Source organism: Leifsonia sp. TF02-11 (assembly GCF_017565305.1).
Taxonomy (GTDB): Bacteria; Actinomycetota; Actinomycetes; order Actinomycetales; family Microbacteriaceae; genus Leifsonia.
This window is the reverse complement of the sequence record NZ_JAGEKP010000014.1, coordinates 1-197,147: the sequence shown is the minus strand read 5'-3', so window position 1 is coordinate 197,147 and position 197,147 is coordinate 1. Positions and strand designations below refer to the sequence as shown.

The window sequence follows — 197,147 nt, the reverse complement described above, 5'->3', positions numbered from 1 at the left end:
GCTGCTGCTGCTGCTGCTGCTGGGACATGCAACCATCGTACCCATCTATTGAGTTCTCTCATATCGATTGAATTTTCCCAATCGGTGTGGAATCGTGAGAGTCGTGACAGCAATACGCCTCGGATCCGGATACTGGAAGCTCTGGACCTCGTCCGCGCTCTCCAACCTCGCCGACGGTGTCATGAAGATCGCGCTTCCTCTGGTCGCCATCCGCTACACCGACTCCCCCGCCCTGATCGCCGGCCTCACCTTCGCGTTCACGCTCCCCTGGCTGGTGTTCGCGCTCCTCGCCGGAGCCCTCGCCGACCGCTTCGACCGCAGACGCCTGATGCTCGTCGCCAACGCGGCACGTGCCGCCTTCCTGGCCTGCCTCACTCTGGCAACGGTCGCGGGAGCAGGGTCGATCTGGCTCCTCTACGCCGCTGCCGTCTGCATCGGCGTCGCCGAAACCGTCTACGACACCTCGTCCCAGTCGATCCTTCCCCAGCTCGTCGGCAAAGACGCCCTGTCGCGCGCCAACGGCCGGCTCTACGCGGCCGAGCTCACCACCAACCAGTTCATCGGGCCGCCCCTGGGAGGCTTCCTCGTCGCCCTCGGCGTCGGCCTGGCGTTCGGCACGCCCGTGCTGCTCTGGGTCGCCGCCATCGGGATGCTGCTGCTCGTCCGCGGGCGGTTCACGACCGACCATCCGCGCACCACGACCATCCGCGCCGACATCGCAGAGGGCCTGCGGTACCTCGGCCGCAACACGCTCCTGCGCACGCTCGCCGTGATGGTCGGCGGCTTCAACTTCGCCTCCAGCGCCGTCTTCACCGTGTTCGTGCTCTTCGCGGTCGGCCCGTCGTCTGCGATGAAGCTCACCGACCCCGGGTACGGCCTCCTGCTCACGGCGTCCGCCCTCGGCAGCGTGCTCGGGACCTTCCTGGCCGAGCCGGCCGAACGCCTGCTCGGAAGGTCGAGAGCCCTGACGCTGACGATCCTCGGCTCCCTGCTCACCGTCGCCACGCCCGCGTTCACGACGAACCCGGTGATCATCGCCTCCGGTTTCTTCGTCGGAGGCGTCACCGTCTCGATCTGGAACGTGATCACCGTCTCCCTGCGGCAGCGGGTGACCCCGCAACGCCTGCTGGGCCGCCTGAACTCCGCCTACCGGCTGCTGGCATGGGGCACCATGCCGCTCGGGGCCGCAGCGGGAGGGCTCATCGCGCAGCTCTTCGGAATCCCCGCCGTGTTCCTGGCGATGGGGATCGTCGTCCTCGCGCTGGTGATCGGGATGTTCTGGGTCACCGACGCCCGCATGGAGGCCGCCGAGAAGGACGCGGAAGCAGCCGACGAGCAGGCCACGGCGGCCGCCACCGATCGGTGACGTGTACACCACTTTGCCAGCCTTCGTTCCCGAATCGCCCAGAGTAGGCGTTTAGCGTAGCTGTCCGACGGCATCGAACGCCGTCCGTGCCGCGCCGTGCGTCCACCCCCCCAACCCACGGACGCCACCCCCGAAAACCTGGTGCGGCACACCCGCGTCGAACGCTGCGCTCCGGACCACGGGTCCACGGGCGCTCCCGTGCGTCCCGCCGCGGTTCCAGCCCGCCCTTCGACCGCTCGCCCCCGCGACGAGCGGTTCCGCCGTGCGCGCAGCCGAATGGATCGCGTGCGGCCTGGCGGGGAAGCCCGACCCAGGAAATCATGCTCAGTACTCTTCGATCCACCCTGCGCTCCTCCAACCTCTCCCTCGGCCGCGTACTCACCGGTGCGGCGGCGATCATCATGTCAGCGAGCGTCGTCACACCGATGATCGCCCAGCAGCAGGAGAGCGAGCGCGCCACCCGGGCACTCTCCGAGTCCACCGGGATCCACCACGACCAGCTCGGCGTCTACGACAAGCTCTGGCGCGACCGCCTCGAGGGCGTCGCGCAGCAGAGCCTCGCCAATGCCGAGGCCACCGTTCAGGCCAATGCCTCGAAGGCCGACGCGTCCGCCGCCAAGACCGCGATCGCCGGCCTCGACGACTACAAGAAGCTCGACGACTCGAAGCTCCGCAAGACCATCGACACCACGGACGCCGCGACCGCCGCGCTCGCCGCGGCCGGCGCCGCCGCCGATCAGCGCGCCGCGGAAGCTGCGGCCGCCGCCGCCGCTGCCGCAGCCGCCGCCCAGGCCGCCGCCAACACTCCGGACGGCGCCAAGGCCACCGCCCGCAGCATCGCGGCGAGCACCTACGGGTGGGGCGACGACCAGTTCCAGTGCCTCGTCAGCCTGTGGAACAAGGAGTCCGGCTGGAACTACCAGGCCTCCAACGGCAGCAGCGGCGCCGCGGGCATCCCGCAGTCCCTCCCCGGCAGCAAGATGGCGGCCTTCGGCGCCGACTGGGCCACGAACGCGACCACTCAGATCAAGTGGGGCCTCGACTACATCAAGCGCGGCTACGGAACCCCGTGCGGCGCGTGGGGCCACTCCCAGTCCATGAACTGGTACTGACCCGCGCCGACTCCGCGACAGGAGGGACGGCGGCGGCGCCGGTAGACTCGCCCAGGTGAGCACCGGCCAGGCCCCCGTCCCTCCTTCGTCTCCCGACATCCGCGGAGCCCACCTCGTCGGGAGCGTCAACCTCCCCGACGCCGGGGCGGTCTTCCGCGCAGTGAGCGATCGCCTCGGCGACCGGCTGCGCCGGATCCCCGATGGCGAGGTCGGCGAACGCTTCTACTGGATCCAGTTCCAGACCGCGCGCTTCGACACCGTCGGCGGCCTGTCCCGCATCCCGGTCGAGCCGTACTACCTCCGCGGGATCTTCGACGCCCGGCCGTTCCGGCTCGACGACGGTGTCGACGCCGACGCCCTCGTCTTCCCCGATCTCGGCTACGCGGCGGCCGCTCTCGACTCCTACGCCGAGTTCAGCCGGCTGCGGGCGGCCGGAGTCATCGCCGCAGGCACGCGGTTCCAGGTCTCCCTGCCGACGCCGGCGGCAGTGATCGGAGCCTTCATCGTTCCGGAGGATCGCGCGGCGGTCGAGCCCGTCTATGAACGCGCTCTGTTCGCCGAGCTCACGCGCATCCTCGACGGCATCCCGCATACCGACCTGGCCGTCCAGTGGGACACCGCTGTCGAGTTCGCCCTGCTCGAAGGCCGCATCGAGCCGTGGTTCGCCGAAGCGGGCACCGGCCGGGTGCTCGACGGCGTCGTCGAGCGCGCCGTCCGCCAGGCGGCCGCCGTTCCCGACGACGTGGAGGTCGGGTACCACCTCTGCTACGGCGACGTCGAAGAACAGCATTTCGTGCAGCCGACGGATGCCGGACGACTCGCCGAGGTGATCGCCGGAGTCCTCGCGGCCACCCCACGGCAGATCACATTCCTCCACCTGCCGGTGCCGATCGAGCGCGACGACACCGCGTACTTCGCCCCGTTGGCCGCGCTGGAGCTGCCGCAGGAGACCGAACTGTACCTCGGCCTGCTGCACCACGAGGACGGCGTCGACGGCGCGCGCCGCCGTGCAGCGGCAGCCGCATCGGCGGTGCCGCGATTCGGCGTCGCGACGGAGTGCGGCTTCGGCCGCGGCCCGTCGGAGCGCACCATCGGCCTGCTGGAGTTGCACGCCGCCGTCGCCCAGGCCTGGTGACGGCGACTGTGCATCTCGACGCCCACGCCTTCGAGGAGCTCGTCACCGACGAGCTCGACCAGCTGCCCGACGAGATGGTCGACGGCCTCGACAACGTCGTCTTCGTCGTCGAAGACCGACCGGAGGACGGCTCGCTCGACCTCCTCGGCCTGTACGACGGCGTCGCCCTGACCGAACGCGGCGCTTACGGCTTCGGCGAGATGCCCGACCGCATCATCCTCTACCGGGAACCACTGCTCGCGATCTGCGAGAACGAGGACGAACTGCGCGACGAGATCCACGTCACGCTCGTCCACGAGCTCGCCCACTACTACGGCATCGACGACGATCGCCTGCACGAGCTCGGCTGGGCGTGAACCCGGCACCCCACCAGGCCTCTCGTCCCGGAAATGGGTGCGAGCGGACCGACTGAATCGGCCTCGCAACGTGCTAAGGGACGGGTGAAACCTTGGCGTCGCGCGCTCCCCGCGCCGACGAACATGCAAGCATTTCGCCTGGAAATCGCCGAGATTCAGCGATTTCGCACGGAGACGAGCCGACTTCCTGCTCGCGTCTCGTTGCTATAACCCTCTCATTGCTCGTCGACGTCGGCCGCTCGCGGTCGCCGCGCACCTGAGAGGTTTCCCGTGGCACTTTCCTCCACTGCACCGAAGCAGGCACGACGCTCGGCGGTTGCGTTCGGCACCGTGGTCGCGTTGGTCCTCACCACCCTGGCCCTGGTCTGGTCGAGCAGCTCACTGCCCGCCCGTGCCGCGGGAGCATTGCTCTGCAACTCGACCACGATCTACGGCGTGGTGCCCGACGATCCGACGGTGGTGAACACCGTCAGCAGCCTCATCAGCGTCGACGGCGCCTCCGTCGGCGGAGCGCAGCTCAACGCGGCTCTCATCTCGCGCAGTACGGTCGACGGCCAGTCCCAGAACGCGCTGGCGCTGAGGGCCGACGGCACCGCCGCCTACTCCACCGCCGATCGTGGCGCCACCGTCCGCCGCTACGACGCGATCAGCGGGACGTGGTCGTCCTTCCCCGGCCGCCCCCTGGTCGACCCGGGCGACTATGTGATCGCCGGCGGTATCGATCCCACCACCGGCATCTTCTACTTCGGCGACGTCGGAGGAACCCCGAGCAGCGCGGCCGTTGGCCAGTTGTTCGGTTTCGACACCAACACGAACACCATGATCAGCACGACGCCGCTTCTGACGTTTCCGATGATCACCGGCGAAAACAACGGCGACATCGCCTTCGATGGCGCGGGAAACCTGTACATCGTCACCTCGTCTGCGACCTCCGGCGACCTGCAGGCTGTCTCCGGCCCGCTCCCGCGTACGCTCGCCCAGGCCCGAGCCACCACGCCGACGGTACTGAGCTCCTTCACCGTGCCGCCGGCGGCCGGCGGTGCGTCCGTCAACGGGATCGCGTTCGACGCGAACGGCACCCTGTACCTCAGCTTGGCCGGCGCGGCGGGCGGTGTCTTCTCGATCGACCCGGGGACCGGCACACCGCAGTCATCGCTGACCCCGCTCCCCGCCGCTCTCGTCGGTCCGAGCGGCACCGGCTTCGTCGACCTAGCGAGCTGCGCCTTCCCGCCGAGTGTCAGCGTTCAGAAGAACGTGGTCTCCCGCCTGAACCCGACCGACCAGTTCACCCTCACGGCGACGGGTCCGACGATCGTCGTGCCGGCGACCGCGACGACCGTCGGCACGACGAACGGGCTCCAGACGACCGCGGGTGGCCAGACGCTCCAGGCGGGCCCCGGACTCGCGCGCTTCGGCGACACGTACACGGCGACCGAGACGGCGGCCGGGACGACCGACCTGTCACGGTACGTTTCGAGCTATCGATGCGTCGACGAGGCGAACCCGGCCAACCCGCAGTTCCCGATCACCGGCACGGGGACCAGTGTCTCGTTCACGCTCGCTCAGACCACCGGCGAGACGCCTGCGGTCGTCTGCACGTTCACTAACGCGCCGTCTGCACCCTCGCTCACGCTCACCAAAACGGCGAACCCCACCACGGTGACGTCGGCTGGCGACCCCGTGACGTACACCTTCCAGATCACGAACACCGGCAACACGACGCTGACCGGAATCGGCGTGAACGAGACCGCCTTCTCCGGCACGGGCACGCTGCCGACCCCCGCCTGCGACGCGACCACTCTGGCGCCCGCTGCGAGCACCCAGTGCACGACGACCTACTCCGTCACCGCCGCAGACTTCGTGGCCGGCACGATCACGAACACCGCTGTGGCCGAGGGACAGGACGCGGGCGTCGGAGACGTCACCAGCCCGCCTGCCTCCGCTGTGGTCACCGCAACTCCTCCCGCCCCCGCCCTGGCTTTGACGAAGACCGCCAACCCGACGTCCGTGAACGCCGCCGGCGACACCGTCACCTACACGTTCCACGTGACCAATACGGGTAACGTCGAGGTCACCAACCTCGCGATCAAGGAGGGCTCCTTCACCGGTACGGGCACGATCTCCGCGATCTCCTGCACGGCCACGACCCTCGCGCCCTCCGCCTCCACCGACTGCACCGCGACCTATCAGGCGACCCAGGCCGACGTCGACGCCGGAACGATCACCAACACCGCTACCGCCACCGGTGACGACCCGGCGGGCGACACCGTCACCAGCCCCGTCGCCGACGCCACCGTCACCGCCCCGAACAACTCAGCGCTCACACTGACCAAGACGGCCAACCCGACGACGGTCACCGCCGCCGGTCAGAGCGTCGTTTACACCTTCGAGGTGACCAACACGGGCAACACCACGCTCCGGTCGATCGCCATCACAGAAACCGCCTTCTCCGGCACCGGCACGCTCCCCCCGCCGACCTGCGCCGTCGTCACGCTCGTTCCCGGTGAGTCCACGCAGTGCACCACGACGTACGCGACCACGGCCGCGGACCTCGGCGCCTCCACGATCGACAACACGGCCGTGGCCACCGGACTGGATCCAGCGACCGGGACGGTCACAAGCCCCGACGCGACCGCCGTCGTCACCGTCGCCCCCGCCGTCGCGTCGCTGTCCCTGACCAAGACCGCGAACCCGACCACCGTGACTGCGGCCGGTGACACCGTCACGTACACCTTCCACGTCACCAACACTGGCAACGTCCCGATCGACCGCGTCGCGATCCGCGAGGGCGCGTTCTCCGGCACGGGCAGCCTCTCCCCGATCACCTGCACCGCTAGCACCCTCGCCCCGGCAGTCTCCGCTGACTGCACCGCGACCTATCAGGCGACCCAGGCCGACATCGACGCAGGACGCATCACCAACGACGCAACCGCTACCGGTGACGACCCGGCAGGCGACTCGGTCACCAGCCCCGTCGCCGACGCGACCGTCACCGCCGCACCCGCGCCCGCGCTCGCCCTGACCAAATCGGTCAGCCCCACCAGTGCCGCCACCGCCGGGCAGACCGTGACCTACTCCTTCCTGATCGAGAACACCGGCAACGTGACCATCACCAAACCGGCCGCTGCCGAAGTCACCTTCACCGGCACCGGAACGCCGCCTGTCATCGACTGCCCCACCGGCGTCAGCCTCGCGCCTGGCGACAGCACCATCTGCACCGCCCCGTACACCCTCACCCAGGCGGACGTCGACGCCGGACACGTCGACAACACGGCCGTCGCCACCGGCTCGGACACCGGCACCGGCACGGTCACCAGCAACGACTCCAGTGTCACCCTCCCTGTGCCGCCCGCTCCCGCGCTCACACTCGCCAAGTCCGCCGACCCCACGACGGTGAACGCGGCGGGCCAGAGCGTCGTCTACACCTTCCGGGTGACCAACTCCGGCAACACCACCATCACCGCCGTTGCGATCAGCGAGACGGCGTTCACCGGGACAGGCGCGGTGCCCACCCCGACCTGTGACGCGACGACGCTGGCGCCGGGCGAGAGCACCCGGTGCACGACCACCTACACCACGACGGCCGCCGACCTGGGCACGACCGCCATCCACAACACCGCGGTGGCCACTGGCGAGGATCCAGCGGCCGGAGCTGTGACGAGCCCCGAGTCGTCCGCGGTGGTGACCGTGATCACACCGGCACCGGCGTTGGAACTGACGAAGACCGCCGACCCGCAGACCGTGACCAGAGCCGGTGACAGCATCACCTACCGGTTCCGGGTCACCAACACCGGAAATGTCACCCTCACCGACGTGACGGTCGTCGAGAAGAGCTTCTCGGGAACGGGCGGCCCGCTGACCCTCTCGTGCCCCTCGGACACGACGCTCGACGCCGGCGACTCGCTCACGTGCACCGCGGACTACCGCACGACGGCCGCCGACATCGCCGCAGGCTCCATCACCAACACCGCTGACGCGACCGGGGTGGACCCGGCCGGCAGCACGGTGACATCGCAGGAGTCGCGGGCCGTCGTCCAGGTCACGACCGCCGACGCCCCGACACCGCCCGCGAACGGCGACGGGCTGGCCACGACCGGCTCTTCCCTCTCTGGCTGGCTCGCGCCGCTCGCCGGACTCCTCGCGCTCGCGGGAATCGGGCTGGCGGTCATCGCGACCCGAACCCGCAGCAAGAAGAACGCCCGCTGACCGACAGGGTGCGGCCTCCTGTTCCGGCGAGGCCGCGCCCCCACCGCCCGACGGCACGAATGAGGCAACCATGACAACTCATGCACCATCCCGACGCGGGGCCCTCCGCCCCGGCATTGTCCTCGCGGCAACCTCCGCGCTCCTGCTGTCGCTCGTCGCGACGGCGTTGCCGGCCGCGACTGCGCCTGCCCACGCGGCGGGAGCTTTAAACTGCAGCGGCACCGCGATCTACGGCGAGGTGCCGGGTGACTCGGCCGTTCCCAGCGCGTCCGACGTGCTCGCGATCGACGGCAACTCAGTGGGGGGCGCAGAGCTCGCTGCCACGTTGGAGAGCACCAGCGCGATCCTCGGCCTCAACCAGAACGCTCTCGGCATCACGGCGGACGGAACGGCGGCGTACAGCGCATCCGATCGCGGCGCGACCATCATGCGGTACGACGCTGTGAACGGAACCTGGTCGGGGTTCCCCGGCGAGACGAACGGATCCAACATCACCGCGGGTGCGGTCGATCCCGTCACCGGGATCTACTACTTCGGCGACGTCTCCACCTCCGGCGGAACGACCGGACACATCTGGGGCTTCGACACTCGGACGAACCAGCTCATCAGCAACGAACCGCTCGCCTCCTTCGGTGTTCCAGCGGGCCAGAACAACGGAGACCTCGCCTTCGACGGGTCAGGCAATCTGTATCTGGTCTCGTCGTCGGCCACCGACGCAACACTGGTGGTCATGCAGGCACCGCTCCCCCGGACCGCTGCAGAGGCGACGACCATCGTTCCGACCGAGCTCAGCACGTTCGCCGTGCCGGGTGGAGTCGCCGTCAACGGCATCGCCTTCGACGCGACCGGTACGCTCTATCTCAGTCAGGGAGGCACCAACGGACTCTTCGCGATCGACCCGGGGACAGGAACCCTGCGCGGCGCGCTGACTCCCCTGAACCCCGCTCAGGCGGGCCCCACCGGTCGAGGCCTCATCGACCTGGCGAGTTGCGCGTTCCCGCCCACGGTCAGCGTGCAGAAGAACGTCGTCTCCCGCGTCAACCCCACCGATCAGTTCACCCTGACCGCCACCGGCGCCACGATCAGCCTCCCCGCGACCGCGACGACGACAGGAACCGCCACCGGCCTGCAGACCACCGCCGGTGGCCAGGTGCTCCAGGCCGGGCCGGCGCTCGCGCGCGTCGACGATTCCTACACGGTCACCGAGACCGCGGCCGGTACGACCGACCTCTCCCGGTATCTGACGTCGTACCGCTGCATCGACAGCGCCAATCCGACGAATCCGGAGTTCCCGATCACCGGCGCTGGGACGACCGCCACCTTCACGCTCGAGCCGTTCTCGACGGGCGAGTCTCCCGCCGTCGTCTGCACCTTCACAAACGAAGCACGGGCGGCCTCGCTCGCCCTGACCAAGTCGGCGAGCCCGACGATGTTCTCGAACGCCGGCGACACCGTCGACTACACGTACACGGTCACGAACGACGGCAACACGCCCGTCTCTGCCATCGGCATCACGGAGACCGGCTTCACCGGAAGCGGCACGCCGCCCGCACCGACGTGCGCCACCACGTCGTTGGACCCGGGTGCCACCGCACAGTGCACAGCGAGCTACGTCGTCACCTCCGCCGACATCGCCGCGGGCTCGGTCTCGAACACGGCGGTGGCCACGGGTCAGGACGCCGTGACGGGCGCGGTCACCAGCCCGGACGCGACGGCGGTGGTCACGGTCGCACCCGCTCCCGCACTCACACTCACCAAGTCGGTCGACCGGGCCACCGCGACCGGCCCCGGACAGATCGTCACGTACTCCTACCGGATCGAGAACACCGGCAACGTCCCCGTCACGCGCGTCGCGGTGCAGGAGGGCACATTCTCCGGGAGCGGCCCCGCCCCCGTCGTCGACTGCCCGGCGGCCGCCGCCACGCTCGCTCCCGGAGCCAGCGTCACCTGCACGGCTCCGTACGAGCTGACCCAGGCCGACGCGGACGCCGGGCACGTCGACAACACGGCGACGGCGATCGGCCTCGACCCGGCCGGAGCGGACGTCACGTCGGCCGGCTCCACGGCGACCGTGACGATCCCGGCAGCGCCGGGCATCCGACTCGCCAAAACGGCGAACCCGTCCACGACCACCGCGTCCGGCCAGAGCATCGGCTACGCGTTCCGGGTGACGAACACAGGCAACGTGACCCTGACCGCTGTGGGCATCACAGAGCAGAGCTTCTCGGGCACGGGTGGTCCGCTGGCCGTCACCTGCCCCGCCCAGGACACCATCGCGGCCGGCGCGTCGCTCACGTGCACCGCGGACTATCGGGTGACCGATGCCGACGTCGCCTCCGGTCGCATCACCAACCGCGCCACAGCCGAGGCAACCGATCCGTCGGGAGCGACCCTCCGCTCGCAGGAGTCCGAAGCGGTCGTCGACGTGCGCCTGCCTGATCCGCCTGCGGCTGACCGCGGCAACGTCGCGCTCCCCGACACCGGGGGCTCCGTGACGACCTGGCTTGCGCCGCTCGCCGTGATCCTTGCGCTGGCCGGCACCGGCATCGCAATCATGACGACACGCCGCAACCGGACGCGGGAGCACTGACAGCGGCGGACGCCCGCCGTTCGGTGCCCCGGGGGAAATGACCGACCTCCGGGGCGCCGGGCCGGGCGACCGGGCGAGCAGCCTAGAGGGACTCCTCGTCCTTGTCGGCCTCGACCGGGTCGCTGTCGGGAGCATCGAAGTGGTACTGCACGTGGCGCTCACCGTTCAGGATGCGCTCCTGCCCCGCGACATACCAGAACACCGACTCGAGTCCTTCGACAGCGGCGACCGCACCGATGCGCTCATCCGCCACCCCGCCGACCAGGTACCGGCGCTCCGCGGTCCCGACCAGCGGGCCGTCGGCGTATTCGACGATGTACTCGGGATCCGGCTGCGGTGTCTCACTCATAGCACCACCGTAGTCCCGGACGCACGCCGCGGTGCAGATGCGATCGGCCAGTCGGTCACGTTCAGCACCAGGTCGGCGTTCGCCCGCGGGTTCTCGCGCGCGAGGTAGCGCTCGAACTCGGACTGCCACTGGTCCCAGTGCATCGCGAACGTCTCACCGTCGCGGTCGAGCGCCCGCTCCTTGCGGAGCCGGTCGTCGGCGTCGAGCCAGATCGCGAGCTGCGCCCAGCGCGTGTTCGCGCCGGTGAGCGTGCCGCAGCCCTCCACCAGGACGGGCGCGGTTCCCGTCAGCACATGCCACTCGGCGGGGCACGCCCGCGCCCAGTCCCAGCGCCGCCACCGGCCGGTCCCCGACGCCGCGAGCGGCTCGAGCAGCTCGGCGCCTAGCGCGGCGCTGGCGGCGTCGAGGCCGTCCCAGCCCGGATACAGGTCGTCCATCCGGACGGTCCGCACGGGCTCGACCTGCTGCGCGCCCGCGCCGGGCCAGCGCGATGCGAGCAGATCCGCGAGCGAGCTCTTTCCTGCACCGCTCGGGCCGTCGATCAACACGACGGGAGCGCCGCCGTTCGCGGATTCGACCGCGTCGGCGACCAGCGCGAGCAGTCTGTCCAGGTCGCGTGCGGCCTCAGGAGCCCAGGACATTCCAGCTCCCCACTGCGATCGCGACGGCCGCGGCCGTCCCGGCCACGGCCACGGCCACACCCAATGCCGCCCAGTCCCTGGCGCGGAACACCGATGGGCGCGCCCAGGTCCGCTCCGTCGCAGCGCCGAATCCGCGAGCCTCCATCGCCGTCGCCAGCTTCGATCCCCTCCGGATGGACAGCACGAACAGCGCGAACGACTGCCCGAGGAAACGGCGGACGGCGCCGGACTCCGCCACGCCGCGGGCGCGCCTGGCGAGCGACAGCGCACGCCAGTCGTCGATGAACAGACCGACGAGCCGGAGGCCCGCGAGCGCTCCGACCACGAAGCGGGCGGGCAGCTTGAGCAGCTGCGCCAGGCCGTCCGCCAGGTCGGTCGGGTCGATCGTGACGAAGAGCAGCACGGCGGGAAGTCCGATCGCGAGCACCCGCAGCAGCGTCGCCAGCGCCAGCTGCAGTGAGCCGTCACTGACCTCGATCGCCCACCAGTGCACGTAGACGATACCGCCGGTGCGGCCGTACAGCGCCGTGGTGATCGCGGCGAGTGGGGCGGCGATCAGGACGGGGGAGGTGCGAGCGAGCAGCACCAGAGCCGGGATGCCGGAGAAGCACAGCAGCACGAGCTCCAGGGCGAGCGCGACGCCGGCCGACACCGGATCGATCGAGACGAGCAGCACGGCGGTGACGATGAGGGCGGCGCCCAGCTTCGAGACCGGGTTGAGAGTGGCGAGCGGACCGCTGCGCACGGGCTCGGCGATGGTCATGCCGCGGCCTCCTGCTGTGCATCCACCCGATGCTCGCTCGCACCGACGGCTGACGCGAATTCCGCATCGTGGGTCGCGGCGATGATCGCGTGGCCGTCGGCGCGCAGTGCCGCGATCAGCTCGACGAGACCGCGCCAGGTGTTCGCGTCCTGCCCGAACGTCGGCTCGTCGAGGACGAGTACCCGCGGGCGGGTCGCCAGCGCGGTCCCGACGGACAGCCTGCGCTTCTGGCCGCCCGAGAGCGTGAACGGGTTGGCCTCCGCCAGAGCGGAGAGCCCCAGCGCCTCCAGCACTTCGGCCACCCGGCGATCGATCGCATCCGCCGGCAGGTGCAGTGCGCGCGGCCCAGCGGCGAGCTCGTCGCGCACCGTCGAGGCGAGGAACTGGTGCTCGGGATTCTGGAAGACGCTGCCGATCCGGGTCAACAGGTCCCGGGACCGCCAGGCGCCCGGATCGGCGCCCGCGCCGTCCGCCAGGCCGGCCGACGCGCCGAGCGTGCCGCCCAGCCGCGGCAGCAGACCCCCGAGCGTGAGCGCGAGCGTCGACTTGCCCACCCCGCTGCGCCCGGTCAGGGCCAGGGCGGAGCCTTCCGCGACGGCGAGGTCGGTGAGGAAGGGGAGGGCGTGCTCGAGCCGCGCGTCATCGGGACGCCGCCGATTCGTGCCGCGCGCGCGGCGACGACGACCGGAGAACAGCGGCGAACGGCCAACCGCCAGCTCGCGCGCCTCCAGCAGCGGAGCTCCGACCGCCACGGTCGGCGCCGCCGGGACGGTCTCGTCGGGCAGCCACACACCCGCCCTGCGCAGATCGCCCGCCCGGTCCGACAGCACGGCGTCCGGCGCCCCGTCGGCGAGTACGCCGCCCGCAGCGTCGACCACGACGACACGGTCGACCAGGTCGCGCCAGACCGGCACGCGGTGCTCGACGACGATCATCGTCGCGCCGGACGCGGCGAGGACCGCCGCGACAGCATCCCGCACCTCCCTGGCACCCTCCGGATCCAGGTTCGCCGTCGGCTCGTCCAGGAGCAGGAGCCCTGGTCGCATCGCCAACAGCCCGGCGAGGGCGAGCCGCTGCTTCTGGCCCCCCGACAGCTGCGCCGTCGAGCGGTCGAGCGGCAGATCGAGGCCGACGGCGTCAAGCGACCAGCGGACCCGCGCCCACAGCTCGTCCCTGGGCACGCCCAGGTTCTCGCACGCGAACGCGACGTCGTCGCCCACGCGCGCGAGGATCACCTGGGCATCGGGGTCCTGCAACAGCAGACCCGAGCGCCCTCTGGCCTCCGCCGGCGCCCGGCCGTCGAGGAGCAGAGACCCCTCGGTCTCGCCGTCGTCGTCACCGCCGAGCACTCCGGCGAGCCCGGCGAGCACCGTCGACTTGCCCGCGCCGGAAGCGCCGAGCAGGAGCACGCGCTCCCCCGGCTCCACCGACAGCGTCAGCCCGCGGACCGCCCAGGCAGCGCGCCCCGCATACCGCCAACCCCAGTCCTCGACCCGGACGGCGACCGGGGCGGGAGGGCGCGGAGATCGGGAGTCCGACATCAGGGACTGTCCCACTCCGGCGGCCTAGACCCGCCCTGTCGCCTCGCGGCCCGCCGCGAACCGACTGAGCGCGCCGGTGCGAGCGAGCGCCTTGACCAGCAGCCACGAACCCAGACCGGCGACGATGACGCCGGACACCATCGTCGTGATCGTGTAGACGATCGCGAACTCGGGCTTGGCGCCGGGATAGGAGTACAGCAGGTCGAGGATCGACTCCGCGAGCCCCGTCCCCGCGCCGGCGAGCAGCGCGGTGCCGAGGTTCCAGCGCGCGTAGAGGAACAGCGCGAAGACGATCTCGGCGCCGAGGCCCTGCACGACGCCGGACAGCAGGGTCGCGAAGCCCCACTGCGTCCCGATGAGCATCGAGACGACCGCGGCGACGACCTCCCCGTAGAGAGCGGCGCCCGGCTTGCGGACGATCAGGGCGGTGAGCACGCCCGCGAACAGCCACGGGCCGTTGAGGATGCCCTGGAACCCCGGGAGGACGGCGGTCACCGGCCCCGAGATCGGGTTGTAGGCCTGACCCCAGACCCAGAAGACGACGCCGGACGCGACGGCGACGACGCTGGCGACGACGATGTCGACGACACGCCAGCGGAGGACGCGCTTCGACGGCGCGGTGACGGACGAAATGGTTGCGTGCACTGATCGTGCCCCTTCTCTTGACGAAACGAGGGCACGGGATGTGAGATGCCTCCCTGCGCTGGCATGACCCAGATCAGGTTCGACGGTCGAAACTTGGAGAAGCTTCCTCTCAGCCCGGCTCACCGGACTCCCGTGTTCAGGAGCCAGTGTAGCCCCGAGCCGACAGGGACGGGCGCCCCACTCCCCGAAGCACTACCTCTTGAGCGCCTTGATGACGCGCGCCCAGGCGTGCCCGGCCACCCACACGAAGGGGATGGCGACCGCGAGCAGGGTGATGATGTTGGGGCGGAACCGCACGCCGGTCTCGTCGCTCACGTACGCGCCGAACGGGACGGCCGCGCCGCCGCCGCCCGCGCCCCCGGGCGCCGAGTCGTCGCCGGGCGCCGAGTCGTCGCCGGGACCTTCGCCCGCGCCGAATCCGAACTGCACGGCGGCGACAGGGACGATGGTCGTGCCGTCGACGACGATCGGCTCGCCGTAGACCGACTTGATTCCGGAGGTGCTCATGGTCTCCGCGAGCTTGAGCGAGATGTTCGTCATGGGATCACCGTACCCGCCGCCTCCCAGGCTGACCAGGGCGGTTCGCACCCCGCGTTCAGCGTTCACGGCGGGTTCTCACCGACGGCTTCGGAATAATCGGGCGAGTGCCCCGCTCCCGTCCCCGCCGCCGCCCCCGCGGGCTGCTGACGGGCCTGGTGGCACTCGCCGTCGGCGCCCTGCTGCTCTGGCACGGGCTGCTTCCGGACGTGGCCGGCGCCGCGTCCATGCTGGAGACCTTCCTGCCCTGGGCCGGCGTCGCCCTCATCGCACTGGGTGTCGCGGCGCTCGTGCGGTTCTCGCTCTTCGCCGGGCTGGCCGTCGCCGCGGCCATGGCGGTCTGGTGGGCGGCGTTCGGGGTCGCCCTGCTCCCGTCGATGAGTGCGGGATCCCCGCGCTTCACCGTGGTGAGCGAGAACGTCCAGGCGCAGAACGCCGAGGCGGCGGACATCGCGCGCTCGCTGGCGGCGCGGTCCCCCGACGTGGTCGCGCTCCAGGAGCTGGATGCGACCAATCTGCACGCGGTCGAGGGCGTGCTCGACGCACCGTATCCCCACCGCTATGTCGTCGGCACGGTCGGGCTCTGGAGCCGCTACCCGCTGACCGACGGCGCCAAACTCGATCTCGGGCTGGGCTGGAACCGCGCCATCAGCGTGGATGTGGACACTCCCGGAGCGTCGACCCGGATCTACGTCGTGCACCTCGCCTCGGTCCGGCCGCTGGAGTACACCGCGCGCGACCGCATGCTGGGCGAACTCACCCAGGCTGTCGCCGCCGACCATAGCGAGCGGCTGCTCGTCGTGGGCGACTTCAACACCGCGAGTACCGACCGTGCCATCGCGCCGCTCCAGAAGGAGCTGACGGAGGCCAGCAACAGCACGGTCGGCCTCGGCTTCACCTGGCCGGCGTCCTTCCCGGTCGCCCGGCTCGATCACGCGTTCGTTCGCGGGCTGACGACCGTCGGCAGCTCGGTGCTCGACGACAACGGATCCGACCACCGCGGAATCGAGATCGGGCTGCGCTGAGGAGGCGCAGCGGGAGGTTCAGTCGCTCAGCCAGCGCGGGTTGCGGCCGTCGCGCTCTGCCTCGTCGGCGTCCTGCGCGCGGCGGACGAGGGAGGCCGGGCCGATCGCGCCGCGGCCGAAACGCGCGCTGACGGCGTCGAGCGTGCGCTCGGCCTCCCGCCACTCCTCGTCCGGATCCCACAACGCTGTCGCGTCGCCACCTGCGTCGGCGAGCTGCTCCGCCCGCACGCCGATCAGGCGGATCGGCGTCGCACGCAGGTCGATGCCCACACTCTCGAAGACGTCCCACGCCTCCTCGAACAGCCGCCGGCCGACGTTCGTCGGTTCGGCAAGCGTGCGCGACCGCGAGATCGTCCGGAAGTCGGCGTACCGGATCTTGAGCGCGATGGTCCGACCGACCATCCCGTGCGTGCGCAGCCGCTCACCCACCCGGCCGGACAGCCGCAGCAGCTCGCGTCGGAGTGTGTCGGCGTCGTCCACGTCGACCGCGAAGGTGTTCTCGTGGCCGATGCTCTTCTCGCGCGACGCCGTGACGATCTGCCGCGGGTCGTGGCCGTGGGCCAGGTCGCGCAACCGGTGCGCCGTCGCGTCGCCGACGGCTCGCTGCAGAACGCCGAAGGGGGCGTCCGCGAGGTCGGCGACCGTCCGCATGCCCATGCGCTCCAGCGACGCCTGGGTGCTGGCGCCAACGCCCCAGAGCGCGCCCACCGGAAGCGGCCGCAGATAGGCGACGGTCTCGGCGGGCGGGATGACGAGCATCCCGTCCGGCTTGGCGTGGCCCGACGCCAGCTTGGCCATGAACTTGGTCCCTGCGACGCCCACCGAGCAGGTCAGCCCGGTCTCGTCGTGCACGCGCGACCTGATCAGCTCGGCGATCCGGCGCGGCGATCCGAGCAGGCGTCTGGCACCGGCGACGTCGAGGAACGCCTCGTCGATGCTGAGCGGCTCGACGAGCGGGGTGACCTCCTGGAAGATCTGCATCACCCTGGCCGAGTACTCTGTGTACTTCTCGTAGTGCGGAGGCAGGATGATCGCGGTCGGGCAGAGCCGCAGCGCCTGAGACACCGGCATAGCGCTGCGCACACCGAACCGTCGCGCTTCGTAGGTCGCGCTCGTGACCACGCCGCGGCCGCCGGCGTGCCCCACGATGGCGGGCTTGCCGCGGGCGTCCGGCCGGTCGAGCAACTCGACCGACGCGAAGAAGGCATCCATGTCGACATGGAGGATCGTGGCGTCGGAGTCGTCGACCGCGGCGGTCGTCACCCGCCGGTCGCTGCCGTCCGTCTTGCCCATCCAATGATTCTCCCACCGCGGGCCGACACTCCCCGCGGCGGTCGCCGTCGATCGGTCAGACGAGAGCCGCCACCAGGGGACGGAACCACGCGCGGAACGCCCGCGAGTCGTCGCGCAGCGACGTGCTGACCACGATCGTGTGCGGGCCGACGATCCAGGCGCCGGTCTCGGCCAGCGGGAGCACGTCGATGTCCAGCCGGAAGTAGCCGGCCTGACGGCGGAGGTCGTGCTCGCGTTCGTGGACGACGTCGACGATGTCCGCGGCGCGCCTGGCGTGCTGCTCCACGCTCACGCGGGCATACTCCGCGTGCCGCTCGCGAGCCCAGCGGGCGGCGGCCTCGTGGTGCGCGAGCACGAAGTCCTGCAGCTCCAGGGCGCGGTCGAGCGCGGCGAAATGCGGAGGCTGCAGCAGCGGGGTGAGCGGGCGATGCTCCCGGTCGGCGGCGGCGTCGAAGAGCGCGTCCCACTGCGCCGTCAGCGCACCCCGGAGCGCCGGCGCGGCCGCGTGCCCGCCGCCGACGCCGCCCTGCAGCACGGGGACGAGCGCCGGCGCCACCGCCGGCAGCGCGTGCGCGACGCCGGCACCCAGACCGGCGAGATCGCGGAGGGCGAGCGCGATCAGCAGGTCCCAGGGACAGTCCTCTGTGACCTGCCATCGAAGGGTGCCCTCGACGAACATGCCGTCATTGTAAGAGCCGGCGCTGACACGGAGAAGGGAGATTTCCGCCAGGGTCAGAGGCGGCGGTCGACCTCCGCGATCAGCCGCAGCACGGTCCGTTGGTTCCGCGCTGTCGCGACCTGTCCGACGCGGCGCCAGAAGGCCGGCGGAACGGTCGATTTCGAGACGCCCAGCGGACTCCACTGGTAGACCGCGTGCTCGCCGAGCCGCACTCGCTCCGGCTCCAGCTCATCGTCGGTCGGCGCGACGACGTCGGCGGGGAGGTCGTGATCGAGGAACGTCACCACGAGCCGCGAGTCGTCGTCGGAGACCCCGAGGAGCGGGTTCGCCGCCGCCAGTTCGCGGAAGCGCCGCTCCTCCAGGAGCACGACCCCGGCCTCAACGCCCGACGACTGTTTCAGGGCCGCCGTGACCGCCGCAGCGTCCTCCGCCGTCGGCGCCGCCTCCGACCGGAACACGACGTTGCCGCTCTGCAGAATCGTCACGACGTCGGCGAAACCCGCGGAGACGAACGCCGCCGCCAGGTCGGCCTTGGCAACGCGCGCGTTGCCCCCCACATTGATCCCGCGGATCAGGCCGACGCCGAGCATCGCTCACCCCTCCGCGACGGGGTCGGCGGCCACGAGGAGCGCAGACGGGATGACGGCCTTCTCATACGGCCCGCTCCCGTCGCGGCGGCTCTGCGGCTCGCTGAACGCGACCACCCACGTGGTGAAGCCGTCCGTGGGCAACGAAACCTCGCGCAGCCCGCGCTCGCCCGGCGCGATGATGACGCCGGTCGGTTCGTCGGGCCAGTCCGTGCCGACGGGCGGCTCGTGCTCGACGACGTAGACCTGCACGCCGACGCCGAGACCGGGGATGGCAGCACGCGGGTCGCGGGCGGGTCGGGGACGGTCACGCTTCCACATGGCTCAAGCATCCCATCACGATGGCGTCGACCCACTCGCCGTCCCAGAGCAGCGCGTCGCGCCTACGGCCCTCGACGACGAAGCCGGCCTTCTCGTAGGCGCGTTGCGCCCGCGGGTTGAACGCGTAGACCTCCAGCTCGACGCGGTGCAGCCCGAGCGTGTCGAACGCGTGGCCTAGCACCGCACGGGTCGCCTCGGTGCCGTAGCCGCTGCCGAACCAGCGCGGCGCGCCGAGCATGATCCGGAAACCGGCCGAGAGGTTGCCCGCGTCCACGTCGTTCAGCACGACCTCGCCGAGATGCGTTCCATCGTCGCTGCGCAGGATCGCCCAGTCGGCGCGGTCCTCACGGTCGCGGAGGCTCCCCAGCCACGCCGACACCTGCTCCCGGGTGAACGCCGCGTGTGTGCCGGTCAGGCGCAGCACCTCCGGCTCCTGCAGCGACGCCCAGGTGCCGTCGAGGTGCTCGGGACCCAGTGGAACGAGCGTCAGTCGCTCCGTGGTCAGGGTCGGGACGGGCTTCAGTGCGATGGCGATGGTGCGGGCCTCCCTCGTTCCGGATCGAGCAGGCGACGCAGCGTCGCGCGCTCGACGACGGTCCAGGCCGTCGAGGTCAGAATGTACACGGCCGCCGCGAGCGGGACGAAGGCGGCGAAGATCACGGTGACGTACGGGAGGAACGAGAGGGCTCGCAGTGCGCCGGTCGGGGCCGGGCTCCCCGCGGGCTGCGGGAGGGCGAGCACGCGGCGCGAGACGGTCGTCACCACTGCGATGAGCAGCAGTACCGCGGCATAGACCCAGAACCCGGGCCAGACGGAGGCGGACCCCGTGAGACCGACGAAGCTCGTGCCGAGCGGCGCGCCGAACACGTGCTCGCCGAGCAGCGCGTTGGCGTGACCGGCGATCGTGGCATGGGTGAAGATCGCGTAGACGAGGGAGATCACGGGAATCTGCGCCAGCAGCGGCAGCATCCCGGCGAAGGGCGAGGTGCGCTCCTCCCGGTAGAGCTCCATGGTCTTGCGCGCGAGCAACTCCCGATCCGACCCGTGCCGCCGCTGGAGGTCGGCGAGGGCGGGCGCGAGGCGCCGGCGGGTGTACTCGGCGCGCACCTGGCTGACGCCGACGGGGAGGAGAAGCGCTCGCACGAGCACCGTCAGGACGACGATGGCGACGAGGGCGGCCGCCGAGCCCGCCACGGGCTCGACGGCGGCGGAGAGTGCGGTGACGAAGCCGTAGGCGGCGTCAAGGACGGCCGCGATCGGCGGCCACGAGAAGAAGTCCATGGGTATTCCCTGCTGTCGGAACGGACGATGACGTCGTCTGGCCGCGCAGGAGCAGAACTGGCTCTGAGGCTGGACGCCTCGCTACGCGACCGGCAGGGGGATGCCCGGCGCTCGCGGGCGGGGACGCCCGTCGGCGTCCGGATCGGCCTGGCTCTCGAGAAGCCAGCCGGCGGTCGGCTGCAGCGGATTCGACCAGACGGCACGAACACGCAGGGAGGCCGCCAACGCCGCAACGGAGCGCACGGCGGCGGTCGCGACGACCGCGACCAGTCCGATCGCTCCGGCGAGACCGGCGAGGGCCACGAGGCCGGACGCACTCGAGGGCGCGAACGCCAGAAGGCGCGCGACGAGCTCGAGAAGGGCGGTCATGGTGATGACGCTAGCGCATCCCCTCGTCCAGCCCGAAGACGTTCGCCGTCAGCGGACCACCCGCAACAGGGGCAAGATGGAGTCATGTCTCGAGTCGCGATCATCGGAGCCCACGGAAAAGTCGCCCAGCAGCTCATGCGGGTGCTCTACGACAACGGGGACGACTTCGTCGGCGTCGTCCGCGCCGACGAGCACGCGGAAGACGTCTACCGTCTCGGCGGGGAGGGCGTCGTGCTCGACATCGAGCAGTCCGACACCGAGGCGATCGCGCAGGCGATCGCCGGCTGTGACGCGGTCGTGTTCACAGCGGGCGCCGGGGCGGGCTCCGGTGTCGAGCGCAAGCGGACCGTGGACTACGCCGGAGCCGTGAAGTCCGCGGAGGCCGCCGCGCGCGCCGGCATCCGCCGCTTCGTCCAGGTGAGCGCGTGGGGGGTCGACTCCCCCGTGCAGCCCGAAGCCGATCCACAGTGGCGTGCGTACGTGGAAGCGAAGCGCGACGCCGACGCCGACCTGCGGTCTTCCGGGCTGGACTGGACGATCCTGCGTCCGGGACGCCTCACGTTCGACGAGGGGACCGGCCGCATCCGGCTCGGAGAGAGCGTTCCGCGCGGCGACATCCCCCGCGAGGACGTGGCACGCCTCATCGTCGCCTGTCTGGCGGACCCGGCCACGATCGGCCGCACCTGGGAGGCCGTCGCCGGCGACACGCCCATCGACGAGGCCGTTCGCGCGCTGACGCAGGCCGGCTGACGGCCCGGCCCGTAGGATCTGACCCGTGAGCATCTACAGCGATCGCCCCTGGGTCGCCGGCTACGCGCCGGACGTGCCCGCCGACATCGACCTGCCGGAGGGATCGCTCGCGCATCTCATCGACGCCTCGGTCGCGACGTACGGCAAGCACGTCGCCCTCGAGTTCTTCGGCGCGACGACCACGTACGCGGAGCTCGGCGAACAGATCGCCCGTGCGGCAGAGGGCCTGCGCAAGCGCGGGGTGCGCAAGGGCGACCGCGTGGCGCTCGTCCTGCCGAACTGTCCGCAGCACGTCGTGGCCTTCTACGCGGCGCTGCGTCTCGGTGCGGTGATCGTGGAGCACAACCCGCTCTACACGGCCCGCGAGCTGCGGCACCAGTTCGAAGATCACGGCGCCACGGTCGCGATCGTGTGGGACAAGGTCGCCCGGACCGTGCAGGACCTGCCGGCCGACCTCGGCGTGACCACGATCATCTCGGTCGACATCACCCGCGGAATGCCCGCGAGCAAGCGGTTCGCGCTGCGCCTCCCTGTGCCCGCCGCTCGCAAAGCCCGCGAGCAGCTGACGGCCAAGGTCTCCGGCACCATCACCTGGGAGTCGCTGGTGGCGTCGCGACGGCTCAAGGCCTCCGTGCCGCGCCCGGAGCGTGACGACCTCGCGCTGATCCAGTACACGAGCGGGACCACCGGGCTGCCGAAGGGCGTCATGCTCTCCCACCTGAACCTCGCCGTCAACGCGGCGCAGGCCAGGGCCTGGGTGCCGACCATCGAACGCGGAACCTCGGTCGTGTACGCCGTCCTCCCGCTCTTCCACGCCTACGGCCTCACGCTCTGCCTGACCTTCGCGATGAGCATGGGTTCGCGGCTGGTCCTGTTCCCCAAGTTCGACCCGGACCTGGTGCTCGACGTCGTGAAGAAGCACCCGGCCACCTTCCTGCCGGCCGTGCCGCCCATCTACGAGCGGCTCGTGCAGGCCGCCGAGAAGCGCAGGGTCTCCCTGTCGGGCATCGACATCGCCATCTCGGGCGCCATGAGCCTGCCGCAGTCGATCGTCGACCTCTGGGAGTCGAAGACCGGCGGATATCTCGTCGAGGGCTACGGGCTCTCGGAGTGCTCTCCCGTCCTGATGGCGAATCCGGTGGGTGCGACGAGGAAGGCCGGCACCGTCGGCCTCCCGCTGCCGGGGACCGAGCTGCGCGTCGTCGACCCGGACGACCCGGACTCCGACCGTGCGTTCGGCGAGGAGGGCGAGCTGCTGGCCCGCGGCCCCCAAGTCTTCTCGGGCTACTGGCGCAAGACGGACGAGACCGCCAAGGTTATGACTGCGGACGGCTGGTTCCGCACCGGCGACATCGTCACGATGGACCCCGACGGCTTCGTGCGCATCGTCGACCGCATCAAAGAGCTGATCGTCACGGGAGGCTTCAACGTCTCGCCGACCGAAGTGGAGGACGCCCTGCGCGGCTTCGAGGGCATCGCCGACGTCGCCGTTGTCGGCCTCCCCCACCGGCGCGGCGGCGAGGACGTTGTGGCCGCCGTGGTCATGGAACCGGGGGCGTCGTTCGACGAGGAGGCCATCCGTGCCTACGGCCGCGACTGCCTGACCGCGTACAAGGTGCCCAAGCACGTCGTGCAGGTCGACGAGCTGCCGCGCAGCATCGTCGGCAAGGTCATCCGCCGCAAAGTGCGCGACCAGCTGTTGGCCGCGAATCAGGAGTAGGCCTAGCCGCCGCAGCCGGCGCCGCAGCTCGCCGGCCGGCTCAGCCGATCGGGAACACCAGCAGCGACCCGGTCGCCGTCGCGACGGTCTTCCCCGACCCGTCCGTGACGACCCCGTCGGCGAACGCGACGCGGTTGCCCGGCTTGGTCACCGTTGCACTGCAGGTCAGCGGACCGCTGCTCGCGAAGACCGGGCGCAGGTAGTTGACCTTGATCTCGATCGACGTGTATCCCTGCCCGGCCGCAAGCGTGGTCTGCACCGCGCAGCCGAGCGCCGAGTCGAGCAGTGTGCACACCAGCCCGCCGTGCACCGTGCCGATCGGGTTGTAGTGCGACTCGTCCGGCTCGCAGACGAACACCGCGCGGCCCGGCTCGGCCTCCGTCAGGGTCATCCCCATCAGGCTCGCGATCGGTGGCGGCGGCAGCTCGCCGGCGATCATCGTGTGCAGATAGTCCAGGCCGCTCATCGTCGGCATCACGGCGACGCCCGGCGCCGGGTCCTCCCAGTGGACGGTTCGGCTGCGTTCGCTCACTCGCTCCCCTTCCGCGGAAGGTCGGGATCGGCCGGCGGGAGGTCCGACGGCTCGTCGACGACCTCGAGCGTATCGGCATTGACCGGTGTCTGTCCTTCCGGGAGGTTCGAGAAGTCGGGCGCGATGACCGTGGCGGGGATGCGCGCCGCCGCCGTGCCGAACGGCAGTTCGTCGCCGACGGCCACGGGCTCCAGGATGATGTCGTCACTCTGCCGCGGCAGCGTCAGCCCCTTGAAGTAGTCGGGACGGATGAGCCGCCAGATGATCATCAGCACGACGCCGATGAGGATGCCGCCGATACCGACGACCGCCTCTGCCCCGATCCCGAAGATGGTGACGTTCTTGCCCGCGGAATCCGTGAGCCAGCTGGGCTGCGCGAAGTTGTACGTGCCGTAGATGAAAACGGCCAGCAGCATCAGACCGCCGAGCAACGGGAACAGCCCGCGCATGATGACGTGCCGGAAGCTCGTGAACAGCGTCCGACGGTAGTACCAGACGCACGCGAAGCCGGTGAGGCCGTAGTAGAACGCGATCATCAGGCCGATCGATCCGATCAGCGCGGTGAGCAGGGACACGCTGATCGAGGTGAAGGCGAGGTAGAAGAGCGCCGACACCAGGCCCATGCCGATCGTCGACCAGGTCGGCGTGAGGAACTTCGGGTGGATGCGCGCGAACTTCTCGGGGATCGCCTTGTACACCGCCATCGAGAGCGTCGTGCGCGCCGTCGGCAGGATGGTGGTCTGCGTCGAGGCCGACGCCGAGGTCAGGATCGAGAAGCCCAGCAGCGTCATCAGGATGGCCCCGACCGGCCCGCTCCCGAAGAGCGTCGGGCCGATGGCCGAGAAGACGTCTCCGGAGTTCGCCGGGTTCGCCAGCCCGATCCCCTTGGTCCCGACTCCGGCGAACGCCACGGCGGCGACCGTGACGAGCGCGTAGGTGGCCAGCAGGAGGAGCGTGCTGATCACCGCAGCGCGGCCCGGGGTCTTCTCGGGGTTCTTGGTCTCCTCGTTGACCGACACCGCGGTGTCCCAGCCCCAGTAGATGAAGATCGCGGTCAGCAGGGCAGGGGCGACCGTCTGGCCGAAGTCGAGGGTGAACGGGTTGAACCACGACCACTGCGGCATGAGCGAGTACGGCTCGGCGTGGCCGCTGTACACCTTCACGAGGGCGAACACGGCGAAGAAGATCAGGATGACGACCTCGAACCCGAGGAGCACGTACTGCAAGCGCGCGGACACCTCGATACCGCGGTAGCAGATCCACGTCATCAGTGCGATCCACACCAGACCCGCGATGGTGACCGCGTAGGGCACGTTCGCGAGCGCCGCCACCCCCGGCAACCCGAACCCGCCGACGAAGGTGAAGGTGTAACTGCCGGCGATCTGCGCGAGGTTCGACATCACGATGATGTCGGCGATGACGATGCCCCAGCCTCCCATCCAGCCGGTGATGGGTCCGAAGGCGCGGGCCGCCCAGGTGAAGGTCGTGCCGCAGTCCGGCTCCGCCTTGTTGAGCTCCTGGTAGGCGACGGCGATCAGATACATCGGGATGAACGCCAGCAGCACGATGCCCGGCGCCTTCACGCCCGCGGCGAGCGTCCCGCCGACGACGATGAAACCGAGGCTCGCGGCCAGGCTGTAGGCGGGCGCCGTCGAGGCCACTCCGACGACGACGCTCGACACCAGGCCGAGCGCTCCGCCCTTCAGGCCCTTGTTGCCCGCCTCGTCCGTGGCGGATGAGCTGGTGGATGTCATGGCAACCTCCGGTGACTCGGGTCCGCTCGCCGGTGAACGGGCCACCGGAGCACAGCGTAGCTCCGAGACGGCGATTCCGGACCGTCCCTAATCTGCGAGAGGACTCAGGACGTCGGACGACCCCGAGCCGTCGAGCCGCGCCAACCTGCGCCGGGCTGCCAGTTCCGCCTGCGTCTGCGGCCCGAGCAGGAGCTGCGCGCCGGAGAGGACGATGGCCGTCGCCCGGTGGACCGGCAGCCGGTCGACGGTCGGCAATCCGAGCATCACCCGGTGGCGCGGCTCGAGCGTCGACACCGCCGCGCGGAACAGGATCCGGTACGAGGGCCGCAACGTGCGCCGCAGGGGCGCGCGCCGGATGAACCGGACGATCTCCTCGACGTCCGGCCCTCCCCGCAACTCCCCCGCGTCCGTCACCGCGTCGATGCGCGCGCGCAGGTGGGCCGCGCTCCGCGGCGGGTCCTCGACGCCCATCAACTCGGCCGCCGTCGCCCATTCGGCCACGTACCCGTCGGCGCCGCCGGGAATCGGCGACCCCCAGCGCTCGTGGGCCGTGAGGAACGCGTCCGTGAACGCCAGGTGCACCCAGGCGGCGAGCTCGGGATCGTTCGCCGCGTACGGGCGCGTCACGCCGTGTCCGTCCACGTAGTTCCCGCTCACGCGTTCATGCAGCGACCTCACCAGGTCCGATCCGGCGATCGCCTGTGCCCGGCTCCCGAACGTGACGGTGTGGATCCACTGGATGGTGCCGGCCAGCCGGCCCAGCGGATCCTCCCGGTAGCGCGAATGCTCGCGCACGCCGGCCAGCGCTCCGGGATGCAGGGCCTGCAGGAGGAGGGCGCGCACGCCGGCGACGAGCGTCGGCATGCCGCCGTGCACGGTCCAGGCAGCGCCTCCGGCGGGAAAGAATCCCTGGTCGTCGCCGTCTTCGAGTCGCAGAATCCAGGCCGGGACCCGGTCGGAGCGCCCGGAGAGCGTCTCGATCAGATGCGACCGCATCGGCCCGAGGAGGCGGTCGACGGCCGCTCCGGTCATTCCGGAGGCCGAGTGCCCGACGGTGCGGCGAGTCCGAGGCCGTCGATCACGCGCGCCGACGGGAGGTCGCCGAGCAGCCGCCCCGGAAGCAGGATCTTCGATCGTCGGACGCCGGAACCGATGATCACGACGACCCCGTCGGCGACCACGCGGGAGTCGACGAGCAGCGGCCACTCCGCGGGGAGACCGAGCGGGGTGATGCCGCCGTACTCCATCCCGGTCAGCTCCACCGCACGGTCCATGGGCAGGAAGGAGGCCTTGCGGACGTCGAGCAGGCGCTTGACGGTGTTGTTCACATCCGCGCGCGTCGTCGCGAGCACGACGCACGCCGCGATCCGTTCGGCGCCCTCGCGCTTTCCGCCGACGACCACGCAGTTGGCCAGCGTGTCCGCCGCCAACCCGAACCGTTCCTGCGTCGCAGCGGTGTCGGAGACGTCCGGGTCGATCTCCACGATGCCGACCTCGTCCAGCCAGCCGAGCGCAGTCAGCGACGCGAACGTCGCCGGCGCGAGCAGGTCGGTGCGGGTGGAGGCCGGGGCCGTGGTCAGCCCGCCGAGAGTGAAGACGCCCATACGCCTACGCTAGCGCGCGTGTTCCCCCACTTCGAGCCGGGAGCCGCTTGTACATGATCGTGGTGCCGCCGAGCTCACCGGACGGTCTGATCGCATAGTCCGGGATGCCGCCGACGGTCTGCCAGCCCCAGCGCGTGTACAGCGACTCGGCCAGGCTGCCGGTCTCGGTGTCGAGGACGAGGAGGCTCAGGCCGCTCGCAGTGGCGAACTCCTCCAGCTCCGCCATCAGTGCGGGCGCGATACCACGGCCGCGGGCGTCCCGGTGCACCATCAGCTTGATCACCTCGGCGCGATGCGGGCCGTTGCGTTTGGCGGCGCGCACGAGCGTGATCGTCCCGAGGACGCGCTCGCCGTCGCGGGCGACCCAGGTCTCGGCGTCGGGGTCGTCGAACAGCGCCGACCACCAAGCCGTAGCCTCCTCCGCCGTCGGAGGCTCGACCCAGCCCACGCTCGCTCCCGAGGCGACCGTGTCGATCAGGACGGACACGAGCGCCGCCGCCGATGCGGCAGCGCTCGCGTCCGTGACCCGCTCGACCGTCACGGTCACTGGGAGGCGCGCTCCAGCACCAGCTCGCGCACGCGCGCGGCGTCGGCCTGGCCCTTCATGGCCTTCATCACCGCGCCGATCACGGCGCCGGCGGCCTGGACCTTGCCGTCGCGGATCTTCTCCAGCACGTCGGGCTGGGCGGCCAGCGCCTCGTCGATGGCCGCGATCAGGGCGCCGTCGTCGGAGACCACCGCGAGCCCGCGGGCGTCGACGACCTCCTGCGGGGCGCCTTCGCCGGCCACGACCCCTTCGAGCACCTGGCGGGCCAGGCGGTCGGTGAGGGTGCCGGCGTCGACCAGGGCGGCCAGCTCCGCGACGTGCTGCGGGCTCACCAGCGTGCCAACGGGGACGCCCTGGGCGTTCGCGAGGCGGGCGATCTCGCCGGTCCACCACTTGCGCGCGGCCGCCGGGGTCGCACCGGCGGCGATGGTCGCCTCCAGCTCGTCGAGCAGCTCGGCGTTGTCCACGTCCTGGAACTCGAGCGCGGTGAAGCCCCACTCGGCGGTGAGACGCTTGCGACGGGCGGCTGGCGCCTCAGGAAGCGTGCCGCGCAACTCCTCAACCCACTCGCGGCTCGGCGCGACAGGAACGAGGTCGGGCTCGGGGAAGTACCGGTAGTCGTCGGCGTCGGACTTCGGCCGGCCGGCGGAGGTCGTCCCTGTGTCCTCGTGCCAGTGCCGGGTCTCCTGCACGATCGTGCCGCCTGCCTCGAGGATCGCAGCCTGTCGCTGGATCTCGTAGCGCACGGCGCGCTCGATGGAACGCAGCGAGTTGACGTTCTTCGTCTCGGTGCGCGTGCCGAGCTCGGAGGAGCCGCGACGGCGGAGCGACACGTTCGCGTCGCAGCGCACGTTGCCCTCTTCCATTCGTGCGTTGGAGACGCCGAGCGCCTTGACCAGATCGCGGATGGCGCGCACGTACGTGCGGCCGACCTCCGGTGCATCGCCCTCGGCGCCCTCGATCATCTTGGTGACGATCTCGACGAGGGGCACGCCGCCGCGGTTGAAGTCGACGAGCGAGTAGTCGGCACCCTGGATACGTCCGGTCGCGCCACCGATGTGGGTGAGCTTGCCCGCGTCCTCCTCCATGTGCGCGCGCTCGATCTCGATGCGCAGCTCACGGCCGTTCTCCAGCTCGATGGTCACCGCGCCGTCGTGGGCGATCGGCTCGTCGTACTGGGACGTCTGGAAGTTCTTCGCCAGATCGGGGTAGAAGTAGTTCTTGCGCGCGAACCGGCTCGACTCGGCGATGTCGCAGCCGAGGGCCAGGCCGAGCCGGATGCTCGACTCGATCGCCTTCTCGTTGACCTGCGGCAGTCCGCCGGGCAGCCCGAGGCAGGTCGGGCACGTGTTCGTGTTGGCACCGGAGCCGAACTCGTTGGCGCAGCCGCAGAACATCTTGGTCGCGGTGTTCAGCTCGACGTGCACCTCGAACCCGAGCACGGGCTCGAACAGCTCGAGGGCTTTGTCGTAATCCATCAGCTGGGCCTTGGCCATCAGACCGCTCCCTCTTCGCTCGCGAACATCTCGGTGGCGCTCAGATCAGGCGCCTGACTGAGCAGCGGGCCGCCCCACTGCTGCTCCAACAGCCGCTCGAGCGCTGCGCCGATCGTGTACAGCCGCGCGTCGGCCCGCGCCGGCGCCATCAGCTGCATGCCGACGGGGAGGCCGTCCTCCGGGGCCAGGCCGATCGGCAGGCCCATGCCGGGAACGCCTGCGAGGTTCGCCGGGATCGTGGTGATGTCGTTGAGGTACATCGCCATCGGGTCCGCGAGCTTCTCACCGAACTTGAACGCGGTCGTGGGGGCACTCGGGCTGACCAGCACGTCCACCTTCTCGAAGGCGGCGGAGAAGTCGCGCTGGATGAGCGTGCGGACCTTCTGCGCCGAGCCGTAGTAGGCGTCGTAGTAGCCGGCGCTCAGTGCGTAGGTGCCGAGGATGATGCGGCGCTTGACCTCGGTGCCGAAGCCGGCGTCGCGGGTCGCGGCCATCACGCGCTCGACCGTGACGGGACCCTCCTCCGGATTCACCCGCAGGCCGAACCGCACCGAGTCGAAGCGTGCCAGGTTGCTGGAGGCCTCGGCCGGCAGGATCAGGTAGTAGGCCGCGACCGCGTACTCGAAGCTCGGCGCGTCGACCTCGACGATCTCGGCACCCGCGTCCTGCAGGAGCGCCAGCGCCTCGTCGAAGCGCTGCTTGACGCCGGCCTGGAAGCCGGCGCCGTTCAGCTCGCGCACCACGCCGACGCGGACGCCGCGCAGCGCGTCGTCGCGCAGTCCCGCGCGGGCGGCGTCGGCCATCGACGGCCACGTGTCCGTCAGCGACGTCGAGTCGAACGGGTCGTGGCCCGCGATCACGTCGTGGAGCAGGCCGGCATCGAGCACGGTGCGGGACACCGGCCCGACCTGGTCGAGCGAGCTCGCCAACGCGATCGCGCCGTAGCGGCTGACGCCGCCGTAGGTCGGCTTGACGCCGACGGAGCCTGTGACGGCGGCCGGCTGACGGATCGAGCCGCCCGTGTCGGAGCCGAGAGCGAACGGCGCCTCGAACGCGGACACCGCCGCGGCGCTACCGCCGCCGGAACCGCCGGGAATCCGCTCGAGGTCCCACGGGTTGCGGGTCGGCCCGTACGCCGAGTGCTCGGTGGAGGAGCCCATCGCGAACTCGTCCATGTTGGTCTTGCCGAGCGGCACGAGGTCGGCCTCGCGCAGCTTGCGCACCACCGTCGCGTCATACGGCGGGATCCAGCCCTCGAGGATGCGCGACCCCGAGGTCGACGGCATGTCGTGGGTGGCGAGCACGTCCTTGATGGCGACGGGGACGCCCGCGAGCGCGCCGAGCGGGTCGCCGGCCGCACGGCGGCCGTCGATCTCGGCGGCGGTGCGGATCGCGTTCTCGCCCGCGACGTGCAGGAACGCGTGCACGTCGGCGTCCACGGACTCGATGCGGTCGAGGTGGGCGCGCGTGGCCTCGACGGAGGAGACCTCGCCCACGGTCAGCAGGTCGGCGAGGGCCGAGGCGGAGAGCCTGGTCAGATCGGTCATGTCGGTCGCTCCTCGGCTCAGTCTTCGTCCAGGATGGTGGCGACCTTGAAGCGATCGCCCTCGCGCGCCGGAGCTCCGGAGAGCGCCTGCTCCACCGTCAGCGACGGCCGCACCTCGTCGGCGCGGAACACGTTGGTGAGCGGAAGCGGGTGGCTCGTGGCGGGAACGTCGGGACCGGCGACCTCCTGCACCTTCGCGACCGCCTCGACGATCTGGCCGAGCTCGCTGGTGAGGCTCTCGATCTCTTCCGGGCTGAGGTCGATCCTGGCGAGGTTCGCCAGGTGCGCGACCTGTTCTGCGCTGATTTCGGACATGCGTCTCCGTGCTGGTTTCTGGATGGACGAACCAATTCTATGGTGAGCGGGACGGACCGCCCCCGTCGGTCGACGGACCGCGCCGTTGCCGCCGATCAGCGCGAGGAGGCGGCCCGCGCCGACGAACCGCCGGCGAGGACGAGATCGCCCCGGTCGATGCCGATCAGCGCGAGGTTGCGGATGCACTCCGTGCCGGCGGTGAAGTACTCGTTGTGGCCGCTCGACCCGGCGAGAGTGCGGTGCGTGATCGGGTCCACCGCACCGCCGACGCCCATCGGCTTGGCGCCGTACGACGGCGAACCCGGGTCGCTGCCGAAGAACGCGCTGTTGACGATCGGGTCCATCGGCGCCTCCCCGACGAACACGTTGCCCTCGCGCACGCCGAGCTGCTTCACCGACTGGGCGTCCGATCCCGGCGACCCCATCAGGGCGAGCGCGTCGACTTTCACCGTTCCGCGCTCCAGGGCGAGCAGCGCGGCGGTCGACCCGTAGGAGTGCGCGAGGACGCTCAGGTACGGCGGGTTCGACGCGCGCAGCGACTGGATGCCGAGCAGCGTCCGCTCGAGGCTGTCGGCCCCTTGCCGAGCCAGGTCGAGGCCGCCGATGTTCGTCAGGACCGGGGTCTGGTAGCCGATCCAGGCGACGACGGCGACACGGGGTGTGTGCTTGGTCGTGCCGGCTCCCCCGAGGCGCCCGAGGAAGGCGGTCTGCTGGTCGTACAGGTCCTGTGCGACGGCGGACCAGGCCACGATCTGCTCACCGACGGCCATGTACATGCCCGGCACGAGGACGCTCACATAGCTGGCCGTGCTCAGATCGCCGATGACGATGGACGCCTTGGCCTCGTCCGACGCGTCGAGGGACACCAGGGTGCGGGCGACGCCGTCCTTCTTCGTGAGCGCCGCCTTCACGTTGCCGAGCGTGGTGAGCTGGCGCTTCAGGGCGACCCGCGCGGCCTTGCCCCGTTCGGTGCGCAGCGCCTTCTGGGCTGAGTTGATCGTGCGTTCCAGGTCGAGGCGGTTCGCTTTGCCCCGCACGTCGTAGGGCACGCCTTCCAGATTGCCGACCAGGTGCGGCACGATCGTGACGAGCTCCGCCTGCCGGGCGGGGTCGAGGAGCTTCCACAGCTGGTTGACGCTCGCCGCGGCGGGCGGGTCGACCAGCAACCGGTCGAGGTCCTTCGCGTGCGCGCTGAGGAACCCGGGGAGGGCGGCAGGGTCGACGGCCTGGATCGAGCTGAAGACGGCCGCGGCACTCCGGCTCGCGGCCGCGGCGCCGGCCGAGCCCGAGCTCGCCGGCGCGTCGCCGACCGACGCCGGATCGATCGCGGTCCGGCCGAGGGAGCCGGCGTCGATGGACGGCACCGCCGCGACGGGCGCGACCGCCGCGTGAGCGCTCTCCGCGGGCATGACGAAGGCCCCGGTCAGTCCTGTGACGACCGAGGTGACGATGGAAGCTGCTGCAAAGCCGACCAGCACTCCGTCCGGGTCCCTCCGAGAGCGAGCGAGCTAAGCCCTTGCGTGTGCACCGGGCGAGCGCACACCTCGACTCTACCGGCACCAACGCGGTGGACGGATGGTCGTTCTACCCCCGATTCAGGGGGATAACTTGTGGTCTGTCCACAAACTGACCGACTCTACTCCCCCAGCGCGTCAGGTCCCTTCTCGACGAGGATCGCGAACTGCGCAGCATCGATGACCCGGACCCCCAGCTCCTCGGCCTTCGCGAGCTTCGAACCCGCGCCGGGACCGGCTGCTACGAAGTCGGTCTTCTTTGACACGCTCGAGGCGGCCTTGCCGCCCGCGGCGATGATCGCCTCCTGCGCCCCCTCCCGGGTGAAGCCGTCGAGAGAGCCGGTCGCCACGATGGTGAGCCCGGAGAGGACCCCGCCGGCCTCGGCCTGGGCGCCGGGACCGGCGTGGCCGGGCGTCGCGAACTGCACGCCGTCAGCGGCCCAGCGCTCGACGATCTCGCGGTGCCAGTCGACCTCGAACCAGGCGAGCACGGCGTCCGCGATGATGCCGCCGACACCGTCGACCGCTGCGAGCTCCTCGCGGGTCGCGGAGCGGATCGCGTCGAGCGATCCGAAATGGTCGGCGAGAGCGCGCGCAGCGACCGGGCCGACGTGGCGGATGTTCAGCGCGACGAGGATGCGCCAGAGCGGCTTGGTCCGCGCCGCGGCGAGGTTCGCGATCAGGTCGAGGGCCGGCTTGGACGGCACGAAGTTCTCGTCACCGCCGAACTCGGCCGCTCCGGGGTCGAACGGACCGTCCTTCTTCTGGCGACGACGGCGGAACGGTGCGTCTACCTTCTCGGCGCCCGATTCCGTGAGTTTGGGCAGCCCGGTCTCGGAATCGCGGACGACCACCTCGATCGGGAAGAGGTCGCTCACGGTGAGGCCGAAGAGCCCGGCTTCCGTGGGCAGCGGAGCCCGCGACGGCACGCGCGGCTGCGTGAGGGCCGCTGCGGCGACCTCGCCGAGCGCTTCCACGTCGAGAGCGCCGCGCGAGCCGATGTGCTCGACGCGTCCGCGCACCTGCGCGGGGCAGAACTCCGCATTCGGGCAGCGGAGGTCGATGTCGCCCTCCTTGGCCGGTGCCAGTCGGGTGCCGCACTCCGGGCAGTTCTCGGGCATGTGCCACTCGATCTGTGTGCCGTCGCGCTCCTGCTCGAGCGCCCCCAGGATCTCCGGGATGACGTCGCCCGCCTTGCGGAGGACGACCCTGTCGCCGATCATCACTCCCTTCGCGCGGACGACCTGCTGGTTGTGCAGCGTGGCCTGGCGGACGGTCGAGCCGGCCACGGTGACCGGCTCCATCACGGCGAACGGAGTCGCCCGGCCGGTGCGGCCGACGCTGACGACGATGTCGAGCAGCGTCGTGTAGACCTCCTCCGGCGGGTACTTGTAGGCGATGGCCCAGCGCGGTGCCCGGCTCGTGGCGCCGAGCTCGTCGTGCAGGGCGAGCTCGTCCACCTTGACCACGATGCCGTCGATCTCGTGCTCGACGTCGTGCCGGTGTTCGCCGCGATCGGCGATGTATGCGGCGACCTCATCGACGGAGTCGAACACGCGGGAGTGCGGCGAGACGGGCAGTCCCCAGCTCGCGAGCAGGCCGTAGATCTCGGACTGCGCGGCGACCTCGGGATGCTGCCAGGCGCCGATGCCGTGCAGGTAGAGGGACAACCGGCCCAGGCGGTCCCGCATCAGCTCCAGCTCGACGGCGCTCTTCTTCTCGCGGCGCTGCCGCAGGCTGCCCGCGGCGGTGTTGCGCGCGTTCGCGAACTCGGGATAGCGGGTCTTGATCGCCTCGTCGGGCTTGCCCTTCGCCCGCTCCTGCTCGGCGAAGGCGGCCTGCAGGGCGTGCTGCCTTTCGTTGAGCGCTTCGAAGTCGGCCGTGCGGAGGAAGACCTCGCCCCGCACCTCGAAGAACGCGGGATACCCGGACCCGGTGAGTCGCCTCGGGATCGCCGGCACCCAGTCGACGTTCTCGGTGATGTCTTCGCCCACCCGGCCGTCGCCGCGCGTGGTCGCCGTCTCGAGCACGCCGTCGCGGTAGGCCAGGCTGATCGCGAGACCGTCGATCTTGAGCTCGCTGAGCCAGCGGACCGGCCTCCCGGCCGCCGACTGGGTCTTGGCCGCCCAGTCGCGGAATTCGTCGATCGAGAAGACGTTGTCGAGGCTCAGCATCCGCTCGGCGTGCTCGTGCTCCGGGAACCCGGCGGAGACGATGGCGGCGCCGACCTGCTGGGTCGGGCTGTCTTGTCCCGCGAGCTCCGGGAACACGCGCTCCAGGTCTTCCAGGCGGTGGAAGTCGGCGTCGTACTCGGCATCGGAGAGCGATGAGTCACCGTCGCCGTAGTAGGCCATGCGTGCGGTGTCGATGCGGTCGGCGAGACGCTGCGCCTCGACGCGCGCCGCCTCGAAGTCGAGGCCGTCGAATTCGATCGGTCGCTCGCCGGTCTCAGAGATGTCGCTCACACAGCAATTCTAGGGACGAGCTCCGACACCGGTGGAGGGCACGGTCGGCAACTCCGGAGGTCGGGGCGACACGCTGCTGCAGCGTCCGGAGTTCCGGAGATCCGGTCGCGATTCCGCCACATCTCCGGAGTAGCCGCCCGTCGCCGTGTCCCTACGGTGTCCGGAGTTCCGGAGATCCGGCCGCGATTCCGGCACATCTTCCGGAAGTACTGACACCCCAGTGGCGTGTCGCGCCGTGACTCCGGAGTTGTGGGCGCGCGCCGTCAGGCAGGGACGGCCGAGACCGTGCGGTCGATCGTGGTCTGGCCGAGCACGCGCGTGCCGACGTAGACGACGGCCGTCTGGCCGGGGGCGACGCCGTTCAGCGGCTCGTCCGGCCGTACCACCAGCTCGCCGTCGCGGACCTGGGCCACCGCCGGCACCGGGTCGGCGTGCGCGCGGATCTGCACCTCGCACGCGAAAGGCGTCTCGAGGTCGGCGGGCGGCAGGCCCGCCCAGGTGTAGCGCGACCCGGCGATCTCGGCGATGTCGAGCGCCTCCTTGGGGCCGACGACGACCGTGTTGTCCTTCGGCCGCACCTCGAGCACGAACCGCGGTCGGCCGTCTGGTGACGGGTAGCCGATGTTGAGCCCCTTGCGCTGCCCGACGGTGTACGCGTGCGCCCCCTCGTGCGAGCCGAGCCGGTTGCCCTCTCGGTCGAGGATGTCGCCCTGCGCCGCACCGACGTGCTCCGCGAGCCAGCCGCGCGTGTCGCCGTCGGGGATGAAGCAGATGTCGTGGGAGTCCGGCTTGTTGGCGACGCTCAGCCCGCGCGCCGCCGCCTCCGCCCGTACCTCCGCCTTGGAGGGCGTAGCACCGAGCGGGAACATCGCGTGCGCCAGCTGGTCGCTCGTCAGCACGCCCAGCACGTACGACTGGTCCTTCGCCCACGCGCTCGCGCGGTGCAGCTCACGGTTGCCGTCCGCATCGGTGAGGATGCTCGCATAGTGGCCGGTGCAGACCGCGTCGAAACCGAGGTCGAGAGCCTTCTCGAGAAGCGCGGCGAACTTGATGCGCTCATTGCAGCGCATGCACGGATTCGGCGTGCGTCCCGCGCTGTACTCGGCGATGAAGTCGTCGACCACGTCGAGCTTGAACCGCTCCGAGAAGTCCCACACGTAGTACGGGATGCCGATGATATTGGCCGCGCGCTGGGCATCCATCGAGTCCTCGATGGTGCAGCAGCCGCGGCTGCCCGTGCGCAGCGTGCCGGGCATCCGGCTGAGCGCCAGGTGCACCCCGACGACGTCGTGGCCGGCCTCGACGGCACGCGCCGCCGCCACGGCGGAATCGACGCCACCGCTCATCGCTGCCAGAACTCGCACCAGGAGAGTCTACGCCGGGGCTCCTGTACGGCCGCCGGGCGCCCGCTCTGCGAGACCGGCCCGCGACGCCTGCGCGTACGCGCCGGGCAGCGCCAGCAGCAGGGCGTCCACGTCGGCCTCGGTCGACGTGCGGCCGAGCGTGAACCGCAGCGCGCCCCGCGCCTCCTGCTCGCTGCGCCCCATCGCGATCAGGACGTGCGACGGCTCCGGGATGCCCGCCTGGCAGGCCGACCCTGTCGACACCGAGACCCCGGCCAGATCGAGCAGGAAGAGCAGCGAGTCGCCCTGGGCGCCGGGAAAGACGAAGTGCGCGTTGGAGACCACCCGCTCGCCGGTCGAGGGCTCCGGCCCGCTCAGCACCGCCTCGGGGACCGCCTCGCGCACCCCGCGGATCAGGCGGTCGCGCAAGGCCGAGAGCCTCTGCGCCTCGTCGACGCGCTCGGCCTCCGCGGCGAGCGCGGCGGCGGCGAAGGCGACGGCCGCCGCCACGTCCTGCGTCCCGCTGCGCACCTGGCGCTGCTGGCCGCCGCCGTGGATGAGCGGCACGACGGCGGAGGTCCTGGCCAGCACCAGGGCGCCGATCCCGACGGGCCCGCCGATCTTGTGCGCCGACACGCTGAGGGCGTCGACCCCGAAGCCTCGGAAGTCGATCGGGAGGTGCCCGTACGCGGCGACCGCGTCGACGTGGACCGGGACACCCGCCGCTGCGGCGAGCGCGGCGAGTGAGCCGACCGGCTGGATCGTGCCCACCTCGTTGTTGACCTGCAGGAACGTCAGCAGTGCGATGTCGTCGGGCGCCGCGAGGCCCGATCGGACCGCGTCCGCCTCGACGCGCCCCTCCGAGTCGAGCGGCAGCCAGTCAGCCGTCGCGCCCTCTGCGCGCTCGAGCCATTCCACCGCGTCGAGCGTGGCGTGGTGCTCCCCTCCCGGCACCAGGATGCGCGGATGGGCGCGCTCCGCGTTGCGCGCCCAGAACATCCCCTTCACCGCGAGGTTGATCGCCTCCGTGCCGCCGGAGGTGAAGACCACCTCGATCGGGTCGCAGCCCAGGGTGGAGGCCACCGCCTCACGCGCCTCTTCGAGCATCCGCCTGGCCTGCTGGCCTTGGCTGTGGATGCTCGACGGGTTGCCGACGAGCCCCAACGCATCGGTGAAGGCGGCGATCGCCTCGGGGCGTAGGGGCGTGGTGGCGGCGTGGTCGAGATAGACGGGCACCGGGGCCTCCTCAGGGTGCGGCACGGTGTGTCACTACTCTAGAACGCATGACTCCCGTCGATCCTCTGCGCAACCTGGGCGTCCGCATCGGTCCGCACGGCGGTGAGCTGCGCGTCTACTCCGAGCACGCCGACGCGATGGAGTTCTGCCTGTTCGATCCGAAGGACCCCGACTGGCGCACCAAGACCGTCGAGATGCACCGGGATGCGAACAACGTCTGGCTGGGCCGCTCGCGCAGCCTCCAGGTCGGCAGCCTGTACGCCATCCGCGCCTCCGGTCCGGCGTCTCCGCAGAACATGTTCAACCCGGAGACGCTGCTGCTGGACCCGTACGCGCGCGGTCTCACGCGGGTCGGACCGGAGGAGTGGCGCTCGACCGTGGTGTCGGACGGCTTCGACTGGGGCGACTCGCGCAAGCCGGGCACGCCGCTCGACCACACGGTGGTCTACGAAGCGCACGTGCGCGGCATCAGCCGCCAGAATCCGGAGGTGCCGGAGGAGCTTCGCGGCACCTACGCCGGCCTGGCGCACGAGTCCACCATCGGGTATCTCCAGCACCTCGGCATCACCGCCGTCGAGCTCCTGCCCGTGCACGCCTTCACCTCGGAGCAGCGGCTCATCCGCGAGGGTCTGACCAACTACTGGGGTTACAACACGTTGGGCTTCTTCAGCCCGCACGCACCCTACGCGACGCGGGAAGCGCAGGCCGAGGGTCCGGAGGGGGTGCTGCGCGAGTTCAAGGGGATGGTGAAGCTGCTCCACGAGGCCGGCATCGAGGTGATTCTGGATGTGGTCTACAACCACACCTCGGAAGAGGGCATCGGCGGGCCGCGCACCAGCTTCCGCGGCCTCGACAACGCCACCTACTACCGCCAGGACGCCGACGGCGTGTACATCGACGTCACCGGGGTCGGCAACACGGTCGACTTCGGCCACCCGGTTCCCCAGCGGTTGGTGCTGGATTCGCTGCGCTACTGGGCCGACGAAGTGCAGGTCGACGGCTTCCGTTTCGATCTCGCCGTGACGCTCGGCCGCGGGGAGGATCTCGCCTACCACCGCGACCATCCCCTGCTCACCGCCATGCTCGCCGACCCGGTGCTCTCCGGCGTCAAGCTCATCGCGGAGCCGTGGGACGTGGGGATGGGCGGCTGGCAGACCGGCAACTTCGCCGACGGCTGGTCGGAGTGGAACGACCGCTACCGCGACCGCGTGCGCAACTTCTGGCTGGCCGACATCGCCGACGCGCGCCGCAACGGCCAGGCGCCCATCGGCATCGGCGGGTTCGCCACTCGCCTCGCCGGGTCGTCGAACACGTTCTCCCCCGAGCGCGGCCCGTTGGCCTCCATCAACTTCGTCACGGCCCACGACGGCTTCACGATGGCCGACCTCACCGCGTACAACGTCAAGCACAATCTCGGCAACGGCGAGGACAACCGCGACGGCACCGACAACAATCGCTCGTTCAACCACGGCGTGGAGGGACCGACGCACGACGAGAGCGTCCTGCTCGACCGACACAAAGCCATGCGCAACCTGATGGGCACGCTGCTGCTGTCGGCCGGAGTGCCGATGATCACGGCCGGCGACGAGTACGGCCGCAGCCAGCGCGGCAACAACAACGCCTACTGCCAGGACAGCGAACTCACCTGGCTGTCGTGGCTGCGCACGCGCGAGCAGCGCGAGATGTTCGACACGACGCGCAGGCTCCTTCAGCTGCGCAGGGAGAACCCGGCACTGCGCCCGAGCCGGTTCGCGGTGCTCGGGCAGACGACGCCGAACGCCAGCCACATGGACTGGTACGACGCCACCGGCGCGCTCATGGACGACGAGGACTGGAACTCGCCGGAGAACCGCACCCTGCAGTACCTCGCGGCCTCCACCCCCGACAAGGAGGAGTTCAACCGGGTGCTGCTCATCGTGCACGGCGTGGAGGACGACGTGGAGGTGTCGCTCCCGGTGGCGCCCGGCGTCACGTCGTACCAGTTGCTGTGGGACAGCGCCACGGAGGTGCCGATCGCCGAAGACGGCATCGAGCTCGAGCCGGGAGCCATCCGCACGGTCGGCGGGACGTCCATGCAGCTCTACCGGGCCAACGGGCCGCGCGTGGAGGCGCCGGCGGGCACGACGGCAGAGGCCGCGTCCTGATGGCAAAACGTTCCGCTGGGGCGGGCACCCCTGCCTCGACCGCGCTCGCCGCCGCGGGCATCCCGTTCACCCTGCACCCCTACGAGCACGATCCGGCCGCTCCCTCGTACGGTCTGGAGGCGGCCGAGGCGCTCGGGGTCGATCCCGAGCGAGTCTTCAAGACCCTGTTGGCCGACACCGAGCTGGGCATCGTGGTCGGCGTGGTCCCGGTGACGGGGATGCTCGACCTGAAAGCGCTGGCCGCCGCGGTGGGCGCCAAGCGCGCGGGAATGGCCGACCCGGCCGTGGCCGAGCGGCGCACCGGCTATGTGGTGGGCGGCATCTCCCCCATCGGCCAGAAGACGCAGCACGTCACGGTCGTCGACGAGACCGCACAGCTCTTCGACACCGTCTTCGTCTCGGGAGGCCGGCGCGGGCTCGACGTGGAGCTGGCGCCCGCCGACCTGCTGGCGGCGACGGGCGGGATCTACGCGGCGATCGCCAAGGAGGGCGCCTGAGGCGCCGGGCATCTCGGCACCGGCCTCACCGCCGCGGCAACAGGCCGCCCAACGTCGCCGCCGTTCCGGCCACGAGCGAGACGAGAGCGTCCCGGTCCGCCAGCCGCGCGGCGGGCAATGCTAGGGCGAGGCCGCCGATCAGGTACGAATCGGCGTCGCGCACCGGCACCGCGAGGCAGCCGAAGCCGGGGGTGAGCTCGCCCTCCTGGGCCGCATAGCGAGTCGGCGACGGGATCGTCCGTGCGGCCTGCTCGGCCAGCAGAAGACGGCCGAGGGCGGACACGCTCAGGTCGCTGCCGATGCGCTTCGGGTCCGAGAGGGGGAAGTCCGGGTCGACATCGACCGGCACGACGCGGCCCTCGCGGTAGACGGCGAGATGGACGCCGCCGCGGATCTGGGCCCGCAGCTCGGCGACCGCCTGGTGTGCGTTGGCGGCAGCGTCCTGCGCCCGCGCCACGTCGGCGAGCTCTGCCACCTTGCGACCGAGCGCGAAACCGCGCAGGTCGGGCATGCGCACCAGGTATTCGTCCTGCACGAGCAGGTTGAGCAGTCGGTAGGCGGTGGCGCGCGGCAGACCGAGGCGGGCGGAGAGCTGCTGGGCGGTGATCCCCGGTCCGGAGCGCGCGACCTCCTCCAGCACCGCGAGTGCGCTGTGCACGGCCCCGGGCTGACGTCCGCTCAGCTCCGGCACAGCGCTCACGGCGACCCGCCGAGCACGTCCCCCGTCGTCGGCTCGTCGTAGAGCCCGATGCGGCCGAGCGCCTCCGGGCGCCTCCGCCGACAGAACACGTAAAACGCCCACGCGATCAGCGCCATCACGGCCAGCAGCACGACCGCGAGTGTCCGGGTGCCCGAGACTTCCAGCCAGAGGTCCAGACCCAGCGCCGCGACCAGCCCGAGTACGGCGATTGCCGCCGCGACGGCCGGCCACGCCGTCAGCTCCCCGATCCGCCGCAGGAAGAACGGCGTGGCGACGCACACCAGCGTGTACGCGGTCATGTAGCCGGCGGCGGCGCACACGACGATGACGCCCATCGCGTCCCAGGCGCTCATCCCCGCAGCGACCAGGGCTACCGGCACGGCGACCTCCACGGCGATGCCCACGGCGAGCGCGACGTGCGGAGTGCGGTGCCGGGGGTGCGTGCGGCCGAACGCGCGGGGCGCGATCCCCTCCCGCCCGAGCGAGAACACGACGCGGGCGAGAGCCGTCGTGGAGGCGAGGGCGCAGGCCAGGAACGAGCACGCCAGCGCCGCGTCGAGCAGCAGGCCGATCCACTCCACCCCGGCACGCGCCGCGAGGTCGTTGACGGGGTTCTCCGCGGCGGCGAGGTCGCCGCCGAACGTGTCGTAGCCGGCCAGCTGTGTGTAGGCCGACAGCACGTAGAGCACGCCGGCTGCGATGACGGTCCAGCGGATCGTGCGCGGGATGGTGGCGAACGGCCGCCGGGACTCCACGCCGAGGGTCGCAGCGCTCTCGAACCCGACGAAGGCGGTCACGGCGACGGTCGTACCCGCTGCGAGCTCCGGGAGGCCGATGTTCCCGGGCAGCGCGACGCTCCAGGACAGTGACCCGGGCACGCGCACGAGCAGCACGGCGATCAATACGAAGATCCCGACGATCGAGAGCAGTTCGATGACCAGTGTCACGCGGGTGGAGAGCCGGATGCCGCGCCAGAGGATCAGCAGGCAGACGGCGCCGAAGGCGACGAGCAGCGCCAGGACCAGCGGCCGCGACTCCGTGATTCCCGGCGCAGCGTGCGCGAGCAGGGTCAGGCCGTAGTGGGCGGCGCCGAGCAGGGCGAACATGGCGACGAAGCCGTAGCCGACCACCATCGCGGCACTCGTCGCGAACCCCGCCCGCACCCCCAGTCCGCGCGCCGCGAAGGTGTAGAGCGAGCCGGTCGCCGCCATGCGCCGCGTGAACTGGTTGACCGCCGACGCGACGAGCGTCATGAGCACCGCCGCGAGCAGGAACGCCGCGAGTGTCCCCGACCCGGCACGCGCGGCGACCAAGACGGGACAGGTGGCTGCCGCTGCGGACGGAGCGACAGCGCCGACGGACTGCGCGAGCACGTCGACGAACCCGAGGCTCCGCCGGTCGAGCCCGGCCATCGGCGACCGCGCGGGGAGGCCGTCGACCGGTTTCGGGTCGGCGATCGCTCGACTCAGGGCCGTCACGTAGGGCTGTGCTGTCACCGTATGCTCCTCGTCCGCGAGGCTACGTGCGCCACGTTGCGGCAGCGTTTCGCCGGCGTCACGGACGCGTGACCGCCGAATGCGACAGCACCGTCCCATTCCGGGCGCCGGGAGTCTTCACGCGCACGGAACGGTGGCGCAACACCGGGTGGTGAGACTGGCCGCACATCCCACTCGGCCCTTCCTGGAGGAACTCATGACGGCAGCACAGGAGCCCCACGCTCTGTTCGGCGATCCGGTCGCGATCCGCGGGCCCGGCGCGTCGCGCCAGCTCTCCGGCCGGCTCGGCGTCGGCTCGATCGTGTTCATGGTGGTCGCCGCCGCGGCCCCCCTCACCGTGATCGGCGGCGGCTTCCCCGTGGCGGTCCTGCTCGGAAACGGGGCGGGCGTCCCCAGCATGTTCGCGATCGGAGCGATCATCCTGCTGTTCTTCGCCGTCGGGCTCAGTGCGATGAGCCGGTTCATCCCGCGCCCCGGCGCGTTCTTCACCTACGTCGGCTACGGGATGGGACGCCCGCTCGGACTGGCCGCGGCGTACCTGGCGCTCCTCACCTACACGACCGTACAGGTGGCGGTGTACGGCTACCTCGGCGCGACACTCGAGTCGTCGGTGGTCGCGCTGCACGGCCCCGACCTGCCCTGGTACCTGTACTCGCTGGCGATGGTCGCCTTGGTGGGCATCCTCGGCTATCGGCACATCGAGCTGAGCTCGCGGGTGCTGGGTGTGCTGCTGGTCGCCGAAGTGGGCATCGTCGTGATCCTGAGCGTCGTCATCATCGCGACAGGCGGCGCCGACGGTCTCTCCGCGGTGCCGTTCCAGCCGAGCACGGTGCTGTCCGGCTCCCCCGGCATCGGCCTGATGTTCGCGCTCGCCGGTTTCATCGGGTTCGAGTCCACAGCGATCTTCCGCGACGAGGCGAAGGAGCCGGAGAAGACTATCCCGCGCGCCACCTACATCGCGGTGATCGCTATCGGCGTGTTCTACACGTTCGCCTCGTGGTCGCTGGTGATGGGCTGGGGGCCGACGCACATCGTCGACGTCGTGGCGAAGGACACCGGCGGGTTCATCGTGAACACGGCCGTGCACTACCTCGGGTCGGTCGGCGGCGTGGTCGTCAACGTGCTGCTGATCACCAGCCTGTTCGCCTGCGTGCTGTCCTTCCACAATGTGGTCACCCGCTACCAGCACTCGATGTCGAACGCGAGCGTGCTCCCCGCCCTCGTGGGCCGCGTGCACGGCAAGCATGCCTCGCCCTACGCCTCCTCCCTGGTGCAGACGGGCACGGCGGCCGTGCTGATCGCGGCGTTCGCGGTGTTCCGGCTCGATCCGGTGCTGCAGGTCTTCACCTGGTTCAGCGGTGTCGCGACACTCGCGATCGTCGTGCTGATGGCGCTGACCTGCCTGGCCGTGATCGTCTACTTCGCCCGGAAGAAGACCGGCGCAGGGCTCTGGCGCACCGCCGTCGCTCCTGTCATCGGGCTCATCGGCCTGGTGGGCGTCACGCTCATCATCGTCGACAACTTCCCCCTCCTCATCGGCGATGTGGATGCGCAGGGCACCCCGGTGCTCGGCCCGCTCTCCCTCGCGTTCTTCGCCGCCATGCTCGCCTTCCCGATCATCGGCGTCGTGCAGGCCCTCGTCCTGCGCCGCACCAAGCGCGCCGCCTACGAAAACATCATCGACACCATCAGCGCCTAGGAGACGTGAGAACCCATGACCACCGAACTGCCCCTGACCCTCCCCGGCGAGACGACCGCTCCTGGACCGCTCTCGAGCCTCACCGCCGCCGAGATCGCCTCGGCCTCGCGCATCCTCCGCGACGCGGGCGCCGTCACCGAGACCACCCGCTTCGTCTACGTCGGCCTCCTGGAGCCGGACAAGGCGGATGTGCTCGCCGCGCTCGCCGGCAGCGCTCCCGCACCCGAGCGGGAAGCGCGCGTGCTCCTGCTCGATGTCGCGTCCGGCGCGAGCGTCGACGCCGCCGTGTCGCTGACCCGCGGCGAGGTCATCGCCGTGGTCCCGATCGACGGATCACGCGGCCAGGTGCCGATCCTCGAGGAGGAGTTCGAGGCCATCGGCGCCGTGATGGCGGCGGACACCGGCTGGCTGAGCGCGCTCGCGAAGCGCGGGCTCACGAGCGAGCAGGTGGTGTACGCGCCGCTCTCGCCCGGCTCCTACGACATCCCGGGTGAGGAGGGCCGCCGCATCATCCGCGTCTTCGCGTTCCGGATGGATCACGCGGAGGACCACCCGTGGGCGCATCCTGTCGACGGGCTCTGCGCGTACGTCGATGTCATCGCCCGCGAGGTCACCCAGGTCGTGGACGCGGCCGAGCTCCCCGTCCCTGAGGAGCCCGGCAACTTCCACCTCGCCACGGAGCGCCCCGCTCCGCTCGACACCCTCAAGCCGATCTCGATCACCCAGCCGGAGGGACCGAGCTACCGGGTGGAGGGCGACGCCGTCACCTGGGCGAACTGGTCGTTCTCGCTCGGCTTCGACGCCAGGGAGGGGCTCATCCTGCGCAACCTCGCGTTCGCCGACCCCGATCAGGGCGGGACGGTGCGCCCGGTGATCTACCGCGCGTCCATCGCGGAGATGGTCGTGCCGTACGCCGACCCGTCGCCCACGCGCTACTGGCAGAACTACTTCGACACCGGCGAGTACCTGTTCGGCCGCTTCGCGAACTCGCTCACGCTGGGCTGCGACTGCCTCGGCGAGATCCGCTACTTCGACGCCGTGCTGTCCGACGAGTTCGGCCGCCCCAAAACGGTCGAGAACGCGATCTGCATGCACGAGGAGGACTACGGGACGCTCTGGAAGCACACCGACATGTTCACGTCCGCCAACGAAGTGCGTCGATCGCGTCGGCTGGTGATCTCGTTCTTCACCACCGTCGGCAACTACGATTACGGGTTCTACTGGTACCTCTACCTCGACGGCACCATCGAGTGCGAGGCCAAACTGACCGGCATCCTGTTCACCTCGGCCTATGTGGAGGGTTCGCCGACCGCCAGCGAAGTCGCCCCGGGCCTGGGCGCGCCGTACCACCAGCACCTGTTCTCGGCGCGGCTCGACATGATGGTGGACGGGCTCGCCAACGCGGTGGAGGAGGTGGACGCGGTCCGCCTCCCGGTCAGCGCGACGAACCCCTACGGAAACGCCTTCACCAAGCGCGTGACCCGCATCGCGAGCGAGGCGGACGGCGCACGGGACGCGGACGCCTCCGTCGGCCGCACCTGGCACATCGTGAACACTGAGAAGACGAACCGGCTCGGGCGTCCCACCGGCTACGTGCTGCACGCCGAGCAGAACCCCACCCTGATGGCCGACCCGTCGGCCACGGTCGCGGCGCGCGCCACGTTCACCACGAAGCAGCTGTGGGTGACGCAGTACGCCAGCGACGAGCGCTACCCCGCCGGCGAGTTCGTCAACCAGAACCCGGGAGGCGACGGGCTGCCCGCCTACATGGCCGCCGACCGTTCGCTCGACGGCGAGGACATCGTGCTCTGGCACACCTTCGGCCCGACGCACTTCCCGCGCGTCGAGGACTGGCCGGTGATGCCGGTGGACTACGCGAAGTTCACGCTGAAGCCGTACGGCTTCTTCGGCCGCAACCCCGCGCTCAACGTGCCGGCCGAAGCGCCGGCGCACTGTGCTCCCGGCCGGCACGGCGACGGCGACCACACGCACCACGACCACACCTACCACCACGGATGATCGAGGCCCTCCACCTCGGCAGCATGCTCCCGGCCGCGCTGGGAGCATGCTGCGTCGCCGGGGGCGCCGACCGCCGCTCCCCGCTGGCATGGCTGGGGATGCTGGCGATGCTCGGGGCGATGGCCGACACCATGCTGCTGCCGCACCCGATCGTGCCGGCCATCGTCTGGGCGGCGGCACTCGTCGCCCTCGGCATCGCGGCGGCCGTGCGCGCACGGCTTCCCCATGCGGGCTCCGATGGCGCAACCGCCGGCGCGCGAGCCCGTCCGGGGATGGACGCGCACCGCGCCCTGCAGTCGGTGCTCATGGCCGGGCTCGTGGCGATCACGGCGGGCCACCACGCCGGGCCGGCCCACTCTGCGGAGCACGCCGGCCACGCCATCCCGCTCACCGCACTCGTCGTTTCCGCCGCCCTGGTGTTCGCCACCGTCTCGGCGATCATCGCCGTCCGATCGCGCCGACCTGCGCTCGCCCGCGCCGAAGCCGGGCTGGGCGCCGCCTCCGTCGCACTGATGGCCCTCCCGCTCGCCTTCTGAGCGGGAGGGCCATCACATCACGCGGAGACGACCAGGCCGAGCTCGGCGGGCGACAGCAGGAGGTCGTTGACCGGAACGATGCGCACGGTGTATCCGAACGAGCCGGCCCAGGTGAGCGTCACGCCGCCCGCGAACTCGAGGGCGACCGACGGGTCGGCACCCGGGATCGCGTGTTCGAGCTCCAGGCGCTCGTAGTGCACGCCGGTGAGGTCCTCGCCGTCGTGGCTGCGGCCGTAGACGAGCTGAACCTCGACGTCCTCCGGACGGAGGCCGTTCAGGTGCACCAGTGCTCGCACGCGCAAGCGGTCACCGACCTGCGGCACTGCGTCGAGCCCGCCGGCGTCCACGTGGGCGACGTTCACGCCGGGCCACGCGGATCGCACGCGCTGCTTCCACGCCGCGAGGTCGCGCGCGGCGCGGTAGTCGTCGGCGCTCAGGCGCTTCTCGTTGGCCGCCGCCGGCATGTACAGCCGCTCCACGTACTCGCCGACCATGCGCTCCGCGCTCAGCGGCGCCGACAGGGTCGAGAGCGTGTGCCGGATCTGCGCGACCCAGGCATCGGGCACGCCGTCGCCGTCGCGGTCGTAGAAGCGCGGGGCGATCTGGTGCTCGATCAGGTCGTACATCGCTTCGGCCTCCAGGGCGTCGCGCTCTGCGCCGTCTCCCGCCGCGTCCGCAGACGGGATGGCCCACCCGTTCTCGCCGTCGTAGAACTCGTTCCACCAACCGTCGAGGATCGAGAGGTTCAGCCCGCCGTTCAGGGCGGCCTTCATGCCGGAGGTGCCGCAGGCCTCCAGCGGTCGCAGCGGGTTGTTCAGCCAGACGTCGGTCCCCGGATACAGCAACTGGGCCATCCCGATGTCGTAGTCCGGTAGGAACACCATGCGCTGGCGGATCTCCGGCTCGCTCGCGAACTGCACCAGCTTCTGGATGAGGCGCTTGCCCTCGTCGTCGGCCGGGTGCGACTTGCCCGCGATCACGAACTGCACGGGCCGCTCCGGGTGGAGGAGGATGTTCCGCAGCCGCTGCGGGTCGTGCAGCATCAGTGTGAGGCGTTTGTAAGTCGGCACGCGCCGGGCGAAGCCGATCGTCAGCACGTTCGGGTCGAGGAGGTCGCTCATCCAGACCGGCGCGATGCCGCCCGGGTTCTGCGCCTCCCACGCCGCGGCGAGCCGGCGGCGCGCGTCGCGCACGAGCTGCTCGCGCATCCGGGTGCGCACGCTCCACAGGTCCAGGTCGCTGACCGCGCCCGAGTTCGCCCAGTCGGCGTGCGTGGTGTCGTCCGTGCCGAGGCGCTCGACGGCCAGTGACCGCAGCATCGGGTCCGTCCAGGTCGGCGCGTGGACCCCGTTGGTGACCGAGTCGATCGGCACCTCCGGATTGTCGAACCCCGGGAACAGTCCCCCGAACATCTGCCGGCTGACCTCCCCGTGCAGTCGGGAAACGCCGTTCGCGTGCTGGCCCAGCCGCAAGCCCATGACCGCCATGTTGAACACCGCGTCGGAGCCGCCGGGATAGTCCTCCGCGCCGAGTGCGAGCACGTCGTCCACCTCGACGCCCGGCAGCAGGGTGGTGGAGAAGTACCGCTCCACCAGCGGCCGGTCGAACCGGTCGATGCCGGCCGGGACGGGCGTGTGAGTGGTGAACACGGTGCCGGCCCGGACCACCTGGAGGGCCTCGTCGAACGTGAGACCCTCTCCGATCAGGTCGGAGATCCGCTCCAGACCGAGGAAGCCGGCATGGCCCTCGTTGGTGTGGAAGACCTCGGCGGCCGGCGCACCGGTGAGCTCCGCCCAGGCCTTGACGGCGCGCACGCCGCCGATCCCGAGCAGCAGCTCCTGCAGCAGCCGGTGCTCACCGCCCCCGCCGTAGAGCCGGTCGGTGACCGAGCGCAGGCTCTCATCGTTCTCGGGGATGTCGGTGTCGAGCAGCAGGAGCCGCACGCGGCCGACGGCGGCCTGCCACACGCGCGCGTGCAGTTCGCCCGCCGGCAGGGCCAGCGTGATCTGCACGGGGGAACCGTCCGGGTCGCGCAGCACATTGAGCGGGAGTCCGTCCGGGTCGAGCACCGGGTAGCTCTCCAGCTGCCAGCCGTCGGGCGTGATGGCCTGCGAGAAGTAGCCCGAGCGGTAGAAGAGCCCGACGCCGACCAGAGGGACGCCCAGGTCGCTCGCGGCCTTCAGGTGGTCGCCCGCCAGGATGCCGAGTCCGCCGGAGTACTGCGGCAGGGTCGCCGCGATCCCGAACTCGGGCGAGAAGTAGGCGATGGAGGCCGGCGCCGAGTCGCCGAGCGACTGGTACCAGCGCGGGTCGTGGATGTAGGCGCGCAGCTCGTCCCTGACGTGGTTCGCCCAGTCCACGTAGCCGGGATCCGCCGCCAGCTCGGCGAGTCTCGCCGGCTCGACGGAGCCGAGCAAGGCGATCGGGTCGTGCCCGACCTCCTGCCACAGCTCCGGTGAGATGCGGGCGAACAGCTCCTTGGTCGGCTCGTGCCAGGACCAGCGGAGGTTGCCCGCGATCTCTTCGAGGGCCGAGAGGTTCTCGGGGAGGACGGCGCGGACGGTGAATCTACGGATGGCCTTCACTCGCACGAGCATAAAGGAGGCTTGTGACGGGAGTGTTAATGGGCTCATGACGCGTGAGTGAATGAGTGTACGGTCGGCATGTGGGAAAGAGCGCAGCGACCAAACCATCAGCCGCCGCAGCAGAGCCGGCGCAGGCGCCCGTGGAGACGGAGCCGGGCGGTGCGGCCGACACCGGCACGCCGGCCGTCGAGCCTGTCGACATCGACTACGAGCCCCTGCTTCCCCGTATCCCCATCCTCGATCTGTCTCCCCAGGTCGACGAAGGGCACTGGGCGGCCACGGCGTTCAGCGGGGAGGTCGTGCCCTTCGGCGCGACGGCCTTCCGCGAGGGCCACGACCGCATCGGGGTCGACCTGTTGCTGCTCGACCCGTCAGGTACCCAGACCGAGCACCACATGCACGCCGTCGCGCCGGGCACCGACCGCTGGGAGGTCGAGGTCCAGCTGGAGCAGGAGGGTCTCTGGCGTTACCGCGTCCAGGCCTACGCCGACGAGTACGCCACCTGGCGGCACAACGCGGAGGTCAAGGTCCCGGCGGGCGTCGACGTCGAGCTGATGCTGACGATCGGGCACGACCTGCTCGCGAGGGCGGCCGCCGACAAGCGTCGCTCCACGGCGGAGCGCCGCCACCTCTCCGAAGCCGCCCGGGTGGTGGCGGACGCGGAGCGCGGTGTCGACGAACGGTTCCAGGCGGCCGTGGACGACCGCATCAGGCGTATCCTCGCCGAGCGTCCGGTCGTCGCGCTGCCGTCGCTGTCCCCGACGCGGGCAGTGCTCGTGGAGCGCACACGCGCCGGTGTCGGCAGCTGGTACGAGTTCTTCCCGCGGTCGGAGGGCGCCAAGCGCCTGCCGGACGGCTCCTGGCAGTCCGGCACCTTCCGCACCGCGGCCAAGCGCCTGCCCGAAATCGCGGCGATGGGCTTCGACGTCGTGTACCTTCCGCCGATCCACCCGATCGGACGCACGTTTCGCAAGGGCCCGAACAACACACTGGACGCCGGGGAGAACGACCCGGGATCGCCGTGGGCGATCGGCGGCCCCGACGGCGGGCACGACGCCATCCACCCGGATCTCGGCACCGAGAAGGACTTCGCGTTCTTCATCGGCAAGGCCAAGCAGGCGGGGCTGGAGATCGCCCTCGATCTCGCCCTGCAGGCCTCCCCCGACCACCCCTGGGTCACACAGCACCCGGAGTGGTTCACCACCCTTCCCGACGGCACCATCGCCTACGCGGAGAATCCGCCGAAGAAGTACCAGGACATCTACCCGATCAACTTCGATAACGACTACGACGGGCTCCGCACCGAGGTCCTGCGGATCGTGCGGTACTGGATGTCCCTCGGCGTGCGGATCTTCCGCGTCGACAACCCGCACACCAAGCCGCTGCACTTCTGGGAGTGGCTGATCCACACCGTCAACGCCACCGATCCGGACGTAGTGTTCCTCGCCGAGGCGTTCACGCGGCCCGCCCTTCTGTACACGCTCGCAAAGGCCGGCTTCCAGCAGTCGTACACGTACTTCACCTGGCGCAACACAAAGGAGGAGCTCGCGGAGTTCCTCACCGGCCTGGCCCACGACACCGCGGACTTCCTGCGGCCCAACCTGTTCGTGAACACGCCGGACATCCTCACCGAGTACCTGCAGTTCGGCGGTCCTGCCGCGTTCAAGATCCGGGCGGCGATCGCCGCGACGGGGGCGCCGACCTGGGGGGTCTACTCCGGGTTCGAGCTGTACGAGAACGTCGCACGCCCCGGCGCAGAGGAGTACATCGACAACGAGAAGTACGAGTACCGCCCCCGCGACTACGCCCGCGCGGCCGCGGTGGGCCGCTCGCTCGCGCCCTACCTCACGATGCTCAACCGCGCCCGCAGCGAGCACCCTGCACTGCGGCAGCTGCGCAACCTGCACGTGCACGGGAGCGAGGACGATGCCGTGCTCGTGTACTCAAAGTACCTCGCGGGAGAGTTCACGCGCAGCGGCAAGCCCGATGCCGTGCTCGTCGTCGCCAACGTCGACCCGCACTCGGTGCGCGAGACGCTGGTGCACCTCGACGTCGCCGCCTTCGGCATCGCGCCGGGATCGCAGTTCGAGGTGCGCGACCTGGTGACCGGCCAGCGCTGGACCTGGGGAGCCGACAACTACGTGCGCCTCGACGCCTTCTCCGAGCCGGTTCACATCCTGACCGTCAAGCCGTTGGAGGCCGCCCGATGACCCCGATCCCCGAAGGCGCGGCCGCCGTCGACCTGCCGGCCATCGACGACCGAGTCCTGCACGCCGTCGCGACCGGCAGCTACCACGACCCGCACGCCGTGCTCGGGCAGCACCAGGTCGCCGCGCCCGGCGTCGAGGACCCGATCACGGTCATCCGTGCGCTCCGCCCGCTCGCCGAGGCGGTCTTCGCGATCCTCCCGACAGGTGCCCACATCGAGCTCGCGCACCTCGCGCACGGCATCTGGCAGGGCGTCGACATCGTCGGCCCCGGCGCGTACGAGCTCGAGGCGCGCTACTCCGGAGGGGCGACCTGGACGTCGGACGACCCCTACCGCTTCCTGCCGACCATCGGCGAGCTCGACCTCCACCTGATCCGCGAGGGCAGGCACGAACAGCTCTGGACGGCGCTTGGCGCGCACGTGCGCGATCTGGGCGGCGTCGTCGGCACCGCGTTCACCGTCTGGGCGCCGCATGCCCGCGCCGTGCGCGTCGTCGGCGACTTCAACGGCTGGGACGGCACCCTGCACGCGATGCGCAACATGGGGGTCTCCGGCGTCTGGGAGCTGTTCGTCCCGGGCCTGGGCGAGGGCGCCATCTACAAGTTCGACCTGCTCGGCGCGAACGGCGAGTGGGTGCGCAAGATCGATCCGATGGCCCAGGCGGCGGAGACTCCGCCCAACACCGCTTCCGTCGTCACCGTGAGCCGCCACGCGTGGCAGGACGGCGACTGGATGGACCGCCGAGCCACCACCGATCCGCACGCCGGGCCGATGAGCATCTACGAGCTCCACTTCGGCAGTTGGCGACCCGGCCTCGGCTATCGGGAGGCCGCCGACCAGCTCATCGACTACGTCGGTGCGCTCGGCTACACCCACGTGGAGTTCCTCCCGCTCGCCGAGCACCCGTTCGGCGGCTCCTGGGGCTACCAGGTCACCGGCTACTACGCGCCGACCAGCCGGTTCGGCTCCCCCGACGACCTCAAGTACCTGATCGACCGGCTGCACCAGGCCGGCATCGGCGTCATCCTCGACTGGGTTCCCGGCCACTTCCCGAAGGACGACTGGGCGCTCGCCCGGTTCGACGGTCAGGCACTGTACGAGCACCCCGATCCCCGCCGCGGCGAGCACAAGGACTGGGGAACCTACATCTTCGACTACGGCAACTCGCAGGTGCGCAACTTCCTCGTCGCCAACGCGCTGTTCTGGCTGGAGGAGTTCCACATCGACGGACTCCGGGTCGATGCCGTCGCCTCGATGCTCTACCTCGACTACTCCCGCAACGACGGCGAGTGGGAGCCCAACATCCACGGCGGCCGCGAGAACCTGGAGGCCATCGGCTTCCTGCAGGAGGTCACCGCGACCTCCTACAAGCGCAACCCCGGCACCGTCATGATCGCCGAGGAGTCGACCAGCTACGCCGGAGTCACCGCGCCGACCTCGTCCGGCGGCCTCGGCTTCGGGCTCAAGTGGAACATGGGCTGGATGCACGACGCGCTCCAGTACATCCACGAGGACCCGATGTGGCGCAGCTACCACCACAGCGAGATCACCTTCTCGTTCGTGTACGCGTGGAGCGAGAACTTCCTCCTGCCGATCAGTCACGACGAGGTCGTGCACGGCAAGGGCTCCCTCATCGGCAAGATGCCGGGAGATCACTGGCAGCAGCTGGCGAACGTGCGGGCGTTCCTGTCGTTCATGTGGGCGCACCCGGGCAAGCAGCTGCTCTTCATGGGGCAGGAGTTCGGGCAGTACTCCGAGTGGAGCGAGGAGCGCGGCCTCGACTGGTGGATGCTCGACCAGCCCAGCCATCGCGGGCTGTGGAACCTCGTCGCCCAGCTCAACGCCGTCTACCGGGACAACCCGCAGCTGTGGTCGCTCGACAACGACCCGGCCGGTTTCGAGTGGCTCGACGGCTCGGACGCCGCGGGCAACGTGCTGGCCTTTCTGCGCAAGGACCGCGATGGCTCGCCGATCGCAGTGCTGCTCAACTTCTCGGGCAACCCGCACGAGGGGTACCGCGTCGGGCTGCCGTTCGCCGGCGAGTGGGAAGAGCTGCTCAACACCGACGCGAGCGACTTCGGCGGGTCGGGCGTGGGCAACTTCGGCGGGGTGACGGCACACGACGAGCCGTGGATGGGCCGCCCGGCCTCCGCCGTTCTGACACTGCCCCCGCTGGGCGCGCTGTACCTGCGGCCGCGCCGCTGAGCGTTGGCAACCTCGGTCGCCGGCTCTGTCCTCGGTCGCCGGCTCCCTCGGCGCTGGGGTCGCAGCATCGCTTCGCGCTGCCCCAAGGTCCACCGCGCGGCGCTGGGGTCGCAGCATCGCTGCGCGTTGCCCCAAGCTCCACCGCGCGGCGCTGGGGTCGCGGCATCGCTTCGCGCTGCTCTAGGCTCCACCGCGGAGCCAGGCGTCGTAGCCCTGCCCCTCGATCGCGTGCTCCGGCGCGAGGTTGCGCCCGGAGCGCCACGCCGAGCCGAGCGGTCCGCCGAGCCGCACCGCGAGGATCGGGCGGCGCGTGCCGCTGGCGTGCTTCCACTGCCGGGCGAGCGAGCGTGCGGACTCGACGCGCGGGCCGCCCACCGTGCGGATCGCCTCCGGCTCCCCCGCTCCCTCGACCGCATCGACGAGAACGCGCGCCACGTCGGACACGGCGATGGGCTGGAACCGGGTCGCGGCCGGTGACGTCAGGATCCCGAACCGACGCCCGCGCTCGAAGATCGCGGTCACGAAGTCGTGGAACTGCGTCGCTCGCACGACCCTGGTCTCCAGCGGGGAGTCCAGATACGTGCGCTCCTGCACCAGCTTCGCCCGGTAGTACGGATATCGCGCGCCGTCGATGCCGGCGACGGAGAGGAGCACAGCCCGGCCGACGCCGAACCGTGCCGCCGTGTGCAACAGGTTGCGCGAGCCGTGCGCGAACACGTGCGACGCGCGCCGTCCGGACGCATTGCTCGCGTCCACCACCACGTCGACGCCGTCGACCGCCTCCTCGAGACCGTCGCCGGACACCAGGTCGACCGTCACGTAGTCGGCACCGACGACGTAGCTCTCCGCGTCGTCGTCCGGGATCCGCCTGGCTGCGACGATGACGCGATGGCCGCGCTCCACGGCCTCAGCTGCGACGGCGCGTCCGGCCAAGCCGGTACCGCCGACGACGAGCACACGGGACATGCGTGAGCCTTCCAGGCGAGGGGGGTATCAACCGCCCGCGAGTGCCTCGGCCCCTCCGATGTGCAGGAGGATCCGGGTCAGTAGAGCAGCGAGGCCAGCCTAGCCCTGGCCTTGCCCACCCGCGGGTCGTCCACACCGACGATCTCGAAATACTCCAGGATGCGCGCCCGCACCGCTTCCTTGCCCGCGGCGTCGAGGCTGGGGAACACCGTCAGCAGACGGTCGAACGCGTCATCGACGTGGCCGCCGGAGAGGTCGAGGTCGGCGACGGCGAGCTGAGCGTGGAGGTCGGCGGGATCGGCGGCGGCCGCCGACCGGATCTCGTCGAGGGTGCGGCCGGCGAGCCGGTCGAGCAGACTCACCTGGGCGAGACCCGCGATCGCCATCGTGTCGCGCGGGTCCTGCGCTATCGCTGTCTTGTAGGCGGCGATGGCCGCCGGGTAGTCACCGCGGTCGATCGCCTCGTAGGCCTCGGCGTGCAGCGGCGGCAGCGGTTCGGGCTCGGGCTCGGCGGCCTCGTCCTCGGGCGTCTCCCCTGCCGTCGCGTCGACCTTCGCCGTACCCGTGACGCCGTTCTGCGCGGCGAGCTCGAGCAGCTGCGCGACCACGTCCCTGACCTGGTCTTCGGGAATCGCCCCGGCGAAGAGCTGCACGGGTCGCCCTGCGACGATGCCGGCGACCGCGGGCACGGACTGGGCCTGGAACGCCTGCACGAGCTGCGGGTTCGCATCCACGTCGACCTGCACCAGCACGATCCGGCCGCTGAGGTCGGACGTGACCGTGTCGAGCACCGTCGCCAGTCGCCGGTCGGGGTCGGCCCAGGAGGCCGAGAGCGCGACGACGACGGGCACCCGCATCGACAGGTCGATGAAGTCGTTGAAGTTCGCGTCCGTGCCCTGGAAGAACAGGCTGGGGAGCTCGATCGCCTCGCCGGGCGCGGCCTCACTTGCGGCGCCGCCCGCGGAAGCCTGCGGCCGGTTCACCAGACCGCTCAGGTCCACAGCGCCGCGGAGGTTGGTCGGGGTGGGCGGGATCTGGCTCATGCGGTTCTCCTGAGGCTGACGGTTCGCGGACTGCGCGTCCGAACGAGTTAACAGGATACGGCGCTGCGGGCCACTGCGCTCCGCCTGCGGGCTACTGCACCTCGCGGGCGGACACCAGGCCCTGCGAGAAACCGAGCAGACGCACCTTCTCCGCCGAGCCGGCCGGAGGCACGTAGAACGCGAGCTGGTAGCCGTACACCGACTCGATCCCGGTGTTCGACTGGGCGACGCCGCTCAACGCGGCGGTGGTCGCGCCCGCGATCACCTGCGCGCCGGCCTCCTGGACCTTGTGCAGCTGCACCTCCTCCGGGTTCACCCAGACGATGGCCCCCGAGTCGTTCGTCGCCATCGAGATCACCGGTCCGGGGCCCTGCCTGCTCGTGAAGGTGAGCGACGACGTGTTGCCGAACTGCTGCGCGAGCCGGGCCTGCTCCTGCTGCTTCCATGACGCGCCCACCTGAGCCACGAGCTTGTCGTCGGTCAGGTCGAAGCTCGACAGCCATTTGCTCTTGTCGCCGTTGAGGAGGATGTCGCCGTAGGCGGCGGCGATCTCGCTCGGCTGCACCTTCAGCAGCTTGGAGTCCGGCGGCACCACCGCTGCGCCGATGCTGGCGGGCGCCAGGTTCGGGACCTTGACGTTCGGCTCGAGGGCGATGGCGTACTCCACCATGTAGTTGTCGCGCGGCGTCTGCTGCACGAGCGCGAGCGCGAGCGGGGCCTGCGCCTTGCCCGTCGCGTCGTTCGGCAGTTTGAGCACGGCTGTGACGGTGCGCGGCCAGCTGTCGGTCGCCTGAGGGAGGGACAGCTCCAGGGGGCCGGCCGGGATGGCGGGGAGCGCCGGCTCGTCGGCCTTCTTGGCCCGGATCGCATAGTTGGCCTCGCGCAGCTGCAGCGCGGGGCCGGTGAACCGGAGCTTCGCGAGCGCCGGGTCGTTCTTGGCGTCGGCGTTGGCGGCCGCCACCGAGATCCGCTTGACGATGCGCTCCAGTTGGGGAACAGTGACCGCGGGCGGCAGCTGGTTGTCGCCCTTCGGCACGCTCGTGCTCGTCGGCGTCGGCGTGCCGGTCGGGCCGTCGGCGAACGCGGCGCCGGCGCCCGCTCCGGTCAGTGCGAGCACGCCGGCGAGCAGCGCCGGCACCATCACGCGCGTGCGGCGGCTCGCGCGACGGCCGCGCGGCGTCGCCTCGATCGAGGCCGTCGGCTTGTACTTCGGAGCTTTGGGGAGCTTGGGCATCTTGGGTCCGCTCTTGCGCCGGGGTCCGCGGGACTTGCGGTGGGTGTAGAGACCCCACAGGTACAGCGCGATGCCGATGACCAGCAGCACGAGGCCGCCGATGATGAGCGGGAACGCCCACGGCGTGCTGGTGTCGACCGGCCAGGTCAGCAGGATCTTGTTGGGCGCCGGCTTCGTGCCGTCGCTCGCGATGATCACGCTCACGCCGCTCGGCACGTTCATCTTGGTGAGCTGGGCGTCCTGGCCGTCGTACTCCTCCAGCCAGAGATCCGAGCCGGCGGGGTCGGGACCGGGGGTGGCGGCCGCCGTCGATCCGGCGCCGGCCGTGGGAGCCGCAGTGGGCGTGTCCGTCGGGGCGGGCGTCGCGGTGGAGCCGGAGGCGGAGCCGTCGATGGAGCCGGAGTCTGTCGAGGCCTTGGGCGTGACCGTCTTCACCGTGAGGTCGCCGGAGCCGGCGCGATAGGAGACGGCGGCGTACTTCTGGTCGCCGAGCCACGACTTCACGTCGGAGGTGCGGCCGTAGGCGACCATCTGCGTCTTGCCGTCGGGCGCTCCCGCCACCGACAGCGTCTGCTGCCCGGGATGAGCGTTGAGCACCGCGCTGTCGATCACGATGTAGCGCGCGTCGCCGCCGACGGTCGCCGACACGGCGATCTGCGATGGGGGTGCGAAGATCGTGCGCTGGGCGATGCCGGCCACGATCATGACGGCAGCGACCACGAACGCGACGATGGCCAGTACGAAACGCAAACAGACTCCTCGTGTGCCGGAGGGGGGTGGGCACAGTCACACAACGATAGTGGAGCACCCTGAGAGGCATCTAACCGTTGTCTGCACGCTCACGCAGTCCCCCATGCGGGTACGCGCCTCGAAATGTAAGATCGATGCGGCGCGCGCGCGGCTCGCTCACCCGGAATCCCCTTCAGGAGTAACACAGTGGCCACCGATGAATCCAACTTCACGCAGGTCTTCCGCGGCTACGACAAGGACGAGGTGGACAAGGCCGTCCAGGAGCTCCGGCGCGAGCTGATCAAGTCCAACACCCAGTCCGCCGACCAGGCCAAGGAGCTCAAGCGGCTCCAGCTGCGGATCGACGAGCTCAACGCCGAGATCGAAGAGGTCGGCAGCCCCACCTACTCGGGCCTCGGCACGAAGCTCGAGAACACCCTCCGCGTCGCAGAGGAGCAGTCGACGCGACTGATCGCGCAGGCCGACATCGACGCCGAGAAGCTGCGCGCCGGCGTCACCGCCGAGGTCGAGAAGATCAAGAAGACGGCGGCGCTCCAGGCGGAGCGGGTGCTGGCCGACGCCCAGGCGCGCGCGACGACGGCGCTCGAGGACGCCCAGATCGAATCGGCGGAGCTGCTCGCACGCACCCGCGCCGACAAAGAGACCCTCCTCACCGACGCCATGCGCGAGGCCGCCGCCATCCGCGGGGCCGTCGCCACCGAGGCCGCCGAGCTGCGCGCCACCAGCAAGCGCGAGGCCGCAGCGGTCCGCGCAGAGGCCGACCGCGAGGCGGCGGAGCTCAAGGCCGTCGCCCTCCGCGAGGCCGAGGCCGCCCGTGCGGAGACCGCCGAGCTCGACCGCACCATCGCCGCCCGCCGCAGCGAGCTCGAGAACGCGCTCGCGGGCGACAGGGCCGCCTTCGAGCGCGAGTCGGCCCAGATCCGCCTGGAGCTCGACAAGAAGGTCGCAGAGACCGCTGACCGGCTCGCTGCGGAGGAGACCGCCGCGCGTGACGCTCTCGCGGCCGAGATCGCACAGGCCCGCGCAGAGCTCGCCGACGAGGTGGAGCGGCAGCGCGCCGCCCTTGCGGCCGAGGCCGCGCAGACGCGCGCCGACCTCCAGCACGAGGACGCCACGGCACGGCAGAAGCTGGCGGATGACGTCTCGCAGACCACCACCTCCCTCGCGGCAGAGGTCGAGCAGACCAAGAGTGCTCTGGCCGCGGAGGTCGAGCAGACCAAGGCGCGCCTGGCCGACGAGGTGACGACCACGAAGTCGGCACTGGCCGACGAGGTCGCCCGCACCACGAGCGAGCTCGCCGACGAAGTGACCCGCACCAAGTCCGCACTCCTCGACGAGGTCACGACCACCAGGGCGCAGCTGGAAGCCGACGTCACCGCCGCGCGCTCGCAGCTCGAGACCGACGTCACGACGACCCGCTCGGCGCTCGCCGACGAGGTGGAGCGCACCAGGAAGGAGCTCGCCGACGAGGTCCTCCAGACCCGCTCGACCCTCGAGCGCGAGACGACGGAGACCCGCGCCGCGCTGGAGGCCGACCGCATCTCGACCGCGGCGACCCTCGCCGCCGACCGCGACCGCACCGCCAACGAGATCGCGACCCAGGTCGAGAACACCCGCGCCCAGCTGGCCGCCGACCGGGAGCGCACGGCGGCGGAGCTCGCCGACACCGTCGAGCGCACCCGTTCCGATCTCGCGGCCGAGGTCGAGAGCACACAGGCCGCGCTCGCCGCCGACGTCAAGCGAACCCAGGCCTCGCTGGCGAAGGAGGTCGAGAAGACCCGCTCCGCGCTCGCGAAGGAGGTCGAGACCGCGAGGGCCGAGCTTGCGACCGAGGTCGCGACCACCCAGGCGGCACTCGCCGCCGAGGTGGAGACGACCCGTGCCGACCTGGCGACCGAGGTCGAGACGGCCCAGGCCGCCCTCGCCGACGAGGTCGCGACCACCCGCGCCGAGCTCGCCGCCGAGGTGGACGCGCAGCGCAAGGAGGTCGACACGGAGGCCAAGCGCATCCGGGCGGATCTCGCAGCGGAGGTCGGCGAGGCACGGACCGCACTCGCCGAGGAGCTCGCGACCGAGCGCAGCGCTCTCGCCGCCGAGGTCGCCACCACGCGCGCGAAGCTGGCCGCCGACGTCGACCAGACCGCCGTTCGCCTGGCGACCGAGAAGGAGCAGACCCTGTCCGCCCTCGAAACCGAGGTCGTCACCACCCGGACCGCGCTGGCCGCGGAGGTCGAGCAGACGAAGTCCGCACTGGCCGCGGAGGTCGAGCAGACCAAATCGGCCCTCGAGACCGAGGTCACCACCACCAAGTCCGCCCTCGCCGCCGAGGTCGAGCAGACCAAATCCGCCCTCGAGACCGAGGTCACCACCACCAAGTCCGCGCTCGCCGCCGAGGTCGAGCAGACCAAATCCGCCCTCGCCGCCGAGGCGGAGGAGACCCGGTCCCGTCTCGCCGACGACCGTGAGCAGACGCGCAGCACGCTCGCCGCCGAGACGAAGCGCATCACGGCAGAGCTCGCCGACCAGCGGGCGACCACCGAGCAGGAGCTGAGGAACGATCGCGAGCAGCAGCGCCTCGAACTCGAGCGCGAGGCCGAGCAGACCAGGGTGACCCTCGCAGAGGAGACCGAGCGCGCCAGGGTGGCTCTCGACGCCGAGACGGCGAAGGCCAGAGCCGAGATCGCCCGCGAATCGGCCGAGGCGCGCACGGCGCTGGATGCCGAGCTCGCCGAGCGCCAGGCCGCCTTCGACCAGGAGGACGCCACCGCGCGTGCAGCGCTCGACGCCGAGCTCACCGCTCTCCGCACGGCGACGGTGGCCGAGCTCGACAAGCGCACGCACGAGATCGAGCAGGCGAGGATCGACCTCGACGTCGAGCTCCGCGCCCGGCGGGACGAGGCGGAGAAGGAGTACCTCGCCCGCCACCAGGAAGCCGTCGCCCAGACCCAGAAGTACCTCGACGAGGCCAACGTACAGCTCGCCGACGCGGTCAAGCGCACCGCTCAGGCGCGTACCGAGGCCGAGACGTTCGACACAGAAGCGCGTCAGACCGTGAAGGCGGCACGCAAGGACGCCGAGAAAGCGGCCGCCGAGATCGTGCGCGACGCCCAGGAGCGTGCGGATGCACTCGTCGCAGAAGCGGAAGAGCGCACGCAACGCCTGATCGCCGACGCGGAGGAGCGCCTTTCCCAGATTAGGATTGAGCGCGAGGCCGTGGCCGGGTACTTCGAGAACCTGCGGGGTATGCTCCAGGCGGCAGACAAGGTGTCAGCCGACGACTGACCTCCGGCCGGCGGAGGCGACCGGCTGCGGAGGGGGACTCAGTGAAGATCCAGAACGCGTTTCGCGTGGGGCTGATCGGCACTCTCGGAGTGGGGCTCGGCTATCTCATCCTCACCTCGATCGTCAGCCTGGCCACGATCATCACCTACATCGGCGCCGCGCTATTCCTCGCGCTAGGCATCGAGCCGTCGATCGCGTTCCTCGAGCGGCGCAAGTTCCCGCGCTGGCTCGCGCTCGTCCTGACCCTAGTCGTCATCCTCGGCCTGTTCGTCGCGCTGATCTGGGCGATCGTCCCGGTCGCGGTCGGCCAGGCCAGTCAGCTCGTCCAGAACACCATCAACTGGGTGAACAATGGTGGGGCCGAGTCGTGGTTCCTCAGCCTCCAGCACCAGTTCCCGACGATCGTCAACCAGCAGAACATCAACGCCGTCACGGACTGGCTGCAGAAGAACCTCCCCGACATCACTTCCAAGGTGCTGCAGACGGGCATCGGGATCGTGCAGGGCGCCTTCGGCGTGATCATCGTGGTCATCCTGACGATCTACTTCACGGCCTCGCTGCCCAGCATCAAGCGGGCCGCCTACCAGCTCGTGCCGGCCTCCCGCCGCTCGCGGTTCGCCGACCTCGGCGACCAGATCACCGACTCCGTCGGCAAGTACGTGATGGGTCAGGTGTCGCTCGCTCTGGTCAACGGCGTCCTGAGCGCGATCTTCCTGACGATCATCGGCGCGAAGTTCCCGATCCTGCTCGCGTCGATCGCGTTCTTCTTCTCGCTGATCCCGCTCGTCGGCACGATCACCGGTTCGGTGATCATCGTCGCGGTCTGCTTCCTCTCCGGACCGCCGACCGCGATCGCCGCCGCCATCTATTACCTCGCCTACATGCAGGTGGAGGCATACGTCCTCAGCCCGCGCATCATGAACCGGGCGGTGTCCGTCCCGGGCGCCCTCGTCGTGGTGGCCGCCCTCGCGGGCGGAACCCTCCTGGGCATCCTCGGTGCCCTCGTCGCCATCCCGTTCGCGGCGGCGATCCTGCTCATCATCAAGCAGGTGGTCATCCCCCGCCAGAACGAGCTGTAGCGGACGGTCACCGGCCGAAGCCGCCGAGTTCGCCTGGAGTACCCGGCACCGCTCAGCGGCTCACGCGGGCGGCCACTGCGTCGGCAGCGGAAGCGCGGCCGGGTTCAGCCGTTCGACGATCTCGTCGAGGACTCGACGTGTCTGGTTCTCGCCCACCCAGAGGTGCTTGCCGCCCTCCACGTCCACCAGCTCGATCTGCGGCAGTGGGCGGAACCGCTCCGCCGCCTCCGCAGGCTTCAAATAGTCGTCGTGCTCCGGGATGAGCGCGACGATGGGACGCTCGTCGCCGGCCCAGGCGACGAGGTGCTCCGGCTTCGCGCGGTGCAGCGGGGGCGAGAGCAGGATGACGCCGTCGACGGGACACTCCCGGCCGTACATCAGCGCGAGCTCGGTGCCGAACGACCAGCCGAGGAGCCACGGGTGCGGAAGGCCGCGTTCGGCGACGAAACCCATCGCCGCCTCCACGTCGTAGCGCTCGCTGATGCCGTGGTCGAACTGCCCCTGGCTGCGGCCGCGCGGGGATGCCGTGCCGCGCGTGTTGAAGCGCAGCACGGCGATGTCGGCCAGTGCGGGCAATCGGCCGGCGGCCTTGCGCAGGATGTGCGAGTCCATGAAGCCGCCGCCCGTCGGCAGTGGGTGCAGCGTGACCAGGGTCGCAACCGGCTCGCGCTCCAGGGGGCTCGCGAGCTCGCCGACGAGGGTCAGGCCGTCCCTGGTGTGCAGCTCGATGTCCTCCCGGCGCGCCGGCAACTCGATGCCGCCGCGGATCTCCGTCGGTGCGTCCGTCACTTCCGTGGTCTCCTTCATCCGCTCACGCGGTCTTCCAGCACGCCGTGTGCCAGTGCCGCCGCGCGGCGAGGTCCGCCGAGTCGCCGAGCACGCCGTCGGCGCGCCACGTGACCAGGTGCGCTACCCCCGGACCGATCTCGCGTCCGCATCCCGGGCAGACGTAGCTCTTCTGCGCCTGGAGCGCGGACACGGGCTGGACGTTCCATTCGGCACCCCGGCGCACCTCCACGCGCTTCCAGCCTGCCAGCAGGCGGTCGAAGCCGTCCTGCTCCTCCTCACGCTGCTCGCCAGGGCGACGGCGGGGACGATTGCTGCGGGGCACTCCCCCAGTCTATGCAGCGCCGGCGGCAACCCGTACAGGTGCGAGCGGAGGGCCGCGGAGTGCCGACTCAGTACCAGCCGGAGGACTGCGAGTGCCCCCACGCGCCGCAGGGGTTCGTGTACCGGCCGGCGATGTAGCCGAGGCCCCACGAGATCTGCACGCTGGCGTCCGTCTGCCAGCCCGGGCCCATCTTGCTGCCGGGGAGGGCCTGCGGGATGCCGTACGCGCCGCTGGGATTGGATGCGTTCACGCGCCAGCCGGATTCCTTGTTCCAGAGTGCGACGAGGCAGCTGTACTGGTCGTCGCCCCAACCGCGCTGCTGCACCATCTGGTACGCGATGGCCTTCGCGGTTCCCGGGTCGGGAACGGGCGCCGACGGCGCGGTCGAACCGCCGCTGCTGCCGCTCGACGACGACTTGGTCGGCGTCGGAGTCGGGGTCGGGGTCGGAGTGGGCTTCGGCTTCACGCCGAGCACGTCGCGAGTGACCGTGGTCGCCGAGGCGTCGGGGGCCGTCAGGCTCTGCACCGGCGCGTCTCCGTAGCGGGAGGTCTGGTCGATGTTCTGCAGGGAGTCCGCGTATGCCGGAGTGGCCGCGCTGCCCGAGTACGGGTCGACGACATTGACCAGAGCGAAGCCGACGGCGGCGGTGAAGGCGAACCCCCAGATGGCCGCGCGCGACCGGATGTGAGGGCGCCGCGAACGCCGGAATGCGACTCCGACCGGGTTGGCAGGGGTCAGCGGAACGATTTCTGCTGCTTCTCGTCTACCCACGATCACAAGACCATAACGAACAATTCACGACTTTCCAAGGCGGGACACCCCTATTCAGCGAATGACCAGGCTCAGCGGACCGCGAGCATCACGTCCGTGACGCTGTCCAAGAGGAGGTCCACCTGCGCCTCACGATACCCCCCGCGCTGTTCGCGGAACGTCACGGTGCGCACCTCCTCGACGCTCATCGGCCGCCCATCCTGGAAGTACTTGACCAGCCTGCCGGCGAAACGATCGACGTCGTTCCTGTTGTACCCGAGGGTCAGGAAGCTGACTCTCTGGAAGCGGTGACCGATGGGCCGCTCGAGACGGTCGAGGATCGCCTGCGCCGTCGTGCGCGCCTGCTCGAACCACTGGGCGTCGCTGACAGCGCCGCGGGCGGCCTCGCGCTCGCGGGCCGCGAAGGCGTCCTCCAGCCGCTCGAGGGCCGCGTCCACGTGCGAGGTCGAATAGCCGCCTTTGGCCATCGAGAACGCCGTGTGGCGGATGTCGGCGGCAGTCAGGGACGCCTGCGACGACGCGTCGGCGTCGTACGCGACGCGCGCGCTCACGAGGAACTCGTCCACCTGGTCGACGTCGTATCCGAGCTTCGACTTGGGGCTCCGGGGAAAGGTGCTCACCGGGACATTCTGTCAGGTGAAGATGAGGAACAGCACGTAGGTGGCCGCCGCCGACGGCAGGATCGAGTCCAGTCGGTCGAGGAATCCGCCATGACCCGGCAGCCAGGAGCTCATGTCTTTGATGCCCAGATCGCGCTTGATCAGCGACTCCGCGAGGTCTCCGGCCGTCGCCGTCAGCAAGGCCACCAGACCGAACACGACGCCGAACCACCACGTCTCGCCGATCATGAACAGCGAGACGAGGACGCCGGCGACCACCGCGGCGACGGCTGCCCCTGCGAAGCCCTCCCAGGTCTTCTTCGGACTGATCGTCGGTGCCATCGGATGCCGGCCCCACGACAGGCCGCTCGCGTAGGCCCCGGTGTCGACGGCCACGACCACGATCAGGAACGCGAGCACCCACCATTCGCCGCCGTTCTCGGCGAGCAGCAGGATCGCGAACGATCCGAGGAGCGTCACATACATCTGAACGAGGACGCTCCAGGCGAGATCCCGCGCCAGCGCCACTCCCCCCGCCCGCTTGGCGGGAACAGCGGCCTCCTCGACCAGCCGCCACACGACGACCAGCAAGATGCCCGCCGCCAGGGCGACCAGCTGGCCGCCCGCGTGGAACCAGAACGTGGCGGGCACGATCGCGAGCGCGGCGATCACTGTCGGGATGCGCGGGACACGTCGCCCGGCTCCCCGGAACGCCTGCGTGAGCTCGAAGGCGGCGAACCCGATCATCGCCGCCCCGAACACCAGGAACAGCTCCTTGATGAAGATGAGGCTCAGGATGAGCAGCGCGCCGGCCCCCAGGCCGATCAGGATGGCCAGGATGAGGTTACGGCCGGTGCGGGCGGCGATTCGCTCGTTGGTCGCATCGAGCTGCGCCTTCCTGGCCAGCATCTGGCGCTCGAAGTCGGCACGGGTGGCCTGAACCTGCGCGCGGAGCTCTGCCCGTGCCGCCGCCTTCCCCCGTCTGCCCGACTCCGGCGTGCGGGGCGCGCCGGGGCTGCTCCCCTCGCTCATTCAGACCTCGAGGAGCTCTGCTTCCTTGCGCTTCAGGGCCTCGTCGACGGCGTCGACGTGCGAACGGGTGAGGGTCTCGAGCTCCTTCTCGCCGCGAGCGACTTCATCATCCCCGACCTCGCCCTTGAGCGCGTCCAGCTCATCCTTCGCCTTGCGCCGGATGTTGCGGATCGCCACCTTGGCGTCCTCACCCTTGCCCCGGACGATCTTGACGAACTCCTTGCGGCGGTCCTCCGTCAGCTCGGGCAGCGTCACGCGCACGATCTCGCCGTCGTTCCCGACGTTCGCCGAGAGGTTCGGCATGGCGACGATCGCCTTCTCGATGTCCTTGAGGGCGGACTTGTCGTACGGCGTGACGAGCAGCACGCGCGCTTCCGGGTTCTGGAGGCCGGCGAGCTGTGCCAGCGGCGTCGGCGAGCCGTAGTAATCCACGAGCACCTTCTGGAAGAGGGCGGGGTTCGCACGCCCCGCGCTCACCGTGCCGAAGTCGTCCCTCGCCGCGTCCACGGTCTTGCTCATGCGCTGGCGGGCGTCGGAAATCACATCGGCGATCACGGTTTCTCCTTCAGATCGGTGAGTCGGTGTCTAGTCTAGGGCCAGGGCGCCCGGCGCCCTGCGCACGACCGGCTGCCGGCAGCCTGCGCACGACCGGCTGCCGGCGGTCCGCTGTCGCGTGCCGGACGGGCCGGTCGCGGCCAGCGGACGCCGCTCAGCCGAGCAGCGTGCCGATCTCGGCGCCGAGCAGCGCGGCCGTCACGTTACCTGCCGGCTCGATGCCGAAGATACGCATCGGCATCCCGTTGTCCATGCAGAGGCTCAGCGCGGTGGAGTCCACGGCCTTGAGGCCCTGCTGGAGGGCGTCCTGGTGGCTGATCTGGTCGATCTTGCGCGCCTCCGGGTTCGTGCGCGGGTCGTCGTCGTACATCCCGTCGACGCCGTTCTTGGCGACCAGGACGACGTCGGCGCTGATCTCCAGTGCCCGCTGGGCCGCGACCGTGTCGGTCGAGAAGTACGGCAGCCCTGCGCCGGCGCCGAAGATGACGACCCGGCCCTTCTCGAGGTGCCGCTCCGCGCGCCGGGGGATGTAGGGCTCCGCGACCTGGGTCATCTCGATGGCGGACTGGACGCGCGTCTCGGCGCCGGCCTGCTCGAGGAAGTCCTGCAGGGCGAGCGAGTTCATGACCGTGCCCAGCATGCCCATGTAGTCGGCACGCCCGCGGTCCATGCCGCGCTGCGAGAGCTCGGCCCCGCGGAAGAAGTTGCCTCCGCCGACGACGATCGCGATCTCGACGTCCGTCGCCGCCTGGGCGATCTCCCGGGCGATGCTGCTGACGATGTCGGGGTTCACCCCGAGCTGGCCGCCGCCGAACGCCTCGCCGGAGAGTTTGAGGAGGACCCTGCGTCTTTGAGTGGATGCCGACATACGTGTACGAGTCCTTCCGTGTGGTTCGTTAACGCTAATGCGTGCGTGCGGCGCGTGAACAGTTCGCGTGCGCACAGAAAAGGAGTCCGGATCGTGATTCACGATCCGGACTCCTTCATGCCTGGGTCAGGCGCCGACCTTGAAGCGGGCGAAGCCCGAAACGGTCAGACCCGAGTCCTTGAGGACCTGGGCGATCGTCAGCTTGTTGTCGCGGGCGTACTCCTGCTCGAGCAGGGCGACCTGCTTGAAGTAGGCGCCGAGGCGACCCTCGATGATCTTCGGGAGCGCGGCCTCCGGCTTGCCCTCGTTGCGCGAGATCTCCTCGACGATGCGACGCTCGTTCTCGACCTCGTCCGCAGGGACGTCCTCGCGCGTGAGGTAGGTCGGGTTGGCGAACGAGATGTGCTGCGCGATGCTGCGAGCGGTCTCCGCGTCACCGCCGGCGTAGCCGACGACGACGCCGACCTGCGGCGGCAGGTCTTTGGAGGTCTTGTGCAGGTAGATCGCGAAGCTCTCGCCCGAGACGACGGCGATGCGGCGGAGCTCCACCTTCTCGCCGAGGATCGCGGCCTCGTCACCGATGAGCTCGGCGACGGTCTGCGAGCCGGCGGGGGCGGCAAGCGCCTCCTCGACCGTGGTCGCGCCCGCGGCGGCTGCCGCGTCGAGCACCTTGTCGGCCAGGGCGATGAACTTCTCGCCCTTCGCCACGAAGTCGGTCTCGCACGCGAGCTCGATCATCGTCGCGGTGCCGTTGCCGTTCTCCTTCGCGGCGACGAGGCCCTCGGAGGTGGAGCGGTCGGCGCGCTTGGCGTTGCCCTTCGCACCCTTCAGGCGCAGGATCTCGGTGGCCTTCTCGATGTCGCCGCCGGCCTCCTCGAGGGCCTTCTTGGTGTCGACCATGCCGGTGCCGAGCTGCTCGCGCAGGGCCTTGATGTCAGCGATGCTGATGTTTGCCATGTTCTGACTGGAACCTTCTGACTCGAAGTTGGGAAGTTGGTTACTTGGCCTCGGCGTCGGCTTCGCCCTCGGCGACGACCTCGGCGGAGTCCGCCTTGGCCTCGGCGAGGTCGGCGTCGGCCGCCTTCTCGTTCTCGGCGGAGGACTGGACCTCGTCGCTCGACTGCGCGAGGAGCTCCTGCTCCCACTCGGCGAGCGGCTCGGCCTGCTCGGAGCCCTCCTCGGGCTTCTGGTGACGCTGGATGAGGCCCTCGGCCGCGGCGTCGGCGACGATGCGGGTGAGGAGGGTGACCGAACGGATGGCGTCGTCGTTGCCCGGGATCGGGTACTGGACCTCGTCCGGGTCGCAGTTCGTGTCGAGGATGGCGATGACCGGGATGCCCAGCTTCTTCGCCTCGTCGATCGCGAGGTGCTCCTTCTTGGTGTCGACGACCCAGATCGCGCTCGGGGTCTTCGACAGGTTGCGGATGCCGCCGAGCGACTTGTGCAGCTTGTCGAGCTCGCGCTTCTTGATCAGCAGCTCCTTCTTGGTGAAGCCGCTCGTGGTGCCCTCGAAGTCGAGCTCCTCGAGCTCCTTCATGCGCGCGAGACGCTTGGACACGGTCTGGAAGTTGGTCAGCAGACCGCCCAGCCAGCGCTGGTTCACGTAGGGCTGGCCCACGCGGGTCGCCTGCTCGGCGATCGCCTGCTGAGCCTGCTTCTTGGTGCCGACGAAGAGGATGGTGCCGCCGTGCGCGACGGTCTCGCGCACGAACTCGTAGGTCTTGTCGATGTATGCGAGCGACTGCTGCAGGTCGATGATGTAGCTGCCGGAACGCTCGGTGAGGATGAAGCGCTTCATCTTCGGGTTCCAGCGACGGGTCTGGTGTCCGAAGTGGACGCCGCTGTCGAGCAGCTGGCGCATGGTGACGACGGCCATTTGCCGTTCTCCTTGTCTTGCGCGCCCGGCCCTGAGGCGGGGACGCGACTCTCGGTTGTCCCGCGACGATCGGTCGATCGCCGCGCCTGGTGCCCTGCGCTGCTCCGCACCCGCGCACCCGCACGGAGAACCGTGGTGGATGATCAGGAGACCGGTGGAGACGCGCCCGCCCTGCGAAGAGGGCGTTGCGGACACGCGTAGTCACTCCGACGTGCGGAGTGCAGAGAACAGCTTATCAGGATCGCGGCCCGCCCACGTGCGCGGTTCCGGGACGGTTCTGGCGCGGTTCAGGGGCGCGGGACCGTGTCCCCCGACGAGCGCACCTGGGGTCCGCGGCTTCTCCCCGCGGTGGCGAACAGCGTCTCCGCGTGCTCGAGCGCCATCCCGTTCGTCTCCGGCACCTTGAAGAAGACGAAGAAGAACGAGAGCGCGGCGAACACCGCGTACATCCCGTACGTGAACGGCAGCGAGAAGTCCGACATCGGCGGGAACGACACGGTCACTAGGAAGTTCGCGATCCACTGGGCGGAGGCGGCGACGCCGAGCGCGGCTCCACGGATGCGCGGAGGGAAGATCTCCCCCAGCAGCACCCACACCAGCGGCCCCCACGACGCGCCGAAGAAGATCACGAACAGGTTCGCGGCGACCAGCGCGATCGGACCCCACGGGTTCGGCAGCGACACCTCGCTTCCTGTCTTGGAGGCGAAACTGAACGCCAGGGCCATCACGCCGAGCGACAGCGCCATTCCGACCGATCCGGTGAGCAGGATCGGTCGACGACCCACTCTGTCCACCAGCAGGATGGCCACGATCGTCACGACCACGTTGGTGACGGACGTGATCACGGTGATCAGCAGGGAGTTGCTCTCGGTGAAGCCGACCGCCTTCCAGAGCGTCGTCGAGTAGTAGAAGATTACGTTGATGCCGACGAACTGCTGGAACACCGACAGGATGATGCCGATCCAGACGATGGGTTTCAACCCGAACCGGTTGCCGCGCAGCGTTCCCTTGGCCGCATCCTTGTCCTGCTCGATCGCCTGCTCGATGTCGCGCACCTGGCGGTCGACGTCCTCCTCCGGCACCAGCGTGACGAAGATCTCCCGCGCCTGATCATGCCTGCCCGTCGCCAGCAGGTAACGGGGCGACTCGGGCAGGACGAGCGCCAGGATCCCGTAGACGAGGGACGGGATGACCCCGACGAGGAACATCCACCGCCAGGCCTCCAGCCCCAGCCAGAGCTGGTTGGCCGCCGCGCCGGCCGCGCCCGCCAGCAGCGCGTCGGAGAGCAGGGCGACGAAGATACCGACGGTGATGGCCAGCTGCTGCAGCGAGGCGAGGCCGCCCCGTCGCTGCTTCGGCGCGATCTCGGCGATGTACGCCGGAGCGACGACCGAGGCGATGCCGATGCCGAGACCCCCGATGATGCGCCAGAAGCCGAGGTCCCAGACCGAGAACGAGAGGCCGGCCCCGATCGAGCTCGCGAGGAAGAGGACGGCGCCGATGAGCATCACCCGGATCCGGCCCCACCGGTCGGCGAGCCGGCCGGCGACGTAGGCGCCCACCGCACAGCCCAGCAGGGCGACGGCGACGATGAACCCGGTGACGAACGCGTTGAGCGCGAAGTGGTGCTGGATGGAGTCGACGGCCCCGTTGATGACCGACGAGTCGAAACCGAACAGGAATCCGCCGACCGCCGCTGCGGTCGCCAGGCCGACGACCTTCCGTCTCATCGCCGCCGTGGGCTGGGGAACGTGCTCTTCTGCGTCGGACGTGGAGCTGCGTTGATCAGTCATGACATCCCTCTTCGGTTGTGGCGCGCGAGCGAACAGGTCGCGGCGTACGACACGGTACGCCGCAATCAGGACGGGCAGAAGAGTCCTCCACAGCGGGCGGCGCCGTGCGGTTGTCCACGGATCGAGGGGGCAGGGCGGGTGAGGCGTTCGGGGCGGGGCAGGGTGGTGGGAGGGTGCGCGGTGGTGATCGGCGGGTTCGCGGTGGTGACCGGATGGCATGAGCGGGCGACGGGATGCGGGGTAGACGGATATTGGTGGTGAACGAGTGTCGGTGAACGAGCGGTTTCGGCGTTCAGGCCGACGGGCGGAGGCAGCGGGACGCGCGGGTGGACCGGGGGCGGTGATCTGCGCGACAGCAGCCGCGGTGGTCTGGCTGCTGACGTCAGTGGGAGCGAGTCCTGTGGCGAGCCCAGCGGCGGCAGAGTCCCCTGTAGCAGGCCCGGCTTCGGCGGCGTCCCCGGAGGTTCCGGGGACGGTGGTCGGGTTCCGGCGGTCGGCATCCGACGTACAAGGCGCGATCGGCGCGGCCACCCCACGAGCGGAAACCGCGGGACAGAGCGCGACCAGCGCGCCCACCCCGCGAGCGGAAACCGCGGAACAAGGCGCGATCGATGCAGCCGCCCCGCGGGCAAAGACCGTGGCACAGAGCGCGATCGAAGCGGCCGCCCCGCGATGGCGATGGCCGGTGGCTCCACCGCGTATCGTGCAGGCGTATGCGGCTCCGCCCTCCCCCTACGCCGCCGGGCATCGGGGAATCGACCTGGCCGCCGCGACCAGCACTGTCGTCGTCGCGCCGTCGGACGCGACCGTGCACTTCGCGGGCGTCGTCGTCGATCGGCCGGTACTCACGCTCGATCACGGCTCTGGGATCCTGTCGTCGTATGAGCCCCTGCTCGCGGACGGATTGACGGCAGGCGACACCGTCACTCGCGGTTCCCCACTCGGGGTCGTCGGCACCGGAGCGCACTGCTCGAACAGCTGCCTCCATGTTGGCGTGCGCATCGACGGCGACTACGTCTCCCCGCTGCTGTTCTTCGACCGGGTGCCGCGGTCGGTGCTGCTGCCGCTGCGCGCCGGCGGGTCGACCGACCGTCAGGCGCGGGGGTGAGCAATGCGGTAGGACTCCTTGAGCCGCTCGGTCGAGACGTGCGTGTAGATCTGGGTGGTGCCAAGACTCGCGTGTCCGAGGATCTCCTGCACCGCGCGCAGGTCCGCTCCCCCGTCCAGAAGGTGCGTCGCCGCCGTGTGCCGCAGCGTGTGCGGACCGGCCGGGCCGCCGCCGGGAAGGTCGACGAGGAGCGACGCGACGAGTTGGTAGACGGCCCGCGTTCCCAGCCTGCCACCCCGCGCCCCGAGCAGGAGCGCGGGCCCTGACCCCTCGGTGGCGAGAGCGGGGCGCGCTGTCGCGAGGTAGCGCCGCACGGCGCGCAGAGCCGGAACCCCGAACGGCACCACCCGCTCCTTCTTCCCCTTCCCGACCACCCGCAGTGTGAGCCGATCGAGGTCGACGTCGTCGACGTCGAGCCCGGTGAGCTCGCTCACCCGGATCCCAGCGGCGTAGAGCAGCTCGATGACGACCACGTCGCGCAGCGCGGCCGGGTCGCCGTCCTCGGCGCGTTCGCCGAGAGCCGTCAGGAGGCCTTCGATCTGGTCGCGCGTGATGACGCGCGGCAGGTGCTTGTCCGCTTTCGGCGCCCGCAGGCGCGCGGCGGGATCGGGGGCTCCGGCGGACGGCTGTCGGTGCCCGGAGTCGGCTCCGCTGTCGTGGCCCAAGTCGCGTGGGCCCGCACCGTGTACTGCCCCGGATGCTTCGCCGTGTGCTGCGCTGGCAGCCAGACTCGGGTCATCTGTACCCGGGCCGAGGGCGGTGCCGCCGAGAGTCGAGGCGCCCGACCCGCGGGCGCCGCCGTCGAGGCTCGCGTCACGCGCCTCCACCTGGCGCGCTGTCCACGAGCTGAAGCCGCGTGCCGCGGCGGAACGCCGGGCGAGGGTCGCCTTGGCCAGCTGACGCTGCGAGCCGTCCCAGAGCCAGTCCCGGAACAGGTCGAGCGTCAATTGCTCCGTGGTGGTCACCTGTCGCCTGCGGGCGAACCCCTCCAGCTGGGCGAGATCGGAACGGTACGCGCGGACCGTCTGCGGCGAGTATCCGCGCTCGATCGCGAGATGGCGCACGTAGCCGTCGATCGCGTGTTGGAGGTCCACCCTCCCAGCTTCCGCCATTGACGGCGCTCACCGCCCTGCGGCGCTCCGTTGCCGACCGGAATCGGCGACGGTCACTCGCCCGACCTGTCCCGCCGAGCTCGCTTCGCCATCAGTGCGAGCAGCTCGCGCCCCTGAGTGTGCGATCGAGGGAGCGATCGATGGTTCGCCGCAGCTCGCGGTACCACTCCGCTGCCGACTCACGACTGCGCGTCGCGCCGAACAGCGAGAGTTCGAGCACGCTCGCGACCGCCGAGCTGAGCGAGTACAAGACCGCGACGGTCGTTTCGTCCACCGCTCGCGGCGTCCATCCTGCGGGTGCCGCGCCGGCCTGTCGGCTGCCGTCGGCGACCGCGCCGCTCGACATGTGGACCATGTTGTGGCTGTTCGCTATCCACCGGACTTCGAACATCCGGTGTGTGTCACTCCCGAGCTGCTTGAACAGCCACAGCTGTGACCGTTCATTCAGTTTGACGTCGGTGACGGCCCACCCTCGTTCCCGGAGCCAGTTTCGATGTCTCGGGTTCTCGATGGTCTTCTCCACATCAGCGCGCTCCGCCTCCGTCATGTACCGCTCCGGAAGCAGACCACCGTGAATGAGGTATCGGCGCGACACGTCGATGGGATCGGCGGAGTCGACGATCGTGTGCGCGGCGCACGTGAGCTCATGGAGACCTCGCCATCGCGCCGCCGCATCCGTCACGTATCCATGCTTCAGCAGCAGTGAGATAGCCAGGATCGTCGTCGAGATGGACTGAAGTACGGCCGCTCCCGCCCACGCCGGGTACAGCTCTTCCGAGCAGGCCTCAGGTGCGGGAAGCTGCGAGAAGAGGTCGGCCAGCAGCGGGTCCAGGCTCAGCGCAGCATCGTCCAAGTCGGGAAGGCCGTCGACGGGTGGGAAGCCCCACTCAGATCTGTTGGAGTTGAGATGGGCCCGCTTTTCCGTACTGCATGCAGCCTCGATCGCTCGAGCCGGCTCGCTCCGATCGGACGTCGAGACGGTGGTCGAGGTGAGTCGTTCCCGCCAGTCCGCCACGTAGTCCGCGAGCTCGGAGCCGTCGACGTCGTCCTCGTGCGCGTCCTCGTCCTCGTCGAGCAAGTCCTCCTCCATAGCATCGACGGCGAGCCAGCGCACGAGGCTCTCGAAGGCGGCACCCTCGGTCGCGTGTTCCCGGTAGCGCGCGTCGAACTCGAGGAGCCCTCTCGCCTCGGCGATCTCATTGCGCAAAACGGTCTCGAGGTCGTCGTCGGCCGACGTCGTGGACGCTGGAGTTTTCGTCGAGGAGGGCTGAGGAGTCACCGTTCGAGCGTAAGTGTGGGGCAACGCTGGGCCGGTGACGCTCGCGACGCCAGTTCAGGGGGCGCGGTCGGAGGAGTCCAACGAATCCGCCCCGGCTCCCGCCCCGATGCTCACCCCGATCGGCTCGGCGAGTTCCGCCATCTCGTCCGGCGTCGTCACGCACGTCGCCGCGTACTCGCGGATGAGGCGGTGGCAGCCTTCCGAGGCCTTGGACGTCACAGGTCCTGGCACTGCACCCAGCGGGCGCCCCAACTGGGCGGCATGGGCCGCTGTGTTGAGGGAACCGGATCGCGCGCCTGCTTCGACGACGACCGTCGCGCTGCTCGACGCGGCGATGAGTCGGTTGCGCATCAGGAACCGCCAGCGTGTCGGTGTCGAGCCCGGCGGCAGTTCCGCGACCAGCAGGCCGTCGCGGGCGACACGCTTGAGCAGGTCGTCGTTGCCCGCCGGATAGAGGCGATCGATGCCGCCCGCGAGGAAGGCGACCGTCACCTGGTCGCTCGCCAGCGCCGCACGGTGGGCCGCAGCGTCCACGCCGTAGGCGCCGCCGGAGACGATCGCGAAGCCGCGGTCGCTGAGCCCCGCCGCGCTCTCGAGCGCGACGTGCTCGCCGTATCCGCTCGCCGCCCGCGCGCCGACCAGCGCGATCGAGCGGGACAGCATCCCGAGGCGCGCAGGATCTCCTCGCAGCCACAGAGCCAGCGGCGCCCCGACGTTCAGGTCGTCGACGGCCTCGGGCCAGAGCGGGTGCTCCGGTGTCACGAAGCGCGCGCCGATCCGGGCACCCCGCACCAAAGGTGTCCACACCGGACCGGCCGGGAGCCGAGCACGCCACCGCGCCAGCGCATCACGGAGCCGGGACACGGAAGGGACGACAGGAGCGACCTCCGCCTCCAGGGCGCTCCGGACCGCTTGCGGCGACGCGTCGTCGATCACAGCGCGCAACGTGCGCACCGCACCCAGCGTGATGACCAGGGTCAGCGCGTCGGTATCGCCGGGCTCGCATGCCGCCGACAATGCTGCACGGGCGACGGCCGCGACCGCCGCCTGTTCGTCCGGGTACCCGTCGCCGGGCGCCACCGCCCCGATGACGGTACCGAGCTCGCGCGACGTGAGCCCGGGGATCCGCGTGTTCTCCGCCATCACGCACCCCCGATACGTGAAGCCGCACCCGCACCCGCGACCAGATGAACAGCGCGACGGAGGCGACGCAGCCAAGCCCGCCTACCCCCGCCCTCCGCGGCGAGATCGAACGCGCCCGGCACGAACCTTCCGGCCATCGCCCCGCGCTCACGCACAGCGCGCCCGTGCATCCGGCTCACTCCCCCCATCACGCCCCCACCCCTCGTCGCAGGTAGAGCGCGCGGCCGACCTCATCGGCGCTGGGGCTTCCGGCCCCGTCGAGGTCCGCCAGGGTCCAGGCGACGCGCAGGACGCGGTCGTAGCCGCGCATGGTGACGCCGCCTCGTTCCAGAGCGCGGTCGAGTGCGGCGCGGGCGCCGGGAGCGACCCGACGGGGTGCGGCGCGCAGCCAGGGTCCCGCGGCTTCGGCGTTCGTGCTCCAGCCGGTGCCGGCGAGGCGCTCCGCGGCCGCGGCCCGCGCCTGGACGACACGCTCGCGGAGCAATGCGCTCGAACGGCTGGCCGTCCCACTGTCCGTCGACGTGCGGAGCGCGCCGAGGCCGAGGCGCCGCACGGTGAGGTGGAGGTCGATGCGGTCGAGGAGCGGTCCGGACAGCCGTGCGAAGTAGCGGCGCCGTGCGATGGGCGTGCAGCTGCACTCCTCGTCGGCTGATCCGTAGCGGCCGCACGGGCACGGGTTCGAGGCGAGCACGAGTTGGAAGCGGGCGGGGAAGGCAGCGGTGCCGCTCGCCCGGTGGATCGTGATCCCGCCCGATTCCAGGGGCTGGCGAAGTGCGTCGAGCACGCTGGCCGGGAACTCCGCCGCCTCGTCGAGGAAGAGCACGCCGTTCGTCGCGCGGACGATCGCTCCCGGGACGAGCCGCGTGGTCCCGCCGCCGACGAGGGAGACGGCCGACGCCGTGTGGTGCGGGGATTCGAACGGCGGCCGGTGCACGAGCACTCCGCCGACTCCCCTGCCCGCGAGGGAGCGGATCGAGGTCGACTCCAGAGCCTGCTCGGCGGTCAGGTCGGGCAGCAGCGACGGCAGCCGGCGCGCGAGCATGGTCTTGCCTGCGCCGGGCGGACCGACCATCGACACGTTGTGCCCGCCGGCCGCCGCCACGACGAACGCGTCGACCGCTTCGTCGTTGCCCGAGACGTCCGCCATGTCGGGCTCGGGCCCGGCACGAGGGACCTCGTCGGACAGCGGCACCGGCTCTTCATCGACCGGGTCGAGCTCGGCGCCGTGGAGGATCGCCGCGGCGCGCAGCCCCACGACGGGCACCACCTCGATCCCGCCCACGAGCTGCGCTTCCTCGGCGTTCCCACTCGGGACCAGTACCCGCCTGAACCCGGCGTCGCGCGCCGCGAGGACCGACGGCAGGATGCCGGGCACCGGGCGCAGCCGGCCATCGAGCCCCAGTTCACCCAGATGCACGGCTCCGGCAGCGGCCTCGGCCGGGATCTCCCCCGACGCGGCCAGCGCCGCGACGGCGATCGCCAGGTCGAACCCCGATCCCTGCTTGCGGAGGGACGCGGGCGAGAGGTTCACGGTGAGCTTGCGCTGTGTGAGCGCGCACCCGGCGTTCGCCGCAGCCGCCGACACGCGCTTGCGCGACTCCCCCAGCGCGGCGTCGGGCAGCCCGATCAAAACGAATGCGGGAAGCCCGGCCGAGATGTCGGCTTCGACCTCGACGACATCGCCGCGGACCCCGGTCAATGCAACGGCGAAGGTGCGGGCGACGGCCATCACGCCACCCCCATCAGGTGCTCGATCGACGGTTCCGCCCCCCGCGCGCCGAGCACGGCGATGGCATCGATCCGTGTCTCGCCCGGGACCGGGGCGTGCGCCCGGCACCATTCGGCGGCGAGCCTCCGCAACCGCGTCGCCTTCGCAGCGGTGATCGCCTCGAACGGATGCCCGTACGCCACCGAACTGCGCGTCTTGACCTCGACGAACACCGTCGTCCGCGCCCGACGGACGATCAGGTCGACTTCACCCGCCGCACAGCGCCAGTTGCGCTCCACGACCGTGTACCCACGATCTTCCAACCAGCGCGCCGCCAGCGCCTCGCCATCCCGACCCAGTCGGTCCTTCTCTGCCATGTGTCCTCCCGCGACCAGCCTGGCCGGGGAGGAACGGGCGCGAGCGAGCGGCTGGAAATCTGTGGAGAGATCAGCAATTCAGGGCGCTGTGGAGGAAACGCTCACTCGTCGAGCGCGAGCTCCTTGGGGAGCTCGAACTCCTTGCTCGAGAGCTCCTCGATGTTGACGTCCTTGAACGTCAGCACGCGAACCGACTTGACGAAACGATCGGCGCGGTAGACGTCCCACACCCAGACATCGTTCATCGTGAGCTCGAAATAGAAGTCGTGCTCCGTGTCCCGCCGCACGAACTCCACCTCGTTCGCGAGGTAGAAGCGGCGCTCGGTCTCGATCACGTACTTGAACTGCGAGACGACGTCCCGGTATTCGCGATACAAAGCCAGCTCGACCTCGCGGTCGTAGTCGTCGAACTCGTCCTCATCCATCGTTCGACAAGTCTAAGCCGAGCTCGACCCTAAATCGGCATGTCGAGTGTCTGGAGGTCCTTCAACCAGGTCAGTCTGTGCAGCGCGCTCGGTCCGAGCGAGGCGATCGCGGCGAAGTGCTCCGGCGTCGAGTAGCCCTTATTGCTCACCCAGCCGTACCCGGGGTACTGCTCGTCGTGCTCGATCATGAGCCTGTCGCGGTGCACCTTGGCGATCACGGAGGCGGCAGCGACCGATGCGCAGTCCCGATCGGCCTTGATGCGCGTGACCACGCGGGCGGGACGCAGCAGCGCCGGATTCAGGTAGTCGTAGTTGCCGTCCAGGATCAGCGTGCTCTCGCGCACCTGCGCACCCTGCTCCTCGAGGCTTTCCAGGGCGCGGGCTCCCGCGAGCCCCAGGCAGCGCATGATGCCGAGCGCGTCGACCTCCGCAGCCGACGCCAGGCCGACGGCGTGGAAGAGCGACCAGCGCCGGCACGCCGGCTCGAGCGCCTCGCGCGCGGGCTCCGGAAGCAGTTTGGAGTCGCGCAGTCCGGGTGGGATGCGCTTGACGCCGGTGTCGATGACCACCATGCCGACGGCGACCGGCCCGGCGAGCGCGCCGCGCCCCACCTCGTCCACCGCGACGATCGACGTGACGCCGTCACGGTACAGCGCCTTCTCGAAACGCAGTGTCGGCGTGACCGGGGTCATCATTGCCGCTTCTCCTTCACTTCCCGGAAGGCTTCAGGATAGTCGTCCAGCCAGGACCATCTGCTCACCGGCCAGCTGATCACCACCGCCCGGCCGACGACGTGGTCGAGCGGCACGAAGCCGTGGCCGGGCAATGCCTGGTTGCGCGAGGAGTCCTGCGAGTCGTAACGGTTGTCGCCCATGACCCAGAGCCGCCCGGCGGGGACCGTGACGTCGAACGCGAGCGTCGCCGCGTCCTTCTGCCCGGGCGGGACCTGGATGTACGGCTCCACGATCGGCGTGCCGTTCACCAGGATCCGGCCGGCCGTGTTGCAGCAGACGACGTGGTCGCCGGGAAGCCCGATGATCCGTTTGACCAGGTGGTCGTCGCTGTCGGACGCGGACAGGCCGACGAAGGTGAGGGCGGTGTCCGCCGCCTGGGCCAGCGGGTTGCGCGCCACGGGCGGGGAGGGCGGCAGCCAGCCTCCCGGGTCGCGGAAGACCACGACGTCGCCGCGGCTGAGGCCGAACACCGACGGCTGGAGTTCGTTGACGAGGATCTTGTCGTCGATCTGGAGCGTGTTCTCCATCGAACCGGAGGGGATGTAGAAGGAGCGGACCACGAAGGTCTTGATCAGGAAGGCGACCAGCAGCGAGATCACGACGACCACCAGCACGTCGCGGAGGAACGGCAGGATGCCTCGGCGGCTGCGTTCCCGCCCGGCCGAGCGGCTCGGCAGCGTCTCGTCCGTCATTCGCGTGCCTTACTTCTCGTTCCCGGCGCTCACAACGACTGAGCTCCCGGTCCAGTGTAGGACCGGGAGCTCAGTGGATGAGGCGCGCGAAACGCTCAGTTGTCGCGCTTCTCCTTGATCTTCGCCTTCTTGCCGCGCAGCTCGCGCAGGTAGTACAGCTTGGCGCGACGGACGTCACCGCGGGTGACGACCTCGATGTGGTCGATGACCGGGGAGTGCACCGGGAAGGTACGCTCGACGCCGACCTGGAAGCTGACCTTGCGGACCGTGAAGGTCTCGCGGACGCCTTCGCCCGAGCGGCCGATCACGACGCCCTGGAAGACCTGGATACGAGAGCGGCTGCCCTCGATGATGTTGACGTGCACCTTGACGGTGTCGCCGGCGCGGAACGCGGGGATGTCCTGCTTGAGGGACGCGGCGTCCACCTGATCGAGGATGTGCATTGCTGTTCGCTCTCTGTACCCGCCGGCAGGTCGGGGACGGACTCGGGGCCGCGCGCTGGATGACAGGCGGTGCGGCCGGGATTCGATTGGGGTGTGCGCGCTCGAGATGCTGGCTCCCCTGCGGCAGAGCCTGGCGGCGGCACGAAGATCTATTCTGCCATGCCTGCGGTCCGATTGCCAAAGCGCGTCGCGCAGGTCTCCGTCAGCCGGACGAGCGGTCCTCGCGGCGCTCTTCGATGATGATGACGTCGGCGTCATCCTCGGTCGGCGCGCTCTGCGGGTGGCCGACCTGCTCCGGGCTCGCTGCGCGCTGGTAGGCGGCGTACGACACCTGCACGCGGTCGCGCGTCTCGGTCACGAGCTCCCACAGCCCCACCCAGAACATCGCGAGGAAGAACAGGACGCCGAGCACGGCGAGCCACCCGGTCAGCCCGGGCGGGAAGAAGCCGAACGCGATGATGGATGCGCTCCAGCCCGCGAGCAGGCCGGTGTCGTACCAGGACACGGCGCGCGCGTCCCGGACGCTCTTGCGGGCCATCACGATGCCCCCGATCGCGAGCAGCGCCACGAACAGGATCGGGCACAGCACGAGAAGACCGAGGAACGTCCAGCCGCTGCCCTGAGCGAACGCCGCCCAGCCGATCAGCAGCCACACGGGCAGCACCACGGCGGACGGGAAGAGCCACCAGTAGAACGCCTTGCGGATGATCACGCGTTCAGCGTAGCGTCGCGCGGCTGTGCGGCGGCTGCGGGTTCGCCACGGGCGCACTGCACGCCCGAGGATCCCGCCCGCGGGCCGACGCGCCCGGTCGGCATGGAAGACTGGACTCCGAGCGCGCGAGAGAGGACACACGTGATCGAGCTGAGGACCCCTGCCGAGATCGAGCAGATGCGGCCGGCCGGCCGGTTCGTCGCCGATGTGCTCGCCGAGACCGCTGCGGCGGCGCGGGTGGGCGTCAACCTCCTGGAGCTCGATGCTCTCGCGCACGACCTGATCCGCGCTCGCGGCGCGGAGTCCTGCTACATCGACTACCACCCCTCGTTCGGCGCCAGCCCGTTCGGCAAGGTGATCTGCACCTCGGTGAACGACGCGGTCCTGCACGGGCTCCCCCACGACTACCGCCTGCGCGACGGCGATCTCCTGACCCTCGACTTCGCCGCGAGCGTCGACGGCTGGGTGGCCGACTCTGCGGTGAGCCTGGTCGTCGGGTCCGCGCGCGACGAAGATCTGCGCCTCATCGAGACGACGCGGCGCGCGCTGACCGCCGGCATCGCTGCCGCACAGCCGGGCGGCCGTGTCGGCGACATCTCCGCGGCGATCGCCGCGGTGGCGCACGCCGAGGGCTACTCGGTCAACACGCAGTTCGGCGGTCACGGCGTCGGGCGCACGATGCACGGCGACCCGCACATCCCCAACGACGGCCGCGCCGGACGCGGATTCCCGCTCCGTCCCGGGCTGGTGATCGCGATCGAGCCGTGGTTCCTGGAGACGACGGACGAGATCTTCACCGACCCCGACGGCTGGACGCTGCGCTCCGCCGACGGCTCCCGCGGAGCCCACTCCGAGCACACCGTCGCGATCACGGAGAACGGACCCCTCGTCCTCACCGCGCCCTGATCCGCCCCGAGCAGACCGGGCGGCGTGGGCTACGGCAGGAGGTCGGGGCGCACCCGGGCGGTGCGGGCGAGCGACTGCTCGCGCCGCCACGCCTCGATCGCACCGTGGTTGCCGGAGAGGAGCACCGGCGGGACGTCGTGGCCCCGCCACTGCGCGGGCTTGGTGTACGAGGGATACTCGAGCAGACCGTCCTCGTGCGACTCCTGCACCAGGCTCTCCGGATTGCCGACCACTCCGGGGATGAGCCGCCCGACCGCCTCGATCATCGCCATCGTGGCGACCTCCCCGCCGTTGAGCACGTAGTCGCCCACGCTCACGAGGCGCACGCGGCCACGCGCCGAGTATTCGTCGAACACCCGCTGGTCGATGCCCTCGTAACGACCGCAGCCGAAGACCAGGTGCGACTCGGCGGAGAGCTCGCGGGCCATCGCCTGCGTGAAGACGTCACCCGCGGGCGACGGGAAGATCAGCAGAGGGTCGTCGGAGCCCGCGAGGATGCCGTCGAGCGCCTCCCCCCAGGGCTCCGGCTTCATCACCATTCCGGCGCCGCCGCCGTAGGGCGTGTCGTCGACGGTGCGGTGCCGGTCGTGCGTGTTGTCGCGGAGGTCGTGGACGCCGAGCTGGATGATGCCGGACTGCCGGGCCTTGCCGAGCAGCGAGATGTCGAGCACATCGAAGAAGGTCGGGAAGATCGTGACGATGTCGATGCGCATGGAGGGAAGTCTATTCGGGGACGACGGACAGCTCCCGGTCGCGCGGCACGAGCGGGGCGGCGATCGCCGGGCACACGGCCACGGCGGCGAAGGCCAGCGGGAAGCCGACCCAGCCGATGAGCGCGCCGACCGCCGGACCCACCGCCGAGGCCGCCAGGAACTGTCCCGTGTTCTGCGCCCCCAGCGCGCGGCCCGACCAGAACGGCCCCGCGATCTCCGCCACCGACGTGTATGCGAGGCCGTTGTCGGCCACGGTCACCACCGCTGCCGCGATGAGGATGACCGCCGCGGCGACCGATCCCAGCGCCGACGCCACCCCCATGAGGAGCATGACGGCCACGGCCGCGACCGACACCCAGCGGAGCGGCACCAGGTGGCTGCCCACCCGGTCGCTCAAGACGCCGATCCCGATGCGGCCGACGGCGCCGGCGAATTGGCTGACGCCGATCACGATGCCCGCGGCCAGGGAGGTGAAGTGCAGCTCGGTGACGAGCCAGACCAGGCCGAAGGTGGACACGGTGAACTGGGGCACCACGAGCAGCATCGAGACGGCGTGGATGCGCCACAGCAGCGACGTCTCGCGGTAGGGGCGCCACGCTGCCTGCGGGTGGGCGGCGTCACCGTCTGCGGTCCGGCGCGGCGGGCGCGGCGGGTCCACGATGGCGATGGCGCACAGCACTGCCGAGACCCCGCACAGCACGGCCGGCACCGCGAGGGCGGCCGCGATCCCGCCGGAAGCCGCCAGGAGCGGCACGCTGATCGCCGCGATCGCGACGCCCAGCGGCTGGCACATCTGGCGGATGCCCATCGCCAGCCCGCGCCGCTCCTTGGCGAACCAGCCGATGACGACGCGTCCGCTCGCCGCGTTGGGGCTGGCCGCCGCCATCCCCCCGACGAGGAAGAGCGCACCGAGCGCGACGTAGGACGACACGAACATCGCCGCGACCGCCGCTGCAGCGGTCAGGGCCAGCCCGGCGGCGATGACCCAGCGCTCCCCGATGCGGTCGCTCAGCGCTCCCCAGGCGATGAGCGCGAGCACCAGGCCGAGCGTGGGGGCGGACGCCAGCAGGCCGGCCTGCGCCAGGCTGAGCCCGCGTTCGGTGTGCAGCAGCGGGATGAGGAACGCCGGAGTGGAGACGAAGACCGTCGAGCTCGCCTGCCCGGCGACCCCGAGCGCGAGCATCAGCCAGGGCCGAGGGGTTCGTGCCTTCCGGGTGTCTGCTCGCGTCCGATCGCTCATGCGGTATACCCTAGCGGTATACCGGCCTGGTATACCAAAAGGAGCGACATGGCAGAGCAGTCCCACGTCTACGAGCGACTCCGTTCCGGGATCCTCGACCTGGAACGCGTCCCCGGCTCGCGGATCACCGAACGCGGTCTGGAGGCCGAGCTCGGCGCCAGCCGTACCCCGCTGCGTGCGGCGCTGATGCGTCTCGAGGCGGAAGGCCTGGTGCGGCGCGACGGTCGCGCGTGGGAGGTCTCCCCCATCGACCTCGGCGAGATCGCGGGGCTGAGCGAGCTGCGGGACGCTGTCGAGTCCGCGGGCGTTCGACTCAGCGTCGCGCGCGCCTCCGACGCCGCCCTCGGCGCGCTGCGGGACGCGCTCGGCGCCGCCGGCCCAGAGCGTCCCAACGAGGAGGCCGTCGGGGCGGGCGCCGACTTCCATGTGCGGCTGGCCGAGCTCAGCGGCAACCACTTCTTCGCCGACACGGTCGCGTCGGCGATGACCAGGCTCGCGCGCACGCGCTGGCTCGAAGTGCGCACGCCGGAGGCCAGGCGCACCGCGTGGGAGGAGCACCGCACGATCGTCGACCAGGTCGCGGCGCGCGACGCCGACGCGGCGGCGGAGAGCATCCACCGCCACATCGTCGGCACGCACGAGCGACTCCAGGCGGCTCTCGATGCCGATGCCCGGCTGCTGCGCGCTCGCGGGCTCGCGATCGTCGCCACGGCCGCGCGCTGAGGCCGCGTCAGGAGCGCAGGAGGTCGGCTCCTGTCCGCAGCGCGACGGGCGCGCCGGCGTACCGATCGGCGACGTCGGTCACGAGCGCGTCGCCGTGGAGCACGGCCAACGCGACGTACTCCGCCGCCAGCGTGTCCGGCCAACCGAGCTCGCCGGCGAGCCGCCACGCCGTCTTGCGCAGGACGCGGTCGCCCAGGAGCCGGACCGGAAGCCGATCCACGGCGGCGATCAGCGTGCGGGCCGCACGCTCGTCGCGCGCACCGGAGGCGACATCGCGGCGCAGGTCGGCCAGGACCTCCGACCGCAGCAGCGTCGGCGCGAGGAGCGCGTCGCCCGCCGCCGGAACGTAACCGGCCTCCGCGAGCTCGATGGCTGCGGAGGCGTCGATCACGTAGGCCGTCATGGCGTCAGCCTTCGCCGTTCTCGGGCGCGGTCGGTGCATCCTCCGTTGGGGAGTCGGCGTTGGCCGGCGTCTCATCGGCCGGTCTCGTATCGGCAGCGACTTCGGCGGGCGCCGGCTCGTCGTCGTCCGGGATCTCCTCGAAGAGCCCGGCCGGCGGAGTGAGCGTGACGGTACCCGCGGCCAGGTCGACCTCGGGCACGATCGCCGAGACGAACGGCACGAGGACCTCGCCGTCGGCGGTGCGCACGACCAGCAGATCCTGGGCGGGGAGGTGGTCGACACGGGCGATCGTGCCCACCTCGACACCGTCCCGGCGGGCGCTGAGGCCGACCAGCTGGTGGTCGTACCAGGCGTCCTCCTCCTCGGGGAGCTGACGGGCGTCCTGGCTCACCCAGAGGATGGCCTTGATGAGCGTCTCTGCCTCGGTGCGGTCGTCCACGCCCACGAAGAAGGCGACCGGATGACCGTTGTACCAGCGCAGCTCGGTGAGCTCGATCGTCTTGCCGTGCCATTTGGAGGCGGTGGGGACCTGGAGCGTGAACACCGCTCCTGGCACGAACCGGCGCTCCGGCTCGTCGGTGTAGAGCTCGACCTTGATCGCGCCCTTGAGACCGTGCGCCTTCGTCAGCCGACCGACACGCAGCTCGGTCTGATCCGGCCGCGGGGCGACATCCTTGCGGGGCAGCTTGTGCTCGGCCACCTCAGTCGTCGACGACGTCGACGCGGACGCGGCGGCCGTCGGCCAGCGCAGCCACGAGCGTGCGGAGCGCCTTGGCCGTACGGCCGGAACGGCCGATGACCCGGCCGAGGTCCTCGGGGTTCACACGAACCTCGAGGACCTCGCCACGCGGGGAGCCCTTGGCCACCACATGCACGTCGTCCGGGTGGTCGACGATGCCTTTGACCAGGTGCGTGAGCGCGGGTGCGAGCAAGGTGTTACGCCTTCTCGCCGTCGGCCTCTGCGGCCTCTTCAGTGATCTCTTCCGCCTCGGCGACGACCTCGGCCTCAGCGGCCTCCTCGGCCTCGACCTCGGCCTCGACGACAGCCTCAGCCTCGGCGGCGACCTCGGCCGGCTTCTCGTCCTTCTTGGGCTTGAGGACCGGCTTCTTCTTCTCGTCGGCGACGAACGCGACCTTCTCGTCAGCGGTCTTCACGGTCGAGACGGCGTTCTTGTCACCCTTGAACTTGCCCCAGTCGCCGGTGAGCTTGAGGAGCACGAGCACCTGCTCGGACGGCTGGGCGCCGACGCTGAGCCAGTACTGCGCGCGGTCCGAGTCGACCTCGATGCGCGAGGGCTCCTCGGTCGGGTGGTACAGACCGATCTCCTCGATGACGCGACCGTCGCGCTTGGTGCGCGAGTCGGCGACGACGATGCGGTAGTACGGAGCGCGGATCTTGCCGAGGCGCTTCAGACGGATTTTGACAGCCACAATTCTCCTGTGTTGACGTCCGGAACCCCGCAGGGCTCCGGTGGATTCGTTGTCGAACTGACTGCCGTGGGCGTGGGGGCACACGCGGCAGGAGGTCTATTGTTCGTCCGATGTGCCGGATAGAGGGTCGGGCACGTCGAACTCAACTAGATATTCTGTCAGAAAAGCGCCCGCAAGTAACAATCGGCACAGCCGACTGCCAGCACGGCGAACGACCGGACGGAGGGGACCACCCCATGCAGATCCTCTTCGCGGACTCAGAGCGCTCGACCATCGGAATCGAGTGGGAGCTGGCGCTCGTCGACGCCTCGACCGGCGACCTGGTGCAGATCGCCGAACAGGTCCTGCGCGAGCTCGGGACGCCGGACGGCAGGGAGCATCCGCAGATCACGCACGAACTGCTGATGAACACGGTCGAGCTGGTCAGCAGGGTGCACCGCACGGTCCCCGCGGCGATCGCCGACCTCCAGGAGCTGATGGGGCTCACCAGGGAGATCACCGACCCGCTCGGCGTCGAACTGATGTGCGCGGGAACCCATCCCTTCGCCCAGTGGTACGACCAGAAGGTCACCCCGAACGAGCGCTACGACCGGCTTCTCGACCGCACGCAGTGGTGGGGCAGGCAGATGATGATCTGGGGCATCCACGTGCACGTCGGCATCGACGAGCGCGACAAGGCCCTGCCGATCGTGAACGGCCTGCTGACGTACTACCCGCACCTGCAGGCGCTGAGCGCGTCGAGTCCGTTCTGGGCGGGCGCCCGCACGGGCTACGCGTCCAACCGCGCCCTGATGTTCCAGCAGCTCCCCACCGCGGGCCTGCCGTGGCAGTTCGGCACCTGGGCGAACTACGAGGAGTACGTGCAGGACCTGGTCACGACCGGAGTGGTCGAGGACCACAGCGAGGTGCGCTGGGACATCCGACCCTCGCCGAGATGGGGAACGGTCGAGATGCGCGCCTGCGACGGCCTCTCGACCGCGGACGAAGTGGGTGCGGTCGCCGCGCTCATCCACTGCCTGACCGACCGGATGTCGGGCGATCTCGATCGGGGCGTCGAACCGGTCACCCTGCAGCCGTGGTTCGTGCGCGAGAACAAATGGCGCGCCGCGCGCTACGGGCTGGACGCGGAGATCATCGTCGCGCCGGACGGTTCGGAGCGACTCGTGGGCGACTGCCTGCTCGAACTCGTCGACGAGCTCGCCGGGACGGCCGAGCGGCTCGGCTGCTCGGCCGAGCTGGCGTCCGTGGCCGATATCCTGACCGCGGGCGCGAGCTATCAGCGGCAGCTGGCCGTCGCCGACGCCAACGGGGGCAGCCTGCAGGCCGTGGTCAGCTCCCTCACGCACGAGCTGCGCACCGGGCTGGACCGAACGCGAGCGCGGACTGCGGCTCCGGACTCGTCGTCCGGTTCGGCACCGGGCGACGCCGACCCGGCCACCTCCCAGGGTCGCATAGCCCATCCATAGACTCGTCCCCTAGGCTCTGAGACATGCTCCACCACAGGCCCCTCGCCACAGCCGCAACCGCCCTGGCTGCCCTGCTGCTCGGGACGCTCGCCCTCAGCGGGTGCGCCACTGCCGCCAGCCCGAACGTGGCCCTCGGCTCCGCCGTCAAGGGCGGCCGGCACCCCGTCGTCGCGATCGTGGGCGACTCGATCGAGTCGGGGATGGGCCTGGAGCCGTTCGACGCCTGGCCGGCGCTCGTCGCAGTCGACCGACGCTGGGGGCTCGAGAACTTCAGCGAGCCGGGCGCCGGATTCATCGCGGTGGGTGCGAGCAACCAGGACTTCAACGGCCAGATCGACCAGGCCATCGCCGCGAAGGCCGACGTCGTGCTGATCGGCGCCTCCGACAACGACCTCGGCCAAGACACGGCAACCGTGGCGAAAGCGATGGCCGCGGCCGTCGAACGCCTCAGCGACGCCCTGCCGAAGGCCCACCTGGTCGGGTACAACGCCCTCACCGGCGAAGCCAACGACAGCGACCTCGCCCCGTTGAACGACGCCCTGCGCACCGCGATCACCGCGGCAGGCGGCAAATGGGTCGATCTCGGTCAGCCGTATCGGGGCCAGGCGGGTCTCGTGCAGGACGACGGTGAGCATCCCACTCTCGAGGGCCAGCAGGCGATCGCGTCGGCGTTCCTGACCCGCGTCGACGGGTGGGCGTGACGGTCCGCGCCGCTCGGCGCATCCCTCTCCGCGTGGCCATCGCCTCGATCGCTGCGACGACGGCGCTCCTGCTCACCGGATGCTCCACGACGGTCCTCGACCCTCCTGCGACGTCGCGGCCGACCTCCGTGCGTGAAGCGGCCCCGGACTCCGAGCTGCCGTCAGCGGCCGTCATCGGGGACTCCATCGCCATCGGGCTGGGGGTGCCGGCGGAGGACGCGTGGCCGCTCGTCGCCGCAGCCAGGCTCGGGTGGACCCTGACCGACTTCGCCGAGAGCGGGGCCGGATTCACACGACAGGGCGTCAACTCCCACCGCTTCGACGATCAGGTCAGCGCGGTCATCCGGCTGCAGCCCCAGGTCGTGCTCATCGCTGCGACCATCAACGACGCCGCGACCGCGCGAACGGACCCCGCCGCGGTCTCGACGGCGACGCACGCCGCGATCGAGAGACTGTCCAGCGCGCTGCCGGACGCGACCCTCGTGGGCATGGGCGCGGTCTGGGGCGCGACCGCGGCGCCGCCGGTGGCGAGTGTGTTGGACGACGCCCTCCACGACGCCGTGCTCGCAGCCGGCGGCCACTGGCTCGCCATCGGCCAGACCTTCCTCGGGCGGGCAGACCTCCTGCAGTCGGACGGCATCCATCCGAACGCGGCCGGGCAGGCGCTGTTGGGCGAGGCCGTGTCCGACGCGATCGCGAAAGCCGGGATCGAACCGAGCTCGGCTCACCGCTGACGATCGAGGTGCCGCGACACCCGGAGAACTGCACACAGTCAGTTGTCAGTCTCCTCGGTCTACCCTCACTGCGTGCCCACCCGTCCGCGCCTGACCGCGCTCCTCGCGGTCGCCACCGCGGCCATCGCCCTCGCCGGCTGCTCCGCGGCCGTGCCCGCGAGCCCCGTCGCAGCAGCGGACACACCGGGAGCGGCACCCGCGGACCGCTCGAAGCCGCAGGTGGTCGCCATCGGCGACTCGATCGCGTTCGGAAAGGGCGTGCGCCCCGACGAGGCGTGGCCGGCCCTGCTCGCCTCGCAGTACGGCTGGACGCTGACGAACCTGGCCGTCTCGGGTTCCGGCTTCGTCAAACCCGGCTGGGACGGCGACACCTACGGCGAGCAGGTCGACACGGCCCTCGGCCTCCACCCCGACTACATCCTGATCGCCGCCACCCGCAACGACCGCGAGCAGGACCCCGCACGCGTCGCCTCCTCGGCCGACGACCTGCTCGGCGAACTCCACGACGCCTTCCCCCGCGCACGCATCATCGGCATCACGACCGTGTGGGGAGCCGACAAGCCCCCGGCCACGGTGGCGGCCGTGAACGGGATCGTGCAGAAGGCCGTGACCGACGCCGGAGGAACCTTCCTCGACATCGGCCATCCCCTCTCGGATCACCCCGAACTCGTGCAGGCCGACGGCATCCACCCGAACGCCGCAGGCGAACGCGCCGTCGCCAAAGCCATCGAGGATCGCCTCCTCGCCGCCCAGACGTGAGTAATCGCGGGAACCCCCGGTGGGATTCCCGCGACTACTCACGTCTGATCGGGGGTCAGCGGCCCATGAAGCGTTGGAGGGCGGCCAGTTCCTCGTCGGAGGGGCCGGCTGCGGGGGCTTTGCCTCCGGCGAGGCCGAAGCCGCTGCCTGCAGGGGCGCTCGTCGCCCCTGGCTTCACACCGGAGGCGAGCGCCGCGTTCTCTGCCGCGCGCTTGGCGGGGTTGCCGGAGCGCGACCCCTTCTTCTTGGGCTGCTGCTTGCCGCGGCCCGCGTAGCCGGCGCCGGGGATCGGCCCCATGCCCGGAACGTTGGGCACACCGCCCTTGGCGACCGTCTTCATCATCTTGGCCGCCTGCTCGAAGCGGTTCACGAGCTGGTTCACCTCGGTGACCGTGGTTCCGGAGCCCTTGGCGATGCGCAGCCGGCGCGAGCCGTTGAGCAGCTTGGGCGTTGTGCGCTCCGCCTTCGTCATCGACTGGATGATGGCCTCGGTGCGCACGATCTCGCGCTCGTCGAAGTTGTCGAGCTGCTGCTTCATCTGGCCGGCACCCGGGAGCATGCCCATCATCTTCTTGATGGACCCCATGTTGCGCAGCTGCTGCATCTGCTTGAGAAAGTCGTCGAGGGTGAAGCTGTCGGTCGCGAACTTCTCGGCGACCTTGCGCGCCTCTTCTTCGTCGAACGCCTGCTGCGCCTGCTCGATGAGGGTGAGGATGTCACCGAGGTCGAGGATGCGGGAGGCCATGCGATCGGGGTGGAACGGCTCGAAATCGTCCAGGCCCTCACCGGTCGAGGCGAAGATGATCGGGCGGCCGGTGATCGAAGCCACCGAGAGGGCCGCGCCACCACGCGCATCTCCGTCGAGCTTGGAGAGCACGACACCGGTGAAGTCGACGCCGTCCTGGAACGCCTTGGCCGTCGCGACCGCGTCCTGACCGATCATCGCGTCGATCACGAACAGGACCTCGTCGGGCTCCGTCGCCTTGCGGATGTCGGCCGCCTGCTTCATGAGCTCGGCGTCGACGCCGAGCCGGCCGGCCGTGTCGATGACGACCGTGTCGTACTGCTTGGTCTCGGCGAACTTCAGCGCGTCCTTGGCGACCTTGACCGGGTTGCCGACGCCGTTGCCCGGCTCCGGCGCGTACACCGGGACACCGGCCTGCTCGCCCACGATCTGGAGCTGGTTCACGGCGTTCGGGCGCTGGAGGTCGGCGGCGACCAGCAGCGGCGTGTGGCCGTCCTTCGCCAGCCACTTGCCGAGCTTGCCCGCGAGCGTCGTCTTGCCCGCACCCTGCAGGCCGGCCAGCATGATGACCGTCGGCGGCTTCTTGGCGAACTGCAGCCGTCGCTGCTGGCCGCCGAGGATGCCGACGAGCTCCTCGTTGACGATCTGCACGACCTGCTGGGCCGGGTTGAGCGCCTTGTTGACCTCGTCCGACAGGGCGCGCTCGCGCACCTTTCCCGTGAAGTCCTTGACGACGTCGAGGGCGACATCCGCGTCGAGCAGCGCGCGGCGGATCTCGCGCACCGTGCCGTCCACGTCGGACGGCGTGAGCTTGCCCTTGGTGCGGAGGTTCTTGAAGGTGTCCGTCAAACGGTCGGACAGCGAGCCGAAAGTAGCCATGATCCGACAAGTCTATCGGCCCAGCCTGGCCGGCCGCCGAGGAGCGCCAGAGGGGTGCCGGGGTCCGTCAGTTCTGCGTGTCGACCGCGACGACGTCGCCGCGCACGTCGAACGAGACGGTGAGGATGGCGTCCGTCTCGTCGGGGCTGATCGAGTAGTCGAAGGTCGCGAAGACTTCGTCCTCCCCCGCATGGTCGGCCTGCACCGTCACGGTGAGCAGCTGGAGGGACCGCAGCACGTCGATCGCGATGTCGCCCGAGTTGTAGACCAGCAAGTCGAGCAGCGACTCCCCCAGCTTGTCGACGTGCTCGTCGATGTAGCTGGTCGTGGCCGACTGCCGCGAGCTCAGCTCGGCGATGAGCGCGTCCCGCGCCCGCGCATCGAAGCCTTCGAGCGCTTGGATGAGCGCCGCCGCCGCGTCGAGGGCGTACTCGCCGACCGCCGACTCGTCGTCGGCGAGCAGCTCGACCTCCACCGCCTGATCGGCGAGCTCGACGGTGTCGCTCCAGGCGAGGCCGCCCGACGCGGTCTCGTCGATGACGCCGAAGTAGTCGTGCTCGATGGCCATGCCCGCCCCTACCCGACCAGCTGCTGCGCGAAGACGTGCGGCGTGAAGCCGGTGAGGTCGTTGATCCCCTCGCCCTGGCCGATCAGCTTGATCGGGAGGCCGGTGCGCTCCTGCACGGCGAGCACGAAGCCGCCCTTGGCCGACCCGTCGAGCTTGGTCAGGACCAGCCCGGTCACGCCCGCGTGCTCCAGGAAGGCTTCCGCCTGCGCCAGGCCGTTCTGGCCGGTGGTCGCGTCGAGGACCAGCAGCACCTCGGCTATCGGCGCCTGCTTCTCGACAACGCGCTTGATCTTGGAGAGCTCGTCCATCAGGCCGCCCTTGGTCTGCAGCCGGCCCGCCGTGTCGATGATGACGATCTCGGTGCCGTCGCGCTTCGCCTTCTCGACCGTCTGGAACGCCACCGACGCGGGGTCCTGGCCCTGCTGCTGCGGGCGGACGATCTCGGCGCCGGCACGCTCGGCCCACGTCGCCAGCTGCTCGACGGCGGCGGCGCGGAAGGTGTCGGCCGCGCCCACGACGACCGAACGGTCGTAGGTGCGCAGGAACTTCGCGAACTTGCCGATGGTCGTCGTCTTGCCGACGCCGTTGACGCCGACCACGAGCACGATCGCCGGACGCTCGCTGAGCTTCAGCGTCGTATCGAGCTTCGAGAGCCGCTCCTCCATCGTCTCGCGCAGCATGCGCTGGAGGTCGGCCGGATCGGTCGTGTGGTACCTGTCGACCTTGGCGCGCAGATCGTCGACGACCGCCTCGGTGACGTCCGGACCGAAATCGGCCGTGATGAGGGCAGCCTCCAGATCGTCCCAGGTGGTCTCATCGATGGTCTTCTTGGCGAACAGCCCGCGGAGGGCTCCCGAAAGGGACCAGGGAGTGCGATCTGCCATGACACTCAGACTAGTTGGTACGGTGGCGGCATGTTCTCCCTCGTCGCGGTGTCGGCCGAGCTCGCCGAGCAGCTCGTCGCGATCGAGAGCGACGGCGAGGATGCCGTTCACCAGGCGCGGATCCGCGTGCGAAGGCTCCGCAGCGTGCTGCAGGTGTACCGCGCGGCGTTCGACCGGGATGCCGAGGTGCGGTTGCGCTCTCGGCTGAAGTCGCTGGGCGACCGCCTGGGCGCGGTGCGCGACCTCGAAGTGAAGGCCGACGCGCTGGAGGATCTGCTGGAGGCCGACGACGAGATCGCCGTGGTCGACGTCGTGTCCGCGGAGGTCGCGGAGACCCGGGCCGCGCACGAGCGCGAATTGGCGTCGTTGATCCAGCACCTGCGGGGCAGGACGGTGCGGGTGCTCCTCGCCGACCTGCAGATGTTCGCGGCCGAGCCGCCGCTCAGCGCCAAGGGACGCTCAGGATCCGATCGGGTCAGGAGCCGTGGACTGCAGAAGGCGATCCGAAAGGTCCATCTCCCCCGCGGTGACTCGCTCGAGGACCGTCACGAGACGCGCAAGGCCGCCCGCAAGGTCCGTTACGCCGCCGAAGCCGTCGCGGACGAACTCGGTCGTCCTGCCGTGCGGCTCGCCGCCGCGGCGAAGGCCGCGCAGGACGCCCTCGGCGACAATCGCGACGACCTGCTGCTCGCGCACCAGTTGCGGGAGCATGGCCACATCGGTCTCGCCAGGCGCTGCGAGCGGCGCGCGGCCGAAGCACTCGACGGTCTCGACGAGAAGCTGGCGGCGATCGAACTGTAGCCGGGCGGGACTACGCCGACACCTGCTCCTGCGCGACGCGCTGGCCGACGACCGCCGAGACGCCGTCCTGGCGCATCGAGACGCCGTAGAGGGCGTCGGCGATCTCCATCGTGCGCTTCTGATGCGTGATCACGATGAGCTGGCTGTTCTCGCGGAGGTCCTCGAAGATCGTCAGCAGGCGGCCCAGGTTGGCGTCGTCGAGCGCGGCCTCCACCTCGTCCATGATGTAGAACGGGCTGGGGCGCGCCTTGAAGATCGCGATCAGCAGGGCCACGGCGGCGAGCGACCGCTCGCCTCCGGACAGCAGCGAGAGCCGTTCGATCTTCTTTCCGGCCGGCTTGACCGAGACCTCGATGCCGGTGGTGAGGAGGTCGTCCGGGTTCGTCAGCGCGATGTGCCCTGAGCCGCCGGGGAACAGGATCGGGAACACGCGCTCGAAGGCCGCCTCGGTGTCGGCGAAGGCCGACTCGAAGATGGTCTGCATCTTCTCGTCGATCTCCTCGATGATCGTCACCAGGTCTTTGCGCGTGTTGGTGAGGTCGGTCAGCTGCTCGGTGAGGAACTTGTGCCGCTGCTCGAGCGCGGCGAACTCCTCGAGCGCCAGCGGGTTGACCCTGCCGAGCTGGGCGAGCTTGCGCTCGGCCGCGGCGAGGCGCTTCTGCTGCTGTTCGCGGACGAACAGGACGCCCTGCGGCTCGCCGCCGGCACCGTCGGTGTCGCCGCCATCGGAATCGCCGAGGTCGTCGCCCGCTGGCCGCTCGACGGGGATCAGGACCTCGGGACCGTACTCGGCGACGAGCACGTCCTCCACCAGTCCGAGCTCGCTGCCCGCCCGCTCGAGGAGGCTCGACAGGTGCAGCTTCTTCTCGTAGATCTGCAGCTCCAGGCCGTGCACGGCCTCCGTGATCGTGTGCAGGCGCTCCCGGATCGCGGACTCCTCGCGGCGCACGGACGCGAGCTCCTCGTTCTGGCTCGCCCGCTGCGCCTCCGCGGTCGCCAGCTCCAGGCGCGCCTGGGCAACGGACCGGTCGGCGGACGCGAGCACGGCGGGCAGCGCGTCGACGACGCCCTGCGCCGCGTCGAGCTGCCTGCGCCGGATGACCGCCCGGCGGGCGGCCTCCTCCGCGGCGGCGCGCTCCGCCTCCAGCTGGCGGGAAAGTGCCGCGCCGCGCGCCTGCTCGGCGCGCACGCGCTCCTTGGCCGTCTCCACGCCCAAGCGGGACTCCACCTCGGACTCGCGCGCGGCGTCCAGTTCCAGCGACAGCGCGTCGCGGGCGGAGACGTCCAAGATGGGTCGCGGCCGCGAGCGGGCGACCTCCAGTTCCGACTTCGCGGACTCCGCCGCCTTCTCGGCGTCGGCGACCCGCTCCGCCGCCTGCTCGAGCGCACGGCTCAGCCGGTCGAACTCCGCTTCTGCGGCCTCCGACTGCACGCGCAGGCGGTTGAGCTGCTCGGTCTGCGCCGCGAGCTTCGCGTCGAACTCGCGCAGGGCGGACAGCGCCGCCTGCGACTGCTCCTTGGCCACCTGCACGACCCCGCGCTGCTCGGCCAGCGCGAAGCGCGCCCTGTCGATCAAGGAGGTGACCTCGTCCAGCCGCTCCTGGGCGGCGTCGCGCTCGGCGAAGAGCTCGATGCGACTCTGCTTGGCGCCGGAGCCGCCGCGCAGCACGAAGTCGGTGAGCACGTCTCCCGCTCGCGTGATGAGCGTGACCGGGCCGCCGAGCCCACGGGCGCGGAACGCCTCTGCCGCAGAGCGGGCGGCCTCCAGGTCGTCGGCGATCGCGGTGAACGCGAGCAGGCCGAGCACACCGGAGGGCGCCTCGACCACCGAGCGTGCGGGCACGACGCCCGCGATGCCGGTGAGGTCGACCTCGGGTGCCGGGGCGTCGGCGACGACGACCTCCACCCGGCCCAGGTCGTCGGAGGCGGCGTGGGCGACCGCGTCGAACGCGTGGCTCCTGCTGTCGGCGAGCACGGCGTCGGCCAGCGTGCCGAGCGCTGCCGCGATCGCCGCCTCGTATCCGGGGTGCACCCGCAGATGCTCGGCGACCAGCCCGCGGACGCCGGCCAACCGGGCACCCACCAGGGCGGCGGAGCCGTCCTTCTGGTCGAGCGCGAGCGACAGGGCGGAGGTGCGGGCGGCGAGGGCGTCGCGCTCGCGCTCGAGCGCGTGGAGGTCTTCGCGCAGCTTCTCGATGAGTCCTTCGGCTTCGAACACGTCGGCCTGGGCGAGCTCGTACGCCTCGTCGAGGCTGTTCTCACCCGGGTCGCCGATCTCGGCGCTCGCCTCACGCGCGGCGAACTCGGAGCGCGCCTTCTCGCGACGCTCGGTCGCGGCGTCCAGGGCGTTCTGCTGCCGCAGCACCTCGCCGCGCACCGCCGCCAGGCGCTGTGCAGCCGCCTCGGCCTGACCGTTCAGCTTGCTGATCTCCAGATCGTGCTTGGAGACCAGCGCGCTCTGCGCGGCGATCTCCTCGTCAACGGAGTCGAGGCGGGCACGAGCGCTGCGTGTGGCCGCCTGGGCGGCCTGCCACGCGGCCTCGGCCTCGGCGACGGCGCCGCGAAGGCGCTCGACCTCGTCTGCGGCGTCCTGCACCATCTGCGGACTGACCCGCGGGCCGTCGTCGGTCGTCTCGGCCTGGCTGCCGAGCAACGCGAGCCGCTGCGTCGCCAGGGTGTACAGGCTTCGGAGTCGGTCCTGCGCCTGCTCGAGCGCGAAGGCCGTTCTGCGCGCGACGTCGACGGCGTCGCCGACCTGAGCCTGCTCCAGGCGGGTGCGGCGCAGCTGCTTCTGCTCGAGCTGCTCCTGCAGTACGATCTGCTCGCTGTGCCGCTCGGTCTCGGAGCGGGTGTGGTCGTCGAGCGAGCGTCGCAGGGTCACGACCTCGTCGGCGAGGAGCCGCGCCCGCGCGTCGCGGACGATCGCGGCGATGGACTGCGCCTCCCGCGCGATCTCGGCCTGGTGCCCGAGCGGCTTCAGCTGCCGCCGGACCTCGCCCGCGAGGTCGCTCAGGCGGGTCAGGTTGGTCTGCATCGCCTCCAGCTTGCGGAGGGTCTTCTCTTTGCGGCGGCGGTGCTTGAGGATGCCTGCGGCCTCCTCGATGAAGCCGCGGCGCTCCTCCGGAGTGGCGCGCAGCACCGCGTCCAGCTGACCTTGACCGACGATGACGTGCATCTCGCGGCCGAGGCCGGAGTCGCTGAGCAGCTCCTGGACGTCGAGCAGCCGGCACGACTGGCCGTTGATCGCGTATTCGCTGCCGCCGTTGCGGAACAGCGTCCGCGAGATCGTCACCTCGGTGTACTCGATCGGCAGCGCGCCGTCGGTGTTGTCGATGGTGAGCTGCACCTCGGCACGGCCGAGCGGGCCGCGGGTGGAGGTGCCGGCGAAGATCACGTCCTCCATCTTGCCGCCGCGAAGCGTCTTGGCGCCCTGCTCGCCCATCACCCAGGCGAGCGCGTCGACCACGTTCGACTTGCCGGACCCGTTGGGGCCGACGACGCAGGTCACGCCCGGCTCGAAGGCGAAGGTCGTCGGCGTGGCGAACGACTTGAAGCCCTTGAGCGTCAGACTCTTCAAATACACGCAGGTGAATCTACCCGACCTCTCACCTCCCACTACGCAGCCGAGGGGCACGTCGTTGTCACTTTTCGGCGCGAAAAGCGACAACGACGTGCCCCTCGCCGGGGTGGCGAGTGGAGAGCGGGTCAGCCCACGCCGAGGTAGGCCTCCTTGATGGCGGGGTCGGCGAGGAGCTCGCGACCGGTTCCCGAGCGCGTGATGCTCCCGGTCTCCAGCACGAACGCACGGTGGGCGCGGGCGAGCGCCTGGTTGGCGTTCTGCTCCACCAGCAGCACCGTCGTGCCCTGCTTGTTGATCTCCGTGACGATCGAGAAGATCTGCCGGATGAACTGGGGCGCGAGCCCCATGGACGGTTCGTCGAGGAGCAGCAGCCGCGGGTTCGACATCAGCGCGCGGCCGATGGCGAGCATCTGCTGCTCGCCGCCGGACATCGTGCCGCCGACCTGTGTCTTGCGCTCGGCGAGCCGCGGGAACAGGGCGAACACGCGCTCGAAGTCGGGACCCATGTTGGAGCGGTCCTTGCGGCCGAACGCCCCCATGTCGAGGTTCTCCATCACCGTCATGCCCGGAAAGATCCCTCGGCCCTCCGGCGCCTGCGAGATGCCGCGGATCACACGGATGTGCGCCTTCATCTTGGTGATGTCCTGGCCGTCGAACAGGATGGAGCCCTTCGACGGGTTCAGGATGCCCGAGATGGTCTTCATCGTGGTCGACTTGCCCGCGCCGTTCGCGCCGATGAGGCTGACGATCTCGCCCTCCTCCACCGAGAAGGACATGTCGTGGATCGCCTCGATGCGCCCGTAGGAGACGCTGATGTTCTTCAGTTCAAGCAACGTCATCTTCGGGCTCCCCGAGGTAGGCGGCGATCACGCGCGGGTCGTTCCGGATCTCGCGCGGCACGTCATCGGCCAGCTTGCGGCCGAACTCCAGCACCACGATGCGGTCCGTCACGCCCATGACCAGCTTCATGTCGTGTTCGATGAGGAGGACGGTGTACCCGTCGGCGCGGATTGTCCTGATGAGGTCCATCAGGTCCTCCTTCTCCGCCGGGTTGAAGCCGGCGGCCGGCTCGTCCAGGCAGAGCACCTTGGGGTCGGTCGCGAGAGCGCGCGCGATCTCCAGCCGGCGCTGGGAGCCGTACGGCAGCGACCGGGAGAGGTCTGCGGCGTGATCGGCGATCCCGACGAACTCGAGCAGCGCCATCCCGCGCTCGATCGCGGACTTCTCCTCGCGGGTATGCCGCGGCAGCCGGAGGAGCGCGCCGGGGACCGAGGTCCTGTGCCGCGCGTCGAGCCCGACCACGACGTTCTCCAGCGCCGTCATCTCACCGAAGAGGCGGATGTTCTGGAACGTGCGCGCCAGGCCGAGCCGGGTGATCTTGTGCTGCTTCTGACCCTTGATCGACTGGCCCTCCAGCAACACGTCGCCGCTGGTCGGCTTGTAGACACCGGTCATCGCGTTGAAGCACGTCGTCTTGCCTGCGCCGTTCGGCCCGATCAAGCCGAGGATCTCGCCGCGGCGGATGTCGAACGAGACATCGTCGAGGGCGAGGAGGCCGCCGAACTTCACGGTGAGGTTGCGCACCTCCACGATGTTCTCGCCGACCTCGACCGCGATCTCCCGGTCGGGAGCCGCAGCCTCGGCGACCTCCAGGTCGACGCCCGCGGCTTCGAGCTCTTCCTCGTTGGCGCCGAGGACCGGCTCCTCTTCCGGAGTCTCCGGGGTGGGCTGGTCGCTCACTGCGCGCCTCCCTTCGTCGCCTGGGCCACTCTCTGATAGGCCTGTCTGCCGTACGCCAGCAGCTTCTGCCGCGCCGGGAACAGACCCTGCGAGCGGAAGATCATGATGATGACGAGCGCGACGCCGAAGATCAGGTACTTGTAGTCGGCGATCGCCGTGAAGCGCAGCGGGATGTACGCCACGATGGCGCCGCCGATCATCGCCCCGACCTTGTTGCCCGCACCGCCGAGGACGACCGCCGCCAGGAACAGGATCGACGTCTGCACGTCGAACTTCTGGTTGTTCACGAAGCCGACCTGACCGGCGAAGAGCGCGCCGGAGAGGCCGCCGACGCCGGCGCCGATCGCGAACGCCCACACCTTGTATTTGAAGGTGGGCACGCCCATGATCTCGGCGGCGTCCTCGTCCTCGCGGATGGCGATCCAGGCGCGGCCCACGCGGCTGCGCTCCAGATTGCCGACCAGAAGCAGGATGACGATGATGATCGTCACCGTGAGCCAGTACCAGGGCACGCCGTTGGAGTTCGAGAAGATCGGGACCCCCTTGGCGGTCTCCCCCGGCGGGTGGCCGACGTTCTGGAAGCCGACCTGGCCCTTCATCGCCGGGATGATCGTGGCGAGGATGCGCACGATCTCACCGAAGCCGAGCGTGACGATCGCCAGGTAGTCGCCGCGCAACCGCAGCGTCGGCACGCCCAGGATGACGCCGAAGGTCATCGTGATCGCCATGGCGACCGGGATGGTCCACAGGTACGGGATCTTCAGGAACGGTGAGTCCGGGCTGGTCAGCATCGCCGCGGTGTACGAGCCCACCGCAAAGAAGGCGACGTACCCGAGGTCGAGGAGGCCGGCGTAGCCGACCACCACGTTGAGGCCGACCGCGATGAGCCCGTAGGTCGCCATCGCGAAGCACGCCAGCGGCCAGTCGTTGCCCGGCTCTGTGGTCAGCGGGAAGAAGTTCAGGTATGGCAGCGCGTACGCCAGGGCGACGACGATGAGCAGCCACGCCCATTGCACCGCACGCGGAAGGGCGTTCCAGCGGTCGCGGAGCGGCTGGAGGAAGCCGCCGCGCTTGCGGGCGCGCGCGGCCTCCATCGCATCGTCGGCCTGCTCTCCCCGGCCGTCGGGGAGGACCTTGGGGCCTTCTGTCATGCTCATGCGCGGCTCCTTCCGAGGGAGGTGCCGAGGATGCCGGTCGGCTTGATCAGCAACACGAGGACGAGGACGACGAAGGCGACGACGTCCGTCCACTGCGAGTCGCCCAGCAGGATCTGGCCGTAGTTGCCGATCACGCCGAGCAGGAGACCACCGAGCAGGGCACCGCGCACGTTGCCGATCCCGCCGAGGACCGCCGCCGCGAACGCCTTGACGCCGAGGATGAACCCACCGTTGTAGATCACGCCCGATGGCACCAGCATCACGTAGAACAGGGCCGCCGCCCCGGCGAGGATACCGCCGGTGATGAAGGTGATCTGGATGATGCGCTCCTTGTTCACGCCCATCAATGTCGCCGTGTCGGCGTCCTGGGCGACCGCGCGGATACCGCGGCCGGTGCGCGTGCGGCGGATGAACCAGTCGGTCGCGATCATCAGGATCACGGAGGCGACCACGATGATGATCTGCTGGCTGTTCACGATGGTGCCGAACACGTCGAAGATCGGCGTCGGGATGAACATCGTCACCGCCGGCTCCGCGTTCGCACCCCGGATCAGGAAGATCAGGTACTGGATCGTGAACGAGGCGCCGATCGCGGTGATGAGGAACACCAGGCGTGGCGCGTTCCGTTTTCGGAGAGGGCGGTAGGCCACGCGTTCGAGCACCCACGCGGTGAACGCCGAGGCTGCCATACCGACGATGAGCGCCAACAACAGGTCGCCGATGATCGCCGCCGGACTGAGGTTCGGCGCGCTCGGGCCGAAGCCGAGCGAGGTGAGCGTGATGACCACGCCATACGCACCGACGATGAACACTTCGGAGTGCGCGAAGTTGATCAGGTTGAGCACGCCGTAGACGAGCGTGTAGCCGACGGCGATCAGGCCGTAGATGGCGCCGAAGGTGAGGCCGTCGAAGGTCGCGCTCCAGAAGTTCTGGACGAGCGCGTTGACATCGAAGTTGATCCAGGAGTTGTCGAGGACGGGATGGACGAGTACGAGGGTTTCGAGCATTCGAACTTCCAGGGTTCAGTGCCGGATCGTCGTTGGTCCGGCTCAGTTCTAATGAGAGTCGAAACAAAGGTGCCGCGGGCCACGGTGGCCCGCGGCACCTTCGCGTGTCGCGCTATCCGATGGTTCCGATCGGGACGATCTTGCCGTTCTCGACCTTGTACCCGTAGACGGTCGGCGCCTGGAGCTCACCGGTGGAGTCCCACTTGTAGTGCTTGCTCAGACCGTCGGCGTCGTAGTTCTTGACCCAGTCGACCAGGTCGGCGCGGGTCGTCTTGCCCTTGTCGATGCCGGCGAGCAGAACCGTGGTGGCGTCGTAACCCTCGATCGAGTAGGTGCCGGGCTCGGCGCTCGCGAGCGACTTGTAGGCCGACTCGAACGTCGGGATCAGCTCACCAGGGATGCAGGGGCAGGTGAAGTACGCGTTGCTGGACGCGTCACCGGCCAGCTTGATGAACTGGTCGTCCTTCACCCCGTCGGGGCCGACGAACGTGCCGGTGTAGCCCTTGTTGACCAACTGCTGGTCGAACGGAGCGCCCTCGGCGTAGTAGCCCGAGTAGTAGACCGCGTCCGGCTTCGCGTTCATGATCTTCGAGATCACCGCGGAGAAGTCTTTCTGGCCGGTGGTCACCTTGTCGGTGCCCACGAGCGCGCTGCCGAGCGCCTTGGAGGTGGTGGTGCCGAGGCCGATTCCGTAGTCGGAGTCGTCCTGAACCAGGTAGACCTTCTTGGCCTGCAGCTTGTCGGTCAGGAACTTCGCCGCGGCCGGGCCCTGCACCGCGTCGTTGCCCAGACCGCGGAAGAAGGTCTTCCAGCCGTTCTGGGTCAGGCCGGGGTTCGTGGCCGACGGGGTGATGTGCACCAGGCCCTGCTGCTCGAAGATGTTGCCGGTCGCCTTCGACTCGCCGGAGAACGGGAGGCCGACGACGCCGATGATGTCGGCCTCGTTGACCGCCTGGGTGACCGGACCGGTCGCCTTGTTCGGGTCGCCCTCGGTGTCGAACTTCTTGAATCCGACCTGGCAGCCCTTGTTGGCATCGTTGTGCTGGTTGATGGCCAGCTGGATGCCGTTGTAGATGTTGATTCCGAGCTGGGCGTTGGGGCCGGTCTCCGCTCCCACGTACGCGATGGTCAGACCCGCCGGGCAGGTGGCCTTGCCGTCACCAGCGGGGAGCACGGCGTCTTTGGGCGTGTCCACGGAGGTGATCGCCGGGATGTTCACCTTCGAGTTGGAGCTGGTGGAACCTCCTGTGGAAGGCTGGTTGGCACATCCCACGAGGAACAGCGCGACTGACGCTGCAACAGCCGCACCGATCGTGACTTTCTTTCCTAGCATCTTCTGCCTCTCGACGTGAATCCGTGTCGAACGCGGCGTGATTGCCCCGTCGCACCACGAATATGTGTGCTGACACTACATCCGCCGCAAGCATTTGCACCCGCCATTTCCGCTCAGATTTACACGATCGAAACCAAACCGAGGGATGCTCTTCACAGGACTCTGAAACGGGGTTATGGTGAGTGGTTCGACGTCGGGAGGTGGGCGGTGCGCATCGAGCGGCTGACTCCCCCTTCTGCACTCGGGACACCGGAATCCGCCGTGTTCGAAGAGCTCGTCGGGGTGCTCAACGGGATCAGCGTCGCTCTCTGGCAGGCCGATGATTTCGTCGAGACGGCCGAGGAGGCGCTGGCGTCGTTCCGCGCGCAGGAGTACCAGGAGAAGATCCTGCTGGTCGCGGTCGAGGACGGGGTGGTGGTCGGACGCGTGCAGGCGGACTTCCCTCTCGACGAGAACGCCGAGACCGTCTCGCTGCTGGTCGACGTGGCCCCGGCGGTCCGGGGCCGCGGGATCGGAAGCGCCCTGCTGGCGGCGGGTGAGGAACTGGCGGCCGAAGGCGGTCGGCGTGTCGTGAGCGCGTACACCGAGCATCCGGCCCGCACCCTCGGCGACAGCGTCTCGGTCGTTCGGGCGCGTGCGGGCTCGGCCGGCCTCCCCGCGGAGTCGCCCGACGTCCGCTTCGCGCTGCGGCACGGCTACCGCCTCGGCCAGGTCGAGCGGTCGAGCGAGCTGCTGCTGCCGCTCCCCCGAGCCCGCGAAGCCGGCCTGGCGAGCACGGCGGCATCGGCGACCGGCTATCGCGCCGTCTCCTGGCTGGGCCACGCGCCCGACGACCTGCTCGACCGGTTCGCGGCACTCAAGGCGCGCATGTCGATCGACGTTCCGCAGAGCGGCATCGCCCTCGACCGCGAGGCCTGGACGGGCGACCGCGTCCGCGCCCAGGAACGCGAGCTGGAGGACCGCGGCGAGCCGCTGCTGGTGACGGCGGCGCAGCACATCGCGTCCGGCGAGCTCGCCGCGTACACCGAGATCGCGGTGCCGGCCGACGGCGACAAGGCCGAGCAGTACGACACCCTCGTCGCCGTGCCGCACCGCGGACACCGGCTCGGCACACTCGTCAAGCTCCAGAACATCCACGAGCTGGCGGTGCACGCGCCCTACATCACGCGGCTGCTGACATGGAACGCCGACGAGAACGTGCCGATGCTCGCGATCAACCGGGCATTCGGGTTCCAGCTGCACGCGCTGACCGGGCACTGGCAGAAGGTGGTGGGGTGATTACAGGTGCCGCGTCGGGTCTATCCGCTGATGAAGGCTGCGGATGACGTCGACGCCATCGACGGTGGCCCGGTAGAAGGTGAGACGGCTTCCGATGGCGTAGCGGCGGTAGCTCAAGCGGAGCTCGTCGCAGTCTCGGCCAGAACCCGCGATGCGCTCGATCGCGGTACGGAGCTCCCTCACGTACGGCTCGAGTAGCCCGACTTCGAAGGTCTCCTGCATGTAATCCCGGATCGGACCGATGTCGCATAGCGCCGCCGGCGTTAGCCAGCAGCGGCTCACGCCTCCTTGGCCGCGATGAACCCGTCGAAATCGAAGGACTCTGGCTCGGCGCTCTCTTCACCCACAACCAGTGCGGCCCGTAAGGCGGCCATCAGCGCCACCTCGTTCGCGCGAAGGCCCGCGAGGTGCCCGTTCAGACTCTTCGACGTGTTCAGCGCAATAGCGGCGACGTTACCAACATTGGTCTTCACCTCACCCGCTGACACCGCGCACGGACAGGCACACTCAGTAAGAAAGCACGACGCGCCGGGGCTGTACCTCTGGTTGCTTGGAGCAACCGAGAGCATTAGCCCAAATGAAGGATTGGAGAAGCCTTGACGATGGATGTGATGCTCAACGGTACGTCGGTTTCCATCCCGGTTCAGGTATTCACCACGTTGCTCGACAACTCGGTCGCGGGCACGTACAAGGACTACGAACACGCACTGGCTAGAGGCAGCATCAGCTTCGCGGACCTCAGCAATCTCGCTCACAGAGGCGAGATACCGATTCCCCTGTTCTTCGCGCCGCTGGCCCTCGTTCAGGCACAGGTCGAGGCCAAGACCCAGAAGCTCCTCGCGGGCATCAGCAAGGAGACCTTCGCAGTGGGCTCACGTTCGCGGGTGGAACTGCGCGACGTCGAGCTGATCGTGAAGGACCTCATCCGCAAACAGCAACTGCTTCGAAAGCACGACACAACGCTCAGCAGGAATAGGGTCGTCGGCATCCTGCACAAGTCCAGCGGCTCGATCGATACCGACGCGACAACCTTGATGTCGTCGATCGGGCTCACACATGACATGCTGCGCGGCTGCCGACGCAAGACGGATGCGCTAGCGCTCATGATCGAGCGGCTCGAGTCAAACCAGGTGCTCGTTTCTCAGAGCGTTCAGAATTACATGCCGCAGCGTCTTACTCATGTGAAATTTAGCGGGATGACGATCAGAGACACGAAGGTACCGTTCATCTTCCTCGCCGGCGGCGATCACGGGGACCAGCAGGAGCCGATCGGGCGAACGATCTTCACACTCGCGCTGATGACGGTCCTCGTGGCCCGCAAGATTTTCGCTCCGATGACGTGGGACGGCGGAAGCGTCGAGACCGATCCCGGTGTCGAATACGACATCGCAGGTGCGATGCTCATGCCATCTGACAGACTCGCGGAGATCCGCCCGGTCTCACTCGAGGACATGAAGCGTGCTTCCGACGAATTCAAAGTCACTGCTAGCGCCGTGACCGTCCGCGCGATGCGACTCGGAGTCATCAGCCAAGAGACCGGCATTTCGCACCTCAACGAGCTCCGGACTGAGTTCTTCAGCCAGCCCCAGAACAACGCCCGCAGCCCCATTCGGCCCGAGAACGCAGTGCGCAAATACAGCGGACGCGAACTCACGAAGAGGATGCTCGGTGCCCTGGACCAATCGAGCATCTCGCCGGGCGAGTTCTGCCGCTCGGTCTGCCTCAACCGCCTGCGCCCGAACCAGATCGGTGATCTTAGGAAGGCCATCGCATGAGCTGGTTCGGGCAGCGCTACGTGCTCGACACGAACGCTCTCAGCCAGCTGCGACGCCACCGCCGGGCGAGCGAGTTCTTCCGCGAGCACGCTGTGATCCCTGCCGAGGTCCTGCACGAAGCTCAAGGGTTCCCAGACTTCGATGTGTTGCGCGCGAACATCTACCCGACGACTTCCAAAGTTCTCGATTGGCTCGTGACGATCATGGCGACCGTGCCAGCTGAGGACACGAAGCTTCTCGACCTTTACGCCAATCACGGCGGCGCAGACCCGCTTGTCGTCGCATGCGCCCTGGACGGCAAGACGCAGGACGACCAGTTCCTGGGCGCACCCGAATGGATCATCGTGACTAGCGACGCGGCCGTTCGTACCAAAGCCGAGGAGTTCAGTCTGCGAGTGCTCAACAGTGCTGAGTTCGCCGCCGTCATCGATGCCGCGGATGGCCTGAAACCATCTCAAGGCCCGCTTCTTCCCCGGACTGGGATCAGCTACAAGGAATCGTCATCCAGGACCTGCGCACAATGCGGCCGCGACTGCATGCCGGAACCGTTCCAACACGAACAGGGCTTCAGAATCGCGCTCACGTGCCCTGAACACGGCGTGCACTCCGTTCTCGATCCGTTCGCCGATAGCCAGTAAGCGTTCCGTAGGCGTCGTTTGCGATCGGCAACGGTTGAATTCGGGCCAGTGCGCGTTTCGAGACACAGCGCGAGGCGTGGAGAATCGTCCGCGTCAGCCACGACGAGCAACGCTTCCACCGTTGCTGCAACCAATTCAGTTCGTCCTCGACCCGACCTGCACTCATCTAGATGTAAGTTCGCACCCGCTGACACCGCGGGCAGAAGTGCGACGAGCGGTTCATGAAGCGCTCGCGGACGATCGGCGTTCCGCAGCGGGGGCAGGGCTTGCCCTCTTGCCCGTAAGCGTTGAGGCTGTGCGCGAAGTACCCGGAGTTGCCGTTCACGTTGACGTACTGGGCGTCGAAGCTGGTGCCGCCCTCGGCCAGCGCCTTGTCGAGCACGTGCCGCACCTCCGTCAGCAGGGCGCGCACCTTCGCACGGCTCAGCGTGGAGGCGGGCTGGTCGTAGTGGATGCGCGCAGCCCAGAGCGCCTCGTCGGCATAGATGTTCCCGATGCCGCTGACGACGGTCTGGTCGAGCAGCACCCGCTTGATCCCGCTGCTGCGGCGCGCGAGGGCCGCCACGAAGGCCGCGTCGTCGAACGCCGGGTCGAGCGGGTCACGGGCGATGTGCGCCACCTGGGTCGGGAGCAGCGGCTCGTCGGTGCCGAGGCCGGCCGGAGCGCCGTCCGCCGTGGGGACCAGGCTGTCGACGGCCATCGAGCCGAAGATCCGCTGGTCCACGAAGTGCACCCAGAGCTCGCGGTGGCCGCCGGGGAGCGTCGCGGGCGTCTCGATGTGCAGGCGGATGCGCAGCAGGCCGGACTCCTGCCATCCCGGTTCGCGGAGCAGGATCTGCCCGCTCATGCCCAGGTGCGCCACGATCGCGCGGCGCGGCGTGCCCTGCAGCGGGATCCAGAGGAACTTGCCGCGCCGGGCCGGGGTCTGCATGATCCGGCCGGTAAGCAGGGCTTCGAACGTGCCGGCGAGCGGATCGTGCCGCTTCAGCGAACGCTGCTCGAAGACCTCGACACCGAGGATGGTCGCGCCCGTGACCGCCGGCGCGAGACCGGCGCGGACGACCTCAACCTCGGGGAGCTCTGGCACGGCGGCGGGTCAACTCGGTCCAGGCGTTGAGCGCGGCGGCCATCTCGGCCTGCTTCTTGCTCGTCCCCTCGCCGGTCGCGGTCACGAGGTCGCCGACCGAGACGGTGGCGTGGAAGGTCTTGGAGTGGTCCGGCCCGCTGTTCGTCACCGTGTAGACCGGGAGGCCCGCGCCGCGGTGGGCCGCGGCCTCCTGGAGGCTCGTCTTGGGGTCCATGGCGGCGCCGAAGCGATCGGGGTCGGCCAGCAACGGGTCGACGAGGCGCAGCACGAGAGCCGTCGCCTCCTCGCCCCCGGCGTCCAGATAGGCGGCGCCGATCAGCGCTTCGACCGTGTCGGCGAGGATCGACGCCTTGTCGCGGCCACCGCTCTGGTTCTCGCCGCGCCCCAGGCGCAGGTACTCGCCGAGTCCGATGCCGCGGGCGACCTCGGCCAGCGCGACCGAGCTGACCAGGCTGGCCCGGCGCTTCGCGAGCTCACCCTCGTCGAGGTCGGGGTTCTCGCGGAACAGCTTGACGGTCACGGCCTGCCCGAGGATCGAGTCGCCCAGGAACTCCAGGCGCTCGTTGTTGGGGATGCCGCCGTGCTCGTACGCGAACGAACGATGCGTCAGCGCAAGCTCGAGAAGCTCGGGATCGATGTCGACCCCGAGCTTCTCGATGAGCGCAGTGCGATCAGAATTCTCGCCGGTCATGCGGTGCTCAGCTGACCTGGGAACGCTGATCAGACGTCGGCGACCTTGCGGCCCTTGTACTCCATGAACAGCGCGGTGCCCGCGGAGTCCTCGACCACCTTGGCGCGGTGCGGGAGGCTGTAGACGACCTTGCCGTTCTCGATCGACTTGACGAGCGTGGGGACCTCGGCCTTCCACTGCGAACGACGGGCGTGGGTGTTGGCGCGAGACTGCTTCCGCTTCGGAACGGCCATGACTATCTCTCTTCTCCAGCCCCGGCGGCCGGGGCGTTGTTGCTGGTGGACTCGGTGTCGGAAGCCTGGAACGCCGCGAGCGCGGACCAGCGAGGATCGACGGTCTCGTTCGGCTTGCGGTCCGGTACATCCGCCAGCCTCTCCCCGGTCTCTGGATCGAGACCCGGGCAGTCCGGCCGGCACACCGGCTGAAACGGCAGTGACAGCACCACCGCATCCCTGATCAGAGGTTCAAGATCCACGTGGTCGTCGTGAACCTCATAATCGAAAGCTTCCGTAGAAGGATACGCGAAAAGTTCCTGGAAATCGACTTCGACAGGCTGCTCGATGTCGATCAGGCATCGCCCGCAGACACCGACGGCGGTCGTCTCGGCCTCCGCCGTGACCAGGATCCCCTCGTGCATCGACTCGAGCCGGAGGTCGACGTCGATGGTCGCGCCCTCCGGAACCGCCAGCAGGCCCTCGCCCAGTTTCTCGGCGACGGGGATGGCGAGGCGCTGCTCCCGCATCTCGCCGGGGCGCCGCATGAGGTCGTACACGTTCACGCTGTACGGACTGTTTCTGAAGGTGCTCACGGTCGGCTATTTTACGCGGCTCCCCCGACGCTCGCAGGCGAACGCCAGCCCGCTGGCAGCAACGACACAGGAATCAGCGCTGCTTTCAGGCGGAGGCCGGGACCCGCCTGGGCCTCCAGCGCGTCGATCACCACGCGGAGATCGTCGGCGAGACCCACCGCGACGGCGCGCGTCGGCGGCCCGAACGCGTCGCGCTCGCGCACGTCGAGCAGCCGCATCACGGCCTCCTCCCCTGGCGTCCCCGCCACCGCGGCGGCGATCCGTCGCGCGAAGACGCGCGGGGTCTCGGTGTCGGGCGCGGACCAGCCCAGGTCGCGCGCGGTGTCGCGCAGCTCGTCCCACACGATCGCCGCGCCGCCCCACGACTCGCTCAGCCGCCTCAATCGCGCCCGTCTGCGCATCCGGCGCAGCACGGCGGGAGTGAGCAGCACCGCGACGACCAGCAGCGCGACACCGGCGCCGGACAGCACAGGCTGCAGCGGCGACGGCGGGGTGGTGTTCGCCGCCCCCGCGACGTTCGCCGGGTCGGTCGGCACCAGGCGATGCGGAGCGGAGGTCGCACCGGGCGCCGTCGTCGGCGCGATCTGGTTCGGCAGGGCCTCCGGTCGCGTGTAGCTCGGGATGGTCCCGCGCCCGACCGTCGGCTCGAACGGCACCCAGCCGACGCCGGCGAAGTAGAGCTCCGGCCAGGCGTGCAGATCGTCGCTGGTCACGGTGTAGACCCCCGGGCTGTTGGCCGTCCCCCCGGTCGACGTGCCGGGCAGGTAGCCCTCGGCGACCCGGGCCGGGATCCCGAGGCTGCGTGCCATGAGGGCCATCGCGGAGGCGAAGTGGACGCAGTAGCCGCTCTTGACCTCCAGGAACTTGGCGATCACCCTGGCCCCGTCGCCGTCGTAGCCCTGCTTGAGCGGGGTCTGCGTCGAGTACACGAACCCGTTGTCGCGGAAGTAGTCCTGCAGCGCGACGGCCTTGTCGTACTCCGAGACGGACCCTTCCGTCGCCGTCTGGGCCGTCTGGGCGATGATCGCCGGGGTGTTCGGCGGGAGGAACAGGTCGCGCTCGACATCGGTCGGGACGAAGCCCCCCGCCGCCTTGAGCTGATCGGCGGTGGGTGCGAGCAGCAGGCTGGTGGCGGTGTACTTCTGGCTCTGCGTCGTGACGTTGATGCCGCCGACCGTGAGGTCGTCAGGATCCCACGACCACGTGCCGCTCAGGCCTTTGACCGATTGGACGGGAGCCGGCACCGGGAGCCACCTGCTGGTCATGTCGTCGATTTCGACGCTCGTGGAGATCTTGGTGGTCTTGACGCTGTCCGAGAGCCCGGCGACCGGGCCGATGGCGACGCCGTCGGAGAGCCGTTTGGTGTCCCGCTCGCGGTGCTTCCAGACCGAACCGGTGAACTGATCGAGGGAGGCGAGCTTGAGGTACTGACCGGTCGGCGCCGTCGTCGTGTAGGTGAGCGCCCGTACCGCCGCGGGACGCCGCAGGTCTTTGCCGAGGTCGATCAGCGGGGTCACCGTGCCGCCGATGGAGATCCCGCCGGCCGTGAAGGAGGTCGCACCGCCCTTGTCGAACCCGGGCGCGGTGCCGGCCAACAGCATCGCGACGAGGACGGAGGCCGCGCCGATGGACAGCGACGCGCCCGGCCGCCCGGCCCCCGGCCTCCTCGTCCGCACGTCGGAGCGCAGCAGCCACAGGAACGCCGCGGCCGAGGCGGCGAGGGCCGTCGGGTCGAGCCCGGAGCCGAGCAGCGCCCCCGGCACGACCAGCACGGCGACGACGCCGATGGCGGTGTAGGCAGGAACGCGGAAGGCGATGGCGAGGGCATCGAGGACGATCGCGATGATGCAGGCGCCGCCGACCACCAGGAACAGGAACTCCGGCAGGCTCTCCGCCGGCGTGCCCTGCTGGTAGATGGAGAGCATCGCCTGTTGCAGGTAGTCGCCCCAGCGCTGCACGGTCCCCGCCGTCGGGATCAGCCCGAGCACGCCCGTCCCGTTGCCGAAGCCCACCGTCATGACCATCGCGGAGAGCAGCAGGAGCAGCAGCGGGACGACCCGGCGGTGGACGCCGACGGCCCGCAGGCACGCGCCGGCGACGAGGAGGAACGAGCTCGTCAGCATGAGCGCGAACCACCAGGTCGGGCCCTGGATGAGACCGACGAGGGCGATGCTCAGCGCCAGCACCTGCAGCACCAGCGCGCCGGTGAGGCGCCAGTACGCCTGCCGGCGCCGGACGCCCGCCAGGCCGACGGAGACCGCCTCACTAACCATGGCCGACCGCCGCCCGCTGACGCTCGAGCGCCCGCTGCCACACGTCGGCGGGATCGTCGCCCTCTGCGAAGCCCACGCAGAGCCACCCCGCGTCGACCAACACGTCCTCGGTCTCAGGCGAAGCCCCGTCGGCGAGGAACGCGACGGCGGGATCGCCCATGCCGCGGAGGGCGGCGAGCGAACCGAGTTCCGGTGTCCCGTCGAGCAGCACGGCGAAGATCGGGACGGCCCGGCCGGCGCGACGCAGGCCGGCCGCGAGCTCGGCGACAGCGTCGTCGCGGAGGTCCGGCCCCGCCTCGACGGCGGCCAGGTCGGCGAGCAGCAGACGGTCGGCGGTTCCGCGGTCGTACGTCGGCGTCATCGACCCGAGCGTTCCCGTTCGCCCGGCGCCGCTGCGGCCGGAGAGCTGGCGCGGCGCCGTCTCCACGACGCTCAGCACGAAACCCTCGTCGAGGAGGTGCACGCCCACGGACGCGACCAGCTCGACGAGCGTCTCGAAGAGTTCGTCGCCCTGCTCTGACGGCACGTGCTGCCCAGGAGCGCGGGTCACGAGGCGCGTGTCCATGAGCAGCCAGGCCTCCGGATTGCTGCGCTGCTCCTCCTGCCGCACCATCAGCTTGTCGTGGCGCGCCGTCGCCCGCCAGTGCACACGACGCAACGGATCGCCGGGGCGGTACTCACGCGCGATCAACTCGTCGGCGCTGGGGATGCTGTGCCGCTGGAGCTCGTGCTCCGCGCCTTCGCTGTGGGCGACGTCCAGTTCCCCGCTCGACAGCGGCACGACCCGGGGCGTCACGAGGAACTGCCGGGGCTGCCCCACCGCGTATTCCGCGTACGCGACGCCGAACGGATCCGTTCGGCTCACGATCAGAGGACCGACGGGGTGCGAACCGCGGCGCAGTGCGACGACGTCCTGACGCAGGACGACGGTGTCGCGGCCGTGCGTGACGTTCACCTGATGCGCGCCGAGTCGCGGGAACGGCGCGGACGCCTGCACCTCCACCCCGGTCGGGGCGAACTCCCGCCAGCGCGCGGGCGGGCTCGGCCGGGCGGACTGGTTGCGCGCCGTCGTGACGATGGTGGACTGCTCCCCCACGGCGACGACGTCCGGGTGGAAGCTGCGGGCGACCGTGAGCCGCGGCCGGTCGATCGTCACCGAGATCATCGCCGCGAGCGGCAGCACGGTGAGGAAGACGCCGACGAACAGCACGTCCGTCCGCCCGAAGAACGCCGAGGCGGCGAGGGCGACGACCCCGACGGCGCCGAAGGCCCAGCCGCGCGCGGTGGGGCGCGGCTTCCGCACGGGCGACGACGCCCCGGCGCGCCCCCGCACGACTACTCTCCGCCTGTGGCGGCCGCGCCGGTGCGGGCCGCGCCCGCGCGCACCGAGCCCGACCCCGCCCCGATCGCGCCGGAGCCGACCGGAACCGGAGTGGCCGCGACGATCCGGCGGACGATGTCCGCGATCACCGGTGCGCTCTCGTGGTGATGGCCGAGCGCGCGGCTCGTCGGGAGCAGCCGGTGGCCGAGCACCGGCACCGCCAGCGCGTCGATGTCGTCCGGCAGTACGAAATCGCGACCGTCGAGGGCGGCCATCGCCTTGGCCGCACGCACGAGCTGCAGGGTCGCCCGCGGGCTGGCGCCGAGCCGAAGGTCGCGGTCCTCCCTCGTCGCCCTGACCAGGTCGACCGCGTACTGCTTGACGGGGGCGGAGGCGTAGACCGCGCGGGCCGTCGTCATCATCGAGCGCAGCTCGTCCGAGGTCACCACCGGCCCGATGCGCGAGAGCGGGCTGGAGGTGTCGCGCGTCGTCAGCATCGCCAGCTCGGAGCCCTCGTCCGGGTAGCCCATCGCGATTCGGGCCATGAAGCGGTCGCGCTGCGCCTCCGGGAGCGCGTAAGTGCCCTCCATCTCGACCGGGTTCTGGGTCGCGACCACGATGAAGGGCGCGGCGAGCGGATACGTCGAGCCGTCGACCGTGACCTGGCGCTCCTCCATGCACTCCAGGAGGGCGGACTGCGTCTTCGGACTGGCACGGTTGATCTCGTCGCCGATGACGATGTTCGCGAACACAGCGCCCGGCTTGAACTCGAAGCGCCGCTCCGCCTGGTTGTACACCGAGACGCCGGTGACGTCGCTCGGCAGCAGGTCCGGCGTGAACTGGATGCGGCTGACCGAGCAGTCCACCGACTTGGCCAACGACTTGGCCAGCATCGTCTTGCCGACCCCCGGAACGTCCTCGATCAGGAGGTGCCCTTCGGCGAGCAGCACGACGAGGGCCGTCTGCACGGCGTCGTGCTTGCCGTCGATGACGGACTCCACGTTGGCGGTGATCTGCTCCGCGGCGCGTCTCAGCTCGTCCAGGTCCATCCCCGGCGCCGGCAGGCCCGCCTCCGCCGGGGCCACCGAGGATTCCGTGGGCTGACGCGTCGCGTAACTGTTCATCTCTCCACCCGGGTCATGTGGTTGACAGCAGCTCTGAGACGGCGGGCGGAACGTAGGGGCTCACGTCCCCGCCGAGGGAGGCGACCTGGCGCACAAGGGAGCTCGAGACATGCGCGTTGGCCGGGTCGGGCAGCAGGAAGACCGTCTCCACGTCGGCGAGGTGACGGTTCACGATCGCCATCGGCGTCTCGTACGCGACGTCGACCTGCGAGCGGATGCCCTTGACGAGCACGTCGGCGCCGACGTCGGTGCAGTAGTCCACGAGGAGGCCGACCGACCACGAGGCCACGATGATCCGGCCGCCGATCCCCGCGTCCTCGATCGACCGCTCGATGAGCGCCACGCGCTGGGCGATGGGCAGCAGCGCCGACTTGTCCGGGTTGTGGACGACCAGCACGTGCACCTCGTCCCAGAGTCGCGCGGCCCGCTCGATGACATCGAGGTGCCCGAGAGTGACCGGGTCGAACGATCCAGGGACTACGGCGATCCTGTTCATAGACGACCAGACTATCCCGCGATACCCGGCATTTCGTTGTGAATCCGTTATCTTCGCGACGCAGCGTGTTGCGTGGGCCTGCGGATCGACGCGAGCTGCTCCATCAGGCGAACGGGCTCAGGATTTGCCGAGGAACGCACGCTCCGACTCGTCCAGCCGGCGCGCGAGAGCCGCCGCGAGTGCGGGATGCGCGGCGAGGCCGCCGTCGTCGAGCGTCTCGGCCGCAGCGACCCGCGCCTCGGAGATCAGTTCGCCGTCCGAGACGACCCGCAGGAGCTTCAGCGAAGAGCGGCCTCCGGACTGCCTGCTGCCCAGAACATCGCCTTCGCGTCGCAGCTCCAGGTCGACGTTGGCCAGCTCGAACCCGTCGAGCGTTGCGGCGACCGCATCGACCCGCTGCCGCGCCAGCGACCCCTCCTCGGCGTGCGTCACCAGGAGGCAGAGGCCCGGTATGCCGCCGCGGCCGACACGTCCGCGCAGCTGGTGCAGCTGGGAGACGCCGAACCGGTCAGCGTCCAGCACGATCATCGCCGAAGCGTTCGGAACGTTCACGCCCACCTCGATCACGGTCGTGGCGATGAGCAGGTCGATGTCGCCCGCCGCGAACGCACGCATGACCGCGTCCTTCTCGTCGGAGGCCAACCGACCGTGCAGCACACCGACGCGCGTCTGCGCGAACAGGGGGTCGGCGCGGACCTGCGCGACCACCGACTCCACGTTCGCGGTCGGGTGCGGAGGGCCCGACTCACCGTCGGCCGCGTCGTCGGGGGCCTCCTCGCCGTCGTCCTCCGCCTCCTTGGCGCTGATCGCCGGGCAGACCACGAACACCTGCCTGCCCCCGGCGATCTCCTCGGATGCGCGCTCCCAGATCCGGCGCTCCCAGCCCGGCCGGTCGGCGAGCGGCACGACGAAGCTCTCGATCCCCTGCCGTCCCGCCGGCAGCTGGGCGATCGTCGAGACCTCCAGGTCGCCGAAGACCGTCATCGCGACCGTGCGCGGGATGGGCGTCGCCGTGAGTACCAGCACGTGCGGAGGCGTTCCGCCCTTGGCACGCAACGCCTCGCGCTGCTCGACGCCGAACCGGTGCTGCTCGTCGACGACGACGAGCCCGAGGTCGTAAAAGTTCACCGCGTCGCCGAGCAACGCGTGGGTCCCGACCACGATCCGGGACTGCCCGCTCACCGTGCGCAGCAGTGCCCGCTTGCGCTCGGCGGTCGACAGCTGCCCGGTGACGAGCGTGGGCATCAGCTCGGCGGACAGATCGGGGCCGAGCATCTCGGCGATGGAACGCAGGTGCTGCGCTGCCAGCACCTCCGTCGGTGCCAGGAGGGCGGACTGCCCGCCGCTGTCGGCGACCGCGAGCATCGCGCGCAGAGCGACCAGCGTCTTGCCGGAGCCGACCTCGCCCTGCACCAGCCGGTGCATCGGCTCGGCCGCGCCGAGATCCCGCGCGATCTCGCGGCCGACGAACGCCTGGTCGTCGGTCAGGGTGAACGGCAGTACGGCATCGAAGCGCTCGAGCAGGCCGCCTGCCGCGGCCGCTCGCGGGGTCGCGGCGACCGTGCGGGCCTCCGCGCGCTGCTGCAGCAGGGCCGCCTGCAGTACGAACGCCTCCTGGAAACGCAATGCGTCGCGCGCACGTTGCCACTGGGCGTTCTTCTGCGGCCGGTGGATGCCCTCGAGCGCGTCGCGGAAGCCCAACAGTCCCCGCTCGGCGACGACGGACGCCGGCACCGGGTCCGGGCACGGCCCGAGCGCGTCGAGCGCCAGCGCGACGGCTTTCTGCACCTGCCAGCTCGCCACCGTGCCGGTCGCCGGATAGATCGGGATGGGCGTCTGCGCCCACTCCTTCGCCGCCGCGCTCCCCGGGGCGACCGCGTTCTCGGCGTCCGACTCGAACAGCTCGTAGTCAGGGTGAGCCAGTTGGAGCGCTCCGCGGTACGCCGACACCTTGCCCGCGAAGATCCCGCGCACGCCGGGGACCAGCTCCCGCGACCGCCACGCCTGGTTGAAGAAGGTGAGGGTGAGGATCCCCTCGCCGTCGGAGATCTTGACCTCGAGGATGGAGCCCCGGCGCGCGCGCATCGGCCTCTCCTGCACGCGCAGAACCTCGGCGATGATCGTGACGTTCTCGTCGAGCGGGAGGTTGGCCAGCGCCGTCAGCTCGCCACGCGTCGCGTAGCGGCGGGGGTAGTGCGCGAGGAGATCGGCGACCGTGCGCATCCCGAACGCCTTCTCGAAGGCCGAAGCGGTGCGCCCGCCGAGCACGCCGGTGAGCCGTGACTCGAGCGAGACGACGCCGTCTGCGGCGGGGGCGGTGCTGGAGGTCATGGTTCGATCGTAGGGGCGGCCTCCGTCGCCGGGTCCCGTGCGGTATCGCGCGCCGCTTCGCGCGCGTGCTCCTCGACTTCGGCCAGGGCGCTCAGCTCCGCCTCCACGTCGCGCTCACCCGGACGCTCTGCTGCCAGCCGGCGCTGGATGGCGAGCGCCTCCTGCCACCGCCCCGCCTCGCGCAGCGCGCGGGCGAGCGACCACTGCGCCGCGAACTGCTGGTCGAGCGTCCCGTAACGATCTGCGGCCTCCAGCGCCGCCTCGAACTCGCCGACGGCGCCGTGCACGTCGCCCGCGTCGAACAGAGCCCAGCCGCGGTTGTTGTGCAGCGCGACGCCCCAGCGCAGCGTGCGGTGGTCGGTCACGGACTGGAGCTCGGCGAGACCCTCCTCCGTCCACTGCTCCGAGCGGAGGGGGTCGGCGATCGCCAGCATGTGCGCGGAATCGGCCGCGAGGAAGGGGTCGCCGTCGCGGCGCGCGGCGATCAGCGCCTCCTCGAACAGGGGGACGGCGTCCTCGGCGCGCCCCTCGGTGTTCCGCAGCCGGCCGCGCTCCAGGAGGATGCGCACGGCGAGTGTCCCGATGGCCGGTTCGAGCGAGTCGAGCAGCGCGTCCGCCTCGGCGAAGCGGCCCTGGAGGCCGAACGCGCGGGCGCGCTGGGTCTCCAACTCGGCCCGCACCAGTTCGGGGCGGTCGGGTTCGGCAGCGGCGATCGCGAAGCGTTCGGCGGAGGCGATCGGGTCGTCGTACCGCCACAGGGCGTCGAGTTCCGCCTGCGTGAGGCGTTCGTCCATCCTCCTATTCTGCTGACGGCGAGGCGGTGACGCTAGGGCGGGTCGGCCGCAGGCCCGCGACGCAGGATGCCCTAGGCTCGGAGGGCTATGACCCGAATCGTCTCCGGTTTCGCCGGTTCGCTCGCACTGCGGGTACCCAAGAGCGGCACCCGGCCGACCAGCGATCGCGTCCGAGAGGCCGTGTTCTCGGGCCTGGAGGCGCGCGACGCCCTCCGCGGCGCCCACGTCCTCGACCTCTTCGCCGGCTCCGGCGCGCTCGGGTTGGAGGCGGCCAGCCGCGGTGCCTCGAACATCGTCCTCGTCGAGAAGTCGCCTGCGGCCGCCGCGATCTGCCGACGCAACGCCGAGGCGGTCGTGCGCGCGGCGCCGAAGGAGGCGCGCCCCGTGGTCGACGTGCGCGCGACGTCGGTGCTGCCCTATCTGGCGAACGCGCCTGCTGCGCGCTTCGACCTGGTCTTCGTCGACCCGCCCTACGACCTCCCGGACGGCGAGCTGCTCGCCGTGCTGACCGGCCTCGTGCCGCTGCTGACCGAGGATGCGGTGGTGTGCGTCGAGCGCAGCACCCGCGACGGCGCGCCGACGCTGCCCGTGGGGCTCGTGCTCGACCGCACGCGCGCCTACGGCGAAACGGCGGTGCACTATCTGTCGGCAACGGAGGACTTCCGGCCCGACACGCCGCCGAACCGCAGCTAACGGAGGACATCCCCACGGATTCGGACCGCACCTCCTCCGTTGCCCGCGCCCGGCCGCGTCGCCAACGGAGGACATCGGCACCGAAACCGGCCCGAACTCCTCCGTTAGCTGCCGCCACGCGGTCTGCCGGGGTCGAACTCCTCCGTTGTCGACCTCAGCCGGCGGCGCCGTCCCACTCGAGATAGGGGTCCCAGCCGCCGCGCTCGTCGAAGGCGCGGCCCCCGACCAGGAGGCCGGAGCCGTCGCGCACGATGCCGACCGGCCGGAAGCCGCCGGGCAGCGCCGTGCCCGCGGGGAAGCAGGCGAGGAGGCCGTGGTCCTCTCCCCCGGTCAGCGCTGTCAGCGGGTCGTCGCCGAGGGTGGAGGGGTCGAGGTCGATGGCGACGCCGCTCGCCTCGGCGACGCGCCGCGCGTCCAGCGCGAGGCCGTCGCTCAGGTCGAGCATCGCCGTGGCGCCCGCGTCGGCCGCGAGCGGGCCGTCTGCGATCGGGGGCCGCGGTCGCAGCTGCGCGTCGATCAGCTCCGGATGCGCGGCCAGCACGCGGGTGAAGGCGTCGGCGTCGGGCGTGCCGTCGGAGTCGACGGCCTCCGCGAACAGGAGCCGGAGGCCCGCGGCGGCCGAGCCCAGCCGACCAGAGACGGCCACGACGTCTCCCGCCCGTGCGCCGCTGCGCAGAACGGGAGCACGACCCTGCAGGTCGCCGAACGCCGTCACGGCGATGGTCAGCGTGTCGGAGACCGACAGATCGCCGCCCACGACCCCGCACCCCGGCGCGAGTTCCGCGCACGCGGCACGGAGGCCGTCGGCGAACGCCTCCAGCGCGGTCACCGGGAGCGACGGCGGCGCGGCGATCGCGACGACCAGCGCGGTCGGTACAGCGCCCATCGAGGCCACGTCGGACAGGTTGGTCGCGGCTGCCTTCCAGCCGAGGTCCTCGGCCGACGACCAGGCCAGCCGGAAGTCCGGGCCGTGCACCATCATGTCGGTCGTGACGACATAACGGCCGTCCGGCGCCGCGAGCACGGCGGCGTCGTCGCCCGGCCCGACGAGGGTCGCCGACGACTCGGGAAGCCGCGGGAAGATGCGCTTCAGCGCCTCCCGCTCCGACACCGCCTGGACCGTGTCGGCCGGGCTCCCAGAATCCATCATGACTCCCAACGGTAGCCTGAATCCTGATGTCCGCACGCCGCCCCCTCCACCGCTCCGTCGGCCGCTCGCTCGGCCGCTCTCGCCGCCAGGTCGTCCTCGCCGTCACGATCGCCGCCACGGCCCTCGCGCTGACCGGCTGCGCACCGACGGTCTCCCTCGATCCGGGGGCCGATGCGAACGATCCCGGCTGCGCCGAGATCTCGGTGCGGCTGCCCGACTCGGTCGCCGACAAGGACCGCAGGCAGACCGACGCGCAGGCCACCGGCGCGTGGGGCGACCCCGCCGCCGTGCTGCTGCGCTGCGGCGTGCCGCCGCTCGGCCCCACGACGAAACCGTGCATCAATGTGAACGGCATCGACTGGGTGCTGATGTCCGACCCGGCCGCCAAGCAGGTGGTCTACCAGACGTTCGGCCGCACACCGGCGACGGAGGTCGTCATCGACCACGTCTCCGGCGCGTCGGACGCGTCGGTGCTGCCGGAGTTCGCCTCGGCCATCGGGAGCGTCAAGCAGACCGAGAAGTGTCTGTCGACGCTCGACACCTCGCTCACTCCCCCGACGGCCACGCCCACCGAGACTCCCTCGCCCACGCCGTCGCGCTGAGCACCCGCGGCGAGCTCGGGCGCGGCGACTACGCCGCCGCGCGCGCCAGGGCGACCTGGATGAGCTCGTCGATCAGGTCGGGGTACGACAGCCCCGACTCCTGCCAGCAGCGCGGGAACATCGAGATCGGCGTGAACCCCGGCATGGTGTTGATCTCGTTGACGACGAAACCGTCGGGCGTGAGGAAGAAGTCGACACGGGCGAGCCCCTCCCCGCCGATGGCGTCGAACGCGCGCACGCCGAGGATTTGCATTTCGGCGAGCTCGGCGTCGGTCAGCGCGGCCGGGCAGACCAGCTCGATTCCGGGGGCGTCGAGGTACTTCGCCGCGAAGTCGTAGAAGTCCCGGCCGGTGATGACGATCTCGCCGGCGACGGAGGCACGGGTCGGCTCGCCGGGGCGGCCGCCGAGGACGGCGATCTCCACCTCACGACCGACCACGGACGACTCGATCAGCACCCGGTCGTCTTCGGCCAGCGCCACGTCGATCGCGGCGGGGAGGTCGTCCCACGACGACACCTTGGACACGCCCACGCTCGATCCGGCTCTGGCGGGCTTCACGAACGCCGGCAGGCCGAGTGCCTCGGCGGCGGCGCGCACGGCACCGGGCTCCGTGCGCCACTGGTATGCGGTGACCGTCTCCCAGGGCGCGACGGGGATGCCCGCCTGCTGGAGGACGGTCTTGGTGAAGTGCTTGTCCATCCCGAGCGCACTCGCGAGCACGCCGCTGCCGACGTACGGCAGGCCGACGAGCTCGAGCATGCCCTGCACCGTGCCGTCCTCGCCCCACGGGCCGTGGAGGATCGGGAACACGACGTCGATGGCGCCGAGCGACGACCGCGCGCCGTCGGCGGCGACGACTGCCAGCTCGCGGGAGGCCGCCGAGTCGGGCCACACGATGCGCGTGCCGTTGTCCTCGACCTCCGGGAGCGCCTCCGCGTTCAGCGCGAAACGGGCCGCGTCGTCCGGCTGGAGCGTGAACGCACCCTCGTGCGTGATGCCGACGGGGATGACGTCGTACCGGTCACGATCGATCGCCGCCAGCACTCCCGCCGCCGTCGCGCAGCTGATCGAATGCTCGCTTGAGCGACCTCCAAACAGAAGTGCGACTGCGACCTTGTCCGTCATCCGTTGTCCTTTCTCCCTGCGGTTCGTCATCGTCGGTGGTGAGGTGCGGCGCGATGTCCTTCGGGTCCAGCGTGCCGGCGAGCACCTGGCTCACCTGCCGGACGATCGGCATCTCCACGCCGCGCTCCTCGGCGAGCCGGAGGATCGGCGCCACCGACGCGAGCCCCTCCGCAGTCTGGTTCATCTGCTTCACCACGTCGTTGAAGCTGTAGCCCTGGCCGAGCAGACGCCCTGCCGTGTTGTTGCGGCTGAGCGGCGACTCGCAGGTCGCGATCAGGTCGCCGAGACCGGCCAGTCCCGAGAGGGTCGGAGCCTCCGCTCCGTAGGCGACCGCGAAATCGGTCATCTCGACCAGGCCGCGGGTGATGATCGACGCTTTGGTGTTCTCGCCGTAGCCGACGCCGTCCACGATCCCGATGGCGACCGCGATCAGGTTCTTCAGCACGCCGCCGAACTCCGTGCCGATCACGTCGGTGTTCACGAAGCTGCGGAAGTACCGGTTGGTCGCGGCCATCGCCACCGTCTGCGCCGTCTCCAGGCTGACGGACGACACGACGGACGCCGTCGGCTGCTCGCGGGCGATCTCCAAGGCCAGGTTGGGTCCGGAGACGACGGCGATGCGCTCCTCCTCGACGGGCAGACCCTGCGCGAGCACCTCGCTCATCCGCAGCCCTGTGCCCTTCTCGACGCCCTTCATGAGGCTGACGACGATCGTCGACGGGCCGAGGTGCGGTGCGATCGCGTCGAGGTTCGAGCGCAGCGTCTGGCTGGGGATCGAGACGAAGACCTGCTCCGCACCGCGCATCGCCTCACCGAGGTGGGAGGTCGCGCGAAGGTCGCGCGGGAGGTTGACACCCTCCAGATAGTCGCTGTTGCGCTTGACCTCGTTGATCTCGCGCGCCAGCTCCGGGCGTCGTGCCCAGAGCACGACCTCGTTGCCGCCGTCGGCGAGGATCTTGGCGAAGGTCGTCCCCCAGCTCCCGGCGCCGAGTACGGCGATCCGGCGCGGAGGCGTGGTCGATCGTCTGGCCGCCTGGGCCTTCCTGTCAGCCATCGAAGCGGCCGGTCTCCTTCTGATTGTGGGCCGACGGGTCCCAGCGGGTCTCCGGGGCCTTCTCGCCGCGCAGATCCGCCAACAGCGCGGTGATCGCGTTCATGATGACGTCGGTCGCCTCGGTCAGCGTCGCCTGGTCGAGGCTGCGCCCGCGGAACGCGGACAGGTCGACCGGATCGCCGACCTTCACCAGGATGGTCTTGCGCGGGAAGAAGCTGATCTTCTTGGCGTAGCGGGCCATGACCTGCTGCGTGCCCCAGTGCGCCATCGGGATGACGGGGAGGTCGTGCTCCAGCGCCATCCGGGCGGCGCCGGTCTTGCCGCGCATCGGCCACATGTCCGGGTCGCGGGTCAGGGACCCTTCCGGGTAGATGATGACGACCTTGCCGTCGTCGATGATCTTCTGGGCCTCGTCGAGCGGGGCGGCCCCCCGGCCCGAACCGCCGCGGGCGACGGGCACCTGGCCGGACTTGCGCAGGAACCAGCCGACCACCGGCACGCGGAACAGGCTCTCCTTGGCCAGAAAGCGCGGCAGCCTGCCGAGCTTCCAGACCACCATGCCCATCATCACCGGGTCGATCTCGCTGTAGTGGTTCGGCGAGATGATGTAGGCGCCGTGCCTCGGCAGCTTGTCGCCGTCGGTGATCCTGAATCGGGCGAGCAGGCTGGCGAGCGGGATGATCAGAGCGGCGAGGACCCAGAAGATCGACGGCCTGCTCTTCTCGGAGCGTTCGCGCTTGTGCGGTTCTGGATTCACGGGTTCTTCGGGATGGGGCACCGTCCCATTATCGCGGGCATCAGCCCTCGAGGACGAAGTCCGCTCCGAGCAGCTGCAGCTTGGTGATGAACCTCTCGTACCCGCGGCTGATGATGCCGACGTTGCTGACGGTGGAGCGTCCCTCCGCGGTCAGGGCCGCGATGAGGTGGCTGAACCCGCCGCGCAGGTCGGGGATCTCGATGTCGGCGCCCTTCAGGTCGGTCGGACCCATGATCACCGCGGAGTGGTTGAAGTTGCGCTGGCCGAACCGGCACGCGTGGCCGCCGAGGCACTCCTTGTGCACCTGGATCTTCGCGCCCATGTCGATGAGCGCGTCGACGAAGCCGAAACGCTGCTCGTACACGGTCTCGTGCACGATGGACACGCCGTTCGCCTTGGCGAGGGCGACCACCAGCGGCTGCTGCCAGTCGGTCATGAAGCCCGGGTGGACGTCGGTCTCGATGACGACCGGCTTGAGCTCGCCGCCCGGGTGGAAGAAGCGGATGCCGTCGTCGTGGATCTCGAACGCGCCTCCGACCTTGCGGAACACGTTGAGGAACGTGAGCATCTCGGGCTGGCGTGCGCCGCCGACGTAGATGTCGCCGCCCGTCGCGAGGGCCGCGGCCGCCCAGCTGGCGGCCTCGTTGCGGTCGAACAGCGCGGTGTGGCTGTAGCCGACCAGCTTGTCGACGCCCTCGATGCGGATCACCCGGTCGGTGTCGACCGAGATGATCGCGCCCATCTTCTGGAGCACGTTGATGAGATCCATGATCTCCGGCTCGATCGCCGCACCCTTGAGCTCGGTGATCCCCTCGGCGCGGACGGCCGTGAGCAGGACCTGCTCGGTCGCCCCGACGCTCGGGTACGGAAGCTCGAGCTTGGCGCCGTGCAGCCCCTCCGGAGCCGACATCCGGATGCCGCTCGGGAGCTTGTCGACGACGGCGCCGAACTTACGGAGCACCTCGAGGTGGTAATCGATCGGGCGGTCGCCGATACGGCAGCCGCCGAGGTCGGGGATGAATGCCTCGCCCAGCCGGTGCAGCAGCGGGCCGCAGAACAGGATCGGGATGCGGCTCGAACCCGCGTGCGCGTCGATGTCGGCCATGTGCGCCGACTCCACCGCGCTCGGGTCGAGCAGCAGCTCGCCCTCCTCCGCGCCGTCTGTCACCTTGACGCCGTGCACCTCGAGGAGGCCACGGACGACCCGGACATCGCTGATGTCCGGGACGTTCCGCAGCACGCTCGGGCCTTCGCCCAGGAGGGCGGCGACCATGGCCTTCGTGACGAAGTTCTTGGCGCCGCGCACCTCGATGCGGCCCCGCAGGGGGATTCCGCCGTTGATGGTGATGCGGTCGGCCGTGAGGCCGACGTGAGCGCCGGCCGCCTGAGCGTCCTGAAGAAGAGAGTTCAAAGTTTCACCGGGAGGGTCTTGGGCCGCCAGCTTGCACGGGCGGCTTCGAATTCGGAGATGCGCGCCTCGTCGCGCAGGGTCAGAGCGATGTCGTCCAACCCTTCGAGCAAACGCCAGCGAGTGTAGTCGTCGATCTCGAAAGAGACCTCCACTTCGCCGACGGTCGCAGTCTTGGCAACCAGATCCACCGTCGCCGCTATTCCCGGGCTGGCTTCGATGGCCGCCCAGAGACGCTCGGCGTCCTCTTCGGAGATGATTCCTGTGAGAAGGCCCTGCTTTCCCGAGTTGCCCCGGAAGATGTCGGCGAACCGCGGGCTCAACACGACCCGGAAGCCGTAGTCGCGCAAGGCCCAGACGGCGTGCTCCCGGGAGGACCCTGTACCGAAGTCCGGCCCGGCGACGAGGACGCTCGCGCCCTGGTACGCCTCCTGGTTCAGGATGAACTCCGGGTCCTTGCGCCACTCGTGGAACAGCGCGTCGTCGAACCCGGTCTTGGTCACGCGCTTGAGGAACACAGCGGGGATGATCTGGTCGGTGTCGACGTTGGAGCGGCGGAAGGGAACGGCCACGCCCGTGACGGTCTCGAACTTCTCCATCAGGCGCCCACCTTCTCTCCCGTGCGGCCCGCGCCGTCCGGACTGTCCGCATCGTCGTGCTCGAGGTCCCACGGGCTCGACAGCGTGCCGCGGATCGCCGTGGCGGCCGCGACGAGCGGCGACACCAGGTGCGTGCGTCCGCCCTTGCCCTGCCTGCCCTCGAAGTTGCGGTTCGAGGTGGAGGCGCAACGCTCCCCCGGCGCGAGCTGGTCGGGGTTCATGCCCAGGCACATCGAGCAGCCGGCGAACCGCCACTCGGCTCCGAACTCCTCGACGATCTTGTCGATGCCCTCGGCCTCGGCCTCGATGCGCACGCGCGCGCTGCCGGGGACGACCATCACGCGCACGCCGTCGGCCTTCTTCTGCCCCTTGATGACGGAGGCGAAGGCGCGGAGGTCCTCGATGCGGCTGTTGGTGCACGAGCCCATGAACACGGCGTCGACCGGGATGCTCTTCATCGGCGTTCCCGGCGTCAGGTCCATGTACTCCAGCGCGCGCTCGGCGGCGGCGCGGGCGTTCGGCTCCTCGATCGCCGCGGGGTCGGGCACGGCCTGGCTGAGCGAGACGCCCTGACCGGGGTTGGTGCCCCAGGTGACGAACGGCTCGATCTCGTCGGCGTCGAGGTAGACCTCAGCGTCGAAGACCGCGTCGTCGTCGGTCGCCAGCGTGTTCCAGTAGGCGACGGCGTCGTCCCAGTCGGCGCCCTCCGGCGCGTGCGGGCGGCCCTTCAGGTAGGCGTAGGTGGTCTCGTCCGGCGCGACCATGCCGGCGCGGGCACCCGCCTCGATCGACATGTTGCAGATCGTCATCCGGCCCTCCATCGAGAGGGAGCGGATGGCGCTGCCGCGGTACTCGAGCACGTAGCCCTGCCCGCCGCCGGTGCCGATCTTCGCGATGACCGCCAGAATGATGTCTTTGGCGGTCACGCCGGGGCGCAGCTCGCCCTCGACCGTGATGGCCATGGTCTTGAACGCCTTCAACGGCAGCGTCTGCGTGGCGAGCACGTGCTCCACCTCGCTCGTGCCGATGCCGAACGCCATGGCGCCGAACGCGCCGTGCGTCGAGGTGTGCGAGTCGCCGCAGACGACCGTGATGCCCGGCATGGTGAGGCCGAGCTGCGGGCCTACGACGTGGACGATGCCCTGCTCGACGTCGCCCAGCGAGTGCAGGCGCACGCCGAACTCCTCGGCGTTCCTGCGCAGCGTCTCGATCTGCGTGCGGCTGGTGAGGTCGGCGATCGGCTTGTCGATGCCGATGGTCGGCGTGTTGTGGTCCTCCGTCGCGATGGTGAGGTCGGGGCGGCGTACCGGCCGGCCGGCCATCCGCAGGCCGTCGAACGCCTGCGGGCTGGTGACCTCGTGGACCAGGTGGAGGTCGATGTAGATCAGGTCGGGGCTGCCGTCTTCGCCCTTCACGACCAGGTGGTCGCGCCAGACCTTCTCCGCCAGCGTCAGCGGCGTGGTCTGAGACTGCGGGGCCGGCGACTCCGACCCGGGGAACTGCGTCGTCATCTCGGTGTACTCCTTGAGCTTTCGTTTACGGATCAGCCGTCGACGGACTCCGCGGCGAGGGTGGCCGTCATCCCGAACAGATACGGGAACTAGGACTCGCCGCGGCGGCTAAGGAGGAGAAGACCCGCGAACACGGATTCAGGTTATCACCCGGCCGGACGCCGAACTTGCAGGCGCACCGCCGTCGTGGGGACCGCGCGTCATCCCCGGGGGCGGACGAACAGCACCGTGACGTTGTCGTGGCCGCCCGCGGCGACGGCGGCCTCGACGAGGACGGCAGCGGGGTCGTCCGGGTCGCCTGCGAGGACCTCCGCGATCGTCTCGTCGCTCAACTCCCTGGTCAGCCCGTCAGAGCAGATCAGGAAGGCGGGAACCGCGTCGCCCGGCACGAACACGCTGTCGGCGTCGACGAAGTCCTCGGCGCCGAGAGCACGAGTGATGACGTTGCGCTCCGGATGCTTCTCCGCCTGCTCCGGGGTGATCAGACCGGCGTCGATGAGCTCCTGCACCGCCGAGTGGTCGACGGTCAGGCGCTCGAGGCTGCGCCCGTCCCACGCGTAGACGCGCGAGTCGCCGACGTTGACGACCATCCACTCCTCCGCCGCCCGCTCGGGCACGCGCACCCGGACCACGCCGGTGAGGGTGGTGCCGGCGACCGCGGCGCCGGTCTCCTCCGCGTCGGAGAGCGCGCGCACGGCGGCGTTCGCCTCGTCGATCGCGGTGATCACCTCGTCGGGAGTCGGCGCGGTGCCGGCGGCGAGGGTGCGCGATAGGCTCTCCACCGCTGTCCGGCTGGCGACGTCCCCGCGAGCGTGGCCGCCCATTCCGTCCGCCACGACGAAGACCGGGTCCTGGGCGAGGTAGCTGTCTTCGTTGACCTGGCGCACCGCACCGATATCGCTGCGGGCGCTCACGTCGACGGAAGAAGTCATGTGCGGGGGTCCTCCGTGCCGGGGTCGCTCGGTGCAGTCGTGTCGGGAGTGGACTGGGCCGGAGCGGCCTCGATGGTCGTATCGTCCTCCGCGGCCTCGTCATCCCCGTGGATGGCGTCGCCGACGGTGCTGCCGCTGATGCGCAGCTTCACCAGACTAGCGACCGTCGCGACCACCATGGCGCCCACGATCACGGCGAGGGAGGTCCAGGTGCTGATGTCGGGCGCCCATTCGATGTGCTCGCCGCCGTTGATGAAGGGCAGTTCGTTCTCGTGCATCGCGTGGAAGACGAGCTTGACGCCGATGAAGGCGAGGATGAAGGCGATCCCGTACTTGAGGTAGACGAGCTTCTCGAGCAGGTGGCCGAGCAGGAAGTAGAGCTGCCGCAGTCCCATCAGCGCGAAGACGTTCGCCGTGAAGACGATGAACGGGCTCTGGGTGATGCCGAAGATCGCGGGGATCGAGTCGAGAGCGAACAGCAGGTCGGTCGTGCCGAGGGCGAGGAAGACGATGATCAGCGGCGTGAACATCCGCCGGCCGTTCACCGTGGTGCGCAGCTTGTTGCCCTCGTACTGATCGGAGACCTTGAGCCGCTTGCGCGCGAAGCGGATGAGCCGGCTGTCCTTGGCACCCTCGTCGTCGTGGTCGCCGAACGCCTGGTTGAAGGCCGTCCAGAGCAGGAAAGCGCCGAAGAGGTAGAAGATCCAGCTGAAGCTGGCGATCAGGCTCGCGCCGAGCAGGATGAACACGCCGCGGAAGATCAGCGCGAGGATGATGCCCACCATGAGCACTTCCTGCTGGTACTTCCTGGGCACCGCGAACCTGCTCATGATGATCACGAAGACGAACAGGTTGTCGATGCTCAGGCTGTACTCGGTGAGCCAGCCGGCGAGGAACTGCCCCGCGTGCTCCGCGTCGCCGATGACGAGCATCAGCAGCGCGAAGATCAGCGCGAGCGCGATGTAGAACGACACCCAGAGCGCCGATTCCTTCGGGCTCGGGATGTGCGGACGCTTGAAGACGATGAGCAGGTCGAACGCGAGGACGAGCAGGAGGACGACGAAGCTGCCGACCTCGAACCAGAGGGGAAGGGCGAGTTCCAACGGAGAGAACCTTTCGAAGGGGTGCACGACGGACCCGAAAGTCTCTCCCACACTCTTCGGTGCCGCTGTGCCCGGGCCCAGACGGACCGTGATGACGTTCACAGCGCGGAACCGTTCGGCTCCTTCGGGATACTCCCCTTCGCAGACCTCCATTCTACCGGGTCGGGGTGTATGGTCCGGCCCATGCGACGCGTGAGATTCGACAGCACCGCGATCGTGTCGGCCGGGTACGAGCCGGAGACCGCGGTGCTGGAGATCGAATTCGCCGGCGGCGGCGTCTACCGCTACCGGCTGGTGCCGCCGCACGTCTGGCGGGAACTGGCGGACGCGGAGTCCGCAGGGCGCTACTTCGCCGAGCGGATCCGCGACCGGTATCCGGAGGAGTGGCTGCCGTGACGGCCGCGGCTCACCCCAGCGTCGCCGCCCACTCGGCGACGCGACGGGCACTCTCCTCCTCGGAGAGGTCCTCGACGCGGGTCATGATCGACCAGCGGATGCCGTACGGATCGCGGATGCTGGCGTACCGGTCGCCGGAGACGAAGTCCGCGACGGGCTCGCGGACGGTCGCTCCCGCGGCCTCGGCCGCTGCGACCACCGCATCCACGTCGGGCACATAGAGGCCGAGCGAGTAGCAGTCGTCGTCGCCCGCGGGCGGAGCGACGAGGTGGTAGTCGGGGATCGGCTCGCCCAGCTGGAGCAGTCCGTGCCCGAAGTCGAGGACGGCGTGGGCCACCAGACCGCCCTGCTCCGTCACGTCCACCACGCGGGCACCGAACACGTCGCGGTAGAAGCCGATGGCGTCGCGGGCGTTCGGGATCACGAGGAACGGGGTGATGCTGCTGGCGCCCATCGGGGTGCCGTGGTCGGTGTACTCGCCGTGTGCTGCTGTCGTCATGGGCCGAATCTACGGACCTGTCCGGGAGCCCGGCTTGAAGATTCGCGCCAGGTGGGGGCGGATAGGGTGAACGCGTGACCGTCGATCCCCCTTCGACACGCGGAGTGCTCTATCCGGCGCGGCTGCCGACCTTCCATCGCGAGCCAGTGGCGGGCGACTTCGCGGTGTTCGTGCGCTGGTTCTGGATTCCGGAGTGGGACATCGAACCGGGTCGCGCCTCCCGCCAACACGTCGTGGGCTTCCCGGCGTGCAATCTCGTGGTCGAGGGCGGCACGGTGGCGATCTCCGGCCCGACCACCCGCGCGTCGTACCGCGACCTGTCGGGCACGGGCTGGGCGGTCGGCGCGCTGCTGCGCCCCGCGGCCGTTCCGGAGCTGGTCGGCGACGCGACAGCTCTCCGTGACGACTATCGACGGGTCGACCATCCCGAGCTGGCCGCGGTCGTCCGTGCGGCGATGGAGAGCGGCGCGGCTCCCGGGCAGCGTCGTGTCGCCGCGATCTCGGCCTTCACCGCCTGGCTGCGGGAGCGGCTGGGCGAGCCGACCGACGAGGGGGTCCTCGCGAACCGCATGGTCGAGCTCGTCGAGGCCGATCCGGCGCTGCTGACCGTCCCCGACCTCGCCGCTCGCCTCCACGTGTCCACGCGGACGCTGCAACGCCTGGCGGCCACCCACGTCGGCCTTCCGCCCGCCGCCCTGATCCGGCGCAGGCGACTGCAGGAGGCGGCGGAACAGCTCCGGGCCGATCCGAGCCTCGATCTGACCGCACTCGCACACGAGCTGGGCTACGCCGACCACGCACACCTAACGAACGATTTCCGCGCGACGCTCGGTTTCACCCCGAGCACGTACCGGCGTACGCAGTCCGCGGGCTGAGCCGGCGACCCCGCCGTCTCCTCAGTGCACCCGCGCGGGTCCCGCTTTTGCGCGGGCGTGGCGCGCACGAGTTCAGGCAATCCTCCCGTTCCGGCAAACTGCATGACGTAGGTTGCGCCGGGCCGCAGCTGTGAGAGAAGCCTCTCGGCCTGCCGAAGGTCGACGACTCCATCACCACGGCCCCCTCCTGACCCGGTGCGCGCTGCACGCGATGTCGCTCCGCAGTGTCACGCAGAGGCCGGCAATCGTGATCGGCGCCTCTCGGCCGGCAACACCCCACGGGACGTGGCAGACAGAGCCGCCGACGACCGTCACTACACTGACGGCATGGGCGATGCGGGCGCACTGGCGCTCCTTCTGGAGGATGTCGGCTGGCACCAGCGTCGTGCACGGTGCCTGACCGTCGCCGCGTTCACGAGCCTCGGCGTCGGCGTCTTCCCGCTGATCCGGTTGGCCGTCGGACTGCGTTCTTCCCCGACGGAGCAGGATCCATGGGGTCCCCTCGACGCGTTCGTGATCCTCGCGGGCATCCTGCTGTGGGCGGGTGCGATCGCAGGGTTCTCCGCAGCCCGGCGTCACGCCCGGGTCGCGGCCGCCTTGGCGGTTCGGCAGCTTGTCGACGAGCAGGGCGCCAGGGTGCGTCTCGGGCGAGCGGCGGGTGAGGCGGCGAGCCCGGCCCGCCTCCGACGCTTGGTGGAGCGCCGCGGATGGCGTGTGATCCCCGTCGACGAGCTGGACGAGCGCAATCGGCTCGCGCAACTGTTCATCGCCGCCCGCAATCGGCCGGGCACCCGTCGGGAACGCATCGATCGGTTCGGCCCCGCCGTCGCGTCGCGATATGCCCGCGTCGTGATCGTGCGGAACGTCGTCCTCGGCGTGCTGATCGCGGTGTGTGCCGCCGCGGGAATCGTCGGCGTGGCCGCGCTCGTTGCGCCGGGACCATCGACGCACACGATGGTGACGACCGCCGTCGTGACCCTCTTCACTGTGATGCTGCTGTCCCCGATCGTGGGCGTGCTGCTGCGACGAAGCCCTGTCGGCCTACTTCATCTGGCGGACACCCTGCTTCCGCAGCTACTCCCCCGCGACGCTGCCATCACCCGGATGCAGGTTGCGGCAATGCTCAGAAAGCCTCGGCTTTACGACGTGTGGCACGGCCTGCACAGCGTGGATGCTAGTGGGGTGGCGCCCGGGTAAGAAAAAAGCCCGCTTCCCTTGAAATTCAAGGGAAGCGGGCGATGGTGACCCCAGCGGGATTTGAACCCGCGTTACCGCCGTGAGAGGGCGTCAGGCACGACGAGACTTTGGGCACAGGAGCCCGCGATCCCAGTGAATTAGCGGGATCCGCGATCACGGTAAATCACGCAAACGATACGAATCCTCGCTCGGTTGTTGCCATTTTGTTGCCACATCGCCAGGAGTGCCGCGTGGGGCCTGCCCCCGAATGCCCTCTTGATCCGACAGACCCACAGCTAGTGATTGCTTCCTGAGCGTCCGGGTCAAGGGCGCCGCGCGTCGCTTCGCGATGCAGCAAAGCTGCACCCTTGAGGCGGATGCTCAGGGAGCAACGCTGCTGTGCGCGGGAAGTGCGACCGTTGGTCTCACGCTGAGCCCGAGGCCAACCGGGCTTGAGCACTGCATGAGATGTCCAATTACGTGCCCGACCGTTCGACAGCACGGCACCCTACGAGGTCGACTTCCGACGCAGGGTGAGGGGTTCGTCGGGATCGAATTCCGAGTCGAACTCGATGTTGTTGCCCGGTTCCAGCTGGCCCCCGCCGCCGAGGATTCGCAGACCACCGACTACCTCGTTTACACTCGCCGCCCAACGGATGGCCATCTGTCGAGGCGTGGCGGTGAGGCCCGCCTCGCCGCACCAGGCGATAGCAGCGATGAGGTCGGTCGCAATCTCATCGTGGTCGCGGCCCGCGCGGAGCCGCGCGTGCCGCAGGCGTTCACCCGACATCTCGATGCGCTCCCACGCCGGCTCTGGCGCGGGGTTGATCAGAAGCAGTTGTTCGCCACCGCGCCGTTCGATCAGCAGCAGTCCAAGTTCCAGCACGGCGTCGATCGCGTCCCCCACCGTTACCGTGAAGTGTCGGCCGGTCAGTGAGGCGAGGACGTCCGGTTCCTCGTGACGCACGGGCGCGTATCCAAGCCATCGCGATTCGGAGTCCAGGCCACCCTTCTTGCCGGGCCGCATGTGCCCTACCATTAACGCCGCCAGTTCCGATCGCGGAACCGGACCTCCCGCAGACCAGAGCGCCTGCTCGAGCGTTCCGAACGCGCTTTGGAACAGCAGATCACTCCACCCCGTGCTGCGCAGGTTGCGCAGCACAGCGTTCCAGAGGTTCGTCGGTAAGGATCTCAGTCCCCCGTCGCCCGCGTTTCTCCGAGGCCCGCCAACGAGCGGATCGGCGTCGTCAGAGGGGTAGAGGCGCAGCAACCATTGCTCGGGCGGCAGCGTATCGACGTCGACGGGCGAGCCGTAATGGTACCGGTGACGCCCGTTTGCGTACACCTGCACCCGAGACTGCCCTAGACCATCGATCTCGAGCGACGTTTCGCCCGGATCGAAGCCGGCGATCACGAGCGGGCCGGCCCCGGGGACCTCCAAGAAGGGCATGTCGTCGAGGTCCTCCCACCCGTCAAGGGTCGGCGGCCGGGAGTCCCAACGCTCCACCCGGACGCTTACACGAGAGTTCTTGTTCCCAGGACCGAGACTGATTACCCCTGATGCCGTCGTCGCGAAGGAGAAGCCGAGGACATCGTCCCGTTCGGGCTGACTCACCCGGAGAATCGCGAAGTCCGTGGTGAGCTCGGTCTGGGCGAAGGCAACGAGGCGGGGCACCTCGCCAACGCTAGCGGTGACCAACGCGGCATCGGGATGCCCTGTCCGGGGGCCGCCTCACGCGCGCTGCGAGCGGGAGGTCGCACGCGACCGGCGGACAGCGAATCGCGGTGCCCTCATGAGGGTCGACCAGGCCTCGGCATCGGAACGAAGGGGCAACAGACAACGCGAGGGAAACGAGACGAGACCTGACATGAGAGGGACAGACGGAGGGAAGGAAGGGATGGAGACACAAGCGAGCGACGAAAGGAGAAAGGGTCCAAGAGCGAATGACACCAAGAGGAACGACACCAAGAGAGAAGTCGATGCACGTAGGCACTTTATGTGGAGCGCTTCACACTGCCCGAAACGACAGGCGTCGCGTGTAAACCGGGTTGCATGCCAAATCGGGGGAATTTGAGTGAGGGCACCGCCCAACTTGCGTCGCAGTTGAGCCCTAATCACCACGCGTTTCATCGCGGGTTACGCCACCCACAGAATCACGATCGAACTCACCCAACCACGGCCCATGCGCTACCGCCGCGAGTACGGTGGACGGCATGACGGATGACGAGTCCGGAACCGAACATGTGGGTCTAGGCACCCCTGCCCCGGTGCTCAAGCTGCCAACGAGACGCCCGTGGTATGTCGCCGCTTCTAGCCTCACTCTTGCGATAGCCCTTGAGGCGATTTGGGCAACGCTGTTCCTGATTCGGCTGCTGACCATCCCGGGTGGCGGACGTATCGGTTGGTTGGAGTGGGCTCTACTTATCCTCAGCGGCGTACTGGCGATCGGGTATATTCCATCTGTCGTATATTTCATTCGCCTCCGATCCCGATAGGTATCCGGGAGCTCGCCCAGCTAGCGGATGCACGCACGCTCGGGGATCGTCGCGGGCTAGCTCAGATGAACTCTGCCGCGATTTGCTACCCATGCTCGGAGCTGTGTGGGGGTGGTTGGCAATCATCGGATCGCTCAGCGTGCGTCTTGCTCCCGATCCGATCGATGAACCTCCGTCGCGAAAACCTATGTAGCGATCGCGCGACGCTGAATAACCTCCGCAGCCACCCATAAGCCTCCGGCGCTGAAGATGACTGCGCCCGCTCCTGGAGCGGCCATCCCCAGCACCCACCCAGGGAGACCGAAGAGGCCGGCGACCAACGGCCGGACAAGCGCAACGCTCGCGCCGACGACCCCAACAAGGAGCGCTGCACGGCGACACCTCCAGAGCGCTGTTTATTCATCGGGCCAACATGCGGCGTTTTCGCCATGCGCAATCGCACGGCGGCCGACGGTGCGCTCAGCCTTGAGAGACAACGTTGGTTGGATGCTGTGAACGGCAAGACGAACGTTGCCGATCGGATTCCAACACGGTGCGACCAGGGAGCAAGGCCTCATAGCGTGCGGGATCCTGGCTGGAAGAAACCCTACGCCGTTGGTCGTTCCGGGTTTGCAATCACGGCCTGTCCGCCCTCGGTGATGTTGAACTGGACGCTGCCACGCCAACGGGGCATCTTCCGTTGGATGGCGCGAAGCATTGCGATCGTTGACGCATCGCTGAAGCCCGTCGTGATCGGCCAGTCGAGGCCTGAACCCACTACATCGCTGACAAATACGATCTCGGCCCCCATCAGGACGCGATGCCAATCCTGGACGGTCATCGCAGCCCGGTGCTCGAGAGCAGAGCGCAGCCGCATGACCTCATCGGAGAAGGTATCCAGTCCGTCGAACCCCATGGCGATGACCAGCGGCAGGGTGGGGCGTGCAGGACCGATCCATTCCAACATCGCGGCCCGCAACATTCGTCGCTCGTCATCGTCAAGCTCGACGCCTACCAGGTAAGAGCTGTCCATAACCGGAATTGTGGCAGACCCGTTTCGCAGATGACTGTTGCCCCTCACTCTCGCCGAGTTGACGGGACACGATCGACGCAGTCGTGTAGCCGGCTCGCACCTGCAAGCGCGTTCCGGTGGCGAGAGAAGACTCTGCTCATGCAGAACGACGTAATCGGTCGACGTGGTGTCGGTGGATCAGTGCATTCTTCGTAGGGGGTGCCATGGGAAGCATTGAGGCGTACGGGCCATCAAGCGCTATCTCACCCACGATCAGGTCGCCGCGCTCGCTCAGGCCGTTGGCGACCGCTCCAAGGGCTCGGAGCACGGCTACGACATCCTCGTGCTCACATTGGCGTACTGCGGGCTGCGCTGGGGAGAATTGGCAGGGCTCCGTGTGCGAGACATCGACTTCGCGCGAAAGCGGCTCACTGTCCAGCAGACCGTCGAGGCCGACAAGGGCTACCAGCGGATCGAGCCGCCCAAAGACTACGAGCACCGCTCCATCCCCATCCCAGCCTTCTTGGTAGACGCGCTCAGGTCGCAGACCAGAGGCCGTAGTGGAGACGATCCCGTGTTCTACGGTAGTCGGACGAAGATCTGGCTGAGGAATCACACCTTCCGAAACGGCTGGTTCGATCCCGCAGCGGCCGCGATCGGGCTCGAGACGCTGACACCTCACGAGCTGCGGCATACAGCGGCGAGCCTCGCCGTGTCCGCCGGCGCCAACGTCAAAGCTGTGCAGCGGATGCTCGGCCACGCCTCGGCCAGCATCACCCTCGATGTCTACGCCGACCTCTTCGAAGATGACCTGGACGCCGTTGCCATCGCCCCGGATGACGCAGCTATGAGATCGAATGTTGCCAAAGTGTTGCCACTTACCCGTTGCCGAGTAAGAAAAAAGCCCGCTTCCCTTGAAATTCAAGGGAAGCGGGCGATGGTGACCCCAGCGGGATTTGAACCCGCGTTACCGCCGTGAGAGGGCGACGTCCTAGGCCGCTAGACGATGGGGCCGTCTTGCAACTCATCGATAATGCCACAGATGACGGTCTACCTCCAAAACGAGCGGGTCATCCCGGGAGTGTCGCGGGCCGGCTCCGGCGAGGCTCAGGCGAGCACTCGGAGCGCGCCGGGAACGATCGAGACCTCAACGGGGAGCGGGCCGATCCGCTCGCCGTCGGCGTACGCGATCACGCCGTCCGCGTCGATGCGCACGGTGCTCAGCGGGCGGAAGGAGACCTCCTCGAGCCCGGTGTGCTCGCCGCGGAAGACCTTCGGGAAGAGCCGCAGAAATCGGGGACGCGACATCGCCGTCACGACGAAGAGGTCGAACCGGCCGTCGTCGAGTTGTGCGTGCGGCACGATGCGCATCCCGCCGCCCAGGGAGCGGTTGTTGGCGACGGAGACCAGCATCGCCTCCGTCGCGAGCTGTTCGCCGTCGACCACGATCCGGTAGGGGCGGGCGTGGAGGGTCGCGAGCTCGCGCAGGAGCGCGAAGACGTAGCGGCTGCGGCCGCGCGGGCGCGTCATCAGGTTGGCGCGTTCGTTCACGGTCGCGTCGAATCCGGCCGACAGCACGCAGCCGAACCACGTCGTGAGCTCGGCGTGCAGCTCTCCGTGCCGGACCAGGCCGGCGTCGATGACGCGCGGTCGGCGTTGCAGCGCCGCGAGCAGCAGGTCGATCGCCGCTTCGCTGTCGTCGGTCGGGATGCCGAGGCCGTCGGCGAGGTCGTTGCCCGTGCCGCTCGGCACGATCCCGAGCGGGATCTCGGTCTGGGCGACGATGTTGATGCCGAGGTTCGCCATCCCGTCTCCCCCGACGACCACCAGCGCGTCCGCCCCGGCCGCAACGGCCCGTGCCGTCTCCCGGCGCAGCAGCTCGATGTTGGCCTCGTCCACCGCCACGGCGGTGTGGCCGGCGGCACGGAGTCTCTCGACGACCCGGGGTCCGACATCGCGGCGCCGGCCGAACGACGCCATCGGGTTGACCGCGACGACCACGGTCCGAGGGGAGACTGGCATAGACCACGACTATGACACAGCTGGAGGATGATGAAGCCATGAGACTCACCAAGTTCGAACACGCCGCCCTGCTCCTCGAACATTCCGGCAAGAAACTGTTCCTGGATCCCGGATCGTTCACCTCCCCCCTGACCGACACGGCCGAAACGGCCGCCGTGGTGATCACCCACGAGCACGCCGACCACTGGACGCCGGAGCAGCTGAAGCGCGTCCTCGAGCTGAACCCCGACGTGCCGATCTTCGCGCCGGAGGGCGTGGCCCGCGCAGCCGCCGACTTCGACATCACCGTCGTGCACGCAGGCGACACGGTGGAGGCGGGCCCGTTCACCCTCCGTTTCTTCGGCGGGAGGCACGCTGTCATCCACGAGAGCATCCCCGTCGTCGACAACCTCGGCGTGCTGATCAACGACGAGCTGTACTACGCGGGCGACTCGTTCGTCATCCCGGAGGGTGTGGAGGTCGACGTGCTGGCCGTCCCGGCCGGGGCGCCGTGGCTGAAGATCGCCGAGACGATCGACTACGTGCTCGCGACCAAGCCGAAGCGCAGCTTCCCCACGCACGAGATGGTGCTCTCGCGCGCAGGCAAGGACATGTCGAACGCCCGCATCGGCTGGGCGACCGAGCAGGGCGGCGGGGAGTTCTTCGCGCTCGAGCCCGGCGACACGCTCGATCTGTGAGCGACCGCGCCGCGAGCGACGGCCGGCCCGCGGTCGTCTGGTTCCGCGACGACCTGCGGGTCGGCGACAATCCCGCCCTCGACGCCGCTGTGCGCAGCGGCAGGCCGGTGGTGTGCGTCTACCTCTGGGACGACGTCTCCCCCGGCCTGCGGCCGCCGGGCGGCGCCTCCCGCTGGTGGCTGCATCACAGCCTCCTCGCCCTCGACGCGGAGCTCCGCGACCGCGGGTCCCGGCTGCTCGTGCGTCGCGGCGCGGCCGAGACCGAGCTGGCGGCTCTCGTCGCCGAACTCGACGCCGCCGCGCTGTTCTGGAACCGCCGCTACGGCGGTGCGGAGCGCGCCGTCGACGCCGCCGTGAAGTCGGCGGCGCGGGAGGCCGGCCTCGACGCGCAGAGCTTCGGTGCGAACCTGCTCTTCGAGCCGTGGACGATCCGCACCGGATCCGGCACGGCCTTCTCGGTCTTCACTCCGTTCTGGCGGGCCTGCCTGTCGGCGCCTACGCCGCGAACGCCTCTGGCGGCGCCCGACGAGCTCCGAGCGGCCCGCCCGCTGGATGGCCTCCGCATCGACGACCTCGGGCTGCTGCCCACGCGACCGGACTGGGCGGAGGGCCTCCGCGACGCGTGGCAGCCGGGAGAGCGTTCCGCGCACGACGACCTGGCGGACTTCGTCCGCGACGACCTCGCGCACTACCGCGAGGACCGCGACGTGCCGGGCGTCGACGCCACCTCGCGGCTGTCACCCCGGCTGCGCTGGGGCGAGCTCAGTCCGCACCAGGTCTGGCACGCCGCCTCCGCCGCGCGCGGGCGCGACCGCGGTATCGCCGACAGCGCCGCCGTCTTCCTGTCCGAGCTCGGCTGGCGCGAGTTCGCCTACCACACCCTCTTCGAGCATCCCGACGTCGCGGCCGTCAACATCCACCGCCAGTACGACGCCTTCCCCTGGCCGCGATTGCACCCCAGCACCCTGCACGCCTGGCAGCGGGGTCGCACCGGCATCCCCCTGGTGGATGCCGGCATGCGCGAACTCTGGACGACGGGCACCATGCACAACCGTGTGCGGATGGTAGCTGCGTCGTTCCTCACCAAGAACCTGCTCATCGACTGGCGGCTCGGCGAGCAGTGGTTCTGGGACACCCTGGTCGACGCCGACCCGGCGAGCAACCCGTTCAACTGGCAGTGGGTCGCCGGCTCCGGGGCAGACGCCGCGCCCTACTTCCGCGTGTTCAACCCCGAGCTCCAGCGCACCAAGTTCGACCCCAACGGCGACTATGTGCGCCGCTGGGTGCCGGAATGGGACGGCGCCGACTACCCGAAGCCCGTCGTCGACCTCGCCGAGACCCGGCGCGCGGCTCTCGCCGCCTACGACACGGTCAGGGCGTCGAATCAGCGCGCGTGATCGGCGAGGATCTGATCCACGTCGATCTGCTGCAGGAGCGCCGGCCAGTCGAGCGAACGCGCGACCTCTGCCAGCTCCTCGTCGGCCAGAACCTTGCCGCTGCGCTCGACGACGATCCCCGAGGGCAGCTTGCGGTTGAGCTCGGCGAGGATGGCGTCGTCCACCGCCTCGGTGTCGAAGTCGGCGCCGACCTGGGCGTAGTAGTCCGACGAGAGGGTGTAAGCGACGATCCCGGCTTCGATGCGGCTCATGTGCGGAATCGTAGTCCTCTCACTCGACGGCGGGCTGCCTATCCGGACATCGTCGTCCGCCGCCCGCCCCTGCCGACCGCCAGCGCCGCGCGGCGGCGTACAGTGCTCGGCATGACGGACCGACACGACGAGCCGCGCGACGCGCACGACCTGGCCGACCGGGTGTCCGAACTCGGCGAGACACCAGAGGACGCCCTCGAGGAGATCACCGCCCGCAACGAGTCGCTCGAAGAGCGGCTCGCGGGTGACGGGCCGAGCCGGGAGGACGACCGCCCGGACGATGCTCACGAGACCCGTGACCTGCCCCGCGCCGAGGGGGCACCCGGCCAGGGGTAGGCGGCGGATTTCGTCCCTCTGTGGGGACTTCAGGGCACGGTTCGCCGTCTTTACGCTGTCAGGGATGGACGACGACGGACGGCGCACGAGGCGCATGCGCGACCGTGCCCCCGGGGCGGCGGTGATGGAGCAGGTGGTGCGGTTGCACACCCAGTCTCCCCCGCGGTCGCCGCTCGCCCGCGCGCTCGGGGCGCGTCCGCTCGGCGCAGAGACCGAGCCGTGGTTCGCCGGCGCTCTCGGCGAGCGCGAGGTCGGCGCCCTCCTGGAGCGTCTCCCCGACGGGTGGAGCGTCTTCCATGCCGTGCCCGTCGGTACCCGCCCGGACGAGAACGGCGCGGTCGCCGACGTGGACCACGTCGTGGTGGGCCCGGCGGGTGTGTTCGTCATCAACACGAAGCACCACCGCGGTCAGCGCGTCTGGGTCGCCGAGCGCGCGGTCATGGTGGCCGGCCAGAAGCAGCCGTACCTGCGCAACTCCGACCTGGAGGCCTCGCGGGTGCGCGGGGTGCTCGCTCAGGCCGGCCTCGTGGCGCCGGTGGCGGCGCTCGTCGTGCTGGTCGGGGCCAAAGAGGTCACGGTGCGGCAGCAGCCGCGGCGCGTACGTGTGCTCCGGTCGGAGGAGCTGCTGCGCTGGTTGACCCGCCGTCCGACCGTGGTGGACGCCGCGACCGTCGCCGCCGTCGCCCGGCTCTTCGACGACCCGGCGACGTGGCGACCGGCCGAGTCGTCTGCGGACACGATCGAGCGTTTCGCCCTCATCGAGCGGGAGGTGCGCACCGCACAGCTGGTGCGCGTCGGCTGGGTGCTCGCCGTCGCCCTGGCCGGCATCGCGGTCGCGCTGCCGTTCCTGCCGCACTAGCGCACGTCGACGACGTCGGTCAGCTGCGCACGGTCGTGCGCATCGTGAGGGAGGACGCCTCGGCGTCGTAGTCGAGGTCGACGTGGATCGCGGAGAGACCGTGCAGCGATCGCAGGTGCGTCCCTCCGCACGGGATCTCGACAGTGCCGTCGGGGAGGCTCGCGCGCCAGCGGCGGCGTTCGCCCAGCCCGTCGCCGTCGCGTTCGATGGAGATTGCCACGTCGTCGGCGGCGGCCACCCACTGCGCGAGCAGCGCGTTCGCGGCCTCGGTCACCCCGGCGAGCGCCGCGGGGAGTTCGGCGGCGGCGAAACCCTTCTTCCTCAGGCTCTTGCCGATGCGGTACTCATCGACCGAGCCGTCGGGGAGGATGCGCGAGGAAGCGATCGCGAGCTGGTCGAAGGCCGGCTTGCCCCTGCCGTCGAGCGGGACCTCCTTGGTCCACAGCGCGGCGAGCGCATCGTCGAGGGCGAGCGACGCCAGGTGGCACGCGGTGTGCCCGGTCGACAGCGCGCGCCGCAGCTCAGGGTCGACCTCCACCTGAGCCGTGACGCCGGGCTCGATTCCGGCGGCATCCTCCACGAGGTGGCAGACCACGAACGCCCAGCCGGGTGTGCCGGTGCGCACCGGGGCGTCGCCCACATGGAGCGTCGTTCCGTCGGTCGCGCCGACCACCGCGCCGACGACGGGCACGGAGCGCCCGTCGACCACGAGGGCGCCCTCGTCGGCGGGCTGGTCCGGCCAGACCGGGTCGACCGCGTGGAACGCCGTGCGGTCGAGGAGCACGGCGGTGCGCCCGTCGTCGAGGGACTGCACGTGCAGCACGGTCCCGATCGAGGCGAGGTCGCCGTCGGGGTAGGTGACGGCGGTGTCGCCGGCGGGGAGGCTCATGCTGCCAGCCTACGGCGCTACCGCGTCAGGCCGTCCACGTACGAGGCGTGCTCGTCCATCCACTTCGCCACGATGCGGTCGTACTGCCCAGAGTCCGCGCCGCTGTTGAACATCGCGTTCTCGAGCGAGTAGAGCAGGTCGGAGCTCATCCGGAACTTCTTCACCCATTCGGCGATCTGCGGCTGCCGCTTCGGGAAGTCCGTGCTCGCGATCGAGTGGATCGACTCGGCCGCGCCTAGTGCGCCCTTCGGGTCCTTCAGGTCCTTCAGGTCGAACTGGTCGTAGGCCCAGTGCGGCCGCCAGAGCGTCACGGCCACGTCGTCGCCCTTCTTCATGGCGCTCGAGAGTTCGGCGAGCATCGCCGGGGTCGAGGAGGTCACGAAGTCGAGCTTCTGCAGGCCGTATCCCGGGATGACCTTCTGCTGCACCGCTTCCGTGAGGCCGGCGCCTGGCTCGATGCCCACCAGGCGGTCGCCGAACGTCGAGGCGTGCGACGCCAGGTCGTCGAGCGAGTCGATCGGGGCGTCCTTGTTGACCGCGATGGTCAGCTTCGCCTCGTCGTTCCAGGCGCCGAGGTCGGTCAGGTTCTTGCCGTACGTCTTCAGATACTGGGCGTGCGTGGTCGGCAGCCAGCCGTCGAACGCGATGTCGTAGTCGCCGGTGCTGAGACCGGCGAAGGCGGGGCCGGCGTCGGCGTACTCGAACCGGACCGTGTAGCCCTCCTTCTCGAGCACGTGCTTCCACAGGTAGGAGGCCGCCTCGCCCTCGGGCCAGCCGTTGAACACGGCGACCTTCACCGTCCCCTTGTCGCCGCCCGCGGTGGAGGCCGCGGTCACGGCCGTTCCACCGATGACCACGAGCAGGCCGGCACCGAGCACGGCCAGTGCCCGCTTCGGCATCCGGAGCCGTGCCCGGCCGGCCGCAGCGGTCAGCCGGTCGAGGATGATCGCCAGGATCACCACAGCGACGCCCGCCTCGAAGCCGAGCCCGACATCCACCCGGCTGAGCGCCTGCACGATGTCACGGCCCAAGCCACCGCCGCCGACCATGCCCGCGATGACGACCATCGAGAGCGACAGCATGATCACCTGGTTGACGCCGGCCAGGATCGATGGCATCGCGAGCGGCAGCTGGATCTGCCGCAGGATGCGCCCGGGCGGCGAACCGAACGCTTTGCCGGCCTCCACCAGCTCGGAGTCGACGCCGCGGATGCCGAGTTCGGTGAGCCGGACGCCCGGTGCCATCGCGAACACGATCGTGGCGACCATGCCGGGCACCACTCCGACCCGGAACAGGATCAGCGCAGGGATCAGATAGACGAACGCGGGCATCGTCTGCATGAAGTCGAGCACCGGCCGGATGATCGCGGAGGCCGTCTTCGAGCGGGCGGCGAGGATGCCGAGCGGCAGGCTCAGCGCCACGGCGATCACGGCGGACACGAGCACCAGGGCGAGCGTGTCCATCGCATTCGACCACTGGTCGATGCCGGCGATGAGCAGCAGGCCGAGGACGGTGCCCGCGCCGAACACCCAGCCGCGCAGCCAGACCCCGAGAATCGCGAAGATCAGGATGACGCCCCAGAACGGCGGTGTCTGCAGCGCCCAGTCCACGCCGTCGTACATACCGGTGAACACCACGCGGATGACGTCGAACAGGCCGCCGAACGTCGTCGTCACGAAGTCGACGACGCTGGTCGCCCACTCCCCCAGCGGGATGACCTTGGTCGTCTCGAGTGCGAAGGCGGTCATGCGAGCACCCCCGCCTCGTCGCCGGCGGTCTCGCGCAGGGCCAGCGTCATCGCGTCGGCGGGCACGGTCGCCGGTGGTTCGACCACGACCGGGATCTCTGTCGTGTCGCTGGTGACGTTGCCGAGCGCGGCCAGAAGTGTCACCCGTGGAATCACCCCGAGCAGGCGGTGGTGCTCGTCGACCACGGCCAAGGGGAGGGCGCTTCCCACGGCCGGCTCGACGAGCTCGCTGAGCACCTCGTCGCGCGACACGGTCGCGATGTCCTCAGTGATCGCCTCGGTGAGGTCGGAACGGCCGTCGCGCACCTGTCGCATCACGTCGCGGTCGCGGACGGCACCGAGCAGCCGGCGCCCCTGCCCCACCACGAAGGCGGCCGAGGTCTGGAGGTCGCGCATGGTCCGCATCGCCGCACGCGGGCCTCCCGCGACCGTCACCAGCGCACGGGCCGGCTCCATCACGCTCGCCGCGGTCAGCACGCGGGCGCGGTCGACGTCTTGCACGAAGCTCGCGACATAGTCAGTGGCCGGGTCGGTGAGGATCTCCTCCGGCGTGCCGGTCTGCACGATCCGGCCGTCGCGCATCACCGCGATGCGGTCGCCGAGGAACATCGCCTCGTTCAGGTCGTGCGTGATGAACACGATGGTCTTGCCGAGCGAGCCCTGCAGCTCGATCAGCTGCTCCTGCATCTCGCGGCGGATCAGCGGATCGAGCGCCGAGAACGCTTCGTCCATCAGCAGCACATCGGTGTCGGCGGCCAGCGCCCGGCCGAGGCCGACGCGCTGCTGCATTCCGCCGGAGAGCTCGGAGGGGAGCTTGTCGCCCCAGCCCTCCAGACCGACCAGCCCGAGGATCTCGGCCGCGCGGGCACGCCGCTCGGCGACCGGCATGCCCTGCACCTCCAGCCCGTAGGCGATGTTGTCCAGCACTGTGCGGTGCGGCAGCAGGGCGAAGTGCTGGAACACCATCGAGATGTGCTTCCTGCGGACCTCCCGCAGCTGCTTCGCGGGCAGCCCGGTGATGGTCGTCCCCATGACCGCGACCTCGCCGGCGGTCGGCTCCAGCAGCCCGTTCAGCAGCCGGATCAGCGTGGACTTGCCCGAGCCGGAGAGTCCCATCACGACGAAGATCTCGCCGCGCCGGACCGTCAGGCCCGCATCGATGACGGCGGCCGTCCCGAGCCCCGTCACCTCGCCTCTCGTGGCGCCGTCGCGCAGGCGGCGCACCGCCTCCTGCGGTTTGCGTCCGAAGACCTTGAAGATGTTCCTCGCCTCGACGGCGATCGTGTCGCTCAACTCTGTACTCCCCGGCGTGCTCGCCCCCGCGAGTCACGCACAGTTGTTGCGCCCGGGCCGGAGGCATGCGGCGACGGCAGCACGACTCGAGCGTGGACCCTCCACGCGAATCGCCATCGCAGGCGCGACCATCGGGGTGCGCCCATGCCAGCCGACCATACGATCCCGCCGGGCCACCTGTGCGGCCACACGGCCCGAGATCGCGGGCTGGTTCACCCGGTGCGCCATGCCGTTCGGCGCCCCGGTCCGCCTTCGACGCTATCAGTGGTTTCGCAGCGATGGCCAATCGAGCGTGTGAGGATCCACAGCAGAGCGGCGGCGCGGTGCTACCGCCCGCAGGGCGGATCCGGCAGAGTGGGCGCATGGCGAACAGCACCGGCGATCACCCCTGGCAGCGTGTCCCGATCGAGCCGCAGAGCGTGGACGCACCGCTCTCGCGCGCAGCGGTCTTCCTCGTCGTCACGGTGGCCGACACACCCGACGCGCTCGCGACAGCGCGCGACGTGATCTCGAGCATCTCCGACCTCGTGAAGACCGTCGGCTTCCGCGACCTGAACGCGCACCTGTCGTGCAACATCGGTATCGGAGCGCAGTTCTGGTCGCGGCTGACCGACGTCGCGCCGCCCGTGGAGCTGCATCCGTTCGCGGAGATCCGCGGCGCCGTGCACACCGCGGTCGCGAGTCCCGGGGACCTGCTGTTCCACATCCGGGCGGAGCGCGGGGACTTCTGCTTCGAGTTCGAGCGGCAGCTGCTCGACCTCCTCGGCGACGCGATCACGGTGCAGGACGAGGTCACCGGCTTCCGATACTTCGACGCCCGCGACCTGCTCGGCTTCGTCGACGGCACCGCCAACCCGACGGGAGGCGACATGGCGGAGGCCGCGATCGTCGGCGACGAGGATCCCGTGCACGCCGGAGGCAGCTACGTCGTCGTGCAGAAGTACCTCCACGACCTCTCGACGTGGAACCGTCTCCCCGTGCCGTCGCAGGAGGACGTCATCGGCCGCACGAAGGTCGAGAACATCGAGCTCGACGATGTCGAACACGGCCAGAAGGCCCACAAGACTCTGGCCACCATCACCGACGACCAGGGCGTCGAGCACGACATCCTGCGCGACAACATGCCCTTCGGACGCCCAGGCCAGGGCGAGTTCGGCACCTACTTCATCGGCTACTCACGCCGGTTGTGGGTGATCGAGAAGATGCTGGAGCGCATGTTCGTCGGCGACCCGGTCGGCAGTCACGACCGCATCCTCGACTTCTCGACGGCCGTGACCGGCACGACGTTCTTCGTGCCGACGCGCGGCTTCCTGGAGGCGCTCGCGGACTGATCCAGGTCGTCGTCACGACGGCGGCGCGCCGTGCCAACTCGTGTCGTTCGACTGCTTCGCGCCGCCTGACCGGCTCTCGAGACCTGGCCGACCCCGATTCCGACGAGCACGATCGCGAGACCGAGGAGCTGTCGCCAGGTGAGTGCCTCCCCGGCGACGAGCGCGCCCAGCGCGACGCCGGTGACCGGGTTGAGCAGCCCCACCAGGCCGACGACGGCGGGGCCGAGGCGGCGCATCCCGGCGAACCAGGCGAGGTAGGCCAGCGCCGTCGCGACCAGCGACACGTAGGAGAACCCCGCGATCGCGGCAGCGTCGAGCGCGGGCGGCGCGCCCTCCACCACCGCCGCGAACGGCAGCACGAGGACGCCGCCGGCGACCAGTTGCCAGGCCGTCGACGACAGCACGTCGACGTCGTTCCATCGGGTCGCAAGCACATAACCGACCGCGGAGAGCAGCATTGCCGCGACCGCGGCCACCAGCCCGAGCGGATCGACCGCAGAGCCTCCCCCGTAGAGCATCACCGCCACTCCCGCGACACCCGCGAGGGCACCCGCCAGCGACAGCGCCCGTGGCCGCTGGCCCAGCAGCATCCAGCCGAATCCCATCAGAGCGAGTGGTGACGTCGCCATCACCGTCGACGCGATGCCGGACGGCAGCAGCCGGGCCACCGCATACACGAGCACGAAGAACCCGCCCGCGTTGAGCGCCCCGAGCACGAACGCGCGCCACCACCACGCCCCGTGCGGGCGCCGGCGGGCGACGGCGAGGAGCAGCAGCCCGGCCGGCAGCGCGCGCAGAACGGCGCCCCACAGCGGTGTGTCGGGAAGCACCGCCCGCGTGACGACGTAGGTCGATCCCCAGGCGACGGGCGCGATCGCGGTGACGGCGATCCAGCGCCATTTATCTTCCATGGAAGCTATGTTAGCTTCCATGGAAGGTATTGTGAAACCATGACCCCCGCACCCGACCGCGTCGCCGGCATTCAGCAGGAATGGCGTCGCGAGCGTCCCGACCTCGACCCCGCACCGCAGGGGGTCATCGGCCGCCTGCACCGGGTGGCCGGCCTCCTGACCGAACAGCTCGTCGCCGTGTACGCCCGCCACGGGCTCACGGAGGGCGATTTCGATGTGCTCGCCACCCTTCGCCGAGCCGGCGCGCCCTACGAGCGCACCCCCGGCGAGCTCGCGCAGCACACGATGGTGACCACCGGCGGCATGAGCAAGCGCATCGATCGGCTCGAAGAGGCCGGACTCGTCTCGCGCCGCACATCGTCGACGGACGGCCGCGGTCGCGTCGTCGCCCTCACCCCGGACGGAGTCGCCCGCATCGACGCGGCCGTCACCGAGCACTTCGCCAACGAGCGGCGGCTCCTCGACGAGCTCTCCCCCGCCGACGCGCGCGCTCTGGAGCGCATCCTCACGACCTGGCTGGCGCACCTCGGGGGCTGACGGCGCAGCGGCCTGCCGCCATCTGCCGCCGCTCGCCGCAACAGGCCGTCATCTTCGTGGCGGCGGACCGTGGCGGCGAGGTACAAAAGGCCATCATGTCGCGCATCTTCACGAGCAAGTTCAACCCGGGCCGCGCCCGCTGGGAGCTGGTGGTGAGTCCGCGCGGCGATGTCTACGCGTTCCCGCTCACGCTGCCGATCGCGCAGCGTCAGGTGCTCGGCGGCCACAAGCGCTACCTGGTCGGCAAGGTCGTGAAGCAGACGGAGACCTGGACGGCCGCAGGGCCGTCCGGCTTGATCTACGGCACGACCTTCCCGACCCTGCCCTCCGCGCTGGAGGCCATCGCCGACGAGGTCGACCTCGCCCCCGTCCCCTGACGCACACCCTTCACGCCGAGGGGCACGTTGTTGTCCCTTTCGGGGCCCGAAAGGGACAACAACGTGCCCCTCGAGCGTCGAGAGCGACGCGGGTCAGGCGGATTTGAGGAGGGCGTCCTCCAGGGCGACCCAGGGCAGCATCGCGCACTTCACGCGCGTCACGTAGCGCGAGACGCCCGCGAGCACGACCGCGTCGCCGAGGAGCTCCTCGTCGCCCTCCAGCGTGCCCTTGGACTGCATCAGCTCGCGGAACGCCCCGATCGACGCGGTCAGCGTCGCCCGGTCGGTGTCGTGCACGAGGTCGCTCAGCAGCGACGCCGACGCCGTCGAGATCGAGCAGCCGTGCCCCTCCCAGCTGATCGCCCCGATACGGCCGTCCGCGGCCGGATGCACGCCGACGGTCACCTCGTCGCCGCAGGTCGGGTTGTACTGGTGCGAGCTCGCCGCCGCGTCGTCGCGCAGTCCGAAGCCGTGCTTCTCGCGCGCGTGGTCGAGGATGACCTGCTGATAGAGGTTCTGGAGGTCGCTCACCGGTCGATCACCCCGAAGAAGTCCCTGGCGTCGGCGACGGCCTCGATGGCGGCATCCACCTCGTCGGCGGTGTTGTACAGGTAGGTGCTGATCCGCGTGGAGGCGGTCGCCCCGAAGCGCCGGTGCACCGGCTGGGCGCAGTGGTGGCCGACCCGCACCGCGATGCCGCGGTCGTCGAGGAACTGGCCGACGTCGTGCGAGTGGATGCCGTCCACGACGAAGCTCGCCAGGCCCACTCGTGGAACTCCGACCCCGGGGCCGAGAACGCGCACACCCGGGATGGCGGACAGTCCCGCGACGAGCCGCGCCCCCAGCTCCTCCTCGTGTGCCTCGATCGCCGGCATGCCGACCGCGTCGAGGTAGTCGACCGCCGCCGCCAGCGCGACCGCCTGCGAGACCCGCTGCGTGCCCGCCTCGAACCGCTGCGGCGCCGGAAGGTACTCGGCGCCCTCCAGCGTCACCGTGGTGATCATCGATCCGCCGGTGAGGAACGGGGGCAGCGCATCCAGCAACTCTGTGCGGCCGTAGAGCGCGCCGACCCCGGTCGGGCCGAGCATCTTGTGGCCGGAGAAGACCGCGAAGTCGACGCCCAGCGCGGGGAAGTCGACCGCGAGGTGCGGGACCGACTGGCAGGCGTCGAGCACCACCAGTGCGCCGTGCCCGTGCGCCAGCTCCACCAGCGCACTGACCGGGTTGATCGCGCCGAGCACGTTCGACACGTGGCTGAATGCGACGACCTTCGTGCGCGCGCCGATCAGCTCGGCGGCCTGGTCGAGCCGCAGCTGCCCGTCGTCCGTCAGCCCGATCACCCGCAGGGTGGCACCCGTGCGCGCGGCCAGCTCCTGCCACGGGATGAGGTTGGCGTGGTGCTCGGCCTCCGTGACGACGATCTCGTCGCCCGCGCCCAGCCGGAAGCGCTCGGCCTCCACACCCCCGCGCCCGAGGGAGGCGTTGGACATGCTGTAGGCGAGCAGGTTGACACCCTCGGTGGCGTTGGAGGTCCAGACCAGCTCCTCCGGCCGGGCTCCGACGAACCCTGCGACGCGCGCACGGGCCTCCTCGAACAGCTCGGTGGCCTCCCCCGCCACGGTGTGGGCGCCCCGGTGCACGGCGGAGGTGTATCGCTCCGCGAACGCGCGTTCGGCGTCGAGGACCTGCCGCGGCTTCTGCGAGGTGGCCCCCGAGTCCAGATAGACGAAAGGATGGCCGTTGACCTCGCGGGCGAGGATCGGGAAGTCCGAGCGGAGTCGGACCGGATCGAGGGTGTCGGTGCGCATACTGATGTCAACGCTAGCGGGGTTCGCTGCAATCCCGCCGTGTGGGATAGGACTGTGACGGCGGCTCGCCGGGCGCCTCCCGAGCGCCGGTAGTCTCGATGGCATGGTCGAACGCACCAACGGCTCCCCCTGGTTCTTCGTCGGCGGCATCCTGCTCGTGGTGGTCGGCCTCGCCGGTCCCCTGCTGATCGACGCCGCCACCGGCGAGGTGCAGTGGATCGTGCGCGGGGTCGGCGTGCTGGTGGCGATCGGCGGCGGGGTCCTGATCGGGTTCGGCCTGCGGAGGCGGCGCGGGCGCTGAAAGCGGCCTCGCCGGCTGCGAGCCGCGGCCTCGCCCGACGGCGGCGGCCGCCACCGGCTCTGGACGTGTCCCCGGACGCGGCGTAGATTCCCGTCGTGCGCTGTCGCCTGCTCGTGCCTGTCGCCCTCCTCGCGACGCTTGCGCTGCCCGCCGTGCTCGCCTCCCCCGCCGACGCGGTGACGACAGGGCTCTGGGCCGGCTGGGCGACGACGGGTATCAACGCCTACACCGTGCAGGTGGCCAACACACCGCCGATGACGGCGACGGTCACGACCGACTCGCGGCAGGGCCAGACCGGCACGATCAGCGGCGCCTCCACCTGGCTCGCCGCGGGCACCCCGGTGGGCGCGAAGTACGGCTCCAGTCAGGGCCGCGCGTATCTGAACCTCCGGCCCAAGGCCGACGCCCCGACGGCGCCGTCGACCACGACCTACTCGTTCGCCGCCCCCACGCCGACCTCCGGCTGGACGTTCGTGCTGGGCGACATCGACGCCGACAAGTTGCAGGTGCGGGCGATCGGTCCGGACGGCGCTCTGCTCTCGGCGGCCCAGCTCGGGTATCGCGGCGGCTTCAACTACTGTGCACCCGGCATCGCGGGCAAGCCGTCGTGCACGGGCTCAGCGGCGGACGTCCCCGCGTGGGACCCGGCCACCCTCACGCTGACCGGCAACGCCGCCGCCGCCGACACCAACGGCTCAGCCGGCTGGTTCGAGCCGAACGCCCCGATCTCGGCACTGACGTTCATCTTCACCCAGCGATCCGGGCTGCCGGTCTACCAGACCTGGTTCGCCTCGCTCGCCAGGGACATCACCGGCACCGTGAGCGCCGCGACCGGCTCGCCGGGCGGTGCGACGCTCACCCTGCGCGACGCGGACGGCGCCGTCATCGCCACCACGACCTCCGCGGCCGACGGCAGCTACGCCTTCACCGGGGTGCAGGCGAGCGACGGCTACACCGTCACGCTCAGTCCTCCCGCCGGAATGATCGCCGACGGAGCGCGCACCCGGCCGGCCGACCTCGCCGCGGCCGACGCGGTGGTGGACTTCGGCATGCACGTGATCGTCCCTGTCGCGATCGGCGGGATCGTGCGCGACACCGACGGCAACCCGGTTCCGGACGCGACCGTGCAGCTGGCGCCCGGCGTCACGACGACCACCGGCCCGGACGGCACCTATCTGTTCGACACGGCCGCGGTGGGCACGTACCAGGTGCAGGTCGTCGGCGTCCCCGCCGGCTTCACCGTGGTGGGCGGCGCGGTTCCCGTCACAGTCCCGGCCGGATCGCAGACTCCGATCGGCGGTGTCGACTTCACCGTCCGCGCGAACCCCGACCTGAGCGGCCGGGTCACCGACGCGGGAGGCGGCGTGCCGGGCGTGGTGGTCACCGCCACGTCGGCCGGCGGGTCGTCGAGCGTCGTCACCGGGGCCGACGGCAGCTACCGGTTCGCAGGCCTCGCCGCCGGCGACTACACCGTCACGGTCGGCGCTCCGCCCGGCTACACCGTGAGCGGTCCCGCGAGCCGCGCCGAGACCGTGACGACGTCGGACGTGCCCGGTGTCGACTTCGCCCTCGCCCGCACCGGTGCCGTGGAGGGCACGGTGAGCTCGGCCACAGGGCCGGTCGCCGGCGCCGCCGTCAGCATCCAGGGCCCGGGCGGCACGACCGTCCTCACCACCGGAGCCGACGGGATGTACGCGACAGGAGGCCTGACCTCCGGCACCTACACGATCACCGTGACGCCGCCGCCGGGGTTCGAAGCAGACGGCGCAGCGCGGCGGACCATCACGATCACCGACGCGGGTGAGGCGCTCACCGCGCAGGACTTCGTGCTGGCGGTCGTCGCGCCACCACCGCCGCCTCCCCCGCCTTCGCCCGGTGGTGCCGGTGGCGCCGCCTCGGCGATGACGACGACCGAGCTCGCGGACACCGGATCGGGTGCACCGCTGATCGCCGGCGGCGTCGCGGCTCTCGGGGCCGTCGTCGCGGGCGCGGCGGCGCTTGCGGCCTCCCGGGTCCGACGGAGGGCGTGAACCCCCGGGTGCCTCCGCAAGCGTGAATCCCGACGGAATGACCGACACGCCCCAGGGGTGGAACGACGATTCTGCCTGTGGCCGCGCAGGGTGCTAACCTGACCGGGCGCTGGGTTCCGAGCAGTCGCTCATGGGGGGAACATGAATCGTCGTCAGTCCGTGCTGGTCGCTGTCCTGTTGTCGGTGGTCGCGATCGCACTCGTAGGTTTCGGGTCGGTCGCCGTGATCGACTCGTTCTCCGGCGCGCCACTGTCGCCCGGCGTCCACGGCGCGCCATGACCTGGCGCGCAGCGCGGGCTATTCGACCGCCGCGCGAGCGAGATCGCGCAATTCGATGAGCCGGCCGGCGGTACCGCCGGTCCCGCCGCGGACCGCGATGTGCTGTCGTGACGACGGCGTGAAGGCGGCATCGAGCGCCGAGCTGATCATCAGCAGATAGAACCGCAGCAGCCGGGAGGTGTCGGCGCGCAGCAACTCCTGCTCCGGCTCGCAGTCCATCCCCTCCAGCCAGCGCGACAGCTGGGTGAAGGCGATGCGCAGCCGCAACCCCTGCCGGGCCTCCGCGACGCCGAGTCTGCGGTCCGACGACCGCGCCCCCTCAGAGTGCCTCGGATCACCCGCGAGCGCGCACCGCTCGAGGAGTGCTTCTGCGGCGTCGAGCTGCGCGACGGCCTCCTCGAGAACGGCGAGCAGCGTGAGGGCGCCGAGCGTGTCCTCCGACAGCGGATCACGCGGAGAGGATGCTCCACGAGGCCGGGCGAACCATCCCATCAGCTCCCCTCCCTCCTGAAGGAGTGGGACCGATTGTACGCCTCGCGACAGCGAACCCGACACGGCGCTCGTCCAACGGTCACGCCCCGGGCCGGACGGGTGCGGACGAAAGAGGGTGCGTCCGGTCTCATCCCGTCCTGTGGATGAGACCGGACGCACCGTCGCCCACGTCATGGAGCGACCTTCGGTTCGGGCGGAACCCCCCGGATCCGCGAACACCGGTCCCACGAGTGTCCCTCGTGGTGGTTACGCGCGGGTGAACAGAGACGGGGATGTGGCCGTGACGCGAAGCGCGCAATCTGAGAGTTCGTGCGGAATCGGGGGGGGTGTGGAGCCGACGATATGAAACGCATCGTCGGCGGAAGCCACCTCCGGACTGAAAGGGCTCGCCGCCGCCGCAGAACACGCGTGACCGCGGCGCCATTCCCGTCATCATTGTGAAGTGGTGTTGGCGCCATTCAGCGTGGGAGGGGCGGCTGCGAGCCCTTTCGTCGGTCAGCGCTTGAGCCAGCCGATCCGGAGTACCGCTGCCGCCTGGCGACGACTGCGTTCGAAATCGACGGCCGAGCAAACTGGGCGACCTTGACAGGCTCTCGAGTCCCGAACCAGAGACTGACCTCGCGCTCGTCGAAGAGCACCGCAAAGAATTGAGGGGCAACATCCGCGTGACTGGCCGGGCTCGGGATGACGCCCAGCGCACTTAGCGCCTCATCAAGTCCCGCGGCTTTCTGTGACGTGAGCACCGTCGCCGCTGGGAAGCGCCGCCGAAGCCTCCGATTGCGGTTCAGTTGAGGGGCAAGGATCGGGAGCACCATCAGTAGAAGGAGAAGCGGGAGCCCCACCAGAGTGGCCAGTATCGCCACGAGCGCCGACCCTCCCCTTTGGGGAGACTGACCGAATGCGGAGGTCACCAAGGCAATCACAGAAAGCCCGGCAAACACGGCGAACGGGATGGTCGCCACCCACACGCGCCTCCCGCCCGAGGTGCTCTTGCTGTCAATCATGCTCGTACCGATCCCAACTGCACGCGCGCGTGCCACCTGTTGGATCTTACGAATACGACTAGCAGTTGCCGAAGTTGCGCCGCGTCCACCGTTCACCTCAAGCCGAAGTTGCATTCGTCATAGCTCTGAGCGTGTTGCTGTCGGCGCGAGCGCTCATTTCCAGTCGAACGCGAAGCACCAACGCAAGGCGGCGACCGCGTCCGCGCTCAAGTCCGGATGGTGTCTGGCAAAGGTTTCGGCAGCTCGGTTGGCTGATTCAACCAGTGATTCGTCAGGATTGGGCTTGACCTCGTAAAACTCTGTCTCCAGGGCGTCAACCGTCCGTGCGAGATCTTCGGCCTCCGGCCCTGGAAAATGCTCCTCTACGCGCTCAAGGCTTCGCTGAGGAAAGTTGGCTGTTTCGATCCCCGTGTAGACAATTATCGCGGCGCTGATCGTGTCCGAGTTCACTAGCGGCTCCACAGCAAGGTAGGCACTCCGGTTGCGGTATCGATTGCGCTTACAGAGGTGACGGCGGGGTTCGACTTGAGCTCGGGCAACTCGACCGTGTTCCAGATACTGGTGAGACTCGAGTTGCCTAGTACGACCCGGACATTACCACTCGCGCCACGCGCGAAGCTGCCCGATCCCCCGCTCCACCCTGCGACTGTCGATGGATTATCTGGACTGTACTTCGGAAGCGTTCTGCCGCCGCTGCGTGTTCGAGCGTGGTGCCCCCATGGTCCGCTGCCTACTTGGCCGCAATTGTCTCTCCATCCTTTCCAAGCCCAGACCAGAAGACGGCCTGGGCTCGCTGAGTATCGAATTCCCCGGTGCATTGCTCTGCCAGATCCGGCGCTACAGGCGGAGCCTGAGGGGAGGGACTCGGCGTCGCCGCGGGGCCGCTCCCCGCTCCCGTCGACGAGAAGGACGTGAGACCCCGACCCTGCCCCTTCGGCCAATAGCTCGGTTCCTGGCCCGTCGCCAATTCGAGTTGGAGAGGCAGGACCAGCCGACATCGGGCGGCGTCCTGAGAAGATCAGGAAGGGGCGTCGTTGGCACGCCGATCATTCTGCGCCAAGAGGGCCTGAGCTCGCCCAGCAACGAGTGCGGCCTCTCGAAGCCGCCTTCCCGCCGGTGAACGAAGAGTCTCCATGCTCTCTCCAGCCTCGAGTGCTGGCCTGAGCACAACGCCAAACATGGCAAGGAGCGCGCCGCGTCGCTGGTCGTCGGGCATTTCCGTCTCGAGATCAAGCAACGAGTTCACCTGGGCATCGTCTTGGGCGCCGAGCAACTGCCCAATTCGAATGCGGACATGGCATTTGTTTTCTTTGGGAGCGACCGCATCTCCGAGTTCGCGCAGCCAGAGACCTATGTTGACGTAGTAGCGAGGCGAGTATTGAGACCTCTGCAGATTGGCAACGGTCACCACGTCCGATGTCGACCGGTGCCACGAGCCGCTCTGTTTTCGGAAACCCTCGGCCTTCATGAATTCGTCGAAGGCTGTCTGAATGACGTCCCGCGTCATTTTCCTCCGTAGGTAACGACTGATCCCGTCCACGGTGTTTCTCCGGGATACTCCCTATTCAACTCGTCAACGTAGCCGTCCATCTGACGATTTCCCAACCCCGCGGGCTGTCTCCATAGTCGGTGCTCCGAGTTGATAGCGACTAAACGCTGACCAATCACTTCCGCCGAGAAAACAGGCAACAAAAAAGCCCCGGAAATCCGGGGCTCTTGAGCTGGGGTACCTGGACTCGAACCAAGAACAACTGAACCAGAATCAGCCGTGTTGCCAATTACACCATACCCCAAGGGCTTCGGGCCAAGGCCCGGGCACGAGTAACAACTCTAGCCTATGCTCCGCTGCTTCCACAAAACGCCGCGGGGGCCGGGCGAGCCGTCGCGCGGCCCTCCGGTCAGGCCGCGACCGTCGCCGTCTCCTCCTCTTCCGCGGTGGCTGCGAGCGTGTCGTCGGCCGCTTGTCTGCGTCGCAGCGTGAGCAGGTGGCTGATGCCGATGAGCGCGAGACCCGCGGTCGCCCAGAGTGCGAGCCGGAGGCCGTCGAAGCCGAAGGACTGGCCGGGCAGGTAGGTGAGTGCGCGGGCCGCGTCGAGCCAGGCTGCGCCCGTCCAGAAGGTGCTGAGGCCCGCAAAGAAGGGCGGCATCATGTTGGTCGGGAAGATCCCTCCCGAGGTCGTGACGTTGAGCATGACGAACAGCAGCGTGAGCACCGGCGTGGTCCAGCGTCCGAGCATGGGGTGGAGGCCGACGCCGATCGCGATGATCCCGAAGGTGTAGAGCGCGCCGAGGAGGCCGATGCTCCACTCGTTGCCCGTGAGCACGTGGAAGAGCGGGCCGGCGACCACGACGCCGATCGCGGAGACGACGACGGCCGTCGCAGCCGACACGGCGATGCGCCAGCCGATGCCCAGGCGTGCGGTCACAGCGGCGATCGCGATCGCGCTCGAGTAGCCGCCGACGCTCATCGCCACCATGAGAAAGAACAGCCCCTGGCCGGTCATGTCGTCGGCCGGCACCGGGCGGACGTCGTCGACCGTCACCGGCAGGTGCTGCTGGTAGGCGATCGGGAGCAGCAACTCCTCCGCCGCACTCGCCTCGGCAGGCGACGCGGCTGTCGAGAGGATGATCGTCGCGTGGGAGGCATCGGTCGCGTACGCGGCGGAGATCGTGCCGTCCGCGACCTTCTGCTCCGCCTGCTTCACGGTCGCGACCGTGCGCACGTCGAGCGCGTCCGGCGCCTTGTCGTTGAGCGTCTGGGCGAAGACCTGCGCTGCCGGCCCTTCTCCGACGATCCCGATCGGGATGTTGCTGGGCTGCGCGGCGTGGAACGCACCGAGGTAGGCCAGCGCCATCCCCGCGGCGAGGAACAGCGGGATGAGGATGTGCGAGCCGAAGGTCTTCCAGAAGGACGCGGGCGGCCAGACGCTCGGTTTTGGGGCGACAGCGGGGACGGGCGTGATGCGGTGCGCGGACATGCGGTGGTCGGAATCCTCTCGAGTGCAGAGTTGCAGAGAGCAACATACGTCGATTCGTTGTATTGCGCAACTCGCGGGCCGTAGGCTGGGGCGATGACGACCCCCGCGCTCCCGGACGACTCCGACCCGATCGCCCGCGTGCAGCGCGAGCTCCTCACGGTCGGTCGGCGCGGCACCGCGCGCGTGCGGCGCGAGGACGAGGCGCTCTCGGTGGTCGACCGCTCGCTGCTCACCTACATCCAGGACAATCCCGGCTGCCGCGCGGTCGACATCGCGACGCACTTCCAGCTCAACCGCTCGACGGTCTCGCGTCAGCTCGGCGCGCTCCTCGACCACGGGTACGTGATCGCCGATGAGGAACCGGCGGGAGGCCCGCGGGGCATCGCGCTGCGGCTCACCGACGCCGGCAGCGCCGCCTTCCACCAGTCGACGCGCACCGTGCTGGACTCGGTCGCCCGCCGCCTGGAAGGCTGGTCACAGGACGACCTGGAGGCTTTCGCCCGCATGCTGGAGCGCTACAACTCGGCTCCGGACGAGTGACGCGGCACCGAGGCTAGAGGACGGCCGCGTCGTCCACCGCGATGCCGATGAGGTCGCGGTTGACCGCCGCGGCGACCACAGCGCCCGACCCGGCAGCGACGATGAGCTGCTGCGGCCCGGGCGCTGCGGTCTCGCCCGCGGCGTAGACGCCGGGCACGGACGTGCGCCCCTGCGCGTCGGTCACCAGGTAGCCGTCGGAGTCGGTGTCGAGGTCGAGGGCGTCCGCGAAGGACACCGCGGGCGTCCAGACGGGCCGGACGAAGCCGCCCGCACGATCGATCACCGTGCCGTCGGCGAGCCGCACGCCGGTCATGACGCCCTTCTCCCCCACCAGGTCGTCGATCGCGCGGCGCTCGACGCGCACGCCGAGTCGCGCCAACGCGCGTTCTTCGTCGTCGCTCACCGGGGCGACGTCGTTGGTGAACACGATCAGGTCGTCCGTCCACTGCGTGAGCAGCAGCGCGCGCTCCACCAGGTCCGTCGTCTCGCCGATCAGCGCGAGCGGCTCCCCCGCCTTCTCGAAACCGTCGCACTCCAGGCAGCTGTGCAGCTGCGTCCCGTAGTACGCCCGCAGGCTCGGGAGGTCGGGCATCGTCTCGGTCACACCGGTCGCGATCACGACCGTCGACGCGACCACGTCCACATCGGAGCCTCCGCGCACTCCGCGGCCGCGCACCCGGAAGCCGTCCGCCTCGACCGCGACGTCGCTCACCTGCGCGAACACGACGTCGGCGTCGGCGTAGCCGGAGACTTCCTCGCGCCCGAGCCGACGTAGCTCCGACGGGGCGACCCCGTCGCGCGTGAGGAAGCCGTGCGCCCGCAGGGTCGCCGCGTGCCGGGGGCGGTTGCCGTCGACGACCAGCACCCGGCGGCGGGCGCGAACCAGGTTCAGCGCGGCACTGAGCCCGGCGGGGCCTCCCCCGACGACGAGGACATCGACGCTGGCCGTCACCGCTCGGCCTAGGCTTCCGACGCGCCCAGCGAGGCCGAGAGCGCGTCCAGACGTGCGATCGACTCCGTCTTGCCGAGGATCTCCATCGACTCGAAGAGCGGAGGCGAGACCCGGCGGCCCGACACCGCGACGCGCAGCGGACCGAACGCGACCCGTGGCTTCAGCCCGAGTGCCTCCACCAGGGCGTCGCGCAGGGCGGACTCGATCGCGTCGTGCGTCCACTCGGACTCCGGGACGACCTCCAGCGCGCCGATCGACGCCGCCAGCACCTCGCCCGCGTTGTCGGGCAGCGACGCACGGGCATCGTCCTCGACGGTGAGCGACGTGGACTCGGTGAACAGGAAGCCGAGCATCCCCGGGGCCTCGCCCAGCAGCTGCACGCGCTCCTGCACGAGCGGTGCTGCCTGATCGAGCACCGTGCGCTGCGCGTCGGTGAGCGGCTCGGTCAGCACTTCGGCGGCGACGAGGTACGGGATGGTGCGCTCGGCGAAGTCGCCGACCTCCAACAGGCGGATGTGGTCGCCGTTGATGGACTCGGCCTTCTTCTGGTCGAACCGGGCCGGATTCGGGTTCACGTCGGCGACGTCGAACGCGGCCACCAGCTCGTCGATCGAGAAGACGTCGCGGTCGTGGCTCAGCGACCAGCCGAGGAGCGCCAGGTAGTTGACGAGGCCCTCCGGAATGAAGCCGCGGTCGCGGTGGTGGAACAGGTTCGACTCGGGGTCGCGCTTGGACAGCTTCTTGTTGCCCTCGCCCATCACGTACGGGAGGTGCCCGAACCGCGGCACGAACGTGGTCACTCCGGCATCGATGAGCGCGTGATACAGCGCGATCTGTCGCGGGGTGGACGACAGCAGGTCCTCTCCGCGGAGGACGTGCGTCACGCCCATGAGCGCGTCGTCGACCGGGTTGACGAACGTGTAGAGCGGGTGGCCGTTGGGGCGCACGACGACGAAGTCGCTGAACGACCCGGCGGGGAACGTGATCTCGCCGCGCACGAGGTCGTCGAAGCTCAGGTCGGTGTCCGGCACGCGCAGGCGCAGCGCCGGCTCGCGGCCCTCCGCGCGATAGGCGGCCTTCTGGTCATCGGTCAGGTCGCGCTCGAAGTTGTCGTACCCGAGCTTGGGGTCGCGGCCGAGCGAGACGTTGCGCGCCTCGATCTCCTCGCCGGTTGCGAAGCTCTCGTAGATGTGGCCGGACGCCTTCAGGCGCTCGATCAGGTCGCGGTAGATGTCGTACCGCTGCGACTGCCGGTACGGGCCGTGCGGGCCGCCGACGTCGATACCCTCGTCCCAGTCGAGGCGCAGCCAGCGCAGCGCGTCGAGGATCATCGCGTAGCTCTCTTCGCTGTCGCGCGAGGCATCGGTGTCCTCGATGCGGAAGATGAGCTTGCCGCCGGTGTGCCGCGCGTACGCCCAGTTGAACAGGGCGGTGCGGATCAGACCGACGTGCGGCGTACCGGTGGGCGACGGGCAGAACCGCACGCGCACATCGGCGCCGGTCGCGGTCGAGAAGGGGTGCGAATCGTTGTCAGACATACCCTTGGAATCTTACTTGGGAGCGCGCACCGGATTCACCAGCGAACCCACGCCGTCGACCTCCACCTCGACGGTGTCGCCGGGCTTCATCGGGCCGATGCCGGACGGGGTGCCGGTGAGGATGACGTCGCCGGGCAGCAGTGTGAACACGCTCGAGGCGTACGCGACGATCGACGGGATGTCGTGGACCATGTCGCTGATCGGCGCCTCCTGCTTCAGCTCACCGTTCAGGCGCGTGCGCAGCACGGCTCCGGCGGGCAGCTCGGTCTCGATGACCGGGCCGAGCGGGCAGAAGGTGTCGAAGCCCTTGGCCCGCGTCCACTGGCCGTCCTTCTGCTGGAGGTCGCGTGCCGTGACATCGTTGGCCACGGTGTAGCCGAAGATGTGGCTCGCCGCGTCGGCCTCCGACACGTTGCGTGCGATCGTGCCGATCACGACCGCGAGTTCACCCTCGAAGTCGACGCGCTCGGACTGGGGCGGCACGACGATCGGGTCGCCGAGGCCGATCACGGAGGTGTTCGGCTTGAGGAAGAGCAGCGGCTCCTCCGGGGCCTCGCCGCCCATCTCGGCCGCGTGCTCGTGATAGTTCTTGCCCACCGCGACGACCTTCGAGCGCGGGATGACCGGCGCGAGCAGCGCCCCCACCTTGCCGAGCGGCACGCGCTCGCCCGTAGTGTCGAACCCGGTGAACATCGGGTCGCCGGCGAGCACGACCAGTGCGTCGTCGTCGACGATCCCGTAGTCGATCTTCCCGTCGTGGCTGAATCGTGCGATCTTCACGCGTTCGAGCCTAGCGCCGCGACGATGCGCGCGATCGCCGGAGTGGCGACGTCGTGCCGGGCGCCGACCCGCACGAGCGCGCCGCCCAACGCGTCGAGCTCGCTCGGCCGGCCTGCGGCGAGATCCTCCTGCAGCGACGTGCGCAGGCCTCCCGGAACGCTGTGCAGCGCACGCACGAGCTCGAGCGAGGAGGCGGCCACGCCCTCGGCGGTCGAGCAGGCGGCGATCTCCGAGACGACAGCCTCGGTGAGCTCGGGGTCCTCGCTCAGCGCGGGGCCCGCGGACTGCCGCCAGTAGGAGGTCAGCAGCGCGAGCGCCGACAGCAGTCGGAACTTGGCCCACAGCACGTCGGCTTCCGTTCCGCCGGTCCGCACGCGCGGCCCCGCGTCCGAGAGGGCGCGCACGATCGCGAAGTCACCCGCGGCCTCAGGCACCTCGACGTTCAGGAACGGGCTGCGGTGGTCGATCACCGTGCTGGATGCGCGCAGGGCCGAGACCGTCACCGAGCCGCCCGCAACGGCGGACTCCGGCAGTGCCGCCCGCAGCGGCGCCATGTGCTCGACACCGTTGAGGACCGAGAGCACCTCGACGGGCCGGGCCGCCGCGATACCGGGGAGCACGTCGTCGAGGCCGTACGCCTTCGTGGCGACGATCACGCGCGCCCCGCGCGGAACCTCGGTCGACGCGGAGACCCGCTCCACGCCGTCGCCGAACGTTGCGCTGCGCACCTCGATGCCGTCCGCCCGAATGGCTTCCACGGTCGCCGGGCGGCCGACCGCGACGACCTCGTGGCCCGCGCGGCTCAGCAGCCAGGCGAGCAGTCCACCCACGGCACCGGGGCCGACGACGGCGAAGACGGGTTCGGCAGAGCTCATGGCACGATCGTAGCCAGCGATCAGAGCCCCGACAGCCCCCAGGCGCCGCCGTCGAGGGCGAGCAGCGCGTCAGCCGTCGCGGCGATCGCCGGCACGGCGTCGGAGCCCGAGGCCGCGACCAGGTTGATCGTGCGGTGGTCGCGGTTGGCGGTCGGCCGCAGCACCACCCCCGGAACGGAGCCGGCCGACCCGGCCGCGAGGGCGGGGAGCAGCGCGACGCCGACGCCTTCGGCGACCATCCGCAGCACGGCGATGAAGTTGTCGGTCTCGTAGGCGATGCGCGGCGCGTACCCGCACGCATCGGCCAGCTCCAGGAGGTGGCCACGGCACCGTGGGCAGCCGCCGATCCACGATTCGGCGGCCAGCCCGGCGAGGTCGACGCGGTCGGCGTCCGCCAGCGGATGGCCTGCCGGAAGGGCGACGAGCATCTCGTCCTTCCAGAGCGGAACGACCGCGAGACCCCTGGTGCTCTCGCGGTGCGGGTCGGCACGGTCCCCCGGGTAGCTGAACGTGATCGCCAGATCGGCGCTCTGGCCGCGCACGGCGGCGACAGCCTCGGGCGGCTCGGCCTCCAGATAGGTGATGCGCACACCGGGATGCTCGGCCTCCATGGTGCTGAGCAGTCGGGGAACGAGCGACGAGGACGCCGAGGGGAACCCGGCGAGTCGCACGCGGCCGGTCCGCAGGCCGCGGAGGTCGGCGAGCTCGCCCGCAGCGGCATCCAGGGCCGTGGTGACCGCCCTGGCGTGGCGCGCGAGGACACGCCCGGCCTCGGTGAGGCGCACGCCCCGGCCGGCGCGGGCGACCAGGGGCATCCCGATCCGGCCCTCCAGCCGGCGCAGGTGCTGACTGATCGCCGGCTGGCTGTAGCCGAGCGATTCTGCCGCGCGCGTGATCGAACCGAGATCGGCGATGGCGCGCACGACGCGGAGGCTGTGGGCGTCGAGGTCGTCGAGCAGCATTTCCGAATCATAACCAGAACGCATGTATTCGATTCAACACCTGCCCTGGTGTGATGTATCAGCGTCCCGCACGCTGGATGGCATGCCCGAATCGTCCGCACCTCCGACCGCTGTCGCCATGCCGTCCGTGTTCTGCGACGCCTTCACGGCCGGTCCCGGCTACCTCGCCGCGTGCACGCAAGGCCTCCCGACCCGTGCGACGGTCGACGCCACCCGCGACGATCTCGAGCGCTGGGCGCGCGGTGGCGCCTCCCCCGGCGACTACGACGCCGCGATCGCCCGCTCGCGCGCCGCCTTCGCGCGCATCGCGCGCGTCGCTGCCGACGATGTCGCCATCGGGTCCCAGGTCTCGGTGCTCGCCTCCCTGGTGGCGGCCTCCGCCCCTGACGGCGCCGAGGTGGTCTGCGTCGAGGGCGACTTCGCGTCCGTGGTCGCGCCCTTCCACGCGCACGCCCACCGAGGCGTGCGGGTCAGGGAGGTCCCGCTCACCCGACTCGCCCAGGCGGTCGACGAGCGCACCTGGCTGGTCGCGTTCTCGCTCGTGCAATCGGCGACGGGCGAGCACGCCGACGCCGACGCTGTGCTCGCCGCCTGTGCGCGCACCGGTGCGCTGAGTTTCGCCGACCTCACGCAGGCGCTCGGCTGGCTGCCGGTGGAGGCCTCCCTGTTCGACCTCACCGTGACGCACGCGTACAAGTGGCTCTGCGCGCCGCGGGGCAGCGCCTTCCTCACCGTGCGCCCGGAGCTGCGGGACACCCTCAACCCGGTTCAGGCGGGCTGGTTCGCCGGCGAGGACCCGTGGAGTTCCTGCTACGGGCCGCTCGATGCCCCGGCGGTGTCTGCGCGACGGTTCGACGTCTCCCCCGCGTGGCCCGTCTGGCCGGGGACCGCGGCGGCGCTGGAGTTCTTCGCGTCGCTCGATGCCGTCGCCGTGCACACGCACGCCACCGGGTTGGGCGATCGGCTCGCCGGGGCGCTCGGCCTGACGGATGCGCTCGGCGCGCCGGTGCGCGGTCGTGCCATCCTCACCTGGCCGGACCCGACCGGGGCCGACCTCGCGGCCTTGACCGCTGCCGACCTGCGCGCGTCGGGCCGCGCCGGCCGCGCCCGTGTCGCCTTCCACCTCTGGAACACGCACGACGACGTCGACCGCGTCGTAGCCGCCCTCGCCCGCTGACGCGAACCCTCCCGCCCACAACCGCGAGGGGCACGTTGTTGTCACTTGTCGGGGCGAGAAGTGACACCAACGTGCCCCTCGGCGGAGCTGTCTGGGTCAGCCGTCGAGGCGGACCATCCAGTTGTGGCGGTCGCGCTCGCGGCCGTACTGGATGTCGGTCAGCTCCTTGCGCAGCGACATCGTCAGCTCCCCGGGAGGGGCGGTGATGTCGCCGACGGTGAACGTGTCGGACTTCAGCTCGCCGATCGGGGTGATGACCGCAGCGGTCCCGCACGCGAACACCTCGACGATGTCGCCGGACTCCACGCCGGTGCGCCACTCGTCGATCGTCACGCGGCGGCGCTCCACCGTGTGACCGCGGTCGCGCGCGAGCTGCAGCACCGAGTCGAGCGTGATGCCCTCGAGGATGCTGTCCGAGTCAGGCGTGACGAGCGTGCCGTCCTTGTAGACGAGCACCACGTTCATCCCGCCGAGTTCCTCGAGGTACTTCCCCTCGACCGAGTCGAGGAACAGCACCTGGGCGCAGCCGTGCTCGTACGCCTCCGCCTGAGGCAGCAGGCTCGACGCGTAGTTGCCGCCGGTCTTGGCGGCACCAGTGCCGCCCTTGCCCGCGCGCGACCAACGGTCCGACAGCCAGATCGACACCGGGGCCACACCGCTCGGGAAGTAGGCGCCTGCAGGGCTCGCGATCAGGTAGTACGCCACCTTGTTCGCAGGACGAACGCCGAGGAAGGCCTCCTTGGCGAACATGAACGGTCGGAGGTAGAGGCTGGTCTCCTCACGGTCGGGCACCCAGTCGCCGTCTACCGCCACGAGCTGCTTCAGCGAGTCGAGGAAGTGCTCGACCGGCAGCTCGGGCAGTGCGAGGCGGTACGCGGACCGCTGCATGCGCGCGGCGTTCGCCTCCGGGCGGAAGGTCCAGATCGAGCCATCCGCGTGCCGGTACGCCTTCAGACCCTCGAAGATCTCCTGCGCGTAGTGCAGGACGGCGGCCGACGGGTCCAGCTGGATCGGTCCGTACGGGGAGACCCGCGGCCGGTGCCAGCCGCCCTTGGCCGACCAGCAGAGGTCGACCATGTGATCGGTGAAGTAGTTGCCGAAGCCGGGGTTCGCCAGGATCTCGTCGCGCTCGGCCGCGCTGCGTGCCGACTCGTTGCGAGTGACGTTCCAGAGGAGCCCCGCGGTCTCGGAGGGGCCGGAGGTGAGGTTGATGCTGGTGGAGGTCATTGAGTGTCCTTTGCTGCGATGCGTCAATTCTGCGCCACGCGGGCCGCGATCGCGTCGCCGATCTCGGAGGTCGTGCGTGCGTCGCCGTTGCGGGCGGCCAGGTCGGACGTCACCGCCTGCTCGACGCGCTCCGCGAGCTCCCTGGCGCCGAGGTGGCGGAGGAGGAGCGCGACGGAGAGGATCGCGGCGGTGGGGTCGGCCTTCTGCTGGCCGGCGATGTCGGGGGCCGATCCGTGAACCGGTTCGAACATGCTCGGGAACTCGCCCGCGGGGTTGAGGTTGCCCGAGGCGGCCAGTCCGATGCCGCCGCTGATCGCGGCCGCGAGGTCGGTGAGGATGTCGCCGAAGAGGTTGTCCGTGACGATCACGTCGAATCTAGCAGGATTCGTGACCAGGAAGATCGTCGCCGCGTCGACGTGCAGGTAGTCGACGGCGACGTCGGGGTGCTCGACGGCGACCGCGTCGACGATCCGCTTCCAGAGGCCTCCCGAGAAGGTCAGCACGTTGGTCTTGTGCACGAGGGTCAGCTTCTTGCGGCGCTGCTCGGCCTGCTCGAAGGCGTAGCGGACCACACGCTCCACGCCGTACGCCGTGTTGACGGAGACCTCGTTGGCGATCTCGTGCGGTGTGCCCTGTCGGATGGCGCCGCCGTTGCCGACATACGGCCCCTCCGTACCCTCGCGCACGACCACGAAGTCGACGGCTCCCGGGTTCGCGAGCGGACTCGCGATGCCGGGGAACAGCGTGGTCGGGCGGAGATTGACGTAGTGGTCGAGCGAGAAGCGCAGCTTCAGCAGCAGCCCGCGCTCGATGTTGGCGCCGGCCAGTCGCGGGTCGCCCGGCGTGCCGCCGACGGCGCCGAGCAGGATCGCGTCGTGGCCGGCGATCGCGGCCAGGTCGTCGTCCGTGAGCACGTCGCCCGTGGCCAGGTACCGGTCGGCGCCGAGCGAGAAGTACGTCTTCTCGAACGCGAGGTCACTGCCCGCAGCAACCGCATCGAGCACCTTGACCGCCTCCGCGATCACCTCCGGACCGATCCCGTCCCCGGGGATGACGGCGAGTTGGACGGTTGTGCTCATGACGCTCCTGCACTGATCGGTGGGCGGACGGTTCATCTAACACTATCGCCGCCGGAGCGGCCTCCGCGTCGCCGCCCGTCGGCCTCTGGCGAGACGGCGCAGAGTGCGCCGTCTCGCCGGATTCGTGCGCACTTCGCGCCGTCTCGCCGCGCGCCGCGGGGTCGGGGCCGGGCGGTGTCAGCCGCGGACGCGGCGCAGGGTGAGCAGGGCGAGCACGGCCGCGGTCAGCATCAGCGCGACGCCGATGGAGGCCGTGAGCCCGATCCCGCTGTCGAACGCGTGCCGCGCCGAATCCAGGAGCGCAGCGGCTGTCTGCGACGGGAGGCCCTCCGCGACCGTCACCGCCCCGCCGAGCGTGTCGGACGCCGCGGTCGCGTCGGAAGGGCTGAGACCGGAGGGCAGCACGATCGCCGCGCGGTACGACGCGATGATGATGCTGCCGAGCGTGGCCGTGCCGAGCACGGCGCCGAGCTCGTACGCGGTCTCGGAGACCGCGGAGGCCGCGCCCGCCTTGTCGGCCGGCGCGGTGGAGATGATGAGCTCGTTGGACACCGTCTCCGCCGCGCCGATGCCGGCGCCGAGGAGCACGAACGCGGCGAGCAGGACGCCCCACGACGCGTCCCCTCCGGTCAGCGCGACCAGCAGATACCCCGCAGCCGAGACGCACAGCCCTGCGGCGATCACGAGACCCGGACGGAGCCTCCGCGCGACCGGCACCACGACGAGTCCGGAGACGATCATCGTGGCGAGCCCCGGGAGCAGCACCATGCCGGCCTGCACCGGCGGGAGCCCGAGCACGAGCTGGAGGTGCTGCGACACGAAGAACAGGAAGCCGACCAGGGCGATCACGCTCAGAAGGTTGATCAGCACCGCACCGCTGAACGCCGCACGGCGGAACAGCCGCATGTCGAGCATCGGGATCGGGCGGCGCAGCTGCCGCATCACGAACAGCACACCGGCCGCGACGCCGACGGCGACCGCGAGAACCGGCACCAGCGCGAGGCCGTGCACGGCGAACTCCTTGATGCCGTAGACGATCGGCGCCATCGTCAGCAGCGAGAGCAGGATCGACACGACGTCGACCGGACCCGGGTTCGGGTCGCGGGACTCCCGCACGAGCAGCGGCGTGAGCACGAGCAGCGGGATCAGCACGGGCACGGCCAGCAGGAACACCGAGCCCCACCAGAAGTGCTCGATCAGGATGCCGCCCACGATCGGGCCGAGCGCCGAGCCTGCGGCGAAGCCCGCTGCCCAGATCGCGATCGCGAGGCGGCGCTGCTCGCGGTCTTGGAACACGCTGCGCAGCAGCGACAGGGTCGACGGCATGAGCATGGCGCCGAAGAAGCCGAGGGCGGCCCTGGCGGCGATCAGCAGCTCCGCGGTGGGCGCGAACGCCGCGGCGGCCGACACGGCGGCGAAGCCGGTCGCACCGATGAGGAGCACCCGGCGACGGCCGATGCGGTCGCCCAGGCTGCCCATCGCAACCAGGAGGCCGGCGAGCACCAGCGGATAGACGTCGACGATCCACAGCATCTGCGTGCCGGACGGCCGCAACGCTTCGGTGATCGCGGGTAGCGCGAAGCCGAGCACGGTGTTGTCGACGGAGACGAGCAGCACCGGCAGCATGAGCACGACCAGCGCCGCCCACGCACGGGCGCCACCGCGGGCCGGAGCCGGTGCGGAGGTGCGTGCTGCGGTGGGGCGGGTGGTCGCGGACATGGGTCTACTGTACCGTCTGGACGGTACAGTTATCAAGATCTGTGGCAGCGGCGGCTAGCATGGCCCCATGCCCTCCCCCGTCGCTCCCGCCTCGCCGGCGACGCCCACCGCTGCCGGCCGGTCCGTGCGCGACCGCATCCTCGACGCCTTCGAAGACCTGCTCGCCGAGCACAGCGAGCGGGCGGCCACGCTGGAGGCGGTCGCCGCGCGTGCCGGCGTCTCCAAGGGCGGCCTGCTCTACCATTTCGCCTCCAAGGACGCCCTGGTCGACGGTGTGCTGGAGCGCTTCGCCGCCGATCTCGAGACGGACGTCGAGCACATGCGCGCCGCTCCCGACGGCCCGGTGTCGTACTTCCTGCGCACCTCCATCCCGTCGGACAACCGGCTGGAGCGCGTCATCGTCGCCATCGCCCGGCTCGCACAGGCCTCCGACGCACGGGCCAGCGACGCCCTCGCCGACGCGCAGCGGCTGTGGCTCAGCGAACTGGAGGCCGTGGTCGGCGACCGGATGGTTGCGCGCACGATCATGCTGATCGGCGACGGAATGTACTACAACAGCGCCCTGCTCCCCGCGGCCAACGCCGTACTCCGCGACGAGACGGACGTGAAGCAGCTCATCGCCCTGGTCGAGCGCCTGTCGTCGCGCGACTGAGCGGTCACACCGTCCCGGCATCCAGCAGTCGCTGGAGCGATCTCCGCGTGCGGTCGTCGCCGGAGGTCGCGATCGCGCGCCGCAGTTCAACCGCCGCGGCCGCGGTCGCCCCGGCGAGCCGGAGGAGTTCGGCGCGGGCGGCGTGCGCGCGGGGCGCCAACGGGCCGTCGAACAGGACGGGATCCGCATCGAGCTCGGCCAGCGCGACCTCCGGACCGCCATCCGGGCTGTGGCCAACGGCGACCACCCTGCCCAGGCGTGCGGCAGCGCTCGGCCACACCCGCACCAGCCCGTCGTAGAGGCGCACGATCGACGGCCAGTCGGTGGCCTCCCAGGTCGGGGCGATGGCGTGGAGTCCCGCGATGCCCGCCTGCAGCGCGAATCGGCCGTCCCCTTCGGGGCCCGCACCGGTCAACGCCTCCGTCGCGAGGCGCTCGCCCTCGGCGAGAAGCGCGGCATCCCAGCGCGACCGGTCTGCCTCCCGCAGCGTCGCGAACTCGTCGTCGGAGGTCAGCCGCGTGGGCTGACGGGCCTCGGTGAGCAGCAGCAGAGCCAGCAATCCGGCGCTCTCGGGTTCGCCGACCGACCGGTGCGCGTCCCTGGCGAGAGCGATGGCATCGCCGCGCAACCGGTCGTCGGCGGCGGCATGACCCGCCGAGTAGAGCAGGTAGACGGTCGTCAGCGCGTCCGGCATCCGCGCGGAGACCATCGCGGCGTCATCCAGCGAGAACCGGATGCCGGAGTCGTGGATGCGCTTCTTGGCACGGGTGAGACGCGCGGCCATCGTGGGCTCGGACACCAGGAACGCCTCGGCGACCCGAGCCGTCGGCACGCCGCAGACGTGTCGCAGCGCGAGAGCGACCCTGGCCTCCTGTGGGAGGTCGGGATGCGCGACCAGCAGGATCAGTTCGAGACGCTCGTCTCCGGTGAACACCGACACGCCGTCCTCCACGTCCTCGTCGGGCGCCGACCGCTCGGCGATGGCGAGCTGCGCGGCGAGCATCGGGGCGACCCGCGACGAGGTGCGCTCGCGCCGCTGGGCGTCGATGGCGACGCGTCGCGCGACGGTCGTGATCCAGGCCGCGGGGTTGGTGGGCTCACGACTGCGCGTCGCCTCGATGAGAGCGCGCGCGAACGCCTCCTGCACCGCGTCCTCGGCGAGCAGCAGGTCGCCCGTCGTGCGCGCGACCGCCCCCAGGATCCGTGCCGCGTCGTCGCGGTACGCGCGCTCCAGTCGCTCGGCCGCCGTCATCCGGTTCCCGCCGCCGTCGGTCGTGATCCGACCGTTCAGCGGTCCAGGTCGAGCACGAGCACCGGGTACAGCTCGACCCACCCTCCGGTCGGTACCAGTGCGGCCAGTTCCCTGGCCTGCTCCGGCGTCGACGCGGTGAAGCTGTAGAAGCCGGTGACGACCTCACGGGTCTCGCTGAAGGGTCCGTCCGAGATGAGCGGGGCCTCCCCGGCCCGTGGCGTGATCTTCGTGGCCTTCGCGATCGGCTGCAGCGCGCTCGTCGCGAGGATGCGCTCGCCCGCCGCCACGACAGCATCCTGGAAGGCCTGGTGGCCGGTCATCTCCTCCCGCCACTCGTCGGGCGTCATAGAGTCCGGATCCCAGTCCGGCTCGTGGATGAGCAGGACGTATTCGTCGGACATGGCTGTCTCCTCACTTCGCCGGGTGCCGAGCCGGGAGGACATCGACACCCGTACGACGCAAGTCAACCGCCGAAATCGACAGCGCGCGACAGCGAGATCGCCCGCGCGGTCAGGACTCCGTGATGTCGATCTCCTGCATGAGGTCGGCGTCGATCGCGACACGCACCTTCTCGAGCAGGCCCTCGGGCACGCGCGAGTCCACCGTGAGGACGCTGAGCGCCTTTCCGCCTGCGGAGGTGCGGGCGATCTGCATGCCCGCGATGTTGATCGCGGCCTCGCCGAATTCGTGGCCGTAGACCGCGACGATGCCGGGGCGGTCGTCGTAGATCATCACGATCAGGTGCTCGGCGACCGGCACCTCGACGTCGTAGCCGTTGATCTCGACGACCTTCTCGATCTGCTTGGTTCCGGTGAGCGTGCCGGACACCGACACCTGCGAGCCGTCGCTCAGGGCGCCGCGCAGCGTGATCAGGTTGCGGTACTCCTCGCTCACCGAGTCGGTGATGAGCCGCACCTCGATGCCGCGCTGCTCGGCGAGGAGCGGCGCGTTCACGTACGAGACGGTCTCGCTCACGATGTTGGTGAAGAGGCCCTTCAGCGCCGCGAGCTTGAGCACGCTGACGTCGTAGTCGACCAGCTCGCCGCGTACCTCCACGTCGATGCTGGTGAGCGGGCTGTGCGCCAGGCCGGAGAACACCTGGCCGAGCTTCTCGACGAGCGGGATGCCGGGGCGGACGTACGGGTCGATGACGCCGCCCGCGACGTTGACGGCGTCGGGCACGAGTTCGCCCGAGAGTGCGAGGCGCACGGACTTGGCGACGGAGACGCCCGCCTTCTCCTGTGCCTCGTCGGTCGACGCGCCGAGATGCGGCGTGACGACGACGTTCTCGAGTCCGAGCAGCGGAGAGTCGGTCGGGGGCTCGCTCACGAACACGTCGAGACCGGCGCCCGCGATGCTGTGGGTGCTGAGCGCGCGGTAGAGCGCGTCCTCGTCGATCAGGCCGCCGCGGGCGACGTTGACGATGAACGCCGTCGGCTTCATCAGCGCGAGCTGGTCGTCGGAGATCATCCCCGTCGTCTCCGGCGTCTTCGGCATGTGGATGGTGATGAAGTCGGCCTCCGCGAGCAGCTCGTCGAGGCTCACCAGCTGCACGCCGAGCTGCTGCGCACGAGCGCTCGTGACGTAGGGGTCGTAGGCGATCACCTTGGTGCCGAAGGCCTGCAGGCGCGCCGTGATGAGCGCGCCGATACGGCCGAGCCCGATGATGCCGACGGTCTTCTCGTACAGCTCGACGCCGGTGTACTTCGAGCGCTTCCACTGGCCCTGCGCGAGCGCGCTGTGGGCTGCCGGGATGTGGCGGGCGAGGCTCAGGATGTGGCCGACCGTGAGCTCGGCCGCCGAGATGATGTTGGAGGTCGGGGCGTTGACGACCATGACGCCGGCGTTCGTGGCCGTCTTGATGTCCACGTTGTCGAGCCCGACGCCGGCGCGCGCGATCACCCGCAGCTTCGGAGCGGCCGCGATCACCTCGGCGTCGACCTTGGTCGCGGAGCGCACGAGGATGGCGTCCGCCTCGGCAACGGCGGACAGCAACGCCGGCCGGTCGGTCCCGTCGACATCGCGGACGTCGAAGTCCGGCCCGAGGGCGTCGACGGTGGCGGGCGAGAGTTCTTCGGCGATCAGGACGACCGGCTTTGTCACGTGGCAGTTCCTTACAGGGAGGCTGGCTTGGGAGAAGGTGCGCAGCAGTCGACGGTGCGCGGGTTGCTTAACTCTAGCGGGACGGCAAGGGCGGCTTTCGCCGCGTTACGCCGCCGGCCTGCACCCTCGTCACTGCGCGGCGGCGACCGCCTCGCGCACCGTGACCGGGTCGGTGATGTCGTAGCGGGCGTCGCCGCCGCCCGGGCCGCTCGGGGCGCCGGAGACGGTCTGCCGCGCCGAGAGGTGCACAGCGTCGACTCCCGCGCGGGTGAACGCGGGGATGTCCTGAACGCGGACTCCCCCGCCGGCCATCACTTGCAGACGGTCGCCGACCCGCTGGGCCAGCGCGCGCAGGGCGTCGACACCGTCGATGCTGCGCGGTGCGCCACCGGAGGTCAGCACGCGGGTGACCCCCAGCTCGACGAGCACGTCGGCTGCCGTCTCCGGATCGGCCACGGTGTCGAACGCGCGGTGGAAGGTGAGCTCGAGGCCGGCTGCCGCCTCCACGAAGCGAGCGATCGCCTCGCGGTCGAGGCGGCCCGCGGAGTCGAGGGCGCCGACCACGACGCCGCCCGCACCGGCCTGACGAGCGAAGCGGATGTCGGCCAGCGTCGTCTCCAGCTCGTCCGCGTCATAGACGAAACCGCCTCCGCGCGGACGAACGAGGACGTGCACGAACCCGCTGCGGCCGGCCTCGGTCGCCTCCTCGACCGCCTTCGCGACCAGGCCCGCCGACGGCGTCAGGCCACCGAGCCCGAGAGCGACGCACAGTTCGACCCGGTCGGCGCCCTCCGCGAGGGCGACGCGCACACCGGCGACATCCTGGACGGCGATTTCGACGGCGACGCTGCGGAGGGGCATGCCGCCACGATAGCGGCATTCTCCGGCGGCGGCTGCGGGCGTAGCGTCGGTTGTGGGAGCCCGCACGCGGTGGGGCGTGGAAGGAGGTCGTCATGCAGGCGACGATCGGAGACCGGATCTGCATCCGGGGCGCCACGGTGGAGTCGTCCGACCGCCACGGCGAAGTGCTGGAGGTGCGTGGGGAGGATGGTGCGCCGCCCTATCTCGTCCGGTTCGACGACGGCCACGAGACGCTCGTCTACCCGGGCACCGACGCGGTCATCGAACACAGCGCCGCGTGAACGGCGGAGGGGCCGCACCGATTCCGGTGCGACCCCTCTCAGGACGCCGTGGTGCAGGACGCCATGGCACAGGACGCCATGGCGCAGGACGCCATGACACGCGGCCGATGGGTCAGCGCGCGACCTCGCCGTCGACGTAGTCGTCGTCGTTCGACGCGTTCCACGCGAAGAGCTTGCGCAGCTCGCGGCCGGTGGCCTCGATGGGGTGCTGCTCGCCCTTGGCGCGCAGCGCCAGGAACTCGGGCGCACCCGCGTCCTGGTCGGCGATGAAGCGCTTCGCGAAGGTGCCGTCCTGGATGTCGGAGAGGACCGCCTTCATGTTCTCCTTGACGTGCGGGTCGATCACGCGCGGGCCGGAGACGTAGTCGCCGTACTCCGCCGTGTCGGACACGCTCCAGCGCTGCTTGGCGATGCCGCCCTCCCACATGAGGTCGACGATGAGCTTGAGCTCGTGCAGGACCTCGAAGTAGGCGACCTGCGGCTGGTAGCCGGCCTCGGTGAGGGTCTCGAAGCCGTACTGGACGAGCTGCGAGACGCCGCCGCAGAGCACCGCCTGCTCGCCGAAGAGGTCCGTCTCGGTCTCCTCGGTGAAGGTGGTCTTGATGCCGCCGGCGCGCAGGCCGCCGATGCCCTTGGCGTAGCTCAGGACGAGCGGCCAAGCGTTGCCGGTCGCGTCCTTCTCGACGGCGACGATGACGGGGACGCCACGGCCGGCCTCGTACTCGCGGCGCACGGTGTGGCCGGGGCCCTTGGGGGCGACCATGATGACGTCGACGCCCTCCGGCGCCTCGATGTAGCCGAAGCGGATGTTGAAGCCGTGGCCGAAGACGAGCGCATTCCCCTCTTCGAGGTTGGCCTGGATGTCGTCCGCGTACAGGGTGCGCTGCACCTGGTCGGGGGCGAGGATGACGATGACGTCGGCCCACTTGGCCGCGTCGGCGGCGGAGAGGACGCGGAAGCCCGCCTCCTCGGCCTTCGGCTTGGACTTCGAGCCGTCCTTGAGGCCGATGACGACCTCGACACCCGAGTCGCGGAGGTTCTGCGCGTGCGCGTGGCCCTGCGAGCCGTAGCCGATGACCGCGACCTTCTTGCCCTGGATGATCGAGAGGTCCGCGTCGTTGTCGTAGTAGATCTCAGCCACTGTGTGGGTTCTCCTTGTTCGTTGGTTCGGAATCAGTTCTTGAAGACGCGCTCGGTGATGGACTTGCCGCCGCGGCCGATCGCGAGGAGGCCCGACTGGGCCATCTCCTTGATCCCGTAGGGCTCGAGCACCTTGAGGAGCGCCTGGGTCTTGCCGCTGTCGCCGGTGACCTCGATGACGAGGGCATCGGTGGCCACGTCGACGACGCGAGCACGGAAGAGGTTGACCGCCTCCAGCACCTGGGAGCGCGTCGAGTTGTCGACGCGGACCTTGATGAGGAGGTGCTCACGCTGCACGGACTGCGCAGGGTCGAGCTCGACGATCTTGATGACGTTGATCAGCTTGTTGAGCTGCTTGGTGACCTGCTCGAGCGGCAGCTCCTCCACATCGACCACCACGGTGATGCGCGAGAGGCCGTCGACCTCGCTGGTGCCCACCGCGAGCGAGTGGATGTTGAACCCGCGGCGCGCGAACAGGCCGGCGACGCGGGTCAGCAGACCGGGCTTGTCCTCGACGAGGAGGCTCAGAACGTGACTGCTCATTGTTACTCCTCTCCGAAGGCGGGGCTGTGGTCGCGGGCGTACTGCACGTAGCTGTTGCTGACGCCCTGCGGGACCATCGGCCACACCATGGCGTCGGCGCTGACGACGAAGTCGATCACGACCGGACGGTCGTTCGTCTCCAGCGCCAGCTTGATGGCCGCGTCGACCTCTTCTTCTTTCGTGACGCGGATGCCGAGGGCGCCGTACGCCTCGGCCAGCTTCACGAAGTCGGGCACGCGCACGGTGTCGTGACCGGTGTTGAGGTCGGTGTTGGAGTAGCGGCCGTCGTAGAACAGCGTCTGCCACTGCCGCACCATCCCGAGCGACGAGTTGTTGATGATCGCCACCTTGATCGGGATGTCGTTGATCGTGCAGGTGGCGAGCTCCTGGTTGGTCATCTGGAAGCAGCCGTCGCCGTCGATCGCCCACACGACGCGGTCGGGCTGGGCCACCTTGGCTCCCATCGCGGCGGGGACCGAGTAGCCCATGGTGCCGGCGCCTCCCGAGTTGAGCCAGGAGTTGGGGCGCTCGTACTTGATGAACTGCGCCGCCCACATCTGGTGCTGCCCGACTCCGGCGGTGTAGATGCCCTCCGGTCCGGTCAGCTCGCCGATGCGCTGGATGATGTGCTGCGGAGCGAGCAGGCCGTCGCTGGTCGGGGTGTACCCGAGCGGGAACTCCTCGCGGAGCCCGTTGAGGTAGGTCCACCATTCGACCAGATCGACCTCGGCGCCGCGGGTCGCCTCCTGGAAGGCCGCGGTCAGATCGACGATGACGTCCTTGGCATCGCCGACGATGGGGACGTCGGCGATGCGGATCTTCGAGATCTCGGCAGGGTCGACGTCGACGTGCACGATCTTCGCGTTGGGTGCGAAGAGGGAGGTGTTGCCGGTGACCCGGTCGTCGAAGCGCGCCCCGAGCGACACGATGAGGTCGGCCTCCTGCAGGGCGAGGACCGCCGGCACCGTGCCGTGCATGCCGGGCATGCCGAGGTGCTGCTGGTGCGTGTCGGGGAACGCCCCGCGCGCCATCAGCGTGGTCACCACCGGCGCTCCCGTGGTCTCGGCGAGCTCGAGGAGCTCCTGCGAGGCCTGGGACCGGATGACACCGCCGCCGACGTAGAGCACCGGCTTCTTGGACTCCGCGAGGAGCTGCGCGGCGGCGAGGATCTGCTTGCCGTGCGCCTTGGTGATCGGCCGGTAGCCCGGGAGGTCGATCTTGGGCGGCCAGACGAACGGCACCGAGTTCTGCTGGGCGTCTTTCGTGATGTCCACCAGCACGGGACCCGGACGCCCGGTTCCTGCGATGTGGTAGGCCGCGGCGATGGTCGCCGGGATGTCCTCGGCCTTCTTGACCAGGAAGGAGTGCTTCGTGATCGGCATGGTGATGCCGACGATGTCGGCCTCCTGGAACGCGTCCGTGCCCATCAGCGTGGAGAAGACCTGGCCGGTGATGAACACCACGGGCACGGAGTCCATGTGCGCGTCCATGATCGCGGTGACGAGGTTGGTCGCGCCGGGGCCGGAGGTCGCCATGGCGACGCCGACCTTGTTGGACGCCGACGCGTAGCCTTCGGCCGCGTGACCGCCGCCCTGCTCGTGGCGGACCAGGATGTGGCGGATCACGGACGAGTCCATGATCGCGTCGTAGATGGGCAGGATCGCACCGCCCGGCAGCCCGAAGACGTCGGTGACGCCGAGGAGCTCGAGGGTGCGGACGACCGACTGGGAGCCGGTCAGGGTTTCGGGCGACGCCTTTCCTGGCGTCGCGGAGGGCAACACTGTGCTGGGGGTTGCATCCGGCGTCATGCCTTATCGATCCCTTACGTGCGAATGGTGGATGGAGCTGTGTCGAGGCGAAGGGCTACCCCGTGACCGCGCCCTCAGCAGCGGAGCGCACGAGCTTGGAGTACTTCGCGAGAACGCCACGGGTATAGCGCGGAGGAAGGGGCGCCCAGCCTTCACGGCGGGCGGTCAGCTCTGACTCGTCGACCAGTAGGTCGAGGGAGCGAGCCGCGATATCGACCCGTATCAGATCACCATCGCGCACGAATGCGATGGGACCTGCGTCCACCGCTTCGGGTGCTATGTGGCCGATGCACAGGCCGGTTGTGCCGCCTGAGAATCGTCCGTCCGTCAATAGTAGTACATCCTTGCCGAGGCCTGCGCCCTTGATGGCCGCGGTGATCGCCAGCATCTCGCGCATACCGGGGCCGCCCTTCGGGCCCTCGTAGCGGATGATGACGACGTCGCCGGCGTTGATCCGCCCCTCGGTCAGGGCGTCCATCGCGGCGCGCTCGCGCTCGAACACGCGGGCGGGGCCCTCGAAGACGTCGGCGTCGAAGCCCGCGGTCTTCACGACGGCGCCCTCCGGCGCCAGCGACCCCTTGAGGATGGTCAGGCCGCCGGTGGGGTGGATGGGGTTGTCGAGCGAGCGCATGACGTTGCCGTCCGGCGCCGGCGGGTTGATCTCTGCGAGGTTCTCGGCGACCGTCTTGCCGGTGACCGTCAGGCAGTCGCCGTGCAGCAGCCCGGCGTCGAGCAGGGCCTTCATCACGACGGGGACGCCGCCGTGCCGGTCGACGTCGTTCATGACGTACTTGCCGAACGGCTTGAGGTCGCCGATGTGCGGGACCTTCGAGCCGATGCGGTTGAAGTCGTCGATCGTGAGATCGACATCGGCCTCGTGAGCGATCGCCAGGAGGTGCAGGACGACGTTGGTCGAGCCGCCGAACGCCATCGCGACGGCGATCGCGTTCTCGAACGCCTTCTTGGTCAGGATGTCGCGGGCCGTGATGCCCTGCTTGAGCAGGTTGACGACGGCCTCGCCGGAGCGGTGCGCGAAGTAGTCGCGTCGGCGGTCGGCCGAGGGCGGCGCCGCGGAGCCGGGAAGGCTCATACCGAGGGCCTCTGCGACGCTGGCCATCGTGTTGGCCGTGTACATGCCGCCGCACGCGCCCTCGCCGGGGGCGATGGCGCACTCGATGCGCTTGAGGTCTTCCTCGCTCATCTTGCCGGCCTTGCACGCGCCCACGGCCTCGAACGAGTCGATGATCGTGACGTCTTTCTCGGTGCCGTCGCTGAGCTTGACCCAGCCGGGAGCGATCGAGCCGGCGTAGAGGAACACGGCGGCCAGATCGAGCCGGGCCGCTGCCATGAGCATGCCGGGCAGCGACTTGTCGCAGCCGGCGAGCAGCACGGTGCCGTCGAGCCGTTCCGCCATCATGACCGTCTCGACGGAGTCGGCGATGACCTCCCGCGACACGAGCGAGAAGTGCATGCCCTCGTGGCCCATGGAGATGCCGTCGGAGACCGAGATGGTGCCGAACTGCAGCGGATACCCTCCTCCGGAGTGCACGCCCTCCTTGGCCCCCTGGGCGAGGCGGTCGAGAGAGAGGTTGCAGGGCGTGATCTCGTTCCACGAGCTCGCGATGCCGATCTGGGGTTTCTCCCAGTCGGCGTCGCCCATGCCCACGGCCCGCAGCATCCCGCGGCTGGTGGTGGCTTCGATCCCGTCCGTGACGACGCGCGAACGCGGCTTCCAATCGATCTCTGGCATGTGACAACTCTAGGACCGATTGGATGCCCCTTCGGCCATGGGCCGGGAGCAGTGGAGAAGTGGCGGGGCCGTCGCGCTGTGGAGGACTGCGCTCTGCAGGACTACCGCACGCGCTCGCGCGCGTCGGCCAGCAGGGCCAGCAGGGTCGCGATCGCGCGCTCGTCGGCGACGCGGAACTGCGCGGCGGTGTCGCCCTCCCCCACCTTGATCCCGAGGTCGCCGGTGTCCGGGCGCAGGACGGCGAAGCCGTCCTCGTCGGTGACGTCGTCTCCGGCGAACAGCACGGCCGTCGCACGGGTGTACTCCCGCAGCCGCTGGATGCCGTCTCCCTTGTCAGCGCCGCGGACCGAGAACTCGATGATGTCCTTGCCGTCCCGGATCGTCAGCTCGTCGCTCACGGTGGCGGCGGCCGCGTACGCCCGCGCGACGACGTCGGCGCCCGCGTCGCCCTCGAGCAGCCGGTAGTGCACCCCGAAGCCGACCGGCTTCACCTCGAGCCGGGTATCGGGGACGCTCTCGACGAGGGCGCCGAGCACACGCCCGAGCCCGTCGAGGGTGGCGCGCTCGTCGTCGGTCAGGTCGAGGGACACGCCGTCGCGGCCGAAGCGGATCTCGACGCCGTGGGACCCGATGAGCAGCGCGTCGGCGTCGGCCTCCGTCACGTTCTCGAGGCTCGCGAGCGGGCGGCCGGAAACGTACGCGACCCAGGTGTCGGGGAGCGACTCGAGGCGGTCGAGCGCCGCCTTCGCCTGCGGAAGCGCTCGTGCCTCAGCCGGAGAGTCGACGAACGGCGCAAGGGTGCCGTCGAAGTCGAGGGCGAGAAGGAGTCGTTCGGCCCCGGCGAGCTGCGCCACCGCGGTGGCGAGCGCGACGGCGGCCGGCGGTGCTGCGGGCGTGCGTGCGTGGTCTGTCATGCGACTCTCCGGATCGACTCTCGGGGTCAGCGCCGGTTGACCGGCGGGTCCTGCAAGGGGTGGTCGCCGTGCGCGCTGCGCGTGAGCGCGTCGAGGAAGCTCGCGGACCAGCGGGCGACGTCGTTGGTCAGCACCTTCTTGCGCAGCGCACGCATGCGTCGCACCCTGTCGCGCTTCGGCATGGCGATCGCCTGGAGGATGGTGTCCTTCAGGCCCTCGATGTCGTGCGGGTTGATCAGGAGGGCCTGCCGCAGTTCGTCGGAGGCGCCGGCGAACTCGCTCAGCACGAGCACGCCGTCCTCATCGACACGCGTCGCGACGTACTCCTTCGCGACGAGGTTCATGCCGTCGCGCAGTGCGGTCACCAGCATCACGTCGGCCGCCAGGTAGAGGGCGACCATCTCCTCCCGCGGGTAGCCGTGGTGGAGGTAGGCGACGGCCGTGTGCCCGAGCGTCGCGTAGTCGCCGTTGATGCGGCCCACCGTGAGCTCGATCTCGTCGCGCAGCTGACGGTAGGTCTCCACGCGCTCCCGGCTGGGGCTGGCGACCTGCACGAGCGTGACGTCCTCCACATCGATCCGGTCGTCGCGCAGCAGCTCGCCGAAGGCCTTGAGCCGGTGGCCGATCCCCTTGGTGTAGTCCAGGCGGTCGACCCCCAACATGATGGTCTCGGGGTTCCCGAGCTCCTCGCGGATCTCCGCCGCCCGCGCCTGGATGTCCGGACGCCGGGCGAGCGACTGGTACTGCTCGGCGTCGATGGAGATCGGGAAGGCACGCGCGAGGACCGTGCGCACCAGGCCGCCGTGCCGGTTGGTGGTCACGTGGCGGTGCGACCCGGCCTCCGGGTCGTCGCTGTCGATCGGCACCTCGATGATCGGCCCGCGCGTCTCGTAGCCCTTGAGGCGGCGCACCGCGCGGGAGAAGTTGCCGGCGTCGGCCACGCGCTGGAAGCCGATGACGTCGGCACCGAGCAGACCGTCGATGATCTGGCGTCGCCACGGCAGCTGCGAGTAGATCCCGTACGGCGGGAACGGGATGTGGTTGAAGAACCCGATGACGAGGTCCGGGCGCACCTCCCGCAGCATCGCGGGCACCAGCTGCAGCTGGTAGTCGTGCACCCACACGACGGCGCCCTGGGCGGCCGCTCGTGCCGCCGCGTCCGCGAACCGGCGATTGACCCGCACGTAGCTCTCCCACCACTCGCGGTGGTAGCTCGGCTGGGCGATGACGTCGTGGTAGAGCGGCCAGAGCGTGTCGTTCGAGAAGCCTTCGTAGTACTCCTGCAGCTCCTGCTCGCTCAGGGCGACTGGGAGGATGCTGATGCCGTCGGCCTCGAACGGCTCGATCTCCTCGTCGGCCACGCCGGCCCAGCCGACCCAGACGCCGTCCTCCGCCCGCATGACCGGCTGAAGGGCTGTCACGAGCCCGCCGGGCGATGGGCGCCAACTCGCCTGACCGCTCTCGTCGACGACGCGGTCGACCGGGAGCCGGTTGGACACGATCACCAGTTCGTACGTTTCGGTCGCTGCTGTCTCTGACGTCGTACTGATGGTCGGTCAACTCCCCCGTCGAGGTCGAATGCTCGTACTGGCCAGGCTACCAGCGCACCCTCCAACCTCTGAGGGGGTTGCGTCACCTCACCGACACGACGCGTTCAGCGCCCGCGATTAGAGTGACGACGTGATCCGCATCGGCATGGGCACGACGTGCGTCTACCCCCTCGGGGTCGAGACGGCGTTCCGGACCGCCTCGGAGCTCGGGTTCGACGGCGTCGAGGTCATGGTGACGCGGGATGAGACGACGCAGTCGGCGCGGGCGCTCCGCGCGCTGGCCGATCGGCACGGGACGCGCGTGCTGAGCATCCACGCGCCCGTCCTCCTGCTGACCCACTTCGTGTGGGGGCGCGACCCCCGGGTGAAGCTCGAGAAGTCGGCGGAGCTTGCGGCGGAGCTCGGCGCGGACACGGTCGTCGTGCACCCGCCGTTCCGCTGGCAGTCCGGATACGCGGAGGACTTCCTGGACATCGTCCGGGCGACGGCGTCGTCGACGGGTGTCGTGGTCGCGGTCGAGAACATGTTCCCGTGGAAGGTCGCCGGGCGGTCGATGGCCGGGTACGTGCCGCACTGGAACCCGGTCGGGATGGACTGCGACGCCGTCACGCTGGACTTCTCCCATGCCGCGCTGAGCGGCGTGGACGGCCTCGAGCTGGCCGGCGCGCTCGGCTCCCGGCTGCGGCACGTGCATCTCTGCGACGGCTCGGGCGCTCTCGACGACAACCGGGTCTTCGACGAACATCTGGTGCCCGGCCGCGGCAGTCAGCCGGTGGCGGCCGTGCTCCGGTCGCTCGCGGCCTCCGGCTGGAGCGGGTCGATCGTCGCGGAGGTCAACACCCGCAAGGCACGCGATGCGGCGGAACGGCGGGCGATGCTCCAGGAGACCCTGAGTTTCGCACAGACGCACACGAGCGCGGCAGACGTGACGCCGGCGCCGCCCGCTACTGAGCCCGGCCCAGCAGCCGGACCAGCGCGCTCGAGTATTGTCCGTAGCCCGCTGCGTTCGGGTGGAAGGCGTCGATCCCGCTGACGTTGAGCCAGGGCGACTTCGAGCCGATGCCGTGGCCGGCGAAGTCCACACCGACGTACGTGATCGGCACGCCGGCGGAGCGCTGGCTGGACACCACGTCCTGCACGGTCTGGTTCAGTCCGAGCGTCGCCGCGTTGATCGCCGTCGCCGTGCCGAAGTCGGGCGACTTGGTGTTCGAGTTGTCGAACATGAGCGCGTAGCCGGTCACGACGATACGCGCGTTCGGCGCCGCGTCGTGGATCGCCCCGTAGACGGCGGTGAGCCGCTCCGGGAGGACGTTGAGCAGCGACAGAGCCGACGACACCCCGTCGCGGCACGGCACGGCCTTGCCCGCTGTGCACTCCGCCGCGATGTCGGCGACGCCGAGGTCGTTGCCTCCCACGCTCACCGTGACGAGGTCGGTGCGGTCGTCGAGGGCGATCAGCTGGTGCCTGAGCAGGTCGGAGGTCGTCGCCCCCGCGCACGCGGCGTTCACGACGAGGTCGATCCCCGAGGCCCGCGTGAAGTCGTTCGGGTAGCTGTAGGGGCTGAGCCGGCACTTGCCGGTCTCGTCTCCGCCGCCCATCCCCGCTGCGAACGAGTCGCCCAGGGCGACGTAGCGGGTGCGCTCGGTCAGCGGCTTGCGCGGGAACGGATCCGGCGTCGTCGATGCGGTGGGGGCCGGTTGCGGGGTCGCGTCGTGGGTGCTCTCGGGAGCGCCGGGAGACGCGCACGCGGCAACGGTGAAGAGCACGGCGGCTCCGAGCGCGGCCGTGAGAGCGGAGGTGAGCACTCTGCGTCGCATCGAAATCACGTTACCCGCTGCTCCTCGTCGTTCGATCGGAGTCCGCAGGGGAAGCGCTGATCACACCCGTTCGGTGAGCGCGAGCAGGATGGCCGGGACGGTCTGCGACAGGCGCTCGGCGAAGGGTCGCTCGTCGCCGGCGAGCAGGGCGCGCGCTTCGCCGTTCGCACACAGCTCCGCGATGATGCGCACCCCCTCCTCCGGATCGATCGTGAAGCGGCGGCGGGCGCTCGCCAGGGCCGCGACGACCGTCTCGGTGAGCTCTTGGAAGAAGCTGTCCTGGTAGCGCAGGAAGTCGGCGGAGATCGCCGGGTCGCGCAGCGCTAACAGAAGGAACTCGGACTGGACGAGCCACCAGCGCCGGTCGTCGGACTGCAGTTCGAGGATGCGGGTGATGGTGCGGATGACATCGGCGTCGTCGAGCTCGACCCCGCCCTCGCCGACGAGCGGTCGCAGGAACTGTTCGACGCCCGAGTCGAGCTGCTGGATCCGCATGACCTTCTCGCGCTCCATCAGTGCGAAGAAGAGCTCCTCCTTGCTCGAGAAGTTCGAGTAGAACGCGCCGCGCGTGAAGCCGGCCGCCTCCGCGATCGTCTCGACGCTGGCGGCCCTGACGCCCTGCTCGGCGAACACGTCGAAGGCGGCGTCGAGGAGGCGGGCGCGGGTGCGCCGGCGGCGCGCGGACTCGACGGGGGCGTCCTCTCTGAGAGCTGTGCTTTCCAAGCTGAAACCTTCCTGGATCGAGTTCCCGATACACGAGTGTATCCGATACAGTTTCGGGCGTCGGATACAACTGTGTATCGAAATCCACTCGGCGGTCCCGAACCCGGTTCCGTCGGTCACTACTCCTGGAGAACGCGTGTCCTCGCTCCTGTATTCGATCGGCCGCTGGGCCTACCGCGCCCGCAAGCTCGTGCTCTCCGTATGGCTGCTGCTGCTCGTCCTCCTCGCCGGCGGCGCCATCGCCTTCAACCAGGGCACGGACAACACGTTCAGCATCCCGGGCACCGAGTCGCAGGAGGCCCTCGACACGCTGAGCAGGACCTTCCCGCAGGTCAGCGGCACCAGCGCCCAGATCGTCGTCGTGGCGCCCGACGGCGAGACGGTCGACCAGTCCGCCATCCAGAAGCCCGTCGAGCAGACCGTGGCCGAGCTCGCGAAGACCGACGGCGTCGCAGGGACGACCTCCCCCTACAGCTCCACGGTCAAGAACCTGATCTCCGACGATCGCACGGCCGCTATCATCACGGTGCAGCTGCACGGCCAGCAGACGACGGTGCCCGCCGCGACGAAGATGGCGATCTCCGATGCGGGCGCCCACCTCCGCACCGAGCTGCCCTCCGGATCGCAGGTGGCCGTCGGCGGTCAGCTGTTCTCGCAGAGCCTGCCGACGATCTCGCCGACGGAGGGCATCGGACTCGTGATCGCGATCGTGGTGCTGATCATCACGTTCGGATCGATCCTCGCCGCGGGGATGCCGCTGGCGACGGCCCTGCTCGGAGTCGGCCTCTCGATGGCGCTCATCTTCATCGCGACGCTCTTCGGGCCGATCTCCTCCACGACGCCGCTGCTGGCGCTCATGCTCGGCCTCGCGGTCGGCATCGACTACTCGCTCTTCATCATCTCCCGCCATCAGAGCCAGCTGAAGGCGGGCGTCGATCCGGAGGAGTCCGCCGCCCGCGCGGTGGCGACCGCCGGTTCCGCCGTGCTGTTCGCCGGCATCACCGTCATCATCGCGCTGGCCGGCCTCGCCGTGGCCGGAATCCCCTTCTTGACCACGATGGGACTCGCCGCGTCGGTCGCCGTCGCGATCGCGGTTCTCGTCGCGCTCACGCTCACGCCGGCATTCCTCGGCTTCGCCGGCACCCGCATCACCCCGGGGCACCGCGCCGCCAAGCGCGCCGCTCGGAAGGCGAAGGCGAAGGCGAAGGCGGCCGCCACGGGCGCCGACGCGCCAGGAGGCGCCGCAGCGGAACCGCCGGCCGAAGCGCCGCAGACCCGCGCCAACCCGTCGCTCGCACACGCGGCGAAGGCGGAGATCCCGAAGGGACCGTTCCGCACGTGGGTGCGCGCTGTCACCCGGTTCCCGATCGTCACGGTGGTCGCGGTCGTCGTCGCGCTGGGCATCGCGGCCCTCCCGGCCCTCCAGCTGCGGCTGGCGCTCCCCGACGCGGGGTCGCACCCGAAGTCCGACCCCGCCCGCATCGCCTACGACCTCGTGTCCGAGCACTTCGGGCCGGGCTACAACGGCCCGCTGATCGTCACAGGCTCGATCATCTCGAGCCACGACCCGGTCGGCCTGATGAAGAAGCTCGGCGCCGAGATCGCCGACCTGCCCGGCGTGGCCGCCGTGCCGTTGTCGACCCCGAACCAGAACGCCGACACCGGGATCGTGCAGGTCATCCCGACGACCGCCCCGGACGATCCGCAGACCGCCCAGCTGGTCTCGGAGCTGCGCGCCAAGCACCAGCACTTCCTCGACGAATACGGGGTCGACCTCAAGGTGACCGGCACGACAGCGGCCCAGATCGACGTCTCGTCGCGGCTGGCCGGCGCGCTGCTGCCGTTCGGCATCCTGGTCGTCGGGCTCTCGCTCGTGCTGCTGACGATGGTGTTCCGCTCGATCGCGGTTCCCATCAAGGCCGCGCTCGGCTACCTGCTCTCGGTCGGCGTCGCCTTCGGCGCGGTCACCGCGGTGTTCGAGTGGGGGTGGTTCGCCGACGCTGTGCACCTCGACAAGACGGGGCCCGTCATCAGCTTCATGCCGATCATCCTGATGGGCGTGCTGTTCGGGCTCGCGATGGACTACGAGGTCTTCCTGGTCAGCCGGATCCGGGAGGACTACGTGCACGGCGGTGATGCGCGCAGAGCCGTGCAGAGCGGCTTCGTCGGCTCCGCCAAGGTCGTCACGGCCGCGGCCGTCATCATGATCTCGGTCTTCGCCGCGTTCGTGCCGGAGGGCGACACCTCCATCAAGCCGATCGCCCTCGGCCTCGCCGTCGGCGTTTTCGTCGACGCGTTCATCGTGCGGATGACCCTGGTGCCCGCCGTGCTCCAACTGCTCGGCGACAAGGCCTGGTGGATGCCGCGCTGGCTCGACCGCGTGCTCCCCTCGTTCGACGTGGAGGGCGACGGCCTGCAGAAGGAGCTAGAGCTGGCCGACTGGCCGGAGCCCGGCTCACGATTCGTGGCAGCGGCCGACGGGCTGGCCGTGAGCGCGCGCCGCACGCCCATCCTGCGCGACGTGTCGTTCCGCCTCGGCGACGGCGAGGCCCTGGTCGTGCACGGTCCCGACCGCACCGCCGCCCTCGCCCTGCTGATGGCCGTCACCGGACGCACCAAGGTCGCGGGCGGAACCGTGAAGGTCGCGGACTTCGTCCTGCCGACACGCGGCGCGGCCGTGCGATCGCGCACGTCCGTCGTGCGGCTCGACCACTCGGAGACGCCGGTGGAGGACGTCCGCCGGGCGCTCGCGAGCTCGCCGGTCGTCCTCGGGCTCGACGCCGCCGACAGCCTCACCGACCCGGTGGAGCGTCGGCGGGTCCGCGTCGAGCTCGGCCGCGCGTTCGCGAACGCACGGGAGGCGGGGCGCCCGTTCGCGCTCGTCGTGACCTGCGTCGACCCCTCCGGACTGGACGACCTGCTACCGGCGACCGCGGAGCCCACTGCGGTCCAACTCGCGATCGACGCCGACGGCGCCGCGCGCCCCACGACCTCCCACCCCGCGACCTCCCACCCCGCGACACCCGACGTCGCCGGTAGGGCCGGCACGACCGACTCAACCGACCACGCTGACCACCCCGCCGCCCACCTCGAGAAGGCGAACGCCCGATGACCACCACTCCCCCTCTGCGCCGTCCGCGCTCGCTGTTCTCGCTGGAGCGCATGCGCTCCGACAAGCGGGTCACCTGGCTGACCATCGTCGGGCTCGTCCTCGTGCCGCTCGTCATCGGCGGCCTGCTGGTCTGGGCCCTCTGGAACCCGACCGATCGCCTCGGTGAGGTGAAGGCCGCCGTCGTCAACCTCGACAAGCCGGTCACCGTCAACGGCCAAGTGGTGCCGCTCGGCCGGCAGATGGCCGCCGGCCTGCTCGGCGCGAAGAACGACAACTTCACCTGGGTGCTCACCGACCAGAAGGACGCCGACGCCGGCATCGCCGACGGCAGCTACGTTGCGGTCGTCACGATCCCGAAGAACTTCTCGAAGGCGGCGACCTCCACGGCGGGCACCGACGGCGCGGCCACCCAGGCGACCATCGACGTCCGCACCAGCCAGAAGTCGAAGCTCGTGGATCCGGCGATCAGCCAAGCTGTCACGACCACGGCCACCGGGGTCCTCAACAAGCAGCTCACGACGACCTATCTCGAGAACGTCTACGTCGGCTTCAACACGCTGCACGACCAGCTCGCCAAGGCGGCGAGCGGGGCGCACTCGCTCTCGACCGGCCTGACGCAGCTGGCCTCGGGGGCGCACCAGTCCGCGGACGCGGGGGCGCAGCTCTCCAGTGGGGCGTCGTCGCTCGCGGGAGGCGTCTCCCGGTTGGCCGGCGGAGCCTCCGACCTGTCCAGCGGGCTCGGCACGATCGCGGGCAACCTCGACACGGTCTCGGGCGGCCTCGGCCAGGCCGCATCCGGCGCAGCGCAGCTCCCCGCCGCCATCGAGGGCGTGGGCGCCGCCGCGCACACCTCCGCGGCGAAAGTCACGAGCGCCACTCAGGCGATCGGCGCTGCCGCGGCGGCCAACTGCACGCCGACACCGGTCGACCCGCAACTGGCGGCGCTCTGCGCAGCAGTCAGCGCCAATCTGCCCGACCTTCAACAGGGAATCGGTTACGCATCGGGAGCGGCCTCCGGAGCGTCGACGATCGCCGGCCAGACCACGCAGCTGTCGTCGAATCTCGGCACGCTCTCGACCGCCACCGGCCAGCTCGCCGCCGGCACCCACCAGTCGGCGGACGGTGCGGCGACGCTCGCCGGCGGGGCCGAGCAATCCGCCGCGGGCGCCTCGCAGCTCGCCGACGGCACCGCGCAGCTCACGGCCGGCCTCCAGCCGCTCGCCAGCGGCGCCGACCAGTCCGCTTCCGGCGCTGCCTCCCTCGCCTCCGGCCTCGACACCGCCGTCGCCCAGCTGCCGACGTATGACGCGGGCCAGCGCACCAACCTCGCGTCGGTCGCCTCGCAGCCGGTCGGACAGAAGCAGTCGGGAACCACGGCGTTCGGCACCTCGAGCGTCCCGCTCTTCGCGTCCGTCGCCCTGTGGCTCGGCGCGCTCGCCACCTTCCTGGTTCTCCAGGCGCTCTCGCGGCGCGCGCTCCTGACCTCCCGCGCCGCTGGCCTCATCGCCGTCGACGGCCTCGCGCCCGCCGCTCTGATCGGGGTCGTCCAGGGTCTGCTCGTGGCGGGGATCATGCAGCCGGCGATGCACCTGAGCGTCGGCGCCTGGTTCGGCTTCGCAGCGGTCTCCGTCGCGGCGGCCGTCTGCTTCGCCGCCGTGAACCACGGGCTGGTCGCCCTCCTGGGCGGCATCGGCCGCTTCATCGCGATGCTGGTGGTCGTGGTGACGCTCGCCTCCGGGATCGTGTCGACGGCGCCCGGGTTCTTCGACAGCGTGATGGCGTGGATGCCGACCTCGCCGGCGATCACAGCGCTGCAGGGCGTGGTCGACGGCTCGACGGGGGTCTGGCGCGGCCTCGGCGGGCTCCTCCTCTGGGCCGTCGTGGGCTTCGGACTCGCGCTCGCGGCCGTCGCCCGGCGCCGCATCGTCACCGCCTCCCAGCTGTTGCCGGCGGAGTAGCAGTGAGTAGTCCGAGGAGTCAGGCGGTCGCGGCGAGGGCCAGCGTGGCGACGACGACGGTGACGGGGGCGACCAGCAGGCCGAGCAGTACGTAGCGGCGCCAGCGGATGCGGACGTCGAACGCCGACAGCCGCTGGTGCCAGAGGAGGGTCGCCAACGACGCCCACGGAGTGATCAACGGACCGGCGTTCACCCCGATCAGCAGCGCGGCGAGCCGCACCGGGCTGCCGGCCGCGGGTTCCAGCGCCAGGTAGGCGGGGAGGTTGTCGATCGCGTTCGCCCCGACCATGCCGGTCAGCGACAGCCGCAGCAGATCGAGCGGCGACTCCCCCGTTCCCGACACCTGCGCCAGCAGCGTGCCGAGGCCGTTGGCGTGCAGTGCCTCGATGAACAGGAACAGCCCGGAGGCCAGCAGCACCAACTGCCACGGCAGGAGGCCGAACCGCAGCACCTCGCGGCGGCGCACGGCGAACAGCACGACGAGAACGACGGCCGCGACCGACGCCGGCAGCCAGACCGGGATGCCGGACACCAGCAGCGGGATCAACGCCACCACGACGGCTGCGCTGATCCAGAACAACACGGGGTCCTCGATGCCCTCCTCGTCGCCCGTGACGTACCGCACCCGCAACTGCTTTCGGGAGAGCACGGCGACCACGACCATCGGCAGGACGATCGCCACCACCGCGGGCGCCCACATGAGTGCGGCGAACTGGAAGGGCGACGGATCGCCCATCGCGTGCTGGGCCAGCAGGTTCGTGAGATTGGACACCGGCAGCAGCAACGACCCGGTGTTGGCCAGCCACACTGTCGTGAGCGCGAACGGCAGCGGGTCGAGCCCGGCGTGCCTCGCGAGGACGATCACGACCGGTGTGAGCAGCACGGCCGTCGTGTCGAGTGAGAGGAAGACCGTGCACAGGGTCGCGACCACGACGACCAGCAGCCAGAGCAGCCACGCTCTCCCCCGGCCCCACCGCGCGGTCTGCTGCGCCACGACGGTGAACACGCCGGCCTCCGACGCAAGCTCGGTCACCACGGTCACCGCGATGACGAACAGAAGGATCGGCCACACGCGATCCCAGAGGGCCAGCGCGTCCGACCAGGGCAGCAGTCCCGTCGCCGCCGCGACTGCGCCGAGCACCAGGAGCCCCGCGCCGACGACAGCCGTCCGCATGCCACTCCTCTCGTCAAACGCCTTGGGCAGCGTACGCTAACTCACGAGCGAAAGGACGCCGATGCGCAAGTTCATCTTCAACGGCGCGGTCATCAGCGCGGTCATCGGGCTGTGGACGACGATCCAGACGACCAAGAACGGACCGCGCGACTGGCGCGTGCCACTCATCTGGATCAGTGCGGCGCTGAGCGTCGTGATCGCGGTCGGGACGGTGCTGCAGGAGTCCCGCGAGGCCGACGAACGCGAAATCGGGCACTGACCGCGCGATTTCCGCAGTCCGCACGGCGTGTCCGCGCGTTTTGAGCAGGTACGGCCCCGAAACTGTTCTCGACGGAGAACCTGGAAGGGGTTTCGCGATGTTCGGACGTAGGCGGCACGCCGCCGCCGAGGTGCAGGCGGCGCCGGTTCCTCAGTTGACGGATGCACAGATCCTCGAAGTGGTTCACGCCAAGATCGCCGAGCTGATCGGCGAACACGGCGAGTGGACGGTCTCGCGCCGTTCCTCCGACGACACCGACACCATCTTCCACTCCGTCCTTTCGCAGTCCGTCTCGGTCGGCATCACGACCGCGCTCATGGAGGCGCGCCGCCGGCTCGAGGCCGGCGAGTCCGACATCCTCGTGGCCGCCGAGCCGCAGCACCGCGCCGAGGCAGAGGCCGAGCCCGTCGTCGTCGACGCCGAGGCACCCGCCGAGATCGCAGAGCCCGCCGCGTTCGGCTGGGAGCCCGCGCCCATCACCGTCTGGACCGACCTCCGTCGTCCGGTCACCGGCGAGACCCCCGCGATCGCCCAGCGCCCCGCGGCCTAACCCCCGCGAGACGGCGCGAAGTTCGCGCGAATCGCGCCAGGCGGCGCAGAATCCGCTGTCTCGAGCGTCGGCTCAGCCGATGCGCTTCCAAGAGGACGGTCCGGCTGAGCCCGCGCGGTAGGTCTGGAGCGGGACGTCGTCCTTCTTCCACGCGGCGATGACCGGCGTCACGATGCGCCACATCTCCACGGCGGTGTCTCCGCGCACCGAGAGCGACGGGTCTCCGTCGAGGATTCCCTCCAGGACCTCCCCGTAGGCGAGCAGCAGCCCTGGCCCGAACTCCGCGCTCAGGGCCACACGCTCGATCTCGTGCGGGTCGCCCGGCCCGTTGATGTTCAGCTCCAACGACATCGCATCGGGCGCGAGCATGATCCGCAGCATCGTGGGCTCGGTGTGGCCCCGCAGTCCGCGCGGGATGTGCCTGGCCGGCTTGAACGTGACCAGGATCTCGCGGCGGCGCGAACCGAGCGCTTTGCCGGAGCGCAGCGTGAACGGCACACCGGCCCAGCGCCAGTTGTCGATCTCGACCGTGAGCTCCGCGAGCGTCTCCGTGTTCCTGGACGGATCCACCCCCGGCTCGTTCGTGTACGCGGGCAGCTTGCGGCCGTCGACGGTCCCCGCGGTGTAGCGGGCGCGCCGGCTCGCCACGACGGGATCGTCATGCCAGATGTGCGTCGCTCGCAGCACCGTCGCCTTGGCGTCGCGCAGGTCGGTGGCGTCGAGAGCCGACGGCGGTTCCATGGCGACGACGGCGAGCACCTGCAGCAAGTGGCTCTGGATCATGTCCATGAGGGCGCCGGCGTTGTCGTAGTAGCGGGCGCGGCCCTCCAACCCGAGCGTCTCGTCGTAGACGATGTCGACGCTCTGCACGTGGTCGCCGTTCCAGACCGGCTCGAGGATGCTGTTGGCGAAGCGCAGACCGATGAGGTTCAGTACCGTCGAGTTGCCGAGGAAGTGATCGACGCGATGGATGCGCTCCTCCGGCACCAGGGTCGCCAGCCGCTTGTTCAGGGCAATCGCGCTGCGCTTGTCCGTGCCGAACGGCTTCTCCAGTGCGAGGGTGAGCCCCTCAGGGAGGGTCAGCTTCCCGAGCGCTTCGCAGGCCTTCGCGGTGATGGCGGGCGGGAGCGCGAAGTACAGCGCGGGAGCTCCCTCGCAGAGGTCGAAGATCCGCTGGAGGTCGTCGGCCTTCGTGACGTCGACCGAGAGGTACCTGGACTCCTTCAGCAGCTCGTCCACCGCAGGCCCGCTCGCCTTCACCGTCTTGAACGACGCGCGGAGGGTGGACCGCCACTTCGCGTCCGACCACTCCTCCGCCCCGGCGCCGATCAGCCGGAAGCGCCGTTCGGGGTGATTGGTGAGCAGCTGTCCGACCGCGGGGAGCAGCAGTCTGGACGACAGGTCGCCGCTCGCTCCGAGAATCACCAGAGTGCCAACGGTCTGCGTCATGGCCTTCACAGTACGGCCATACTGGGGATATGTCGCTCCCCATCGAGGATTACGCCCTGATCAGTGATTGCTTCACGGGAGCCCTCGTCGGACGGGACGGCAGCATCGACTGGCTGTGCCTGCCGCGGTACGACTCGCAGTCGACCTTCGGCGCCCTGCTGGGCACGGAGGATCACGGCCGCTGGCTGCTGGCCCCCGCGGATCCCGCCGCGAGCTGCACGCGCGCGTACGAGCGCGACACGATGATCCTCGTCACTCGGTGGCGCACGTCCACCGGCGAGGTGGAGGTCGTGGACGCGATGCCGATGGGCGATCACCGCGCCGACCTGGTGCGGCGGGTGCGCGGGGTCAGCGGCCACGTCGAGATGCGCGAGGAGCTGAGGATCCGGTTCGGCTACGCCACCGCCATCCCGTGGGTGCGCAGGATGACCGACGAGAAGCCGCCGGCGCTGGTGGCGGTCGCCGGTCCGGACGGCCTGGTCTTCCGGGGTTCGTCGTTGCACGCGAGCAACCACGCCCACGAGGGGACGTTCACCGTGCACGCCGGGCAGACCGTCGACCTCTCGATGACCTGGTTCCCCTCCCACCGCGCGACCCCGGAAGCGCTCGACGTGGAGGACGCGCTGCAGCGCACGCGCGCGTGGTGGACCGGCTGGGCCGAGGGCTGCGACCACGACGGCCCGTATCGCGAGGAGGTCGTGCGCTCGCTGCTCATCCTGCGCGCGCTGACGCATCTGGAGACCGGCGGAATCGTCGCGGCAGCGACGACGTCGCTCCCGGAGAGCTTCGGCGGCGAGCGCAACTGGGACTATCGCTACGTCTGGCTGCGCGACGCCTCGTTGACGATCGCCGTGCTGCTGGCGCACGGGTACAACGACTACGTGGACCACTGGCGCGACTGGCTCCTGCGGGCCATCGCCGGCGATCCGGGCGACGTGCAGATCATGTACGGCCTCAGCGGTGAGCGCGACCTCGCGGAACGCGAGATCGACAGCCTCCCCGGCTACCAGGGCGCACGCCCGGTGCGGGTGGGCAACGGCGCCTCGACCCAGTTCCAGGCCGACGTCATCGGGGAGGTCATGCTGGGCCTCGACCGCGGGCGCGAGGCCGGTGTGCCCGAGACCCGGTTCTCCTGGGCGTTGCAGCGCGCACTCATGGGCTTCCTGGAGGACAACTGGCGGAATCCGGATCACGGCATCTGGGAGATCCGCGGGGAGCCGCAGATGTTCACGCACTCGCGCGGGCTGGTCTGGGCGGCCTTCGACTGCGCCATCCGCGGAGTCGAACAGTACGGGCTGGACGGCCCGGTCGAGCGCTGGCGGCATCTGCGCGACCAGATCCGCGCCGATCTGGAGGTGAACGGGTTCGACGAACACCGCGGAACGTATGTGCAGTACTTCGGGAGCACCGAAGTCGACGCGTCGCTTCTGCTGCTCGCCCAGGTCGGTTACTGCGACTTCGACGACCCGCGGATGCTCGGCACGGTCGCAGCGATCGAGAAGGACCTGCTCCGCGACGGGCTCGTGCTGCGCTACCGCACCGAGCAGGGAGTGGACGGCCTGCCTCCCGGAGAGCACCCGTTCCTCGCGTGCTCGTTCTGGCTCGTCGAGCAGTACGCGCGTTCGCATCGCCTGGACGACGCGACCCGGCTGATGGACCGGCTGGTTGGGCTGGCCAACGACGTGGGGATGCTGTCGGAGGAGTACGACGTCGACGGTCGCTCGCAGGCCGGCAACACCCCTCAGGCGCTGACCCACCTGGCGCTCGTGCGGGCGGCGGACGCCATCGCGGAGGTGCAGTCGCGGTGACGCCGGCTGTGAGGGTGCCCGCGGTCGAGGAGCAGGTCGACCTCGGCGAGCGGCTCGAGCTCGGCTCGCCCTGGGTGACCATCGTCTGGAACGACCCGGTCAACCTCATGTCGTACGTGACCTATGTCTTCCAGAGCTACTTCGGTTTCTCGAAGGCGGAGGCGCAGAGACTGATGCTGCTCGTGCACAACGAGGGCCGCGCTGTGGTCGCGACCGGAACGCGCGAGGAGATGGAGCGGCACGTGGAGGCCATGCACGAGTACGGACTGTGGGCGACGCTGAGGAAGGCGGACGCGTGAGACCGTTCCGGGCCGACCGGCGCGGCGGCGGCGTGCACGCGCGCTTCGAGGCCGCAGAGGTCGAGGTCCTGCGTCGGTTCGCCGCGGACGCGGCCTCCCGCGCTGAGCAGGCGGCGGACGGCTCCGAGTCGGGAGCGGCCGCGGATCCCGCCGGCGCGCGGCTTCTGCCCGACGCATATCCGGACGACGCGGAAGCCTCTGCCGAGTTCCGCCGGTTCACGGCCGAGCGGATCGCCGAGCGCAAGGCGGACAACGCCCGGGCCGTGATCGACTCGCTCGGCAACGCGACGGGTGAGGCCGTGGAGGTGCGGCTCGACGGCGCGCAAGCCCAAGCCTGGCTGCGGACGCTCACCGACATCCGGCTCGTGCTCGCCGCGGGGCTGGGGATCGAGCGCGACGGCGACGAGGGCGACGTACACGACCTCGAGTCGGCGACCCGGCGGGCCGTCTACGACTGGCTCGCGGCCGTGCAGGAGTTCCTCGTTCACGCGGTCACCCGAGCCTCCCGCCGCTGACGGCGCCGCCCTCGCGCGCTCAGACGGGGAAGCGCACCGCGGCGGCGACGGCGCCTCCGCCGGGGACGTCCTCCGCCCGCAGCGCGTAGACCTTCGCCTTGGAGGCGAGCGAACGGCGGATGATCTCGTCGACCACACCGTAGTTCCCCGGGGTGTCGTCGTCGCCGTAGGCGATCTTGCCGGTCTCGTCGTCGAGCGAGCCGGGCACCCGCCGGTCGATGTCGAACACCAGCGTCTCGACGGCTCCGTAGGTCGCCGCCCTGGCGATGTCGCTCAGATCGACCAGGGCGGTGCCCCCGGCGATGCGTGTCGAGAAGTCCTCCTTGAGCGCCTCCACCTTGCCCGCGTAGAGCCGGTCGAGCACACCGCGCGCGGCGGCCGCCAGCTCGTCCTCCGTCTTCTCCTCCGGGTTGCCTGCGATCACGTCGTCGAGCAGCCGTGGGTAGTCCGTCGCCCCGCGGAAGATGCCGACCAGCGGCTCGGCCGCGGCGAGGATGAGCGGTTCGGTGGAGGTGGCCAGCAGCGGGTGGAGCGCGCGCTCGATCGCCTGGACGTACTCCAGCATCCGCACCTTCTGACCCTCCGACCCCTGGACGCGACCGGACGCCGTGCGCCCGCTGACCGACGGCAGGCCGACCGCAGACGGGACGTTCTTCGGCATCCCCTCGACCTCCACGAGCGCGGGCGGGGCCTCCGGGTCGATACGGATCAACCGCACGGAGTTCTGCGCGAGCGCCAGGATCAGCGCCGACTGCGGGAAGGTCACCGCACGCAGCAGCGGCTTGATGTAGAACCGGTCGGCGACCTCGCACGCCGACGTCAGCCGGTTGGGCAGGCGGAACGTCTCGGCGACCTCGCCGTCGAGGAACACGGCGAGCGAACGCGACTGGTAGCGCCAGAAGTCGCGGTCGTCGAGGATGAGCTCCCCCTCGGTCTGGATGCGGCCGATCGTCGCTCGGTCGATACCCATCGCCTCCAGCGACTTCACCGCGAGGGCGAGGTGGTTCTTGAGTTCGATCCTGGCGCGGTCGGCCTCCGGGGGCGTCGTTCCCGTCGGCAGATAGATGCTGACGCAGCCCGGCTCGCGCAGCGACGCGATCCTCTCGATGTCGGCCTTGGTCGGAATGTCCTTGTACTCCACGTTTCCTCCTCGGTCGTCCACCGGCCGGACGTCGTTGGCCGGTCCGCCCAGTCTCGTCGCGGCCGTCAGACCGCACAAGCCCCCGCGGGGAGCCCCGAGATTCGTCACGAATCTCGACATTCGTGGCACGAATGTCGACATTCGTGACGAATGCGATCGGTCCGCGCCATGATGTCGAGAAGACGCTCTCCCGTTCGTGTAGACGGTGAGAGGAAGGAATCCCACCATGACCCAATACCTGCTCAGCGTCTACCAGCCCGACGGGCCCATCCCGGAGCCGGAGGTGCTCGCCGCGATCGGCGACGACCTCGCCCGGCTCAACGACGAGATGCGTGCCGCCGGCGCCTGGGTGTTCTCGAACGGCCTGCTGCCGCCGTCGTCGGCGACCGTGCTGCGGCCGGACGGCGACGACGTGCTCGTCACCGACGGCCCGTTCGCCGAGGGCAAGGAGCACCTCGGCGGGTTCACCATCGTCGACGTGCCGGACCTCGACGCCGCCCTCGCATGGGGCAAGCGCCTGGCCGTCGCGACGACGCTGCCGATCGAGGTGCGCCCGTTCGCATGAGCTTCTCCGCTGACAGCGCCGAGGCGGTGGCGGCCGCGTTCCGAACGGAGTTCGGCCGCGCCGTCTCGGTGCTGTACCGGTCTCTCGGTGACCTGGACCGCGCGGAGGACGCCGTGCAGGAGGCGTTCGCGGTCGCGGTTGCCCGGTGGCCGGTGGACGGCGTGCCGACGGCCCCTGCGGGCTGGATCATCACGACGGCACGCCGGCGGGCGATCGACCGGCTGCGGCGCGAGGCGGTCGGGAGAAAGCGGGAGGCCGAGGCGACCGAGCTGCTCGCTCTCGCGACCTCCCTCGAGTCGGTCGACACCGGGCCGGTCTCCGACGATCGCCTGCGGCTGATCTTCACCTGCTGCCACCCCGCACTCGGTCCGGAGGCCAGGGTCGCCCTCACGCTGCGCCTCCTCGGCGGGCTCAGCACGGCGGAGATCGCCCGGGCGTTCCTGGTGCCGGAGGCGACGCTCGCGCAGCGCATCTCGCGGTCCAAGGCGAAGATCCGCCAGGCGCGCATCCCGTACCGGGTGCCGTCGGCGGCCGACCTGCCCGGCCGGCTGGCCTCCGTGCTGGCGGTGGTCTACCTGATCTTCAACGAGGGCTATTCGGCGAGCGCCGGCGACCGGCTCGTGCGGGAAGAGCTGTGCGCGGAGGCGATCCGCCTCGCGCGGCTCCTGGTCGCTGTGCTGCCGGAAGAGCCGGAGGCCGCGGGACTGCTCGCTCTGCTGCTCCTCATCGACGCACGGCGACCGGCCCGACTCGATCGCGACGGCGCGATGATCGCGCTGCCCGACCAGGACCGCACACTCTGGGACGCCTCCCTCATCACGGAGGGCCACTCGATCGTGCGCCGTTGCCTGGTGCTCGGGAGGCCGGGGCCGTACCAGCTGCAGGCGGCGATCCAGGCGGTGCACGACGACGCCGCACGCGCCCGGGACACCGACTGGCGCCAGATCGTGACGCTGTACGACCAGTTGCTGCGCGCCCAGCCGTCACCCGTTGTGTCGCTCAATCGGGCGGTCGCGGTGGCGGAGGCGGACGGGCCGTCCGCCGGCTTGATCGCTGCGGAGCCGCTGCGAGGTCCGCTCGCCGACTTCTACCTGCTGCACGGGGTGCGGGCCGGCCTGCTGGCCCGGGTGGGACGCGACGTGGAGGCGGCCGAGGAGTACGACGCGGCGTTGCGGCTGTGCGGGAACGCGAGCGAGCGGGCGTTCCTGGAACGGCGACGGGGGTTGCTGCCGGAGGGGTGAGAAGGCCTGCAAGTCGACACCCTTCCCCTCACCTCCGCTCCGGTGGAGAGTGGCCGCATGGACATCGCATTCCTCGGGCTCGGCCGGATGGGCCGCGAGCTCGTTCCGCATCTGATCGACGCCGGGCACCGGGTGACCGTGTGGAACCGGTCTCCGGAGGCCGCCGAGACGATCGGGCGGCGCGGCGCGCGGGTCGCCCGGACGGCGGCGGACGCCGTCGCGGAGGTCGACGCCGTCGTGAGTGTATTGTTCGGGCCGGAGGCCGTTCGGGAGACCATCACCGAGGCGGGGCTGCCGTGGCGGCCGGGCACGCTGTGGATCGACGTCACCACCGTCTCCCCCGCCGACGCGACCGAGTTCGCCGAGTGGGCCTCCGCTGCGGGCATCCGCTACGTGGCAGCGCCGGTCGTCGGGTCGCTCGCCCCCGCCCGGGCCGGCACGCTCGCCGTTCTCGTCGGTGGCGAGCACGCCGCGGCGCGGGACGCGAAGCGGATCGTCGGGCTGTGGGCCGATCAGGAGAAGCTGCGTACCTTCGACACGCCCGCCGCGGCCACCGCGGCCAAGCTCGTCGCCAACCTCGCGCTCGCAGTGTCGATGGAGACGCTGTCGGAGGCGCTGCGACTCGGCCGCGCCGCGGGGCTCAGCGACGACGACGTTCTCGCGACGCTCTCGCTGACCGCCATCGCGCCGCTGGCCGCGCAGAAGGGCGCCCTCGTGACCGCGGGCGACTTCGACGACGCGCAGTTCACGGCCGAGGCCCTCGCCAAGGACGCCCGCCTCATGCTCGCGACCAGCGACGTGCCGCTCCCGGCCGTCGCCCTGGTCGCCGCCGAGCTGCAGCGCGCCATCGAGGCCGGCCACGGCGACAAGGACTTCTCCGTCATCGCCCGCGACCGCTGAGCTCCGTCACCGACGCTCACGATTCGTCACGAATGTCGACATTCGTGGCACGAAACTCACGATTCGTCACGAATATCGACATTCGTGGCACGAAACTCGCGATTCGTCACGAATGTGCGCGCTTTGCGCCTACGCGAGCGGGGCGACCACCGCGCCGGTGGCGGCGGAGCGGCGGGCGGCGTCGACGACGCGGAGCGTGCGGAGGCCGACCTGGCCGTCCGGCGTCGCCGGGCGCCCGGAGCGCACGGCGTCCACGAAC

At 70.1% G+C, this 197,147-nt stretch carries 186 protein-coding genes, 2 tRNA genes and 1 riboswitch; of the genes, 60 read left to right on the top strand and 128 right to left on the bottom strand.

The genetic code is table 11. The annotated features are described in order from the left end of the window. Positions 1–103 precede the first annotated feature (103 nt). The 6 genes from JNB50_RS17930 to JNB50_RS17905 all read left to right on the top strand — a co-directional run bounded on the left by JNB50_RS17930 (position 104) and on the right by JNB50_RS17905 (position 10,765). A complete protein-coding gene (locus tag JNB50_RS17930) occupies positions 104–1,366 on the top strand; it encodes an MFS transporter (protein WP_208041517.1) in 1,263 nt (420 codons plus the stop codon). 320 nt (positions 1,367–1,686) lie between these two features. After that, complete coding sequence (locus JNB50_RS17925) at positions 1,687–2,478, top strand: hypothetical protein (protein ID WP_208041516.1); 792 nt, start codon at positions 1,687–1,689, stop codon at positions 2,476–2,478. Positions 2,479–2,533: 55 nt separating this feature from the next. Continuing rightward, on the top strand, positions 2,534–3,613 hold the full coding sequence (locus tag JNB50_RS17920; RefSeq protein WP_208041515.1) for a hypothetical protein: 1,080 nt from the start codon (positions 2,534–2,536) through the stop codon (positions 3,611–3,613). A gap of 74 nt (positions 3,614–3,687) precedes the next feature. After that, entirely contained in the window at positions 3,688–3,969 is a 282-nt protein-coding gene (locus tag JNB50_RS17915; protein ID WP_243768656.1) for a metallopeptidase family protein, read from the top strand. A 270-nt stretch (positions 3,970–4,239) separates the two neighbouring features. Beyond that, positions 4,240–8,175, top strand: a complete 3,936-nt coding sequence (locus JNB50_RS17910) for a DUF11 domain-containing protein (RefSeq protein WP_208041514.1) — start codon at positions 4,240–4,242, stop codon at positions 8,173–8,175. A 70-nt stretch (positions 8,176–8,245) separates the two neighbouring features. Continuing rightward, complete coding sequence (locus tag JNB50_RS17905) at positions 8,246–10,765, top strand: DUF11 domain-containing protein (protein ID WP_208041513.1); 2,520 nt, start codon at positions 8,246–8,248, stop codon at positions 10,763–10,765. Between the two features lie 82 nt (positions 10,766–10,847). Here JNB50_RS17905 and JNB50_RS17900 read toward each other — a convergent pair whose 3' ends face one another. The 6 genes from JNB50_RS17900 to JNB50_RS17875 all read right to left on the bottom strand — a co-directional run bounded on the left by JNB50_RS17900 (position 10,848) and on the right by JNB50_RS17875 (position 15,244). Then, a complete protein-coding gene (locus JNB50_RS17900; RefSeq protein ID WP_208041512.1) occupies positions 10,848–11,114 on the bottom strand; it encodes a hypothetical protein in 267 nt (88 codons plus the stop codon). Next, positions 11,111–11,755 (bottom strand): ATP-binding protein, encoded by a 645-nt coding sequence (locus JNB50_RS17895; RefSeq protein ID WP_208041511.1) that lies wholly within the window; start codon positions 11,753–11,755, stop codon positions 11,111–11,113. Before JNB50_RS17895 ends, JNB50_RS17900 begins: the two co-directional genes overlap by 4 nt. After that, positions 11,739–12,518, bottom strand: a complete 780-nt coding sequence (locus tag JNB50_RS17890) for an energy-coupling factor transporter transmembrane protein EcfT (RefSeq protein ID WP_208041510.1) — start codon at positions 12,516–12,518, stop codon at positions 11,739–11,741. The genes JNB50_RS17895 and JNB50_RS17890 overlap by 17 nt, the downstream gene beginning before the upstream one ends. Continuing rightward, positions 12,515–14,059, bottom strand: a complete 1,545-nt coding sequence (locus tag JNB50_RS17885; RefSeq protein ID WP_208041509.1) for an ABC transporter ATP-binding protein — start codon at positions 14,057–14,059, stop codon at positions 12,515–12,517. The genes JNB50_RS17890 and JNB50_RS17885 overlap by 4 nt, the downstream gene beginning before the upstream one ends. A 24-nt stretch (positions 14,060–14,083) precedes the next feature. Further along, positions 14,084–14,704, bottom strand: coding sequence for an ECF transporter S component (locus JNB50_RS17880; RefSeq protein WP_208041508.1), 621 nt, complete (start codon positions 14,702–14,704; stop codon positions 14,084–14,086). 33 nt (positions 14,705–14,737) lie between these two features. Next, positions 14,738–14,839, bottom strand: a riboswitch (TPP riboswitch). Positions 14,840–14,896: 57 nt separating this feature from the next. After that, entirely contained in the window at positions 14,897–15,244 is a 348-nt protein-coding gene (locus JNB50_RS17875) for a GerW family sporulation protein (protein ID WP_208041507.1), read from the bottom strand. A 104-nt stretch (positions 15,245–15,348) separates the two neighbouring features. Here JNB50_RS17875 and JNB50_RS17870 point away from each other — a divergent pair, with 104 nt between their 5' ends. Then, the gene (locus JNB50_RS17870; RefSeq protein ID WP_208041506.1) at positions 15,349–16,266 is read left to right on the top strand and encodes an endonuclease/exonuclease/phosphatase family protein; all 918 of its coding nucleotides are present in this window, start codon (positions 15,349–15,351) and stop codon (positions 16,264–16,266) included. An 18-nt stretch (positions 16,267–16,284) separates the two neighbouring features. Here JNB50_RS17870 and JNB50_RS17865 read toward each other — a convergent pair whose 3' ends face one another. From JNB50_RS17865 to JNB50_RS17835, 7 genes are all read right to left on the bottom strand, one after another. Further along, a complete protein-coding gene (locus JNB50_RS17865) occupies positions 16,285–17,559 on the bottom strand; it encodes a DNA polymerase IV (RefSeq protein WP_208041505.1) in 1,275 nt (424 codons plus the stop codon). 55 nt (positions 17,560–17,614) lie between these two features. Next, positions 17,615–18,238, bottom strand: a complete 624-nt coding sequence (locus tag JNB50_RS17860) for a hypothetical protein (RefSeq protein ID WP_208041504.1) — start codon at positions 18,236–18,238, stop codon at positions 17,615–17,617. A 53-nt stretch (positions 18,239–18,291) separates the two neighbouring features. Then, positions 18,292–18,828: a DUF1697 domain-containing protein gene (locus JNB50_RS17855; RefSeq protein ID WP_208041503.1), complete on the bottom strand. Its 537-nt coding sequence runs from the start codon at positions 18,826–18,828 to the stop codon at positions 18,292–18,294. Between the two features lie 3 nt (positions 18,829–18,831). After that, a complete protein-coding gene (locus JNB50_RS17850; RefSeq protein WP_243768618.1) occupies positions 18,832–19,146 on the bottom strand; it encodes a hypothetical protein in 315 nt (104 codons plus the stop codon). Further along, positions 19,133–19,636 (bottom strand): GNAT family protein, encoded by a 504-nt coding sequence (locus JNB50_RS17845; RefSeq protein ID WP_279555008.1) that lies wholly within the window; start codon positions 19,634–19,636, stop codon positions 19,133–19,135. The genes JNB50_RS17850 and JNB50_RS17845 overlap by 14 nt, the downstream gene beginning before the upstream one ends. 29 nt (positions 19,637–19,665) lie before the next feature. Next, complete coding sequence (locus JNB50_RS17840; protein ID WP_208041502.1) at positions 19,666–20,427, bottom strand: YidC/Oxa1 family membrane protein insertase; 762 nt, start codon at positions 20,425–20,427, stop codon at positions 19,666–19,668. An 81-nt stretch (positions 20,428–20,508) separates the two neighbouring features. Further along, positions 20,509–20,796: a DUF6412 domain-containing protein gene (locus JNB50_RS17835; protein ID WP_208041501.1), complete on the bottom strand. Its 288-nt coding sequence runs from the start codon at positions 20,794–20,796 to the stop codon at positions 20,509–20,511. An 84-nt stretch (positions 20,797–20,880) separates the two neighbouring features. Here JNB50_RS17835 and JNB50_RS17830 point away from each other — a divergent pair, with 84 nt between their 5' ends. Continuing rightward, a complete protein-coding gene (locus JNB50_RS17830) occupies positions 20,881–21,546 on the top strand; it encodes an SDR family oxidoreductase (RefSeq protein WP_208041500.1) in 666 nt (221 codons plus the stop codon). 25 nt (positions 21,547–21,571) lie between these two features. Further along, positions 21,572–23,266 carry a long-chain-fatty-acid--CoA ligase gene (locus JNB50_RS17825; protein ID WP_208041499.1) on the top strand — a complete coding sequence of 565 codons (1,695 nt, stop codon included), beginning with the start codon at positions 21,572–21,574 and terminating at the stop codon, positions 23,264–23,266. Between the two features lie 40 nt (positions 23,267–23,306). Here the strand turns inward: JNB50_RS17825 and JNB50_RS17820 are convergent, their stop codons facing one another. The 12 genes from JNB50_RS17820 to JNB50_RS17765 all read right to left on the bottom strand — a co-directional run bounded on the left by JNB50_RS17820 (position 23,307) and on the right by JNB50_RS17765 (position 37,618). Beyond that, positions 23,307–23,741, bottom strand: coding sequence for a PaaI family thioesterase (locus JNB50_RS17820; protein ID WP_208041536.1), 435 nt, complete (start codon positions 23,739–23,741; stop codon positions 23,307–23,309). A 53-nt stretch (positions 23,742–23,794) separates the two neighbouring features. After that, on the bottom strand, positions 23,795–25,552 hold the full coding sequence (locus JNB50_RS17815) for an APC family permease (RefSeq protein ID WP_208041498.1): 1,758 nt from the start codon (positions 25,550–25,552) through the stop codon (positions 23,795–23,797). 87 nt (positions 25,553–25,639) lie between these two features. Continuing rightward, positions 25,640–26,584 carry an oxygenase MpaB family protein gene (locus tag JNB50_RS17810; protein ID WP_208041497.1) on the bottom strand — a complete coding sequence of 315 codons (945 nt, stop codon included), beginning with the start codon at positions 26,582–26,584 and terminating at the stop codon, positions 25,640–25,642. Next, on the bottom strand, positions 26,581–27,156 hold the full coding sequence (locus JNB50_RS17805; RefSeq protein ID WP_208041496.1) for a YbaK/EbsC family protein: 576 nt from the start codon (positions 27,154–27,156) through the stop codon (positions 26,581–26,583). The genes JNB50_RS17810 and JNB50_RS17805 overlap by 4 nt, the downstream gene beginning before the upstream one ends. Positions 27,157–27,160: 4 nt before the next feature. Continuing rightward, the gene (locus JNB50_RS17800; RefSeq protein ID WP_208041495.1) at positions 27,161–27,703 is read right to left on the bottom strand and encodes a GNAT family N-acetyltransferase; all 543 of its coding nucleotides are present in this window, start codon (positions 27,701–27,703) and stop codon (positions 27,161–27,163) included. Then, positions 27,700–29,199 (bottom strand): Asp-tRNA(Asn)/Glu-tRNA(Gln) amidotransferase subunit GatB, encoded by a 1,500-nt coding sequence (gene gatB / locus JNB50_RS17795; RefSeq protein WP_208041494.1) that lies wholly within the window; start codon positions 29,197–29,199, stop codon positions 27,700–27,702. Before gatB ends, JNB50_RS17800 begins: the two co-directional genes overlap by 4 nt. Then, positions 29,199–30,746 carry an Asp-tRNA(Asn)/Glu-tRNA(Gln) amidotransferase subunit GatA gene (gene gatA / locus JNB50_RS17790; RefSeq protein WP_208041493.1) on the bottom strand — a complete coding sequence of 516 codons (1,548 nt, stop codon included), beginning with the start codon at positions 30,744–30,746 and terminating at the stop codon, positions 29,199–29,201. The genes gatB and gatA overlap by 1 nt, the downstream gene beginning before the upstream one ends. A 17-nt stretch (positions 30,747–30,763) precedes the next feature. Beyond that, positions 30,764–31,060 (bottom strand): Asp-tRNA(Asn)/Glu-tRNA(Gln) amidotransferase subunit GatC, encoded by a 297-nt coding sequence (gene gatC / locus JNB50_RS17785; RefSeq protein WP_055920103.1) that lies wholly within the window; start codon positions 31,058–31,060, stop codon positions 30,764–30,766. Between the two features lie 95 nt (positions 31,061–31,155). Next, positions 31,156–32,538 carry an alpha/beta hydrolase gene (locus JNB50_RS17780; RefSeq protein WP_307794784.1) on the bottom strand — a complete coding sequence of 461 codons (1,383 nt, stop codon included), beginning with the start codon at positions 32,536–32,538 and terminating at the stop codon, positions 31,156–31,158. 158 nt (positions 32,539–32,696) lie between these two features. Further along, positions 32,697–35,030 carry an NAD-dependent DNA ligase LigA gene (gene ligA, locus JNB50_RS17775; RefSeq protein WP_307794788.1) on the bottom strand — a complete coding sequence of 778 codons (2,334 nt, stop codon included), beginning with the start codon at positions 35,028–35,030 and terminating at the stop codon, positions 32,697–32,699. A 272-nt stretch (positions 35,031–35,302) separates the two neighbouring features. Further along, entirely contained in the window at positions 35,303–36,403 is a 1,101-nt protein-coding gene (mnmA, locus tag JNB50_RS17770) for a tRNA 2-thiouridine(34) synthase MnmA (protein ID WP_208041492.1), read from the bottom strand. Positions 36,404–36,412: 9 nt separating this feature from the next. After that, positions 36,413–37,618 carry a cysteine desulfurase family protein gene (locus JNB50_RS17765; RefSeq protein ID WP_208041491.1) on the bottom strand — a complete coding sequence of 402 codons (1,206 nt, stop codon included), beginning with the start codon at positions 37,616–37,618 and terminating at the stop codon, positions 36,413–36,415. Between the two features lie 47 nt (positions 37,619–37,665). On the opposite strand from JNB50_RS17765, the gene glgX reads away from it, so the two are divergent. Together glgX and ybaK are read left to right on the top strand one after the other, a co-directional pair. After that, positions 37,666–39,762 carry a glycogen debranching protein GlgX gene (glgX, locus tag JNB50_RS17760; protein WP_208041490.1) on the top strand — a complete coding sequence of 699 codons (2,097 nt, stop codon included), beginning with the start codon at positions 37,666–37,668 and terminating at the stop codon, positions 39,760–39,762. Further along, positions 39,762–40,259, top strand: coding sequence for a Cys-tRNA(Pro) deacylase (gene ybaK / locus JNB50_RS17755; RefSeq protein WP_208041489.1), 498 nt, complete (start codon positions 39,762–39,764; stop codon positions 40,257–40,259). Before glgX ends, ybaK begins: the two co-directional genes overlap by 1 nt. 25 nt (positions 40,260–40,284) lie before the next feature. Here the strand turns inward: ybaK and JNB50_RS17750 are convergent, their stop codons facing one another. Further along, the gene (locus JNB50_RS17750; protein ID WP_208041488.1) at positions 40,285–40,959 is read right to left on the bottom strand and encodes a helix-turn-helix domain-containing protein; all 675 of its coding nucleotides are present in this window, start codon (positions 40,957–40,959) and stop codon (positions 40,285–40,287) included. Beyond that, positions 40,956–42,455 carry an APC family permease gene (locus JNB50_RS17745; protein ID WP_307794783.1) on the bottom strand — a complete coding sequence of 500 codons (1,500 nt, stop codon included), beginning with the start codon at positions 42,453–42,455 and terminating at the stop codon, positions 40,956–40,958. Before JNB50_RS17745 ends, JNB50_RS17750 begins: the two co-directional genes overlap by 4 nt. A gap of 196 nt (positions 42,456–42,651) precedes the next feature. On the opposite strand from JNB50_RS17745, the gene JNB50_RS17740 reads away from it, so the two are divergent. Genes JNB50_RS17740 through JNB50_RS17730 form a run of 3 tightly spaced genes read left to right on the top strand, consistent with a single transcriptional unit; the run spans position 42,652 to position 46,709 of the window. After that, entirely contained in the window at positions 42,652–44,154 is a 1,503-nt protein-coding gene (locus JNB50_RS17740; protein WP_208041487.1) for an APC family permease, read from the top strand. A gap of 15 nt (positions 44,155–44,169) precedes the next feature. Then, positions 44,170–46,173, top strand: coding sequence for a primary-amine oxidase (locus tag JNB50_RS17735; protein ID WP_208041486.1), 2,004 nt, complete (start codon positions 44,170–44,172; stop codon positions 46,171–46,173). Then, complete coding sequence (locus tag JNB50_RS17730) at positions 46,170–46,709, top strand: hypothetical protein (protein WP_208041485.1); 540 nt, start codon at positions 46,170–46,172, stop codon at positions 46,707–46,709. Before JNB50_RS17735 ends, JNB50_RS17730 begins: the two co-directional genes overlap by 4 nt. 17 nt (positions 46,710–46,726) lie before the next feature. Here JNB50_RS17730 and glgP read toward each other — a convergent pair whose 3' ends face one another. Continuing rightward, the gene (gene glgP, locus JNB50_RS17725; protein ID WP_208041484.1) at positions 46,727–49,294 is read right to left on the bottom strand and encodes an alpha-glucan family phosphorylase; all 2,568 of its coding nucleotides are present in this window, start codon (positions 49,292–49,294) and stop codon (positions 46,727–46,729) included. Positions 49,295–49,509: 215 nt separating this feature from the next. On the opposite strand from glgP, the gene JNB50_RS17720 reads away from it, so the two are divergent. Both JNB50_RS17720 and glgB read left to right on the top strand, forming a co-directional pair. Beyond that, the gene (locus JNB50_RS17720) at positions 49,510–51,504 is read left to right on the top strand and encodes an alpha-1,4-glucan--maltose-1-phosphate maltosyltransferase (RefSeq protein ID WP_279555004.1); all 1,995 of its coding nucleotides are present in this window, start codon (positions 49,510–49,512) and stop codon (positions 51,502–51,504) included. After that, positions 51,501–53,708: a 1,4-alpha-glucan branching protein GlgB gene (gene glgB / locus JNB50_RS17715; protein WP_208041483.1), complete on the top strand. Its 2,208-nt coding sequence runs from the start codon at positions 51,501–51,503 to the stop codon at positions 53,706–53,708. Before JNB50_RS17720 ends, glgB begins: the two co-directional genes overlap by 4 nt. Positions 53,709–53,888: 180 nt before the next feature. On the opposite strand, the gene JNB50_RS17710 is transcribed toward glgB, so the two are convergent. From JNB50_RS17710 to JNB50_RS17700, 3 genes are all read right to left on the bottom strand, one after another. Continuing rightward, positions 53,889–54,674 carry an SDR family oxidoreductase gene (locus tag JNB50_RS17710; RefSeq protein WP_208041482.1) on the bottom strand — a complete coding sequence of 262 codons (786 nt, stop codon included), beginning with the start codon at positions 54,672–54,674 and terminating at the stop codon, positions 53,889–53,891. A 77-nt stretch (positions 54,675–54,751) separates the two neighbouring features. Continuing rightward, the gene (locus JNB50_RS17705; protein ID WP_208041481.1) at positions 54,752–55,717 is read right to left on the bottom strand and encodes a tetratricopeptide repeat protein; all 966 of its coding nucleotides are present in this window, start codon (positions 55,715–55,717) and stop codon (positions 54,752–54,754) included. A 91-nt stretch (positions 55,718–55,808) separates the two neighbouring features. Further along, positions 55,809–57,701 (bottom strand): hypothetical protein, encoded by a 1,893-nt coding sequence (locus tag JNB50_RS17700; RefSeq protein ID WP_208041480.1) that lies wholly within the window; start codon positions 57,699–57,701, stop codon positions 55,809–55,811. 186 nt (positions 57,702–57,887) lie between these two features. Between JNB50_RS17700 and JNB50_RS17695 the strand changes: the two genes are divergently transcribed. Continuing rightward, the gene (locus JNB50_RS17695; protein WP_307794782.1) at positions 57,888–60,983 is read left to right on the top strand and encodes a hypothetical protein; all 3,096 of its coding nucleotides are present in this window, start codon (positions 57,888–57,890) and stop codon (positions 60,981–60,983) included. Between the two features lie 41 nt (positions 60,984–61,024). Continuing rightward, positions 61,025–62,062: an AI-2E family transporter gene (locus tag JNB50_RS17690; protein ID WP_208041479.1), complete on the top strand. Its 1,038-nt coding sequence runs from the start codon at positions 61,025–61,027 to the stop codon at positions 62,060–62,062. Positions 62,063–62,122: 60 nt separating this feature from the next. Here JNB50_RS17690 and JNB50_RS17685 read toward each other — a convergent pair whose 3' ends face one another. The 10 genes from JNB50_RS17685 to JNB50_RS17640 form a co-directional block, all read right to left on the bottom strand. Continuing rightward, positions 62,123–62,851, bottom strand: coding sequence for an alpha/beta hydrolase (locus tag JNB50_RS17685; RefSeq protein ID WP_307794781.1), 729 nt, complete (start codon positions 62,849–62,851; stop codon positions 62,123–62,125). Between the two features lie 22 nt (positions 62,852–62,873). Further along, positions 62,874–63,173, bottom strand: a complete 300-nt coding sequence (locus JNB50_RS17680) for a hypothetical protein (RefSeq protein WP_208041477.1) — start codon at positions 63,171–63,173, stop codon at positions 62,874–62,876. A gap of 67 nt (positions 63,174–63,240) precedes the next feature. Next, entirely contained in the window at positions 63,241–63,945 is a 705-nt protein-coding gene (locus tag JNB50_RS17675; protein WP_208041476.1) for a lytic transglycosylase domain-containing protein, read from the bottom strand. A gap of 71 nt (positions 63,946–64,016) precedes the next feature. After that, on the bottom strand, positions 64,017–64,565 hold the full coding sequence (locus JNB50_RS17670) for a DivIVA domain-containing protein (RefSeq protein WP_208041475.1): 549 nt from the start codon (positions 64,563–64,565) through the stop codon (positions 64,017–64,019). A gap of 12 nt (positions 64,566–64,577) precedes the next feature. Further along, complete coding sequence (locus JNB50_RS17665; protein WP_208041474.1) at positions 64,578–65,576, bottom strand: phosphatidate cytidylyltransferase; 999 nt, start codon at positions 65,574–65,576, stop codon at positions 64,578–64,580. After that, positions 65,577–66,131, bottom strand: a complete 555-nt coding sequence (gene frr / locus JNB50_RS17660; protein WP_208041473.1) for a ribosome recycling factor — start codon at positions 66,129–66,131, stop codon at positions 65,577–65,579. 154 nt (positions 66,132–66,285) lie between these two features. Beyond that, positions 66,286–66,999 (bottom strand): UMP kinase, encoded by a 714-nt coding sequence (pyrH, locus tag JNB50_RS17655; RefSeq protein WP_208041472.1) that lies wholly within the window; start codon positions 66,997–66,999, stop codon positions 66,286–66,288. A 126-nt stretch (positions 67,000–67,125) separates the two neighbouring features. Next, the gene (gene tsf / locus JNB50_RS17650) at positions 67,126–67,956 is read right to left on the bottom strand and encodes a translation elongation factor Ts (protein ID WP_208041471.1); all 831 of its coding nucleotides are present in this window, start codon (positions 67,954–67,956) and stop codon (positions 67,126–67,128) included. 40 nt (positions 67,957–67,996) lie between these two features. Continuing rightward, positions 67,997–68,875, bottom strand: coding sequence for a 30S ribosomal protein S2 (gene rpsB / locus JNB50_RS17645; RefSeq protein WP_208041470.1), 879 nt, complete (start codon positions 68,873–68,875; stop codon positions 67,997–67,999). A gap of 287 nt (positions 68,876–69,162) precedes the next feature. After that, complete coding sequence (locus tag JNB50_RS17640; RefSeq protein WP_208041469.1) at positions 69,163–70,668, bottom strand: sugar porter family MFS transporter; 1,506 nt, start codon at positions 70,666–70,668, stop codon at positions 69,163–69,165. 685 nt (positions 70,669–71,353) lie between these two features. On the opposite strand from JNB50_RS17640, the gene JNB50_RS25825 reads away from it, so the two are divergent. After that, the gene (locus JNB50_RS25825) at positions 71,354–71,776 is read left to right on the top strand and encodes a M23 family metallopeptidase (protein ID WP_307794780.1); all 423 of its coding nucleotides are present in this window, start codon (positions 71,354–71,356) and stop codon (positions 71,774–71,776) included. Here JNB50_RS25825 and JNB50_RS17630 read toward each other — a convergent pair. The 10 genes from JNB50_RS17630 to JNB50_RS17585 all read right to left on the bottom strand — a co-directional run bounded on the left by JNB50_RS17630 (position 71,761) and on the right by JNB50_RS17585 (position 80,401). Further along, complete coding sequence (locus tag JNB50_RS17630) at positions 71,761–72,870, bottom strand: tyrosine-type recombinase/integrase (protein WP_307794779.1); 1,110 nt, start codon at positions 72,868–72,870, stop codon at positions 71,761–71,763. The genes JNB50_RS25825 and JNB50_RS17630 overlap by 16 nt on opposite strands. Positions 72,871–72,979: 109 nt before the next feature. Beyond that, positions 72,980–74,167: a DUF5677 domain-containing protein gene (locus tag JNB50_RS17625; protein ID WP_208041467.1), complete on the bottom strand. Its 1,188-nt coding sequence runs from the start codon at positions 74,165–74,167 to the stop codon at positions 72,980–72,982. 54 nt (positions 74,168–74,221) lie between these two features. Continuing rightward, on the bottom strand, positions 74,222–75,310 hold the full coding sequence (dprA, locus tag JNB50_RS17620; RefSeq protein WP_208041466.1) for a DNA-processing protein DprA: 1,089 nt from the start codon (positions 75,308–75,310) through the stop codon (positions 74,222–74,224). A 187-nt stretch (positions 75,311–75,497) separates the two neighbouring features. Next, complete coding sequence (locus JNB50_RS17615) at positions 75,498–77,039, bottom strand: YifB family Mg chelatase-like AAA ATPase (RefSeq protein WP_208041465.1); 1,542 nt, start codon at positions 77,037–77,039, stop codon at positions 75,498–75,500. Then, complete coding sequence (locus JNB50_RS17610; protein ID WP_208041464.1) at positions 77,039–77,395, bottom strand: YraN family protein; 357 nt, start codon at positions 77,393–77,395, stop codon at positions 77,039–77,041. Before JNB50_RS17610 ends, JNB50_RS17615 begins: the two co-directional genes overlap by 1 nt. Before the next feature lie 101 nt (positions 77,396–77,496). Next, positions 77,497–77,820, bottom strand: coding sequence for a DUF2469 family protein (locus JNB50_RS17605; RefSeq protein ID WP_018190696.1), 324 nt, complete (start codon positions 77,818–77,820; stop codon positions 77,497–77,499). 29 nt (positions 77,821–77,849) lie between these two features. Further along, positions 77,850–78,512 carry a ribonuclease HII gene (locus tag JNB50_RS17600; protein ID WP_208041530.1) on the bottom strand — a complete coding sequence of 221 codons (663 nt, stop codon included), beginning with the start codon at positions 78,510–78,512 and terminating at the stop codon, positions 77,850–77,852. Further along, positions 78,512–79,246 carry a signal peptidase I gene (gene lepB, locus JNB50_RS17595; RefSeq protein ID WP_208041463.1) on the bottom strand — a complete coding sequence of 245 codons (735 nt, stop codon included), beginning with the start codon at positions 79,244–79,246 and terminating at the stop codon, positions 78,512–78,514. The genes JNB50_RS17600 and lepB overlap by 1 nt, the downstream gene beginning before the upstream one ends. Before the next feature lie 95 nt (positions 79,247–79,341). Beyond that, positions 79,342–79,689, bottom strand: coding sequence for a 50S ribosomal protein L19 (rplS, locus tag JNB50_RS17590; RefSeq protein ID WP_055920023.1), 348 nt, complete (start codon positions 79,687–79,689; stop codon positions 79,342–79,344). 202 nt (positions 79,690–79,891) lie between these two features. Beyond that, a complete protein-coding gene (locus JNB50_RS17585; RefSeq protein WP_208041462.1) occupies positions 79,892–80,401 on the bottom strand; it encodes a hypothetical protein in 510 nt (169 codons plus the stop codon). Positions 80,402–80,542: 141 nt separating this feature from the next. On the opposite strand from JNB50_RS17585, the gene map reads away from it, so the two are divergent. Further along, positions 80,543–81,307 carry a type I methionyl aminopeptidase gene (gene map / locus JNB50_RS17580; protein ID WP_208041461.1) on the top strand — a complete coding sequence of 255 codons (765 nt, stop codon included), beginning with the start codon at positions 80,543–80,545 and terminating at the stop codon, positions 81,305–81,307. A 29-nt stretch (positions 81,308–81,336) separates the two neighbouring features. Here map and trmD read toward each other — a convergent pair whose 3' ends face one another. Continuing rightward, positions 81,337–82,020, bottom strand: coding sequence for a tRNA (guanosine(37)-N1)-methyltransferase TrmD (gene trmD / locus JNB50_RS17575; protein ID WP_208041460.1), 684 nt, complete (start codon positions 82,018–82,020; stop codon positions 81,337–81,339). Positions 82,021–82,030: 10 nt separating this feature from the next. After that, positions 82,031–83,260: an MFS transporter gene (locus JNB50_RS17570; RefSeq protein WP_208041459.1), complete on the bottom strand. Its 1,230-nt coding sequence runs from the start codon at positions 83,258–83,260 to the stop codon at positions 82,031–82,033. A 48-nt stretch (positions 83,261–83,308) separates the two neighbouring features. On the opposite strand from JNB50_RS17570, the gene JNB50_RS17565 reads away from it, so the two are divergent. Next, positions 83,309–83,983, top strand: coding sequence for a GntR family transcriptional regulator (locus JNB50_RS17565; protein ID WP_208041458.1), 675 nt, complete (start codon positions 83,309–83,311; stop codon positions 83,981–83,983). 7 nt (positions 83,984–83,990) lie between these two features. On the opposite strand, the gene JNB50_RS17560 is transcribed toward JNB50_RS17565, so the two are convergent. Genes JNB50_RS17560 through rpsP form a run of 4 tightly spaced genes read right to left on the bottom strand, consistent with a single transcriptional unit; the run spans position 83,991 to position 85,817 of the window. Continuing rightward, the gene (locus tag JNB50_RS17560; protein WP_208041457.1) at positions 83,991–84,386 is read right to left on the bottom strand and encodes a hypothetical protein; all 396 of its coding nucleotides are present in this window, start codon (positions 84,384–84,386) and stop codon (positions 83,991–83,993) included. A 4-nt stretch (positions 84,387–84,390) separates the two neighbouring features. Next, positions 84,391–85,086, bottom strand: a complete 696-nt coding sequence (gene rimM / locus JNB50_RS17555) for a ribosome maturation factor RimM (protein ID WP_208041456.1) — start codon at positions 85,084–85,086, stop codon at positions 84,391–84,393. Position 85,087: 1 nt separating this feature from the next. Further along, positions 85,088–85,318, bottom strand: a complete 231-nt coding sequence (locus JNB50_RS17550) for an RNA-binding protein (protein WP_055920003.1) — start codon at positions 85,316–85,318, stop codon at positions 85,088–85,090. Between the two features lie 4 nt (positions 85,319–85,322). Next, positions 85,323–85,817, bottom strand: coding sequence for a 30S ribosomal protein S16 (gene rpsP, locus JNB50_RS17545; protein WP_208041455.1), 495 nt, complete (start codon positions 85,815–85,817; stop codon positions 85,323–85,325). Positions 85,818–86,053: 236 nt separating this feature from the next. On the opposite strand from rpsP, the gene JNB50_RS17540 reads away from it, so the two are divergent. The 4 genes from JNB50_RS17540 to JNB50_RS17525 all read left to right on the top strand — a co-directional run bounded on the left by JNB50_RS17540 (position 86,054) and on the right by JNB50_RS17525 (position 89,477). Further along, complete coding sequence (locus tag JNB50_RS17540; RefSeq protein ID WP_208041454.1) at positions 86,054–87,283, top strand: glutamate--cysteine ligase; 1,230 nt, start codon at positions 86,054–86,056, stop codon at positions 87,281–87,283. A gap of 23 nt (positions 87,284–87,306) precedes the next feature. After that, complete coding sequence (locus JNB50_RS17535) at positions 87,307–87,984, top strand: SGNH/GDSL hydrolase family protein (protein WP_208041453.1); 678 nt, start codon at positions 87,307–87,309, stop codon at positions 87,982–87,984. Next, positions 87,981–88,718, top strand: coding sequence for an SGNH/GDSL hydrolase family protein (locus tag JNB50_RS17530; protein ID WP_307794778.1), 738 nt, complete (start codon positions 87,981–87,983; stop codon positions 88,716–88,718). The genes JNB50_RS17535 and JNB50_RS17530 overlap by 4 nt, the downstream gene beginning before the upstream one ends. Before the next feature lie 72 nt (positions 88,719–88,790). Then, positions 88,791–89,477, top strand: coding sequence for an SGNH/GDSL hydrolase family protein (locus JNB50_RS17525; RefSeq protein WP_307794777.1), 687 nt, complete (start codon positions 88,791–88,793; stop codon positions 89,475–89,477). 55 nt (positions 89,478–89,532) lie between these two features. Here the strand turns inward: JNB50_RS17525 and ffh are convergent, their stop codons facing one another. The 3 genes from ffh to ftsY all read right to left on the bottom strand — a co-directional run bounded on the left by ffh (position 89,533) and on the right by ftsY (position 92,553). Beyond that, positions 89,533–91,101: a signal recognition particle protein gene (ffh, locus tag JNB50_RS17520; protein ID WP_208041451.1), complete on the bottom strand. Its 1,569-nt coding sequence runs from the start codon at positions 91,099–91,101 to the stop codon at positions 89,533–89,535. A gap of 67 nt (positions 91,102–91,168) precedes the next feature. Then, the gene (locus JNB50_RS17515; protein WP_208041450.1) at positions 91,169–91,669 is read right to left on the bottom strand and encodes a DUF2004 domain-containing protein; all 501 of its coding nucleotides are present in this window, start codon (positions 91,667–91,669) and stop codon (positions 91,169–91,171) included. An 8-nt stretch (positions 91,670–91,677) separates the two neighbouring features. Beyond that, positions 91,678–92,553 carry a signal recognition particle-docking protein FtsY gene (gene ftsY / locus JNB50_RS17510; protein WP_208041449.1) on the bottom strand — a complete coding sequence of 292 codons (876 nt, stop codon included), beginning with the start codon at positions 92,551–92,553 and terminating at the stop codon, positions 91,678–91,680. A 30-nt stretch (positions 92,554–92,583) separates the two neighbouring features. Between ftsY and JNB50_RS17505 the strand changes: the two genes are divergently transcribed. Continuing rightward, a complete protein-coding gene (locus JNB50_RS17505) occupies positions 92,584–93,354 on the top strand; it encodes a CHAD domain-containing protein (RefSeq protein ID WP_208041448.1) in 771 nt (256 codons plus the stop codon). A gap of 10 nt (positions 93,355–93,364) precedes the next feature. On the opposite strand, the gene smc is transcribed toward JNB50_RS17505, so the two are convergent. From smc to JNB50_RS17475, 6 genes are all read right to left on the bottom strand, one after another. Further along, entirely contained in the window at positions 93,365–96,937 is a 3,573-nt protein-coding gene (gene smc, locus JNB50_RS17500) for a chromosome segregation protein SMC (protein ID WP_208041447.1), read from the bottom strand. 122 nt (positions 96,938–97,059) lie between these two features. Further along, positions 97,060–97,767 carry an ABC transporter ATP-binding protein gene (locus tag JNB50_RS17495; RefSeq protein ID WP_374222271.1) on the bottom strand — a complete coding sequence of 236 codons (708 nt, stop codon included), beginning with the start codon at positions 97,765–97,767 and terminating at the stop codon, positions 97,060–97,062. Then, the gene (locus JNB50_RS17490; protein WP_374222269.1) at positions 97,760–98,674 is read right to left on the bottom strand and encodes an ABC transporter ATP-binding protein; all 915 of its coding nucleotides are present in this window, start codon (positions 98,672–98,674) and stop codon (positions 97,760–97,762) included. The genes JNB50_RS17495 and JNB50_RS17490 overlap by 8 nt, the downstream gene beginning before the upstream one ends. Beyond that, positions 98,671–99,831 (bottom strand): branched-chain amino acid ABC transporter permease, encoded by a 1,161-nt coding sequence (locus JNB50_RS17485; protein ID WP_208041445.1) that lies wholly within the window; start codon positions 99,829–99,831, stop codon positions 98,671–98,673. The genes JNB50_RS17490 and JNB50_RS17485 overlap by 4 nt, the downstream gene beginning before the upstream one ends. Next, entirely contained in the window at positions 99,828–100,838 is a 1,011-nt protein-coding gene (locus tag JNB50_RS17480) for a branched-chain amino acid ABC transporter permease (protein ID WP_208041444.1), read from the bottom strand. The genes JNB50_RS17485 and JNB50_RS17480 overlap by 4 nt, the downstream gene beginning before the upstream one ends. A gap of 112 nt (positions 100,839–100,950) precedes the next feature. Beyond that, positions 100,951–102,171 carry a branched-chain amino acid ABC transporter substrate-binding protein gene (locus JNB50_RS17475; RefSeq protein WP_208041443.1) on the bottom strand — a complete coding sequence of 407 codons (1,221 nt, stop codon included), beginning with the start codon at positions 102,169–102,171 and terminating at the stop codon, positions 100,951–100,953. A 261-nt stretch (positions 102,172–102,432) separates the two neighbouring features. Here JNB50_RS17475 and JNB50_RS17470 point away from each other — a divergent pair, with 261 nt between their 5' ends. Then, positions 102,433–103,449, top strand: a complete 1,017-nt coding sequence (locus JNB50_RS17470; RefSeq protein WP_307794776.1) for a GNAT family N-acetyltransferase — start codon at positions 102,433–102,435, stop codon at positions 103,447–103,449. Here JNB50_RS17470 and JNB50_RS17465 read toward each other — a convergent pair whose 3' ends face one another. Beyond that, a complete protein-coding gene (locus tag JNB50_RS17465) occupies positions 103,450–103,731 on the bottom strand; it encodes a type II toxin-antitoxin system RelE/ParE family toxin (RefSeq protein ID WP_208041441.1) in 282 nt (93 codons plus the stop codon). After that, positions 103,728–103,922, bottom strand: coding sequence for a type II toxin-antitoxin system ParD family antitoxin (locus JNB50_RS17460; RefSeq protein ID WP_307794774.1), 195 nt, complete (start codon positions 103,920–103,922; stop codon positions 103,728–103,730). Before JNB50_RS17460 ends, JNB50_RS17465 begins: the two co-directional genes overlap by 4 nt. Positions 103,923–104,051: 129 nt before the next feature. Between JNB50_RS17460 and JNB50_RS17455 the strand changes: the two genes are divergently transcribed. Together JNB50_RS17455 and JNB50_RS17450 are read left to right on the top strand one after the other, a co-directional pair. Beyond that, positions 104,052–105,224, top strand: coding sequence for a hypothetical protein (locus tag JNB50_RS17455; RefSeq protein WP_208041440.1), 1,173 nt, complete (start codon positions 104,052–104,054; stop codon positions 105,222–105,224). After that, positions 105,221–105,862 carry a PIN domain-containing protein gene (locus tag JNB50_RS17450; RefSeq protein WP_208041439.1) on the top strand — a complete coding sequence of 214 codons (642 nt, stop codon included), beginning with the start codon at positions 105,221–105,223 and terminating at the stop codon, positions 105,860–105,862. Before JNB50_RS17455 ends, JNB50_RS17450 begins: the two co-directional genes overlap by 4 nt. Positions 105,863–106,028: 166 nt before the next feature. Here the strand turns inward: JNB50_RS17450 and mutM are convergent, their stop codons facing one another. The 10 genes from mutM to JNB50_RS17400 all read right to left on the bottom strand — a co-directional run bounded on the left by mutM (position 106,029) and on the right by JNB50_RS17400 (position 116,787). After that, on the bottom strand, positions 106,029–106,949 hold the full coding sequence (gene mutM / locus JNB50_RS17445) for a bifunctional DNA-formamidopyrimidine glycosylase/DNA-(apurinic or apyrimidinic site) lyase (protein WP_208041438.1): 921 nt from the start codon (positions 106,947–106,949) through the stop codon (positions 106,029–106,031). Next, on the bottom strand, positions 106,927–107,640 hold the full coding sequence (rnc, locus tag JNB50_RS17440) for a ribonuclease III (RefSeq protein ID WP_208041437.1): 714 nt from the start codon (positions 107,638–107,640) through the stop codon (positions 106,927–106,929). Before rnc ends, mutM begins: the two co-directional genes overlap by 23 nt. A 29-nt stretch (positions 107,641–107,669) precedes the next feature. Continuing rightward, positions 107,670–107,873, bottom strand: a complete 204-nt coding sequence (gene rpmF / locus JNB50_RS17435) for a 50S ribosomal protein L32 (RefSeq protein ID WP_055919953.1) — start codon at positions 107,871–107,873, stop codon at positions 107,670–107,672. Between the two features lie 2 nt (positions 107,874–107,875). After that, positions 107,876–108,382 (bottom strand): DUF177 domain-containing protein, encoded by a 507-nt coding sequence (locus JNB50_RS17430; protein WP_374222270.1) that lies wholly within the window; start codon positions 108,380–108,382, stop codon positions 107,876–107,878. 77 nt (positions 108,383–108,459) lie between these two features. Further along, positions 108,460–110,721: a DUF3488 and transglutaminase-like domain-containing protein gene (locus JNB50_RS17425; RefSeq protein WP_208041436.1), complete on the bottom strand. Its 2,262-nt coding sequence runs from the start codon at positions 110,719–110,721 to the stop codon at positions 108,460–108,462. Next, entirely contained in the window at positions 110,714–112,054 is a 1,341-nt protein-coding gene (locus tag JNB50_RS17420; RefSeq protein WP_208041435.1) for a DUF58 domain-containing protein, read from the bottom strand. Before JNB50_RS17420 ends, JNB50_RS17425 begins: the two co-directional genes overlap by 8 nt. Positions 112,055–112,056: 2 nt before the next feature. Continuing rightward, positions 112,057–113,166 carry a MoxR family ATPase gene (locus JNB50_RS17415; RefSeq protein WP_243768614.1) on the bottom strand — a complete coding sequence of 370 codons (1,110 nt, stop codon included), beginning with the start codon at positions 113,164–113,166 and terminating at the stop codon, positions 112,057–112,059. A 13-nt stretch (positions 113,167–113,179) separates the two neighbouring features. Next, positions 113,180–113,662 carry a pantetheine-phosphate adenylyltransferase gene (gene coaD, locus JNB50_RS17410; protein WP_208041434.1) on the bottom strand — a complete coding sequence of 161 codons (483 nt, stop codon included), beginning with the start codon at positions 113,660–113,662 and terminating at the stop codon, positions 113,180–113,182. A gap of 117 nt (positions 113,663–113,779) precedes the next feature. After that, the gene (locus JNB50_RS17405; RefSeq protein WP_208041433.1) at positions 113,780–115,993 is read right to left on the bottom strand and encodes an ATP-dependent DNA helicase RecG; all 2,214 of its coding nucleotides are present in this window, start codon (positions 115,991–115,993) and stop codon (positions 113,780–113,782) included. Then, entirely contained in the window at positions 115,990–116,787 is a 798-nt protein-coding gene (locus tag JNB50_RS17400) for a hypothetical protein (RefSeq protein WP_208041432.1), read from the bottom strand. The genes JNB50_RS17405 and JNB50_RS17400 overlap by 4 nt, the downstream gene beginning before the upstream one ends. Before the next feature lie 87 nt (positions 116,788–116,874). Here JNB50_RS17400 and rsmD point away from each other — a divergent pair, with 87 nt between their 5' ends. Continuing rightward, entirely contained in the window at positions 116,875–117,480 is a 606-nt protein-coding gene (gene rsmD / locus JNB50_RS17395; RefSeq protein ID WP_208041431.1) for a 16S rRNA (guanine(966)-N(2))-methyltransferase RsmD, read from the top strand. A gap of 154 nt (positions 117,481–117,634) precedes the next feature. Here the strand turns inward: rsmD and thiL are convergent, their stop codons facing one another. After that, positions 117,635–118,630 (bottom strand): thiamine-phosphate kinase, encoded by a 996-nt coding sequence (gene thiL, locus JNB50_RS17390; RefSeq protein WP_208041430.1) that lies wholly within the window; start codon positions 118,628–118,630, stop codon positions 117,635–117,637. Positions 118,631–118,656: 26 nt separating this feature from the next. On the opposite strand from thiL, the gene JNB50_RS17385 reads away from it, so the two are divergent. Beyond that, positions 118,657–119,232 carry a DUF3515 family protein gene (locus tag JNB50_RS17385; RefSeq protein WP_208041429.1) on the top strand — a complete coding sequence of 192 codons (576 nt, stop codon included), beginning with the start codon at positions 118,657–118,659 and terminating at the stop codon, positions 119,230–119,232. A gap of 28 nt (positions 119,233–119,260) precedes the next feature. On the opposite strand, the gene JNB50_RS17380 is transcribed toward JNB50_RS17385, so the two are convergent. The 8 genes from JNB50_RS17380 to JNB50_RS17345 all read right to left on the bottom strand — a co-directional run bounded on the left by JNB50_RS17380 (position 119,261) and on the right by JNB50_RS17345 (position 127,722). Continuing rightward, positions 119,261–120,358, bottom strand: a complete 1,098-nt coding sequence (locus JNB50_RS17380) for a D-alanine--D-alanine ligase family protein (protein WP_208041428.1) — start codon at positions 120,356–120,358, stop codon at positions 119,261–119,263. Beyond that, positions 120,255–121,412 (bottom strand): NAD(P)H-dependent glycerol-3-phosphate dehydrogenase, encoded by a 1,158-nt coding sequence (locus JNB50_RS17375; protein WP_208041427.1) that lies wholly within the window; start codon positions 121,410–121,412, stop codon positions 120,255–120,257. Before JNB50_RS17375 ends, JNB50_RS17380 begins: the two co-directional genes overlap by 104 nt. Further along, positions 121,405–122,190 (bottom strand): 1-acyl-sn-glycerol-3-phosphate acyltransferase, encoded by a 786-nt coding sequence (locus JNB50_RS17370; RefSeq protein WP_208041426.1) that lies wholly within the window; start codon positions 122,188–122,190, stop codon positions 121,405–121,407. The genes JNB50_RS17375 and JNB50_RS17370 overlap by 8 nt, the downstream gene beginning before the upstream one ends. Positions 122,191–122,209: 19 nt before the next feature. Next, complete coding sequence (murA, locus tag JNB50_RS17365) at positions 122,210–123,580, bottom strand: UDP-N-acetylglucosamine 1-carboxyvinyltransferase (RefSeq protein WP_208041425.1); 1,371 nt, start codon at positions 123,578–123,580, stop codon at positions 122,210–122,212. Then, on the bottom strand, positions 123,577–124,176 hold the full coding sequence (gene leuD / locus JNB50_RS17360) for a 3-isopropylmalate dehydratase small subunit (RefSeq protein ID WP_208041424.1): 600 nt from the start codon (positions 124,174–124,176) through the stop codon (positions 123,577–123,579). Before leuD ends, murA begins: the two co-directional genes overlap by 4 nt. Then, positions 124,176–125,687: a 3-isopropylmalate dehydratase large subunit gene (gene leuC, locus JNB50_RS17355; protein ID WP_208041423.1), complete on the bottom strand. Its 1,512-nt coding sequence runs from the start codon at positions 125,685–125,687 to the stop codon at positions 124,176–124,178. The genes leuD and leuC overlap by 1 nt, the downstream gene beginning before the upstream one ends. A 200-nt stretch (positions 125,688–125,887) precedes the next feature. Beyond that, positions 125,888–126,619: a PP2C family serine/threonine-protein phosphatase gene (locus tag JNB50_RS17350; protein WP_208041422.1), complete on the bottom strand. Its 732-nt coding sequence runs from the start codon at positions 126,617–126,619 to the stop codon at positions 125,888–125,890. Beyond that, positions 126,616–127,722, bottom strand: a complete 1,107-nt coding sequence (locus JNB50_RS17345) for a TerC family protein (protein WP_208041421.1) — start codon at positions 127,720–127,722, stop codon at positions 126,616–126,618. The genes JNB50_RS17350 and JNB50_RS17345 overlap by 4 nt, the downstream gene beginning before the upstream one ends. Before the next feature lie 183 nt (positions 127,723–127,905). Here JNB50_RS17345 and JNB50_RS17340 point away from each other — a divergent pair, with 183 nt between their 5' ends. Next, positions 127,906–128,118: a KTSC domain-containing protein gene (locus JNB50_RS17340; RefSeq protein WP_208041420.1), complete on the top strand. Its 213-nt coding sequence runs from the start codon at positions 127,906–127,908 to the stop codon at positions 128,116–128,118. A 10-nt stretch (positions 128,119–128,128) separates the two neighbouring features. Here the strand turns inward: JNB50_RS17340 and JNB50_RS17335 are convergent, their stop codons facing one another. After that, positions 128,129–128,617, bottom strand: a complete 489-nt coding sequence (locus JNB50_RS17335) for a glyoxalase/bleomycin resistance/extradiol dioxygenase family protein (RefSeq protein WP_208041419.1) — start codon at positions 128,615–128,617, stop codon at positions 128,129–128,131. A gap of 74 nt (positions 128,618–128,691) precedes the next feature. Here JNB50_RS17335 and JNB50_RS17330 point away from each other — a divergent pair, with 74 nt between their 5' ends. Together JNB50_RS17330 and JNB50_RS17325 are read left to right on the top strand one after the other, a co-directional pair. After that, complete coding sequence (locus JNB50_RS17330; protein WP_208041418.1) at positions 128,692–129,492, top strand: AraC family transcriptional regulator; 801 nt, start codon at positions 128,692–128,694, stop codon at positions 129,490–129,492. A gap of 327 nt (positions 129,493–129,819) precedes the next feature. Continuing rightward, entirely contained in the window at positions 129,820–130,689 is an 870-nt protein-coding gene (locus tag JNB50_RS17325; protein ID WP_208041417.1) for a hypothetical protein, read from the top strand. 487 nt (positions 130,690–131,176) lie between these two features. Here JNB50_RS17325 and JNB50_RS17320 read toward each other — a convergent pair whose 3' ends face one another. Together JNB50_RS17320 and JNB50_RS17315 are read right to left on the bottom strand one after the other, a co-directional pair. Beyond that, positions 131,177–132,343: a hypothetical protein gene (locus tag JNB50_RS17320; RefSeq protein WP_208041416.1), complete on the bottom strand. Its 1,167-nt coding sequence runs from the start codon at positions 132,341–132,343 to the stop codon at positions 131,177–131,179. A 1,407-nt stretch (positions 132,344–133,750) separates the two neighbouring features. Further along, positions 133,751–134,176: a hypothetical protein gene (locus tag JNB50_RS17315; protein WP_208041415.1), complete on the bottom strand. Its 426-nt coding sequence runs from the start codon at positions 134,174–134,176 to the stop codon at positions 133,751–133,753. Positions 134,177–134,405: 229 nt separating this feature from the next. Here JNB50_RS17315 and JNB50_RS17310 point away from each other — a divergent pair, with 229 nt between their 5' ends. Further along, a complete protein-coding gene (locus JNB50_RS17310) occupies positions 134,406–135,134 on the top strand; it encodes a site-specific integrase (protein ID WP_208041525.1) in 729 nt (242 codons plus the stop codon). Here the strand turns inward: JNB50_RS17310 and JNB50_RS17305 are convergent. Next, positions 135,094–135,169 (bottom strand) — tRNA-Glu (locus tag JNB50_RS17305). The genes JNB50_RS17310 and JNB50_RS17305 overlap by 41 nt on opposite strands. A gap of 93 nt (positions 135,170–135,262) precedes the next feature. Next, positions 135,263–136,177, bottom strand: a complete 915-nt coding sequence (locus JNB50_RS17300; RefSeq protein WP_208041414.1) for a diacylglycerol kinase family protein — start codon at positions 136,175–136,177, stop codon at positions 135,263–135,265. Between the two features lie 38 nt (positions 136,178–136,215). Between JNB50_RS17300 and JNB50_RS17295 the strand changes: the two genes are divergently transcribed. Beyond that, on the top strand, positions 136,216–136,854 hold the full coding sequence (locus JNB50_RS17295) for an MBL fold metallo-hydrolase (protein WP_208041413.1): 639 nt from the start codon (positions 136,216–136,218) through the stop codon (positions 136,852–136,854). Further along, complete coding sequence (locus JNB50_RS17290; protein ID WP_208041412.1) at positions 136,851–138,251, top strand: deoxyribodipyrimidine photo-lyase; 1,401 nt, start codon at positions 136,851–136,853, stop codon at positions 138,249–138,251. The genes JNB50_RS17295 and JNB50_RS17290 overlap by 4 nt, the downstream gene beginning before the upstream one ends. Here JNB50_RS17290 and JNB50_RS17285 read toward each other — a convergent pair. Further along, the gene (locus JNB50_RS17285; protein WP_208041411.1) at positions 138,239–138,502 is read right to left on the bottom strand and encodes a hypothetical protein; all 264 of its coding nucleotides are present in this window, start codon (positions 138,500–138,502) and stop codon (positions 138,239–138,241) included. The two genes, JNB50_RS17290 and JNB50_RS17285, sit on opposite strands and share 13 nt — an antisense overlap. Positions 138,503–138,613: 111 nt before the next feature. Here JNB50_RS17285 and JNB50_RS17280 point away from each other — a divergent pair, with 111 nt between their 5' ends. Both JNB50_RS17280 and JNB50_RS17275 read left to right on the top strand, forming a co-directional pair. Then, positions 138,614–138,838: a hypothetical protein gene (locus JNB50_RS17280; RefSeq protein WP_208041410.1), complete on the top strand. Its 225-nt coding sequence runs from the start codon at positions 138,614–138,616 to the stop codon at positions 138,836–138,838. A gap of 64 nt (positions 138,839–138,902) precedes the next feature. After that, positions 138,903–139,697: a nuclease-related domain-containing protein gene (locus JNB50_RS17275; RefSeq protein WP_243768613.1), complete on the top strand. Its 795-nt coding sequence runs from the start codon at positions 138,903–138,905 to the stop codon at positions 139,695–139,697. 19 nt (positions 139,698–139,716) lie between these two features. On the opposite strand, the gene JNB50_RS17270 is transcribed toward JNB50_RS17275, so the two are convergent. The 3 genes from JNB50_RS17270 to JNB50_RS17260 are packed head-to-tail and all read right to left on the bottom strand — an operon-like array spanning position 139,717 to position 143,626. After that, complete coding sequence (locus JNB50_RS17270) at positions 139,717–140,586, bottom strand: metal-dependent hydrolase (protein WP_208041409.1); 870 nt, start codon at positions 140,584–140,586, stop codon at positions 139,717–139,719. Between the two features lie 17 nt (positions 140,587–140,603). Beyond that, entirely contained in the window at positions 140,604–142,334 is a 1,731-nt protein-coding gene (locus JNB50_RS25820; RefSeq protein ID WP_208041408.1) for an ABC transporter permease/substrate binding protein, read from the bottom strand. Beyond that, the gene (locus JNB50_RS17260; RefSeq protein ID WP_208041407.1) at positions 142,331–143,626 is read right to left on the bottom strand and encodes a glycine betaine/L-proline ABC transporter ATP-binding protein; all 1,296 of its coding nucleotides are present in this window, start codon (positions 143,624–143,626) and stop codon (positions 142,331–142,333) included. Before JNB50_RS17260 ends, JNB50_RS25820 begins: the two co-directional genes overlap by 4 nt. 362 nt (positions 143,627–143,988) lie before the next feature. Here JNB50_RS17260 and JNB50_RS17255 point away from each other — a divergent pair, with 362 nt between their 5' ends. After that, positions 143,989–144,957, top strand: coding sequence for a Dyp-type peroxidase (locus tag JNB50_RS17255; protein WP_208041406.1), 969 nt, complete (start codon positions 143,989–143,991; stop codon positions 144,955–144,957). Here the strand turns inward: JNB50_RS17255 and JNB50_RS17250 are convergent. Continuing rightward, positions 144,867–145,868, bottom strand: a complete 1,002-nt coding sequence (locus JNB50_RS17250) for a DMT family transporter (RefSeq protein WP_243768612.1) — start codon at positions 145,866–145,868, stop codon at positions 144,867–144,869. The genes JNB50_RS17255 and JNB50_RS17250 overlap by 91 nt on opposite strands. Positions 145,869–145,907: 39 nt before the next feature. Here JNB50_RS17250 and JNB50_RS17245 point away from each other — a divergent pair, with 39 nt between their 5' ends. Both JNB50_RS17245 and JNB50_RS17240 read left to right on the top strand, forming a co-directional pair. Beyond that, the gene (locus JNB50_RS17245; RefSeq protein ID WP_208041405.1) at positions 145,908–146,405 is read left to right on the top strand and encodes a MarR family winged helix-turn-helix transcriptional regulator; all 498 of its coding nucleotides are present in this window, start codon (positions 145,908–145,910) and stop codon (positions 146,403–146,405) included. Between the two features lie 95 nt (positions 146,406–146,500). Further along, on the top strand, positions 146,501–146,782 hold the full coding sequence (locus JNB50_RS17240; RefSeq protein WP_208041404.1) for a hypothetical protein: 282 nt from the start codon (positions 146,501–146,503) through the stop codon (positions 146,780–146,782). Between the two features lie 93 nt (positions 146,783–146,875). Here the strand turns inward: JNB50_RS17240 and sufU are convergent, their stop codons facing one another. Together sufU and JNB50_RS17230 are read right to left on the bottom strand one after the other, a co-directional pair. Beyond that, a complete protein-coding gene (gene sufU, locus JNB50_RS17235; RefSeq protein ID WP_208041403.1) occupies positions 146,876–147,313 on the bottom strand; it encodes a Fe-S cluster assembly sulfur transfer protein SufU in 438 nt (145 codons plus the stop codon). Continuing rightward, positions 147,310–148,590, bottom strand: a complete 1,281-nt coding sequence (locus JNB50_RS17230) for a cysteine desulfurase (protein WP_208041402.1) — start codon at positions 148,588–148,590, stop codon at positions 147,310–147,312. Before JNB50_RS17230 ends, sufU begins: the two co-directional genes overlap by 4 nt. A gap of 103 nt (positions 148,591–148,693) precedes the next feature. Between JNB50_RS17230 and JNB50_RS17225 the strand changes: the two genes are divergently transcribed. The 3 genes from JNB50_RS17225 to JNB50_RS17215 all read left to right on the top strand — a co-directional run bounded on the left by JNB50_RS17225 (position 148,694) and on the right by JNB50_RS17215 (position 151,200). Beyond that, positions 148,694–148,891 (top strand): hypothetical protein, encoded by a 198-nt coding sequence (locus JNB50_RS17225; RefSeq protein WP_208041401.1) that lies wholly within the window; start codon positions 148,694–148,696, stop codon positions 148,889–148,891. 95 nt (positions 148,892–148,986) lie between these two features. Then, complete coding sequence (locus JNB50_RS17220) at positions 148,987–150,921, top strand: carboxypeptidase regulatory-like domain-containing protein (protein WP_307794773.1); 1,935 nt, start codon at positions 148,987–148,989, stop codon at positions 150,919–150,921. A 141-nt stretch (positions 150,922–151,062) separates the two neighbouring features. Further along, positions 151,063–151,200, top strand: coding sequence for a hypothetical protein (locus JNB50_RS17215; protein ID WP_208041400.1), 138 nt, complete (start codon positions 151,063–151,065; stop codon positions 151,198–151,200). 18 nt (positions 151,201–151,218) lie between these two features. Here JNB50_RS17215 and JNB50_RS17210 read toward each other — a convergent pair whose 3' ends face one another. From JNB50_RS17210 to JNB50_RS17185, 6 genes are all read right to left on the bottom strand, one after another. Then, positions 151,219–151,692 (bottom strand): hypothetical protein, encoded by a 474-nt coding sequence (locus JNB50_RS17210; protein ID WP_208041399.1) that lies wholly within the window; start codon positions 151,690–151,692, stop codon positions 151,219–151,221. Positions 151,693–152,150: 458 nt separating this feature from the next. Continuing rightward, positions 152,151–152,696: a hypothetical protein gene (locus JNB50_RS17205; protein WP_208041398.1), complete on the bottom strand. Its 546-nt coding sequence runs from the start codon at positions 152,694–152,696 to the stop codon at positions 152,151–152,153. 153 nt (positions 152,697–152,849) lie between these two features. Further along, complete coding sequence (locus JNB50_RS17200; protein ID WP_208041397.1) at positions 152,850–153,146, bottom strand: hypothetical protein; 297 nt, start codon at positions 153,144–153,146, stop codon at positions 152,850–152,852. Between the two features lie 568 nt (positions 153,147–153,714). Beyond that, positions 153,715–154,203, bottom strand: coding sequence for a DUF4304 domain-containing protein (locus JNB50_RS17195; protein WP_208041396.1), 489 nt, complete (start codon positions 154,201–154,203; stop codon positions 153,715–153,717). A gap of 214 nt (positions 154,204–154,417) precedes the next feature. Beyond that, positions 154,418–154,489, bottom strand: a tRNA-Gln gene (locus JNB50_RS17190). A 105-nt stretch (positions 154,490–154,594) separates the two neighbouring features. After that, the gene (locus JNB50_RS17185; RefSeq protein WP_208041395.1) at positions 154,595–155,674 is read right to left on the bottom strand and encodes a hypothetical protein; all 1,080 of its coding nucleotides are present in this window, start codon (positions 155,672–155,674) and stop codon (positions 154,595–154,597) included. A gap of 93 nt (positions 155,675–155,767) precedes the next feature. Between JNB50_RS17185 and JNB50_RS17180 the strand changes: the two genes are divergently transcribed. Beyond that, on the top strand, positions 155,768–156,214 hold the full coding sequence (locus tag JNB50_RS17180) for a MarR family winged helix-turn-helix transcriptional regulator (protein WP_208041394.1): 447 nt from the start codon (positions 155,768–155,770) through the stop codon (positions 156,212–156,214). A 13-nt stretch (positions 156,215–156,227) separates the two neighbouring features. Here JNB50_RS17180 and JNB50_RS17175 read toward each other — a convergent pair whose 3' ends face one another. Genes JNB50_RS17175 through JNB50_RS17155 form a run of 5 tightly spaced genes read right to left on the bottom strand, consistent with a single transcriptional unit; the run spans position 156,228 to position 161,321 of the window. Continuing rightward, on the bottom strand, positions 156,228–157,166 hold the full coding sequence (locus JNB50_RS17175; RefSeq protein ID WP_208041393.1) for an NAD(P)/FAD-dependent oxidoreductase: 939 nt from the start codon (positions 157,164–157,166) through the stop codon (positions 156,228–156,230). A gap of 8 nt (positions 157,167–157,174) precedes the next feature. Next, positions 157,175–158,704, bottom strand: coding sequence for a glutamate--tRNA ligase (gltX, locus tag JNB50_RS17170; protein WP_208041392.1), 1,530 nt, complete (start codon positions 158,702–158,704; stop codon positions 157,175–157,177). Positions 158,705–158,716: 12 nt separating this feature from the next. After that, positions 158,717–159,484: a fumarylacetoacetate hydrolase family protein gene (locus JNB50_RS17165; RefSeq protein WP_208041391.1), complete on the bottom strand. Its 768-nt coding sequence runs from the start codon at positions 159,482–159,484 to the stop codon at positions 158,717–158,719. Then, positions 159,481–160,359, bottom strand: coding sequence for a ketopantoate reductase family protein (locus JNB50_RS17160; RefSeq protein WP_208041390.1), 879 nt, complete (start codon positions 160,357–160,359; stop codon positions 159,481–159,483). Before JNB50_RS17160 ends, JNB50_RS17165 begins: the two co-directional genes overlap by 4 nt. Positions 160,360–160,379: 20 nt before the next feature. Next, complete coding sequence (locus JNB50_RS17155; RefSeq protein ID WP_243768611.1) at positions 160,380–161,321, bottom strand: LysR family transcriptional regulator; 942 nt, start codon at positions 161,319–161,321, stop codon at positions 160,380–160,382. Positions 161,322–161,403: 82 nt separating this feature from the next. Between JNB50_RS17155 and JNB50_RS17150 the strand changes: the two genes are divergently transcribed. Continuing rightward, positions 161,404–162,498, top strand: a complete 1,095-nt coding sequence (locus JNB50_RS17150; protein WP_243768610.1) for an aminotransferase class V-fold PLP-dependent enzyme — start codon at positions 161,404–161,406, stop codon at positions 162,496–162,498. 96 nt (positions 162,499–162,594) lie between these two features. Here the strand turns inward: JNB50_RS17150 and JNB50_RS17145 are convergent, their stop codons facing one another. The 3 genes from JNB50_RS17145 to JNB50_RS17135 all read right to left on the bottom strand — a co-directional run bounded on the left by JNB50_RS17145 (position 162,595) and on the right by JNB50_RS17135 (position 166,523). Then, the gene (locus tag JNB50_RS17145) at positions 162,595–163,725 is read right to left on the bottom strand and encodes a branched-chain amino acid aminotransferase (RefSeq protein ID WP_208041388.1); all 1,131 of its coding nucleotides are present in this window, start codon (positions 163,723–163,725) and stop codon (positions 162,595–162,597) included. Positions 163,726–163,748: 23 nt separating this feature from the next. Next, on the bottom strand, positions 163,749–164,804 hold the full coding sequence (locus tag JNB50_RS17140; protein WP_208041387.1) for a 3-isopropylmalate dehydrogenase: 1,056 nt from the start codon (positions 164,802–164,804) through the stop codon (positions 163,749–163,751). A 177-nt stretch (positions 164,805–164,981) separates the two neighbouring features. Continuing rightward, positions 164,982–166,523 (bottom strand): MFS transporter, encoded by a 1,542-nt coding sequence (locus JNB50_RS17135; protein WP_208041386.1) that lies wholly within the window; start codon positions 166,521–166,523, stop codon positions 164,982–164,984. A 67-nt stretch (positions 166,524–166,590) separates the two neighbouring features. Here JNB50_RS17135 and JNB50_RS17130 point away from each other — a divergent pair, with 67 nt between their 5' ends. Beyond that, positions 166,591–167,175, top strand: coding sequence for a TetR/AcrR family transcriptional regulator (locus JNB50_RS17130; RefSeq protein ID WP_208041385.1), 585 nt, complete (start codon positions 166,591–166,593; stop codon positions 167,173–167,175). A gap of 4 nt (positions 167,176–167,179) precedes the next feature. Here JNB50_RS17130 and JNB50_RS17125 read toward each other — a convergent pair whose 3' ends face one another. From JNB50_RS17125 to JNB50_RS17110, 4 genes are all read right to left on the bottom strand, one after another. Further along, on the bottom strand, positions 167,180–168,427 hold the full coding sequence (locus JNB50_RS17125) for an RNA polymerase sigma factor (protein WP_208041384.1): 1,248 nt from the start codon (positions 168,425–168,427) through the stop codon (positions 167,180–167,182). 35 nt (positions 168,428–168,462) lie between these two features. Next, entirely contained in the window at positions 168,463–168,828 is a 366-nt protein-coding gene (locus tag JNB50_RS17120; RefSeq protein ID WP_208041383.1) for a YciI family protein, read from the bottom strand. Positions 168,829–168,937: 109 nt separating this feature from the next. Beyond that, entirely contained in the window at positions 168,938–170,530 is a 1,593-nt protein-coding gene (gene serA, locus JNB50_RS17115) for a phosphoglycerate dehydrogenase (protein ID WP_208041382.1), read from the bottom strand. A gap of 129 nt (positions 170,531–170,659) precedes the next feature. Further along, complete coding sequence (locus JNB50_RS17110; RefSeq protein ID WP_208041381.1) at positions 170,660–171,391, bottom strand: copper homeostasis protein CutC; 732 nt, start codon at positions 171,389–171,391, stop codon at positions 170,660–170,662. A gap of 92 nt (positions 171,392–171,483) precedes the next feature. On the opposite strand from JNB50_RS17110, the gene JNB50_RS17105 reads away from it, so the two are divergent. Continuing rightward, on the top strand, positions 171,484–171,672 hold the full coding sequence (locus JNB50_RS17105; protein ID WP_208041380.1) for a DUF1918 domain-containing protein: 189 nt from the start codon (positions 171,484–171,486) through the stop codon (positions 171,670–171,672). A 112-nt stretch (positions 171,673–171,784) separates the two neighbouring features. On the opposite strand, the gene ilvC is transcribed toward JNB50_RS17105, so the two are convergent. The 6 genes from ilvC to otsA all read right to left on the bottom strand — a co-directional run bounded on the left by ilvC (position 171,785) and on the right by otsA (position 179,326). Beyond that, a complete protein-coding gene (ilvC, locus tag JNB50_RS17100; RefSeq protein WP_208041379.1) occupies positions 171,785–172,813 on the bottom strand; it encodes a ketol-acid reductoisomerase in 1,029 nt (342 codons plus the stop codon). Positions 172,814–172,845: 32 nt separating this feature from the next. Further along, complete coding sequence (gene ilvN / locus JNB50_RS17095) at positions 172,846–173,355, bottom strand: acetolactate synthase small subunit (protein ID WP_055919769.1); 510 nt, start codon at positions 173,353–173,355, stop codon at positions 172,846–172,848. A 2-nt stretch (positions 173,356–173,357) separates the two neighbouring features. Continuing rightward, positions 173,358–175,163, bottom strand: a complete 1,806-nt coding sequence (locus tag JNB50_RS17090; protein ID WP_208041378.1) for an acetolactate synthase large subunit — start codon at positions 175,161–175,163, stop codon at positions 173,358–173,360. A 55-nt stretch (positions 175,164–175,218) separates the two neighbouring features. Next, on the bottom strand, positions 175,219–176,913 hold the full coding sequence (ilvD, locus tag JNB50_RS17085) for a dihydroxy-acid dehydratase (protein WP_055919763.1): 1,695 nt from the start codon (positions 176,911–176,913) through the stop codon (positions 175,219–175,221). Between the two features lie 101 nt (positions 176,914–177,014). Then, the gene (otsB, locus tag JNB50_RS17080; RefSeq protein ID WP_208041377.1) at positions 177,015–177,827 is read right to left on the bottom strand and encodes a trehalose-phosphatase; all 813 of its coding nucleotides are present in this window, start codon (positions 177,825–177,827) and stop codon (positions 177,015–177,017) included. Between the two features lie 26 nt (positions 177,828–177,853). Then, positions 177,854–179,326, bottom strand: a complete 1,473-nt coding sequence (gene otsA / locus JNB50_RS17075) for an alpha,alpha-trehalose-phosphate synthase (UDP-forming) (protein ID WP_307794772.1) — start codon at positions 179,324–179,326, stop codon at positions 177,854–177,856. A 181-nt stretch (positions 179,327–179,507) separates the two neighbouring features. On the opposite strand from otsA, the gene JNB50_RS17070 reads away from it, so the two are divergent. After that, positions 179,508–180,410: a sugar phosphate isomerase/epimerase gene (locus tag JNB50_RS17070; RefSeq protein ID WP_208041376.1), complete on the top strand. Its 903-nt coding sequence runs from the start codon at positions 179,508–179,510 to the stop codon at positions 180,408–180,410. Here the strand turns inward: JNB50_RS17070 and JNB50_RS17065 are convergent. Continuing rightward, entirely contained in the window at positions 180,322–181,194 is an 873-nt protein-coding gene (locus tag JNB50_RS17065; RefSeq protein WP_208041375.1) for an SGNH/GDSL hydrolase family protein, read from the bottom strand. The two genes, JNB50_RS17070 and JNB50_RS17065, sit on opposite strands and share 89 nt — an antisense overlap. 60 nt (positions 181,195–181,254) lie before the next feature. Further along, on the bottom strand, positions 181,255–181,917 hold the full coding sequence (locus JNB50_RS17060; RefSeq protein ID WP_243768609.1) for a TetR/AcrR family transcriptional regulator: 663 nt from the start codon (positions 181,915–181,917) through the stop codon (positions 181,255–181,257). Between the two features lie 136 nt (positions 181,918–182,053). On the opposite strand from JNB50_RS17060, the gene JNB50_RS17055 reads away from it, so the two are divergent. Further along, positions 182,054–185,029, top strand: a complete 2,976-nt coding sequence (locus JNB50_RS17055; protein WP_208041374.1) for an MMPL family transporter — start codon at positions 182,054–182,056, stop codon at positions 185,027–185,029. Continuing rightward, the gene (locus JNB50_RS17050; RefSeq protein WP_208041373.1) at positions 185,026–186,987 is read left to right on the top strand and encodes a YhgE/Pip domain-containing protein; all 1,962 of its coding nucleotides are present in this window, start codon (positions 185,026–185,028) and stop codon (positions 186,985–186,987) included. Before JNB50_RS17055 ends, JNB50_RS17050 begins: the two co-directional genes overlap by 4 nt. Before the next feature lie 19 nt (positions 186,988–187,006). On the opposite strand, the gene JNB50_RS17045 is transcribed toward JNB50_RS17050, so the two are convergent. Next, positions 187,007–188,161, bottom strand: coding sequence for an SLC13 family permease (locus JNB50_RS17045; RefSeq protein WP_208041372.1), 1,155 nt, complete (start codon positions 188,159–188,161; stop codon positions 187,007–187,009). 61 nt (positions 188,162–188,222) lie between these two features. Here JNB50_RS17045 and JNB50_RS17040 point away from each other — a divergent pair, with 61 nt between their 5' ends. Both JNB50_RS17040 and JNB50_RS17035 read left to right on the top strand, forming a co-directional pair. Then, a complete protein-coding gene (locus JNB50_RS17040) occupies positions 188,223–188,420 on the top strand; it encodes a hypothetical protein (protein ID WP_208041371.1) in 198 nt (65 codons plus the stop codon). 97 nt (positions 188,421–188,517) lie between these two features. Then, the gene (locus JNB50_RS17035) at positions 188,518–188,970 is read left to right on the top strand and encodes a hypothetical protein (protein ID WP_243768608.1); all 453 of its coding nucleotides are present in this window, start codon (positions 188,518–188,520) and stop codon (positions 188,968–188,970) included. 72 nt (positions 188,971–189,042) lie between these two features. Here JNB50_RS17035 and JNB50_RS17030 read toward each other — a convergent pair whose 3' ends face one another. Continuing rightward, complete coding sequence (locus tag JNB50_RS17030) at positions 189,043–190,419, bottom strand: glucose-6-phosphate dehydrogenase (protein ID WP_208041370.1); 1,377 nt, start codon at positions 190,417–190,419, stop codon at positions 189,043–189,045. A 29-nt stretch (positions 190,420–190,448) separates the two neighbouring features. Here JNB50_RS17030 and JNB50_RS17025 point away from each other — a divergent pair, with 29 nt between their 5' ends. From JNB50_RS17025 to JNB50_RS17015, 3 genes are read left to right on the top strand one after another with little or no spacing between them, the layout of a single operon-like run. After that, positions 190,449–192,227, top strand: coding sequence for a glycoside hydrolase family 15 protein (locus tag JNB50_RS17025; RefSeq protein ID WP_208041369.1), 1,779 nt, complete (start codon positions 190,449–190,451; stop codon positions 192,225–192,227). Continuing rightward, on the top strand, positions 192,224–192,526 hold the full coding sequence (gene clpS / locus JNB50_RS17020) for an ATP-dependent Clp protease adapter ClpS (protein ID WP_208041368.1): 303 nt from the start codon (positions 192,224–192,226) through the stop codon (positions 192,524–192,526). The genes JNB50_RS17025 and clpS overlap by 4 nt, the downstream gene beginning before the upstream one ends. Further along, positions 192,523–193,041, top strand: coding sequence for a DUF2017 domain-containing protein (locus tag JNB50_RS17015; RefSeq protein WP_208041367.1), 519 nt, complete (start codon positions 192,523–192,525; stop codon positions 193,039–193,041). The genes clpS and JNB50_RS17015 overlap by 4 nt, the downstream gene beginning before the upstream one ends. A gap of 19 nt (positions 193,042–193,060) precedes the next feature. Here JNB50_RS17015 and JNB50_RS17010 read toward each other — a convergent pair whose 3' ends face one another. Then, entirely contained in the window at positions 193,061–194,182 is a 1,122-nt protein-coding gene (locus JNB50_RS17010) for a hypothetical protein (protein WP_208041366.1), read from the bottom strand. A 226-nt stretch (positions 194,183–194,408) separates the two neighbouring features. On the opposite strand from JNB50_RS17010, the gene JNB50_RS17005 reads away from it, so the two are divergent. The 3 genes from JNB50_RS17005 to JNB50_RS16995 are packed head-to-tail and all read left to right on the top strand — an operon-like array spanning position 194,409 to position 196,888. Next, positions 194,409–194,747, top strand: a complete 339-nt coding sequence (locus JNB50_RS17005) for a YciI family protein (RefSeq protein WP_208041365.1) — start codon at positions 194,409–194,411, stop codon at positions 194,745–194,747. Beyond that, on the top strand, positions 194,744–195,988 hold the full coding sequence (locus JNB50_RS17000) for an RNA polymerase sigma factor (RefSeq protein ID WP_208041364.1): 1,245 nt from the start codon (positions 194,744–194,746) through the stop codon (positions 195,986–195,988). The genes JNB50_RS17005 and JNB50_RS17000 overlap by 4 nt, the downstream gene beginning before the upstream one ends. Before the next feature lie 57 nt (positions 195,989–196,045). Beyond that, complete coding sequence (locus JNB50_RS16995) at positions 196,046–196,888, top strand: NAD(P)-dependent oxidoreductase (RefSeq protein ID WP_208041363.1); 843 nt, start codon at positions 196,046–196,048, stop codon at positions 196,886–196,888. Positions 196,889–197,147 lie beyond the last annotated feature (259 nt).

Bases quoted from the DNA above. Each gene is read 5' to 3' on its own strand.
- JNB50_RS17915 (WP_243768656.1), top strand. From the start codon at position 3,688: ATGGTCGACGGCCTCGACAACGTCGTCTTCGTCGTCGAAGACCGACCG.
- JNB50_RS17255 (WP_208041406.1), top strand. From the start codon at position 143,989: ATGGCGAACAGCACCGGCGATCACCCCTGGCAGCGTGTCCCGATCGAG.
- JNB50_RS17740 (WP_208041487.1), top strand. From the start codon at position 42,652: ATGACGGCAGCACAGGAGCCCCACGCTCTGTTCGGCGATCCGGTCGCG.
- JNB50_RS17860 (WP_208041504.1), bottom strand. From the start codon at position 18,238: ATGTTCGTCGAGGGCACCCTTCGATGGCAGGTCACAGAGGACTGTCCC.
- JNB50_RS17050 (WP_208041373.1), top strand. From the start codon at position 185,026: ATGACCACCACTCCCCCTCTGCGCCGTCCGCGCTCGCTGTTCTCGCTG.
- ybaK (WP_208041489.1), top strand. From the start codon at position 39,762: ATGGCAAAACGTTCCGCTGGGGCGGGCACCCCTGCCTCGACCGCGCTC.
- JNB50_RS17210 (WP_208041399.1), bottom strand. From the start codon at position 151,692: ATGGGATGGTTCGCCCGGCCTCGTGGAGCATCCTCTCCGCGTGATCCG.
- JNB50_RS17565 (WP_208041458.1), top strand. From the start codon at position 83,309: ATGGCAGAGCAGTCCCACGTCTACGAGCGACTCCGTTCCGGGATCCTC.
- JNB50_RS17185 (WP_208041395.1), bottom strand. From the start codon at position 155,674: ATGTCCGCGCACCGCATCACGCCCGTCCCCGCTGTCGCCCCAAAACCG.
- JNB50_RS17415 (WP_243768614.1), bottom strand. From the start codon at position 113,166: ATGAACAGTTACGCGACGCGTCAGCCCACGGAATCCTCGGTGGCCCCG.
- JNB50_RS17730 (WP_208041485.1), top strand. From the start codon at position 46,170: ATGATCGAGGCCCTCCACCTCGGCAGCATGCTCCCGGCCGCGCTGGGA.
- JNB50_RS17705 (WP_208041481.1), bottom strand. From the start codon at position 55,717: ATGAGCCAGATCCCGCCCACCCCGACCAACCTCCGCGGCGCTGTGGAC.
- JNB50_RS17615 (WP_208041465.1), bottom strand. From the start codon at position 77,039: ATGGCCGTCGCCCGCACCTTCGCCGTTGCATTGACCGGGGTCCGCGGC.
- JNB50_RS17325 (WP_208041417.1), top strand. From the start codon at position 129,820: ATGGGCGATGCGGGCGCACTGGCGCTCCTTCTGGAGGATGTCGGCTGG.
- JNB50_RS17340 (WP_208041420.1), top strand. From the start codon at position 127,906: ATGCGACGCGTGAGATTCGACAGCACCGCGATCGTGTCGGCCGGGTAC.
- JNB50_RS17145 (WP_208041388.1), bottom strand. From the start codon at position 163,725: ATGACCTCCACCAGCATCAACCTCACCTCCGGCCCCTCCGAGACCGCG.
- JNB50_RS17110 (WP_208041381.1), bottom strand. From the start codon at position 171,391: ATGCCCCTCCGCAGCGTCGCCGTCGAAATCGCCGTCCAGGATGTCGCC.
- JNB50_RS17665 (WP_208041474.1), bottom strand. From the start codon at position 65,576: ATGAGCGAGGGGAGCAGCCCCGGCGCGCCCCGCACGCCGGAGTCGGGC.
- JNB50_RS17610 (WP_208041464.1), bottom strand. From the start codon at position 77,395: ATGGCAGAGAAGGACCGACTGGGTCGGGATGGCGAGGCGCTGGCGGCG.
- JNB50_RS17855 (WP_208041503.1), bottom strand. From the start codon at position 18,828: ATGCTCGGCGTCGGCCTGATCCGCGGGATCAATGTGGGGGGCAACGCG.
- JNB50_RS17005 (WP_208041365.1), top strand. From the start codon at position 194,409: ATGACCCAATACCTGCTCAGCGTCTACCAGCCCGACGGGCCCATCCCG.
- ffh (WP_208041451.1), bottom strand. From the start codon at position 91,101: ATGGCTACTTTCGGCTCGCTGTCCGACCGTTTGACGGACACCTTCAAG.
- JNB50_RS17215 (WP_208041400.1), top strand. From the start codon at position 151,063: ATGAATCGTCGTCAGTCCGTGCTGGTCGCTGTCCTGTTGTCGGTGGTC.
- JNB50_RS17905 (WP_208041513.1), top strand. From the start codon at position 8,246: ATGACAACTCATGCACCATCCCGACGCGGGGCCCTCCGCCCCGGCATT.
- JNB50_RS17560 (WP_208041457.1), bottom strand. From the start codon at position 84,386: ATGACGGCCTACGTGATCGACGCCTCCGCAGCCATCGAGCTCGCGGAG.
- JNB50_RS17830 (WP_208041500.1), top strand. From the start codon at position 20,881: ATGTCTCGAGTCGCGATCATCGGAGCCCACGGAAAAGTCGCCCAGCAG.
- JNB50_RS17315 (WP_208041415.1), bottom strand. From the start codon at position 134,176: ATGGACAGCTCTTACCTGGTAGGCGTCGAGCTTGACGATGACGAGCGA.
- JNB50_RS17405 (WP_208041433.1), bottom strand. From the start codon at position 115,993: ATGACCTCCAGCACCGCCCCCGCCGCAGACGGCGTCGTCTCGCTCGAG.
- JNB50_RS17505 (WP_208041448.1), top strand. From the start codon at position 92,584: ATGTTCTCCCTCGTCGCGGTGTCGGCCGAGCTCGCCGAGCAGCTCGTC.
- JNB50_RS17105 (WP_208041380.1), top strand. From the start codon at position 171,484: ATGCAGGCGACGATCGGAGACCGGATCTGCATCCGGGGCGCCACGGTG.
- gatC (WP_055920103.1), bottom strand. From the start codon at position 31,060: ATGTCCGAAATCAGCGCAGAACAGGTCGCGCACCTGGCGAACCTCGCC.
- JNB50_RS17485 (WP_208041445.1), bottom strand. From the start codon at position 99,831: ATGAGCATGACAGAAGGCCCCAAGGTCCTCCCCGACGGCCGGGGAGAG.
- dprA (WP_208041466.1), bottom strand. From the start codon at position 75,310: ATGGCGGAGAACACGCGGATCCCCGGGCTCACGTCGCGCGAGCTCGGT.
- JNB50_RS17535 (WP_208041453.1), top strand. From the start codon at position 87,307: ATGCTCCACCACAGGCCCCTCGCCACAGCCGCAACCGCCCTGGCTGCC.
- JNB50_RS17065 (WP_208041375.1), bottom strand. From the start codon at position 181,194: ATGCGACGCAGAGTGCTCACCTCCGCTCTCACGGCCGCGCTCGGAGCC.
- JNB50_RS17640 (WP_208041469.1), bottom strand. From the start codon at position 70,668: ATGACTGATCAACGCAGCTCCACGTCCGACGCAGAAGAGCACGTTCCC.
- JNB50_RS17475 (WP_208041443.1), bottom strand. From the start codon at position 102,171: ATGCTAGGAAAGAAAGTCACGATCGGTGCGGCTGTTGCAGCGTCAGTC.
- JNB50_RS17380 (WP_208041428.1), bottom strand. From the start codon at position 120,358: ATGACGGACAAGGTCGCAGTCGCACTTCTGTTTGGAGGTCGCTCAAGC.
- JNB50_RS17240 (WP_208041404.1), top strand. From the start codon at position 146,501: ATGTCGCGCATCTTCACGAGCAAGTTCAACCCGGGCCGCGCCCGCTGG.
- ftsY (WP_208041449.1), bottom strand. From the start codon at position 92,553: ATGGCAGATCGCACTCCCTGGTCCCTTTCGGGAGCCCTCCGCGGGCTG.
- JNB50_RS17040 (WP_208041371.1), top strand. From the start codon at position 188,223: ATGCGCAAGTTCATCTTCAACGGCGCGGTCATCAGCGCGGTCATCGGG.
- JNB50_RS17455 (WP_208041440.1), top strand. From the start codon at position 104,052: ATGGATGTGATGCTCAACGGTACGTCGGTTTCCATCCCGGTTCAGGTA.
- JNB50_RS17135 (WP_208041386.1), bottom strand. From the start codon at position 166,523: ATGTCCGCGACCACCCGCCCCACCGCAGCACGCACCTCCGCACCGGCT.
- gatB (WP_208041494.1), bottom strand. From the start codon at position 29,199: ATGGCCAAGGCCCAGCTGATGGATTACGACAAAGCCCTCGAGCTGTTC.
- rplS (WP_055920023.1), bottom strand. From the start codon at position 79,689: ATGCACATCCTCGATCAGGTGGACGCCGCGTCCCTCAAGCAGGACATC.
- JNB50_RS17000 (WP_208041364.1), top strand. From the start codon at position 194,744: ATGAGCTTCTCCGCTGACAGCGCCGAGGCGGTGGCGGCCGCGTTCCGA.
- JNB50_RS17400 (WP_208041432.1), bottom strand. From the start codon at position 116,787: ATGGACGAACGCCTCACGCAGGCGGAACTCGACGCCCTGTGGCGGTAC.
- JNB50_RS17820 (WP_208041536.1), bottom strand. From the start codon at position 23,741: ATGCCGACGATGAGCGGCCTGGACTATCTGCACACGATGATCGCCGGC.
- JNB50_RS17840 (WP_208041502.1), bottom strand. From the start codon at position 20,427: ATGGACTTCTTCTCGTGGCCGCCGATCGCGGCCGTCCTTGACGCCGCC.
- trmD (WP_208041460.1), bottom strand. From the start codon at position 82,020: ATGCGCATCGACATCGTCACGATCTTCCCGACCTTCTTCGATGTGCTC.
- JNB50_RS17815 (WP_208041498.1), bottom strand. From the start codon at position 25,552: ATGACATCCACCAGCTCATCCGCCACGGACGAGGCGGGCAACAAGGGC.
- JNB50_RS17155 (WP_243768611.1), bottom strand. From the start codon at position 161,321: ATGCTGCTCGACGACCTCGACGCCCACAGCCTCCGCGTCGTGCGCGCC.
- glgB (WP_208041483.1), top strand. From the start codon at position 51,501: ATGACCCCGATCCCCGAAGGCGCGGCCGCCGTCGACCTGCCGGCCATC.
- JNB50_RS17225 (WP_208041401.1), top strand. From the start codon at position 148,694: ATGGTCGAACGCACCAACGGCTCCCCCTGGTTCTTCGTCGGCGGCATC.
- JNB50_RS17350 (WP_208041422.1), bottom strand. From the start codon at position 126,619: ATGACTTCTTCCGTCGACGTGAGCGCCCGCAGCGATATCGGTGCGGTG.
- JNB50_RS17160 (WP_208041390.1), bottom strand. From the start codon at position 160,359: ATGAGCTCTGCCGAACCCGTCTTCGCCGTCGTCGGCCCCGGTGCCGTG.
- JNB50_RS17280 (WP_208041410.1), top strand. From the start codon at position 138,614: ATGACGGACCGACACGACGAGCCGCGCGACGCGCACGACCTGGCCGAC.
- JNB50_RS17045 (WP_208041372.1), bottom strand. From the start codon at position 188,161: ATGCGGACGGCTGTCGTCGGCGCGGGGCTCCTGGTGCTCGGCGCAGTC.
- JNB50_RS17805 (WP_208041496.1), bottom strand. From the start codon at position 27,156: ATGGGCGTCTTCACTCTCGGCGGGCTGACCACGGCCCCGGCCTCCACC.
- JNB50_RS17540 (WP_208041454.1), top strand. From the start codon at position 86,054: ATGCAGATCCTCTTCGCGGACTCAGAGCGCTCGACCATCGGAATCGAG.
- rpsB (WP_208041470.1), bottom strand. From the start codon at position 68,875: ATGGCCGTCGTCACCATGCGCCAGCTGCTCGACAGCGGCGTCCACTTC.
- JNB50_RS17835 (WP_208041501.1), bottom strand. From the start codon at position 20,796: ATGACCGCCCTTCTCGAGCTCGTCGCGCGCCTTCTGGCGTTCGCGCCC.
- rpmF (WP_055919953.1), bottom strand. From the start codon at position 107,873: ATGGCCGTTCCGAAGCGGAAGCAGTCTCGCGCCAACACCCACGCCCGT.
- JNB50_RS17130 (WP_208041385.1), top strand. From the start codon at position 166,591: ATGCCCTCCCCCGTCGCTCCCGCCTCGCCGGCGACGCCCACCGCTGCC.
- leuC (WP_208041423.1), bottom strand. From the start codon at position 125,687: ATGACGACGCAGTTCCCCGGGTCGGAGTCGCCGGCCCCGCAGTCTCAG.
- JNB50_RS17450 (WP_208041439.1), top strand. From the start codon at position 105,221: ATGAGCTGGTTCGGGCAGCGCTACGTGCTCGACACGAACGCTCTCAGC.
- JNB50_RS17120 (WP_208041383.1), bottom strand. From the start codon at position 168,828: ATGTCCGACGAATACGTCCTGCTCATCCACGAGCCGGACTGGGATCCG.
- JNB50_RS17230 (WP_208041402.1), bottom strand. From the start codon at position 148,590: ATGCGCACCGACACCCTCGATCCGGTCCGACTCCGCTCGGACTTCCCG.
- JNB50_RS17295 (WP_208041413.1), top strand. From the start codon at position 136,216: ATGAGACTCACCAAGTTCGAACACGCCGCCCTGCTCCTCGAACATTCC.
- JNB50_RS17710 (WP_208041482.1), bottom strand. From the start codon at position 54,674: ATGTCCCGTGTGCTCGTCGTCGGCGGTACCGGCTTGGCCGGACGCGCC.
- rsmD (WP_208041431.1), top strand. From the start codon at position 116,875: ATGACCCGAATCGTCTCCGGTTTCGCCGGTTCGCTCGCACTGCGGGTA.
- otsB (WP_208041377.1), bottom strand. From the start codon at position 177,827: ATGACAGACCACGCACGCACGCCCGCAGCACCGCCGGCCGCCGTCGCG.
- JNB50_RS17515 (WP_208041450.1), bottom strand. From the start codon at position 91,669: ATGGCCATCGAGCACGACTACTTCGGCGTCATCGACGAGACCGCGTCG.
- coaD (WP_208041434.1), bottom strand. From the start codon at position 113,662: ATGAACAGGATCGCCGTAGTCCCTGGATCGTTCGACCCGGTCACTCTC.
- glgX (WP_208041490.1), top strand. From the start codon at position 37,666: ATGACTCCCGTCGATCCTCTGCGCAACCTGGGCGTCCGCATCGGTCCG.
- JNB50_RS17605 (WP_018190696.1), bottom strand. From the start codon at position 77,820: ATGGATGAGGACGAGTTCGACGACTACGACCGCGAGGTCGAGCTGGCT.
- JNB50_RS17865 (WP_208041505.1), bottom strand. From the start codon at position 17,559: ATGGGCAAGACGGACGGCAGCGACCGGCGGGTGACGACCGCCGCGGTC.
- ilvD (WP_055919763.1), bottom strand. From the start codon at position 176,913: ATGCCAGAGATCGATTGGAAGCCGCGTTCGCGCGTCGTCACGGACGGG.
- pyrH (WP_208041472.1), bottom strand. From the start codon at position 66,999: ATGTCGGCATCCACTCAAAGACGCAGGGTCCTCCTCAAACTCTCCGGC.
- JNB50_RS17140 (WP_208041387.1), bottom strand. From the start codon at position 164,804: ATGAGCACAACCGTCCAACTCGCCGTCATCCCCGGGGACGGGATCGGT.
- JNB50_RS17900 (WP_208041512.1), bottom strand. From the start codon at position 11,114: ATGAGTGAGACACCGCAGCCGGATCCCGAGTACATCGTCGAATACGCC.
- tsf (WP_208041471.1), bottom strand. From the start codon at position 67,956: ATGGCAAACATCAGCATCGCTGACATCAAGGCCCTGCGCGAGCAGCTC.
- JNB50_RS17125 (WP_208041384.1), bottom strand. From the start codon at position 168,427: ATGACGGCGGCCGAGCGACTGGAGCGCGCGTACCGCGACGACGCGGCA.
- JNB50_RS17180 (WP_208041394.1), top strand. From the start codon at position 155,768: ATGACGACCCCCGCGCTCCCGGACGACTCCGACCCGATCGCCCGCGTG.
- JNB50_RS17430 (WP_374222270.1), bottom strand. From the start codon at position 108,382: ATGCGGGAGCAGCGCCTCGCCATCCCCGTCGCCGAGAAACTGGGCGAG.
- JNB50_RS17850 (WP_243768618.1), bottom strand. From the start codon at position 19,146: ATGTGGAAGCGTGACCGTCCCCGACCCGCCCGCGACCCGCGTGCTGCC.
- JNB50_RS17480 (WP_208041444.1), bottom strand. From the start codon at position 100,838: ATGCTCGAAACCCTCGTACTCGTCCATCCCGTCCTCGACAACTCCTGG.
- leuD (WP_208041424.1), bottom strand. From the start codon at position 124,176: ATGGAGAAGTTCGAGACCGTCACGGGCGTGGCCGTTCCCTTCCGCCGC.
- JNB50_RS17150 (WP_243768610.1), top strand. From the start codon at position 161,404: ATGCCCGAATCGTCCGCACCTCCGACCGCTGTCGCCATGCCGTCCGTG.
- JNB50_RS17925 (WP_208041516.1), top strand. From the start codon at position 1,687: ATGCTCAGTACTCTTCGATCCACCCTGCGCTCCTCCAACCTCTCCCTC.
- rnc (WP_208041437.1), bottom strand. From the start codon at position 107,640: ATGACCGGCGAGAATTCTGATCGCACTGCGCTCATCGAGAAGCTCGGG.
- JNB50_RS17025 (WP_208041369.1), top strand. From the start codon at position 190,449: ATGTCGCTCCCCATCGAGGATTACGCCCTGATCAGTGATTGCTTCACG.
- JNB50_RS17270 (WP_208041409.1), bottom strand. From the start codon at position 140,586: ATGAGCCTCCCCGCCGGCGACACCGCCGTCACCTACCCCGACGGCGAC.
- JNB50_RS17425 (WP_208041436.1), bottom strand. From the start codon at position 110,721: ATGGTTAGTGAGGCGGTCTCCGTCGGCCTGGCGGGCGTCCGGCGCCGG.
- lepB (WP_208041463.1), bottom strand. From the start codon at position 79,246: ATGACGGACGAGACGCTGCCGAGCCGCTCGGCCGGGCGGGAACGCAGC.
- JNB50_RS17875 (WP_208041507.1), bottom strand. From the start codon at position 15,244: ATGACGAACATCTCGCTCAAGCTCGCGGAGACCATGAGCACCTCCGGA.
- JNB50_RS17600 (WP_208041530.1), bottom strand. From the start codon at position 78,512: ATGACCCCGGTCACGCCGACACTGCGTTTCGAGAAGGCGCTGTACCGT.
- JNB50_RS17375 (WP_208041427.1), bottom strand. From the start codon at position 121,412: ATGGCTGACAGGAAGGCCCAGGCGGCCAGACGATCGACCACGCCTCCG.
- gatA (WP_208041493.1), bottom strand. From the start codon at position 30,746: ATGACCGATCTGACCAGGCTCTCCGCCTCGGCCCTCGCCGACCTGCTG.
- JNB50_RS17030 (WP_208041370.1), bottom strand. From the start codon at position 190,419: ATGACGCAGACCGTTGGCACTCTGGTGATTCTCGGAGCGAGCGGCGAC.
- gltX (WP_208041392.1), bottom strand. From the start codon at position 158,704: ATGTCTGACAACGATTCGCACCCCTTCTCGACCGCGACCGGCGCCGAT.
- JNB50_RS17385 (WP_208041429.1), top strand. From the start codon at position 118,657: ATGTCCGCACGCCGCCCCCTCCACCGCTCCGTCGGCCGCTCGCTCGGC.
- JNB50_RS17885 (WP_208041509.1), bottom strand. From the start codon at position 14,059: ATGTCGGACTCCCGATCTCCGCGCCCTCCCGCCCCGGTCGCCGTCCGG.
- ilvN (WP_055919769.1), bottom strand. From the start codon at position 173,355: ATGAGCAGTCACGTTCTGAGCCTCCTCGTCGAGGACAAGCCCGGTCTG.
- JNB50_RS17890 (WP_208041510.1), bottom strand. From the start codon at position 12,518: ATGACCATCGCCGAGCCCGTGCGCAGCGGTCCGCTCGCCACTCTCAAC.
- JNB50_RS17300 (WP_208041414.1), bottom strand. From the start codon at position 136,177: ATGCCAGTCTCCCCTCGGACCGTGGTCGTCGCGGTCAACCCGATGGCG.
- JNB50_RS17285 (WP_208041411.1), bottom strand. From the start codon at position 138,502: ATGAGCCGCATCGAAGCCGGGATCGTCGCTTACACCCTCTCGTCGGAC.
- JNB50_RS17275 (WP_243768613.1), top strand. From the start codon at position 138,903: ATGGACGACGACGGACGGCGCACGAGGCGCATGCGCGACCGTGCCCCC.
- JNB50_RS17245 (WP_208041405.1), top strand. From the start codon at position 145,908: ATGACCCCCGCACCCGACCGCGTCGCCGGCATTCAGCAGGAATGGCGT.
- JNB50_RS17250 (WP_243768612.1), bottom strand. From the start codon at position 145,868: ATGGAAGATAAATGGCGCTGGATCGCCGTCACCGCGATCGCGCCCGTC.
- JNB50_RS17570 (WP_208041459.1), bottom strand. From the start codon at position 83,260: ATGAGCGATCGGACGCGAGCAGACACCCGGAAGGCACGAACCCCTCGG.
- JNB50_RS17205 (WP_208041398.1), bottom strand. From the start codon at position 152,696: ATGATTGACAGCAAGAGCACCTCGGGCGGGAGGCGCGTGTGGGTGGCG.
- JNB50_RS17895 (WP_208041511.1), bottom strand. From the start codon at position 11,755: ATGTCCTGGGCTCCTGAGGCCGCACGCGACCTGGACAGACTGCTCGCG.
- JNB50_RS17195 (WP_208041396.1), bottom strand. From the start codon at position 154,203: ATGACGCGGGACGTCATTCAGACAGCCTTCGACGAATTCATGAAGGCC.
- JNB50_RS17335 (WP_208041419.1), bottom strand. From the start codon at position 128,617: ATGACGACAGCAGCACACGGCGAGTACACCGACCACGGCACCCCGATG.
- thiL (WP_208041430.1), bottom strand. From the start codon at position 118,630: ATGATGGATTCTGGGAGCCCGGCCGACACGGTCCAGGCGGTGTCGGAG.
- JNB50_RS17035 (WP_243768608.1), top strand. From the start codon at position 188,518: ATGTTCGGACGTAGGCGGCACGCCGCCGCCGAGGTGCAGGCGGCGCCG.
- JNB50_RS17735 (WP_208041486.1), top strand. From the start codon at position 44,170: ATGACCACCGAACTGCCCCTGACCCTCCCCGGCGAGACGACCGCTCCT.
- JNB50_RS17810 (WP_208041497.1), bottom strand. From the start codon at position 26,584: ATGACCGGAGCGGCCGTCGACCGCCTCCTCGGGCCGATGCGGTCGCAT.
- JNB50_RS17090 (WP_208041378.1), bottom strand. From the start codon at position 175,163: ATGACGCCGGATGCAACCCCCAGCACAGTGTTGCCCTCCGCGACGCCA.
- JNB50_RS16995 (WP_208041363.1), top strand. From the start codon at position 196,046: ATGGACATCGCATTCCTCGGGCTCGGCCGGATGGGCCGCGAGCTCGTT.
- JNB50_RS25820 (WP_208041408.1), bottom strand. From the start codon at position 142,334: ATGACCGCCTTCGCACTCGAGACGACCAAGGTCATCCCGCTGGGGGAG.